190 protein-coding genes and 1 other RNA gene (2 of these 191 cut by a window edge) are annotated in these 230,686 nt (G+C 47.0%); 101 read left to right on the forward strand and 90 right to left on the reverse strand.

Annotation, left to right across the window (positions count from 1 at the left end; all coding sequences use genetic code 11):
- Positions 1-967: the 3' portion of a DUF4421 domain-containing protein gene (locus KD145_RS26335; RefSeq protein ID WP_212002797.1), read on the forward strand. Its footprint begins 101 nt before the window's first position; only the last 967 of its 1,068 coding nucleotides appear in the window; its start codon lies off the left edge, out of view; the stop codon is at positions 965-967.
- A 68-nt stretch (positions 968-1,035) separates the two neighbouring features.
- Here KD145_RS26335 and KD145_RS26340 read toward each other — a convergent pair whose 3' ends face one another.
- The 3 genes from KD145_RS26340 to KD145_RS26350 form a co-directional block, all read right to left on the reverse strand.
- Positions 1,036-1,617 carry a TIGR00730 family Rossman fold protein gene (locus KD145_RS26340; RefSeq protein ID WP_212002798.1) on the reverse strand — a complete coding sequence of 194 codons (582 nt, stop codon included), beginning with the start codon at positions 1,615-1,617 and terminating at the stop codon, positions 1,036-1,038.
- Between the two features lie 14 nt (positions 1,618-1,631).
- The gene (locus tag KD145_RS26345; RefSeq protein ID WP_212002799.1) at positions 1,632-2,255 is read right to left on the reverse strand and encodes an HD domain-containing protein; all 624 of its coding nucleotides are present in this window, start codon (positions 2,253-2,255) and stop codon (positions 1,632-1,634) included.
- Between the two features lie 90 nt (positions 2,256-2,345).
- The gene (locus tag KD145_RS26350; RefSeq protein ID WP_212002800.1) at positions 2,346-4,616 is read right to left on the reverse strand and encodes an aconitate hydratase; all 2,271 of its coding nucleotides are present in this window, start codon (positions 4,614-4,616) and stop codon (positions 2,346-2,348) included.
- A 304-nt stretch (positions 4,617-4,920) separates the two neighbouring features.
- On the opposite strand from KD145_RS26350, the gene KD145_RS26355 reads away from it, so the two are divergent.
- Positions 4,921-5,142, forward strand: a complete 222-nt coding sequence (locus KD145_RS26355) for a PspC domain-containing protein (RefSeq protein WP_113614816.1) — start codon at positions 4,921-4,923, stop codon at positions 5,140-5,142.
- 181 nt (positions 5,143-5,323) lie between these two features.
- On the opposite strand, the gene KD145_RS26360 is transcribed toward KD145_RS26355, so the two are convergent.
- The gene (locus KD145_RS26360) at positions 5,324-5,731 is read right to left on the reverse strand and encodes a hypothetical protein (protein ID WP_212002801.1); all 408 of its coding nucleotides are present in this window, start codon (positions 5,729-5,731) and stop codon (positions 5,324-5,326) included.
- 73 nt (positions 5,732-5,804) lie between these two features.
- Positions 5,805-6,626, reverse strand: coding sequence for a 3-deoxy-8-phosphooctulonate synthase (kdsA, locus tag KD145_RS26365; RefSeq protein ID WP_212002802.1), 822 nt, complete (start codon positions 6,624-6,626; stop codon positions 5,805-5,807).
- A 250-nt stretch (positions 6,627-6,876) separates the two neighbouring features.
- On the opposite strand from kdsA, the gene KD145_RS26370 reads away from it, so the two are divergent.
- On the forward strand, positions 6,877-7,815 hold the full coding sequence (locus KD145_RS26370) for an NAD-dependent epimerase/dehydratase family protein (protein WP_212002803.1): 939 nt from the start codon (positions 6,877-6,879) through the stop codon (positions 7,813-7,815).
- A gap of 234 nt (positions 7,816-8,049) precedes the next feature.
- Here the strand turns inward: KD145_RS26370 and KD145_RS26375 are convergent, their stop codons facing one another.
- The 9 genes from KD145_RS26375 to KD145_RS26415 all read right to left on the reverse strand — a co-directional run bounded on the left by KD145_RS26375 (position 8,050) and on the right by KD145_RS26415 (position 15,847).
- Entirely contained in the window at positions 8,050-9,297 is a 1,248-nt protein-coding gene (locus tag KD145_RS26375) for a sulfate adenylyltransferase subunit 1 (protein WP_212002804.1), read from the reverse strand.
- 32 nt (positions 9,298-9,329) lie between these two features.
- Positions 9,330-10,238 carry a sulfate adenylyltransferase subunit CysD gene (cysD, locus tag KD145_RS26380; RefSeq protein WP_212002805.1) on the reverse strand — a complete coding sequence of 303 codons (909 nt, stop codon included), beginning with the start codon at positions 10,236-10,238 and terminating at the stop codon, positions 9,330-9,332.
- A 36-nt stretch (positions 10,239-10,274) separates the two neighbouring features.
- Positions 10,275-10,958, reverse strand: coding sequence for a phosphoadenylyl-sulfate reductase (locus KD145_RS26385; protein WP_212002806.1), 684 nt, complete (start codon positions 10,956-10,958; stop codon positions 10,275-10,277).
- A 392-nt stretch (positions 10,959-11,350) separates the two neighbouring features.
- On the reverse strand, positions 11,351-11,770 hold the full coding sequence (locus KD145_RS26390) for an Rrf2 family transcriptional regulator (RefSeq protein ID WP_113614807.1): 420 nt from the start codon (positions 11,768-11,770) through the stop codon (positions 11,351-11,353).
- 159 nt (positions 11,771-11,929) lie between these two features.
- Positions 11,930-12,646, reverse strand: coding sequence for a 4-hydroxy-tetrahydrodipicolinate reductase (gene dapB / locus KD145_RS26395; protein WP_212002807.1), 717 nt, complete (start codon positions 12,644-12,646; stop codon positions 11,930-11,932).
- 39 nt (positions 12,647-12,685) lie between these two features.
- Positions 12,686-13,336, reverse strand: coding sequence for a DUF5683 domain-containing protein (locus KD145_RS26400; protein ID WP_212002808.1), 651 nt, complete (start codon positions 13,334-13,336; stop codon positions 12,686-12,688).
- Between the two features lie 46 nt (positions 13,337-13,382).
- Positions 13,383-14,303: a ParB/RepB/Spo0J family partition protein gene (locus tag KD145_RS26405; RefSeq protein ID WP_212002809.1), complete on the reverse strand. Its 921-nt coding sequence runs from the start codon at positions 14,301-14,303 to the stop codon at positions 13,383-13,385.
- A complete protein-coding gene (locus tag KD145_RS26410) occupies positions 14,300-15,100 on the reverse strand; it encodes a ParA family protein (RefSeq protein WP_113614803.1) in 801 nt (266 codons plus the stop codon). The genes KD145_RS26405 and KD145_RS26410 overlap by 4 nt, the downstream gene beginning before the upstream one ends.
- Positions 15,101-15,166: 66 nt before the next feature.
- Positions 15,167-15,847: a metal-dependent hydrolase gene (locus KD145_RS26415; RefSeq protein WP_212002810.1), complete on the reverse strand. Its 681-nt coding sequence runs from the start codon at positions 15,845-15,847 to the stop codon at positions 15,167-15,169.
- Between the two features lie 404 nt (positions 15,848-16,251).
- Between KD145_RS26415 and KD145_RS26420 the strand changes: the two genes are divergently transcribed.
- The 4 genes from KD145_RS26420 to lon all read left to right on the forward strand — a co-directional run bounded on the left by KD145_RS26420 (position 16,252) and on the right by lon (position 21,895).
- Entirely contained in the window at positions 16,252-17,520 is a 1,269-nt protein-coding gene (locus tag KD145_RS26420; RefSeq protein WP_212002811.1) for a metallophosphoesterase, read from the forward strand.
- Between the two features lie 165 nt (positions 17,521-17,685).
- Positions 17,686-18,525, forward strand: coding sequence for a hypothetical protein (locus KD145_RS26425; RefSeq protein ID WP_212002812.1), 840 nt, complete (start codon positions 17,686-17,688; stop codon positions 18,523-18,525).
- Positions 18,526-18,636: 111 nt separating this feature from the next.
- Positions 18,637-19,245 (forward strand): porin family protein, encoded by a 609-nt coding sequence (locus KD145_RS26430; protein ID WP_212002813.1) that lies wholly within the window; start codon positions 18,637-18,639, stop codon positions 19,243-19,245.
- A gap of 247 nt (positions 19,246-19,492) precedes the next feature.
- Positions 19,493-21,895: an endopeptidase La gene (gene lon, locus KD145_RS26435; protein ID WP_212002814.1), complete on the forward strand. Its 2,403-nt coding sequence runs from the start codon at positions 19,493-19,495 to the stop codon at positions 21,893-21,895.
- Between the two features lie 345 nt (positions 21,896-22,240).
- Here the strand turns inward: lon and KD145_RS26440 are convergent, their stop codons facing one another.
- Together KD145_RS26440 and ahcY are read right to left on the reverse strand one after the other, a co-directional pair.
- On the reverse strand, positions 22,241-22,972 hold the full coding sequence (locus KD145_RS26440; RefSeq protein ID WP_212002815.1) for a pyridoxine 5'-phosphate synthase: 732 nt from the start codon (positions 22,970-22,972) through the stop codon (positions 22,241-22,243).
- A gap of 115 nt (positions 22,973-23,087) precedes the next feature.
- Positions 23,088-24,416 carry an adenosylhomocysteinase gene (ahcY, locus tag KD145_RS26445; RefSeq protein ID WP_212002816.1) on the reverse strand — a complete coding sequence of 443 codons (1,329 nt, stop codon included), beginning with the start codon at positions 24,414-24,416 and terminating at the stop codon, positions 23,088-23,090.
- A 529-nt stretch (positions 24,417-24,945) separates the two neighbouring features.
- On the opposite strand from ahcY, the gene KD145_RS26450 reads away from it, so the two are divergent.
- The 4 genes from KD145_RS26450 to KD145_RS26465 are packed head-to-tail and all read left to right on the forward strand — an operon-like array spanning position 24,946 to position 37,879.
- A complete protein-coding gene (locus tag KD145_RS26450; RefSeq protein WP_212002817.1) occupies positions 24,946-32,193 on the forward strand; it encodes a Calx-beta domain-containing protein in 7,248 nt (2,415 codons plus the stop codon).
- A gap of 39 nt (positions 32,194-32,232) precedes the next feature.
- On the forward strand, positions 32,233-33,147 hold the full coding sequence (locus KD145_RS26455) for a type IX secretion system membrane protein PorP/SprF (RefSeq protein ID WP_212002818.1): 915 nt from the start codon (positions 32,233-32,235) through the stop codon (positions 33,145-33,147).
- A gap of 10 nt (positions 33,148-33,157) precedes the next feature.
- The gene (locus KD145_RS26460) at positions 33,158-35,359 is read left to right on the forward strand and encodes an OmpA family protein (RefSeq protein ID WP_212002819.1); all 2,202 of its coding nucleotides are present in this window, start codon (positions 33,158-33,160) and stop codon (positions 35,357-35,359) included.
- 36 nt (positions 35,360-35,395) lie between these two features.
- Positions 35,396-37,879 carry a Calx-beta domain-containing protein gene (locus tag KD145_RS26465; protein WP_212002820.1) on the forward strand — a complete coding sequence of 828 codons (2,484 nt, stop codon included), beginning with the start codon at positions 35,396-35,398 and terminating at the stop codon, positions 37,877-37,879.
- A gap of 286 nt (positions 37,880-38,165) precedes the next feature.
- Here KD145_RS26465 and KD145_RS26470 read toward each other — a convergent pair whose 3' ends face one another.
- From KD145_RS26470 to rplU, 7 genes are all read right to left on the reverse strand, one after another.
- Positions 38,166-38,660: a GNAT family N-acetyltransferase gene (locus KD145_RS26470; protein ID WP_212002821.1), complete on the reverse strand. Its 495-nt coding sequence runs from the start codon at positions 38,658-38,660 to the stop codon at positions 38,166-38,168.
- A 10-nt stretch (positions 38,661-38,670) separates the two neighbouring features.
- Positions 38,671-39,306 (reverse strand): DsbA family protein, encoded by a 636-nt coding sequence (locus KD145_RS26475; RefSeq protein WP_212002822.1) that lies wholly within the window; start codon positions 39,304-39,306, stop codon positions 38,671-38,673.
- Positions 39,307-39,395: 89 nt separating this feature from the next.
- On the reverse strand, positions 39,396-40,139 hold the full coding sequence (locus tag KD145_RS26480; protein ID WP_212002823.1) for a PrsW family intramembrane metalloprotease: 744 nt from the start codon (positions 40,137-40,139) through the stop codon (positions 39,396-39,398).
- Complete coding sequence (locus KD145_RS26485) at positions 40,136-41,824, reverse strand: DNA polymerase/3'-5' exonuclease PolX (RefSeq protein WP_212002824.1); 1,689 nt, start codon at positions 41,822-41,824, stop codon at positions 40,136-40,138. The genes KD145_RS26480 and KD145_RS26485 overlap by 4 nt, the downstream gene beginning before the upstream one ends.
- Before the next feature lie 285 nt (positions 41,825-42,109).
- Complete coding sequence (locus KD145_RS26490) at positions 42,110-42,520, reverse strand: hypothetical protein (protein WP_212002825.1); 411 nt, start codon at positions 42,518-42,520, stop codon at positions 42,110-42,112.
- 64 nt (positions 42,521-42,584) lie between these two features.
- Positions 42,585-42,863, reverse strand: a complete 279-nt coding sequence (gene rpmA, locus KD145_RS26495) for a 50S ribosomal protein L27 (protein WP_113614786.1) — start codon at positions 42,861-42,863, stop codon at positions 42,585-42,587.
- 56 nt (positions 42,864-42,919) lie between these two features.
- Entirely contained in the window at positions 42,920-43,276 is a 357-nt protein-coding gene (gene rplU / locus KD145_RS26500) for a 50S ribosomal protein L21 (RefSeq protein ID WP_249219579.1), read from the reverse strand.
- Positions 43,277-43,628: 352 nt separating this feature from the next.
- Between rplU and KD145_RS26505 the strand changes: the two genes are divergently transcribed.
- The 14 genes from KD145_RS26505 to KD145_RS26570 all read left to right on the forward strand — a co-directional run bounded on the left by KD145_RS26505 (position 43,629) and on the right by KD145_RS26570 (position 70,830).
- On the forward strand, positions 43,629-45,128 hold the full coding sequence (locus KD145_RS26505; RefSeq protein ID WP_212002826.1) for a GH3 auxin-responsive promoter family protein: 1,500 nt from the start codon (positions 43,629-43,631) through the stop codon (positions 45,126-45,128).
- 93 nt (positions 45,129-45,221) lie between these two features.
- A complete protein-coding gene (locus KD145_RS26510) occupies positions 45,222-46,388 on the forward strand; it encodes a 1-deoxy-D-xylulose-5-phosphate reductoisomerase (RefSeq protein WP_212002827.1) in 1,167 nt (388 codons plus the stop codon).
- An 86-nt stretch (positions 46,389-46,474) separates the two neighbouring features.
- A complete protein-coding gene (gene rseP / locus KD145_RS26515; RefSeq protein ID WP_212002828.1) occupies positions 46,475-47,821 on the forward strand; it encodes an RIP metalloprotease RseP in 1,347 nt (448 codons plus the stop codon).
- A gap of 83 nt (positions 47,822-47,904) precedes the next feature.
- Positions 47,905-48,278: a transfer-messenger RNA gene (gene ssrA, locus KD145_RS26520) on the forward strand.
- 702 nt (positions 48,279-48,980) lie between these two features.
- A complete protein-coding gene (locus KD145_RS26525; RefSeq protein WP_212002829.1) occupies positions 48,981-51,284 on the forward strand; it encodes a hypothetical protein in 2,304 nt (767 codons plus the stop codon).
- A gap of 25 nt (positions 51,285-51,309) precedes the next feature.
- Positions 51,310-52,380 carry a hypothetical protein gene (locus tag KD145_RS26530; RefSeq protein WP_212002830.1) on the forward strand — a complete coding sequence of 357 codons (1,071 nt, stop codon included), beginning with the start codon at positions 51,310-51,312 and terminating at the stop codon, positions 52,378-52,380.
- Positions 52,377-52,904, forward strand: a complete 528-nt coding sequence (locus KD145_RS26535; RefSeq protein ID WP_212002831.1) for a hypothetical protein — start codon at positions 52,377-52,379, stop codon at positions 52,902-52,904. The genes KD145_RS26530 and KD145_RS26535 overlap by 4 nt, the downstream gene beginning before the upstream one ends.
- Positions 52,901-59,443 carry a hypothetical protein gene (locus tag KD145_RS26540; RefSeq protein WP_212002832.1) on the forward strand — a complete coding sequence of 2,181 codons (6,543 nt, stop codon included), beginning with the start codon at positions 52,901-52,903 and terminating at the stop codon, positions 59,441-59,443. Before KD145_RS26535 ends, KD145_RS26540 begins: the two co-directional genes overlap by 4 nt.
- 22 nt (positions 59,444-59,465) lie before the next feature.
- On the forward strand, positions 59,466-60,263 hold the full coding sequence (locus KD145_RS26545) for a hypothetical protein (protein WP_212002833.1): 798 nt from the start codon (positions 59,466-59,468) through the stop codon (positions 60,261-60,263).
- A 41-nt stretch (positions 60,264-60,304) separates the two neighbouring features.
- Complete coding sequence (locus KD145_RS26550) at positions 60,305-68,536, forward strand: RHS repeat domain-containing protein (RefSeq protein ID WP_212002834.1); 8,232 nt, start codon at positions 60,305-60,307, stop codon at positions 68,534-68,536.
- Positions 68,533-68,838, forward strand: a complete 306-nt coding sequence (locus KD145_RS26555) for a YrhB domain-containing protein (protein ID WP_212002835.1) — start codon at positions 68,533-68,535, stop codon at positions 68,836-68,838. The genes KD145_RS26550 and KD145_RS26555 overlap by 4 nt, the downstream gene beginning before the upstream one ends.
- Positions 68,839-69,207: 369 nt before the next feature.
- Positions 69,208-69,417 (forward strand): hypothetical protein, encoded by a 210-nt coding sequence (locus KD145_RS26560; protein WP_212002836.1) that lies wholly within the window; start codon positions 69,208-69,210, stop codon positions 69,415-69,417.
- 363 nt (positions 69,418-69,780) lie between these two features.
- Positions 69,781-70,125 (forward strand): hypothetical protein, encoded by a 345-nt coding sequence (locus KD145_RS26565; protein ID WP_212002837.1) that lies wholly within the window; start codon positions 69,781-69,783, stop codon positions 70,123-70,125.
- A gap of 372 nt (positions 70,126-70,497) precedes the next feature.
- Positions 70,498-70,830: a hypothetical protein gene (locus tag KD145_RS26570; RefSeq protein WP_212002838.1), complete on the forward strand. Its 333-nt coding sequence runs from the start codon at positions 70,498-70,500 to the stop codon at positions 70,828-70,830.
- Positions 70,831-70,945: 115 nt separating this feature from the next.
- Here KD145_RS26570 and KD145_RS26575 read toward each other — a convergent pair whose 3' ends face one another.
- A complete protein-coding gene (locus tag KD145_RS26575) occupies positions 70,946-71,113 on the reverse strand; it encodes a hypothetical protein (protein ID WP_212002839.1) in 168 nt (55 codons plus the stop codon).
- A 76-nt stretch (positions 71,114-71,189) separates the two neighbouring features.
- On the opposite strand from KD145_RS26575, the gene KD145_RS26580 reads away from it, so the two are divergent.
- The 4 genes from KD145_RS26580 (at position 71,190) to KD145_RS26595 (ending at position 74,891) form a co-directional block, all read left to right on the forward strand.
- A protein-coding gene (locus KD145_RS26580; protein WP_374223485.1) for an IS3 family transposase occupies positions 71,190-72,286 on the forward strand; the annotation gives its coding sequence in 2 pieces (ribosomal slippage) (positions 71,190-71,436 and positions 71,436-72,286; 1,098 coding nt in all).
- Positions 72,287-73,595: 1,309 nt separating this feature from the next.
- Entirely contained in the window at positions 73,596-74,021 is a 426-nt protein-coding gene (locus KD145_RS26585; protein ID WP_212002840.1) for an SRPBCC family protein, read from the forward strand.
- A complete protein-coding gene (locus KD145_RS26590; protein ID WP_212002841.1) occupies positions 74,018-74,446 on the forward strand; it encodes an EVE domain-containing protein in 429 nt (142 codons plus the stop codon). Before KD145_RS26585 ends, KD145_RS26590 begins: the two co-directional genes overlap by 4 nt.
- Entirely contained in the window at positions 74,433-74,891 is a 459-nt protein-coding gene (locus tag KD145_RS26595) for a MarR family winged helix-turn-helix transcriptional regulator (protein WP_212002842.1), read from the forward strand. The genes KD145_RS26590 and KD145_RS26595 overlap by 14 nt, the downstream gene beginning before the upstream one ends.
- A 31-nt stretch (positions 74,892-74,922) precedes the next feature.
- Here KD145_RS26595 and KD145_RS26600 read toward each other — a convergent pair whose 3' ends face one another.
- Together KD145_RS26600 and KD145_RS26605 are read right to left on the reverse strand one after the other, a co-directional pair.
- Positions 74,923-75,690 carry a MerR family transcriptional regulator gene (locus KD145_RS26600; RefSeq protein WP_212002843.1) on the reverse strand — a complete coding sequence of 256 codons (768 nt, stop codon included), beginning with the start codon at positions 75,688-75,690 and terminating at the stop codon, positions 74,923-74,925.
- A gap of 90 nt (positions 75,691-75,780) precedes the next feature.
- Positions 75,781-76,008 carry an RNA polymerase sigma factor gene (locus KD145_RS26605; RefSeq protein WP_212002844.1) on the reverse strand — a complete coding sequence of 76 codons (228 nt, stop codon included), beginning with the start codon at positions 76,006-76,008 and terminating at the stop codon, positions 75,781-75,783.
- Positions 76,009-76,389: 381 nt separating this feature from the next.
- Here KD145_RS26605 and KD145_RS26610 point away from each other — a divergent pair, with 381 nt between their 5' ends.
- The 4 genes from KD145_RS26610 to KD145_RS26625 are packed head-to-tail and all read left to right on the forward strand — an operon-like array spanning position 76,390 to position 79,508.
- Positions 76,390-77,424 carry a metallophosphoesterase gene (locus KD145_RS26610; RefSeq protein WP_212002845.1) on the forward strand — a complete coding sequence of 345 codons (1,035 nt, stop codon included), beginning with the start codon at positions 76,390-76,392 and terminating at the stop codon, positions 77,422-77,424.
- A gap of 10 nt (positions 77,425-77,434) precedes the next feature.
- Positions 77,435-78,124 (forward strand): SH3 domain-containing protein, encoded by a 690-nt coding sequence (locus KD145_RS26615; RefSeq protein ID WP_212002846.1) that lies wholly within the window; start codon positions 77,435-77,437, stop codon positions 78,122-78,124.
- A 33-nt stretch (positions 78,125-78,157) separates the two neighbouring features.
- A complete protein-coding gene (locus KD145_RS26620; protein ID WP_212002847.1) occupies positions 78,158-78,766 on the forward strand; it encodes a GrpB family protein in 609 nt (202 codons plus the stop codon).
- 55 nt (positions 78,767-78,821) lie between these two features.
- The gene (locus KD145_RS26625; RefSeq protein WP_212002848.1) at positions 78,822-79,508 is read left to right on the forward strand and encodes a hypothetical protein; all 687 of its coding nucleotides are present in this window, start codon (positions 78,822-78,824) and stop codon (positions 79,506-79,508) included.
- Positions 79,509-79,593: 85 nt separating this feature from the next.
- Here the strand turns inward: KD145_RS26625 and KD145_RS26630 are convergent, their stop codons facing one another.
- The 3 genes from KD145_RS26630 to KD145_RS26640 form a co-directional block, all read right to left on the reverse strand.
- Positions 79,594-81,528 carry a gamma-glutamyltransferase family protein gene (locus tag KD145_RS26630; protein ID WP_212002849.1) on the reverse strand — a complete coding sequence of 645 codons (1,935 nt, stop codon included), beginning with the start codon at positions 81,526-81,528 and terminating at the stop codon, positions 79,594-79,596.
- A 106-nt stretch (positions 81,529-81,634) separates the two neighbouring features.
- Positions 81,635-82,138, reverse strand: coding sequence for a DinB family protein (locus KD145_RS26635; protein ID WP_212002850.1), 504 nt, complete (start codon positions 82,136-82,138; stop codon positions 81,635-81,637).
- A 9-nt stretch (positions 82,139-82,147) separates the two neighbouring features.
- A complete protein-coding gene (locus KD145_RS26640; RefSeq protein ID WP_212002851.1) occupies positions 82,148-82,555 on the reverse strand; it encodes a Dabb family protein in 408 nt (135 codons plus the stop codon).
- Between the two features lie 126 nt (positions 82,556-82,681).
- On the opposite strand from KD145_RS26640, the gene KD145_RS26645 reads away from it, so the two are divergent.
- The 6 genes from KD145_RS26645 to KD145_RS26670 all read left to right on the forward strand — a co-directional run bounded on the left by KD145_RS26645 (position 82,682) and on the right by KD145_RS26670 (position 88,848).
- Positions 82,682-84,193, forward strand: coding sequence for a sensor histidine kinase (locus KD145_RS26645; RefSeq protein ID WP_249219581.1), 1,512 nt, complete (start codon positions 82,682-82,684; stop codon positions 84,191-84,193).
- A 1-nt stretch (position 84,194) separates the two neighbouring features.
- Positions 84,195-85,385 carry a DUF4407 domain-containing protein gene (locus KD145_RS26650; protein ID WP_212002852.1) on the forward strand — a complete coding sequence of 397 codons (1,191 nt, stop codon included), beginning with the start codon at positions 84,195-84,197 and terminating at the stop codon, positions 85,383-85,385.
- 33 nt (positions 85,386-85,418) lie between these two features.
- On the forward strand, positions 85,419-86,138 hold the full coding sequence (locus KD145_RS26655) for a LytTR family DNA-binding domain-containing protein (protein ID WP_212002853.1): 720 nt from the start codon (positions 85,419-85,421) through the stop codon (positions 86,136-86,138).
- 67 nt (positions 86,139-86,205) lie between these two features.
- Positions 86,206-86,796: a TetR/AcrR family transcriptional regulator gene (locus KD145_RS26660; RefSeq protein ID WP_212002854.1), complete on the forward strand. Its 591-nt coding sequence runs from the start codon at positions 86,206-86,208 to the stop codon at positions 86,794-86,796.
- Between the two features lie 41 nt (positions 86,797-86,837).
- The gene (locus KD145_RS26665) at positions 86,838-87,710 is read left to right on the forward strand and encodes an alpha/beta hydrolase (protein ID WP_212002855.1); all 873 of its coding nucleotides are present in this window, start codon (positions 86,838-86,840) and stop codon (positions 87,708-87,710) included.
- Between the two features lie 112 nt (positions 87,711-87,822).
- Positions 87,823-88,848: a sugar phosphate isomerase/epimerase gene (locus KD145_RS26670; RefSeq protein ID WP_212002856.1), complete on the forward strand. Its 1,026-nt coding sequence runs from the start codon at positions 87,823-87,825 to the stop codon at positions 88,846-88,848.
- A gap of 75 nt (positions 88,849-88,923) precedes the next feature.
- On the opposite strand, the gene KD145_RS26675 is transcribed toward KD145_RS26670, so the two are convergent.
- Positions 88,924-89,766 carry a dienelactone hydrolase family protein gene (locus KD145_RS26675; protein WP_212002857.1) on the reverse strand — a complete coding sequence of 281 codons (843 nt, stop codon included), beginning with the start codon at positions 89,764-89,766 and terminating at the stop codon, positions 88,924-88,926.
- A 234-nt stretch (positions 89,767-90,000) separates the two neighbouring features.
- On the reverse strand, positions 90,001-90,810 hold the full coding sequence (locus tag KD145_RS26680) for a FecR family protein (protein WP_212002858.1): 810 nt from the start codon (positions 90,808-90,810) through the stop codon (positions 90,001-90,003).
- A gap of 182 nt (positions 90,811-90,992) precedes the next feature.
- Here KD145_RS26680 and KD145_RS26685 point away from each other — a divergent pair, with 182 nt between their 5' ends.
- Positions 90,993-92,171 (forward strand): proline dehydrogenase family protein, encoded by a 1,179-nt coding sequence (locus tag KD145_RS26685; RefSeq protein ID WP_212002859.1) that lies wholly within the window; start codon positions 90,993-90,995, stop codon positions 92,169-92,171.
- A 115-nt stretch (positions 92,172-92,286) separates the two neighbouring features.
- Here KD145_RS26685 and KD145_RS26690 read toward each other — a convergent pair whose 3' ends face one another.
- On the reverse strand, positions 92,287-93,600 hold the full coding sequence (locus KD145_RS26690) for a RagB/SusD family nutrient uptake outer membrane protein (protein ID WP_212002860.1): 1,314 nt from the start codon (positions 93,598-93,600) through the stop codon (positions 92,287-92,289).
- A gap of 29 nt (positions 93,601-93,629) precedes the next feature.
- Positions 93,630-96,623: a SusC/RagA family TonB-linked outer membrane protein gene (locus KD145_RS26695; protein WP_212002861.1), complete on the reverse strand. Its 2,994-nt coding sequence runs from the start codon at positions 96,621-96,623 to the stop codon at positions 93,630-93,632.
- Between the two features lie 310 nt (positions 96,624-96,933).
- Here KD145_RS26695 and KD145_RS26700 point away from each other — a divergent pair, with 310 nt between their 5' ends.
- Both KD145_RS26700 and KD145_RS26705 read left to right on the forward strand, forming a co-directional pair.
- Entirely contained in the window at positions 96,934-97,755 is an 822-nt protein-coding gene (locus KD145_RS26700; protein WP_212002862.1) for a thymidylate synthase, read from the forward strand.
- Position 97,756: 1 nt separating this feature from the next.
- Positions 97,757-98,257, forward strand: coding sequence for a dihydrofolate reductase (locus tag KD145_RS26705; RefSeq protein ID WP_212002863.1), 501 nt, complete (start codon positions 97,757-97,759; stop codon positions 98,255-98,257).
- Here the strand turns inward: KD145_RS26705 and dnaG are convergent.
- Complete coding sequence (gene dnaG / locus KD145_RS26710) at positions 98,250-100,223, reverse strand: DNA primase (protein ID WP_212002864.1); 1,974 nt, start codon at positions 100,221-100,223, stop codon at positions 98,250-98,252. The two genes, KD145_RS26705 and dnaG, sit on opposite strands and share 8 nt — an antisense overlap.
- Positions 100,224-100,349: 126 nt before the next feature.
- On the opposite strand from dnaG, the gene KD145_RS26715 reads away from it, so the two are divergent.
- Entirely contained in the window at positions 100,350-101,522 is a 1,173-nt protein-coding gene (locus tag KD145_RS26715; RefSeq protein WP_212002865.1) for an acetyl-CoA C-acyltransferase, read from the forward strand.
- 57 nt (positions 101,523-101,579) lie between these two features.
- Here the strand turns inward: KD145_RS26715 and KD145_RS26720 are convergent, their stop codons facing one another.
- A complete protein-coding gene (locus tag KD145_RS26720; protein WP_212002866.1) occupies positions 101,580-102,200 on the reverse strand; it encodes a hypothetical protein in 621 nt (206 codons plus the stop codon).
- Between the two features lie 232 nt (positions 102,201-102,432).
- On the opposite strand from KD145_RS26720, the gene KD145_RS26725 reads away from it, so the two are divergent.
- The gene (locus KD145_RS26725) at positions 102,433-103,416 is read left to right on the forward strand and encodes a pyruvate dehydrogenase complex E1 component subunit beta (RefSeq protein WP_212002867.1); all 984 of its coding nucleotides are present in this window, start codon (positions 102,433-102,435) and stop codon (positions 103,414-103,416) included.
- A gap of 71 nt (positions 103,417-103,487) precedes the next feature.
- On the opposite strand, the gene cysM is transcribed toward KD145_RS26725, so the two are convergent.
- Entirely contained in the window at positions 103,488-104,360 is an 873-nt protein-coding gene (cysM, locus tag KD145_RS26730; protein ID WP_212002868.1) for a cysteine synthase CysM, read from the reverse strand.
- Positions 104,361-104,369: 9 nt separating this feature from the next.
- Positions 104,370-105,182 (reverse strand): serine O-acetyltransferase, encoded by an 813-nt coding sequence (locus KD145_RS26735; protein WP_212002869.1) that lies wholly within the window; start codon positions 105,180-105,182, stop codon positions 104,370-104,372.
- A gap of 251 nt (positions 105,183-105,433) precedes the next feature.
- On the opposite strand from KD145_RS26735, the gene KD145_RS26740 reads away from it, so the two are divergent.
- The 5 genes from KD145_RS26740 (at position 105,434) to KD145_RS26760 (ending at position 110,272) form a co-directional block, all read left to right on the forward strand.
- Positions 105,434-106,618, forward strand: a complete 1,185-nt coding sequence (locus KD145_RS26740) for a sigma-54 dependent transcriptional regulator (RefSeq protein WP_212002870.1) — start codon at positions 105,434-105,436, stop codon at positions 106,616-106,618.
- A 10-nt stretch (positions 106,619-106,628) separates the two neighbouring features.
- On the forward strand, positions 106,629-107,282 hold the full coding sequence (locus KD145_RS26745; RefSeq protein ID WP_212002871.1) for an alpha/beta fold hydrolase: 654 nt from the start codon (positions 106,629-106,631) through the stop codon (positions 107,280-107,282).
- A gap of 183 nt (positions 107,283-107,465) precedes the next feature.
- On the forward strand, positions 107,466-108,650 hold the full coding sequence (gene lepB, locus KD145_RS26750) for a signal peptidase I (RefSeq protein WP_212002872.1): 1,185 nt from the start codon (positions 107,466-107,468) through the stop codon (positions 108,648-108,650).
- Positions 108,651-108,787: 137 nt separating this feature from the next.
- The gene (locus KD145_RS26755; RefSeq protein ID WP_212002873.1) at positions 108,788-109,276 is read left to right on the forward strand and encodes a cytidine deaminase; all 489 of its coding nucleotides are present in this window, start codon (positions 108,788-108,790) and stop codon (positions 109,274-109,276) included.
- 120 nt (positions 109,277-109,396) lie between these two features.
- Positions 109,397-110,272 (forward strand): lipopolysaccharide assembly protein LapB, encoded by an 876-nt coding sequence (locus KD145_RS26760; RefSeq protein WP_249219860.1) that lies wholly within the window; start codon positions 109,397-109,399, stop codon positions 110,270-110,272.
- Positions 110,273-110,522: 250 nt separating this feature from the next.
- Here KD145_RS26760 and argS read toward each other — a convergent pair whose 3' ends face one another.
- The 4 genes from argS to KD145_RS26780 form a co-directional block, all read right to left on the reverse strand.
- Positions 110,523-112,451 (reverse strand): arginine--tRNA ligase, encoded by a 1,929-nt coding sequence (argS, locus tag KD145_RS26765; RefSeq protein ID WP_212002875.1) that lies wholly within the window; start codon positions 112,449-112,451, stop codon positions 110,523-110,525.
- Between the two features lie 144 nt (positions 112,452-112,595).
- Positions 112,596-113,171 (reverse strand): porin family protein, encoded by a 576-nt coding sequence (locus KD145_RS26770; protein WP_212002876.1) that lies wholly within the window; start codon positions 113,169-113,171, stop codon positions 112,596-112,598.
- Positions 113,172-113,254: 83 nt separating this feature from the next.
- Positions 113,255-113,740, reverse strand: a complete 486-nt coding sequence (locus KD145_RS26775) for a GNAT family N-acetyltransferase (RefSeq protein WP_212002877.1) — start codon at positions 113,738-113,740, stop codon at positions 113,255-113,257.
- A 156-nt stretch (positions 113,741-113,896) separates the two neighbouring features.
- A complete protein-coding gene (locus tag KD145_RS26780) occupies positions 113,897-115,261 on the reverse strand; it encodes an OmpA family protein (RefSeq protein ID WP_212002878.1) in 1,365 nt (454 codons plus the stop codon).
- 296 nt (positions 115,262-115,557) lie between these two features.
- Between KD145_RS26780 and dnaK the strand changes: the two genes are divergently transcribed.
- The 3 genes from dnaK (at position 115,558) to KD145_RS26795 (ending at position 121,178) form a co-directional block, all read left to right on the forward strand.
- Positions 115,558-117,462, forward strand: a complete 1,905-nt coding sequence (gene dnaK / locus KD145_RS26785; protein WP_212002879.1) for a molecular chaperone DnaK — start codon at positions 115,558-115,560, stop codon at positions 117,460-117,462.
- 97 nt (positions 117,463-117,559) lie between these two features.
- The gene (locus tag KD145_RS26790) at positions 117,560-120,187 is read left to right on the forward strand and encodes a 4-alpha-glucanotransferase (RefSeq protein WP_212002880.1); all 2,628 of its coding nucleotides are present in this window, start codon (positions 117,560-117,562) and stop codon (positions 120,185-120,187) included.
- Positions 120,162-121,178: a dipeptide epimerase gene (locus tag KD145_RS26795; protein WP_212002881.1), complete on the forward strand. Its 1,017-nt coding sequence runs from the start codon at positions 120,162-120,164 to the stop codon at positions 121,176-121,178. The genes KD145_RS26790 and KD145_RS26795 overlap by 26 nt, the downstream gene beginning before the upstream one ends.
- On the opposite strand, the gene KD145_RS26800 is transcribed toward KD145_RS26795, so the two are convergent.
- From KD145_RS26800 to KD145_RS26830, 7 genes are all read right to left on the reverse strand, one after another.
- Positions 121,175-123,799: a hypothetical protein gene (locus tag KD145_RS26800; protein WP_212002882.1), complete on the reverse strand. Its 2,625-nt coding sequence runs from the start codon at positions 123,797-123,799 to the stop codon at positions 121,175-121,177. The two genes, KD145_RS26795 and KD145_RS26800, sit on opposite strands and share 4 nt — an antisense overlap.
- Positions 123,796-126,162, reverse strand: coding sequence for a hypothetical protein (locus tag KD145_RS26805; protein WP_212002883.1), 2,367 nt, complete (start codon positions 126,160-126,162; stop codon positions 123,796-123,798). The genes KD145_RS26800 and KD145_RS26805 overlap by 4 nt, the downstream gene beginning before the upstream one ends.
- A gap of 10 nt (positions 126,163-126,172) precedes the next feature.
- Complete coding sequence (locus KD145_RS26810; protein ID WP_212002884.1) at positions 126,173-126,901, reverse strand: hypothetical protein; 729 nt, start codon at positions 126,899-126,901, stop codon at positions 126,173-126,175.
- A complete protein-coding gene (locus KD145_RS26815) occupies positions 126,898-128,031 on the reverse strand; it encodes an AAA family ATPase (RefSeq protein WP_212002885.1) in 1,134 nt (377 codons plus the stop codon). Before KD145_RS26815 ends, KD145_RS26810 begins: the two co-directional genes overlap by 4 nt.
- 89 nt (positions 128,032-128,120) lie before the next feature.
- On the reverse strand, positions 128,121-128,747 hold the full coding sequence (locus tag KD145_RS26820) for a hypothetical protein (RefSeq protein ID WP_212002886.1): 627 nt from the start codon (positions 128,745-128,747) through the stop codon (positions 128,121-128,123).
- An 88-nt stretch (positions 128,748-128,835) separates the two neighbouring features.
- Entirely contained in the window at positions 128,836-129,108 is a 273-nt protein-coding gene (locus KD145_RS26825; RefSeq protein WP_212002887.1) for a hypothetical protein, read from the reverse strand.
- Positions 129,089-130,639 carry a C25 family cysteine peptidase gene (locus KD145_RS26830; RefSeq protein WP_212002888.1) on the reverse strand — a complete coding sequence of 517 codons (1,551 nt, stop codon included), beginning with the start codon at positions 130,637-130,639 and terminating at the stop codon, positions 129,089-129,091. The genes KD145_RS26825 and KD145_RS26830 overlap by 20 nt, the downstream gene beginning before the upstream one ends.
- Positions 130,640-130,977: 338 nt before the next feature.
- On the opposite strand from KD145_RS26830, the gene KD145_RS26835 reads away from it, so the two are divergent.
- From KD145_RS26835 to KD145_RS26845, 3 genes are all read left to right on the forward strand, one after another.
- Positions 130,978-132,219, forward strand: coding sequence for a PmoA family protein (locus KD145_RS26835; protein WP_212002889.1), 1,242 nt, complete (start codon positions 130,978-130,980; stop codon positions 132,217-132,219).
- Between the two features lie 139 nt (positions 132,220-132,358).
- Positions 132,359-132,877 (forward strand): hypothetical protein, encoded by a 519-nt coding sequence (locus KD145_RS26840; RefSeq protein WP_212002890.1) that lies wholly within the window; start codon positions 132,359-132,361, stop codon positions 132,875-132,877.
- Positions 132,878-132,907: 30 nt separating this feature from the next.
- Positions 132,908-133,951, forward strand: coding sequence for a DUF3137 domain-containing protein (locus KD145_RS26845; RefSeq protein WP_212002891.1), 1,044 nt, complete (start codon positions 132,908-132,910; stop codon positions 133,949-133,951).
- Between the two features lie 43 nt (positions 133,952-133,994).
- Here KD145_RS26845 and KD145_RS26850 read toward each other — a convergent pair whose 3' ends face one another.
- Genes KD145_RS26850 through tssD (KD145_RS26865) form a run of 4 tightly spaced genes read right to left on the reverse strand, consistent with a single transcriptional unit; the run spans position 133,995 to position 138,263 of the window.
- Positions 133,995-135,365, reverse strand: a complete 1,371-nt coding sequence (locus tag KD145_RS26850) for a hypothetical protein (RefSeq protein ID WP_212002892.1) — start codon at positions 135,363-135,365, stop codon at positions 133,995-133,997.
- Positions 135,365-137,176 carry a type VI secretion system Vgr family protein gene (locus tag KD145_RS26855; RefSeq protein ID WP_212002893.1) on the reverse strand — a complete coding sequence of 604 codons (1,812 nt, stop codon included), beginning with the start codon at positions 137,174-137,176 and terminating at the stop codon, positions 135,365-135,367. Before KD145_RS26855 ends, KD145_RS26850 begins: the two co-directional genes overlap by 1 nt.
- A gap of 46 nt (positions 137,177-137,222) precedes the next feature.
- Positions 137,223-137,870 (reverse strand): hypothetical protein, encoded by a 648-nt coding sequence (locus KD145_RS26860; protein WP_212002894.1) that lies wholly within the window; start codon positions 137,868-137,870, stop codon positions 137,223-137,225.
- A gap of 3 nt (positions 137,871-137,873) precedes the next feature.
- On the reverse strand, positions 137,874-138,263 hold the full coding sequence (gene tssD / locus KD145_RS26865; protein WP_212002895.1) for a type VI secretion system tube protein TssD: 390 nt from the start codon (positions 138,261-138,263) through the stop codon (positions 137,874-137,876).
- A 649-nt stretch (positions 138,264-138,912) separates the two neighbouring features.
- Between tssD (KD145_RS26865) and KD145_RS26870 the strand changes: the two genes are divergently transcribed.
- The 5 genes from KD145_RS26870 (at position 138,913) to KD145_RS26890 (ending at position 145,522) form a co-directional block, all read left to right on the forward strand.
- Positions 138,913-141,360 carry an AAA family ATPase gene (locus KD145_RS26870; protein ID WP_212002896.1) on the forward strand — a complete coding sequence of 816 codons (2,448 nt, stop codon included), beginning with the start codon at positions 138,913-138,915 and terminating at the stop codon, positions 141,358-141,360.
- 99 nt (positions 141,361-141,459) lie between these two features.
- A complete protein-coding gene (locus KD145_RS26875) occupies positions 141,460-141,906 on the forward strand; it encodes a hypothetical protein (RefSeq protein WP_212002897.1) in 447 nt (148 codons plus the stop codon).
- A gap of 40 nt (positions 141,907-141,946) precedes the next feature.
- Positions 141,947-143,323: a DUF5458 family protein gene (locus KD145_RS26880; protein WP_212002898.1), complete on the forward strand. Its 1,377-nt coding sequence runs from the start codon at positions 141,947-141,949 to the stop codon at positions 143,321-143,323.
- Positions 143,324-143,560: 237 nt separating this feature from the next.
- Entirely contained in the window at positions 143,561-144,391 is an 831-nt protein-coding gene (locus tag KD145_RS26885; RefSeq protein WP_212002899.1) for a hypothetical protein, read from the forward strand.
- Between the two features lie 6 nt (positions 144,392-144,397).
- Positions 144,398-145,522: a lytic transglycosylase domain-containing protein gene (locus tag KD145_RS26890; RefSeq protein ID WP_212002900.1), complete on the forward strand. Its 1,125-nt coding sequence runs from the start codon at positions 144,398-144,400 to the stop codon at positions 145,520-145,522.
- On the opposite strand, the gene KD145_RS26895 is transcribed toward KD145_RS26890, so the two are convergent.
- The 3 genes from KD145_RS26895 to KD145_RS26905 are packed head-to-tail and all read right to left on the reverse strand — an operon-like array spanning position 145,432 to position 148,801.
- Positions 145,432-147,258 (reverse strand): type VI secretion system baseplate subunit TssF, encoded by a 1,827-nt coding sequence (locus KD145_RS26895; RefSeq protein ID WP_212002901.1) that lies wholly within the window; start codon positions 147,256-147,258, stop codon positions 145,432-145,434. The genes KD145_RS26890 and KD145_RS26895 overlap by 91 nt on opposite strands.
- A gap of 22 nt (positions 147,259-147,280) precedes the next feature.
- Entirely contained in the window at positions 147,281-147,712 is a 432-nt protein-coding gene (locus KD145_RS26900) for a GPW/gp25 family protein (protein ID WP_212002902.1), read from the reverse strand.
- A gap of 9 nt (positions 147,713-147,721) precedes the next feature.
- Positions 147,722-148,801, reverse strand: a complete 1,080-nt coding sequence (locus KD145_RS26905; RefSeq protein WP_212002903.1) for a PKD domain-containing protein — start codon at positions 148,799-148,801, stop codon at positions 147,722-147,724.
- A 201-nt stretch (positions 148,802-149,002) separates the two neighbouring features.
- Between KD145_RS26905 and KD145_RS26910 the strand changes: the two genes are divergently transcribed.
- From KD145_RS26910 to tssD (KD145_RS26930), 5 genes are all read left to right on the forward strand, one after another.
- On the forward strand, positions 149,003-149,959 hold the full coding sequence (locus tag KD145_RS26910) for a hypothetical protein (protein WP_212002904.1): 957 nt from the start codon (positions 149,003-149,005) through the stop codon (positions 149,957-149,959).
- A gap of 111 nt (positions 149,960-150,070) precedes the next feature.
- On the forward strand, positions 150,071-150,925 hold the full coding sequence (locus KD145_RS26915) for a TssN family type VI secretion system protein (RefSeq protein WP_113614714.1): 855 nt from the start codon (positions 150,071-150,073) through the stop codon (positions 150,923-150,925).
- 10 nt (positions 150,926-150,935) lie between these two features.
- A complete protein-coding gene (locus KD145_RS26920) occupies positions 150,936-152,111 on the forward strand; it encodes a hypothetical protein (protein ID WP_212002905.1) in 1,176 nt (391 codons plus the stop codon).
- Between the two features lie 147 nt (positions 152,112-152,258).
- Positions 152,259-152,783: a type VI secretion system TssO gene (gene tssO / locus KD145_RS26925; protein WP_212002906.1), complete on the forward strand. Its 525-nt coding sequence runs from the start codon at positions 152,259-152,261 to the stop codon at positions 152,781-152,783.
- 168 nt (positions 152,784-152,951) lie between these two features.
- On the forward strand, positions 152,952-153,338 hold the full coding sequence (gene tssD, locus KD145_RS26930) for a type VI secretion system tube protein TssD (protein ID WP_212002907.1): 387 nt from the start codon (positions 152,952-152,954) through the stop codon (positions 153,336-153,338).
- A gap of 194 nt (positions 153,339-153,532) precedes the next feature.
- Here tssD (KD145_RS26930) and coaA read toward each other — a convergent pair whose 3' ends face one another.
- On the reverse strand, positions 153,533-154,495 hold the full coding sequence (gene coaA / locus KD145_RS26935) for a type I pantothenate kinase (RefSeq protein ID WP_212002908.1): 963 nt from the start codon (positions 154,493-154,495) through the stop codon (positions 153,533-153,535).
- 97 nt (positions 154,496-154,592) lie between these two features.
- Entirely contained in the window at positions 154,593-155,948 is a 1,356-nt protein-coding gene (locus KD145_RS26940) for an NAD-dependent succinate-semialdehyde dehydrogenase (protein WP_212002909.1), read from the reverse strand.
- Positions 155,949-156,092: 144 nt separating this feature from the next.
- On the opposite strand from KD145_RS26940, the gene KD145_RS26945 reads away from it, so the two are divergent.
- Entirely contained in the window at positions 156,093-157,250 is a 1,158-nt protein-coding gene (locus tag KD145_RS26945) for an MFS transporter (RefSeq protein WP_212002910.1), read from the forward strand.
- A 75-nt stretch (positions 157,251-157,325) separates the two neighbouring features.
- Here the strand turns inward: KD145_RS26945 and pyk are convergent, their stop codons facing one another.
- Both pyk and pfkA read right to left on the reverse strand, forming a co-directional pair.
- Positions 157,326-158,813, reverse strand: coding sequence for a pyruvate kinase (gene pyk / locus KD145_RS26950; RefSeq protein ID WP_212002911.1), 1,488 nt, complete (start codon positions 158,811-158,813; stop codon positions 157,326-157,328).
- 12 nt (positions 158,814-158,825) lie between these two features.
- A complete protein-coding gene (pfkA, locus tag KD145_RS26955; protein WP_212002912.1) occupies positions 158,826-159,806 on the reverse strand; it encodes a 6-phosphofructokinase in 981 nt (326 codons plus the stop codon).
- A 137-nt stretch (positions 159,807-159,943) separates the two neighbouring features.
- Here pfkA and KD145_RS26960 point away from each other — a divergent pair, with 137 nt between their 5' ends.
- Both KD145_RS26960 and KD145_RS26965 read left to right on the forward strand, forming a co-directional pair.
- Positions 159,944-162,067: a prolyl oligopeptidase family protein gene (locus KD145_RS26960; RefSeq protein ID WP_249219582.1), complete on the forward strand. Its 2,124-nt coding sequence runs from the start codon at positions 159,944-159,946 to the stop codon at positions 162,065-162,067.
- 183 nt (positions 162,068-162,250) lie between these two features.
- Positions 162,251-163,147, forward strand: a complete 897-nt coding sequence (locus tag KD145_RS26965; RefSeq protein WP_212002913.1) for an SDR family oxidoreductase — start codon at positions 162,251-162,253, stop codon at positions 163,145-163,147.
- Positions 163,148-163,150: 3 nt separating this feature from the next.
- On the opposite strand, the gene KD145_RS26970 is transcribed toward KD145_RS26965, so the two are convergent.
- The 3 genes from KD145_RS26970 to KD145_RS26980 form a co-directional block, all read right to left on the reverse strand.
- Complete coding sequence (locus KD145_RS26970) at positions 163,151-164,119, reverse strand: hypothetical protein (RefSeq protein ID WP_212002914.1); 969 nt, start codon at positions 164,117-164,119, stop codon at positions 163,151-163,153.
- A gap of 97 nt (positions 164,120-164,216) precedes the next feature.
- Positions 164,217-165,866: a hypothetical protein gene (locus KD145_RS26975; protein ID WP_212002915.1), complete on the reverse strand. Its 1,650-nt coding sequence runs from the start codon at positions 165,864-165,866 to the stop codon at positions 164,217-164,219.
- Positions 165,867-165,927: 61 nt separating this feature from the next.
- Positions 165,928-169,008: a tetratricopeptide repeat protein gene (locus tag KD145_RS26980; protein WP_212002916.1), complete on the reverse strand. Its 3,081-nt coding sequence runs from the start codon at positions 169,006-169,008 to the stop codon at positions 165,928-165,930.
- 232 nt (positions 169,009-169,240) lie between these two features.
- Here KD145_RS26980 and KD145_RS26985 point away from each other — a divergent pair, with 232 nt between their 5' ends.
- The 4 genes from KD145_RS26985 (at position 169,241) to KD145_RS27000 (ending at position 172,811) form a co-directional block, all read left to right on the forward strand.
- The gene (locus KD145_RS26985) at positions 169,241-169,660 is read left to right on the forward strand and encodes a DoxX family protein (protein WP_212002917.1); all 420 of its coding nucleotides are present in this window, start codon (positions 169,241-169,243) and stop codon (positions 169,658-169,660) included.
- 58 nt (positions 169,661-169,718) lie between these two features.
- Positions 169,719-170,129 (forward strand): thioesterase family protein, encoded by a 411-nt coding sequence (locus KD145_RS26990; protein ID WP_212002918.1) that lies wholly within the window; start codon positions 169,719-169,721, stop codon positions 170,127-170,129.
- Between the two features lie 48 nt (positions 170,130-170,177).
- Positions 170,178-171,425 carry a CinA family nicotinamide mononucleotide deamidase-related protein gene (locus tag KD145_RS26995; protein ID WP_212002919.1) on the forward strand — a complete coding sequence of 416 codons (1,248 nt, stop codon included), beginning with the start codon at positions 170,178-170,180 and terminating at the stop codon, positions 171,423-171,425.
- A gap of 63 nt (positions 171,426-171,488) precedes the next feature.
- Positions 171,489-172,811, forward strand: coding sequence for a dihydrolipoamide acetyltransferase family protein (locus KD145_RS27000; protein WP_212002920.1), 1,323 nt, complete (start codon positions 171,489-171,491; stop codon positions 172,809-172,811).
- 128 nt (positions 172,812-172,939) lie between these two features.
- On the opposite strand, the gene KD145_RS27005 is transcribed toward KD145_RS27000, so the two are convergent.
- Positions 172,940-173,257 (reverse strand): RNA-binding protein, encoded by a 318-nt coding sequence (locus KD145_RS27005; protein ID WP_212002921.1) that lies wholly within the window; start codon positions 173,255-173,257, stop codon positions 172,940-172,942.
- A gap of 343 nt (positions 173,258-173,600) precedes the next feature.
- Here KD145_RS27005 and KD145_RS27010 point away from each other — a divergent pair, with 343 nt between their 5' ends.
- Entirely contained in the window at positions 173,601-174,320 is a 720-nt protein-coding gene (locus KD145_RS27010) for a hypothetical protein (protein WP_212002922.1), read from the forward strand.
- On the opposite strand, the gene KD145_RS27015 is transcribed toward KD145_RS27010, so the two are convergent.
- The 7 genes from KD145_RS27015 to KD145_RS27045 form a co-directional block, all read right to left on the reverse strand.
- Entirely contained in the window at positions 174,321-174,941 is a 621-nt protein-coding gene (locus tag KD145_RS27015) for a DUF4230 domain-containing protein (protein WP_212002923.1), read from the reverse strand. It abuts the gene before it with no gap.
- 100 nt (positions 174,942-175,041) lie between these two features.
- Complete coding sequence (locus KD145_RS27020) at positions 175,042-175,545, reverse strand: cupin domain-containing protein (protein WP_212002924.1); 504 nt, start codon at positions 175,543-175,545, stop codon at positions 175,042-175,044.
- Positions 175,546-175,595: 50 nt separating this feature from the next.
- Positions 175,596-176,048 carry a GNAT family N-acetyltransferase gene (locus KD145_RS27025; RefSeq protein WP_212002925.1) on the reverse strand — a complete coding sequence of 151 codons (453 nt, stop codon included), beginning with the start codon at positions 176,046-176,048 and terminating at the stop codon, positions 175,596-175,598.
- A 40-nt stretch (positions 176,049-176,088) separates the two neighbouring features.
- A complete protein-coding gene (locus KD145_RS27030) occupies positions 176,089-176,925 on the reverse strand; it encodes a helix-turn-helix transcriptional regulator (RefSeq protein WP_212002926.1) in 837 nt (278 codons plus the stop codon).
- 273 nt (positions 176,926-177,198) lie between these two features.
- Positions 177,199-180,039 carry a prolyl oligopeptidase family serine peptidase gene (locus KD145_RS27035; protein WP_212002927.1) on the reverse strand — a complete coding sequence of 947 codons (2,841 nt, stop codon included), beginning with the start codon at positions 180,037-180,039 and terminating at the stop codon, positions 177,199-177,201.
- A 176-nt stretch (positions 180,040-180,215) separates the two neighbouring features.
- Positions 180,216-181,889, reverse strand: coding sequence for a RagB/SusD family nutrient uptake outer membrane protein (locus KD145_RS27040; RefSeq protein WP_212002928.1), 1,674 nt, complete (start codon positions 181,887-181,889; stop codon positions 180,216-180,218).
- An 11-nt stretch (positions 181,890-181,900) separates the two neighbouring features.
- A complete protein-coding gene (locus KD145_RS27045; RefSeq protein ID WP_212002929.1) occupies positions 181,901-185,071 on the reverse strand; it encodes a TonB-dependent receptor in 3,171 nt (1,056 codons plus the stop codon).
- A 303-nt stretch (positions 185,072-185,374) separates the two neighbouring features.
- Between KD145_RS27045 and KD145_RS27050 the strand changes: the two genes are divergently transcribed.
- Entirely contained in the window at positions 185,375-186,124 is a 750-nt protein-coding gene (locus KD145_RS27050) for a DeoR/GlpR family DNA-binding transcription regulator (RefSeq protein ID WP_212002930.1), read from the forward strand.
- On the opposite strand, the gene KD145_RS27055 is transcribed toward KD145_RS27050, so the two are convergent.
- From KD145_RS27055 to murC, 4 genes are all read right to left on the reverse strand, one after another.
- A complete protein-coding gene (locus KD145_RS27055) occupies positions 186,121-187,011 on the reverse strand; it encodes a DMT family transporter (protein ID WP_212002931.1) in 891 nt (296 codons plus the stop codon). The two genes, KD145_RS27050 and KD145_RS27055, sit on opposite strands and share 4 nt — an antisense overlap.
- A gap of 101 nt (positions 187,012-187,112) precedes the next feature.
- Entirely contained in the window at positions 187,113-187,853 is a 741-nt protein-coding gene (locus tag KD145_RS27060) for a polyprenol monophosphomannose synthase (protein ID WP_113614685.1), read from the reverse strand.
- A 73-nt stretch (positions 187,854-187,926) separates the two neighbouring features.
- Complete coding sequence (locus tag KD145_RS27065; RefSeq protein ID WP_212002932.1) at positions 187,927-188,700, reverse strand: 3'-5' exonuclease; 774 nt, start codon at positions 188,698-188,700, stop codon at positions 187,927-187,929.
- Positions 188,701-188,757: 57 nt separating this feature from the next.
- Positions 188,758-190,116, reverse strand: a complete 1,359-nt coding sequence (gene murC / locus KD145_RS27070; RefSeq protein WP_212002933.1) for a UDP-N-acetylmuramate--L-alanine ligase — start codon at positions 190,114-190,116, stop codon at positions 188,758-188,760.
- 386 nt (positions 190,117-190,502) lie between these two features.
- Between murC and ytxJ the strand changes: the two genes are divergently transcribed.
- The 4 genes from ytxJ (at position 190,503) to KD145_RS27090 (ending at position 192,882) form a co-directional block, all read left to right on the forward strand.
- The gene (gene ytxJ / locus KD145_RS27075) at positions 190,503-190,835 is read left to right on the forward strand and encodes a bacillithiol system redox-active protein YtxJ (protein ID WP_212002934.1); all 333 of its coding nucleotides are present in this window, start codon (positions 190,503-190,505) and stop codon (positions 190,833-190,835) included.
- Positions 190,836-190,869: 34 nt separating this feature from the next.
- Positions 190,870-191,448, forward strand: coding sequence for a UbiX family flavin prenyltransferase (locus tag KD145_RS27080; RefSeq protein WP_212002935.1), 579 nt, complete (start codon positions 190,870-190,872; stop codon positions 191,446-191,448).
- Between the two features lie 38 nt (positions 191,449-191,486).
- Positions 191,487-191,945, forward strand: a complete 459-nt coding sequence (aroQ, locus tag KD145_RS27085; RefSeq protein WP_212002936.1) for a type II 3-dehydroquinate dehydratase — start codon at positions 191,487-191,489, stop codon at positions 191,943-191,945.
- A gap of 178 nt (positions 191,946-192,123) precedes the next feature.
- Positions 192,124-192,882: a hypothetical protein gene (locus KD145_RS27090; RefSeq protein WP_212002937.1), complete on the forward strand. Its 759-nt coding sequence runs from the start codon at positions 192,124-192,126 to the stop codon at positions 192,880-192,882.
- Positions 192,883-192,920: 38 nt separating this feature from the next.
- On the opposite strand, the gene KD145_RS27095 is transcribed toward KD145_RS27090, so the two are convergent.
- The 4 genes from KD145_RS27095 to KD145_RS27110 all read right to left on the reverse strand — a co-directional run bounded on the left by KD145_RS27095 (position 192,921) and on the right by KD145_RS27110 (position 197,109).
- Complete coding sequence (locus KD145_RS27095; protein WP_212002938.1) at positions 192,921-194,021, reverse strand: M42 family metallopeptidase; 1,101 nt, start codon at positions 194,019-194,021, stop codon at positions 192,921-192,923.
- Positions 194,022-194,083: 62 nt separating this feature from the next.
- Complete coding sequence (locus tag KD145_RS27100) at positions 194,084-194,929, reverse strand: UbiA family prenyltransferase (RefSeq protein WP_212002939.1); 846 nt, start codon at positions 194,927-194,929, stop codon at positions 194,084-194,086.
- 101 nt (positions 194,930-195,030) lie between these two features.
- The gene (locus KD145_RS27105; protein ID WP_212002940.1) at positions 195,031-196,569 is read right to left on the reverse strand and encodes an acyl-CoA carboxylase subunit beta; all 1,539 of its coding nucleotides are present in this window, start codon (positions 196,567-196,569) and stop codon (positions 195,031-195,033) included.
- Between the two features lie 90 nt (positions 196,570-196,659).
- Positions 196,660-197,109 (reverse strand): hypothetical protein, encoded by a 450-nt coding sequence (locus tag KD145_RS27110; RefSeq protein WP_212002941.1) that lies wholly within the window; start codon positions 197,107-197,109, stop codon positions 196,660-196,662.
- 150 nt (positions 197,110-197,259) lie between these two features.
- On the opposite strand from KD145_RS27110, the gene KD145_RS27115 reads away from it, so the two are divergent.
- Positions 197,260-198,243 (forward strand): acyl transferase, encoded by a 984-nt coding sequence (locus KD145_RS27115; protein ID WP_212002942.1) that lies wholly within the window; start codon positions 197,260-197,262, stop codon positions 198,241-198,243.
- 83 nt (positions 198,244-198,326) lie between these two features.
- Complete coding sequence (locus KD145_RS27120) at positions 198,327-199,193, forward strand: hypothetical protein (protein ID WP_212002943.1); 867 nt, start codon at positions 198,327-198,329, stop codon at positions 199,191-199,193.
- Positions 199,194-199,240: 47 nt separating this feature from the next.
- Here the strand turns inward: KD145_RS27120 and KD145_RS27125 are convergent, their stop codons facing one another.
- On the reverse strand, positions 199,241-199,972 hold the full coding sequence (locus KD145_RS27125) for a hypothetical protein (protein WP_212002944.1): 732 nt from the start codon (positions 199,970-199,972) through the stop codon (positions 199,241-199,243).
- Positions 199,973-200,309: 337 nt separating this feature from the next.
- Here KD145_RS27125 and KD145_RS27130 point away from each other — a divergent pair, with 337 nt between their 5' ends.
- The 4 genes from KD145_RS27130 (at position 200,310) to KD145_RS27145 (ending at position 202,712) form a co-directional block, all read left to right on the forward strand.
- Positions 200,310-200,648 (forward strand): hypothetical protein, encoded by a 339-nt coding sequence (locus KD145_RS27130; protein ID WP_212002945.1) that lies wholly within the window; start codon positions 200,310-200,312, stop codon positions 200,646-200,648.
- Positions 200,649-200,716: 68 nt separating this feature from the next.
- Positions 200,717-201,544 (forward strand): DUF692 domain-containing protein, encoded by an 828-nt coding sequence (locus KD145_RS27135; RefSeq protein WP_212002946.1) that lies wholly within the window; start codon positions 200,717-200,719, stop codon positions 201,542-201,544.
- Complete coding sequence (locus KD145_RS27140; protein WP_212002947.1) at positions 201,528-202,277, forward strand: DUF2063 domain-containing protein; 750 nt, start codon at positions 201,528-201,530, stop codon at positions 202,275-202,277. The genes KD145_RS27135 and KD145_RS27140 overlap by 17 nt, the downstream gene beginning before the upstream one ends.
- A gap of 3 nt (positions 202,278-202,280) precedes the next feature.
- Positions 202,281-202,712, forward strand: coding sequence for a DoxX family protein (locus KD145_RS27145; RefSeq protein ID WP_212002948.1), 432 nt, complete (start codon positions 202,281-202,283; stop codon positions 202,710-202,712).
- 36 nt (positions 202,713-202,748) lie between these two features.
- Here the strand turns inward: KD145_RS27145 and KD145_RS27150 are convergent, their stop codons facing one another.
- Positions 202,749-203,174, reverse strand: a complete 426-nt coding sequence (locus KD145_RS27150) for a response regulator (RefSeq protein ID WP_212002949.1) — start codon at positions 203,172-203,174, stop codon at positions 202,749-202,751.
- Between the two features lie 211 nt (positions 203,175-203,385).
- Here KD145_RS27150 and KD145_RS27155 point away from each other — a divergent pair, with 211 nt between their 5' ends.
- Positions 203,386-203,808, forward strand: a complete 423-nt coding sequence (locus KD145_RS27155; protein WP_212002950.1) for a PepSY-like domain-containing protein — start codon at positions 203,386-203,388, stop codon at positions 203,806-203,808.
- Between the two features lie 120 nt (positions 203,809-203,928).
- On the opposite strand, the gene KD145_RS27160 is transcribed toward KD145_RS27155, so the two are convergent.
- The gene (locus tag KD145_RS27160; protein ID WP_212002951.1) at positions 203,929-204,678 is read right to left on the reverse strand and encodes an SDR family NAD(P)-dependent oxidoreductase; all 750 of its coding nucleotides are present in this window, start codon (positions 204,676-204,678) and stop codon (positions 203,929-203,931) included.
- A gap of 74 nt (positions 204,679-204,752) precedes the next feature.
- Positions 204,753-205,331 carry a Crp/Fnr family transcriptional regulator gene (locus KD145_RS27165; protein ID WP_212002952.1) on the reverse strand — a complete coding sequence of 193 codons (579 nt, stop codon included), beginning with the start codon at positions 205,329-205,331 and terminating at the stop codon, positions 204,753-204,755.
- Positions 205,332-205,426: 95 nt separating this feature from the next.
- Here KD145_RS27165 and KD145_RS27170 point away from each other — a divergent pair, with 95 nt between their 5' ends.
- Positions 205,427-205,951 (forward strand): hypothetical protein, encoded by a 525-nt coding sequence (locus tag KD145_RS27170; RefSeq protein WP_212002953.1) that lies wholly within the window; start codon positions 205,427-205,429, stop codon positions 205,949-205,951.
- A gap of 64 nt (positions 205,952-206,015) precedes the next feature.
- Here the strand turns inward: KD145_RS27170 and ric are convergent, their stop codons facing one another.
- From ric to KD145_RS27195, 5 genes are all read right to left on the reverse strand, one after another.
- On the reverse strand, positions 206,016-206,762 hold the full coding sequence (gene ric / locus KD145_RS27175) for an iron-sulfur cluster repair di-iron protein (protein WP_212002954.1): 747 nt from the start codon (positions 206,760-206,762) through the stop codon (positions 206,016-206,018).
- 6 nt (positions 206,763-206,768) lie between these two features.
- Positions 206,769-207,158, reverse strand: coding sequence for a group III truncated hemoglobin (locus KD145_RS27180; protein WP_212002955.1), 390 nt, complete (start codon positions 207,156-207,158; stop codon positions 206,769-206,771).
- A 346-nt stretch (positions 207,159-207,504) separates the two neighbouring features.
- The gene (locus tag KD145_RS27185) at positions 207,505-208,797 is read right to left on the reverse strand and encodes a hypothetical protein (RefSeq protein WP_212002956.1); all 1,293 of its coding nucleotides are present in this window, start codon (positions 208,795-208,797) and stop codon (positions 207,505-207,507) included.
- Between the two features lie 49 nt (positions 208,798-208,846).
- The gene (locus KD145_RS27190) at positions 208,847-209,560 is read right to left on the reverse strand and encodes a GDSL-type esterase/lipase family protein (protein WP_212002957.1); all 714 of its coding nucleotides are present in this window, start codon (positions 209,558-209,560) and stop codon (positions 208,847-208,849) included.
- Positions 209,561-209,919: 359 nt separating this feature from the next.
- Entirely contained in the window at positions 209,920-210,552 is a 633-nt protein-coding gene (locus tag KD145_RS27195; RefSeq protein ID WP_212002958.1) for a DUF6000 family protein, read from the reverse strand.
- Positions 210,553-210,671: 119 nt separating this feature from the next.
- Between KD145_RS27195 and KD145_RS27200 the strand changes: the two genes are divergently transcribed.
- The 11 genes from KD145_RS27200 to KD145_RS27250 all read left to right on the forward strand — a co-directional run bounded on the left by KD145_RS27200 (position 210,672) and on the right by KD145_RS27250 (position 223,383).
- Positions 210,672-211,115, forward strand: a complete 444-nt coding sequence (locus tag KD145_RS27200; RefSeq protein ID WP_212002959.1) for a hypothetical protein — start codon at positions 210,672-210,674, stop codon at positions 211,113-211,115.
- A gap of 95 nt (positions 211,116-211,210) precedes the next feature.
- The gene (locus KD145_RS27205) at positions 211,211-212,407 is read left to right on the forward strand and encodes an acyltransferase family protein (protein ID WP_212002960.1); all 1,197 of its coding nucleotides are present in this window, start codon (positions 211,211-211,213) and stop codon (positions 212,405-212,407) included.
- Position 212,408: 1 nt separating this feature from the next.
- Positions 212,409-213,455 carry a sensor histidine kinase gene (locus KD145_RS27210; RefSeq protein ID WP_212002961.1) on the forward strand — a complete coding sequence of 349 codons (1,047 nt, stop codon included), beginning with the start codon at positions 212,409-212,411 and terminating at the stop codon, positions 213,453-213,455.
- Positions 213,452-214,165: a LytTR family DNA-binding domain-containing protein gene (locus tag KD145_RS27215; protein WP_212002962.1), complete on the forward strand. Its 714-nt coding sequence runs from the start codon at positions 213,452-213,454 to the stop codon at positions 214,163-214,165. The genes KD145_RS27210 and KD145_RS27215 overlap by 4 nt, the downstream gene beginning before the upstream one ends.
- A gap of 60 nt (positions 214,166-214,225) precedes the next feature.
- Positions 214,226-214,798, forward strand: a complete 573-nt coding sequence (locus KD145_RS27220) for a DUF4142 domain-containing protein (protein WP_212002963.1) — start codon at positions 214,226-214,228, stop codon at positions 214,796-214,798.
- A 97-nt stretch (positions 214,799-214,895) separates the two neighbouring features.
- Entirely contained in the window at positions 214,896-215,525 is a 630-nt protein-coding gene (locus KD145_RS27225) for a response regulator transcription factor (protein WP_212002964.1), read from the forward strand.
- 216 nt (positions 215,526-215,741) lie between these two features.
- Positions 215,742-217,889 carry a hypothetical protein gene (locus tag KD145_RS27230; protein WP_212002965.1) on the forward strand — a complete coding sequence of 716 codons (2,148 nt, stop codon included), beginning with the start codon at positions 215,742-215,744 and terminating at the stop codon, positions 217,887-217,889.
- Positions 217,886-218,944, forward strand: coding sequence for a hypothetical protein (locus KD145_RS27235; RefSeq protein WP_212002966.1), 1,059 nt, complete (start codon positions 217,886-217,888; stop codon positions 218,942-218,944). The genes KD145_RS27230 and KD145_RS27235 overlap by 4 nt, the downstream gene beginning before the upstream one ends.
- A gap of 21 nt (positions 218,945-218,965) precedes the next feature.
- The gene (locus tag KD145_RS27240; RefSeq protein ID WP_212002967.1) at positions 218,966-219,952 is read left to right on the forward strand and encodes a hypothetical protein; all 987 of its coding nucleotides are present in this window, start codon (positions 218,966-218,968) and stop codon (positions 219,950-219,952) included.
- Positions 219,891-221,264, forward strand: a complete 1,374-nt coding sequence (locus KD145_RS27245) for a glycosyltransferase family 2 protein (protein WP_212002968.1) — start codon at positions 219,891-219,893, stop codon at positions 221,262-221,264. Before KD145_RS27240 ends, KD145_RS27245 begins: the two co-directional genes overlap by 62 nt.
- A 34-nt stretch (positions 221,265-221,298) precedes the next feature.
- On the forward strand, positions 221,299-223,383 hold the full coding sequence (locus tag KD145_RS27250) for a hypothetical protein (RefSeq protein ID WP_212002969.1): 2,085 nt from the start codon (positions 221,299-221,301) through the stop codon (positions 223,381-223,383).
- A gap of 51 nt (positions 223,384-223,434) precedes the next feature.
- Here the strand turns inward: KD145_RS27250 and KD145_RS27255 are convergent, their stop codons facing one another.
- Positions 223,435-223,929 carry a YdeI/OmpD-associated family protein gene (locus KD145_RS27255; protein ID WP_212002970.1) on the reverse strand — a complete coding sequence of 165 codons (495 nt, stop codon included), beginning with the start codon at positions 223,927-223,929 and terminating at the stop codon, positions 223,435-223,437.
- 108 nt (positions 223,930-224,037) lie between these two features.
- Here KD145_RS27255 and KD145_RS27260 point away from each other — a divergent pair, with 108 nt between their 5' ends.
- From KD145_RS27260 to ltrA, 4 genes are all read left to right on the forward strand, one after another.
- Entirely contained in the window at positions 224,038-224,820 is a 783-nt protein-coding gene (locus KD145_RS27260) for a hypothetical protein (RefSeq protein ID WP_212002971.1), read from the forward strand.
- The gene (locus KD145_RS27265; RefSeq protein WP_249219584.1) at positions 224,741-225,784 is read left to right on the forward strand and encodes a polyprenyl synthetase family protein; all 1,044 of its coding nucleotides are present in this window, start codon (positions 224,741-224,743) and stop codon (positions 225,782-225,784) included. Before KD145_RS27260 ends, KD145_RS27265 begins: the two co-directional genes overlap by 80 nt.
- 200 nt (positions 225,785-225,984) lie before the next feature.
- Complete coding sequence (locus tag KD145_RS27270) at positions 225,985-226,434, forward strand: hypothetical protein (protein WP_212002972.1); 450 nt, start codon at positions 225,985-225,987, stop codon at positions 226,432-226,434.
- A 650-nt stretch (positions 226,435-227,084) separates the two neighbouring features.
- Entirely contained in the window at positions 227,085-228,353 is a 1,269-nt protein-coding gene (ltrA, locus tag KD145_RS27275; protein ID WP_212001735.1) for a group II intron reverse transcriptase/maturase, read from the forward strand.
- 102 nt (positions 228,354-228,455) lie between these two features.
- On the opposite strand, the gene KD145_RS27280 is transcribed toward ltrA, so the two are convergent.
- Complete coding sequence (locus tag KD145_RS27280) at positions 228,456-229,784, reverse strand: DUF3472 domain-containing protein (protein ID WP_212002973.1); 1,329 nt, start codon at positions 229,782-229,784, stop codon at positions 228,456-228,458.
- Positions 229,785-230,054: 270 nt separating this feature from the next.
- Positions 230,055-230,686 carry the final stretch of an MFS transporter gene (locus tag KD145_RS27285; RefSeq protein ID WP_212002974.1) on the reverse strand. The gene runs 778 nt beyond the window's last position, so 632 of the gene's 1,410 nt are visible here — the last part of the coding sequence; its start codon lies beyond the right edge, outside the window; it ends in the stop codon at positions 230,055-230,057.

Consider the following 230,686-nt stretch of genomic DNA (forward strand, 5'->3'; position numbering starts at 1 on the left):
TACGGCCTACATCGAAGAGCATACGGAAGATCTCACCTTCCGGCTGTACGGCTCCCGCAAGTATACCCGGTATGATATCATGGACAAAAAACTGAAAAAGGACATCCTTTATCGTCCCAATACGCCGTCTAATATCGGAGTAGGGGTCAACTATCGCTTTATCGGTATCAACCTGGGTTTTAATTTCCCCTTCGTAAACCGCCGGAATGATAAATACGGTAATACCAGATTCATCGACCTGCAGTCGCATATCTATCTGCGCAAGCTGGTGGTGGATTTCTATGGACAGAAATACAAGGGCTTTTACATTTCCAATCCGGAGAAAATTTTTGAAAAAGAATACTCCCTCCAGAACCCTTACCCACAACGCCCTGATATCAAAAATCTGGGCCTGGGAATGAACGTACAGTATATCTTCAATGATAAACGTTTTTCCTACCGGGCACCCAACCTGCAGAATGAATACCAGAAAAAAAGCGCCGGTTCGTTTATCGTGGGAGGTGAGTTTTATCTGGCCAAGATACAGGGCGATTCTTCGTTAATACCTACCAATTTTACCGATACCACTTTTCTGCGGAACGAACATTATTACAAAACGCTGGTGGCCACATTAGCGGCTAATATAGGGTATGCCCACACGTTTGTATTCAAAAAACATTTTTTCCTCTCACTGTCAGTCACTACAGGACTGGGTGCTGCTAAAACAAGCTTGCACTATGATAGCGGTGATGTAAGCCATAGCGTGGGGCTGCTGTTCAGCAATACGGTACGTGCCTCACTGGGGTATAATTCCAGCCGTTATTTTGCCGGGGTACACTATGTGGGAATGACTGCCCGCAGCCGTCTGCCGGTACCAGACACCTATCAGGCTTTTGGTAATGGCAACCTTAGAGTGAGTCTGGTACGGCGTTTCAGCTTAAAGAAACCGTTGTGGAGAAATAATGCACTTTCAAAAACTGCAGGATAAGTCCATCGATACAAGATAGTTTCAGTGAAGGAGTTGTGCACCTCTTATCCGGCAACTCTTCTGATCAATCAGCTTTGCCCGGGCGTTATCCATTTCGGTTTTTCCACCGGCTGGTATTGTTCCATCTGCGTCAGCAGATCTTCTATTTTATCACTATATAGCAGTATATCACGATTGGAGGCAGAGAGGAAACCCTTGTCTGCCATGGTATGCGACAGCTGATGCAACGCATCGTAAAACCCGTTTGTGTTGAGCATGCCAATGGGCTTCTGATGCAGCCCCAGTTGGCCCCAGGTAAGCATCTCAAACAATTCCTCCATGGTGCCGAAACCGCCGGGAAGCGCAATAACCCCGTCAGACAGCTCATTCATTCTGGTTTTGCGTTCGTGCATGGTATCTACCAGGATCAGCTCAGTAAGGCCGGTATGGGCCAGCTCTTTCTGTTGCAGAAAATGAGGCAGCACGCCGATAACGCTGCCGCCTGCACGGAGGGCACCATCGGCTACGGCGCCCATCAGTCCTACTTTGGCACCGCCATATACCAGCCCTATATTACGTTTGGCGAGGGCTTCGCCCAGTTGTAACGCTTGTTCCATAAACACCGGATCATGGCCGGCGCTGGAACCACAAAAGACTACAATGTTCTTCATATTAGCTTGTTCCGTTATAATGAGTCCAGTTCTGCCTGTATGTTCTGCCGCGCCGCTGTTTCATACTGTTGCTGAAAGGCATGGGTGCGGAAGATAGCAGGCATCTCCAGAAAATGATGTAATACTTTTTTTCTTCCCGGATGATATACCAGGTCGGGATAAATACTGTATTCCTGGCGTATCTGCCGGGTATATGCCAGATACGCATCTGGCGCAGTGCCCAGTATCTGCAGGTCAAAGTCCAGGAAATAGTCCAGGTCGGTGTTTTGCCAGTCGTTGACATGCGTTTTGGTGGCCACAATAAACTCCTTTACGGCCGTTGTTTTTTCCGATGGATAGTGTATGCGTTGCAGATATTCCACCGCTGCATCAGCGCTTTTTTCTTCGTTATCTGATTGTAGAACATTATACACGATATCATGGAAGAAGATGGCAAAGAGCACGGTTTCCGGGTCCTGTAACTGCTGTGCATATTGCTGATGCAGTGTCAGCAGCTGAGCGATATGCTGCAGGTTGTGGTAATGCCGCCCGGCCCCGGAGTAGGCGGTGGTGATATCATTAAAAGCCTGGTGAACAAGGTGCGGGTCAGCATCGCGGTTCAGCTGTGCCCAGGTTTCACTAATAAAGGATGCAGACATCTGACAATTTTTTTCCGGGGGTAATTTAAAAAGAAAAACGGGCAGAATGATCTGCCCGTTTTCCACATATATGTTCAACCAGGGGTTGAATTATGCTTTTTTGGCTGCTTCTGCACGGATTACGTTCAGTGCGCCGCCGGCTTTAAACCACTGGATCTGTTGTTCGTTGTAAGTGTGGTTTACAGAGAACTCGTCGGAGCTGCCGTCTTTGTGGTGCAGTACCACGGTGAGCGGTTTGCCCGGAGCGAAGGTAGTGAGGCCGTTGATATCGATGGTATCATCTTCCTGGATCTTATCGTAATCTTCTTTATTAGCGAAAGTCAGACCCAGCATACCTTGTTTTTTCAGGTTGGTTTCGTGGATACGGGCGAAAGATTTCACCAGGATAGCACGAACGCCGAGGTGGCGGGGTTCCATAGCAGCGTGTTCGCGGCTGGAGCCTTCACCGTAGTTTTCGTCACCTACTACTACAGCACCGAAACCGGCAGCTTTGTAAGCACGCATAGTGGCAGGAACAGCACCGTATTCGCTGGTCAGGGCGTTTTTAACGGTGTCAGTCTTGTCGTTGAATGCGTTTACTGCGCCGATCAGCATGTTGTTGGAGATGTTGTCCAGGTGACCGCGGTATTTCAGCCATGGGCCGGCCATGGAGATGTGGTCAGTAGTACATTTACCTTTTGCTTTGATGAGGAGTTTCAGCCCTTTCAGGTCGGTACCTTCCCATGCAGCAAATGGTTCCAGCAGTTGCAGACGGTCGGAAGTAGGGGATACTATTACCTGTACACCGCTACCATCTTCAGCAGGAGCCTGGTAACCAGCATCTTCTACTGCGAAACCTTTGGTAGGCAGTTCAAAACCGGTAGGTTCGTCCAGCATTACTTCTTCGCCGTTTTTGTTTTTCAGCTTGTCGGTCAGCGGGTTGAAGGTGAGGTCACCTGCAATAGCCAGCGCTGTTACGATCTCAGGAGAAGCCACAAAAGCGTGGGTAGAAGCCAGACCATCATTTCTCTTCGCGAAGTTACGGTTGAAGGAAGTGATGATGGAGTTTTTACGGTTAGGATCGTCGATATGACGGGCCCATTGACCGATGCAGGGGCCGCAGGCGTTTGCCAGCACTACACCACCTACTTTATCGAAAGTAGCCAGCAGACCGTCTCTTTCGATGGTATAACGTACCAGTTCAGAACCTGGTGTGATGGTGAATTCGGATTTCATATCCAGTTGTTTGTCGATGGCTTGTTTGGCCAGGGACGCAGAACGGGAGATATCTTCGTAGGAAGAGTTGGTGCAGGAACCGATCAGGGCAACTTCCAGTTTTTCAGGCCAGTTGTTTTCTTTGATCGCCTGTGCAAATTTGGAGATAGGCCATGCCAGATCCGGAGTGAACGGACCGTTTACATGAGGCTCCAGTTCGTCGAGGTTGATTTCGATCAGCTGATCATAGTATTTAGCAGGGTCTGCATATACTTCAACATCCGGACGCAGGTGTTCTTTCACGGTGTCAGCCAGGGCAGCAACTTCAGCTCTGCTGGTACCTTTCAGGTAGTCAGCCATTTTGCTGTCGTAAGCAAAAACGGAGCAGGTAGCACCAATTTCAGCACCCATGTTACAGATAGTACCTTTACCGGTAGCGCTCAGGCTGTCTGCACCTTCACCGAAGTATTCCACGATAGCACCAGTACCACCTTTTACAGTCAGGATACCAGCCACTTTCAGGATAACGTCTTTGGCAGAAGTCCATCCGCTCATTTTACCAGTCAGTTTCACACCAATCAGTTTCGGCATTTTCAGCTCCCAGGGAAGGCCTGCCATCACGTCTACCGCGTCAGCACCACCTACACCGATAGCCAGCATACCCAAACCACCAGCGTTAGGGGTGTGGGAGTCTGTACCGATCATCATACCACCGGGGAATGCATAGTTTTCCAGCACTACCTGGTGAATGATACCAGCACCCGGTTTCCAGAAACCAATACCGTATTTGTCGGAAATGGAAGAGAGAAAATCGTAAACTTCTTTATTCGTGTCAATAGCAACCGCCAGATCTTGTGTGGCGCCCACTTTGGCTTGTATAAGGTGATCACAGTGTACTGTGGAAGGAACCGCAACTTTATCACGACCGCAGGTCATAAACTGAAGCAACGCCATCTGAGCGGTGGCATCCTGCATGGCTACACGGTCCGGCGCAAATTCAACGTAGGATTTGCCCTTCTCAAAAGGCGTGGTAGTTGGTGCGTACAGGTGCGCGTATAAAATCTTTTCGGCAAGTGTGAGCGGGCGACCTAACATTTTGCGGGTCGCTTCCACCTTACCCGGTAGTGCCGCATACACTTTTTTAATCATGTCAATATCAAACACCATGGGAAAAAAATAATTTAAGAGCGGTTAAAAATTGCACGCAAAATTAACTAAAAACAACAAGTTTTTAAATTAATTAGTAAAGATATAGATAGATTTTTACCCCCCTTCCTGCGGGAGAAATATATCCGGCGGATTGGATCACACCTTTAAAAGAATTGTTAAAAATTATTATATTAAATTTTGGACCGCTGTAAGTATTGCCCGGCTCCTCCTGTCTGTAACCAGCCACCCTGTTAAAATAGAGCAGCTAAAACCGTTGTTTGTCGTCCTTGTTTTTCCGCCCGGAATTCGATACATTTGGAACATGAACCGGATAAAAGACTTTTTGGAATGGAAGGCCTTCGGTGTATGTGCTGCTATCGGGGATAAACTCGGTGTTGCCACTTCCCGGATCCGCATCTTTTTCATTTATGCCACCTTCCTCGCGATGGGGTCCCCACTCATCGTTTATATGATCCTCGCTTTCTGGGTAAATATGAAAAACTATATCCAGAACGCAAGGAGAAATCCACTACGCTACTTATAACTGATCTGTACCAGCACAATACTGTAAAGCCCCTTTCCTGTTTTTAAGAGAGAAGGAGAGATGTGCCTGCGCGGATAATAAACCGAAATAATATTCCAGCCTTTAAAGGCATTAAAAAAACAAAGAGGAGATCACCGGGATCACCCGGAAATCTCCTCTCTGTCTATATTTTGCCCGGATGTTATTCCAGGTGGAAATTAGTCATTCCGTGATAATGGTTTTGCAACTCATTCAGTGTAATGGGCGCATTCAGGTTCCGGGTTTCATCCCGGTAATGCAGCTGCATCAGCGGTTTGTTGCCCGTTTCAAACATACGGACAGAGAACGGGCCTCTGACGTACACCTTGCCCTTGCCACCACCAGACTGCGAATTGTCCAGATGAAACTGTAGTTTCAGTAACATGGCTTCGTCCAACGGAATGGAGTACAGGTTGTCCAGATCATACCAGAACTCATTCGTGTTGTTATCAGTGGCAACAAGCACTTTTTTGTCCTCATGATCTACCTGCAGAATCTTCCCCGGTTTCTCTACACCTCCATAATTGGTAATCACCGTATCTCCGGTTTTTAAATGGTGTAAACTGATCATAGCGAGTTGTTTTTTGGTGTTGTATGAATTTACATAAATCGATCCAAAACAACAAGGACGCAGCTGATCGTTATTACAATTTAATCGCCACTTTTCTCAGTTCTACCAGTTTCTCCAGCAGCTCTTCGAGCAGGTCGAGGCGCAGCATGTTGGCTCCATCAGATTTAGCATTAGCCGGGTCCGGGTGGGTTTCGATAAACAGACCATCAGCTCCGGTAGCGATAGCTGCTTTGGCGATAGTGCTGATCATCTGCGGGTTGCCACCGGTAACACCGCTGGTCTGGTTAGGCTGCTGCAGCGAGTGCGTACAGTCCATCACCACCGGATGACCGAAATGTTTCATCACCGGGATATTGCGGTAGTCTACTACCAGGTCCTGATAACCGAAGGTAGTACCTCTTTCGGTCAGCATAATATGTTCATTGCCGGCACCCTTGATTTTTTCAACGGCAAACTTCATGGATTCGCCGCTGAGGAACTGGCCTTTTTTTACGTTCACTACTTTGCCTGTTTCTGCAGCTGCCACCAGGATGTCTGTCTGACGACACAGGAAGGCAGGTATCTGTAACACATCTACGTAAGCAGCTGCCATAGCGGCTTCGGCTGCAGAGTGAATGTCGGAGGTAACCGGCACATTAAAGGTTTTACCTATTTTATGCAACAGCTCCAGCCCTTCCACATCGCCAATACCTGTAAAAGAGTGTACACTGGTACGGTTGGCCTTGCGGTAAGAGGCCTTAAAAACATAAGGTATAGCAAGCCGTTTGCAGATACCGGAAACCTTCTCTGCTACGGTCATCAGCAACTCTTCTTCTTCAATTACACAAGGGCCTGCAATCAGGAAGAAATTCTCCGGATTGTACTGTTCTTTGAACAATGATTTTAAATGCTTCATAATTTATAACTATTGGGTCACTAATCGAAATGCAAAGATAGTCTTTCCCTGTATTAACAGGGAGCCGTCAATCTCCATTCCTGTAATATGAAAAGTTAAAATTGTCATACTTTTGTAATCCGCCATTGGAAAGTTCTCTCATGGTTGTTTTTATTGTTATGGCATTGTCATGCGAATGAGCAGGCAGTGCGGAAATATCGCCGAACCTGTTAATATTACGCTCTCAAATTATAGCTTACAATTTTCGTGTATGAAGAAAGATAAGATCCTGGTTATTGGTGCCTGCGGACAAATAGGCGTGGAGCTGACCCTGGCGTTAAGGAAAATGTATGGAGATGCCAACGTACTGGCATCAGATCTCCGGGAGGAACATGATCTGCTGAAAGGAACAGGGCCTTATGTGTCCCTGGACGTGATGAACAAGGAAATGCTGCACGTACTCGTGATCCGGCACAATATCACCCAGATCTACCTGCTGGCGGCCATCCTGTCTGCTACCGGTGAAAAAAATCCGCTGCTGGCATGGCATATCAATATGCAAAGTCTGCTCAACGTACTCGATATCGCCAAAGAGGAAAATATTGATAAAGTATACTGGCCCAGCTCTATTGCGGTGTTCGGTCCTAACTCCCCGATGATGGAAACACCTCAGCACACCATCATCGAGCCTACCACCATTTACGGTATCAGCAAATTTGCCGGCGAACGCTGGTGTGAATACTACAACCACCGCTATGGCGTGGATGTAAGAAGCCTCCGCTACCCCGGTCTGATCAGCTACAAATCTGCTCCAGGTGGTGGTACTACCGACTATGCGGTGGAAATCTTCCACGAAGCCAAGGAACGCCAGGAATACACCAGCTTCCTGTCTGAAGATACCTACCTGCCCATGATGTACATGCCCGACGCTATCCGCGCCACCATCGAACTCATGGAAGCCGATGCCTCCAAAATAACGGTTCGTTCTGCCTACAATCTCTCCGGCATGAGTTTCTCACCTAAAGAGATCGCAGCGGAAATCAAAAAACATATCCCCGACTTCACCATCAGCTACGAGCCGGACTATCGTCAGCAAATCGCCGACGGCTGGCCTAACAGCATGGATGACAGCCGCGCCCGCGCCGATTGGGGCTGGAAACACGAGTATGATCTGGCGAAGATGACCGCCGACATGCTCCAGAACATATAACGCTGATGCATGTGAACTGTGATGCATGTGATTTTTCTGATGCTCCTGATTTTTGACAACAATAAATTTTGCTGACGCTTTTGTTAAGCCAGCATGTTTGATTTGAGTATAATAAATGAAGGCCCGTTGATTTTCTCAACGGGCCTTTTGTTTTCTCTACTACTTTATCTGTATCAGCTGTTCATCTTCAATAGCTGTCAATCTCCGCTCATCAGGAGAATCAAAAGTATCATACTAAATCACCGTTCCGACAGCTACAGTAGTATTATTAAACTCATCTATCAGTATAAACGCACCATTGGCGGGGTTTTCCTGATAAAGGTCAACAAAGATGGGTGCAGCGGTTTTAAGCGTGATTTTTCCGATATCGTTTAATCCCATTTCTTTTTTATCGGTCACTTCCTGGTAGCTGGTAACATCGGTGACGAAGTGGAGCTGTTGTACTTTGGCTTTCACACGGTTTATACCGTGTTGCAGCAGGTATGTTTTGCCTACAGTGAGTTTTTGCTGGTCCATCCAGCAGATGTAGGCGGATATTTCTTTCCGTTGCTCGGGAACGTTGTCTGTTTTCACGAGCATGTTGCCTCTGCTGCTGTCAATTTCGTCTTCGAGGGTGATGACAACGCTTTCGCGTGCATGCGTGGTAGTCAGTTGTTTCTCGAACTGCTCAATGGTTTTGATTTTGCTTTTCTGGCCGGAGGGCAGGGAGATGATTTCATCGCCTACACTAAAATGACCGCTGGTCACTTTGCCGGCAAAACCACGGAAGTCGTGGTGGGCGGCTGTTTTCGGGCGGATCACGCTTTGTATCGGGAAACGGGCCGGATGGCGGCTGTCCTGGTGGTCGAAGGAAACCTGTTCCAGGTATTCCAGCAGGGCAGGGCCTTCGTACCAGTTGATAGCACCGGTATGGGAAGCCACGTTTTCGCCATGCAGGGAAGAGATGGGAATAAACTTCACTTCCTGGCCTTTGAAGGCGGAGTTCTCGAGCAACTGCTGGAAGTCTTCCACGATCTGGTTGAAGCGGGCTTCGCTGTAATCTACCAGGTCCATTTTGTTGACACATACTACCAGGTAGGGGATGCGCAGCAGGCTGGCGATGAAGAAGTGACGGTGTGTCTGTTCTACAATGCCTTTGCGGGCATCTATGAGTATCAGGGATACCTGTGCGTTAGACGCGCCGGTCACCATGTTACGGGTGTATTCGATGTGGCCGGGGGTATCTGCGATGATATATTTACGGGTAGGGGTGGAGAAGTAGATATGCGCCACGTCGATGGTGATGCCTTGTTCTCTTTCAGCTACGAGGCCGTCTGTCAGCAATGACAGATCAGTGAAGTCAAGTCCCTTGCGTTTGCTGGCCGCATGGAGCGCTTCCATTTTATCCTGGGGGATAGAGTTGGTGTCGTATAAAAGACGGCCGATCAATGTACTTTTACCATCATCCACACTACCGGAAGTGGCTATACGTAAAACCTCCATATTATTAAGCTTTATGCTGTAAAAAGTAAATGTTAAAAATAGCCTGCCTGTTTTCTCTTTTCCATGGCGGCTTCTGAGCGTTTGTCGTCGATACGGGCGCCGCGTTCGGAGATTTTAGCTTCCATGATTTCGGCGATGATATCTTCCAGTTGATCTGCTTCGGAGATAACGGCAGCGGTACAGGTCATGTCCCCTACGGTGCGGAAGCGTACTTTCTGGCGGTAAGGTACTTCATCGTCGGTAGTATTGAGATAAGGTGAATAAGGCCAGTAGAGCCCGTCACGCTCGATAATCTCTCTTTCGTGGGCGAAGTAGATAGAAGGTATTTCCAGCTTTTCGCGGCGGATGTAGTTCCATACGTCCAGTTCGGTCCAGTTGGAGATGGGGAATACACGTACGTTTTCGCCGATGTTGATTTTTCCGTTGAGCATATCAAATAGTTCGGGGCGTTGCATTTTGGCGTTCCATTGGCCAAATTCATCGCGTACGGAGAATATTCTTTCTTTGGCGCGGGCTTTTTCTTCATCACGGCGGGCGCCTCCGATGCAGGCATCAAATTTACCTTCTTCGATGGCATCGAGGAGGGTAACGGTTTGCAGCGCGTTGCGGCTGGCGTATTTACCGGTTTCTTCCTGTACTTTACCCTGGTCTATGCTGTCCTGTACGTTGCGGACAATCAGATCGAGGCCCAGGCTGTTGACCAGCCAGTCGCGGAACTGGATCGTTTCCGGGAAGTTGTGGCCGGTGTCTACGTGTAAAAGGGCGAAAGGTACTTTCCCCGGATAAAATGCTTTCTGGGCCAGTCTTACCAGGGTAATAGAGTCTTTACCACCAGAGAAGAGCAGTACGGGTTTCTCGAACTGGGCGGCTGTTTCCCTTAATATGTATATGGCTTCATCTTCCAGTGCCTGTGGAAATTCCCAATTTATTTTGTTAGTCATGGATGACAATGATTTAAGATTGCAAAGGCTGTTTGTTTATCCGTGCAGGCCGCATTCCTTATGCGACGCTTCCCACCACCACCGGCCGGCGCGCGGATGTTCTCCCGGCTCGATGGCGCGTGTACAGGGTGCACAACCGATGCTGATGAAGCCTTTGTCGTGCAGTTTATTATAGGGGACTTTGTGTTTGGAGAGGTAATCCAGCACCTCATCAAATCCCCAGTGGATGAGCGGATTGTACTTATAAAGATGCCGTTGCTCATCCCATTCCAGGGTCTGCATATCGTGGCGGTTTTCGGATTGTTCGGCACGTAAACCGGTGATCCATACTTTCACACCTTCCAGCGCTCTGTTGAGGGGCACTACCTTACGGATGCCACAGCACTGTTTGCGGTTTTCCACCGATTCGTAAAAGCTGTTGGGGCCCTTTTCGGAAACCAGCTTTTCCACGGCTGCCGTGTCGGGGTAATATACTTCAACCGGCTGCTTATAACGGGAAAGGGTAAGGTCCATCACGTCGTAGGTCTCCTGGAACAGGCGGCCTGTGTCCAGTGTGAATACCCTGACGGGTAAATGGTGACGCCAGATAATATCGGCGATGACCTGGTCTTCCTGGCCAAAGGAAGTGGAAAACGCCACAGCGCCCGGATACTGCTCCAGCAGATACTGTATGGCTTCTTCCACGGGCTTGTTGGCCAGTGCGGTGGTAATGTCTGTCATGTAATCTTCCTTAAAGATAAATGCCTTGTGCCAGCGCATCACTTTTCAGTGATGCCGTACAACAAAAATACATAAAACCTATAAAAAAGATAGACTATTGCATCAAAAAATTGTGGGTTTTGCGGGAAGTCGCTATGGGTGCGCTTTCTCAAAGAAATGGCACTGCAGGGAAAGGACAGGTATCTTGTTAAGCGGATTAAAAGCGGACCATATCAGAGGATATCAATCATTTATCCACGACCGTGGCGCTTATCAGCATCGTTGTAAAACTTGCTGTGGCTGCTGTTTTCCGGTCATCCTTCAGGATCAGCATTGCTTTGTGGCAGGGCATCCTGCAAAAAAAGCCGGCTGGATATACCAGCCGGCCTGATAGTTTTACCCGAAAGCGCCGTTTATACGTTGCGGGTAAGAATGTCTTTCAGTGTTTTAGTCTCCAGCAGCTTCAGGGTAGCGTCCCTTACCTTGCTCATCACTTCATGGAGGCCACATACCGCTTCATCACGACAGTTCTCACAGCGCTCATAGTAGTTGAGGCTCACGCAGGGCAGCAGGGCGATAGGCCCATCCAGCAAACGGATAATTTTGGCCAGCGCGATCTCTTTAGGAGGCTTCATCAGATAATATCCGCCGCCTTTTCCTTTTTTACTGCCCAGAATACCGGCATTCTTCAATTCCAACAGGATATTCTCCAGGAACTTGATGGATATGTTTTTCTCCTGCGCAATTTCGGAGATCAGGATAGGTCCTTTATCAATGTTTTCTGCCAGATGAATGAGTGCGTGAAATGCGTATTGTGTTTTCTTAGATAACATACTGACTTATTTGCATCCCTGGGATGACTCTATCGGTGTTGCAATGAACATATTTGACACAACAAATATAAGCTCTTCTTTTCAGTTTCAAATTTCAGCGGCCAGGGTGTCGTGGAACAGGAATTTTTATTAACTGATTTTCAATTAGTTGTGTGATGTCTACAGATTCAGCACATCCCGCATGGTAAATACACCTGTTTTCCCTTTCAGCCATTCTGCGGCTACCACAGCACCGGCAGCAAATCCTTCCCGGGAATGGGCGGTATGCGTAATGGTGATATCGTCGATAGGCGAAGTATAGGTGATGGTATGTGTACCGGGAGCGGGATCTATCCTTTTGGAGATGATGGACAGGGTATCAGCCTGATGGCTTTCTTCGTTTATCCATGCGGTTTTCCGGGTTACGGAAGACATCAGTTGTTCTGCCAGTGTAAGGGCAGTACCACTGGGTGCGTCTTTTTTCTGGGTATGGTGGATTTCTTCCATCCATACATCGTATTGAGGCTGGGATGCCATGAGGGCAGCCAGTTTTTTGTTCACTTCGAAGAAAATGTTCACGCCGATGCTGAAGTTGGTGGCATGTAAAAAAGCATGCTGGCCTTTTTTACACAGGGCTTCTACCTCGGGCAGTTTATCCAGCCAGCCGGTAGTACCGCTAACAACGGGCACATTGGCTTCGAAACATTTCCGGATGTTATGATAGGCCGTTTCCGGTGTCGTGAATTCAATGGCCACATCTGCCTGACCCAGGTGTTCCTTTTCCAGCAGGTGCTGGCTGTCGTGATCTACTCTGAGTATAACCTCATGACCTTTGGCGGTGGCAATGGCATCAATGGCTTTGCCCATTTTACCATATCCTATAAGTGCTATTTTCATGACCCTTGGTTGTTATTTTTTGATAGATGGAGAGATGAACTACCGACCGGCGAGCCAGGTATTCTTTTTAGCTTTTTTACTGCCGCCGATTGAAATATTAACACTGATACCCAATGCACGGTTGTTGATCAGTGCAGGGGATACCCGCATGCTCAGCTCGTCAGACATGTCCCAGTTGCGCAGGTGCGCAAACACGGTAGCATCAGCGATATTGAGGCCATAGGCCAGTACAAAGAAGAGTACGGAATAGTCAATATTCTGACGGTAGTAGTCGCGGTAGGCCTTCAGGTATTGTTCAGACCTGGCGGCCAGAAATGGATCGGAAATATTGGTGTCAGGATTGCCATCTACCTTCAGCCGGTAGGCATCGCGGTAAAGATGGTATTTGTCCAAATTAAATACAAAGAAGTAGGTACAGGTACCGATAGCGGCATATACCAGCGGCATTTTCCAGTATTCGCGGTTGTAAGCCTGACCCAAACCCGGCAGGATAGCAGAATAAAGGGCTGCCTTACGCGGACTGTGCGGGGGGCGTAGTTGCATATGCGAAGTAGGCACGGTGTCCTTCGACACAATGGTGAGGTCACCGGTAGTGTCAACATGAGGACGGGCCACGGTATCAGCGGCCCTCGCAGCAGGACGGGTAACGTTCTGCGCCCGTGCAGATGTGGCTACAATCAGCAGCGACATCAATATCAGGAAATTGCAACGAAATAAATGGAATGATTTTCCAGCCTTAATTGCCACCGTATATATCTATTTTTTCCAGAATGCTATCCAGTTCTTCGTCCGAATAGAATTCAATCATGATGCTTCCTTTGCCGTTCTTACCTCTGTCCAGTTTCACTTTTGTTGAGAAGTGGGAACTGAGATTATCCTGTATTTTTTGGTAGGCTGGCGGTAACTTAACTTTGACAGCTTTGTGCTGATTGCCTTTATCAGCCTGGTTTATTCTGCGGGCCAGTTCTTCTGTTTGTCTTACAGACAGACCATTTTGCAGGATCTCGTTGTAGAGGAACAGCTGGTTTTCCACGTTCTCCACACCAGTCAGCACGCGGGCATGGCCCATGCTGAGTTGTCCGTTCCTTACCGCTACCTGGATATCAGGCGGCAGTTTGAGCAGTCGTATATAGTTGGTGACGGTGCTTCGTTCCTTGCCCATACGGTCGGCTACCTGTTCCTGTGTGAGGGTACATTCTTCCATCAACCGTTTATAACTCAATCCAACCTCTATGGCGTTCAGGTTTTCCCGTTGCAGGTTCTCCAGCAGTGCCAGTTCCAGCAGCTCCTGGTCGTTGGCCTGACGTATATATGCCGGGATATCTTTCAGTTCCGCCATTTTACTGGCCCGTAAACGCCTTTCACCAGCAATCAGCTGGTATTTTTTATTGCTGATTTTGGCAACGGTGATAGGCTGAATGATATCATGCAGCTTGATAGACTGGCTCAGCTCCTGCAGGGCAACCTCATCAAAGTCACGGCGCGGTTGCTTGGGGTTGGTGACGATCTGCTCCAGCGGAATACGCTCAATACCGGTAACTGCAGCCATTGCTTTTTCACCCAGCGTGCTGGCAGTATGCTTAAGGTCAGTATCTATGTTCTGGAGCAGAGAGCGGATGCCTTTCCCCAACGCCTCTTTCTTACTTGGATTGGTCATCTTAAGATTTTGTCTTTGGATTTAATTTTCGTGTAATTATGTTTCTGCAGTATTTCCTTGGCCAGGTTCAGGTAGTTGATAGCACCGGTACTGGCTGCATCATACATAATAACGGATTTACCGAAGCTGGGAGCCTCTCCCAGTTTGGTATTACGGTGGATGATGGTGTTAAACACACTCTCCTCGAAGTGTTGTTTCACTTCGTCCACCACCTGGTTGCTGAGGCGCAAACGACCATCATACATGGTCATCAGAATACCTTCAATTTCCAGGTCTGTATTCAGTCTGCTCTGAACGATCTTGATGGTATTGAGCAGTTTGCCCAGACCTTCCAGTGCAAAAAATTCACATTGAACAGGAATGATCACCGCGTTGGAAGCCACCAGGGCATTCACAGTGATCAGTCCCAATGAAGGGGAACAGTCCACGATCACAAAATCGTAATCATCTTTTACAGACTCCACCACCTGTTTCATCACCCGCTCACGGTTAGGGTGATTGATCAGTTCCAGTTCTGCACCTACCAGATCGATATGGGAAGGCAGTACCTTGAGGTTGGGCGTATCAGATTCCAGTATCACATCTTTGGCCTGAACATCGTTTACCATACAGTCGTACAGGCTCTGCTGCACATTGCGCAGGTCAAAGCCCAGTCCTGTGGTGCTGTTAGCCTGGGGATCGGCATCTACCAGCAATGTTTTGTATTCCAGTACAGCCAGGCTGCTTGCCAGGTTGATTGCACTGGTTGTTTTTCCCACCCCACCTTTCTGATTAGCGATTGCGATTACTCTAGCCATTGTGTAATTTAAAATTCAAAGGTTCATTTATAGGATAAAGGATAAAATAGCAGGATCGCCTCTTCCTCAAACCTCTATAGTACTTCCGATTTCCGGAAGCAGCAGTTCTACACCGGCATCATCAAACATCCGGAGAACTGCTTTCTTATCTATTTTGATATACCCGAAGGTATCGTAATGTATACCGATGATTTTTTCACACCCGATCATATCGGCGGCAGCAATGGCATCTTCCGGGCCCATGGTGAAATTATCACCTATCGGTAAAACGGCAAAATCCAGCTGGGCAATGTCCGGAATCAGTTCCATTTCCATGGTCAGGGCCGTATCACCGCTATAATAAAAATTGCCTTCGTCTGTCATAAACACAAACCCCATCGGATTACCGGCATAGGAGCCGTCCGCAAAACTGCTGGAGTGCTGGGCTGCCACACATTTCACCGTACCAAAATCAAAGTTCCATTTCCCGCCGGTATTCATCGGATGTATCTTGCTGATACCCTGCCTGCTCGCCCACATCACAATCTCAAAGTTGGACACCACGGTGGCACCGGTTCTTTTGGCCAGATCTATCAGGTCGGCCGTATGGTCTTCATGACCATGGGAAACAAAAATGTAATCCGCCTGGATGGCATTTACATCTACCTTTTTCGCCAGTTCATTGTGCGTGATAAAAGGATCAAAAAGTATCCGCTTGCCTTTGATCTCCACTGCAAAGCAGGAATGACCGTAGTTGGTGTATCTCATGGTCTCAATTTTAGGTAAAAATTACGAATTACGGATGGGCAGACACGAATTTAGTGATTCGCCTCCGGCATCCGTAAACACAATTTTATTCGAAAATCAGTCCTTTGTTTGTATTAAAAGTAGCCTGAATCGGACAAAAATACAACGATTAGACAGAAAACCGGCGCTGTAGTATATTTATTTATTCACAAAGTGTCCTGATGACCACAGATATCTTATATAAATATTAATATTTTATTAATATATGACGGCGCTACTCCGTTTTTTTAAGAATTAATTTAAAACCCTGCAATTTATCCGCTTGTTATACGTCTGCATGACAGCAGGTGCCGGTTTTTAACTTTTCCTACCCGATTACTTGTGTTAAATTGCCGCTCATTTCTTTTTTATATTAATATTTTATAATGCGACCCGGACTGAATTCTATTATATTGGTTGTTTTTCTCCTCTTACTGGACATTTATGTGTTTCAGGCAGTAAGGGCCATGGTATATATGTCGCTGCCCAGGGTCCGCAACATTACCTATACCGTCTACTGGTTTATTTCCGCAGTATGCATCACCATGGTGCTATTGTTGCCTTATATCAACTGGCATAGCTGGCCCGCCCAGGTAAAGTCTTACCTGATGGCCATCTTCCTGGGACTGGTAGTGGCCAAACTGCTGGCAGTCGTATTTTTACTGATAGATGATGTGCGCCGCGGTATTGTATGGCTGATCCGCCGCTTTACCACTGAAAAAGACGTCATGCCCACAGAAGGCGTTGTCAGCGGACTTACCCGCTCACAGTTCCTGAGCCGGCTGGGACTGATCACCGGTGGTACCTTCTTTGCCACCCTGATGTATGGATTTTCCAACAAATACAATTACCGCGTCCATAAACTGAAACTGGCATTTAAAAACCTGCCCTCCTCTTTCAGGGGCCTGCGTATTGTTCAGATCTCCGACATCCACTCCGGCAGCTTCGCCGACCGCGAAGCCGTGATCAAAGGCGTGAATATGATCAACGCCCAGAAGGCTGATCTCGTGCTGTTTACCGGCGATCTGGTCAATGACCGCGCGGATGAAATGGCCCCCTGGATGGATGTGTTCAGCCAGATAAAAGCTCCTATGGGCGTGTATTCCACACTGGGAAACCACGACTATGGCGATTATTACCCCTGGCCTGATAAAACGGCTTCCGGTCATAGTGATATGCAAAAACAAAACCTGGAAAGATTGAAGGTACTGCATGGGGAGCTGGGCTGGAAACTGATGATGAACGAAAGTGTGGTACTGGAAAAAGGCGGCGACCAGATCGCGCTGCTGGGGGTGGAAAACTGGAGTGCCATTAAGCGCTTCCCTCGCCACGGTGATCTCCGCAGGGCCTATCAGGGCGTAAGCCATATTCCGTTTAAAATACTGCTCTCACACGATCCTACCCACTGGGATGCACAAATCAGACCCGAATATCCTGATATCGCACTCACCCTTGCGGGTCATACACATGGTATGCAATTTGGTGTAGAGATACCCGGCCTCAAATGGAGCCCGGCACAATACTTCTATAAGGAATGGGCCGGACTGTACAAGGCCGGCGAACAACGGCTGTACGTAAACAGGGGCTTCGGTTTCCTGGGTTACCCCGGCAGGGTAGGCGTACTCCCGGAAATTACCGTGATAGATCTGGTATAACCTTAAGCGCAAACAGCATTGGGATCGACAAAATTATCAGGAGGCAAAGTGATCAAATCCCAAAATATGCTATATTGTGGGCAGTATCTCTATATAATGCGCGTATTCCTGACATGTCTGCTACTGTTTTGCAGTGTTTTCGCCAATGGCCAATCTTTAGCGGAGGTGGAAAGGCAGTTGGATTCCCTGCTGAACGCCCAGCGGAAAAGTGAAATAGTGGCAGCGCTCAGTTACGGAAATAATCCCGCCTACGGCAACAAAGTCGCCAACTTCGAACAGCCCCTTGTCATGAAGCCCTTTCTTTCTCCTTCCCTGACATGGTATCATAAAAGTGGTTTTTTTGCCGGCGCCAATGCCTACTACTTATTCAATACCGAGAAAAATCACTGGTTTGAATGGGACCTGACTGCCGGATACGACTATACGAAAAATAAAAACTTCCAGACCGGTATTTCATATACACGTTACATTTTTACGGATTCCACGGATGTTCCTACTACACCGATCAAGAATGAACTGTATGCCTATTTTTATTACCGTAAATGGTGGCTGCAGCCGGGTATCAGCCTGGATTACGGCTGGGGTAAACATTCCACTAGCGGGTTGCGTAGCAGGGAAACCCTGCAGGGCAGTGACTTTAACGTAATCACTACCGTAAGACATTCATTTATTTTCGATGGGTTGTTGTGCTCCCGCGATGCCTTGTTGCTACTGCCTTCCATGTCATTGACCCTGGGCACGGCCAACTACTACAGTCAGTTGATTGCTTTTCGTTATGTGACCCGCTCTCCCAAAATGAAATTTGATAAAGTACATCCCGGTAAAGTGCTGAACTTTGAAGATCATACCGGTTTTGAACCCCGTGCAGTAGACTGTACGATCAATGTATCCTACCTTGTAAATAAATTTACCATCTCTCCCGCCTTCACTGTTTTTAAGCCACTCACCGGCGTAGACCAGCATTTGATGAGTTATTTCACCGCAAGGCTGGCGTATAGTTTCTAATATTGTTAACAAATAGCACGGAATTTGTATTTGAGGAATCTCCTTATTGAGATAGGGGTATTTTACTGTTCGGGCGTCTATAATTTTAACCATTACTAACAACATACAATTATGAAAAAACTGTTTCTCGCCGTTGCGATCCTGGCTACTACAGCTGTGACTACTACTGTTAGCGCACAAAGATTACTGCGCTTTGGTATCAAAGGTGGTGCTAATCTTGGAAAACTGGACGGAACCGGATTTCAGGATGGATTTAAATTAGGCTACCACCTGGGTGGTTTTGCACAGTTAAACCTGGTAAAAGGTTTTGGTGTGCAGGGTGAAGTGATCTTTTCTTCTACCAAAACTGAAACAACTGATAATTTCAGTGATATCTACAAAGATGTAAGCACTTCTGATAACCGTAAAAAAATAAACCTGAACTATCTGAGCATCCCGCTGCTGGCAAATATTGATCTGGGTACCCCTCGTCTGAAACTGCAGGTAGGTCCTCAGTTCGGCGCGATGGTAAGTGACAGAAAAGTTTTCGGCGCTGCCAATACTGCCTTTAAAGGTGGTGAAATTTCAGGTGTGGCTGGTCTCTGGCTGCAACTGCCTATCGTAAATGTCAGTGCCCGTTACATCATTGGCTTTAATGACGTAAAAGGTATCAGCAGCGTAGCTAATAGCAGCAACTGGAAGAACCAGGGCATTCAGCTGGGCGTTGGTGTTACCCTGTAATCATACAGGTAAGCTAAAGGACTAGCCCGAAGCAAAAGCCAGGGAGCGATGATCAGCGAATGATCATCGCTCCCTGGCTTTTTTGTCTGAAAAAATATTGTTTCCTTGCGTCGCTTTGTATTGTTATACGAAATGACCTGCCATCCAGTCACTTGGCATTAAACTTGACAATATAGGAAAGCATAAAAAAACGGGGGTTTAAACAGAATTTTCTGACATAATGTCCTCCGGGCTTTAAATATCTCAGATGAACAGATTTTATTTAGGAAATTCGGAAGATGAAATGGAGTTCATGCCTATTATCCCTTTGAATGAAGATGGGGAAGGTCAGGAGGATGAGCGTATTCCCGATGAACTGGCATTGTTGCCATTACGAAATACAGTATTATTTCCCGGTGTAGTATTACCCATCACAGTGGGCCGGGATAAATCCATAAAGGCAGTTAATGATGCGTACAAAGCTGACAAATTGATCGGTGTAGTAGCGCAAAAAGACAGTACGATAGAAGACCCGAATGTTGCCGATCTTAGCGATGTGGGCACGGTAGCGCGTATTGTAAAACTGATCAAGATGCCGGATGGTGGTACTACCATCATCATACAGGGTCGCAAACGTTTTAAGATAAAGGAGATCGTATCAGAAGATCCTTATTTCAAAGCACAGATAACCGTTTTACAAGACGAGGCTGCAGAAGATGATTCTGAGTTTGAAGCTTATATTTCTTCTATCAAAGATCTGGCAGCACAGATTATCCAGTTGTCTCCCAACCTGCCGTCTGAAGCCAGCATCATCCTGAAAAATATTGAGAATGCCTCTTTCCTGGTGCATTTTGTTTCTTCCAACCTCAATTCTGATCTGAAAGACAAACAACAGTTGCTGGAAATCAACAATCTGCGCACCCGTGCAGAGCTGCTGATGAAACTGTTGCAGACAGAACTGCAGCTGGCTGAACTGAAAAACAAAATCACCAATAAAACAAAAGCTGATCTCGACAAACAACAGCGCGATTACTTCCTGCAACAGCAGATGAAGTCTATCAAGGAAGAACTGGGCGGAGATTCCAATGATCGGGAGATCAAGGAAATGAAGCGCAAAGCGGAAGAAAAGAAATGGCCTGTCGCTGCTGCTGAAGCTTTTGCCAAAGGTATTGAGAAACTGGAACGCATGCATCCCTCCACACCAGACTACAGCGTGGTGTACAACCACCTGGACCTGATGCTGGACCTGCCATGGGGAGAATACACGACTGACAGCTATGACCTGAAAAAGGCCAAAAAAGTACTGGACCATGACCATTATGGCATGGAGAAAATCAAGGAAAGAATACTGGAATACCTGGCCGTGCTGAAACTGAAAGGCGACATGAAGTCACCTATCCTGTGTTTTGTAGGCCCTCCGGGCATCGGTAAAACCTCACTCGGACGTTCTATTGCCAATGCAGTAGGCCGTAAGTATGTAAGGCTGAGCCTTGGTGGTTTGCACGACGAGAGCGAGATCCGCGGACACCGTAAAACTTATATCGGCGCTATGCCAGGCCGTGTAGTACAATCTATCCGTAAGATCAAGTCATCCAACCCGGTGATGATCCTCGATGAAATTGACAAGATCGGCAACGATCTGCGTGGCGATCCTAGCTCCGCACTGCTGGAAGTGCTGGATCCTGAACAGAACGGCACCTTCTATGATAACTACCTGGAGTTGGAATTTGACCTGAGCAAAGTGTTGTTCATTGCTACGGCCAACAATATCAGCGCTATTCATCCTGCATTGCGCGACAGGCTTGAAATCATCGATCTGAGTGGTTATTCCATTGAAGAGAAAACGGAGATCGCCAAACGTCACCTGCTGCCTAAGCAAAAAGATGCTCATGGTCTGGCAGATGCGAAATTCAAAATCGCCAATAATGTAATAGAATATATTATCGCCAACTATACCCGGGAAAGTGGTGTGAGAGAGCTGGACAGGCAATTTGCGGCCATTATGCGTAACCTCGCCAAACAGGTAGCGATGGAGTATAAATTGTCCGACAATATTACTACCGCAACTGTGGAAAAGATCCTGGGCAAACCACGTTACTCCAACGAAATGTACAAGGTGGGCAACCCGCCGGGGGTAGCGGTAGGACTGGCCTGGACTTACGTAGGCGGCGAAATTCTGTTTATCGAGAGCAGCCTCAGCGAAGGTAAGGGAGATCTGAAACTGACGGGGAATCTGGGAAATGTGATGAAAGAGTCTGCTGTAACGGCGCTGACATACCTGCAATCCAATGCCTCGTTGCTGAAGCTGGATCCAAAGATTTTTAGTACTAAAAGTGTGCATGTGCATATACCGGAAGGTGCGGTGCCCAAAGACGGTCCCAGTGCAGGTATCACTATGCTCACGGCGCTGACTTCCGTTTTCACAGGTCGTAAGGTAAAATCCTATTTGGCCATGTCCGGGGAGATTACTTTAAGAGGTCTGGTACTGCCAGTGGGTGGAATAAAAGAAAAAATTCTGGCCGCCAAAAGGGCAGGTATCCGCGAAATTATCTTATGCTGGCAGAATGAGAAAGATATAAAAGACATAAATCCGGCATATATCAAAGGGATGAAATTTCATTATGTGAAAGAAATGAACCAAGTGCTGGAAATTGCGTTATTAAAGAAGTAAATAACGAATAACGCCATTTTGTTGCCAGTCCTGGTAGCAATTTTTAAATAATTCATATCGGTTTTGTTGTGACCCCGGTATGAATATCATGTTGATTGTTTTAAGGGTTCTTTGAAGCCATTCCTCTCAGCGGAATGGCTTTGAAGTTTAAGGGAGATGAGTGCTGCTGATGCATGATTAGAATGATGAGTGAAGAGAATAAGTTATCATTTACCATAAAGGAGAAAGCCGTTTGATATATCATCAAACGGCTTTCTCCTTTATGATAATTCTTTATAATCTTCAGTTATTTCCACTGATCTTCAGGCATCAGGCCTATCAGCATCATCAGCATTCATCGCCGTTTCAGTCGATTAATTGTCTTTTATACAATTGTATCGTGTTTTCCAGACCGAAATAGAGCGCATCTGCAACGAGGGCATGACCGATAGATACTTCCTTAAGCTGTGGGATATGCAGTTTAAAGAAGCGGAGGTTGTCCAGGTTGAGGTCATGGCCGGCGTTAAGATCGAGGCCTATGGCGGTGGCAGCTCGGGCTGTATTTTTATAATCGTTGAAGAGCTGGAGGTTTTGTTGTTGGGTGCGGGCATTCGTATATTCTTCCGCGTAGGGGCCGGTATACAGTTCGATACGGTCGGCACCGGCGGTTTTGGCGCCTTCTACCTTGTCAGGCTCAGCGTTGAGGAATATAGATACTCTGATGCCGGCTTTTTTCAGTTCTGTGATAACATCCTTTAATTGTGACTGATTGCGGATGGTATCCCAGCCGGTATTGGAGGTGATGGCATCCGGTGGGTCGGGTACCAGGGTACACTGGTGTGGTTTAACGGCCAGTACCAGGTCCATAAATTCCTGGGAAGGGTATCCTTCGATATTGAATTCAGTGGTAACGATGGGTTTAAGGTCTCTTACGTCCTGGTAACGGATGTGGCGTTCATCCGGGCGGGGGTGTACGGTGATACCATCGGCGCCGAAGCGTTCGCAGTCCTGGGCCACTTTCAGAATATCCGGGAGATTGCCGCCGCGTGCGTTTCGCAGGGTAGCAAACTTGTTGATGTTTACACTCAGCTTTGTCATGTTGCAAAAATACGCTAAAAAGAATGAACGATGTATTCAGGGGATTGAATAAAAGGGGAAGACCCGGGCTATGAGTGGCCCGGGTCTTCTCTTTGTTATTTGAAATACTAATTGCTTAGTACCTGTAGTAGTCTGGTTTGAATGGACCTTCAACCGGAATGCCGAGGTATTCAGATTGTGTAGGGGTGAGTATGTCCAGTTCCACACCGATTTTTTTCAGGTGCAGGCGGGCTACTTTTTCATCCAGGTGTTTAGGCAGTACGTAAACTTTGTTTTCGTACTTGTCTGAATTCAGCCACAGTTCCAGTTGGGCCAGGGTCTGGTTGGTGAAAGAGTTACTCATTACGAAGGAAGGGTGACCGGTAGCGCAACCCAGGTTTACCAGGCGGCCTTCGGCCAGCAGGATGATATCTTTACCGTCGATGGTGTATTTATCTACCTGAGGTTTGATTTCCACTTTGGTATTGCCGTAGTTTTTGTTCAGCCAGGCAACGTCGATTTCGATGTCGAAGTGACCGATGTTGGAAACGATACATTTATCCTTCATCAGTTTGAAGTGTTCGCCATTGATGATATCGCGGCAACCGGTAGTGGTAACGATGATATCAGCTTCTTTTACGGCGTCGTTCATTTTTTTCACTTCGTAACCTTCCATAGCAGCCTGTAAAGCGCAGATAGGATCGATTTCGGTAACGATTACGCGGGCGCCTGCACCTCTGAGGGATTCAGCGGAACCTTTACCTACGTCGCCAAAACCGGCCACAACAGCTACTTTACCGGCGATCATCACGTCAGTGGCGCGACGGATAGCGTCTACGCAGGATTCGCGGCAACCATATTTGTTATCGAACTTGGATTTGGTAACGGAGTCGTTGATGTTAATGGCAGGCATAGGCAGCGTACCGTTTTTCATACGCTCGTACAGACGGTGAACACCAGTAGTGGTTTCTTCGCTGAGACCTTTAATGTGTTGGATCAGCTCAGGGTATCTGTCGAATACCATGTTGGTGAGGTCACCACCATCGTCCAGGATCATGTTCAGCGGGCGCTCAGCGCTACCGAAGAACAGCGTCTGTTCGATACACCAGTCAAATTCCTGCTCATTCAGGCCTTTCCAGGCAAATACAGGTACACCGGCAGCAGCTACAGCAGCAGCAGCGTGGTCCTGAGTAGAAAAGATATTGCAGGAGCTCCAGCGTACTTCTGCACCCAGATGTACCAGAGTTTCGATTAATACAGCAGTTTGAATGGTCATATGCAGACAGCCGGCAATACGGGCACCTTGCAGTGGCTTGCTGTTGCCATATTCTTCCCTCAAAGACATCAGTCCGGGCATTTCAGCTTCTGCCAGCTCTATCTCTTTACGACCCCAGGCCGCAAGTGACATATCTTTTACCTTGTAGCCAAGGTTAAAGTCAATGTTAGATTTCGCAATTGTAGACATTAAAATGGAGTTTTTTGCAAATCTAGGGTTATTTTACCTTTTTACATAATAACCGCTGCCGTTTGGCCTCATCGTCTCCTAAATATTTGCTAATCATTATTTTGTGGATGTCCTCTGTTTTCTAATTTAAATTTAATTTGATTAAATATAAATTATATTATAAGTTTGCTAATTAAAATATATGATTTTATAGTTAATTGTTTGGTGGTAAAGAACAGTTAGTAGGGTATAAACAATTATTAAAACATCATAATAGGCGCAGCCAGTGCGTCTTATACCTTGCCATGTTAGGGTATTTTAAATTTCAGATGATTGCCGGCAACAGGTTTTTCAGTTTCATCGCATGAAAGTTTTTATGCAAAAATTGCCGGGAGAGCCAATTTTATAGGCATATAGGGTTTTACAAAGGACTGTATCTTAATTTCTTGACTAAAAAACTATATGTATAAATAGAAATTTACATACGCATATGTTAGTCCTGTCCTATCCTACGAAAATTAAAGTACGTCTATTGCCGGAAGGCAAAAACATGCTCAGGCGTTGCGTTACCTTATTGATAGCAATACTGCTTATCAATACAGGCATCATGGCACAGCTCCGCGTTATAAACCCCACAGGAGGCAACACTCTCAGCGATGGCCTCCGCCTGGAAGTCGATGATGTTAAAGGCAGAATACAGGTCTTCAGAAATGGGAAAACAGAATCCTATGTGGCCAACGGAGAAAAGGGCTTCGGCGACTATGTCCGCGTAAAGCACAGCACCACCGCCATGACGGCCTTGCAGAGTCTTGATTCCACCGTCTGTTATGTCTCTCCTCTGATAGGAAAAGGAACAACAGCAGAACCTTACCGCGTTTTTGTTTTTAATAAGATATCGGATAAAAAGCCAATCGTCAATCCAACCCTGGACAGCGTAGCGCCTATCTATATCACCCGTACCATCAGTTACGTGGTCCCCAACAAATATTTCACTGTAGATTATTCCTTTAATGGCCCCAACCAGGGCTACAACATGCTGCTTTACCAGGAAGAACACCTGGCTATGCAGCAGGACCCTAACTTTGCCTATACAGGACCTGCCTATAAAGCAGGTGTACCGGGATATTGCTCTTATGGCTTTAAACAGGCTGCAAACCAATACGTTGGTGTATACCATTTTGCCGGAGAATGTGGCATTGCCGAAACATTTACGCATAGTATCATTTCAGTAGGAGCTTTATCTAGTTATGCTGTTGCCAACAACGCGACCCGGGGGAGTACACAGAACAGTGGTATGTCCAGCACCTACCCCTATAGTAACATTGTAGGGCAGCCCTATACAACCAACGTAGACAGAGCCCTTTACGCACAAACCATCCTCAATAATAAACTGCTCAATACTACCATGGGCACCAGAATTGCGGTGGGATACGGAGAAGATGACACCTTCGCCGATTATGACGCTATACATACTACCATTGGACAAACACCTACCAGCAACGGTAGCAACCCTGTCACCGTGGAATTTGCCGGTGATGCCGGCGACCCGGAGGGTAATACCGGTAATAATCACGCTCCGCAAAGCCTCAAGCTGAAAGTGACCGGTGGCGTGCTCACAGCCCCTGTGTACATGGAAATGAAAGTAGTGGCTGTACCAGGAGAACTACACCCTGCTGTGGAAAACCAGGACTTCACCTACTCCATGGGATTCATCATCCCCGCAGGCGATTATACCCAAGCTGCCAACCAGCTGGTGCCCGTAACCAATGTGACTATCATCGGAAACAATAAACTCGAATATAGCCGTAAGCTTACCCTCGCCCTGCAGGATATTTCCTGTAACGCGCAGGTGGTACTGGGTACTCAAAAACAGGCTACCTACACCATCATTGATGATGAAGACCGTACCCTGACACTCACCTTCGATAAAACGTCTTTCCTGGAAGGAACTAGCATCACGGGTACGCTTTCCCTGCCTGGTACGGTAACTGAAGATACCTACATCGATCTGTCTGTGCTGACAGGTAATACTGCCACACCGGGCGTGGATTTTAAATTGCCTGCGCCTCCCCGCGTAATGATCGCAAACGGATCCGGAAGTACCACTTTTACGATCACGGGAGAACCAGACCTGATACTCGAACCCGATGAAACCTTTAAGGTAAAAGCTGATGCCATGGTGCTCGGAATAACTTCTTCCGCAACAGGGCCACTGCTTACACTAAACGATGATACCCGCAACCACATAGAAAATATTACGCTCGGCGTGACCGTCACTCCGGCAGATCCGGATCCTGCGTATCCGGCGCTTACCTTTAAGGAAGCATATACCGGTACACTTAATGTAAGCTTACCAGCAGGTGTTTCCACTGTTACACCGATTACCGTCAACATTAGCAAAGCAGGAACCGCCACAGAAGGAAATGATTATACACTGGTCATACCGGCTAACACCATCTCTGGCAGCACACCGGTGAGCGGTACCCTTACCCTCATCAACGACGGCAGGATAGAAGGAGATGAAAACATTAAGATCACCGGTACTGCTACAGATGGTACTGCCACCGCTTTTGTGGTAACACCGGCCACCATCACCATCAAGGATGCCCAGTTGCCACTGACAGATCCGGTGTCACTCCATCTCTCTACCAATGATATTAATGAAGGGGATGCTGGTGCAAAATGTTGGATAGAATTGCCTGCGGGCATTGTAGCTACGGATATCCAACTGGATTTCGACATCTCTACCGTCACTGGTACTACGGCTTTATCCACTTCCTACGCCGGACTGCCTGCTTCCATGAGCATACCTGCCGGTAGCAAAGCATCTACACAATATACCATTACTGCCGCTCCCAACAAGGTACTGGAAGATGACCGCGCGGTAGTGATCCATGCGGCCACCGCTACTACCACCACGCTGCCAGGTATTACCACCGGCGCCGATGTGACACTCAATATCCATGATAAAACAGATCCTGCCGGCGCATCAGTGGTGATCGCTCCGGTAACCACACCATTGCCGGAAGGTCAGGCTACAAAATTCACCATCGGCCTCACCAATGGTTTCAGTTCTGCCAAAAAAATAAGCGTCACACTGGCACCCAATCCTGTTGGCACAGAAGCTACCGCGGCGGATTATACAATGGTAGGTGGTATCCAGGTGATAGAACTGCCTGCCTATACTACCGGCACCTACACCACACTGACAGATGTCGTGTCTGCCAATACAGACATGGTGATTGAGAAAGATAAAAAACTGATCTTCACCGGTACCGCTACCGGCTATACGGTGCAGGATGCTGTGATGACCATTCAGGATGAAACCAGAAGGAACACCGCCAATACAAAAGTATCACTGACCGTTCCTCAAACCACCGTCACAGAAAATAGCACCACTACCATCAAGGCTAGCCTGCCTGCTGGAGTGACCACCGAAATACCCATTACCGTAGATCTGAGTGCAATAACGGGAACGGCTACACCAGTAACGGATTTTACATTAGACAACACGATTCAGATTACTGCCACTACTCCTGAACCAGTGGCCACCCTGAATGTGCGGAAAGATGACCTGGTGGAAAATCAGGAAGATTTCACCGTTACACCAACTATCAGCGACGCTTACGCCACCACTTATACCAGTGTTCCTGCTACGTTGACGTTTACCATTCAGGACTATGAGTATCCGCTGCTGGCCACCAATCCTATTATATTGAGTGCGACACCTGCTACAATACTGGAAAATGATCCAACCGGTGCAACACTTACAGCTACTTTACCTAATAACTGGAAAACAGCTATCCCGCTGGATGTACAGCTGGTTAAAAACAACAGTTCTACTGCCGCAGATGATCGTCATACTTCCATCCTCAATCAAAAACTGACTATCCTGCCCACATCCGGCACTGCTTCCATGCAGATACTGGCTACCGACAACGATGTGCTGGATGATGATGCCGACCTGGTAATAGATGGTAATCCCGGTAATGTTGTATTGCCCGTTACCAGCACCACCATTCATATTGCAGATAATACCATCAATAAACCCAACGCCAGAAACATTACACTCACAGCCAGCAAAACGCTGATACCGGAAGGAGAGAAGCTGAGTGTGACAGTGTCCCGTTTGTACACTTCTTCCAAAAAAGTAAGTGTGCAGCTGACTGTAGATCCTTCTTCTGAAGCCAGTCTCGCCAAAAATGATTATTCCATCATCAATACGATGCTGGAGCTGGACGCAACAGATAAAACCCGCACCTTCGATGTAATACAGACCAATACCGATAACGTACTGGAGAAAGATGAGTCTCTGTTGATCAAAGGATCACTGGGTACTTACATCATCAATAACCTTGATCTGAAAATCAAGGATATGACCAGGACCATCCCCGGCAATCTGGTACTGACACTGACCCCTTACAAAACTTTACATGCGCTGGAAGGAGAGGATGGTACCGTTCATATCAGCCTGCCTGCCAACATCACCACAGAAGTTCCGATCAGCCTCACACTGGCACAAACCAGCGGAACAGCGGAAGATGGAGCAGACTATACCATCCCTCATAACTTCAGCTTCAACAATGCCAACGATACGACCGTAGCCCTGAAGATCCTGCCAGATGACCTGCTGGAAGGACCGGAGAACCTGGTGATTTCCACTACTGCTACAGACGCGATCAGTGCCTATACCACCAATGACTTTGAGGTGAATATTGATGATGCCCAGTATCCGCTGGCTACCCCGATTCAGATCACCCTTACTCCGGGTGCTATCGATGAAGGCGGTGCCGGCGCTACCATAGGCGTGAAGCTGCCGGCTGGCATACGTGCCGGTAAAGCGATTACCGTTACCATTGACAAAGACGCCGCTTCCACTGCAGATATCAATGATTATAAAACATTTAACTTCCCATTCTCCGTTACCATACCGAAACTGGGCACCAGCGCTACGCATAACGTATTGATGGAAGCTATCCTCGACAAGGTCCTGGAAGATGATGAAACTGTGATCTTCAATGGAACAACCGGTGATGTAAACATGCCGGTAAAAGGAGATACGCTGGTGATCCACGACAGAACACATGATGATCCGACCACCGGTTATATTCACATTATTCCGGTAACACCCGGAACCAGGGTGAAGGAAGGAAATACCTATAATGCGAAGGTGTCCCTGGCGCCAGGTGTGACTTCCAGCAAAGCTATCACCGTGTCCTTGTACGCTGGTAGCGGCACACAAGCCAAAATATCCGACTATAGCGGTCTTCCGCCGACTGTCACCATACCGGCTCTGCAACCGGATGTGGCCTTCTCAGTACTTGCTGTGCCAGATAATATTATTGAGAAAGACGAGCTGTTACAGATTGTGGCGCAACCGCAGAACTTCGCAGGAATGAAAGGGGATACGCTGAACCTGATTATTGAAGATGTGACCCGTTTGGATCCCAATAACCTGAAAATGCAGCTGAAAGTGGATTCCACGATCCTGCATGAAGGCAGCTCTTCCAAAGTGACAGTAGGTTTTGTGAACAGTCTGATTTCTTCCGATGAAGACATTGTGATAAACATCAACAGGGATGCCGTGGCTTCCACCGCTGATGATGCAGATTACACCGGTTTGCCATCACAGGTAACGCTGCCGGCCCTGCAGAATAATCAGGTATTTACGCTGCAGATGATCGATGATAATATACTGGAAGGAGATGAAGTGCTGCAACTGAATGCACAGCTGGTAACACCGGGTTATACTATTAGCCAGCCTGCACCGGTTCTGATACCGGAAACCGGAAATATGAGCGTTCAGTTGCTGAAAGGTAACGATGCCGCAGAACCTGGCACCACCGGTAATTATATCCTGAAATTCCCTGGTAGCAGCACCGCTGCCGCCGATGTGAAAGTAGTGTTTTATGTAAGCAGCATTGCCGGTACTACCAACATAGCGCCGATACAAACATCCGCTACCATCCCTCAGGGTAAAAACAGTGTATCCGTTCCCGTGAATGTGATTGATAATAATGTGATAGAAGGAGATGAAGAAGTGAAGGTCGCGCTGATGCTGGCACAGATGAAACGGTTCAACAAAAACATTCCTTTCGATGTGAATGAAATGGACACTGTGCGTATGACTGTATTCGATGATGAAAGTTATGCTTCCGGGCCTAAAGCCGTGTCCAGAGAGATGATGGTGGAAAAAACAGCCGATGCTTCCGAGCCTGCTACTCCGGGCTATTTCAGAGTACATTTCACTGATGCCCAGCTGTCGGCTGTAAAAGATGTAACGGTAACTTACCAGGTGAGCGGTAACGCAGTACCGGATAGCCGTTACCGTAAGCTCAGCGGTTCTGTTGTTATCCCCGCCGGCCGCAATTATGCAGACATTAAAGTAGATCCGATTGATAATACCATTGTGGAAGGAGATGAAGATGTACAGGTACAGTTGCAAACTGTAAGCGGCAATATCCCGGGTGTTACCTGGCCTTTATCTGCCAGCAAGCAGGCCACTGTGCTTATCCATGATAATGATACCCTGGTAGTGGAAATATTTAATGATGGTTTGCCGGTAGCAGAAGGTAAGCCGGTAACCTTCAGCATCCGCTCTGTAAACAGCGCAGCGCGTGACCTGCCAATCACCTTCAAGGTAGAACAGGATGCCGCCAGGACCTTTACTGCCAGCAATGCCACTGTGAACGGTAATACCATTACCGTGGTGCTGCCAGCACTCAGCACTTCCCGCGACTTCACCATTACAGCGGTGGATAATGATACCAACGATGATGATGGTTTTGTGAAAACGACTATTCTGCCTTATGTAGGTGGTAGTGGTCTCCCGATTTACAAACCAGGTGCTAATAGTGTAGCCGAAACCGTTATCAACGACAACGACCCGCTGACACTTGCATTTGCCGCTGAAAAATTCAGCGTGAAAGAAGGAAATGCCGGTGAAACCACACCGCTGAACTTTATCGTGAAAATGAACCGTCGCAGCTCCAGGGATATTACCATCAAATTTGACTTTGAAGAATCCAAAGATGGGGTAAGTTATCCTTACCTCGATTTCAAAGCCACACCAGGCGAGGATTTCGATACTGCCGTTAAAAAGGCCGTTATACCTGCGTTCCAGCCGGAGGGTAAAGTAGTGGTGAAAATTTTTGGTGATGATAAATTCGAGCAGAACGAAACCTTTATTGTGAAGATGCTGTCTGCAACGGTGCCTTCCGGACAAAACACACCAACCCTCGGTGATCCATCCAAAGCAACAGGTGTTATCCTCAACGATGACGCGATGTGCAAAACCTGCGATACTGATGGTGACGGTCTGACAGACGAGCAGGAAGATATCAATGGTAACGGAGATCCTTTTGATGATGATACGGATGGAGATGGTATCCCTAACTTCCTCGACCTGGATTCTGATGGTGATGGTGTTCCGGATTCCGTAAGCCGTTTCCACCTCGACAACAGCCGCAAGATTGATTATATCGATGGTAAGGATGGTAAGATCAAGGTGCATCCGGCCATTTCACCCAACAACGATGGTCAGGGCAATGATCTCATGTTCATCCAGAATATCAATAAGTACCCGAAAAACGAAGTGGTGATATTTAACCGTTGGGGTGGCACTATATATAAAACAAGTAATTACGATAATCAGTCCAATAGTTTCAAAGGTAAAGCCAACACCGGCGGTCAGTCGGGTGCTGATGTACCGGATGGTTCCTACTTCTACCAGATCAATATCTGGGTGGATGGTAACAAGGTAGAGCGGTATACCGGCTTTATTGTCATCAAACGTTAAACTGATTATTAGTAACGAAAAACATTTAAGCTGATACCTATGACCAAGCGATTTATGAAAGCTTTAGGGTTTGCTATATTATGCTGTTGCTGGTGCCTGCAGGGCTGGGCACAGCAACAGCCGATCTACTCCCAGTATATGTTTAACGGGATGATCATCAACCCGGCTTATCCTTCTATGGATGAGTCTTCCAGCCTGACGGCCGTGGGCCGTAATCAGTGGGTGGGTGTAGACGGGGCTCCTAAAACGGCCACCGCCTCTTTTTACACACCGCTGCGGGCTACCAATACCAGCCTGGGTGTATCACTGACCAATGAGAAAATCACTGTCAACTCCCAGACCGGTGTGCACTTCAACGTTTCCCAACGGGTAAAGCTGAACGAAAAGTTGTACCTGGCAATGGGCCTGAAAGGCGGGATGTCTCAATACCGGGAAGACAATACTTCCTTATATACTTCCGATCCGGTGTTTGCGCAAAACCAGAGCTACTGGAAAACAGATATTGGTTTTGGCTTTATGGTATTTACCGATCACTTCTTTATCGGTTTATCCTCTCCTACATTTAAAAGTTTCGACTTGGGCAACAGTGTCAATAAAGTAACGGTACAATCGCATTATTACCTGCAGTCAGGTTATCTCATTACCGTTAACGATAACGTAAAATTTAAACCCAATGTGCTACTGAGACTGGTAAAAGGTGCTGGTCTGCAGTACGACCTCAATGCAAATATTCTCTTAAAAAATCTGGTATGGCTGGGTGCATCCTGGCGTTCAGAAAAAACGATGACCGGTCTTGTACAAGTGCAGCTGAACAAAAACCTGCAGCTGGGATATTCCTACGATACCCCGATGCAGTCTAATTTGAAAGGTGCACAATCAGTATCCCATGAAATAATGATCAATTATCGTTTTTCCTGGTCCAAATGGAAAGTGGTGGCCCCGCGGTACTTCTAAAAACAATGTTATGACAACCCAAATAACGGAACGTGTGCGAAAACATCCTCTTAATAACCTCATACTTTTCCTGGGCATGGCAATACTGACAGGTTCCTGCTCTGTGGTAAAGGATCACGCACTTGGAGGAAGTGCGGGGAAAGTCAGAAGGGCAGAACGTTTGTATAAAAGGCAGGAGTTCGAGGGATCGATCTGGTTCTGCAATGCTGTACTCAACAACAGCAGTGATGAAACTTCCAGACGTAAGGCCAAGTTTCTGCTGGCCCGCGTTTATTTTGAAACCCGGCAGTTTGAAAAAACGATCAGTCTATATGATGAGCTGCTGTATAAACCTGCAGATGATATCAGGGTAAGCGACGTAACCACTTACATCGACCTCCTGAAACGTACCGGCAGAGTGGAGAAAGCCCGGCAGGTGAGTGAGCTGTATGCCAACAACTATAAAAATAACGCCCGGTTCACCAATCTTCAGGAATCACTCAATAACTACTATTCCTTCTTTAACCGCGATTCTCTCCGGAATGTAAAAGCAGACAGCCTGCGTCTTAACCTTCCGGGTTATCAGTACGGATTGGCCCTGTATAAAGACAATATCGTTTTCCTTTCAAATGATTTCAAAAAAAATGATGTCCAGTCTTTTTATACCAATTCCAAACTATACATGATCTCAGAAGATGGTGTAGAGCCCTTCAATAACAGTCTGAAAGGCGTTTTACAGGTAGGTCCGGCATCTTTCTATGATAATGGAAAGAAGGTGATCTACACGTCGAACCGTTTTGCGGATGTTAAAAACGATAAGAATTCCTTCATTGATTATAATAATAATACCCAGCTTTTATCGGCTACTTATCAGGAAAACCATGATGCCTGGAGTAAACCGGTATCAGTAAAACTCCCTAAAACTTCAGATTCTTATTCTTTCATGCATCCATCAGTTGCTTCAAACGGTAAACGTTTGTACTTTGCATCCGATATGCCTGGTGGTCAGGGAGGTACAGATATATACTATTGTGATTGGGATAAAACAGAGAAGCGCTGGAAAGCGCCTGTGAACATGGGCCCGAGGGTAAATACCAATGGAAATGAGCTGTATCCGTTTATTGTGGGAGACAAACTGTTTTTCTGCTCCAACGGTTTACAGGGCTTTGGTGGACTGGATATTTTCATGATCAGTCTCAACAAGCCTGATGAAGGTCCGGTGCATTTTCCTTATCCGGTAAATACACAGTTTGATGATCTGAATGCAGTACTGGATGAATCCAAGCTGCTGTTATATTTTACATCAGACCGTTCGGGTGTTCATGACAATGACCATATTTATGTCTTAAACCTGAAGAAGAATCCTTTGAAACAACTGGACCTGCCTTATCCTGGCAAACCGGTAAATGAAGAAGATAAAGTGCCTTATACCAAGATGCAGACGGAAAACCGCCAACAGCTGACTTTAGTAGGGGATAAAAGCTATGATAACCTGCCTCCTGTTCGCAACAAAGCAGATGAGAAACCTGTTATAGTACATACCGTCGTTTCCGTTAAAGATTCATCCCGTAGTATAACAGACTACTCTGAAGGTGCTATTGTGGACAGCTCTCCGGAAATGATTCCCTGGCAGAATACGGCCAATCCAGTTGTGGCAGCATCAAAACCTGTTGCCGCCGGAACAACCGTTACTGCCGCAGCAGCCTATGCTGAGCGTACAGTGAGCAGCAACCCCAACGAGCTCAGCTGGCAGAATGGTAAACAAAACACCGGTCTCAAAGCAGGTGACCGTGACAGCGCAGGTGTAGTACACGTGAGTGCCTATACGTTGCCCGTAGACAGTGCAGCCGCTAAATTACCGGCAGCCCTGTGGAAAGCACCCGGTGTGGTTTACTTCGATCTCAACTCCTACGTACCACAGGACCAGGAATGGCGTAAACTGGATTCTATTTTCCTTATCTGGAAATCCAATCCGCGGCGAATGATCATTGTTAATGGACATGCAGACGTAATAGGTACCGAAAAATATAATCTCACTTTGTCCAAAAACCGGGCGGTATACATACAGGAATGCCTGCTCAGCCGTGGCGTGGACGGCGATAGAATCCGTATCAACTATTTCGGCTCTACCCGTCCAATACTAACTGTCAGCAGGTATACACTGGATTCTGACAGGGAGCGGTTTATCGTGCAGCAGGGCGTAAACCGGAGATGTGAGATCAGAATACAATAAATCTAATTTTTTTATTGCGTATATCAAACTAACAAAATGAACAAGATTGCATCACTAATGCTGTTGCTGGGAGTAGGCTCACAGGCCTTCGCCCAGGAAATGCCGGTTGTGTTCAACAAAAGCATGGGCGCTCCCAAAAACCAGTATCGTAAACTGGCCATAGCGGAGAACAATGCGATTGTGGCCATCGGTGGGGGATTGGATAATGGGTGTATCACCAAGTTATCATCTACCGGAAATCCTATTTATAATACCCGTTTAAACAAAGGCGGGCTCGTAGCTTACCAGGACCTGGTATTACTGCCTAAAAACGAGCTGGTGGCAGTAGGTGGTGGTACCATTGCTTATGGTAACGCCCGTATTACCAAACTGAGCGCTACCGGAGAAGTGGTATTCGACAAAAGTATCGGTAATGGCCAGGGAGGTTATTTTACCCGCATCATCACTGACCGTCACGGGAACTATATCACCGTTGGGGTAGACGGTAGCAAGCCGGCACAGGCGCGCATCACCAAAATGACCGCGGAAGGAAAGATCGAGTTTGACAAAGGTTTTGGTTCACACAACGTATTTACAAACGTACTGATCGATGAAGACGAGAATATTGTGGCTGTGGGAGGTGACGTTGGAGATGGCCAGGGAAAAGCTTTTATGGTAAAAGTAGATGGTAAGGGAGAAAAACAATTTGAACTTACCTTCGGTAAGCCCGGCGCCATATTTGAAAAAATGCTGCTGCTCGAAGACGGATCTGTACTGGCTATGGGCGGTGGTGCCTATGGTACCGGCAACGCCAGCCGTATCTCCAAAGTGAATGCCGAAGGCCAGGTTGTATTCGATAAAGAATACAGCACGGTAGACGGTAAGTTCAACGCCATGAAAGTAAACGACCTGGGTCAGATCTTCGCCTGTGCTGAAGAAAAAGACAAAGGCCGTATCGTAAAACTGCGCCCCGACGGAACAGAACTGTTCAATAAGGAAGTAGACGCCGCATTGTATGCGCTGGAAGTAGGTAAAAACGGTAAAGTGGTGGCCGCTGGTGGTAACATCGGCATGAACACCGGTAAAATCGTGAAATTATTACCAGACGGTACACAGGTGGTAAATAAAAATGTAGGCAATGTATTCCAGCACCTGCTGCTGACAGAAGACGATGAGATGTGTGTAGTGACCAAAGACGGCTACCGCCTCATCAAACTGTCTCCTGACGGTGAAATGATGTTCGACAAACAACTGGGTAAATACGATGCTAAAACCACATTGGCTTCACTGGTGATGAGCCCTTCAGGTGAAATCCTGGCTGCCGGCGGTGGAGAAGAAGATGGCAACCGTATCATCAAAATCAGCCACGGTGTATCTATCAATGATATCGCTGTTTCTGAGCCAATGAACGGATTATCCAATGCCAGCCTCACCATCACCCTGTCAGGCTTCCTGAGAAGCAATGGGGTGCGCACTCCGGTAAATGTACATTACAAAACCATCCCGCATAAAGATGGCGCCGGTGCAGGTGACTTCGATATCACAGAAGGTACTATCTCTTTTGTGCCCTCTGAATTTGCTGCAGGGGCTATCATCTCCAAAACCATCCAGATACCGGTGAAAAGTGATAACCTGCTGGAAGGTAAAGAAGCTTTCCATGTAGAAATTATGGATGCGTCGGAATTACACCTCACAAAGGCAAAAGGCGAAGTGACCATCCTCGATCAGCCGGCCATTGTGAAGTTCATTGGTGGAACCAATGGTGCTGAACCCAATACAGACGTAGTATTTTCTGCAGGACTGTTCAAACGCGATGGTACACCACTGATCAACGCTACCGGCAAACCGGTAAGACTGACCTACAAATTCGGCAATGGTACTGCTTTACCGGGAGCTGACTTTGTAAGCAGCATCAAAGCTCCGTTTTCTATCGAGACTGGTGCCAGCACTGCCAGCCTCAATGTAAAAGTAAAGGACGACAACCGCTTTGAACTGGCAGAAACCGTAGTACTGGTGCTGAGCGAAATCAAGGCTGAAAACGAAGCTATAGTAGGCTATAACGGTGATGTGACTTCTATCTCAGCATCTCAGTATATCCAGGACCAGGCTGCTCATATTACACTGGTTAAACTCACGGATGCCAATGAATCTGCCACCGCTCCGGTAAGTATGTTCAAATGTATACTGGTAAAAGCTTCCGACGGAACTGTACAAACCAATTGTACTGGTAGTGATATCAACATCTACTTTGGTGTGGATTCTATCAGCGCTGCTTCCTATGGAAGGAAGTTCGTTATCATGAATGGTGACATGGTGAAAATCACCGGTGATTGTGCCTTCAGCGAAACCGATATCCAGGTGGCTGTGGTAAACGACCGTGTGAAAGAAGCAGATGCTATGGTAGCCGTGAAGCTGCGTGATGTTACTGCTGCTGCCAATGCCGGCATACTGAAAATTTCACCTGAGCTGAAACTGAACAAAGCTGTGGCTGTTATCCATGATGACGACAATGAGGAAGGAACCGGGCTGTCAGCCAAATAACACAGGCTTGAATCAATAACCGATATACGCTGCTTCAGGCAACACCTACATTCCCGCATAATTATTATGCGGGAATTTTTTTTCTTTAATAAACTTAAAAGCAGCATCCTTTATATTAAAATATAAAAGATGCTGCTTTTTTTACTATTTATAAATCCACGATAATTTGTTTATCGTAGGTAATAACAGAAGCAATTAATAATAAGATAATTCAAAAATAAAGAGTTGTGTCTTTTAATGGTTAACTTGGGAATAGCCTGGTATGTCCTTACCGGGCTCTTTTTTTTTATAATGATTTTCTCATGATATAATCTTCCATCAGATAACCATTACCGATGTCGGTGTCTTTCTCATTATAAACTGTAAATCCCATTTTTTCGTAGAAGAACCGGGCTTTGTTGTAACGGTTCACGTCCAGCTCCAGAATGGTGGCACCCAGTTTTTTTACCTGTCTGATCACTGTATCAAGGAAGAAGCGACCCACACCTTTACCCTGGTAGCTGGGATCGAGGTATATTTTATGCAGTTTATAAACACCCTCAGTGTCAGTCGGGCTATACGACGCATAGCCGATGGGCCTTTTATCATCCTGCAGGATGATATACTTGTGTTGTAGTTCGGTGATTTGTTTGGTTAGCGAGGCAGTGCTATACATCATGTCGATCATATAATCGACCTGTTCCGGCCCGAGGATGCTCTTATAAGTTGGTTTCCAGATTCTCTTAGAGAGTTCCTGTATAACGGGAATATCAGCTACTGTTGTTGATTTTACGCGATACATGGTTTGTTAATTATAAACGGTTACTTTCCTGTATAATATTATTGATGGTCTGTTGAAGTTTGTCCAGGGGTGTGTATCCTCTTGCGCAAAGGTACAGTTGTTTGCCTGTATCCAGAATAGCGGCCGGAAACCCGGTGATGCCCCAGTTTTGTATCAGTTGAAACTCCTGCTGGGTTTCATACCGGAGATGTTCATCCTGCATGCGGGCGATAAATTCATCTTCCGGTAATCCGTATTTGCGGATCAGTTTCCGGTAGGTGTCGTTATGATTAAGACTGAGCCCATCATAGTTGAGTGCTACCTGCATATCATGTGCAAAGGAAATGGCATTTTCCGGCTGGTATAATTTGAAAACAGTGAGTGCTACAGAAGGTTTTTCTGAATCCATTATTTCCTGGGAAGGAAGTAGTTTTTCGAGGAAGGCCTCTCCGAATTTAACGCCTGTCATATCTTCTACGTTGGTATGTTCCCGTTGGATATAAGCCGCCATGGTAGAGAAAGGATGACGGTTATCGCCGGTGATCATTCCGCCGGAAAGAATATCAAATTCCATGGTACCCATCTGCAGCTGCTGAAACTGAAGTACTACCGGCGTAAAGCCATAGCACCAGCCACAAAGTGGATCATAGATATATATAAAACGCATAAACAGGCATTTAGCAGTTAATGGTTAGCTGGGTAGTTAGCCTTTACATGGATGTGCAAGCGGCTACAAAGATAGCCAAAAGCTACATGTTAAAGCAGGTTATCCTGATCATCATCTTCTTCCAACTCCAGTGTGGTAGTTTCTTCCTGATTGTGCTGGCCGAAAAGTTTCTTCGACAGCTGCAGATCTTTACGCGTGGCCTTGAGCGACATCCTGCCGGCAATAATGAGTGTAATCACAGCAGCACCCAGTGCCAGTATGTTATTACCGGAGAACAGGAAAAAATCGAAAGCACCATGAAAGAAGACCGCTATCATAAGTCCTTTCAGTAACAGCTCATCTCTCTGTATCGGAATAAATTTGGCCAATCCCACATAATAACCCATCAGAATGGCAAAAGTTGCGTGGGCCGGTACCGAGAGGAACATGCGGGCTACGCCTGTGCCAAAGCCGAACTGATATACATAGGTAATGTTTTCGAGGGTAGCGAATCCCATGCCTATCATTACAGCGTATACAATCCCATCGAGCGGCTCATTAAAATGTTTTTTTGGATACGCGTATAAACGCAGTACCAGGAATTTGGCGAACTCTTCGGAAAGGCCCACTATACCGAAAGCAAAAAAAGCGGTGTCGAACAGGTTGTTGTTGGTTTCCTGAAACCCATAGAGCGAGGCCATTGTCTGAAAAAACAATGGCAGTGTTACACAGGCCATCCCCAGGAGGAAGCTTTTCACCAGCAGGCCTACGGGTTCGCGATCGTATTTGTCGAGTACGAACATCAGGAGACAGATGGCCAGTCCGGGAGCGATGGCGAGTGCCAGCAGCATCATAACAGGATATTTTTTTGTTTTTTACGTTCCTGCAAATAAACATCGAGCATGTCAACACTGAAGCTACTCAGATTGTTGGCTTTGGTGACACCACCTTTTTGCGCTGCGAGGGTACCGTAATATACGTCGCGGTAGCCTTGTATGCTGTGGGCGTCAGGATCGATGGAGATGAGTACTTTTTTCTCCAGTGCGTAAGGGATCCAGGTCCAGTCAATATCCAGGCGGCGGGGGTGGGCATTCAGCTCAATGGCCACGCCATGTTCGGCACAGGCATCGATGATGGTTTTATGGTTTACTGGGTATCCGTTGCGGCTCAGCAACAGACGGCCGGTCATATGTCCGAGGATGGTAGTGTAAGGATTTTCGATGGCTTTGAGGAGCCGGGCCATGGCTTTTTCTTCGGTCATCTTCAGGTTGGAGTGTACAGAAGCGATCACGAGGTCGAAGCGGGCCAGTATTTCATCCGGGTAGTCGAGTGAACCATCGTTGAGGATATCAGCTTCTATACTTTTGAAGATACGGAAGGGGGCCAGTTGTTTGTTGAGTTCATCGATCTGTTCCTGTTGAGCGATGACGCGTTCTATGCTCAGGCCATTGGCATAAAAGGCAGAGCGGGAGTGATCGCTGAGGACGAGGTATTCAAATCCCTGGTCTCTGGCGGCAATAGCCATTTCTTCGAGGGTGTCGAGGCCATCGCTCCACTGGCTGTGGGAGTGGACGATCCCTTTGATGTCTGCCCGGGTGATCAGCTGTGGCAGTTGTTGCTGACGGGCCAGTTCAATTTCGTGCAGGCCTTCCCGCAGGCAGGGAGGGATGAACGCCATCCCTGCTCCACTGAAAATAGCTTCTTCAGACGGGGCATTTTTAATATGGGAGGCGCCGCCGGCAGCATTAAACTTATCCATAAAGGCGGTGGAGCCGGTGGTGGAGAAGAGCTGGCTATAAAAGTCTTCTTTCTCACAGGCATGTATCACCACATTGAGTTTATCGTTGTATTTCCATACCAGGTTATGGCTGTGGCTATCGGTGAGCGTAAAGCCGGGCAGGGCAGAGAGCTGTTGGCGGACGATGTCCGGAGTGGTGGCGATGACCAGTTCCAGTTCATCGATGATCACTTCCTGACGGCGGAAGGCGCCGGTGAGGGCTACGGGAGCGGGAGCCAGGAGCTGCTGCAGCTGTTTCTGGAGTGTATGGGCAATTTCTTCCACTTCTGCAAACAGGAAGCGGTTGCGGTTGGAGAGGTAGAATTCAATGTTCTGGCGTACGTTGTCCTGTGTTTTTTCGCCAAATCCTTTGAGCAGGAGGAGGCGATTTTCGTTGCAGGCATACAGTAGTTCACCCATGGACTCTATCTCCAGTTCTTTCCAGATAGTCGCTATTTTTTTTGGTCCCAGGCCTTTTATTTTCATGATTTCCAGGATACCTGGAGGGGTGATATTGAGATAGTTTTCCAGGAGTGTAAAACTGTTGGTATCGAGCATTTCGAGGATGCTTTTTCCGGTAGATTCCCCGATGCCCTTGATGCGGAAGATATCATCGCGGGAGGTGTCTTTGAGCTGAGTCGGCAGTTTTTCTATGGTAAATGCCGCGGAGGCAAAAGATTTGGCTTTAAAGCTGTTTTCGCCGTGTATGTCCATTAGTTTGGACAGCAGGGAAAAATTATCTGCTATTGAATTATTGTCCATGGCGTAAAAATACGAATTCCCAGGGCTAAAGCCCTGGGCTATTTTGGAGGGCTTTGTCGAAGGTTTTTATTTTTGGAAGGGAGTGCGGTATATGTGGCAGCTCTATATAGTTCTTGCTCCGGATTTTAGAGATACGAATTTATTGGAATGAGGTGCAAGGGAGATAGGGAGGGGGATATATGGTACCCCTAAACAATTTAGCCCCGGACTTTAGTCCGGGGAGAATAAAAAAGATCCCGGCGTAGAAGCCGGGATCTTTTATAACTACATTTTGTAAATCCGATCTTAGTTTGCCGGTGCAGCTGGTGTTGCTGGAGGAGCAGCAGGTGCTTTTTTAGCAGGTGCTTTCTTTTTAGCAACAGGTTTTTTAGCAGCAGCTTTCTTTTTAGGAGCGGCTTTCTTAGCAGCAGCTTTTTTAGGAGCAACTTTCTTAGCAGCAGCTTTCTTTTTAGGAGCAGCTTTTTTAGCAGCGGCTTTCTTTTTAGGAGCGGCTTTCTTAGCAGCAGCTTTTTTAGGAGCTACTTTCTTAGCAGCAGCTTTCTTTTTAGGAGCAGCTTTTTTAGCAGCGGCTTTCTTTTTAGGAGCAGCTTTTTTAGGAGCAGCTTTCTTTGCAGCAGCTTTTTTAGGAGCGGCTTTCTTAGCAGCAGCTTTTTTAGGCGCAGCTTTCTTAGCAGCTGCTTTTTTAATTGTTGCCATTGTTTTTTGAATTTGGGTTAGTAAAAAAATATTGGGTATAAAAAAACTTTATGGCTAACACTGATTAGGCTTCTGCCTGAGCAGTGGTGTCAAATGCTTTAACAGAAACGTAAGTCTTGTTTTCGCGACCTTTTCTGAATTCAACCACACCATCTGTCAACGCGAAAATGGTAAAATCTTTACCAACACCTACGTTTTGACCGGGATGATAAACAGTACCTCTCTGACGAACGATGATGTTGCCAGAAATAGCAGGTTGACCACCGAAGATTTTTACTCCCAGCCTTTTGCTTTGGGAGTCACGGCCGTTCTTTACACTACCTTCACCTTTTTTATGTGCCATTGTATAATTACTTTAAGTAAACTTTGTCTAAAATAAAAAATGTAGCTTAATACGAATTAAGCTATGTCATTGATCTTGATCTTAGTAAAATGGGTGCGGTGACCAATTTTCTTTCTGAAGCCTTTTCTTCTCTTCATTTTGAAAGCGATCACTTTCTCACCCTGAACATGGCTCAGGATCTCTGCTTTTACTACTGATTTTACATCAGTGCCTACGGTCAGTGAACCAGCGTTATCGATCAACAGAACTTCGGAAAACTCCACTTTGTCTCCAACTTTTCCTTGTAACTGCTGTACAAAAATTTCCTGGTCTTTTTGTACTTTAAATTGCTGACCTGCGATTTTTACAACTGCAAACATAATTATCCAAAATATAATTTCCGCAAAAGTATCAATTGTTTTCCAATTGAACAAAGATTTCCGGCTTTTTTTAATTCATATATGTAAATACGTATTAAAAGCCGGATAAAAACTTATTCTTTTCAAAGATACGTACTTTCCTGAATTTTAAATTTTTTTAACAAACTGCCCTGCTGTTCCCCCTGCCGGCATACTGCTGTTGTGTTATATGACAATGGTGTAAAAACAGTTATCTTGCTGTACAAACCAACGCAATTTTGTATACTTTTGTCGTTTACGCGAAGGCATTTTTTGATTTGCGGATTTAGCTGTCCGGTAAGACTGAAATAGTGGATACAGTAGCCAGATACCTAAATCCGTAAATCCGTAAATCAAAAAATATACTCTCAATTATAAAATAACGGGCATGAAGTTTAAATCACTGCTAGCCAAACCATTTGCTTCTATTGTACATAACAAGATCAGGAAGGAAATGCTCAGGGCGGTGGAAGACCAGGAGGCTATCCTGGATGAACTGATAAAGACAGGCAAAAAAACGGAGTTCGGAAATGACCATAAACTGGATGCAGTACGTACTTACGATGAATTTAAACAAGCTATACCGATCCGGGATTACGAGCAGTTTAAACCATATATAGAAAGAATCAAAGAGGGCAAACAAAATGTGCTCTGGAAAGGCCAGCCCATCTATCTGGCCAAAACCTCCGGTACTACCAGCGGCGTTAAATATATCCCTATCTCCAAAGAATCTATTTCCAATCATATAGATACCGCCCGGAATGCCCTGCTTAACTATATGGGCGAAACCGGCAATACGGCCTTTGCTGATGGCAAAATGATCTTTCTTTCCGGTTCTCCTGAACTGGAAAGGGTAGGTGGTATCCCAACCGGACGCCTTAGCGGGATCGTAAACCACCACATCCCCCGCTACCTGCGTACCAACCAGCTCCCTACATATGAAACAAATTGCATAGACGACTGGGAAACCAAGCTGGACAGGATCGTGGAAGAAACCATCAACCAGGACATGACACTGATCAGCGGTATTCCACCTTGGGTACAGATGTATTTCGACCGCCTGATAGAACGTACCAACGGTAAGAAGATTAAAGAAATATTTAAAAATTTTGATGTGATGGTGTACGGTGGGGTCAACTTTGAGCCGTACCGGGCAAAACTGATGGCTTCCATTGGCAGTCCCATCCATACAATTGAAACGTTCCCGGCTTCTGAAGGCTTTTTTGCCTTCCAGGATTCGCAGGAGCAGGAAGGCCTTTTATTAAATGCCAATTCCGGTATTTTCTATGAGTTTATCCCTGCACAGGAAATTTTTAATGAAAATCCTACCCGGCTGTCGCTGAAAGATGTTCAAACCGGCGTAAATTACGCTATGATCATCAACAACAACGCCGGATTATGGGGATATAACCTGGGTGACACGGTGAAATTCATCTCCACCAATCCATATCGTTTGTTGGTGACCGGGAGGATCAAACATTTTATTTCAGCCTTCGGTGAACACGTGATCGGAGAAGAAGTGGAATACAGCCTGATGAAAGCAGCTGCGGAAGAAAATGTCCATATCACGGAATTTACGGTGGCCCCAATGGTGCAGACCAATGGAGAACTACCCTACCATGAATGGTTTGTGGAGTTTGAAAATACCCCCAAAGACCTGAAGGCATTTGCCCTGAAGGTAGACCAGAACCTCCGTCAGAAGAACATCTATTATAATGACCTTTTAACCGGTAATATATTACAACCCCTTAAAATAAGGACAGTACGCAAACAGGGTTTCATTGATTATATGAAAGCTATTGGAAAACTGGGAGGACAGAACAAAGTACCACGTTTAAGCAATGACAGAAAGCTGGCCGATGAACTGACCAGGTACGTGCAGCCATAAACGAAAGTGGAAACATCGTAGCATCCGGTACCTTCAACAGGTGGCCGGCCACTCTTTTCCGGTTAATTGAAGATAAAAAAGTAAATCACTGTAATGAATAAACGAAGAATTGCCATATTCGGATCCACTGGGTCCATTGGTATACAGGCACTGGAAGTGATCGCAGCACACCCCGACAAATTCAGCGTGGAAGTGCTGACCGCGCAACAGAACGCCGACCTCCTGATCGAGCAGGCGCTGAAGTTTAAGCCCAACGCTGTGGTGATTGGCAGTGAGGAGAAATATAAACAAGTAAAAGACGTATTGTTTGACAAAGGCATCAAAGTATTTGCCGGTGCCAAAGCCATGGTGGAAGTAGCTTCCTGGAGCTCTATCGATATGATGCTTGCCGCCATTATCGGTTTTGCCGGTCTGGCCCCTACCTTGTCTGCCATTGAACAGGGTACCCCGGTAGCACTGGCCAACAAGGAAACCCTGGTAGTAGCAGGAGATATCGTGATGGCCACCGCCCGTAGAAAAAATGTGCCTATCATTCCGGTGGATTCAGAACATTCCGCCATTTTCCAATGTCTGGTAGGGGAGCCTTTCAGCAAAGTGGAAAAGGTGATACTCACCGCTTCCGGCGGTCCTTTTCTGGGTAAAAAGCCCAACTTCCTTATCAATGTAAAAAAAGATCATGCCCTGCAGCACCCTAACTGGCGTATGGGCGCTAAGATAACCATCGACTGTGCCACCCTGATGAACAAGGGGCTGGAAATGATCGAAGCCCGCTGGATGTTTGGTCTTCATCCGGAAAATATTGAGGTAGTGATTCATCCTCAATCCATTATACATTCCATGGTTCAGTTTGTGGATGGCTCTCTGAAAGCACAGATGGGGCTGCCCGACATGAAACTGCCTATCCAATACGCACTGGGATACCCTGACCGTCTGGCCAATGAGTTCCCGCGGTTTTCCTTCCGGAATTATCCGTCCCTCACTTTTGAGCAGCCGGATACCAAAACATTCCGTAACCTTGCTATTGCTATAGAGGCAATGCACAAGGGCGGAAACACCGCCTGCGTAATGAATGCAGCCAACGAAGAGGTGGTGCATGCTTTCCTCCGCAACCGGATCGGATTCTTACAGATGACAGAGGTAATTGAAGAAACAATAGCCAAAATTCCATTTATCGAAGCACCCACTTTACACGATTATTATGAATGCGATAATGCTGCGCGTGAACACGCTGCATCCCTTATCAATTCTATCGTTATCTAAAATAATCGTTGAAAATTAACAAATAGTTTTGCCGGAATATCTGTGAAATCCGATATCTTGGGCAGATTAAAGCAGAAACAAAGTAAATGACAACAGAGGTAATATTGGTGAAAGCCGGGCAGTTATTACTGTCACTCTCTATACTGGTCGTATTGCATGAGTTAGGCCACTTTATCCCCGCCAAATTGTTTAAAACCAGGGTAGAAAAATTCTATTTATTCTTCGATCCATGGTTCTCTCTCTTTAAAATCAAAAAAGGAGAAACAGAATATGGTATTGGGTGGTTGCCACTCGGCGGATATGTAAAAATATCCGGTATGATAGATGAAAGCATGGACAAGGAAGCCATGGCTAAACCACCGCAACCCTATGAATTCAGGGCTAAACCAGCCTGGCAGCGGCTGATCATTATGGTCGGCGGTGTGACGGTTAACGTCCTCCTGGCCATTCTTATTTATAGCATGATCTTATGGCACTGGGGCGAAAAATACCTGCCTACGGATGCGGTGAAATACGGCGTTACGGTAGATTCCCTGGCCCAAAGTATAGGTCTGCGCGACGGTGACAAAATCGTATCTGTCAACCATCAGAAAGTAGACCGGTTTGGCGCCATCACCGGTAAGGTGATCCTGCGCGAAGCCAAAAGCATTGAAGTAATCCGCGACGGAAAAGAAATGAGTTTCCCTGTTCCTGCAGGCTTTATCAATGCATTGCTGAAACAGAAGGAACCTTTTGCCTATGTACGCTACCCGTATTATGCAGACCGGTTCGAAAAAGGATCGATCGCTGATAAAAGTGGTCTGTTCAAACCAGGTGATCAGATGTTGTCTATCAACAATCTCTCTGTGCCTTATTTCACAGATTTCGCCAAGGAGCTGCGCAAACATAAGAATGAAGAAGTGAAGATCGGTGTTATGAGAGGGAAAGACTCTCTGACCATCCCGGTTAAACTGGATAATAAAGCCCAACTGGGTATTTATCCGCAGGACCCGGAGAAGTTCTTCGAGTATAAAGTTGTGAACTATACCTTACCACAGGCTATCCCTGCCGGTTTTATGATGAGCATTGATAAGTTGGTGGGATATGTACAACAGCTGAGACTGATCTTCGTGTCCAAAGAAGTGAAGGTAAGTGAGTCGCTGGGTGGTTTTATGAGCATTGGTAACCTGTTTCCTGAAGCCTGGGACTGGCTCACCTTCTGGGAGATGACAGCCTTCCTGTCTATTATTCTGGCTTTCATGAACATCCTGCCTATTCCGGCGCTGGATGGCGGACACGTGCTCTTCCTGCTGTACGAGATCATTACCGGCCGTAAACCTGGTGAGAAATTCCTGGAATACGCTCAGATCGCTGGTATGGTGGTACTGTTCGGTCTGCTGCTGCTGGCTAACGGACTTGACTTCTGGCGGAATATCATCAGTAAGTGGTTCTAAATCATTTTAATATTTTAGAGATATGGATTACGGTTTTTCCGTAATCCATATTTTTTTCGTATATTTGTAGTTCAGATCAAATCGGGGATGCCTGGTTTTGACAGCATAGATCTTTGAAAGTGTAAGCATGTCGTGCGTTGGATAATTAGCACGTTAATCTGAATATTCAAACTTTATATGGCGAATCTAACTACGCCATGGCTGCCTAATCAGAGATTAGACACCCATTATAGCCGCCTGGAGTTGTCGCCTTATGCGACTCCCGCCGCTGAATCATCAAACCCATAGGGATAGGTGCTCATGGTTTCTGTGAGTGAGTACTGAAGCTAAACGGATAAGAACGAGGTTGGTTAGTTATGCCCCTGCTGAGTTCCGACAAACCAATGCATAAATAAGCATGTAGAAAGCTTTCGGCGAATATGTTTGGACGCGGGTTCGATTCCCGCCATCTCCACAGATAAAAACAAAAGAGGTTGTGAGTCTTCGATTCACAACCTCTTTTGTTTTTAATAGTTTGTGATTGAATTAAAATCCTTCCTGATAATCTCTCCTTTCATTGTTTCTCCCGTTTGAATAACTAAGGCTTCCAGACATCAATTGGTCAATTTCCGGAAGGTTTTCACTTGATTCAAAAAACATTGTCACAACTGTTTGTGTGATTTTATAATCCGCCTGGCAGTACGCAAATACAATACGTTCACTCGTTCTATATTTACAATGGTTCTATAGCAAATTTGTAATCATGATCATTGTTAAAGCTTAACTTATACAACAGTTTCTATTTCTCCGGTGGGTCATGAATACTTTCCCGGTGGAATCTGATTTGTTACCTGAAGAAAAAATATTTGTAATTACATTAAGGTGTGAGTGAAATAAGAGTTGCTTCAGCTATTTTCGCGAAGTGAAGATTGTCACTTAAGCCGAGAGACGCTTTTAAAAGTAGAAAAAAATCCTGTACCTGTGAATGCATTGATAACCTATTAATGTTGGCCTGGTAAGATCCACCCGAATAGTTTATTCATGTATACCCTATTATCCCTTTATGGTTAAAGAATTTTGTATTGTAACCTGTAGCGCTATAATACTGTCCTGTACTGTATTTAGTCAGACGGCGCCACCTTTCAAAAAAAGAGCTGATGCTGAACCTGAATCCGGTTTGGTGAATGTTGCTATTCAGCAGTCATTGATAGACTCTGTATATGCAAGGAATTCGTTAAACGCGTTAAAGCAGCCAACTGTAACAAACCCTCATCAACAGGTATTGCAGCAGTATCAGCAGTATATCCGTCAGAATTATGGTAATAAAGAATTTGAACGCGTCAAATCAGGGTATGCGCTCATGAACGATACCACCAGTGTACGGAAATATCTGGATAGTAAGTTCAGGGGCTTTTATGCGCACAAAAATGATTTTAATCTTCCTAACCTCATGAACAGAGGTGCTTTTGATAACTCTTTTAAAGGTGCCTCCCTGATTGTTACTTCCAATAATGCTGCCGGAGCATTGAATCCTGTACAAGTGGTAGCCGGACTAGAGGATAAACTGGTGATAGGAAATATTCCATTCAATTTTGAGTTTACGGATATCGCGGGGCAGTATCAACAGGGAACAGATGTTTTTAATAAAGGGTTAAAGAAATTTTCTTTTGATAAGGAAGCTTACATCGAAAGAATGAACAAATACGTAAATCAGTCTTTTGATGTTAACAAGTATTTGTTAAAAGATATTAATGTTAGTACTGCGCTTAAGTCTTATATCGGTAAGCAGATTGATGAGGCGCAACATGAACTAAGCAGTCTGTCTGCCGGCAAAAATCTTTCGAAAATTATCAATCCGGAAGAACTTATTTATCTGGACAGCGCACAGATAAGACACCTGCTAAGTGACCATAAGGTATTACAACAGGATCCTGTGAAACTGGCTACCATGGGGAAAGACAGCGCTGCACAGGAAGCCGTAGCCATACAGCGTTACATAGACAGGATCTATGCCCTGAAATCTACCCTTGATACCGATTTACTGGCTAAAAAAACACTTACCTCTCAACAGAAGATCAATGAACTGGTGACGGATAATATCAATTCGCCCGTTGCTCAGAGAAAAAATATACAGTCTTTATTACCATTAAACTTTATACAGCGTTTATTCTTACAGGCGAGAAATTTCCAGATAGGTAATATCGGAAGTGATGGCAGCAGTTTGACCAGAGACTTATTCATGGCTGGTTTTCAAGGGTCATTTCTTTCAAATAATAAATTCCTTTCATTGGGAGCTGGTGTGAGGAATGATGCTGCAGATATAAAGAATATTGGTCTGAACTCCAGTATTGATCCCGGTAATTTTGCCACACAGTTTATCCAGCTGGGCACCGGAGATCCTGGTGCGGCACATACGCATGTTGGCATATTGAATGCGAACTCCAAACAAAGCCGTAATGGCTTTGATATGCCGCGGCTTCCACAAAACACATTTGTAGGAGCAGTTTCGGAACAGATTAGTTTGGGTAAATACGGAACCATTGCTGCAGAGGTAGGAAAATCCAATACTACCTATAAGAATAGCGCTACCGGCAACGAAAATATGCTGGCTTCAAAGGCGGCAGCCATGTCAATGTTTAATGATTTCTGGGAAACTGTTTCTGTAGGGCTGGATTATAGCGGTAGCATAAAGGAATTGGATATGAGTCAACGGGCTTATATCAGTTATGCAGGGTTGGGATACAATAATCCCGGTTCTCCCGGAGCAACGAGAGGGTCTGTTAAATATGGCTTAAATGTAGTACGGAAGTTCAATAAAAGAAAAGTATCATTAGGTTTTCGGGCAGATGTTCAGGACACCAAAACTTCTGCCATTGGAAAATCCAAATGGAATAATACACAGCTTGCTGTTGACTTCAGGATACGTTTAAAGAAGAACCTGTCCTTTTCTTCCCGGATTGCGCAGGCTATGATGAAAGGTGTTACCGATAGCAGCAGTATCACCGGATTTGTGAATCGTAATATTAATATTGGTACGCAGTGGAGCGGACGACTTTTTTCCATACCTAACAGCACAAACGCGAATTTTAGCCTTCAGCAGATAAACGTATTCCCTATCCACAGTCTATTACTGAACATGAATATTAATCACAGTGTGGTTATTAATACCCATGTTTTATCGGTTAATGTGATGTATAACAAGGACGTGAAAGATCAGGCGATCTATGGAGATTTGTTCAATGCGGAAACCGGCTGGTCCTATGTTCTGATGAAAAAGATCAATTGCTCCTCCGGTTTGACATATATGAAGAATAAAGGGGTGGTGGAGCAGGCAGGTATTAAACAAAGTATTGGAACAATGGTTTCCTCAAGACTTAATGTAAATCTGTATCTGGACTGCAGAAAATCAATTATGGATTCTCCCCAGAATTATTTGTTTGGGAATTTTAACACGCAGCTGGCTGTACAATATCAATTGAATTAAATTTATGCGTCAACTTTGTCTTTTTTTGCTATTACTACCAGCATTTGCCTATGCTCAGGTGACAGTAGTGTTTGTGCCTGAAATTCAGGGTCGGTCATTGGATGGATTATTACAGGTAAAATTGAATAATGCTGCTACAACAAGGCAAAGAGCGGTACTTACGATTACCGTTGCAGCCCAGTCTGTAGGGAAGGTGGTATCAATCAAAACACCTGCATTTGACCTTATGCCCGGACTGAATCCCTTACCTGCAGGTTTAATGGCAGGTGTCAGCATTCAGTTTGCTGAAAATAAAATTGCTGCTATCCTTCGGCAGTCGCATTTGTTTACTGCTGCTGACTATGAATATTGTTTTGAAGTGAGCCCAGGAGATGTTCATGGTGGAATTTCTCTGGGTCAGCAATGTTTCAATTATTCCTTACAGCCTTTCTCCCCGCTTATATTGACATCACCGTATGATGGTGACCAGATTTGTGATAAAAGACCTAATCTTTTCTGGCAGCCTTTGTTGCCGGCAATTCCGGGTATGCAATACCGTTTAATACTGACTACGCTGAATCCGGGGCAGAACAAGGCTGAGGCTCTGCGCTATAATTTACCCTTAATCAACCAGTCTTTTATTAATACACCGATGTTGTTTTTCCCACCTTCTGCACAGGAATTGAAGGAAGGAAAAGAATACATCTGGCAGGTGACAGCTTATAAAGGAGACGTGCTGCTGTCTACCTCTGAGATGTGGACATTTAAGCTGCAATGCAAAGACAGTTCAGCACCCTTGACACCGGAGAGTTTCCGCGATATAGAGGATTTAACAAAGGGGAACTTCTATCTGGCCAACGGATATATAAGATTTGCCACGCATAATACCTATGCCGCTACAAATCTTAACTATGAAATTGTGTGTCTGACAGATCCAGGTAGTAAAGTCAAACATCTGCCTAAAGTTAAGCTGGTGCATGGAGGTAATCATGTGGTGATAGATCTTTCGGAGAATAGGTCATTTAAAGATGGTTACTATTATCGCCTGACGATTACGTTACCTGATGGACTTAAAAGCGAACTTCGATTCCTGTATGCTAAACCAATTGATGAATGAGATATTGGAAATTCGGGTGGGTGCTGGCGCTATGGCTCATGGCGTGTGAAAGTCCGGCCGGTAAACAATTTAAAGCATTGCATCAGCAGCCGGATAACGGGCTGGTGCAGCACAAGAACATTGGTAATATTGCCATCTCCTGTACCTACCTGCCCATTGGATGGCAACGATCTGTGAATGATGGAAAGGATGAAAATGATAACCTGCTGACATTCAGAATCAATGTCAGTTCTGCGGATGCCTCTGCCATACAAAAAATGAGTGCGCAGCAGGTGGCCAGCTTTGGGTTGGATACTTTATTTCAATTGATTGCGGATAATGATACCCTGATACCAGTATATGCAGAACGGGTAGCTAATGGAAATATTGGCGGTCCGGAATACCTGGTGGCTTTTCATCGTTCTGAAAAAGTATCGAAGCTTCAGCTGGTATATAAAGATTGGATTTATTCCGGTTCCCGATTATTTTTTCCATTGCAGCAAACCTTATTACAACAATCAGATTCCCTTAGCCTAGCACTATGATATTACAGCGAGTAAGTACAAAGAAGCGTGTAGCAGCGTTTTTTCTCTTGTTATGGTCTGTTGAAACCTTCGCCCCGCTAAAAAGCCTGGCATTGAGCTCCGGTCCAACCCAACCGGAACAGAAACAGTTTCAGCCCGCATCTGTCAATGAGATGGTAGATCATTTTACAGGTAGTTTTAAATATAATATTCCATTGCTGGATATTGACGGATACCCTGTGAATCTGAACTACGCATCTGGTGCTGGTATCGACGATGAAGCGAGTTGGGTAGGCCTGGGATGGAATTTGAACGTAGGCGCTATTAACCGTCAGCTGCGCGGTTTACCCGATGACTTCAACGGAGATGCTGTAGAAACGGAGCATAGTACCAAACCAAAGGTTACTTATGGAGGAAGGGGGACTGTGAGAGGAGAGCTCCTGGGTATGAATATAGGAAAGCTAAGCGGGTCCCTGAGCGTTGGTATCTTCAGTGATAACTATAATGGTATTGGAGCAGAGTTCGGTGCGAATGCAGGGCTAAGCATCAGTCCCGGAAATGCAAGGGCACTTACCGGAAATGTAAACATCGGATTTAATTCCAATACTTCCAGTGGTGTCAGTACTACGATAGGTGCAAGCCTGGATTATAATTATTTTAAGCAATATAACGGTACGATATCAGCCGGTGTATCAGCGAGTTTGGGTTATAACAGCCGGCAAGGGTTTAAGGAGCTGACATTGGGACATACTTATTCTCAGGGAGGTGATCCTTTGATGTTGGGTTATTCATTTGCATTCAATACACCGTCTGTAAGCCCTAAGATTAACTTTGGATATAAAAATACCAGTGCATCCTTTTCCGCGGAATTCGGAGGTACTGGTTGGGCTTTATTTGGCGGAGGTGGTTTTACCGGATATTACAGTAAACAGGAAATCATTTCCAGATCTCATATTGCTTTTGGCTATGGTGCCCTGTACGCGCATAATGGAACGAGTAAAAAGGATGCCCTGATGGATTTTATGCGGGAAAAGGAAAACCCTGTCATTCCCACTATTCCCAATCTTGCAGTGCCTATTCTGACCCCTGATCTTTTTTCCTATACCAGCCAGGCTTCCAGCGGACAGTTTAAATTAAACCGGGGAAATGCTGCGGTTATCTTTGATAACTACGCCAAAGATGCAACCAGCAATACTTCTATCGGATCAGATTATGGTATCGGTGCTTATTTTCATGGTGGTGTAACCCTTTATAAGCAGGATGCTTCCAATATTTCCGGTAAATGGACTACAGATAATAATTATCTCAGCATCGGGGATTATCAGCTGGACGCTTCCAAGTTGGATGAGCAACAGGCATATTTCAAAATGACGGGTGAACAGCAGGCGGAATCCAGTGAGTTTGTAAACCTGGTTGGAGGTGACAAACTGGTTAATGTTCCGTTGAATGGTAAAGGGACATCTAACAGGTTAAAAGATAAAAACAACAATACTGTTTCTACTGGTACGCCGTTAAAAAAGAACGGTCGGCAATTGGGCAATAGTGTGATCAGCTATCAGACTGCAAAAGAAGCCAATACCGATGGTGCTGCCAATGCAATAAAAAATTACCCATTGCTGAATGCGTCCTATGTTGCGCAGTCCTGTCCTTCAGGAACGGATTTTCCCCGTTTGAGTAGTATGAGAAAGGAACATCATATTTCTTCCATGACAGTAACGGAGACTGATGGGAAACGGATCGTTTATGGTTTGCCTGTTTATAGTGTTAAACAGGATGAATACAGTTTTGCATTGAAAAGTGGAACAGTACCGGATGATGATAATCTGGTTGACTTTCCCATATCCAATGATAAGCCTGTGGAATCAAATGACGGGGATGCGTTTTTCCATCATGAAGCGCAGTCGCCTTATGCTTCTTCCTATTTGTTAACGGCCATATTAAGTCCGGATTATGTTGATGTTACAAACAATGGGATCACACCGGATGATATCGGTACTGCTGTAAAGTTTAATTACTCCAAACTTGCTTCTACTTACAAGTGGAGAACTCCTATGAAGGAAGGAAAAGCACAGTTTAACCGCGGATTACAGGCCGATCCACTGGATGATAAAGGAAGTATTATGATGGGAGAGAAGGAAATATGGTATCTCCAGTCTATAGAAACTAAAACCAAGGTGGTGTATTTTATTACTGAAGACCGGTTGGATGGTTTAGGAGTGATGAATCTAAACGGGAAACCGGACCCTGGTGTAAAGTTGCGCAGACTGAAGGAGATCCGGATGTATTCCAGGGCGGATATGCAAACTCCTATCAAAACGGTTGTTTTGGATTATGGTTATGATTTGTGTAACGGATTACCCAATGTTGATGTACAGAATACATCAAAAGGAAAGCTGACTTTAACAGGTATTTATTTTAAATATGCATCATCAGAGAAGGGTAAGTTTCATAAGTATAAGTTCGAGTATGGTGCAAATGCCAATTATGCTTATATGTCTTCTGATCGCTGGGGAAATTATAAATCCAAAAATGCCAATAGGAATGCGGGCTGGGGAGATTTGAAAAATGATGAATTTCCCTATGTGATACAGGATCCTGTTACAGCGAATGCCAATGCGGCTCTTTGGAATCTGTCAAAGATCACCTTGCCCAGCGGAGGTATTATTGATGTTAACTATGAAGCAGGTGATTATGCCTATGTACAGGATAGGAAGGCTATGCAAATGGTTGTTATCCGGAAGATGATTGATATAGATGGCAAGGAAACCCTCAGTCTGGCTCAGGCTAAAGGATTTAGGATTAATACTCCCGGTCCTTTGAGAGGCTCAGGAAATGCAGAACTGCTTCGGAATTTTATCATTGATTATTTGAATGGACGGAATGATTTTTATGCGAGATTAAAGGTTAATGTATCCGATTCCCCTGATTCAGAAGCCGCTGCTTTGTATGAGATCATACCGGCATATGGGGAGTTATCATCTGTTAAAGATAATAAGGACGGGACATGTGATATCTATTTTAAAGATGTGAATGACGGTGGTACCAATGTTAATCCGTTCCTATCTGCTGCCTGGCAGCGTATGCGATTGGATTATCCTATGTATGCCTATCCGGGTTATAAAAACCGGTTAACAGGCGAGCCTCCTTTAGCCCAGGCACTGGTTGCTTTGGTGAATTCTATCAGAAATATTGCGGAATTAAGAGTTACGTTCAATGAGCGTGCTTTAAAGAAAGGTTTTGCCGGAAAGGTAGACCTGACCAAGAGTTTTGCCAGGCTGGTAAAAGCAGATGGACATAAAATCGGGGGTGCATCCCGGGTGCGCAGTATTAAATTGTCTGATAACTGGAATCAGATAGCTGGAGGTGTAAATACCGCTGCCAGTTATGGTCAGCAATATGAATATACCATAGAGGAGAATGGAAAGCAGATCAGTAGTGGTGTTGCTTCATACGAACCTTATGTGGGTGGTGATGAAAATCCTATGCGGATGCCCATTCCATATAGTCAGATCAGTAAAGGATCATTGACTAATTTCTTTTACCTGGAGGAGCCATTTGGAGAGTCTTTGTTTCCTGCACCACAGGTTGGTTACAGGAAAGTGGTAGTACGTGCATTGGATGAAGAAGGGAAGGCTGATCCTGATAATGCAACTGGCTGGCAACAGTCTGAGTTTTATACCGCTAAGGATTACCCGGTTCTGGTAGAGACACAGGCCAAACCTGATGTTTGGCAAAATGGACCTTATTCCTGGGCCAACTTCGTAGGGGGAACAGAGATATATGAATTAATTATGTCACAAGGATATGTCGTTTCTTTAAACGATATGCATGGTAAGCCAAAGTCAGAGAAGGTATTTAATCAAACAGGAGCGGAAATATCATCAGTCTCCTATTTTTATAAATCGGATCCGATCGATGGTGGGAGAATGAAGCTGAATAATGAAGTGAGCACCATCGATGAGAGGGGTGTTGTGCGGCAGTCAGAGGTATTGGGTAGGGAAATAGAACTGGTGACGGATATGCGTGAGCAGGAGTATAAAGACATGGGTACTTCTGTGCAGATAGGGGCGGATGTTTTCCCGATAGGCCCCTGGGTTATGGGAATCGGACATACCCCCAGGAAGGAGAATGATAGCTACCGGCTTTTCCGCTCTGCAGTGACGTTGAAGACAATCATGCAGACAGGTATACTGGACCATGTGACCAAAATGATAAATGGATCTTCTGCCACCAGCACAAATCTGGTTTTTGACAGAAATACCGGTAACCCTGTGGTGACGAGCAATACCAATGCATTTAATGACCCGGTTTACACGGTAAGCTTGCCTGCATACTGGAAGTACACAGGTATGTCCGGTGCCTATAAAAATATCAATACCAATTTCACCGGTTTTACTACTGATATAAAAGGAGTAATTAACACCAAATTCTGGCCCTATCTGGCTTCGGGAGATGAATTGGAAGATGGAGCCGGTGTGCGTTACTGGGTGATTTCGACTCCTACGGATACAGATAATACAAAGAAGATGCGTCTGGTTAATGATGCCGGTAATACCGTCATTAGTTATACAGGAGCCGTTAAAGTTATTCGCTCAGGCTATCGTAATCAGTTAGGTGACGTGACTGCTTCTATCATGTGCCTGGCCAATCCTGTTAGCAACGGATCTTTAAATGTATTCAGTAATGGAGATGCAGCTGCTTACAAAGTGTTGAATGCCGGGGTTAAACTTTATGAAGAAGCCTGGAACGGCACCCCCTGTGTGAACTGTCCTTCAGGGACCTTATCATCGGATGGACTGTTTTGTGTTACTTCCCCAACCTCGGTTGCTAATGACAATCTCACACTAACAACAGGGAGCACGTCAGTCAACAATTATGGATTGCAGGGTGCAAAATTTTATAGCACAGAGCAGGCCACTAATCATGATTGGGCAGTGGCAAACAGCACTATCTGGGGAACAAACGATCCCAACGGGGGAACTATCGGGCGTCTGAATAATGTTGGCGTGTGGGTAGGAAATACTGCGCTGAGAACATGGTTCGGTATAGAAACCTGTATTAATATCCCTCATGATGGAACCTATTCAATTGGGTATGCCTGTGATAATTTCATGAGAGTTTCTGTTGATGGCAGCCCCTTCACCAGTCTACTGGCAAACGATCAGACTACTTTCCGGTATTGGTATGTTCGTCCTAAGTATCTGACAGCGGGTAAACATACACTGTTGATCCAGATGAACAATGACACGGAGCTAGCCACTGTGGGACTTGAAATTTATGATGCTACTCCACAGGAGCTTTCCGGGGCTGATGGCCTTGCTATTAGCAGAAAAGTGTTTAGTACACGCGACTTTATAGATCAGAGTATCAGGAAGTCTTATAATTCCTACCTGTACGGCAATGGTGAAAATAATCCACCTACCAGAAGATTGTTCAATTGCTCTTCAGGTACATTGGATTTATGTTCTGATCCGATTGTTTGCAAGACACCCAGTCCGCAGGCGTTTAACCCATATTTAATGGGAATGTTAGGCAATTGGCGGGTTTCTGAAGAAAAAGCGTTCTTAACCACCCGCACAGACCAGCAACTGGCCACAGACAAACCTGGCGTAAATGTGAGGAATAGTGGATATCTCAAGAGTTATATGCCATACTGGTATTTTAATAATACCAGCAATGCCTGGGAGGCCAGTCAGGCCAGCACACAATGGGTGACCAGCAGATACGTGACGGCTTATGATAAATATGGTCAGGAAGAAGAAAACAGGGATGCGTTGAATAATTACTCCAGTGTTTTGTTTGGATATAATAATACGGTATCCAGCGCGGTCGCCAAAAACGCCATGAAACGGGAGATTTATTATGAAGGGTTTGAAGACTATAAGTTTAATACCGGCTGTAATTATATGGCTGGTTGCGTTACCGCTCAGTTTTCAATGAATGCAGCGCTAGGTTCTGTAAACCCCAACCCTGAAGAATCACATTCCGGAAACTACTCCCTGAAACTTACCAGAGCGATAAACCTTACAGCAGATGCATCTGCGCTGGTATCCCAACCGGGTCAGTACCTGGCTAACGATCCGCTGGGATGTTATGTAAGAAGGCAGGTAGATGGATTATATCAGGTCGGATTTCATCCTGTTAAAGATAAAAGTTACCTGTTCTCTGCTTGGGTAAAAGACGGAGGTATTACAAATAGTCAACCTGCCCTGGACATCAAGGTAAATGGCGCCTCTTTGGACTATAAGGTTACAGCAGTAGTAGAGCGTTGGAAGAAAATAGAAGGTTCCTTCACCGTAAATGCACAGGTGATGACATTGTCCATCCCTGCTGCCGGCAATATCTATATCGATGATATCCGCATTTTCCCGTATCAGGCCATTATGCAGACTTTTGCTTACGATGATAAAACTTTACGGTTGATGGCGACTTTGGATGAGAACAATTTTGCCACCTTCTATGAATATGATGATGAAGGGATACTGATCCGGGTGAAAAAGGAAACAGAAAGAGGGATTATGACCTTAAAGGAAACTCGTAACTGGTTGAAGCAAAATTAATTTAAAGCTATTACTCCTTACTATGAGAAAATTTAATTTAATACTGAAGATAGGATTGTCAGTGCTGATCGTGTTAATAGTGGCAATAAGCTATGCGTGGGATAAAAACAACTGGCATTTTCAGTTGGCCGGACAAGCCGCCAACACTGTACCTGAAGAGGTAGCAGGAGCATCGTTTACAGAAGCAGATAAACAGACTATGCTGAAGGTATTTACCATATTAAGAAAAGGGATGTCCGGGCAGCAGATGAGCATTGAGGGCACCATTAGTATCAAAGACCCGCAGGACTCTGCCGCATCGGGGACCAAACCGTTTGTTTTCTCCCGGGATGGCGCTTCTTATTACTATGCTCTTGGCGAAATCGAAATGTTGTCTTTAAAGGATATATACCTTGTTTGTAATCATGCCAGCAAAAGGATCATCATTTCTCCTGCAAAAAAGGTAGTTACTCCTTTTGCTGCGCCAGGGGACGAGTTGATCAAAACTTTCCGGGAAGACAAATATGAACTGACTACTTCCGCAGTAGGTGAGGATTCTTTATATGTGCTGACCTGTAACAACCATGTTGCCTGCAAACAATATAGTTATCAACTCAACATGCGGACTGGCGAAGTGCATGAATTGTTTATGCGGTTAACTGACATCACTGATCCATTGAATGCAGCGAAGGATAAGCAAATCAGGTTTACGATGAAGTCCTGGAATTTGCAAAATGCCGATGTCAGACATTTTCAGAAAAACAAGTATCTGCGTGGTGAGAAGGGGCATTTCAGGCCAGCCCCTGCTTTTCAGCAATACGAAATAGTTTCATCCCTATAAGTTAACTGCAACCGCCATTTTTGCCTATGTCCCTTATATCTGTGTTTAGATCCATAAGCTTATCATTACTGTTTGTTGTATTATTATTGCTCAGTGGCAGGCTGCAGGCTGCAACGGAACCATATGAGCAGAAAATACAAGGTGCCCTGAAAAAGGGAGATACGCTTATACTGAAAGATGAAAAATTCCGGAATCCCGCTTACGACTGGAATAAGATAAATAACAAAAGTGTTTTAAACTCCATCACTTTTGGTCTCCGGAAAGATACTGTGTTTAAATTACAGCAACCATTTAAATGCAAGGCCGACCTGAAAGTGGAATACTGGAGCAGTCCGGACCAGGATCTGCCCATAACAATTGAGCATGTTGCGTTGGAAATTAACTATGACACTGCCGTTGGTGCCGTTTATCAGGCTTCAGCCAAATATAATTTCCGGAATGCCTATAAAGTAAAAGTTACGGTTAATGAGTTTGATTGTAAGCAGTTAAGTCCGGTACCTCCGTTATTTTTTATCAGTGCTCAGGTTATTATAGACAGGGATTACCTGCCGCAGGAAAAACAAACTTCCATGGCAGGAGCCAGAATGATGGGTGCGGCGGCAAAGGTAGATGATGGAACAACTGTAAAGGATGATATCGGTGTTAACTGGGAGCCTGATGTGTCGGGCCATATCTTCGATCTCGAATGGACTTTTATTGATGAATTATCCAATAATGGTACTATACTAAAGACTAAAGGGGCAGGTATTACAGTGACTGACCTGGCAGCTATGTTCAGGAATAATGCTACCCGTGTAACCGTTCCGGTTAACTACTATAATGTCCCGTTAATTCAGGAGCATCAGTACCTTCTTGTGAGGACCCGTAAGGTATTGGAACGTTCAGGCTATCGTGAAGAAGGAGAATGGGATTACAATTTTAAAATTAATAGCACAGGATTTTTTGGTGTAGCGGGTTATTCAGATGGAGTAGTTCCGTATTTGTCATCCATGAACTGGCAATATCAGGCTGTTTATACAGAAGGGGGAAACAGGAAGGAAGTAGTGTCTTTTATGGATGGTAGCCTTAGAAACCGTCAGACAGTGACATTACTGAATACTACGGGAATTCCTATTGTACAGGAATCTGTTTATGATAAGTATGGAAGGGCTACCGGAGCTATTTTGCCTGCTCCGCTGGATGCATCCACCCTGCAGTATTATACAGGACAGTCCCTTAAATCCCAGACCGAGGCTTATTCCTGGAAGGATATCTTCCAGGGGAAAGCTGCCAGCTGTATAGGCCGACCGGCCCCGTTAAGCACGCTGTCTGGTGCCTCCAGATATTATTCGTCGGAAAATACACTCAAATCTGATCCTTATCGCAGCTACATACCCGATGCAGAAAATCTGCCGATCTCAGTTACCACCTATACACCTGACAATACCGGAAGAATCAGTATGCAAAGTGGTGTGGGACCTAACCTGCAGCCGGATAATACCAATCTGCAGAATAATCATACAACCCGCTATTACTATGGTAAACCACAACAGTGGGAGCTGGATCGTATATTTGGTAATGATGTTGGGCTGGCTTCCCATTACCTGAAAAACATGACGGTAGATCCCAATGGTCAGGTATCTGTTTCCTATGTAAATGATGAAGGGAAGACGATTGCTACTGCTTTGGCTGGACAGAACTCTAATGATGCTTTATTGCCGTTGCCTAACACACCCGCTCCCAAATATTTTAATGCAACGATTCTTACTCCTGGTGATTTTGTTTTTGACAGAACCTTGTTGAAGTTGACAGGAACAACCACTTACCTGGCAAGCGTACCTAATTCTACCGCTAAGATCAGTCTGGATGTACCTTATCTGATTAAAAAATATCAGGAAAACAATGTTACTATTTGCAGCAATTGTTTCTACCTGCTAAGTGTAAAAGTGACAGATGATTGTAACAATATATTGGCGCAGGAAAGTAAAGCAGAAGTGGGTAGTAAGTTGCCGGATTGTAATGTTACGGGAAGCTTTGCCAAAGAAATCAGTTTCAGGGCGGATAAAGTCGGCTCCTATAATATAAGTGTGGAGCTTGCCCTGAGTCCGGATGTTATTGAAGCTTATACGGATGATTTTATCACGCGTAATACCAACCTGAAGACGCTGTTCCAGTTTGTAATGGAGCAATTGAATAAAGAAGATTTTACGGCTTGTTTTACGGATTGTAAAACCTGTAAAGCTGCACTGGGCGAGAAACCTGCCTTTGTAGCTGCGTTGCTGGGAAGGATCCAGTCCAATGGTATTGATGTGACGGCCAAACAAGCGGAATTTAATACCTGGGCGAATGGGTTGTATGATAATTTATACAGTAATTGTATGGCAAAACAGGCCTCCTGTTATGCGAGCCCTTGCCAGCGCCTGGAAGAATTGCTGAGAAGAGATGTAACTCCTGGCGGGCAGTTTGCATTGTTTGATGCAAACAATAACCCACTGGAGCCCAGTATCAATGTTATTCTGCTGCATTGGCGGGATGCGGACATTTTCCCTGTGGTAAACACTTCCGGAACTGCAGGAAAAGAATACTTCGAGAGAGGTGATGGCACAACATTTACTCCTAATGATCCTGGTTTCACTATACAGAATCTGATTGCCAACTGGCGTCCGGAGTGGGGCGCCCGTTTTGTGAAGTGGCATCCGGAATATTGCGGGCTGCAATTTTGCAATCAATATGGCAGTTCTTATATGGCATGGGACCAGCGTTTGCAGGAACAGGTGACCAAAGTAGCTGATTTGCAGGCGGCGATAGGTACCACTTATAGTAACAGCAATCCTGTATGGTTGCTGAATGCAGATCCGTTTTTTACCAATGGTGGTATTGGCAGCAGCTATTCCTATGACTTCTCCAAGGACCTGAATGAATATGTGAGCCGGGTTGTCAATAACTATAATCTTCCTCCGTTTGGGGATAAGACATTGTCCCAGTTTGTAGACTACATGTTGTACTGTGCTAATGACAAGGCAAGTACCAATCAGGCTGCAGCCATCAATGATGAGGGACGCTGGAGAAACTGCCAGCCTAATGCGGATTGCCGTATACCGGACAGAGAGTGGCAGCTTTACCTGCAGTATTATATGGAGCGTAAGGCTTTCTATTATGAAAAGGTGAGGGCTGACAAGGGTTTTTGCACAGCCTGTAAGGTGGGACGGCCCAGTGGTTTGGTAATTCGTGATGGAGCCATCTGTGCGGATTTAAAGCCGGAAGATATCGTGAGAGAGGATAAAACCTATTATGATCCTAATGGAGAGACTAATGAAATAAGCTTTTACTATCAGGGCTCAAAACCATTAGCGACGAATATAAAATACAGAATCGAGTTTTACGGATATGAAGGGGATACGTATTTTACCAGTGTACAGTATATTGACCGGAATTCCACTGCGGCCAGTTATATGAGATACAGGGCATTTAACGAACCTACTAAGCCATTTGGGGCGAATAAATCCGGATGTATTGATGATACACCTCCTGTTGGGAATTGTGATGCTTTATATGCCGGTAAAAACTCACGGTTAGGGAATACCTATTATAAAAATGAAGGGGTAAAAGATTCCGTTGTTTTAAGTAAGGAAGCGAAAGATGCCTTAAGTGCCCAGATTGAAATGGCCTGCAGTTCCCGTGTTGATGATCTGATCAAGCGGCTTGGTATTACAAACACTATCCGCCAGAAATTAATCAATGTATGTATCAAGGGTGGGGATGAATATCATATCTATGGTTCATCAACCACTCCGCCGGGAACTGTTTCCGTGGATGGATATTCTTCCTTTGACCAGGTTATAGCCAGTGTGGTGGGATCTAACTACACTATGAGTGTGAATCCCTGGGTGATGGACGGATTTTATCCATATAACGTGAAAGCACAGACGACGACCACTATAGTTGGAAATACCAATAAAGAGCTTTGTGCAAAACTGACTTCCCTTACACAGGAGCAGCAAAGCAGCCGGCCGGACCTGAGTCTGTATAATTACCTGAAATTAAAGTATGGTACGGCGGTCACCATTACAGAGGCGGAATTAAGCATGCTGCAGAAAGGATGTACAAACTGTAAGTATCTGTTGCCGCAAAATATCCGGGTACCGGTTTTCCTGGATGGCAATGCTGTAGGATGTGTAACAGCCAATGAATTCCTGTCGGCCAGAGCAGAGTTGAACCAGAAAATCAGCGGAGGGCTGATAGAAAATGACGGTAATTATGAAATGATCATCACCAATTACTTTAACCAGCGTTGGGGCTTTACCTTAAGTGCTTTTGAATATGAGAATTACCGTACGCAGATAGCGACTGATCCATCAAAACTGTTATGCAACAAGCCAGTATATGATGAGGTGGCTACGGACCCGTATACCTGTATGTATTCCCTGGTGGATGCTGCCACAGCAAGTGCCAAACGCAGGTATGATGAATATATTGAAGAAGTCCGGAGAGCATTTAAAAAACAATACATTGATATCTGCAGTGCTGCTAAAGCAAAGGCCGATCTGAGTACATCGGAGCTGTATTATCACTATACCTTGTATTATTACGATCAAAGCGGATCATTGGTACGTACTGTTCCACCGGAAGGGGTGATGGTTACAGATGATCCGGTAAAACTGGACCAGATCCGTCAGGCCCGTGATGTGAATGTCAGCAGTTGTTCATATAACGGCCCAACTACGAATACCGACTATAATGCGATCTTAACAACAATGGCTAATGCGGCCTGGGCTGCTAATCAGTCTATTGAAATGTGGCTGTATGCTAAGGATAATACTCCTATCCGGGTATTGACACCTGGCGGAAGTAATACGGTGTATGCTTATATCTGGCAGTATGATAAGTATCTGCATATAGGATTTCATAAACTTTCTCCGGGCCCGCTCAATCAGGTTGAAATAATAAGCACCAAAGATATAACGGTTGATATCAGCCAGTTGCAGCCTTTGAAGGTAATGACCCATTTAGTATTACAAGGGTCAATATTAACTGATAATAATCCGTCACTGAGTGTATATGTAAATGGGGTGGCCTGCCCGGTAGCGACAAATGCGCCTGTACCTCCTGCAGAATATGAAATAGCAGCCACAGGTGGTAATGCAACTTTCACAACAGATCTCTCCATGTTAAGGCAGATGAGGGTTTATAACCGTGTGCTGACTGGAGCTGAAATTGCGGCCAATGCTTCCGAATTATGCATGGGCATATCTCCTGCTTACTATGCCAATGTATTTCCGGCATTGAGCGGCTGGGGAAGATTTAACAGTGATCAACCTGGTGGGGCAGGAACAACCAGTGATGGTATGGTTGGTACCCAGTATCCACCTTTTTATCCTTTGCATCGACTTACCAGCAACTATGCCTTCACTTCCTTAAACACCGTTGTACAGCAAAACACTCCGGATGGAGGTGCCAGCCGTTTCTGGTTTGATAATTTAGGACGGGTGATTGCCTCCCGTAATGCGAAACAGGCTGTTAGCGCTAATCTGTTTAGCTACACAAAATATGATGGATTAAGCAGAATCGTTGAGGTGGGCGAAAAAGCAGGTGCTCCGGATCCGGGTATTCCGGGTTTCCTGGCTGCCAATAACGCGCAGTTGTTCCTGAATGGTGGTACCAACAGCCAGATAACCCGCACCTACTATGATGCTCCCGTGCTGGACCAGAACCTTTATCCACAGGATAACCTGCGTAAACGGGTGGCAGCCCACACGTATGCCGAAACAGCAAGTGCTGAAGAACAAGCCACCTACTATAGTTATGATCAGATCGGTAATGTGAAAACATTGTGGCAGAAATTATATGGCTTCAGTGACAAGGTGCGTTTGGATTACAATTATGACCTGATAAGTGGTAAAGTAAATGCTGTCAGATATCAGAAAGATAAACCCGATCAGTTCTTTTATAACTACCAATATGATGCGGAGAACCGCCTGGAGGAAGCATCCACCGGCGTGGAGCATGATGGCAGCAACTGGAAGATATATAAGGACTCAAGGAAAGTGAATGCTACCTATCACTATTATCTTCATGGGCCATTGGCCAGAACAGAGCTGGGTAGTTCCATACAGGGCATTGACTATGCCTACACCTTACAGGGTTGGTTAAAAGGGATTAATGGTGCCAGGCTGGGCGTTGCCAATGATATGTTCGGTGATGGCGGTAGCGGGGCTACCAGTACTTTTGCCAAAGATGTAATGGCTTATTCCCTTGCTTATTTCAATGGAGATTATAAGCCTATTGGTTCAAGTGCACCGGCATTTGACATGAAGTATGCTGCAGGTACAACAGATCCTGCAGGACAGTCATTATATAACGGCAATATCAGTAATATCTCTGTAGCGTTAGATAAAATTAATGGAGGTGCACCTGTAGGATATACTTATCGGTACGATGCATTGAACCGCTTACGTACCATGCGTTATCATCCGCTCAGCACCGGTACCACTACCTGGGGATTTGGACAAAACAGTCCTGACTTCCAGGAAGATATCACCTACGACGGCAATGGTAATATTCTGACCTACAAACGTAATGGTAACGCGGGCAATAAACTGATGGACGATCTTACCTATTCTTATCCACGGGAGAATAACAACCTGACCAGTAACCGATTGTTGCATGTCCGTGATGATGTGGACCCGGGTGCTTTCCCATCGGATTTTGAAAGTATGGGTTCAAATCAGTATGTTTATGATGAGATTGGAAATCTGATTGCTGACCGTTCTGCCAATATCCAGGATATTAAATGGTCAGTTTATGGAAAGATTAACCAGATTTCATTTGTAGATGGAAGTAGCCTGAGTTATAAGTATGATGCCGGTGGGAATCGTGTTTATAAAGAGTACAACAAAAATGGTCTTTTAGATAAAACCTGGTATGTACGTGATGCCAGCGGAAATACCCTGAGCGTTTACGGGAACAGCAATGGAGATGGTAATATCTACTGGAAAGAACAACACCTTTACGGCTCTTCCCGACTGGGTATGTGGCAGCCGGATATGCTGGTAAACAGTGGTTCTGGTAATGCATTGTCGCTGTGGGGACAATCCAATCGTATCCGTTATGAGCTAAACAACCACCTGGGCAACGTAATGGCGGTTATCTCTGATACTAAAAATGGTGGAGATGCCACTGTGTTTAATGAATTAGACTATGCTCCTTTTGGTATGCAGCTGGATGGCAGGAAATGGAGTCTGGGGAATGGTTATCGTTATGGGTTTAATGGGAAGGAGAATGATAATGAAGTGAAGGGAGAGGGGAACCAGCAGGATTATGGGATGAGGGTGTATGATCCGCGAATAGCGAAGTTCCTGAGTGTAGATCCGTTGACGAAATCTTATCCTGAGTTGACACCATATCAGTTTTCTGAAAATTCACCGATTCTATTTATAGATCTAGATGGTTTAGAAAAGGCATTACCATGGTATTTCAGAGAGAATAAGCATGGAGGAAAGCCGGTTTTAACATTGGGATTAGGGAATTTGGGAAAAATGGATCGGGAGAATTATGATGATTACTCAGGTGTTGGAAAGGTTGGGGTATTTGGCTGGAATACAGCTGCTGCTGCTTGGAATGGTGTCGCTGCGACATGGAATGAGGCATTAGATGGTAAGACTGGCAGCGAAATGCTAAATGAAACCGTGAATGGTTTACAAGAGATGAGAGTGGACGACTTTAAGCGAGTTGAAACATGGGAGAATGTTGGAGGATTTCTTCTGACAGCCTATCTTACAAAGCGACTTAATAATGCACTAACAAGAGTACCTTTTGTTGATGCTCCCCTAAATACTGCTGAAGGTGCTGGTGCCGTAAATAATCCTGCTTCTAAGTTAATACGATCAGGGAATTTGAATATTAATGAAGTGAAGGGTACTGTGAACTGCGCTGGATGTACGATAGCAGGAGATGCGACTATAAAGGGGAATACAGCTCTGGCATTGAAACATGGACCAATGTTAACAACAGAATTTTTTAATAATTTTGGAGGAGCAAAAGATGTCAAATCTTATTATACGGCTGAAGGTGTAGTTGGTGCAATGAGTAAGCTCGAAGATGGGGCAACGGGTGTTGTTTTTGGATATAGAGGACCTGGTAGGATTGGACATTATTTTAATGTTACCAAGCAGCATGGTAATGTAATATTTTTAGATTTTCAGAAATCTCCAGGAAATTGGATTCAAAACACCTCTACGCTTATGAAAGATTATAAGTTTAATCAGCTTTATTTTAAAAATACAACAGGTTTATGATGATACTTAATTTGATTGAGGCGAAAGATAAGGCCTATCTGTACTTAAAGGATACTCCAGTCTTGGTTAGTCGTGAGGAATTGGTAATAATGGATGAATATACTATTGAATTTGAGTATGGATGGGCTTTCTTTTATCAAACGAAAAAGTTTGTTGAAACGGGTGATATCTTTGATGGAATAGGTGGCGGTGCCCTAATTGTAAATAAATTTGATGGGAGTGTATTTGAAATTGGAAGTGCACGTTCAGCTGAAGAGTATATTGATGAATATGTTGAAGAATGTAGAAAGAAAATTCATTAATGCTGGGTGGCAATTTCCAGGTATAACAAAAGATGGATTTGGGTGACTCTGATGGATAGCTATACGGTGAAAAAGTTATCTGACGCCAATGGAATATTCAGATGTATAACCATAACGGGAACCAAAACTGGGCTGGGAAGCCTCTGGAAATGGACTAGTTGAGTTATACCTATGAACCAGGTAAGAACAGGTTACTTCATATCAAAGGACGATGTTCTCAAAGAATAATACGATATTGATATCGATGAACATATTGATGGGCCTGCTTTCAATAATGGGCATCTAACTCAAACAGAGCCCCACCTATAGGGCAGAAGCATTACTCCACCCTGGTTGATAACCCGGATGCTCCGGCATCAGTACATTTAGGTGCCCTGGGATCAGGAACTTTCACTACTTCTTACAGGAGGTAGCGAGTTCTTCGAGTTAAGCAACCACCTGGGTAACTTACTCGCCACTGTTGGTGATGACAAGCGTTCCAGCTCTGGACCCAGAGGATTGATAGACCACTACGAAGCCAATGTTGTATCTGCACAGGATTATTATCCTTTTGGGATGCAGATGGTTTTCTTCAGATAAGTATCATATGGGTTTAATGCAAGAGAAGGATAATGGGATACAAGGAGAAGGAAATGGATATACCGCTTAGTTCTGGGAATATGATCCGAGGATAGGAAGGAATTGAATTTAGATCCTGATCCAACTACAGGGGTAGGCGATTATTCGACGTTTTATAATAGCCCTACTTTTATGGTGATGTATTGGGAAATCGCCCAGGAGATCCACCAGGATGGTATAAGGATCTAAAAAGCGCCTATGTTAATTTTATGTGGTGGACTGGTAGGGCGCATCCAGACAATGCAGCAGAATCTTTTGACAGAACGATCGTGCATCTGACAAGTTGGAGTCAAATAAAATCTGATACAAAAGAAGCCGCGGGAAATGCTTACTGGTCTTTTGGGGGAATCGACCAATGGTATTCTAAAACAGTGGACATTAGGAACATATTCTAAGTCGCCTGCGGATTTTAACTTAAATGATAAACAAGCTGCATATTTCCAAACAGCTAGCGATGTAATTCAGAACACGCCATTGCCTATAGAAGGTGGTGGGAATTTTTCGCCTAGAGTTGTTCTATCTGGAGGAGGAGGTGGTGTTCTTAAACCAGTAACAAACCTTCAGGTTAAAATTGAAACTATTGTTTTAGCAAATGCGTCAAGTGGAACTCCGGTTTCAGCATCCTCGTCATCCTCGTCCTCGTCAGGCACAACATACACGGCTCAATAAACTGCATCGGGTAGTTGGACTTATGATCGCCTTGAAGTAGAGACGCCTTCAGGTATTGCTATGAGGCCAAAGGATGTGCTGGTTAGGTGGAATCAATTCTTAGGTCCCAATCAAACAAATATTAATCCTGGATTTGGGAATGTTGATCCTGATAGGATTTGGTCGGCTGATGGTAGAAGAAGTATTAGATTTGGTGATCATGAAGCAACCCCAAACGTAAGAGGGCTAATGCGTTTTCGTGAAGAGACTTGGTATCCTTATAGAGTTGAAAATGTAATTCGAAGAGTACAGAAAAAATAAAATAGATAAAAAAAGCAATGAATGTGGTTATCACTAAAGTAGAATATCCATATGTATCATTTATTAGTGACTATGGAGAAGGTTGCATATGCCACCGGTCAGAAATTTGAGCAGGGCGTGACTCATGGTGTTGAATTTGATCTATTGTTAGAGCTTGATACGAGTGAGAATACAAAGGTTGGAACAAATCTGAAAGCAGGTTTTTATTGTGAAGATGACCGTACTGTTATTGTAGCATTGGTTGAAAGTATAGAGGAAGATGATGCTATGTGGTTACGTATAGTGACAGATTGTATTATTGAGGCTTATGGAGTTGATGATACTATTAAAACAGGGGATAGGCTGGAAATTAGAATGCCAAAAGACAAATTTAAAATGACCTGTATTGGGACTCTTTTTAAATAACTTTTGGATTGTAAAGAACATACGGAATATGAAATGGTCTGGATTTAATCTGGCTGTTAAAACCAGTCATCATGGACCGGTTTTAACAGCCGCTGAACTAGCTCAGCGGCTTATTTTATTTATATGCAGCTCTTGTTTTGGCATCCCATAAAAGGCCATCTAAGGCATGTAGGATATATTTTTTATCTTCTTCCAGGAGCGCATCAATATCATTCAATCCCTTAAGCATAGCAGGGTCTTTAAGCACATTAACCTGGTTAGTCACCCTTAATAAAAATCCCATGGTAGTGTAAGTATCCCTTTTCTGGTGACAGTTTAAACTTAGATAAAAAAGGCTAAATTTAAACTGAACTACTATCATGAAAAAGACCAGATTCACAGAAACTCAGATTGTGTCTATTTTGAAGCAGCAGGAAAATGGGCTTGCCACAAAGGACATTTGCCGCGAACATGGCATTTCTGAAGCTACTTTCTATAACTGGAAAAGCAAGTATGGAGGCATGGAGGCTTCAGATGTGAAGCGCCTCAAAGACCTGGAGGAAGAAAATTCCAGGCTCAAAAGAATGTATGCTGACCTATCCCTTGACAATCAGATACTGAAGGATCTATTCACAAAAAAAGGCTGGGCCCTTCCACAAAAAGACAAGTAGCAGAAGAATTGGTCGCAGATCAGGGTATTTCTGTGAGCAGGGCCTGTCGAATAGTTTCCTTTCCCCGTTCAAAGTTTTATTATCGTAGTCGTAGAAATGACCAGGTACTGATTGATGCCCTTCAGGACCTTGCTTTTAAGCATACTTCCTACGGTTTTCGCAAGCTTTTCGCCTATTTGAGGCGTGCAGGTCATCACTGGAATCATAAAAGAGTATACCGGGTATACAGGCTGCTTAAGCTGAATAAGAGGAGGAAGCTGAAACGCAGAGTGCCAGCACGCATTAAACAACCATTACAACAGCAAACCAATGTTAATATCATCTGGAGCATGGATTTCATGAGTGATAGCCTGATTGGAAACAAACGCTTCAGAACATTTAACGTGATAGATGATGGCTCCCGGGAGGTCTTGGGTATAGAAGTCGATACTTCACTATCGTCATACCGAATTGTACGGGTATTGGAAAGAATTATTGAATCCAGAGGCAAACCAGCCGCGATAAGAACTGATAATGGTCCGGAATTTACTTCAGGTTATTTTGAACAGTGGTGCCACCAGCACGGTATCCGGCTACAATACATTCAACCAGGCCGACCAATGCAGAATGGTTATGTCGAACGATTTAATCGTCTTTACAGAGAAGCTGTCCTCGATGCCTATATCTTTGAGGACTTGCACCAGGTAAGGGAATTAACCTATACCTGGATGGAAGAATATAACCAAAGAAGACCTCACGAATCTTTGAAGAACATGACGCCTTGCGAATGGAAAGCGGAGTTGCAAAAATCCAGAAACTCCAATTAATCACTGTTACCTAGATGGGGTACTTACAGTAGTATCCAGTTCTTCAGCAAGCCGCTTTTATACCCTTTGTGGTCGGGACGAGGTACTCACCCAGCCTGGTCACTTCGTTGATGTGATAACTCCCACGGGTAAACGGTATATAGATTTTTTTCTTTCAAATGAGGTTATTACTAAGGAGCAAACGGCGATGTGGAGTCAGGCTCAAGCAAAAGTATTAAAGCGTTCAGGTCTTACTGAAGAAGCTTTTGCTAAGATGTTATCTTCGACCTCAAAAACAGCTCAAAATAAAGTGGGGCGTCTAAAGGCTCCGCTGAGGAACGGTCTGGAGCAAAGTAGGAGAATATATGACTCAAATGAAACAGTCCGGTTAGAAGGTACTTCGGGTTCACTTGTGCCAGGAGCAGGAACTGCGGTTGGAGGAATTGTAGGAGGGCTTATAAGGGGGACTATTGGATATATGGCTGGTTCTACGGTAACGCAGCTGGTACATGATTTTATATTCACCTCTGGAGCTCCGCTGAACTAGCCATTGGGAGCTGGAAACTATGGTCGGGTTATGCATAAAACGAAATTAATTCAATAAAATATTTAAAAGAAAGGAAATGGTACTTTGGGAATTCGAAAAGATATATATGAGGATAGTCGAAGGAGAGTTTGTGGAATTAGAGTGTATTTTTGTTCAAGAAAAATCTCCTAGCCTTTTGGTGTTTAATATCGGGGCGTTTTTTTTGGTAAATCGAGGTGAAACTTTTGATCATAGTAACTTTAAAAGAGTTTGAACTGCACTCTATATTAGGAAACAGTACAATTCAATTAAAAGGACTATACAACTTTAAAGGTAGTTTGTATATGGAACTAGATAGCAGTATAATTAAGATATACAATCAGTTTAATATGCAGTATGGAACGTCCGGAAATATTTTAGAATTTGTAATGCCCTTAATGGATGAAAGTAAATATTACTTATGGAAAGAGGAGATTCGCCTTGCGAGTACACAGGAAATAATAGATTTGAGATATATCACCTGAGCTGATAGTCTTGATTATAATGTTATTAAATCATGCAACGCCGCATTTACCCTGAGTAATGCGGCGTTGTTGTTTCCCCGGATCTAATGCCCCTCGCTTACAAACATGTTTTTGCCTGGCGCGCGGTTTTGTTAACCTCCTTTTGAAAAAAAATATTTTTATTCTTAAAAAATTGACTATCAATTGATTGGATTATGGGTCTGCTAACATCAGGAAATAAATTTTAATATTATAAGTACACTTATTATATTTGTACATATAATCATAAAACATAAAAAACATGTGGACAAAATCCTATTCCGTAGTTACTAAAGAAATCACTAAAGAACAGATCTGGAAACTCACTACAGACATCGACAACTGGAAAAACTGGGACGGTGGCGTGGAGTATTCAAAACTGCAGGGAGAATTTAAAGTGGGTCAGCATTTCATCCTTAAACCCAAAGGCGGTCCGAAAGTAAAAATCCAGCTGATGGAAATCATTCCCAACAAAAGGTTTACAGATATGACCAGTTTTCCTTTGGCCAAAATGTATGGTGATCATCTCTATGAAGAAACACCGGAAGGATTAAAAATCACCGTTACCATGTCTGTTAAAGGTTTGCTGTCTTCTCTCTGGGTGAAACTGGTAGCAAAAAATATTATTGATCATATGCCGGAAGATGTTGCCAATCAAATTGAACACGCTAAAAAAATCAGTTTATGAGAAAATACTGGATGGCTAGTATATCAAAAGAGCATACTTTGCGGGGTGTGAGCGACAACTTCATACAGGTTTGTCATGGTAAGCAGGCACCCTTGAAACGAATGAAAAAAGGAGACGGGATCATTATTTATTCTGCTAAACAAACGATGACCGGAGCAGAAAAATGCCAGGCATTTACAGCTGTGGGAGAAGTGGCCGATGAAGAAGTATACCAGTTCAAAATGACGGAGGATGTTGAACCTTACAGAAGAAATATTCAATTCCGTGATTGTAGTGAAGCGCAGATTATTCCGTTAATAGATCAACTGGAATTCATTCAGAATAAAAAATCATGGGGGTATCCATTCCGTTTTGGTTTTTTTGAAATCGGAGAAAATGACTTTAATTTAATTGTTTCAAAAATGAATGCAAATGAAATCGACTGATAATACCTTTAGTGCGAAGCATGCTGATGACAGTTCTGGTTTCCTGCTATGGCAGGTAACCAGCCTGTGGCAAAGGGAAATAAAAAAGGCATTGGAGCAGTATGATTTAACCCATTCTCAGTTTGTACTGATGGCCAGCATCCACTGGCTGACCTTAAACAAGCAGGATGTAACGCAGATAATGCTTTCTTCCCATACTAAAATCGACCCCATGACCACCTCCACTGTTCTGAGGACCTTACAGGTAAAAGGATTTGTACAGCGTCGGGAACATTCAACGGATACCAGGGCCAAAACAGTTTGCCTGACAGAAGAAGGCAAAAAAATCATTAAAAAAGCCGTGGTAACCGTAGAGAATTTTGACAAAACTTTCTTCTCAAAACTAGGCGATCATGTAGCCGGCTTTAACAGCCAGCTGAGGAAATTACTGACAGAAGAAGCATGATGGGCTGACCTTTCAGCCAGCCCGATCATATTTATTGTTTTTTCTTTTTAAGATAATAATCGGTCGCTTTTTGCATAAAAAGTGACAGTTGTTTGCCAGGCAGCATATTGGCGGAGGCGCCGGGGTTGTTGGATACATATAGTTCTCCCAGGTTTCTGAGATATTCCAGTTTGCCAGCAGTTTCCTGTCCGCCGGTCAGTTGGGTGATGATCTCGTAGCGCCTGGCTATACATTGTTGTACGGCCTCGCTTTCAGGGTCTTCAGACATGAGTGCGGTTAATCGCACTGTAATATCCTGCAACTCCGTTTTCATCGTTGCCATTTCATCCTGATCAAAGCTGTGTAAGGTGGCTTCTACCGATAAAATGGTATCCTGGCCCCATTTAGACATGGCTTCTTTTCTGTAGGCGACCATCTTTTCCTGTGGCATACCTTCGTATAAATCTTCTACGTGTAACATGGACTTGTTTTTAAGTGTTACCAATGTTGTTTCTATGGTACCAATCAATGTGTTTATCCTTTCCTTCCTGGCTAACAGCGCTTTGATATGTCCTTCCAGCGCCTGCATCAGATCAAATGCAGGATCATCCAGAATAGTACAGATGTCTTTCAGCGGGAAATCCAGTTCCCTGTAAAAGAGTATCTGCTGTAAACGCAACAGCTCCTTTTCGCCATAAAGCCTGTACCCGGCCGCGGTACGAACAGAAGGTTTCAGCAAGCCCATCTTGTCATAGAGGTGTAAGGTGCGCACGCTCACACCTGCCAGTTGAGAGAGCTTTTTTACAGAATAGTTGTCCATCGTTTGGATTTATACCTTGTTGGGACAAATATAGGGTATGACGTAAGGTAAGAGTCAAGAGAAAAATCAAATATTTTTTGAACGAAGATATCAGTAGGGTTCTTTTATCCGGGAATTCAGATTTGTAAAATTCAACACATCATTCACCACCTCTTCTGCCGCTTCCCTGGCCCCCAACAGGGTGCAGGCAAAATGAAAAAGCCTGCCGGCATAATGATGATAAAAATCTGCAAATGCAGACTGATCATCTCCGTTCTTCATGTTGTCCCATAACTCTTTCCCGTTGTCCTCAGTGAAATCACGATTTGGTTTTGGCATCTGGAAGTCCATTTCACGAAGCCAAAATAGGGATTTTAGTTAAGAGCCGTATCTTTTTGAATCGAAATACTGTCAGTTTCACAATCATCTGGATTTTGAGCAGTTGCTGCTATTATTCACATGGGAGAATCCTAAGCGTAGAAAATTTTATACTTTTGTAAAGTTTGAGTGAAGTTTAATCGTCTTGCAAAAGATTATTAGATATGAGCTCAAACGGGCAGTTTTGAGAAAACAGCGCCCTGCCGGTAGTGTCTCGAGCACTACCGGTTTTTTTAGCTTCAGCGTCGGTTGGTGTATCGACAGGCCCATAGATAGCCGTCAATGGGCTATATTGTACAAAGAGTTTTAGTAATTTGCTATCAAAGTAGTCCCTTTACCTATATGAAAACAACTAGGCATTTTATCATCGGAGATATTCACGGTTGCTTTGATGAACTGATGATGCTGATCCAGCAGATAGGCCTTACCGATGAAGATGTGTTGATCTCTCTGGGCGATATTATAGATCGCGGCAATAAATCGAAGGATGTATACCATTTTTTCAGGAACAGGCCCGGCGCAGTGGTGCTGGCGGGCAACCATGAACGAAAACACGTGAATGGAGTATTGAACTATGCTCAGGAAATTGTGAAAGTTCAGCTGGGAGCGGAATATCCTGATTTTTTAACCTGGGCAGGCCAGCTGAGTTATTATTATGAAACTCCCGAGGCCATTATCGTACATGCAGCACTAGAACATGATCTGCAGCTGAACGAACAGCGGGAAGATGTACTCAGTGGCTCTACTGCCGGAGAAAAACACCTGGAGGAAAAATACCCGGAAGGTACTTACTGGACAGATTATTATACCGGAGAAAAACCGGTGATCTATGGGCATCACGTGGTAGGAGATCAACCGGCCATCCGAAACAATACCTATGGTATTGATACCGGCTGTTGCCATGGAGGTTATCTCACAGCGATAGAATTGCCGGGGTTCATTGTACATCAGGTAAAAAGCAGGGGCGACTACTGGAAGTCCCAGCAGCAGGAGTGGCAGGTGCCTGTGCTGGCGGCCAAAGACTGGGCGAATATGGAGTGCACGGCTATACGAAAACAGCTGGAAAAACTCGCCTATATAGAACAGCCGGCCGTAAGAGAATTCCTGGGCAGACTGGAAAACAGCCTGCATCAACTTGAAGTATTATTGCCAGTATTAAAAGATAAACTTGATAATTTCGCGCAGGCATTGCTGGAAAAGGGAGCAGAGGCTTTCAGCCGCGAAGCCAATAGTTATCCGTTTAAAACATTTCTTTTTAAAAGCAGAAACAATAACCTGAGGTTGGAAGACCTGCAAAAAAGTCTGCTGACACCGGCAAAAATCAATCAGCTGGCATCAGCGCTGGGCGTAGCACCGGTACCGTTTTCTCCTCAGTAACACCAACAAGATGAAATATATCAGTGGATTAATTCTGATGCTGTGGGCACAGCAGGCATGTGCCCAGATGGCTCTGGTACAAGACAAGGACGGATATACGAATATCCGGAAGAATGCAGGCATCTCACAAACAGTAATTGGTAAAGTGCTGGATGGTGATATTGTGTTTCTCCTGGAACCGGAAGGAGAGTGGTATAATATCGATTATTATCACAAAGGAGAGATCAGTGGTGGGTTTATTCATCGGTCGAGGGTAAAAACGATAGATACCTTTGAGAAGATACCGGCGAAGGAGCAGACCGATAACCGTGCAGTGTTTCAGAAAGATTCCATCAAAGTGATGCTCACCGCAAAACCCTTTGTACTGAAGGATAATACTGTTCAATATGCGACTCAGGACAACGTACGTTATGTAGACAAGATCAATCACCAGCCTTATTACGGTTCGGATGGTGGATTGCCTACCCGGCAATATGGCAGCCTGGTGATACAATATGGTAAAAGAAATATTCCTGTGCCGGATTCGGTTATCCGTGGTTTGTATCAGCCTAATATGGAACTCACTGCAGTGAATTACGATCGTAAAAATGACCGGTTGTATATTACTGCTGATAACAGTGACGGAGCAGGCCACTATTCGTTATTATGGTTGTTCGAACACGGTATCTACGTACGAAGGGTTCTCTTCTTCGGCTTTTAAAGCAGGCCTGAACAGAAAAAAATCGGGACCTTTGTGCCGGACTTAAAAGAACAGACGATGGAAATGAACGAGATCAAGGTAGTACCTTATACAGACGAATGGGCCAGCACTTTCCGGCAGCTGGCGGCTATCTATCAACAACACCTGGAAGGGCTGATCACCGGTATTGAACATGTGGGTAGCACCTCGGTACCCGGACTGGCAGCCAAACCCATTATTGATATTGACCTGCTGATAAAAGATCCTTCGCAATTGCCGCTGGTGGTGGCCGGGCTGGAAAAACTGGGTTATACCTGGAGAGGTGATCTGGGAATCCCCGGCCGTGATGCTTTCGGCAGGAATGCAGACACTACGCCTGATGATGGTAAAGGGACTGCATGGATGGCGCATCATCTATATGTGTGCCTGGAAGGCTGTATCAGTCTGAAAAATCATCTCCAGCTGCGTGACTTTCTGCGGCTGCACCCCGAAGCTGCAAAACAGTACGGTGCACTGAAGCAGGATCTTTCCGTAAGGTATCCTTATGATATCGATCAATATATTGAAGGTAAAACTGCCTTCATCACTGGAATACTGGCCCAAACAGGTTTGCAGGAAGACGACTTGCAGGACATCACTGCACGGAATAAGGCGGGAAAGTAAAAACCGGCCAGGCTACAATCCTCATGCGATTTTTCACTCTATAAAAACAGCTAGTATGAGAACTTTATGCCTACTTTTTGCTTTCCTATGCTCCTTTGCACTCACGGGAAAGGCCCAGGACCTGCTCGGTGCCTGGAAATCGTCTTCCGGTGATGTGAACAGTATTCTGCTCATCACACCTGGTTATTTTTCCATCACCTCCTACCAGGACAAAAATTTTCTTTCCACCATGGGTGGTACCTGGAAAGCCCCTGATGAGGTATCTGTGAAAATAGAATTTAATACAGATGAACGTTCCCAGGTAGGATGGGAAGGCGCTGTATCCGTCAGCAGTGCCAACGGAAAACTGAGCACCACATTGGGTGGTGGTCAGACTATAGAATGGTCCCGTGTAGACAACGGAGAGGGCTCACTGGCAGGCTACTGGCAGATCTCCGGCAGGGAACAGGATGGTAAAATGAATGAGATTAAGCCAGGTGTCCGTAAAACGATTAAAATCCTTACCGGTACACGTTTTCAATGGGTAGCCATTAATACTGAAACCGGTGAGTTCTTTGGTACCGGCGGTGGTACTTACTCTTTCGTAAATGGCGTGTATACAGAGAAGATTGATTTTTTCTCCAGAGATAACAGCCGTGTAGGTGCTACCCTGACCTTCAAAGGCAAAGTGGAAGGCAATGCCTGGGATCACAGCGGATTAAGCTCCAAAGGAGAACCTATACACGAAGTATGGTCACGGTAAGGCACCAACGTTTTTAAGATAACTACATAAAAGAAAACAGCCCGCATCAGTCGATGCGGGCTGTTTTCTTTTATGTATCAAATCATTACCACCCTATCCCATAATCTTCACCGTGATTGCTGCTGCCACCCCATAGCGTGCCATGGGCCCTGTCCAGGTAAATGGCATTGATAGGCCCGCTGGTGCGTTCTCCGAAGCTGAGGTGATAGCCCATGCTCTCCAGTTGTTTACGCGTTTTTTCAGAGGTGTTATTGTTCAGCAGGATGCTGCCGGGTCGGGGCATGCGCTCACTGATTTTGCTGCCGCCGAGGGATAACCATAACTGGTTGGTGTTGATATTGGCGGCTTCTGTGGCCTGTTGTACGGTCATACCAAAATCTACTACGTTGAGGAAGAACTGAAGCAGGTTCTGGTCTTGTGTGTCTCCGCCCTGTACGGCAAAGGAAAGGAAGGGTTTACCATCTTTCAGGGCCATGGAAGGGGTGAGGGTTACACGGGGCCTTTTGCCGGGTGCAATCACGTTAAACGGACAAATGGCAGAATCAAGTACAAAGCTTTGCAGGCGCTGGCTCATGCCTACGCCGGTTTTGCCGGCAATACAGGCTGGCAGCCATCCTCCGCTGGGAGTAATGGATACTACCCATCCGTCTTTATCGGCTGCTTCCACACTGGTGGTACCGCGCCAGAGGCGGTCCTGGTAGGCGCTGTCGGCTGTATGTGTTGCATACAGGTTGTCCAGGTTGGCAGACACAGAGAGTGTGGTGGCATCATGTTTCGGTACAAAGCCACCGGGTTTACGGCCATTGGTGGTGTCCATATAAGCTTTGCGTTCTTCCAGGAAATGCAGGTAGGGATTGGTTTTTCCTATATATGGGTAAGGATCGCCGGGGCCTGCAGTAGCGTCGTTACGGGTCATATCGATCTGTTTGGCGCGGGCTTTGGCGTAGTCTTTATTCAGCAGACCGTTGATAGCGCGGTTTTTGTTGAAATAAGGATCTCCGTAATAAAAGTCGCGGTCGGCGAAGGTGAGGTTCATCGTCTGGTAAAGGGTATGGATATATTGTGTGGAATTGTATCCCATACCTTTCAGATCGAAGTTTTCCAGGATGTTAAGACTTTGCAGCAGCATAGGGCCTTGTGTCCATTCCTGCAGTTTGTATACTTCAATGCCGCGGTAGTTGACATGCAACGGCTCTTCTTCGATGGGTTTCCAGCGGGCCAGGTCTTCCATCGTAATGAGACCGCCCTGTTCCTGGCAGCCGCGAACAAATTCACGGGCGATGTCTCCTTTGTAGAAACGGTCGTAAGCGGCCATGATAGCTTCTTCCCGGCTTTTATGTTTTTTAAGCGCTTCCTGTTCTGCTGCTACCATTTTAGTCAGTGTGGCCAGCAAGTCTTTCTGAACAAACAGTTCACCTGCTTCGGGTGCTTCCCTTTTTTCACCGGGATGGGTAAGGAAGACAGCTTTGCTGTAAGGCCATTCCTTGATATAGTTTTTACCCCGCTCAATCATGTTGGCAGTCTGTGCTTCTATCGGATAGCCGGAAGCCATATCGATGGCCGGGGCCAGCACTTCCTTAAGACTCAGGGTTCCGTATTCGGCGAGCATATGACAAAGGCCGCCCGGAGTGCCGGGTGTAACTGCTGCCAGCGGGCCGAACTCCGGTGGAAAATCATATCCTTTTGATTTAAAAAAGGATGGGGTAGCGCCGGTGGGAGCTACGCCCAATGCATTGATGGCAATCACTTTGCCGGTTTTGGGATTGTAAATGAGTGCCTGGGTTTCTCCGCCCCAGCTCAAAACATCCCACATGGTACAGGTGGCGGCCAGCATAGCGCAGGCTGCATCTACTGCATTACCGCCTTTCTGGAAAATCATGGCGCCGGCGGTGGCGGCCAGCGGCTTGCCGGTAACGGCCATCCATTTTTTACCATGTAGTGGTGGTTTCTGTGTTTGTTGTGCCTGTAAGCCGAGGTGAAGGGTACATACCAGCAGTAGGAACAAAAAAAGCTGTCTCATAAAGCAAGTCTGATTTAGATGTTGGTCCCGGCCGGCACAGGATAGTGCGGCCGGAGGCCTAAAATAATAAAGTCTGCTTTAATACACCAGCACTACTACAGGTAAATTAAGCGTGCGCTGCAGCCTGCAATACTTTTGCTGTCACGAGCAACTGTCCGGTATGCCGCATGGTATGCTCTGCTGCATGAAACAACAACCCGATAACATTGGATGGCAGCTGTTTCCGACCCACACCCCTGAAATCAGTCAGGGTGGCGGGGTCTGTACGGGACAGCTGGGCCAGGGCTTTGTCTATTTGTTGGCTGAATGCATTAAGCAGGGAGCTGAGATCGCCGGTGTTGTTACTTTCTGCAGCCAGTTCTTCCAGCTGAGTGGCCGACAGCGGTTGTGCCAGCGCGTAGGTAAAAAGGCGGTCGATCACGCCTCGCAGATGTTTCAGGTGAAAGCCCGGTGAGGCCGTGTCGGCCGGCTTCTCCCATAATAAAACTTCCGGGAAACCGGTCATTCCGGTACGTACCTCGTCTCTGGCCTGCAGCAGCGCATGGGCCACGGGTTGTAACAAAGTAGGGATTCCTTCCACAGGTCCCTGCATCCAGTATTCTATTGCCATAAAAATTGTTTATACTTCCTGTGCGTCGTATACCACCACTCTTTCCCAGAGGGGACCGTAGTTTTTAATGAAATCCAGATGGATAGGATCCTGCTGGTAGGCAGCCTGTGCGGCCAGGTCGCTGAAAAATATCAGCTCCGATACAGCCCAGCTGGTATCTACCACATCTCTTTTTTCGGTACCGGCTACTACGCCTACGTGCAGCTCGCCTACAGACTTAATACGGGACAGGGTTTTAATACCTGCCACCAGCTTGTCACGGTCTTCAGTAGAACCGGGATTTTTGAGCCAGAACAACACATGGTGCACAATAGGGTATTTCTTACTGCCGGACACAACGGGCATGGCCGCAACAGCGCTGCCAGCGCATAACGCGGCGGCAGTGCCCAGAAATTTTCTTCTGCTGGAAGTTTTCATAAAACAGTAGGTTGAGACCCTGAAAGTACTAAAGATCTGCGATTCATACCATAATCAGGCCCTTTCATCCCATTTTGATGTATGGCTGCCATTCAATGAGTAATATTGCTATAAATAATCCCGCTTATGGACCAATTCAGGAAAATGGAATTTGGCATCGTATCAGGTATATTCCTGTTGCTGATGTTTTCCCTGCTCTATCCCAGTGTTATCTACAATGTATTTGAATTACAATCTATCTATGGGCATAAGTTCAATCAGTATCATCAGGTGTTTGATTATTATATCCACTACCTGTTGCCCGCGCTGGCCCGTATTATCCTGGTATATGTCAGTTTCCTGCTCGTGAATTTTGTGATTGTGCCCCGTTTTCTGGAACGGAAAAAATGGTGGCCGGGTATTCTGTTATTGCTGGCGACTGCCCTGATTTTTTTTCTGGGGATGATGATCGCAAATTCTTACTACAACGGTTACCTGTTGGGAGTATATCAGACAGTCAGAGGTGCGCATATGCATTTTGCCAAATCGGCCTTCATAGGTACTGTTTTTTATGGTGTGTTATACATGGTGTATTATATCCTGAAACAAACCTATTTTGAACATTTGCACCACTGGCTGGCCCGCAACGTTCAATACCGGAAAATAGGTCGTGAAGTATTGATTTTTACCGGCATTTTTGTTGCATTGTTATGTCTTTTTTTCAGTGACTCGCGTGATCTTTTCTGGCTTGTACTTTATTTCGGTCCGGTGGTCATTTCAGTGTCTTTCATCCTTTTCTATAAAGTCATCCCGGAATTTCATCATGAACATCACAACAGAAGAGTATTGACCCGGGACATCGCACTTCTGGTGCTGGGCGCCAATATCCTCATGGGAATGATTATCAGGGCCCTCCGTCATGGATCTGGCAGCCGGGAAGCAGGTTTTATCGCCACGGGGGGAGTGATCTGTATCGGTATTATCCTTCCTGTCACCTGGTGGCTGTACCAGTCCAGACAAAAGCAGGTCTCTACCGTAAAAAGCCTGCGTACAGCACTGGGACATTCTACGGCCAATCTGGATTTTCTCCGGGCGCAGATCAACCCCCACTTTTTGTTTAATGCCCTCAATACCCTTTATGGTACTGCTTTGCAGGAAGAAGCTCCCCGCACCAGCGAAGGTATCCAGAAGCTGGGGGACATGATGCGTTTTATGCTGCATGATAATCATCTGGGGAAAATACCGCTGGACAAAGAAATTGCTTACCTGCAGAACTATATTGACTTGCAACGGCTGCGTGTGCTCTCTACTCCCGATATCCAGATAGAGGTGAATATCGATGACAGTCAATGTCAGCATGAGATTGCGCCGATGCTGCTGATACCGTTTGTGGAAAATGCCTTTAAACATGGCATCAGCCTGCGGCATCGTTCGCGTATCGTTATTTCGTTGAGTTGTAACAACCAACAGGTCTTCTTCGATGTTTACAACAGTGTGCATCCCCGTCCGGAAAATGATCCCGAGCGTGACAGTATGGGGATAGGGCTGAACAATGTGAAGGAACGGCTGGCATTGTTATATCCCGACCGTCATGAGCTGAGCATACGGCATACCAACAGTGAATTTTTTGTACACCTGACCATAGATGTAAAAGATTAATATGAAAACGAAAGAAGAGAAAATGGCCACCACAGCGCCGGACGGCATGACCCGGTTTCTGTGGTGGCTGGCCGCGGCTGATGCGGACATACTGGCGGAATGCCGGACGGAAAAAGAAAGATACCGGATTGTAGGCCTGGCCGTAATGGTCACCTGGTTGTTTGCCACCCTGGCATGGGGATATTTTTTTTCCACCATTGTCAAAGATGACATGATCGTACTGGCACTAGCCTTGTTTTTTGGCTTTGCTATTTTGTGTATCGACAGAACACTGATTGCTGCGATGTCCAGGGGTAATGGCAATGTCCGGATCATGCCGGTAATATTTCGTTTACTTCTGGCCGTTACTATCGGTCTGTTTATTTCACAGCCGGTGGTATTGATGTTGTTTAAAAAAGATATCACCGCTCAACTGGAGCTCAGTAAACAGACCAAACTGGACGCCTACAGAAAACAGCTGACAGCCCTCAATGCTGGTCAGCGTACCGATCTCCAGCAGGCGCTGGACAGAGGTCGTCAACAGGTACAACAGAAGGAAAGCGACCTGAAATTTTATAAAGACGCCTATATCAAAGAAACTGACGGCACCGGCGGCAGCGGAAGGATAGGGGAGTCTTCGGTGGCACGTGTTAAAAAATCGGCTTACCTCAAAACAGAAGAAGAGCTGCAGTCCCTGCAACATTCCTGGGAGCCTCAGGAGCTACAGCTGCAGGCCAAAATAGCCACCATGCGCAGCGCCGACAGCCTGAAGGAAGTTATTTATATGGGTACGCTTACTGATGGTTTCCTGGCACAAACAGAAGCCCTGCACGAACTCACCGAACAACATCCCCCCATGCAGCAACGGTACCGGCTCATCGTATTCATCATCACGCTGATAGAGATCATGCCCCTGCTTAGTAAAGTACTGATGCCCCGGGGAGAATATGAAGAAAAGCTGGCCAGCGCCACTACCCAGGGCGTAGAAGCTGCCAGGCTGGAAACAGCCGCCGGCAAGGAACTGCTGCAGCATTATCAGAACGCCGCACTGGCCGAAGACAAGGCGCTGGTAGATGAGCTGTTTGACAGTACCCGCCAAATACGCCGTGCGGAAGCAGCCGCCGTCGTTAAAGAATGGCAGCGCCGCGAAAACAAACAGTACCGCAATTTATGGCAACAGGCCAAAGAGCTGCTACTGGGTAAGATTGTGTAAATCCCTATATTGCTAACAGGAAAATGTTGTGTTATGAAGCTTGCAGCTATTGCGATAGATGATGAACCCGTAGCATTGGCCGTGATAAAGAACCATGCGGCCATGGTCCCCTTTCTGGAAATAAAAGGCTTTTTCACCAATGCCTACGAGGCGATGGAGTTTCTGAGCAAGGAAAAAGTAGACCTGCTGTTTCTGGACATCAAAATGCCCGATATCTCAGGGTTGGACTTTATCTCCAGCCTGCCACAACCACCCATGACCATTTTTACCACTGCCTACTCAGAACATGCGGTGAAAAGTTTTGAGCTGGACGCAATAGACTATCTGCTGAAACCTTTTTCCCTGATCCGTTTTATCAAAGCCTGCAACAAAGCGCATAGCCTGTGGCAGCTCAAGCAGCAGAGCCCCCAGCTTAAAGAAGCACCTGCATACATCTTCCTGAAAAGCGGATATGAGCAGTTCAAAATCATGCTGGAAGATATCCTGTACCTGGAAAGCGCAGGCAACTATGTCAATTTTATCCTGAAAGACCGCCGGCTCATTTCCCGGCTCTCTATGCAGGAGGCAGTAGACCTGTTGCCTGCCGGCCTGTTTACCCGGGTGCACCGCTCCTATATTGTTTCAAATGACAAAGTGGAGCGGGCAGACCGTACCTCCCTTTATATCCGGAATGTGCCCATTCCCATTGGTGCGGCTTATGGCGCTGCAGTAGATAATATCCTGGGCTCTTCTGGGGCTGTTTCCGGCCGCTAATTGCTATCATTTTACCGCTCTAAATATTTATTTGTAAAAATAGACCGAAAGGTCTATTTTTAACTATATGAGCAAAGCAGCAAAAACGAGACAGTTTATCATTGAAACAGCTGCTCCTATCTTTAATCAGAAAGGAGTGGCCGGCACGGCCATCAGCGATATCATGGAGGCTACAAGGCTGGCCAAGGGCGGGCTATACGGCAATTTCTCCTCCAAAGAGGAAATGGTACTCGATGTGTTTGACTACATCGCGGAGTTGGAGAAAAACCGGCTAAGGGCATTGACATCCCAGGCAACCACCGCTACTGGCAAGTTTGAAGCTATCTTCTCGTATTATGCCCGCTTCCCGCTTAACAGGGAGATTGCCGGCGGTTGTCCCATGCTCAACTTCGGCGTGGAAGCAGATGATACCAACCCCGGCCTGAAAGAAAAAGTGAATGAGCTGATAGGCTACTTCCAGCACCGCATCCGGCTGCTGGTACAGTTTGGAAAAGATAACGGTGAGTTTAAAAAAGACTGGGATGAAGATAGGTTTGCCATCCTGATGTTTACCATGCTGGAAGGGGCCATCTTTGTTACCAATATCACCAACAACAACAGGCAGATGCTGATAGTACTGGATTTTCTGAGAAAAGAAATTAAACATCACAGCAAGTGATTTTTTTTTTAGTTCCAATAATAAACCAATCGGTCTAAAAGATGCAACACCAGGTTTTACCCCTGTCATTACGGATGACAGCCTTTTTACTATCCGGCCTGAGCAAGCCATTCCCCGGCCTCACCGCGCGTTTATTTTACCGCTTGTACTGTACACCGCCGGGAACCAAAATGAGGAGCACCCATCAGGAGCTGCGTGACACAGCACATGCCGGTAACCTGACCGTTACCCGCTATGCTTTTGACGAACGGCCCATGAAAATTAACACCTACCGCTGGGGTACTTCTGATAAAAAGATATTACTGTTACATGGATGGGGTGGAAGCCCTTTTCATTTCAAACAACTGATCGGCACACTGGTGCAACAGGGCTATCAGGTGGTAGCCTATGATGCGCCGGCACATGGCGGTTCCGACGGTAAACGCACCAATCTCGTACAATGGACACATGTGCTGGAACAGGTGATGATGCAGGAAGGGCCTTTGTATGCTATCATAGGGCATTCCCTCGGTGGACTCAATGCTGCGCTCACCCTGTCCCGCAAAAAAGTACAGGTGCCCCGGCTGGTGATGCTTAGCTCCTCATTGAGTGCCCCGGATTTTTTTAATGAAGCCCTGCGGCTTTTTAAGATCCATCCGGTAGTAATGCCGCCGCTGCAACAACTGATCCGTAAACGACTCAGGGAAGACCTGAATGAAATGGACCTTCACCGTTATATCAACCAGATTAAAGCGGGGAAGATTTTTATTGCCTATGATACTGCTGATACACTGGTAGATGAAAAAGAAATTACGGCATTCGTGGAACAGTATCCGTCTATTCGTGCCCTGCGCATCACCGGCGACGGACATTTCCGTATCATGCGCCAGGAGCCTGTAATTCGGGGCGTTATGCAGTTCCTCGAAAGTGCATAAGGTAAAGTGGTGGGGCCGGCATTTTTGATCGTGGATAATTTCCGGCAATAAACTTGCATTAGCTCTCTTAAAACAATATTTTAGAGACCTGTAAGTTTAAAACCCACGTTATATGAGTAACACAAACAACCGCCGGCAGTTTCTGCGGCAAATGGGTATGTACACCATGGGCCTTGGCTTGCTGCCTTCTGTATTAGCCGCCTGCAATGAAGGTAAGTCTACCCGCAATGACAAGGACAGTGCCGCTCAGCCTTCCACCAACAGCGAAACCGCCAAAGAACTGTTCTTTAAGATTTCACTGGCAGAATGGTCTTTTCACAAAGCACTCTTCGCCAAAAAAATGGATCACCTGGATTTTGCCGTCCGGGCAAAAAATGAATTCGGCATCAGCGGTGTGGAATATGTCAACCAGTTTTTTAAAGACAAAGCCAAAGACCAGGCCTACCTGGCCGAAATGAAAAAACGGGCCGATGATAATGGTGTACGCAGTGTACTGATCATGTGCGACGGAGAAGGAGAGATGGGTGATCTGGATACCAAAAAAAGATTGCAGGCCGTGGAAAACCACTACAAATGGGTGGAAGCAGCCCAATACCTCGGCTGCCATGCCATCCGTGTCAACGCTGCCGGTGAAGGCAAGGCCGAAGAAGTAGCCAAAGCCGCCATTGAATCACTTACTAAACTGGCCACCTTCGGAAAAGAACATGGTATCAATGTGATCGTGGAAAATCATGGTAGTTATTCCTCCAACGGAAAATGGTTGAACAATATCATGAAAACCGTGAACATGCCTAACTGTGGCACTTTGCCGGACCTGGGCAATTTCTGTATCAACAGAAGCAAGCCGGAAAACAATACGCCGGAAGCATGGGCCAAAACCACCTGCCTCGAAGAATATGATCGTTATGAAGGGGTGACGGAGCTGATGCCTTTTGCTAAAGGGGTAAGTGCTAAAACTTATGATTTTGATGCAGCGGGTAATGAAACCACCATCGATTACAAACGGATGCTGCAGATTGTAAAAAATGCCGGTTATAAAGATGGTTACATTGGTATTGAGTACGAAGGAAACCGTTTATCAGAAGAAGAAGGGGTGAAGAAAACAAAAGAACTGCTACTGCGTTTGGGCGCGATTTAATACTTAAGACTATAAAGGGAGCAAAACACAACAACTATGTGTGTTTTGCTCCCTTTATTTTTGTATAAAAGAATATTACTTAAACTGCGTTTTCAGGAAAGACAGTGCATGTGTATAGGCATCTTTAGTAGCCTCACTGTTGTAGATGGGATTGCTGGGATTGGCAAATGCATGATCAGCATCATAACGTTTAACCGTTAACGTTTTCCCTGCTTTTTTCATGTCTTTCTCAAATTCATCAACAATCTGCGGGGTGATACCCTTATCCTTGTTGGCAAAGAGTCCGAGCACCGGACCATGTAATTTCTTCAGGGTTTCCACATCTTTTTCCGGCATACCGTAATACATCACACAACCTACGTTTTGACTGCCATTGATAAGGGCAGACTGTAAGGCAATACCGCCTCCAAAGCACCAGCCCAATGTAGCGATATGCGCCGGTTTGCCGGCATAGTCCCGGGCTCCTTCCATGACGGCTTTCAGTCTCTCCCTGGGAACAGATTGCATCATCTTGGAAGCTTCTTCACGGTTAGTAGCAACCTTCTGATCATAGAGGTCTACAGCCAGTACATTCACTGTGCCGCCCAGATCATTGTACAGCTTCTCTGATTCTTTTTTCACATAGTCATTCAAGCCGTACCATTCGTGGAATACAAGCAGGTATTTGTTGGATGGCTTCTGAGCTTTAAACAGAAAGCCATGCGCAGCGGTGCCATCAGGAGTTTTGAACGTTACATTCGTTCCGGCTGTGCCTTGATAAGTATAAGGCAGCGGGTCTTGGTGTGCCATCCGGAAATCTTCACGGCTGGCCAGTCCGGCGAACTCTGTGATTGCATCTGTGTGACAGCAGGGAGCTGTTTGCGCATACACCCCGAAGGCACATCCCAGAATGAGGAGCAATAAGGATAGTTTTTTCATAAATGGATGCTTTTTTATAGGCTGATAAAAATACAAAAAAATCCAGGTTCCCAGGGCTAAAGCCCTGGGCTATATTTGAAAAAAATGAGCGTTAGACTCGTCATTAAAAAGACATCATTCTAAAAATAAATCCCGTCTCAAACCCCATCAACTCGTCATTAAAAAATATATCATTCAAAAAAACAACCTCCGTCTCAACCCATCAAATATAGCCCAGGGCTTCAGCCCTGGGGGCTAGAATATAAGCACCACTTTATTTTTATTGATTTTATATTTGAAATCCTGTTGGCTGCTGAGGTTGCTCAGCACGTCATCGAGTGTGGCGTTATAGAAGGCTGCTGCTGTGATGGTGCGGGATTTGGAGGCATCGCCGCGCATTTCTACTTCTACGCCGAACCATTCTTCCAGGATGCGGGAAACGGCCATGGGGGTGGCGTCTTTGATACGAAGGGTGTCGGAGAGCCAGGCTTCCAGTTCTTCGGGATGATAGGTTTCTTTTTCCATCAGGTCTATTTCTTTGTTGGCAAGCACCATTTGTCCGCGTTCGAGTATTTCCGGTTGGTTGTCGGTGGCGGAGTGATACGATTTGCCTACGTGGCAGGTGCCGGTGAGCTGATAGAAGGTAGCGCCTTGCTGACTGGAAAAGCCCCGCATTCTAAAGGAGGTGCCCAGTACGGCAGCGCGAAGAATATGACTGGTGACGGTAAAGCTGTCTTTGCCGGGTTTTACATCAAAAAAAGCGTCCCCGTCAAGGATAACGGCCCGGTTGCGCTGGGCATAGTTTACGGGTACGCGGAGGGTGGAGGCGGAGTTGAGGATGACAACAGAGCTGTCGGGCAATGTTATGCGGGTACGGCGGCCGGTCTCACCCTGATGCAGCAGGTATTGTACCCCTGGTACTTCCAGGTTGACAACAGTGCCGGCTTCTGGCGTTGTTGGCTCTTTGAGTTTCCAGGTGAGCAGTACAACAGCTCCTGTAATCACTAAAAGCAGCACATAAAGCCATCCGCGGGAATTTCTGCTGGCATCAGATTTAAATAGCATATTCCGGTATTTTCGTATTTAACAGAAAAAAATTAAAAGTAAGCAAAATTAAGTGGAGCCTGGTTTTCACTGTAACAATTTCTGTGAAACAAAAGACAATATCGGTTTATACTGTTAAAAAGATATGCTGATATTATAATGTTTTTTGTTTAGAATCAAGGCGCACCCTAACTTTGCGCCTCATGGAAAAGCAGCTAACTTTATCATTCGATAATACGGCTATTGCGTTTGAGGCAAAGACCGATAAAGCATTAAAAAAAGCCAACTTTCTTTTTAGTAATATCGGAAAGCCATGGCTGGTGAAAATGGGTGCAACGTTTACTCCGTTGGCTTTTAAATTAGGATTACCTATCAAGGGAATCATTAAGAGCACTATTTTCTCGCAGTTCTGTGGAGGTGAAACACTGGAAGAAGCTGCACATACTGCTTTGCAACTGGGAAATTACCATGTGGGCGTTGTGCTGGATTACGGCGTGGAAGCGATGGAAGGAGAAGAAAGTTATGATAACGCGGTACCAGAATTTATCCGTGCTATCCAATATGCTGCCAGCAGACCCGACATCCCTTTTATAGCCATTAAAATCACGGGGTTTGCCCGCTTTGAATTACTGGAAAAAGTACAGAGCGGTGTCACCCTTAGCACACAGGAACAACAGGAATATACAAGAGTACGTTCCCGTGTACACTCCATAGCGGAAGCGGCTGCACAATACAAGGTAGGCCTGCTCATCGATGCGGAAGAATCCTGGATACAAAAACCGGTGGATGATCTCACTGATGAGATGATGTCACTGTTCAACCGCAAGGATGTGATTGTATACAATACCTTCCAGATGTACTGCCACGACCGTTACCCATTCCTGCGCAAATCCCTGGAAAAGGCGGAGAAAGAAGGTTACCTGCTGGGAGCCAAACTCGTACGGGGCGCCTATATGGAAAAGGAAAACAAACGTGCTGCTGAAAATAATTACCCTACTCCGATACAGCCCAGCAAAGAAGCTACCGACAAGGACTACAACGCTGCTGTACAGTTTAGCATTGCTAATATCGACAAACTCGGCGTATTCATCGGTACACACAACGAAGAAAGCTGTATGCTTGCTGCCCGTACCATGGACGAGAAAAATATTCCGCACAATCATCCGCATGTGAGTTTCTCTCAGCTGCTGGGTATGAGCGATAATATCACTTTCAACCTGGCACATGCCGGCTATACTGTTACCAAATATCTTCCGTATGGTCCTGTGAAAGACGTGATGCCCTACCTCATCCGCAGAGCGCAGGAAAACACTTCCATTGCCGGTCAGATGGGTCGCGAACTGGGCCTGATCAGGAAAGAACTGAAACGTAGAGGAATATAAGATCAAAACATATTACTGTAAATACGAAACAAAGAACCCATCGACATTGTGTCGATGGGTTCTTTATTTTTAATAAATCGCTTTTATCTCCGCTCCATCAGGAGCATCATCCGCATCACTGGTTTGTTTCGCTCATCGGTATCGGATATCTTGACCATACATCATCATCTGGTCTGTCTATCGGTAGTGTGTTGAGTAGTTTGTATCTGCGCAGATCGATCCAGCGGTGACCTTCCATAAACAGGGAATAACGGCGATTGTAGAGTAGTTCTGTTATTAAGGCTGCTTGTGTAACTGCACCGGCGTAAGGAGCCAGGTTATGGGACACCCGTATCCTGTTGAGGGCTACTATGGCATCGGGGAACTGGTTCTGCTGTATTTTGGCTTCGGCATAGAGCAGTATCAGCTCTTCATTCCGGATGATGGAAATAGGAGCGCTTAGGCTGGGCCACAGTGTCAGATCGCGGTTGCTGGTAAGACCTACACTGCTGGCGGCAGAACTGCGCACGGAGGTTTTTTTGTCGACACGGTCATCGCCGCTGATGACCTCTGCTGCGAAGGTGGGGTGGGCTACCCGCATTTCTCCGGTCGAGTTTGGCTGCAGGTACATCGGATTGGACAGATCTCCGCCATTGGTAGAGAAGGCGTTATAGACGCCCGTGTTCAGAAGACCGTTGAGATCAAAGAATGACTCGTTCAGTGCTGTGAGTGCGGTGGCCCAGTTTTTACGGTAAACATGGACCCTGGCTGCAATGGCGCGATTAAACTTGATCAGTCCGGCAGCATCCTTAAATCCGGCAAAGCCTTCTGAGAGAGGGAACACCACTTCAGACCCGGTAAGGTCTGCTTTACCTGCGTCCAGGAACTTGATCACGGAATCCAGTACCACCCCGGGATCGGTAATGATAGGGCCCAGGTTCGCATTGTCGGCCACGGGTATTCTGGCACCGTTTGAATCTGTCATGTTGATGTTCAACAGCAACTGATAGCCGATCAGCGTTTCTGCAAAGCCCTTAAAGGCTTTTTTCTGTGCGTCGGTGGCTACTTCGTTGCGGGTGGTTTTAAGCGCTTCCATCAGGATGAAGCACTGGCGCGCCACCTGGTAGCGGGCTGCATAAGGATTGGTGATGTAAAAGGTGTTGTTGTCCAGTGTTTTGGTGCCACCGCCCAGCATGTCTGTAGTCCATCGCGGCTCAGATCCGGCAAAGCGGTACATCTCACGGCCCAGTACACCGAGTCCGTCGAGATAGGTACCTACGTTGTTGCGCATGCCCGATTCAGCACCGGTAACAAGGTTGAACAGGTCACTTTTGCTGGGGTTGACGACAATGCCGCCTACTACCGGCGTGTTCAGACTGTTGATCTCTCCTTTCTGGCAGGCGCTGACAACAAGCAGCAGCCCTGAAATATATACAATAAGCTTTTTCATGTTTTACAGTTTTGATGGTCAGATAATGATCAGAAGTCTATGCCCAGGTGGAAACTGGCCCTTTTGCTGGCCGGATAAGGCATTACGTCCACACCGGTAGACAGCCCGTTACTACCGCGGCTTTGCGCAGTGGTAATGGTATTGCTGCCGAAGTTGGACACTTCCGGATCATATCCTACGTATTTGGTCCAGGTGAAGAAGTTGTTGGCGGAGATGCCCAGCCGTATTCCTTTCACTGTTTTGGTGTTTTTCAGCGGCACATTGTAATAGAGGCCGATCTCACGGACACGCACATAGGAAGCATCCTGCACGTAAATACCTGCACCGCCGCCAGGCCTGTACGCACCTGCTTTCTGGCCGTTGATCAGATCATCATAATCTGCTGAGGTAGCACCGCCGTCATTCAGCAACTGGGTAAGGTTGATGTTGTCACCACCTTTTTTCCAGTGAATGAGGAAGCGCAACGAGAAGTTTTTCAGGAAAGTGATATCATTGAAAAAGCTCATCTGGAAGCGGGGTTCCGCATCGCCGACTACTACCAGGTCTTTGTTCACGATTCCTTTGATCTGGGTAACCGGGCTGCCTTCTTCCAGGTAGAAGGTACCCAGTGAAGCACCAAAGGCGCCGATGGCGTATGGAGGAATCACCAGTTTGGTCATTTTGGAGCGGTTGCGCCACCAGTTGATATTGGAGGTCCATTTCACTTTGGGCGTATTCACCGGGATAACAGTGAGGCCCAGCTCTATACCGTTGTTGCTGAGGTCACCACTGTTTTTCCATTCAATTGCATAACCGCTGGAAGAGGGGATATTATGCCGTAATAAAACGTCGTAGATGCGTTTATTATAGTAAGTGGCTTCCAGGGCAACACGGCCGTTGAACAGGCTGAAATCGAGACCTGTCTCCAGTTCTGTCTGTCTTTCCGGTTTGATGTCAGGGTTGCCCAGCAGGTTGTCTACCAGTATGCCGGGATAGCCGCCGATATTGCTGCCCAGCATGCCCGTAAATTTACTGCCATAGGGCGGCACGTTACCGGACTGGCCGTAGGCGATACGTACTTTCAGGTTATCTACCTTGTCCACATTCCAGAACTTCATTTTGGTGATGTTCCAGGAGAAGGCTCCTTTGGGGAAGACGTAGTATTTGCGGTAGTCTCCGTTGTTGGTGGAACGGTCAAAACGTACGCCGCCGCTGAGAGTGAAGGCATCCATCAGTGAGAGGTCTTCCTGTACAAACATACCGTTGTCGCGGTATTTCTGACGGAACTGACGGGTGGTGGTGTTACCGCTGGCATCAACGTTGGATTGTCCGTTTACCAGGTTGGTGGCAGAGGTTACGATGTTGTCCAGATAACCGGTTTCCAGCGTGGCGCCGGCGGTGCTGGTGAGGGTGAGGTTTTCATGTGGTGTGAAGGTGTTCACTACAAAACCTGCCAGGTTGGTATTGAGGTTGTTGGTGTTGCCCTGTATAGAGTGACCCTGCTGTGCTTTTTCTTCAAACTGCAGGTCACGCGGGAATACGGCGGTTGTTTTTAAATTGAAATAATCCACACCGGCCCGCACGAGGAATTTGGTGGTGGAGTGGTTGCTCTGCTGGAGGCGGTATTCGAGGTTACCCCCACCTACAAAGCGGTTTACCCCTTCGTTGTTGATCATCTTGTCGCGTGTTTCCAGCGGATTGGAGTTGGAAAACGGATTACGCGGATATTCACCGAGTGCGTTGGGATGCAGTTCTGCAAAGCCCGGGGTGGTAGAGAGGGCTACACCATAGGAGACACTGTTGTTGTCGTTGTTGGTGAGACCTCTGTCGGAAGAAGAGTTGATAAAGTTGGTAGTAACGCCAACGGTTAAACGATCATTTATTTTATGCTCTACATTTAGGCGCAGGGAGTTATTGAAATAGCCGGTATTTTTAACGATACCGTTTTCCTGCCTGCGGTTTCCTGCCAGGTAGAACGTTGTTTTTTCGGAACCTCCACTTAAGGAGATGCCGGTATTGAGCACGAGGCCGGTCTGGCCGAACATTTCCTTTTCATAGTCATATATTTTGCCAGCGCTTTGTGCGGCTTCAAACTGAGCTTTCATGGCGGCGCGGGCATTTTTTACGTCGGGGTCGTTGCTGGTGGCACTACCACCCAGATCAGCGGCTGTTTCGGCTGTGAATTGCCTCACACCCATCAGGTGCCGTACTTTGGCGAAACCTACCTCCTGGTTGAAGCTCACTTTTGTTTTACCGGCTTTTCCCTTTTTGGTGGTGATGATGATTACACCTGCGGCGGCTTTGGCGCCATACATGGCAGCAGCGGAAGCACCTTTCAGGATCTCTATGTTCTCAATATCTTCCGGATTAAGGTCAGCGATGCGGCTGGAGGGGTTGTCCTGGTTGTTGGGGTTACCGGCGGTGGCAGCGGCGGTAACATCGTTGAGACCGGCAGGAACACTGGCGTTGTTGAAGAAAATTCCATCTACAACATACAGTGGCTGGGAGTTGCCGAATACGGAGGTGATACCACGCAGTTTAACGGAGATGCCGCCGCCGGGAGCACCTGAGTTGGCGGTGATCATGGCTCCGGGTACTTTACCGCTGAGGGCTGCGTCAAATGTCTGGGCCGGCGCTACGCCTGTCAGTTCTTTACCCGAGATGGTGGCCACGGCATTGGCCAGGTTTTTCCTTTTGATGTTGGTGGCCAATCCGGTCACCACGATTTCCTCCAGCCTGGCGAAATCTTCTTCCAGCGTGATGTTGAGCGAAGTGGCTCCTGGTGGGATGGCTACAGTCTGGGTCTTGTAGCCGGTGTAACTGACGATCAGCTTTGAAACAGAGGCCGGCACGCCGATCGAATACTTTCCTTCTGCATCGGAAATGGCCCCCTTGTTGCTGTTGGGCACTCTTACGGTAGCGCCTGGGATAGGATTACCATTGGTAGCATCCTTGATCCTTCCTGAAATGTTTTGTTGTGCAATTAATGCAAGGGAGCTGCATAAGCATAACAGCACCAGCATGCTGGATTTTGGTAGAAGCATAGCACGAAATGGTTTAGATTAAAATGATGGACAAATCACGGTTACAGTAAATAAGAATTTTAGTGAATGGGGAATACGGTTATCTGAGTTGTTTGAATTATTTTGGTTGAAAAACTATATCTCCTCTATACTGCTACCGGCGTTGGCATCTGTCAGGTTTTCAATATCGGGGCGCCAAAAAGCAGAACTATCCTGGTTTGAGCTATTGTTGTAACTTACTATCGATCTGGTAGTTTACGAAAAATCGTTCTGACTTCAACTTTTTTGTTTGACTTATTTAGGTTATATTTTTCTCGTAACTTGCCGTCTTATGGAACAGTATTTAGCTTTATTACAACACATTATTAAAGAAGGTGTTGTTAAAACAGACCGTACCGGCACCGGAACCACCAGTTGTTTTGGGTATCAGATGCGATTTAATCTCCAGGACGGATTTCCGGTAGTGACTACCAAAAAACTGCATTTAAAATCCATCATATACGAACTGCTCTGGTTCCTGAAAGGCGATACCAATATCGGCTGGCTGAAAGAACATGGTGTATCCATCTGGAACGAATGGGCCGATAAAAATGGCGATCTGGGCCCGGTTTATGGCAAACAGTGGCGCAGCTGGGAAACACCTTCCGGAGAAGTGATTGATCAGATCAGCATCGCCCTCGATACCATCAAAAAAAATCCGGACTCCCGCCGCATTATCGTTAATGCATGGAATGTAGGCGAACTGTCCAAAATGGCGCTCAGCCCCTGTCACTGTCTCTTCCAGTTTTATGTAACACCGCCGGATACGTCCAAAGGGGAAACCAGAGGTAAACTCAGCTGTCAGCTCTACCAGCGCAGCGCAGACGTATTCCTCGGCGTTCCGTTCAACATTGCCTCTTACGCCCTGCTCACCATGATGATGGCACAGGTTTGCGATCTCGATGCAGGTGACTTCATCCATACCTTTGGTGACGTACACCTGTATAGCAATCACATGGAGCAGGCTAAACTGCAACTGAGCCGTACACCATTCCCACTGCCGGTTATGAAAATAAACCCGGAAGTGAAAGACCTTTTTGCATTTAAATATGAGGATTTCGAACTGGTCAACTATCAGTTTCATCCTGCCATCAAAGCACCAGTAGCTATCTGATATGACGATATCCATTATTGTGGCCGCATCAGAAAACAATGTGATTGGTATCAACAACCAATTGCCCTGGCGCCTGTCTACAGACCTGAAATACTTTAAAAGCACTACACTGGGCAAGCCCATTATCATGGGCCGGAAAACCTTCGACTCCCTGGGTAAACCATTGCCCGGCAGACCTAATATCGTTATCACCCGGCAGACCGGCTACCACCCGGAAGGTGCCTATGTGGTGTCCTCTATTGATGAGGCCATCGCTAAAGCCCAAACTTTCGAAACGGAAGAGATATTTGTCACCGGTGGCTCACAGATATTTGAACAGGCCTGGTCTCAGATAGACCGGATCTATCTGACACGGGTATACGCCGTAGTGCCGGGAGATGCTTTTTTCCCTGCTGTTCACGGCAATGAATGGAGTCTGGTGAGTGATGAAAGACATGAGCCGGATGAGAAAAATGAATATGCTTTCTCTTTCCAGGTGTGGGAGCGCATAAAAACTACTTGAAAATAACAGTACCGAGGCCCTGGGTAAGCTCCTTCTCCAGGGCTTTCAGGTGCACCTGCATCTCCAGGCAGCGCATGATCTGGTCCATTTCGGTGGCTTTTTCCGCCTCGTCCTGATTTTCAACAATCAGCTTCTTGATTTTGCGCAGTATCAGATAATTGGTGGTGGATATGGTATCTTTCAGGTAAGCATTGTCACCATAAACAGTATCTATCTCAAAACGTTCCTTCCAGTTGATGCTCAGCTCCGCTTCCTTGTCTTCCAGAATCAGGGAAATGTATCTGCTCATGTCGGGGTCCTGGTGGTAAAGGAACCATTTTTTATCAGGGATGCTGCCGGAGTCGTAGAGTGTTTTGTATTCACGGAGTACACGCTTCACCATCTCGCTGTCGGCCAGCGATTCGAAATCATACGGAAGATGAAAGACATAGTCTGCCACCGTGTTGTTTTCTTCCTGGCTGAAAACTTTATCCCCGAAACGCAGCAGTATTTTCACCAGTTCCTTTTCCTGTTTTTCATCCCTGTTGAGCAGGGAAGAGATGGAAACCCCTGTTTCCGCGGCTTCCATGGCAGCGATGGCTTCCTCGCTCAGCACATCATCTGACTCTTCCGGCGCCGGATTGTTGCGGGTATTGGCCTGCTCGCGTTTGACCAGCCTCTCCCGGATATATTTGTTGACCAGCGCTATCAGGCCCTGCTCATCGATTTTGAGCAGCTGGCTGCACTGGCGGATATAGTCCTGTTGCCGGGTAAAATCTTCCGCTTTATCGATTTTAGAAATCGTTTCCGCGATCTCATTTACCAGCTGCGATTTTTTATTGCTGTCGTTGCCGGCTTCCTGCATGTTAAGCTGTAGCTTAAACAGCACGAAGTCCTGCTTGTTTTCTTCTATGAAGCTGCGGAAGGCCTCGGCGCCGATACGTTGTACGTAACTGTCGGGGTCTTCCTTATCGGGCAGCAGTACCAGTTTTACGTTGAGGCTTTCTTCAATGGCCATATCCAGACCACGGAGGGCGGCCTTAATACCGGCACTGTCGCCATCGTAGATGATGGTGAGGTTGTTGGTATATTTTTTAATGAGCCGCAGCTGGTCCTGTGTAAGGGAAGTACCGCTGGAAGCTACCACGTTTTCCACACCTGCCTGGTGCAGAGAGATCACGTCGGTATAACCTTCCACCAACAGGCACTCATTGAGCTTGTCGATCGCATGGCGCGCGAAGTAGGTGCCATACAGCACCCGGCTCTTGACATAAATCTCGTTTTCCGGAGAGTTGATGTATTTGGGTGCCCTGTCTGATTTGACAAGGATACGGGCCCCGAAGCCCAGGATCTTGCCCGACTGGTTATGTATAGGGAAGATGACACGGCCCCGGTAGTTATCGGCCGGTTGCTCATTACGCATCGTCACCAGCCCTGTTTTTTGCAGGTATTCCAGGTTGTAGCCCTTGGACAGTGCGGTTTGGGCAAAGGTGTCACGTTGGTTCAGACAGTATCCCAACTGGAATTTACGGACGGTCTCTTCTGTAAAACCACGTTCTTCAAAATAACTAAGCCCTACGTTCTGCCCTTCCTCTGTATTGAACAGGGTATCGGAAAAGTATTCCCGGGCAAAGCCGTTGATAATAAACAAACTGTCCGACATCAGCTGATGCTGGCGCAGTTCCGGGCTTACCTCTGTTTCTTCAATCTCAACCTGATACTTCTGTGCCAGCCATTTGATAGCTTCCACATAGGAATACTTCTCGTGCTCCATGACAAAGCTGATGGCGTTGCCGCTTTTGCCACAGCCAAAACACTTGTAGATTTCTTTGCTGGGAGATACGGTGAAAGAAGGCGACTTTTCGTTGTGAAAAGGACAGAGGCCCATATAGTTGGCTCCGCGCTTTTTCAGTTTCACGAAAGAGCCCACAATTTCCACAATATCAATGCGGCCAAGTATCTGTTGTATGGATTGTTGAGATATCACAGTCTGATCAATGCAACTGCAAACATACGGTAATTTCTCCGGAGCAGTGGAAAACGTTGTGTAACGCTTCTTTTGCTTATATTTGGTAGATTATATTAATCTCGCCAAATCAATCTTATTTATCAGATGAAAGAAGTATTTATAGTAGCAACTGCCCGCACGCCGATTGGAGGTTTCAATGGCGCGTTGTCAGGTGTTCCTGCTGTTAAACTGGGTTCCACTGTTATCAAAGCCGCTCTGGAAAGAGCTGGTATAGACGCTGCCCAGGTGAATGAAGTATATATGGGCAATGTGATCAGTGCCAATCTGGGACAAGCCCCTGCCACCCAGGCCAGTCTGGGTGCTGGTGTACCCAATAAAGTGCCTGCCACTACTGTTAACAAGGTATGTGCTTCAGGTATGAAATCCATTATGCTGGGTGCCCAAAGCATTATGCTGGGCGATAACGATATTGTTGTGGCTGGTGGTATGGAAAATATGAGCGCTGTGCCTTTTTACCTCGATAAAGCCCGCACTGGTTATAAACTGGGTGCCGGTACTGTAATCGACGGTATTATCCGTGACGGCCTCTGGGACCCTTATAAGGACTTCCACATGGGCAATGCTGCAGAGCTCTGCGCCGCAGAATACCATATTACCCGGGAAGACCAGGACGCCTATGCGATTGAAAGCTATCGCCGCGCCGCTGCTGCCTGGGAAAAAGGATTTTACAAAAAAGAAGTGGTGCCGGTGGAAGTGCCCGGTAAAAACGTGGTGACAGTGGCTGAAGATGAAGATTACAAAAAAGTGATCCTCGAAAAAGTGCCTTCCCTGAAACCTACCTTCCAGAAAGATGGTACCATCACTGCTGCTAATGCCTCCAATCTCAACGATGGCGCTGCTGCCGTAGTATTGGTGAGTGGGGAGAAAGTAAAGGAACTGGGACTGAAGCCCCTGGCTAAAATCATCAGTTTCGCAGATGCTTCCCAGGCGCCGGAATGGTTTACCACCACACCGGTAAAAGCTGTTGAGAAAGCACTGGCCAAAGCCAATCTGAAAATTGAGGACATGGACTTTGCAGAGGTAAACGAAGCCTTCTCTTGTGTGCCGATCGCCAATGCCAAAGACCTGGGTATGTCACTCGACAAAGTGAACGTATGGGGCGGTGCCGTAGCTATGGGACACCCTATCGGCTGCAGCGGAGCCAGGATCGTGGTAACGCTCAACTCCATCCTGCACGAAAACAACAGCCGCTACGGTGTGGCTGCTATCTGCAATGGTGGTGGTGGTGCCAGCGCTATGATCATCGAAAAAGTATAAGACAATATTGAAATAGATAGGGTGATGGAAATATTCCGTCACCCTATTTTTTTTATGTTAGTCCAACACAATAACCGTGTCTTTCTTCGCTTTCCCGTAACCCCACTGTATCAGAACGCTGTCTGCTCCCTTTTTTTCCATCCGGAGGTTTTTAATCACTCCCTGTGGTTGGATGATGCCCGGTGTTATTTTCTCAAAAAGCCAGTATTTATCGCTGATCAGGCTGTAAACCGGCGCTGATGACAGAATGCCGCTTGTTTTGGATTGAAGGGCATAGTCGTTGTCGATGTTGTAGCGGCGGAAATCACTGTCCGACAGGAGCGTGAGCGCGACTACGATGGTGAGTACCCGCAGGGGTGGGATCATCAGTCCCAGCAGCAGTACAAAGGGAAACCCGAAAAATGCCATCAGATAGGCATGTCTGGCATCGTTGCCGGGTTTGCTCAGGCCATACAGTATCATGCCGGTGCCGGCGTACAGGGTGAAAAACACCCGCTCGGTTTGGGTGCCTTTAAAACCATAATCATTGAGCATCAGGAACAGGCAGATGGCCGACAGGACCAGGAAAATGAGATGGATGTACCAGGTGAGTGCCAGCGTCAGTGGCGCTTTAAATTTTTTAATTTTGCAGGAAAGCCCTGTCAGAAAACAGATGGTGAGAATCGTTAAGGTGATCATAGCTGGTGATGGAAAATGGCATCAGGATATTAAAATATAAATATATAAATATTTTATAATGATTATATTTTCTTTTCTCCGGCTGATGAAAAATGAACAGTGGCTTGTGGGTATAAAGTGTGTCAGCGGTCATATTAATTATTAATCCTTTGCTTTTTCACCAACAAACAATATTTTTGCCCTGCCTTACCACAGTCAGGCATTTAAACTTTCAAACTTTATTAAGAATAGCATGCGTCAGATAGCTTTCAGACAAGCCTTAAGAGAAGCCATGCAGGAGGAATTTCGCCGTGATGAACGGGTGCTCCTGATGGGTGAGGAAGTAGCCGAATATAATGGTGCTTATAAAGTGAGCCAGGGAATGCTGGATGAGTTTGGTCCAAAACGTGTTATTGACACGCCGATCGCAGAACTTGGTTTTGCTGCTATCGGAGTTGGTGCTGCTCAGAACGGCCTTCGCCCGATAATTGAATTCATGACCTGGAACTTCGCTAACCTGGCGATTGATCAGATCCTTAACACAGCTTCCAAAATGCTGGCCATGAGTGGCGGACAGATTGGCTGCCCGATCGTTTTCCGCGGACCCAACGGTTCTGCCGGTCAGCTGGGCGCACAGCACTCCACTGCTTTTGAAAGTTATTACGCCAATATTCCGGGCCTGAAAGTAATATCCGTTTCCAATCCATACGATGCCAAAGGTTTGCTCAAAGCGGCTATCCGCGATGACGATCCGGTTGTTTTCATGGAAAGTGAAGTGATGTATGGTGATATGGGTGAAGTGCCTGAAGAAGAATACATCATCCCTATCGGTAAAGCCGACATCAAACGCGCTGGTAAAGATGTGACCATCGTTTCTTTCAACAAAATGATGAAAGTAGCCCTGGGCGCAGCTGAAGAACTGGCGAAAGAAGGCATCGAAGCCGAAGTAATCGACCTCCGTACCATCCGTCCGCTGGATTGGTTCACCATCCTGGAATCTGTTAAGAAAACCAACCGCCTGGTGATCGTGGAAGAACAATGGCCGTTCGCCAGCGTTTCTTCTGAAATTACCTACCGTATCCAGAAAGAAGGTTTCGACTACCTGGATGCACCTATCCGCCGTATCACTGCGGCTGACGCACCGATGCACTACGCTCCGAACCTGGTTAAACTGTACCTCCCTGATATCGAGCGTACCGTGAAACTGGTGAAGGAAGTAATGTACATGAAGAAGTAATTTCCCTTCAGGATATAAAAAACGGCGAAGATGATCATCATCTTCGCCGTTTTTGTTGTGTGCTGTATTGATCAGGCAAACAGGTCGCTGGACAGGTAACGGTCACCACGGTCGCAGATGATGCTGACGATCACGCCCTGACTTAATTCCCGGGAGAGCCTCATGGCGGCTGCTATTGCTCCGCCGCTGCTCATACCGCAGAAAATAGCCTCTTCTTTGGCCAGCCGTTTGGTCATGGTCCTGGCCTCTTCTTCAGAGATGTCCATGATGGTGTCTACCCTCGATCTGTCGAATATTTTAGGAAGATAAGCCTCCGCCCATTTACGGATGCCGGGGATTTTAGAACCTTCTGTAGGCTGACAGCCTACAATTTGTACGGCAGGATTTTGTTCTTTCAGGTATTTTGACACACCCATAATAGTGCCGGTAGTGCCCATGGCGCTTACAAAATGGGTGACTTTGCCTGCTGTATCACGCCATATTTCCGGGCCGGTGGTTTTGTAATGCATGCCGTAGTTATCAGCATTGGCAAACTGATTGAGCATCACATACCCGCCTTTGGCTACCTGTGCATTGGCATAATCAATAGAAGCCTCCATCGATTCTTCCAATACCACCCGGGCTCCATAGGCCTGCATGGTTTGCACCCGCTCCAGGGTGGAGTCTGCAGGCATTACCAGTTCTATCTCTATACCAAAAAGATTGGCGATCATCGCCAGCGCAATACCGGTATTGCCGCTGGTAGCTTCTATCAGTCGGGTACCGGAACGGATTTCTCCGCGGTCGAGCGCACCCCTGATCATACCATAGGCGGCCCTGTCTTTTACGCTGCCACCGGGATTGGTGCCTTCCAGTTTGGCATAGATTTTCACCTCCGGGTTCTCCGGGATACGTTGTAATTCCACCATCGGCGTATTGCCAACGAGGTCTAATATTGTTGCCATAATCGGTAATTATTCGTGGTTGCTTTCCAGATATTTATGTTCTGCCTTGTAATAGATCCGGGAGAACGGTTCTACGCTTCTGATCAGCCATACATTGCCCCCAATTACGCTATGGTGGCCTATTATGGTGTCACCACCCAGGATGGTGGCCCCTGCATAGATCACTACATGGTCACCGATGGTAGGATGCCTTTTGCTGCGGGCCATGGTTTTTTCGATACTGAGGGCACCCAGTGTCACGCCCTGGTACAGCTTTACATGCTGACCAATAACGGTGGTTTCGCCGATCACAATGCCGGTGCCATGGTCAATACAAAAGAAGGGTGCTATCACGGCGCCCGGGTGAATGTCTATGCCGGTGCGCGCATGCGCCAGCTCTGTAACCATGCGGGGCAGCAATGGTACTTTCAGCTCATGCAGGGCATGGGCCATGCGGTAAAACGCGATAGCATAAAAGCCCGGATAGGCCCGTATTACTTCGTACAAACAGGTGGCCGCCGGATCTCCCTGAAAGATGGCATTGGCATCTTTTGTCAGTTCGTCATAAATCACCGGTACTTTACTCATAAAAGTACGGCTGATATTACCGGCGCTTTCCGGCAACTGATGTTGCATCGGCTGCAACAACAACTCCAGCTGTATCTCCAGCTGGCGCCCATACTGCTCCAGCAACACAGCATCATCCATCACCTGGCCGGTATGTTCCGGGAATAACCAATTAACAAGGCTGTTGGCAAACTCACTTACAGCGCTGGTTGCGGGGTAAGCATTTGCTGCCGCCAATTGGTGTCTCCGCTTCAGTTCATCCAAAAAATCGTTCATATGCGGAAGGAATTACAGATCTGTATTCGTTTGTATATAAAATTACTCATTTATCCCGTAAAGTTAGTAGACTATTCACGGATTCCGGTATTTTTCCTTTGCTCATGGAAAATTAACAAATATAAACAGTTGATGGATGCAGTAGTTTAATTACTGCAGTGCCCCAAGGCTCCCAAAATCCAAAATTTCCATTTATTTTTGGCGCTGATTGCTACCGGACTATACCAGTAGTATAAATCTCAAATATCACTATGGCTAACATTTTAATTATTGACGACGAAAAAAGCATCCGTAAAACACTCTCCGAAATTCTGAGCTATGAAGGGTATAAAGTAGATGAGGCGGCGGATGGCTTGGAAGGGTTTAAAATGTTCCAGGGGAAACAATACGATGCCGTATTGTGCGATATCAAAATGCCTAAAATGGATGGCCTGGAGTTTCTCGAAAAAGCCAGGGAAATAAATCAGGACGTGCCTATCATTATGGTGTCCGGACACGGGAATATTGACACTGCTGTAGATGCCGTGAAAAAAGGCGCCTATGATTATATCTCCAAACCACCTGATCTGAACCGTCTCCTGATCACGCTGCGCAACGCAATGGACAAAACCAAACTGGTGACCGAAACCAAAACCCTGCGTCGTAAAGTGAACAAGGTGCCCGAAATGATCGGCGATTCTGCGCCCATCCTCAAAATCCGGGAAACCATCGAAAAAGTGGCGCCTACGGATGCCCGCGTACTGATTACCGGCGAAAACGGAGTAGGAAAGGAACTGGTAGCCCGCTGGCTTCACGAGCGCAGCAACCGCGCCTCCGGCCCGATGGTGGAAGTCAACTGTGCCGCTATCCCCAGCGAACTGATAGAAAGTGAGCTGTTTGGCCACGAAAAAGGCTCTTTTACCTCCGCTGTTAAACAACGAATTGGTAAATTTGAGCAGGCCAGCGGTGGTACCCTTTTCCTCGATGAAATCGGCGATATGAGCCTCAGCGCACAAGCCAAAGTGCTGCGTGCACTGCAGGAAGGAAAAATCACCCGCGTAGGCGGTGACAAGGAAATCAGCGTGGACGTAAGAGTGGTGGCTGCCACCAACAAAGACCTGCTGAAGGAAGTGGAAGAGAAAAATTTCCGTCTCGACCTTTACCATCGTCTGAGCGTTATCCTCATCCATGTGGCTTCCCTCAACGATCGCCGCGAAGATGTGCCACTCCTGGTAGACAGCTTCCTCGACAGTGTTTGTAATGAATACGGTATCGCCCGCAAGGCTATAGACAAAGACGCCATGAAAGCATTACAGAACCACAACTGGTCCGGTAATATCCGTGAACTGCGCAACGTAGTGGAAAGACTGGTGATCCTCTCCGGAAAAACCATCACCGTTGAAGATGTGGACGATTTTGTGGTGCCTAACAGAGAAAAGAAAAAAGCAGGTTCCTGAATCTGAGCATATGTCCAGACATTTGTATCTCATTAGTGGCCTCGGCGCCGATGAACGCATGTTCAACAACCTGCGTTTTCCGTCCGGCTATGATATACATCACCTGAAGTGGATAAAACCACTTCCCGACGAGCCCATCAGCAGTTATGCCGCCCGCATGGCAGACGGTATTACGGCCGATGGGCCTGTTTCTCTAATGGGTGTTTCCTTCGGCGGGATCATGAGCCTGGAGATCGCCCGCATCAGGCCGGTCGCACAAAACATCCTGCTCTCCAGCATCAAGCATACTACAGAAAAACCACCCTACTACAACTGGGTGCGCAAACTACGGCTGCATCAGTTGCCCGATTCCGTGCTGTATCAGCGCAGAAGCCTGGTCGTTAAAAAGTTCCTGAACATAGAAACCCCGGAAGAAGGACAACTAGTTAAGGAATATCTTTCCAAACGTGATTACACCTATCTGCGTTGGGCTGTTAATGCTATCCTGCACTGGAAAAATGAGCTGGTACCCGAAAATCTGGTACATATCCATGGTGCCAAAGACCTGCCTTTCCCGATCCGTTTTGTGAAACCAACTCATGTAATCCGCGATGGTGGCCATTTTATGGTGCTTAACCGTGCCACGGAAATAAACCGTATTCTCGACCATACGCTTATCCGTTAACCCACTACTGTCTGCGGGACTAATGCAGCCTATCGGCCAGGTAAGAAAATATTATTTTTAGTTTTAATGGTTATTTCTGTACTATTTAAGCTATTTTTAAGAAAACTTTTCCATTGGAAAAGCAACTCACTAACAACAGAATATTATATTTGCCTTTTTAAGCATCTAATTAAGCGTACTTGAATGAACCTGGCATTTTGGAAAAAAAATAAAGAAGGTCAGCCAAAGAAAAAATCTACGGCAAGAGAATGGTTAGACGCTGGTATCTTTGCTATCATAGCAGCCACGCTTATCCGCACATTTATTTTTGAGGCCTATACGATTCCTACCCCTTCCATGGAAAAGACCTTGCTTGTGAATGACTTCCTTTTTGTAAGCAAGATCAGTTACGGCCCCCGTATTCCAATGACACCGCTGGCTATGCCTTTTGTGCATCATACCATGCCGTTCACCAAGTCTACCAAAGCCTACTCCGAAGCTATTAAATGGAAATACAAACGTTTACCGGGCTTCTCCGATATCAAACGTTATGATGTAGTAGTGTTTAACTTCCCCGAGGGTGACACGGTAGCCATCGATTCACCGGATCCAAGCTATTACAACATGGTAAGGCAGAATGGCTGGCAGGCAGTACAGAACTCCTATCAGATCATTCATCGTCCGGTAGATAAAAGGGAAAACTATATCAAACGTTGCATGGCCGAAGCCGGCGACACCCTCAGAATTGTACATGGGGTGGTATATATAAACGGTCAGGCAGCTCCGGTACCTCCGGCCAGCCAGCACAAATATGTGGTGGAAACCTCCGGTGACCAGCTGAACGGCAGCCGTCTCGAGGAACTGGGTATTACCGGTCCGGAATATACTTTTGACAATAATAAGTTCGTATACAACCTCACTCCGGAAAATGTGGCTGCCCTCAAGCAGTTCCCTATCGTGAAAAATATCACGGTGTACGAAGAGTCCAACTACATCGACTTTAACTACAACATGGTATTCCCGCATGATACGGCCCATTACAAATGGACGGAGGAAAACTTCGGCCCGCTGTATATCCCGAAGAAAGGTGCTACCGTAAAACTGGATGACAGCAATTTCGCGATCTACGACCGTATCATCCGTGTGTATGAAGGCAATACGCTGGAGAAAAAAGATGGTAAGTTCGTGATCAACGGACAGCCTGCTGATTCCTACACATTTAAAATGAATTATTACTGGATGATGGGGGATAACCGCAACAATTCCCTTGACTCCCGTTTCTGGGGTTTTGTGCCGGAAGATCACATAGTGGGCAAGGCCTGGCTGATCTGGATGAGTTACGGCGAAAACGGTATCCGCTGGAGCCGCCTGTTCAGAGGTATCAAATAACCAGTTGAACGAAATATATTTTAAAGTAACTTACGGATCGGCATATTGCCGGTCCGTAGTTGTCTTTACCCCTTTTCTGCCGCCTGTTACAGGCTGTATGCCGGTAAAGGCTATACGTAAATTTTCATGCTTTTCATATGGAAAAACAACAACATCACTTTGACTACTTAGTGTATAACGATATTACAGCCCTGGATGAAAACGATGCGTGGCTGCTGAAAGAGGCCAGGGAAGTGACACATCACGCCTATGCGCCCTATTCTCATTTTCTGGTAGGAGCGGTGATCAGGCTGGCCAACGGCGAAATCGTGGCCGGGTCCAATCAGGAGAATGCTTCTTTTCCGGTAGGACTATGTGCAGAAAGAGTGGCGCTTTCCGCTGCTTCCTCTACTTATCCGGATGTGGCCATCGATACCATCGCTGTCAGCTATAACAATATCAATGGTGATAGCTCCCGGCCTATTTCCCCCTGTGGTGTCTGCCGCCAGACGCTAGCTGAGTATGAATACCGTCAGGACAAACCGATCCGGTTGATTCTGGGAGGCCTCAGTGGTAAGGTATATGTGATCAATAAAGCCAATGACCTGCTGCCCCTGGGCTTTTCTGCTTCAGACATGGATATTTAAATATTTTAATATTTGTATATTGATGAAATATATAAATATTAAAATATTTAAATAATATTATCTTTGCGGAGAAGCCTACATATGATGACCTTTCGCCTTATCCTATGTTTGTATGTTGTGATGCTTATAAGCGCTATCAACACTGCAACAGCAGTGCATCTCAGTGGATGGCGTGATAAAGCCCGTAATCTTTACCGGGAAGGTATTGCTTTCAGGAAATCCGGCCGGCAGGAAGCTGCCCGGCAATGTTTTGCTGCAGCCATCAAAGCCGACAGCGGTTATACTGCTGCCTATAGTGCGCTGGGAGACATTTACTTTGAAAGAAAATCATATGCTGATGCACTTGGCTATTGCCGTAAGGCACAGGAGCTGGGAGCAGCCAATATGAGCAGACAGATAGGGCTGAGTTTTTATTATCTCCGGCAGTATGACAATGCACTGGAAGCGCTGCAACAGGCCAGAAGGGAAGAACCGGGCAATATTACGGTCCCTTACCAGCTGGCACAGTTATATGCTCAACTGGGGCACTACCGGGAAAGCATCAACGCTTATCAGGAAGTACTGTCGATAGACAGTATGCATACCGTCGCCTGGTACGAACTGGGCATGATGAGTTTTAATATGGCCGATTTTGAAGGAGCTGTCCGTTCCTTCGGCAAAGCCGCCGCTCTGGGCTGTAAGCAGGACGCCGTTTTTTTATTTAATACCGGCGTGGCATGGTTACGGCTGGAGCAAACAGACAAAGGGATCGCATACCTGCGGAAAGCGCAGCAGCTGCAGCCCGATGATGAACAGATATTGTTTAATCTGGCACATGCCTGTTACAACAAAGGTGACTTTGATGCAGCGATTGTACAATGGGAAAATGTATTGCGTTTGCAACCTACAAATGCTTTTGTTATGTTTATGCTTGGAAAATCGTATATGGGTAAGGGTGATAGGGAGAAAGGAATGGCATTATGTGATAAAGCCACCGCGATGGATACTACCAGATAACTTTGTTAATAAATATTTTGCCACAGTGTAGAAGGGTTTACAAACGGCGCATCAAGGATAGGCAAGCTCCTTTTTTCGCTGCTGCTTGCTGTGGTATTTTCTTCGGCAGTTTCGGCCACGGTGGCCGCAAGCTGCTAGCGCTGCGGTCTGCAAAGCCCGCAGCGTTTTTTTTAGGTATTGGTTAAAACAACAAAAGGCGCACAGGATCTTAAAGTCCGTTGCGCCTTTGCCGTTATATTCCGTTGTGGGATTACATCCGCTCGGGTACCTGAATACCCAGCAGTTTCATGCTCTGCCGGATAGTATTGGCGGTGAGCGTGATGAGCTGTAACCTCAGTTTTTTCTTGTCTTCATTTTCTTCCCGCAGTACTGAGTAGGTGTATACGCCTTCTACTTTTTCTGCATAGAAAGAGTTGAACACCTGCGCCAGCTGGAAAGCGTAGTTGGCGATCACAGAAGGACTCATTTCGCGGTATGCGTCTGCAAGAATACCGGGGAACTGCTCATTTATAACGATCAGTTCCTTTTCCAGTGGCAGCAGTGCGCCTTTATACTGGTAGTTTTCCAGGCCGGCTACCGGGCCTACTTCTCTTAAAATAGACTTGATACGTGCGTAGGCATATTGTATGAATGGTCCGGTAAACCCGCGCAGGTCAATGGATTCTTCCGGATTGAAGATCATTTTTTTCTTGGGATCTACACGCAGCAGGAAGAACTTCATAGCACCCAGGCCGATGGTTTCGTAGAGGGTGTTCAGTTCTGCTTCCGTGAAATCAGCATGTTTCTGTACTGCTTCCTGGGTTGCTTCTTTGGCGGTGTTCACCATTTCCACGATCATATCATCTGCATCCACTACGGTACCTTCCCGGCTCTTCATACGGCCATGGGGCAGTTCCACCATGCCATAGCTGAGATGGTAGATGCCTGCAGCGGAGGGTTCGCCCAGTTTCTCGAGGATCAGCTGTAATACTTTAAAGTGATAGTTCTGTTCATCGGCCACTACATACACACTCTGGTCCATTTTGTAGTCGCTGAATTTCAGCCGGGCGGTGCCCAGGTCCTGGGTCATGTATACGGAGGTGCCATCGCCACGGAGCAGGAGTTTCTCATCCAGACCGTCGGCGGTGAGGTCTATCCATACGGAGTTGTCTTCTTTTTTGAACAGCACCCCCTTGGCCAGACCGTCGTTAACGAGGTCTTTGCCCAGCAGGTAGGTATCGCTTTCGTAGTACATCTGGTCGAAGTCGATGCCCAGGCGTTTGTAGGTTTCTTCAAAACCTGCATACACCCAGCCGTTCATGGCAGCCCAGAGATGGCGTACTTCATGGTTGCCGGCTTCCCACTGCTGCAGCATGATTTTGGCCTGCTGCATGATTTCTGTTTTATTACGGGACATCTCCTTGATGTCACCCATAATTTTGGAAGTCTTGTCTGCGTCGTCCTTTACTTCAGGCTTGTGCAGGGCAGTGACCAGTTTGGTCAGTTTCTCCACGTCAGCGTTTTCGAAGTCCTGGAAGTCGTTTTCCAGCACCCGGTCAATGATAGGTTCGGCCTGTTCTTTTACTACGGATTCAAACTTCACGTAATAATCGCCTACCAGGTGATCGCCTTTGATGCCGGTGGATTCCGGAGTATCGCCATGGGCAAACAGCTGCCATGCCAGCATGGACTTACAGATATGGATGCCACGGTCATTTACCAGGTTGGTTTTGATCACTTCAAAGCCGTTGGCCTTCAGGATTTCCGCGATGGAATAACCAAGGAAGTTATTACGCAGGTGCCCCAGGTGCAGCGGTTTGTTGGTATTGGGGGAGGAATACTCCACCATGATCTTTTTGCCGTTGGATGGCTGTATACCGATATTTTCGTTGTTGTAATGTTGCTGGAGGAAATCACACCAGTAGGCCTGATTGATGTCCAGGTTAAGGAAGCCTTTTACCACGTTAAAACCGGCAATCAGCTCAGAATGATGGGCAACAAGGTAGTCGCCTATGCGCTGTGCGGTTTCATCTGGTTTTTGTCGGCTGAATTTGGTGAATGGGAAAACAACAATGGTATACTCACCTTCAAACTCAGGTTTAGTCACATTGATAGCTACATCTGCTACAGTGATATCCTGGTTGTAAAGGGACTTAATGGCGGCTACGGCAGCCGTTCTGATTGATTGTACAACACTCATGCTGAAAATGATTAATGCGAGCAGCAAAGATAGTGGTTTCGCGCAGAGGTGCAAAAGGTTACCCTAAAGGCACTTATAACAAAGGCGCAGAGATTTCATAAAATCCCTGCGCCTTTGCGTTACATTGCATCGTTATAGTAGTGTTTAGAACATGTAGAACAGTCCTATTTGTGCTACAGAGTTTTTGCTGTTGCCATTACCGGAATCCTCGATGTTGGTAAGTCCGAAGTTATAACGGCCGGATACGCCCAGGCCCATATCGAATTTATAACCGAAACCTACGCCGATGCCAAAGTCAATACCTTTCATTTGATCTTTTACATCGTATGATTTACTACCGATTTTCTGTTTGGCACCTGCCAGAATACCCAGCTGAGGGCCTGCTTCCAGATAAAATGCCGGTACAATAGAGTATTGCACCATAACCGGGATGTTGATATAATCAGTTTTGACAGTACTTTCCAGCGTGCCCAGGATGGTACTTGTTTTTACCTTTGTACCTTGTCCGGAATACAACAACTCCGGTTGTATGGCCCAGCTTTCATTCAGGGCCAGGTTTACCAGACCGCCGGCATAGAAGGAGGCACGTGTCTTGGCATTATCGGTGTTAGTAAGTTTAGCAAGGTTCAGACCTCCCTTTACACCGAATTTTACGGTTTGGGCATTAACTGCCAGTACAGAACCAATGGCCAGTATACCGGACAGAATCAGTTTTTTCATAATACGATTATTTTTCCTGCCAGCAGATACCAAGAAATATGCCGGATTCTATCAGTGCAGAAAAAACAACGTAACGGGGAATCTTACAAATCCTTCAGCATCCAGCTATCACAGCCAAAATGACCGGTGTTGCCCATAGGTCCTGTCAGGTATCTGAAGCCGAATTGTTCATATACTTTCCTGGCTCTGGCCAGTTCAGGACTGGTTTCAAGGTAACACTGCGTATAGCCGTTTTCCTTGGCAAACTCCATGCATTGGGAGATCAGCTTACCAGCCAGTCCTTTACCTCTGGCTGCCGGTATCAGGTACATCTTCTGCAGTTCGCATACATGTGCTTCTCCGCCATCCAATGGATGTATGCCGGCTCCGCCGAGGATAACACCGTTTTCTTCAGCTATATAATAGATAGCCCTGGGTTTGTTGAATAAAACAGACAGATGGTCGGTGGTCGGGTCGGAATAGGCAGTACCTGCTTTGTTCATTCCGAATTCTGTCAGCGTGGTTTTTACAATGTTGGCGATGGTTGGATCATCGGCTACAACGATGGTCCTTACTGTGATTGTTTCCATAACGTGAATGTACGAGGTTTCGCGCAAAGGCGCAATGCAAGGGGGCTGAAAAGGGAATAAATACAGGAGAGGCCCGGTAGCTACTGTAGACGTGCTATCGGGCCTCTCCTGTACAATATTAATTTTCGAAAGTAGTATCAACTAACCTTTCAAATTCTAGAAGATCGTAAATTCTACTCTTCTGTTTTTCTGTCTGCCTGCAGCGGTTTTATTGCTCGCAATAGGTTGGCTCATGCCATAACCTACAGCTTCAATCTTAGATGCATTAACGCCTTTGCTTACGAGGTAGGTTTTAACGGCTTCAGCTCTTTCTCTGGACAGGGCCAGGTTGCGCTCCTTACTGCCTACATTGTCGGTATGACCACTCAACTTGAGGTTGAGGTTTTTGCGCGTCAGGAGTTCAGCCACTCTGTCGAGTGCCGGATAGGAGTGCGGTTTGATACTGGCTTTGGCGAAGTCGAATTCCAGGTTCTGGATGGCTTCTTTTACGATGCGGTTATCTTCTTCGGTGATCACTATCTTTTCCTCTTTTTTCACCACTACCGGTTCGGGTAGCGGGCAACCGGAGCCATCTACGCGGGTGTTGGCAGGCGTATTGGGGCATTTGTCGAAGTAATCGGATACGCCGTCGCCATCACTGTCTTTCATGAGTCTGTCCATATCTGCTGTAAGCTTCTGATTGGTCTGATTGGCTGCATCCAGTGCGGTGCGCAGCGTGGCCTTCTGGGCTTCCAGTTCATCATAGGTGGTGGCGGCAGGATTGTTCCATTGCAGTTGTGGTTTCCCTTTTTTACCGATGGCAAACTCAAGACCGGCGTAGCCGTAGGAGAATTTATCCTTGTTGGGACCGTGATGGTAACCGTCCAGGTTGTCTCCATCTGTGTAATACATGGTATAGCCCAGGTCAAGGTTGATGAATTCGGATAGCCTGAATTTCAGTCCGGCGCCTACGGGGATAATCAGTTCCTTAATAGTGCCACTGGGTTTATAGTCGAAGGAAGTGCTGCTACCAGCAAGTGTGAGGGAGGGGCTGTATCCGGCAAGGCCACCGCCTACCGAGCCATACAGCAGTACGAAGTTCTTACGGAACAGCCAGTTGACAGTCGTAATATTAAACACGGCATTGAGGGTGGCTGTCCATTTCAGTTTGGTTTCGAAGGAGCTGTAGGGGCTGCTGGGAGGCATGCCGTTACCCAGGTTCTTGCTATTGTCGCCTTTCAGTTTTCCACCAACATAATCGGCCCGTATGGCCAAAAAATGAAGAAGCTGGTATTTCACATAAGCGCCATACCCGCCGGAGGCCTTCCATTTGGTGAAGTCATTACTGCCACCGGTGGCAGCTACAGGGGCCAGCAGCCCGCCATTGACGCCAACAGACCATGTCCTGAATTCCTGAGGACCTCTGAAAAGCTGGACAGTGGGGGCCACAGCGGTCGCGGTAGATTGGTCCTGGGCATTGCTGATAACAGGCATGATAGCCAGGAGGGCACAGGAAGCCCGCCAGATCTTGGATGTGTTCATAAGAAAACGGTTAGGTTAAACAATGATCTTATTTGATAAAATCTGAACGCAGGTGCAGAGATGAATAGCTGCTAAAGGAAGGCGAGGTTAAGAACGGGTAGTTACTTGCTCAAGGTTGGCATATTCGTCATTTTGTCGGGTCAGTGGAATGACTAAATATCCAAATAATCAAATCATTTTTTCAAATATAGGGCAGCAGACTGACATAATTTCATATTTTTTTGCTTGGCATAATCATTGACAAACCTAAGACAAATACGACTTTTAACTTACAACTAAAGGAGAATCTTAATACTATGGGAAAAATAATAGGCATTGACTTAGGAACTACCAACTCATGCGTTGCCGTTATGGAAGGTAACGAACCGGTAGTTATTGCCAATGATGAGGGAAGGAGAACGACCCCGTCAGTTGTGGCATTTTTGAAAAACGGAGAAAGGAAAGTAGGTGACCCTGCAAAGCGTCAGGCTATTACCAACCCCGTTAATACCATTATGTCAGTGAAGCGTTTCATGGGCCGTCATTTTGACGAAGTGTCCAACGAATTAAGTCACGTTAGCTACAAAGTGGTTAGAGGTGATAACAACACCACCCGCGTTGATATTGATGGCAGATTATATACGCCGCAGGAAATTTCCGCAATGATCCTGCAGAAAATGAAAAAAACGGCCGAAGATTACCTGGGCCAGGAAGTAACAGAAGCAGTTATCACTGTTCCTGCATATTTTAACGATGCACAACGTCAGGCTACCAAAGAAGCTGGTGAAATCGCCGGTCTGACTGTACGTCGTATCATCAACGAACCTACCGCAGCTGCACTGGCTTACGGTATGGATAAAAAACATACAGACAGCAAAATCGCTGTGTTCGACCTTGGTGGCGGTACCTTCGATATCTCCATCCTGGAACTGGGCGACGGCGTATTTGAAGTAAAATCTACCAACGGTGATACTCACCTGGGTGGTGACGACTTCGATAAAGTGATCATGGACTGGCTGGCCGACGAGTTCAAAAAAGACGAAGCGGTAGACCTGCACAAAGATCCGATGTCATGGCAGCGCCTGAAAGAAGCCGCTGAAAAAGCTAAAATCGAGCTGTCTTCTTCTTCTGAAACAGAAATCAACCTGCCTTATATCACTGCAGTTGATGGTGTACCTAAACACCTGGTGAAAAAACTGACCCGCGCTAAATTCGAACAGCTGAGCGACAGCCTGGTGGAAAGAACACTGGAGCCTTGCCGTAAAGCATTGAAAGATGCCGGAATGAATACTTCCGAGATCGATGAAATCATCCTCGTAGGTGGTTCTACCCGTATCCCGAAAATTCAGGAAGTGGTAGAAAAATTCTTCGGTAAAAAACCTAACAGAGGTGTAAACCCTGACGAAGTGGTAGCCGTAGGTGCTGCTATCCAGGGTGGTGTACTGACCGGTGAAGTAAAAGACGTGCTGCTGCTGGACGTTACCCCGCTGTCACTGGGTATCGAAACCATGGGCGGTGTAATGACCAAACTGATCGAGTCCAATACCACTATCCCCAGCAGAAAATCTGAAACATTCTCTACTGCCGCTGACAACCAGCCTAGCGTAGAAATCAATGTACTGCAGGGTGAAAGGCCAATGGCTAACCAGAACAGAACACTGGGTCGTTTCATTCTGGGTGATATTCCTCCGGCTCCACGTGGTGTTCCGCAGATCGAAGTTATCTTCGATATCGATGCCAACGGTATCCTGCATGTAACTGCCAAAGATAAAGGCACCGGTAAAACACAGAACATCAGAATTGAAGCTGGTAGCGGTCTGAGCAAAGATGAGATCGAAAAGATGAAAGCGGAAGCGAGAGCCAACGAATCATCCGATAAAGAACAACGCGAAAAAATCGAAAAGCTCAACAAAGCAGACAGCCTCATCTTCCAGACAGAGAAACAACTGAAGGAATACGGCGACAAAGTACCTGCTGATAAGAAAACAACGATTGAAACAGCCCTCAACAAGCTGAAAGAAGCGCACAAATCTCAGGACATCGCTCAGATAGATACTGCTACTACTGAACTGGAAGCTGCATGGACAGCTGCTTCTGAAGAAATATACAAAGCCTCTCAGGGTCAACCGGAAGGCGCTACTGCTGATGCCGGCCAGCAACAAGGCCAGCCTAACGGTGGCGGTGATGGTGTAACTGATGCCGAGTTTGAAGAAGTAAAATAATAGCGTTAGCTATCACATTATAGACGAAGACATAACGGGTCCTCCTGTTATGTCTTCGTTTTTTTTGCTATTTTGTCCCCGCTTAGCCAGGGAACAGATGCATCAGAAAATACGGTTTTACCTTCGTTACCACACTCATTACGGGCAGGAACTTTACCTGCTGGGAAACATTTCTGCGCTGGGCAATGATGTGCCACACCAGGCCTGCCGCCTGCAATGGCTCAATGATGAATGGTGGGGCGCCACCATAGATATACCACTGGAAAAGCCCCTGCTGCTGCAATATCAGTACATCCTGAAAGAGCTGGAGGAAATAGCCTATGAAGGCGGTGTCCGGGAGATACTGCTGCAACCCGGTACAGATGAATTGGTTTTTATCGATACCTGGAATTATGCCGCACAGCCCCAGAACGCCTGGCAGACAGCCCCTTTTACCCGCGTATTTTTCCAACGTCCGGAACAGAAAATAACAACAACATCCGCAACACATGTGTTCCGCGTACAGGCTCCTTTACTGCCTGCGAACAAAACAGTTTGCCTGTTGGGCAATGTGCCTCCGTTGGGCAACTGGAACGCGGAAGAACCGGTATTGCTGCAATATGATGCCCAGGGTTGGTTTACCGCTGCCCTCGACCTTACCGGTCAACCAGCATCTATACAATACAAATACGGTATCTATAATCTCGATACCTGCACCTTTGAAAAATATGAGCAGGGACATAACCGGGAGTTACTCAATGTGGTAGCTCCAGGCCGGCAAACAGTGCTACATGATGAGTTTGTGAGAACAGGTTATCCCCATTGGAAAGGAGCCGGCGTATCAGTGCCTGTATTCAGTCTGCGCAGCCGCGAAGGCTTTGGCACCGGAGAGTTTGCAGACCTGGTACCACTGGCGCAATGGGCCCGCCAGAGCGGGTTACAGCTGATACAACTGCTGCCGGTCAATGATACCATCAGCACCCATACCTGGCGTGACTCCTATCCCTATGCAGCCATCTCCGCTTTTGCACTTCACCCGCAATACATACGGCTTCAGGATGTAGGCCAACTGCCAGCCACTCATCCACTGCAACGACAGTTTCATTCCTTACGGCAATGGCTGAACGAAAAAGACGAAGTGGACTATGAAACAGTCCTTTCCTATAAACTGGCCTATCTGAAATCCCTGTATGATGCGGAAGGGGAGAAGCTGGAGACAAGGGCGTACTGGCAATGGTTTGCCTCCAACGAACACTGGCTGCTGCCTTATGCCGTATTCTGCCACCTGCGGGACAAATATCAGACAAGCGATTTCTCCCAATGGCCGGAGTATAACGTATATGATTACACGGAGATCAACCGGTTTGTTATAGAAGACAGCGCTGCTGCGGAAGCAGCCCATTATCACTTTTTTGTGCAGTACCACCTGCACCGGCAGCTGTCTGCTGCAGTGGAAGCTGTACACGCCGAGGGCATCGCCCTGAAGGGAGACATCCCTATCGGTATCTCCCGCTACAGTGTGGATGCCTGGATGAATCCCGGGCTCTATCACCTGGACGTGCAGGCTGGCGCACCCCCGGACAGTTTTACAGCAGAAGGTCAAAACTGGGGTTTCCCCACCTATAACTGGAAAAAAATGGCTGCCGACGGCTATGAATGGTGGCAACAACGCCTCCGGCATATGTCCGTATATTTCGATGCCTTCCGTATCGATCATATCCTGGGCTTCTTCCGTATCTGGCAGATACCGGCACATGCCGTACAGGGATTACTGGGCTATTTTCATCCAGCCATTCCCGTTAGCCGGGAGGAACTGCTGCAAAGAGGAATTAATTTTGATGAAGACCGTTTCTGCAATCCCTGGATAACAGAAGAAATACTGGACCTGGCCTTTGGCAGTTATGCCGGCATTATCAAAGACCGTTACCTGCAATCACTAGACAACGGAAACTATTCATTGCTTCCACACTGCGATACACAACGTAAGGTGAAGGACCTGCAGTTGCCGGAAGCAGTGGAAACAGCCCTGTTTAAGCTGATTGCAGATGTGCTGCTGATAAAGGTCACTGATAAAAAACGGGTGATGTATCATCCCCGGTACGACCTGGCTTCCACAGCATCCTTTGCCGCATTAGACGAAACAACCCGTCAGCACCTGCTGGAACTGTATCATCATTATTTTTATGTGCGACAGGAAAGCCGCTGGCGCAAAGAGGCCATGCATAAGCTGCCGCTGATCAGAAGGGCAACGCGTATGCTTATCTGCGGGGAAGACCTGGGTATGGTACCTCATTGTGTAAACGGCGTAATGAAAGAACAGGGCATCCTGGGCCTGGAAGTACAACGCATGCCTAAAGAGGCCGGAAGGGCCTTCGCCGGAATCTCGCAGGCTCCCTACCTCTCGGTGCTGACGCCTTCTACCCACGACATGAGCACCATCAGAGGATGGTGGGAAGAGGATGCAGGCATCTCCCGGAAATTTTACCGGCAGATATTAGGGCATGCCACTACGCCTCCCCGTCAGGCCAACACCGAGCTGATAAAGGAAATTATCAACCAACACTTGCATGCTAACGCCATGTGGCGTATATTTCAAATACAAGACCTGTTGGCCGCCGCCGGCCATATCCCGGACCAACACCCGGATAAGGAAAGGATCAATATCCCCGCGGTGACACAACATTACTGGAGATACAGAATTAACAAGGGAATTAACGATTATGAAACTCACACTTTATCCTTTTGAGCTGAAATTCCGCCATACGTTTACTATTTCACGCAAGTCAAAAGATGTACAACCCTTACTGGTAGTAGAACTGCAACAGGGTGGCCTTTCAGGGCTCGGAGAAACGGCAGACAATTCCTACTACAACATGACCGTGCCAAGGCTGATGGAAGCTATTAATGCCCATCGCCCGTTTATCGAAAACTATGCCCTTACCACACCGGAGGCTTTCTGGCAGGATGTTTATCCGCTGCTGCAGGATAATATGTTTGCCCTTTGTGCATTGGACCTGGCTGCATGGGACCTCTATGCCAAACAACAAAATAAAAAGCTGTACGAGGTTTGGGGCCTCGATATCTCCCATAACCCGCTGACAGACTATACCATCGGGATAGACACCATCGGAAATATGGTGAAGAAACTGCAGGAATTTCCCTGGCCTATTTATAAAATCAAACTGGGCACACAGGAAGATATCGCTATCATCACTGAGTTGAGAAAACACACCAGTGCGGTGTTCAGGGTAGATGCCAACTGCGCCTGGGGAGTAGAAGAGACGCTGCGCAACGCCGCTGCTATGAAAGAGTTGGGCGTTGAGTTCATAGAACAACCGATGCCGGCTGCTGACGGTGACGGGATGAAAGTGGTGTTTGAAAAATCCGCCCTGCCGGTGATCGCCGATGAAAGCTGTATCGTAGAGCAGGACGTAGCCAGATGCCGTGGTCATTTCCATGGTATCAATATCAAACTCACCAAATGTGGTGGTATCACACCTGCGCTGCGTATGATCAAAGAAGCCCGTCAGTACGGCATGAAAGTAATGACCGGCAGTATGAATGAAAGCACCGTGGGCACTTCAGCTGTAGCACATCTGCTGCCGCTGCTCGACTATGTAGACATGGACGGGCCGCTGTTGCTTGCTGAAGACACCGCTGATGGTATCCGTATTGAAAACGGTCATATCCTCTATGCAGACAGGCCGGGAGTAGGTGCTGCACTCAAACAATATTAATCCGGCAGATCGTATATACCGAATCTTCCATTTTCTTCCAGGATGCCTATCTGTTGAGGATTGGGCATCTTCGTGATTGCACACACAGAGGCGGCCGTGGTAAATCTGGCTATCCTGTTTATCCGGTTGCCTCCTGGTTTTGCATAAACGATCACCAGCTTCCCCATACCTGCTACCAGCCTTTCATCCGGGAGCCAGGTTAATACTGTTTTGCGTGTAATCTTCTCCGTTAGATAATCACTTTTCCACAACATCTTTTTACCGGAAAGGAAAACCATCATTAACCCTTCGGTAGTGACCACTGCCAGCCTTACAGTGGTAAATATGTGCATGACGCTCATATTGAGTATTTCAGCCCCCAGGTCATGGGTGACTGCATTGGTACCATCTATGGCAGCGGTAAATATTTTTGTGCCCAGATAAAAGTAGTAATACGTGTTATACTCCAGCTGCTGTACCCTGCCATTATATTGTACACTACTGATGGGCACGTCATCTAGTTTGCAGACATAATTGCCGCAAAGAGGGAAGTTATCTGTTTGCATATACCGCATGAGAGATAATACACCGTTATTGATGCATACAGTAGTAGTCAGGTTCTTCTGAATGTGCAGCGCCACTAATCCGCTGGTGGGCAACCAGTCCGGCTTTTGAATCGTGAAGCTATTTCCGGTGTTATTGCGATGAGTGCTGCTCTTCTCTTTTATCGGGAAGTCTGTTTGTCCGAGAAGGTATATATATTTACCTCCATCATGCTGGTAAATCATCGTTATATCCGGTGGAGTGGTTATTCTTCCTTCCCATAACTTGTAATACCATTTATCGGCCATATCAAAATCCAGCAGGTACAGGCCCTTCTCTCCAAAGCCCAGAAACAGCAGCTGGTCGGGCAGTTGCAGCCCCCCCAGCCATCGTATATCTGTTGCAAACGACAGTATCTTTTCTGCTTTCAACTGCTTCGGAACGATTTTATTTTCGCTGGTATACCGGTTAATATCTTCTGCCAGTAATTTATCTCCTGGCAGAAAATGTTTCAAAAGATGCAGTTGTTCCGGCTCCTTGGTCTGGATTTTTTTACCGATAATTTCATAGGCGAGATCAATGCCAAAATTTCTGATATCACTGTCAGTATGTACTGTGGTCACATCTTTCAGTACGGTCAGGAAATCTGTTTCGCGGACTGCCGGCGTATGTTCGCGGTATACGTTCTCTAACGCTTCCCGGAGGTTATCAGCTGATAACTGAAAGTACTGCTCCAGTAATCCTGTGTGGGTAGATCCAGACATCCATCCTGATGTGGTCCATCCCGTCAGAAGATGTTGTTTGGCTTGTTCCGGCTCCCGGAGCTTCTCTAATGCCAGTTGCGCAGCACCGGAATAATTTTTATTATCCAGTAACAACGCGATGGCCTGTTGATACTGTTGACCGGCTTTTTCCGGTTGTTCGAGCCGGACATACAGATCTCCGGCTTTTTCAAATTGCCCGAGTGTGATATATATTTCGATAGCTTCCTGTAGCAGTCCTCCTTTTTCGAATGCGGCAGCTGCCGCAGAGTTATTGTTCAGATGTTCAAGATATAATGTCGCGGCTTCCCGGTAATAATGACCCTGTTCCAGCGCATGTGCAGCCATATGATAGTCGCCTAACAGATGTGCATATACGTAGGCGGCTTTGCGGTAATCACGTGCATTCAAAGCGGCAAGCGCTGCTTTCACATATTTCTCTCTAAGCGTCTCGTGGTAATTGCCCGTATTCCAATATTCTGTAGTTCCTGCGCCGCCGAGTTTGCCCAGGGAGAAGTTGGTATCCCGACGCTGCAGAGAGGAAGAAGGCTGATCGGCGCTTTTTCTGGACAGATAGGGACTGTCTAACGGCAACGCATATTTGAGTGCTTCATCTGTATCTGTATCAAAAAGTGCACTTAGTCGTTCCAGCTCCTGCTGCCTGCGCTGTTCCAGATCAGGAGGGCCAGTCGGAGTATTTTTATTACCGGAGAAAAACGATAATAATTTGCTGAAGATGGATTTTCCTGTATCGGGAGCATCCGGACCTTGTGATGAAAAAATGTCGCTCAGAGGTGTATTCCCTATTTGTTGGGGCGCCTCTCCGAAAATGATTTCAGGCGTGGTGTCAGATACCATGATCTTTTGCAGCGGCGGAGCTGTAAAGGCTCCTATGCGGGCCTGCTCCCAACTATTCGCTGATGGTGCCGGAAAAGTCAATAGGGAAGCCAGCGGCAGTAGCTGTTCTTTATCATATCCGATAAATCCGATGCTGGGGTGAAATACCTGCCAATCCCAGATGAGGAGCTGTTGTAGTTCGGCTGCTTCCATAGCAGGTGTCAGTGAAGCATTGGCAGGTATGAACAATTTATCACCCAGCAGTTGATAAGGGTGTTGCAAGCGTTCCGGGAAAGGCGGTACGGCGTGATTGAACAATACCAGCAGCCCTGCTATTTCAGCGCTATGTGGTTGTGGTATGGGTAACGCTATCAGCGTTTTCATCGGCATCTGCCAGCGATCAATTTCCTGTAACCAAATGCAGGGCGTGTCGCCGTAAATAAAGGCTGCTTCAGCGATACCAGGAACGGAAGTATATTGTAGGCCCAGTGTTATTTTCATCGTAGTTGAGCTATAAACCGGAGAATATATTTACTGTAAAAATCCTGCATGAGAAGGACGTCTGTATTGGGTTCCAGCTGGAAGTATGGATTACCGGAGAAGACGCCGTCGTCTGCCCAGGCTGCTGTAGGGCGGCAGTTCAGAACGGTAACAATCACAATGTCCGGAATACTTTTGTCAGAGCTGTGGAGATAAATGAATCCCCGCGGATCACCAATGATTTCACTGCCGTCGGCCCATTTAAAACGGGTCAGCAGTATGTTGGGATTGCCGGGTAGGGGAAAGGTCTCCGGTTGCCTGCTTACCGGGGCCCTGCCGACCGTGAACTCTTTTTTGTCTGATAACCGTAGCAGTACTTCGCTGCTGTTGCGCTTATTATCCAGATACAGGCTTCGTTTTTCTATTATCAGTTTTCCGGCAGAACAGATAAAGATATCATTGATGGCAGGCAGGGCAAAGTAACATTTGCTCAGCTCCTTGAATATTTTTTTATGGGATGCAGCCGCAGCAATTCCGAGGGTTACTGCGTTGGGCTGACGATTGTCCAGGTTGTGTTCCAGTTCCCCGGTAGTGCCATGCAGTAACCAATGAGACGGATAGAGGCAGAAATAGCCGTCCCGCGTGACCACTGTATACTTACCGATGATAGCCTTTGTTTCAATACGTTTATATGTAAACGTTATACCATTGTGTGAGAAGTGGTATAAAATCAGTGTACGGGAAAATGGGGAACTGACCAGTATGCTGAATTCCTGAAGACTCATAAATAGGATATGATATTCTCCCTGTTCAATAGAACGACAGCATTCCAGCGCACCAAACTGTTGTACCGCATGATGTGTAAAGGTATCACGGTATTGCACGCGGCCATCACGGGTAATGCTGACAATACAGCTGTCGCCTTTAGGATCTTTTCTGAAATGGTTCCCTGGCTCATTTTTCATATGAGTGATTGCGAAACGCAACGGGGGATTTTCTTTCAGCCAATGATCTGTTTTTCCGGAAGAATTTTGAGCAGAAGAAGAGAACAGTATCTCGTTCAGATCAAACAGCGCTTGGCTGATCAGTTTTTTTCTGCCACCGGAATAATGATAACAGTGAAAAGCACCATTGCGGTCAACAGTCAGCAGAAAATCAACCGGGTGGGGGTGAACAGCCAATATGTGTTGCAGGGCGGGGTGCTGGGCCTGTTGTTCGCTGGTGATCAGATAACATTCTCCTTCTTCAGGACGCTCCTGTAAAAAGGCAGATAAAGAAGGGGCAAGCTCCAGACGATCATCCAGCAAGGTTAAAGCATGAATCACACCCTGACGGTTATCGAGACTTACAGCAGTTGCATGATGGCCCCCCATCATCCAGGTGTGAACAGCGGAATCTTTGTTCTGTTGTTCACGGCAAGCGAGTGCTGCAGCCATGGCGAATGCGCGGGGAGTACCCCACATTTTCAGCGTGATATCTATGAGGATGATCACCTTTTTTTTACGTTGGGAGGGAAGCTCTTCCCGGCGGAGATAAAGTGCTTCGTTATTAGCCAGCCGGGCTGTCAGTACAGCATCGTCCTGTGCCAGTTCACTCAACAGCAATCGGTCATAAGTCCCTTTGTTGGTGATATCGGAGATACCACCCAGTGAACGGTCACCACTGTTGTGGGTATGCATTGGTACATGTATAGCTGCCAGAATATGTTTGGCTAGTCTGCTGATGCCTGCGGTCTGTTCGTATTCGCTCAGGGAAGTGAGGAGGTCAGTGGCCGCAGGTGGCGGCAATGTCAACGGTAAAGGAGCCGGTATTTGTTCGATACTCGTTTCCAGCAGCATACGCAGGGCAGGCATGTCGGCCACCCGTTTGCTGGCACGGTACAGCCAGGAAAGATCTTTCTTCAGCGTATAGGCGATCGTGTTATTACTCTGATGAGGATATTTATAAAACAACTGTAACTCCCTGATAGCATCTGCACTATTGACCTGAGGTGAGATGCCTTCAAACAGCGTTTTCAGTAACAAGCCTCTTTTGTCTTCTGCGCGTAGTTTCTGAGGTAAAGTATGGATTAGCTCCAAAAGCCGGATAACGGCTTGTAGTATGCCATTGTATTCTTCAGATGGCCCATCAGGATAAAATGCTTTTTGTGTCTGTTCCTGTAGTTGTTTGATGGTCAGTTCAAAATTGAAGGGATCCTCTTTACAAGCACATAATATCAGTAACACACTGCCCAGTGGAGGCCAGCCCTGGAAGGAGAGCTCCTGCAGGATCTTGAGCAATGCATCAGTATAACAAATGGTAAAGCCTTCCCGCAACTCAATGATATTGCCGTCTTCTTTCCATTGCCAGCAGTAGTTGTCGGTGAGTGCAAAATAATTGATCATAAACTTTGTGTTACGCAGGATCTGATTGGGTGGCGCGTATGCCGCGTCTGGAGGCCTGAACAAACGCATGCTGCGGGATACGTTCCCAGTTGCCGGCGGTATCAAACAGCAGCTGATGTTCCTGTTGCGGGTCTAGCTGTTGGGCTACCAGCGCTTTTATACCAGGAGGATCGAAGTCAAATCCTGCTGGCAGCAGCAGCTGTTGTGTTTGTACATATGCCTGGCCGGGTATTGCCGGAAGTGGTGTGCCGCAGATCAATACACGGCCCTGTGCGTTTGCTGCAAATGTCAGTCGTTGTAACCTTGACAGCGGGGCTGTTGCCGCATAGCTGTACCAGGTGTCCAGACTGGTCAGCAGGGCCGTCACTTCTAATGCTTTGGCCGAGGGTACCAGCTTTACCGGGTATTGCTGTAGTATCGGCTGCGGCAGCAGGGATACGGGCAACTCAATCTCCAGCAGCTGTGGCAACGGCTTCCATGATAAGGAAGTATTGAGTGTATCCGTTGGCGTTAGACTCCCTTTTTTAAAGAGTCTGTTGTGATCATCCAGGTACCAGGTACACAGTGTGGGCAGTTGTTGTATCAGGAGATGCGGTTTGTCGGAGACAGGGATGCCCCTGACCCAGATGTAGTGTGAGTCGGCAGCAGCCAGCAGTCCAGGCAGGCAACGGACCGGTCCCAGGGCCCTGTACTGCGTGGTTGCCAGTTGCAGTACCATTTCTGTCAGTACGGGCTTCATGATTCCTGCATGATTTTTTTCCACAGGGCATCAATCGGTTGCATCACAAACCCACGTTGTGTTTCATTGGAAATCCATTCACAACGCCCATTGAGATAACGCAGACGATCTTTGATCGCTGCTCTTTCGGCGGGGCCTACGGCAGTATCGTCCCATTGGGAAGTCATCTGTTGCAACTCTTTGCAGATTTCATCTGCATCAGGCAGGCCGCTGTGTTTGGCGCGTGGATGTTCTTTTTCGGGGTCAGTATCCTTGTTGACCACCTCATTCACGATAGCGGTGATGATGGGTTGTTGTTCTTCCGTATCCCAGATATGGCGCAGTACCCACATGTCAGACAGCCGGGCAGTGCTGCGTTTGCAGATGAGGGCGCTGGCAGCGATCAGTCGCTGCAGCTTTACTGCACGACGGTCGGATACCTGCAGACCTGCATTCCGGAGTTGTTGTATCAGGGTGAGATATGCCGGACGGATATCGTCCAGATTAACCTGTCCGATCTGTTGCTGGAGCTGGAGTATTTCGTCGCTGCTGATGCCGGAGGTGGCGGTAGCAGCTATTTCCATGGTCCAGCCAGCCTGCAGCACAGCGGATAACTGTTGCGGATCTACGTTATCACATTTCACTCTTACCAGGAAGCGGTCGTATAGAGCCTGCAGGGCTTCATCTTCAGGCAGGTGGTTGCTGGCGCCCACGATCATGAGGGCCGGCAGTTGTCTGGTTTCCCTTCCTCTCCGGAAAATCCTTTCATTGAGTACCATCAGCAGGCTGTTGAGGATGGCGCTGTTGGCATTGAGCAGTTCATCCAGAAAGATAAAAGAAGCTTCCGGCAGCATGCCTTCGGTGTTGGTGACGAGGTCTCCTTCTCTTAGTTTGCGTATATCGAAAGGTCCGAAAAGTTCGTTGGGTTCTGTGAACCTGGTCAGGAGATATTCAAAGGTCTGGCCATCCAGTCTGGCGGCGAGTGCTCTTACCATGGCGCTTTTGGCAGTGCCGGGAGGGCCCAGCAGGAACAGGTTTTCGCGGCCGGCGAGGCAGATGCCCATCAGATCAATAATATCATCTTTCCCGATAAATGTCCGTTTTAGTTGTAGCAGTACATCGTTCAGTTTATCAACCAGTAGTTCATTCATAGTATATAGTATAGCGTCTATCCCTTGCAGGGGAGGTTTTTCGGGTTAAATGTAAAATTTTTTCGGGGTGCTGTGGTGCTATTTTATGGTTAATCTCTGAAACTGTCGTGGAATCCGGGCCATAGCAGATCAGCATAATTTCCAAGAGAAGCTTTTACGGTTGTCATGACCAACGGATCACTGCATCTGGCGGCGTCTTTACTGGCGATGATCCGGTCGGTATAGGCCTGTAACAACGAGGGGTGGCTGGTAATAACGTTTACCGGGATGTCTGGCTGGATATTCATGCCGGTGGAGGAAAACGGCCATTGGGCGGCTGTTTGTGTGATACGTTTTACGAGCGGGTCTGCAGGAGCCAGGCCTTTGGCGAGACTGAGCAGGTCGGGCAGGTAGCGGAGACACAGGTCGGCTGAATACACCGCATCCGGTTCGGTGGCAATATCGTGTAGGGGTAGTAGTTGGTAAACACCGTTTTCATCAATATGCCGTAGCATGATCAGCTGCGCTGCCCGGTAAACAAACTGTGCTGCCCACATAGCCGTATCAGCATCAAATCCGGGTGCTTGTCCGGGCATATCAGTTAAATCATTCCGGTAATATTCCAGCAACAGGTTATGGGCATCTGCCAGGTCATCTGAGGAAAAAGGATTAACCACTGCGGCAACAGTCACTTGTCCATCTTGGACGAGGGTGGTTATAAAAGAGGATAGAATCATAGGTTGCTATTGTCAATCCACGCGTGCGGGACTCATTCCTGGCCAAAGTAATAAAAAACCGCTAAAATACTAGCATCCTGCGAGGATCTTATTCCTCTTCTTCTTCCCATGATCTGGCAAGGAAGACATAATCCACGATATATCCTTCTGCAATGATGGTTTTGCCGGCCAGTTTCATGAGCGGGTTGTTCATGAAGGGATTGGCGCTGGCGGGACGTATCAGGTATTCGCCCTGGTCGGTGACCAGGTACACGGCCAGGTGCTCACTTTTGGTTTGTTTGCCAAAGGTGCGTAGCACGAGGCGACCGGTGAGGCGTATGCTGTTTTTTTCCTGTTGATGATTATCTGCTGACATATTCACGATACCCCAGTATTTGATTGTTTTTTTCTTTTACTACCAGCACTTTGGTGCTGATACGTTCGCCATTCACTGCAGATTCCGAAAATACGTGAAATTTTACAGATGGCATGGACGTGCCCGTTGGTGTAGCGGGCTGGTGGCCGTTTTTACGGCTGACAAATGTTTTGGCAGCAGATGGCGCATTAAATTGTTTTTCCCCCAGTAATGAGTACATGGCTGATTCCAGTGCAGGATCAGTGGCCTGTATCTCTTCTGTATGGTGAGGGGTGGAGATAAAGTCGTCCAGCATTTTGCCTCTGGCTTCCAGGTTGTCGCGTCTGTTTTGTACGGTATTGACAAAGGGCTGTGACTGCCCGTCTGTACTGGGGTCTTTATCGTTGATCACCGGTTGCAGGGAAGGATCTCCGAGCAGATAGAACTGGGCTGCTGTTTTTAATTCGAATGGGTCGAGTGTGGGGCCCATTTCGTGAAGAAAACGTTGCCGCGCTTCCAGCAAGGCCCTGCCGGTGGAGGCACCGTTGAGCACATTGATCAGAAAGAACTGCGTAAGGAGGTCGGCCAGGCCCTGGCCGGTTGGAGGACCATAGGCGATATTGGAAGCCCCTACAAAGGCAATGGCGTGGTTGAGCAGATAACTGTTGGCCATGCTCATCAGTTTGGCGCCGTTTTTCTGTGGGTCAAACAACTGGCCGCCATAACAGCATTCCGCTGCCACTACTGTGCCGGCACTCAGTTTCCCGGTGATGGTGTCTGATCGCATGGCCAGCGGGAAATCGCTGGATTTCTGACCGTAATAACCCGGATTATAGATAGCACCATGACAGTTGATAAAATGGGTTTTAGGCGTCATCTGCTGCGTCCAGTTGGTGCCATTCAGTGAATCAGTACCTGGAAACAATACCAGGCTGCTGTTATCACCGAAAATGTTTTTCAGGCTATGTTGAGTGGAATCCTGCCAGTCGAAAGTGCTCACCGAAAAATAAGGCCGGTATTCTCCGGATGGCAATGGTGTCATTTGCAGAATATCTTTGATCAGCGATCGCAGATAGGCGGGGTCGGTCATGCCTGGAATGTCCGGCAGCCTGCCTACCACACGGGTAGGGGCTATGAATTTGCCCGGGTCTGTATCGTAAGTGGCATCACAGGCGTAGGGCAGGTCGCTGGGGATAAGACTGTCAGGATCGTTACCTCCTGTCAGCAGGTTTTTTAACCGCTGGAATGGAATAACATCCTGGGCTCCCAGCAGCATGATATAGCCGGGAGAGTAGAAGCGGTACAGGTCATCGATCGCTTTTTTGTGCTGTGCCTCGTCCGCCACATCCGTTATGGGTGTAGACTGACAAGCCTGCATCTGCGCGGCATCATCCAGAAAAATAAGCTGGGTGGATAGCTGCCTGCCGGCATCAAATGCTTGTAAGGCCTTCAGATCATCCAGTATCTCCTGGTGATGTTCTCCATACTTTTTTTGTAAAGCCGTTTTATTGGTAATAATTAGTTTCGTTGTCAGCATATGAATGATCGGGGTTGCCATAAATCCTTCATTATTCCTTCATTAAAGTATCAAATGTATTAAATTAAAGGGATAACCAACAGTACTTTCTGCAGTGATCATTATCCCGATAAACGCCATGAGCATAAGGTTTAATAAAGATAATCAGCAGGTATCCCAATAAGCTCATGCACACAAGGCCACCTGACGATAACCGGCAGATAATTCCTGTTATCATCCTTATCCAATCAACCCCGGTCACAAAGGTATTCCTGAGAGAATCGGCAAAACTCCTGTTGCAATAATGCAGCGTTACTACGCACGGTACTTGCATGGTGAAGAAGTAAAGTGTATTTTGTTCTGCAAACGTTTGCTTTGTTATGAAAACAAATACTTATTCCACGCCATTACTCTTGCTGGGCTTACTGCTGGCAGTATTCCCGGCCTCCGCACAGGTCATCGCCCGCTATACCGTACAAGCAGGACCAACAGACCGCAACAACAGTATTGTTCACATCCGGTTGGAGAACCCGGCTGATGCCACCACCCTGGTAATGGAAGAGGTAACCGGTAAAAAACGTGTGCCTGTCAACGTTAGTACAGCCGACGGAGAAGTATGGTGGGTCCTCAGCGGACATACACCCGCCGGCACCAAACGTTTTTATGAACTGAAAAAAGGCAGCCGCAAAACTACCACCACGGCTCTTATGCACATCACAGACAAAAACGGTGCACTTATCCTGCAGGAAGGTGCTCAGCAAATACTGCAATACAACTACGCTACCGTTGAACCGCCAGCCGGCAGCGATACCGTCTACCGCCGCAGTGCTTTTATCCATCCGCTGTGGGCCCCCAACGGCGCCGTACTCACCAATGCCTTCCCCAATGCCGGACATCGCCACCACATGGGCATCTGGAACCCCTGGACACATACCCTCTTTGAAGGCCGCGAAACAGACTTCTGGAACGTACAGAAAAAAGAAGGAAAAGTACGCTTTGTAAAAATGGAAACGATTACCTCCGGCAACGTATGGTGCGGATTTAACGCCCTGCAGGAACATGTCGCCTTCCTTAAAAACGGTACAGAAAAAACAGCCATCAACGAAACCTGGAAAGTACGTGCCTATGCTGCCACCCATCAGGGCCGGCGCCGCTGCTGGGACCTCAGCTCCGTGTTCAGCTGTGCTGGTGACAGCGCTGTTACCCTGCTGCAATACCGCTATGGAGGCGGATTTGGTCTGCGTACTACTCCTGCCTTCACCGCTAAAACAAGCGAAATGCTCACCTCCGAAGGCAAAACCCGTAAGAATGCCGACAGCACCCGCGCACGCTGGGTGAAAATCACCGGTACCACTCCACAAGGCAAAGCCGGCCTGCTCATCATGAACGCTCCCACCAACTATGACTCCCCCGAACCACTCCGGGTTTGGCCCGAAGATATGGAAGGCGGCGAGCTGATGCTGAACTATTCTCCTACTAAAATGAAATCATGGAAGATTACTAACGGCAATGTATATACGCTTACCTATCGCGTAATGGTATACGACGGTGATATCACACCGCAGGAGGCCGAAGAAGCCTGGAAAGACTTCGCTTTCCCGCCTGTTGTCACAAAAGAATAACAGGCAATTTTGCCGTTTCATGCTTTTTACTTTACTTCGCCAGGTGAAGAATTGACCCATCCTTCGGTAACCCCGGAGCTTTTCCAGGACCAGGCTTTAGATCACCCCTTAGATGTATTGAAAAACTATTTGTAACCATATGAGAAGTCTACAGGAACTTAAGGCAACTTTAACCGCCATCCACGATAAAGATAAAAAGCAGCTATATACAGCCATGATCACCGCAGAAGTAGCGGCGCTGATCTTACTGGCACTGGTGATCAACACCCTGGCAAAAAGCGGCGCTGAAATACCATTGATCCTGAAATTAATGCTGGGACTAATGGCTGTCGGACCAGTCGTGCCTTATGCCATCATGCTGGTACAAATAGCAAACAGACTGCAGAAAATAGATGAATTCACAGACCTCTTAGGTAAAGGAGAAACCATCAGCAACCTCCAGACCTATACTGATTATAAACTGATCCTTCCACTGCGCCTGATCCGTATAAGACTCTTCCCTATGGAATATGCACAGATTGTAATCGGCCCCGGCAGAAAGACTTTTAAACTACCATTGTCCGAAGAAAATGTACAACCTTTCCGGGCTTTTGTCAGCAATATTCCAACCGGTACCATTGTAGGAAATAACCCGTCCGCCAACTGGTCTGTTAACTAAACAACACTGCCCACAGGCTGTTATAACAGTATGAAAACACTCGAAGAATTTAATGCATTTGTAGATCAGCAACTGCAGACTCAGCTGCAGCAACTGGAGACACGACGCCTGGCCGGCCGTGCCTGGGTACGCCGTATGCGTATCCTCGGCGTATTACCGATGATCCTGTTTTTTATCTTCCTGATGTGGGTCGTGATCCCCCAGGAGGAACATACCAAGGTCAATTCAACAAGCGTCATCCTTTACCTCGTCGGTGGTATCATCCTCACCCTCGCACTGAGTTTTGGAATTCGCCGCTACATGCTGCAGCAGAAAGGCGCACAGGAAATGATAGATTATGAGCAGGACTTCAAAAATACAGTGGTGAAACCGATCGTCGCCTTCATCAACCCAACCTTCACCTATCAACCCCTGAACCATGCCAGTTACGATGAATTTACGGAAAGTGGCCTCTTTGCGCGAAAAGACTATAACGTCAGCGGGAATGATCAGGTATTTGGCAAAGTAGGAGAGATGAGCTTTCAATGTTGCGATCTGAAAGTCACCAGTATGCCGGCACTAACCCTGCGCGGACTGGGGCCGGATGTAGTGTTTGAAGGGACCTGGTTTGTGGCACAGTTTCCCCGTTATTTCAACGCACCAGTGTATATAGTCTCCCGCAGTGCTATGGCTGACAACCTGCTGTCTTCCGGTAATACGGAGGCTGAATATATTGAAACCTGGAACCTGGGGAAAAAGGTGACTGCCTCTGATACCGCTTTCAACCGGCTGTTTATCGTCTTCGCCAAAGACCCGGATGAAGCACAGCAGCTGCTGACTTCCGAATTGCAGGAACGTATTATCCGGCTGCAGGAACGTTCGCAGGCACCATTGTTTATTTCTTTTTACAACAACCGTATCTATATCGGTATTGGCCATGGCCACGACTACTTTGAAGCAGGGCTGCAGGAATCATTGGCCGACCGGCGGGTACTGACTAATTATTATATGGATTTGGTTCACCTCCTGCAGATAATAGAAGACCTGCAGCAGAACGGTCAGATCTGGACATCAACAGCTTTTACCCGCTCCTGAGGATACAGGTAAAATACGTATAGCCATCTAAGTTAGTGTAGTGTTATGCTTCTTCCTCTTCTTCCTCCAGTATTTGTGGCTGCATCAATGCCTGGACTTTGGATTTTTTCAGTTTATCTACTTCTTCCTTCCAGTCCTTGCCAAATATACGGATCATCCTTTCGTTGATTTCCTGTACGATGGAAGTGAGTTTATTCGTATAGGCGTAGTTGTAATAGTCGGCTGCAATAAAACTATATACTGAAGAGGTTACCTCATCATCGGTCATGGGAATACCAGATTGGTAGGCCTTTTCCAGCAATGGGTAATAACGGCTGCTGTCTTTGCGCCGGCTGATGTCTACGGCCAGATACCAGGCCATAACGGCTTGCGGAAGAAACTGATGCTGTTCGGCCAGTACAGCCTGTTGCTGGTACCAGTCGATAGCAGTGGAATAGTTGCGCCTGATTTGTGCATAGGCCCCCTGGTAGCCATAAGCCTGTATCAACAGCGACAGACATGCCGCATCTCCCTGTTGTAAGCCCTGTTTGGCAATACGCGCGCCTTTTTCCAGCAGTTGCGGAAGCAATGGATCACGTTTGAAATTAAATAACATACCCGCATAAGAAAGATGGGCAGTAGCAAATAGTCCTTTATTGCCGCTTCTCTGCGTAGTGTCGAGCATACGCTGGCCCCAGTAGTGCATACGCTGAAGGTCCTTGTCTTTGGCCGCATTGCCCATTTCAAAAAGACATTTGCGGAAAGATATTTCCGGATCGTTGGGATTGCCTGCAGTAGCCAGTTTCTGGATGGCATCGGCCAACTGCAGTGGAATATGCATAGACAGTATCTGTCCGGGAAATGGACGGTCATTGATTTGCAGATAGTCTTTCCCTACATGATCTACCACAGTGAGTTTTATACCGGCGGGGATACCGGTTTTAAGCAGGCGGGTAAGCCAGCTGGTAAAGCTACGGGTATCACTTACCTGCCGGGGAAGTAATGCCAGCACGAGTTCCCTGGGCTGATGGGGCAATGCTTCGCGGAAAGATTGTAATAGCTGTAACAACAGTTTGTCCTGTGGCTGATAGGAAGATAGCTGCCGGTAAGGAGTGGCATCCCATTGCAGTGTGCTGCCTTTCTCCTGCATGGACTGCAACAATTCGGTACTGTTATCGTATGTTTCCAGCCAGTCTTTGATAATGGCTGCGCTAAAGGTGTCTTCGTCGTCAAAAGAGGTCAGGTGGGTGACAAATACTTCATCCAGCTGCCCATGGGGAGAAGATTCCAGCTTGAAGAATCCTTCGTATAGTCTGGCTTCTTCGGGTTGTATCATAAGGCGTACCAGACGCAGTGTCTCTTTGCCGGTGACAGCTTTGCGCCAGTGTGACTGTATTTTGTTAATCTCCAGTGCTATCGGATTATGTTCGTTCATCAGCAGTTGAGGTTTACCATGCCACCGTTAATATCAGTGGTCGCGTTTCCGTTGACTTTAATTTTTGTGCCTTCTATAGATACCTGTGTCTCGCCGGTTGTTTGGTGATGCAGCGCGCTCATCTTCATGTTGGCATTACTTTTCATGTCATGTAATGTTACTGCGGTAGATTCTATTTTGTCGGCGCCGCTGACAATTTTATTGGATTCATTGTCTACCGTGATTTGTGCAGCCCCTTCACCGATGATCACTTTTTTAGTGCCTTTCAGATGTATTTCCTTGGAAAGGAACTCTATCTTGTTAGGTGCGTCCACCACAATTTTATCTTCGGTTTTAACGGTCACCAGTGTTTGTGATTTTACAGTGATATTGCCGGAGCCGTCCATGATCATGGTGCTACCATTTTTATCGGTGACGGTGACGCTGCCGGTGTTGTCATCCAGCTGAATGAGGTTGCCACTGCGGGTTTTGATGGCCTTCATATTGTTTTGCGCATCGCCATAGCCGCTTTTGGCTTTGCCATTGAATTTACTGCCCAGTATAAAAGGCATTTCGGCATTGCCACCTTCAAATCCCACTACTACTTCTTCTCCTACTTCAGGTACAAAGTGGAAGCCGGTGCCACCGCCGGCGGCGGGGGATGCCTGGCGTATCCAGGGACTCATATCATTCTGTTGCTGCCAGAAGAACTGTACTCTTACCCTTCCCAGTTTTTCGGGGTCGTTGTTGTCTTTCACGATGGCGCTCTGCATATCTGCTTTGGGCACCAGATGCGGATTACTATATGGTGGCACTTTTACATCTGCGGGAATAGCAGTAAAAGAGCAGTAGTAGTTGCCGGGTGTGCTGGCATGATGTGTGGCGGATATAACGGTGTAGGCGCTTTGTCCGCTGTCGCCTGCAATGCTGATGCGCTGGCCGGGCATGACCGGCAGCTCGCTGATACCGCTTACCCGTACAAAGGCTGCTGCTGTTGCTTTGCTCTGCACCTCCTTTACCTGTTTGAGTTCATCCTGGGTATAACCGTGATGTACAAACGTTTGTTTGCGGGAAGAAGAGCTGTATAGGTCGTCGGAGGCGGCGGCAGACAGGTGCATCAGTGGATGGGAACCGGTTGCTGCTTTCTGTGATTTTTCGCTCAGGGGAGATGCTTTAAGCATATCATATGACACGTAGTTGATCCGCTGTGGTGTAATGGCAGCTACGGTTTTCAGCTGATGCAGGGTCACATTCTTAGTGAGCTTTACTTCTTTTTTCTGTATATCACCGATCACCAGGGCATTGCCATCATAATACATCCATTCGCCATAGCGGGCGGATATCCTGGCGAGGAAGTCGAAGTCTGTTTCGTTGTATTGCACACAGTAAGGCAAGGTTCCTTTGTGGGCCGGTACCACCTGTGTTTTAAGCAGGCTGGAGTTGGCATCCTGTAAGGCGCCCTGGATCACCTGCTGTAAGGATTGCTGATAAAAGGAGGTGCTTTGCGGCACATCATCGAGCAGGATAGTAGGACTGACGCCTGATACCTGGAATCCGACAGCGGCGCCATCTTCTTCAAGAACCGCCATGCTGGTAATAAGGCCTTTGAAGCGGAAGTCGTCGAAGCTGATGGAAATGCCTTTGCCTATATATTTTTCAATGATTTCCTGCTGATAGGAAAGATCGCTGCTTAAACGGCCGGGACGCCATAGAAAACTGAAGTAATGATGGCTGCCGACTGCCTGTTCGAGGGTTACATTTTTAAACTCCACCGGACTGGCATAACCTTCTATGCCTATTGTCGATTTGTTCAGAAATTTATCGTCACCCATAGTATTCAGGTTTAAAAAAAATTATCAATAAAAGAAGTGGTGCCCATCAGTCCCTGGGGTTGACCCTGATGATACCGGTTTTGCTGAGATCAATGCCACTGCCGTTGATCTCTTCCACGTTGAGGGGAATAAAATATTTATAGGGTTGTTTGCTGGCATCGCCTGAAAATGATGGCCGATAGGTATTATCGCTGAGATGAAAGCCTGCAGCCTGTGTTTCCCGGTGCCGGTTGTAGTCATCCAGTATCCCGCTGAGGATCCTGTAGCCACCTCTTTGTTCATGGATGACCAGAGGGGCTGCGTCGATATCGTTGTGGATGAAGCCATCAGAAGAAATATGCTGATGAGGGAGCATGTTCCTTTGGCGCGCTGGTATTGTGGGATGTGTATCCGTTACAGTTGGCCGCATAAGGGCGATCATGCTGCCTTTGGCTATATCGAGTATGAAGGTGCCTATCTCCTGTGCATATACGCCCAACAGGTTGTTTTGCAGCTGGCAGTAGATGTGGGAGGCAGGTATCAGTGTTTTGGTGAGGCCGCTGTTAAGCAGTATAACCGGCAGGTGCAGAGACATCGCAGTGAGGCCCTGACTCAGCTGTTGCTGTTCGGTCTGTGAGATGTCTGACAGGGCACGCTGCAGTGCTGTCAGGATAAACCTGGCCACCACCTTGATGTTTTCAGGAATATGCTCCATGGCCTAGTCCTCCCATTTTCTTTTGAAGGCGACGTTGCCGATTTTAAGTTCCCGGGCAGAGATGACAATATGGGTGATCATGGGGCTGGCGCCGGAGTGATGGTAACTTTCATGAAACTGTACACAGATACCTTCTGTAAACTCCACGGTGCGAAGGCTGGAATCATGGTCACGGCGTTTAAACACAATGGTGCCATCTCTTTTTTCTTCCGGTGAAATCATCCATTGCACCAGGTCTGTTTCACGGGCTGATTCCAGTACCAGTGAGATGGTGCCGCCACGGGGCATGGTGCTGGGTTTGCCAATAGCATCAGTACTCTGTGAAAAACCATAGTTACACTCCAGCACATTGGCTGTTTTCCCACCTATGATAAGTTCTGCCTTAAAAGACATAAAAAAATGCGTTTTTTTAGTGTTAACAATCCGGTTGTCCTGTCAAGAGGCATTACGGCTGATATATAATTGCAGTAATTGTTATAACTGAAAAGGGTAAACGGTAGACCTGTGAAAGTTCAGGCCGCTGCTTGGTTCCGGGCAAAAGGTCTTTTCCATGGTGTTAATTTATGGATGTCAGAGGTCTTTTCAATAAAGGTTGATACGAAAATAATTATTCTCCTGCATAAATAGTGTAGGTGATTGTTATTTATTTTAGGTAGATGATTTTGACGATTATTTAATGACTATAACATATTTAATAGGTAGACATCCTTTCTATGTTTTGGGGAGAAATAGCTTAATGAAAAATTTATACATTAGAATAATATTTAAAATATAAAATTTATCTTGATGGAATAAAAGAAAGTGCTAATCTCTGAAATCGTTTATGGTATTACGTTAGATGAGTGTCGGTAGTCGTTCCCCTTTGAGTGTTATATTCAAAATAAATGTTTGTAAAAAAAATAATATTAGCTTCCAGATAGAATTTATTGCACTTTCAATTTTATGTAAATGTTTTCGCAGTATCTTTACCCAACTGCTTTTGTTAAGCAGCGGTGCAGTTGTAATTGTTAACTTTGTTTTGGAAAAACCTTGAATCATCCAAATGACCCTTTCAACACTGACCATATTCAGCGCTGAATTGCAATCCGCTATCAGGATTGCTAAAGCCATTGCTAAAGAACATCACCACGTGCAGTATGCTCCTGCGCACCTGCTCCGCGCAGCCATGCACAAGGAGGTAGGCCTTGCGCCCGTATTGCATCAGATGGATATTGATGTATATTATCTGGAAGAATGGGCTGAAGTCAGGTTGGATGAATTACCCCGTACATCCCGCACCGTAGATGAAGCAGAACCCGATGATGCCGCTGCGGCTGTATTGCAGGAAGCCCTAAGTATTGCACAGGACACAGATAAGTCAGAAACAGATGCCTGGTGTCTCCTGATAGCCCTCTGCACACCCGGTGTAGGCTTCTCTTACGAACAACTGAAATCCTTTCCGTTTACCCGCGATCAGCTGATCGCTGCCAGTCGTCAGGGTAAAAACAGCCAGGGTGGCCATCAGCAGCATACCGCTCCTTCCGTGAAACCGGCATCGCTGAAGTACGTATATCGTATGACCGATCCGCAGTTACTGCAAGCTTACCATCCGGTAATTGCAAGAGACGGAGATATCCGTGTACTGACGGAGGTGCTTACCCGTAAGGACCGTGCCAGCGCACTTATCATAGGAGAAGGAGGAGTGGGGAAAACATCCCTGGTGGAGGGGCTGGCCCATGCCATTGCCCGGAAACAGGTACCGCTGCAGTTACAATCATCCGATTTATACGCATTGGACTACGGCACCTTTATCGCAGGCGCAGCCTATAAAAATGAACTGGAAGACAGACTGCTTCAGATCATTCAACAACTGAAACAAACAGGCAGGCATATACTCTTTATTGACAACCTGCACACCCTGCTGGACAAACAGTCCGGCGGCGGTATGGCCAATGTGATCAAAGCCTCTCTGGGCAAAGGGGAGATCATCCTGATCGGTACCACTACCCCCGAAGGTTTCCGTAAACTGATAGAGCCTGATGCTATCCTGCGGCATCGTTTTGAAACCATTAACCTCAACGAGCCCGATGAAGCACAGGCTGTTCGTATGATCGCCGCCGTCATGCCTGTATACGAGAGCTTTTACCGGTTGCAGGTGCCTTCTGAATCTGTCAGTGAAGCGATCCGTCTTTCCCGGCGCTACTTGAAGGAACGTTGCCTCCCCGACAGTGCTATCAACCTGCTGGACCGTACCATGGCCGGTATCCGTGCCATGCAGGACACAGGAACCCCTTTGCTGCTGACACTGAAAGAGGAACTGGCAACCCTCAGCAGTAAGGATAACTTACAGCCGGAAGACCTGCATTGGTTTTTAAGACAGATGACTGAAAGACTGGGCGCACTGTTGTCCGGTAAATTGCATATGGATGCTGCAATCAGCAAAATGACCGATACCGCCGCCTTACAAGCTGCCCTGCAACAGCTGCTGGTACAGCTGGAAGAGGTGGTATCCGTACAACATACTGCCGTATCACCCGTAGACCTGGCCACCACCATCGCCGGGATGACAGGTATACCGCTGGGCAAAATCCAGTCGCAGGAAAGAGAGCGCCTGGTAGCCATGGATCTGCATCTGCGTAAAAGAGTAGTAGGTCAGGACCATGCCCTCAAAACCGTGGCCGACGCTATTCTGGAGTCAAGGTCCGGCCTGAGCAGGCCTGGCCAGCCTATCGGCTCTTTCTTTTTTCTGGGGCCTACCGGCACCGGTAAAACAGAACTGGCCAAATCACTGGCAGACTTCCTCTTCCAGGACGAACGATGCATGATCCGCTTCGATATGTCCGAATTTAAGGAAGAACATGCGGCTGCCCTGTTATATGGCGCGCCGCCGGGATATGTTGGATATGAAGAAGGAGGCCTGCTGGTCAATAAGATACGGCAACAGCCCTACGCAGTAGTATTATTCGATGAGATAGAAAAAGCCCATCCTTCTGTATTTGATATCTTCCTGCAGATCATGGATGAAGGAAAATTACACGACAGGCTGGGAAAAACGGGAGACTTCTCCAACGCCCTGGTGCTCTTTACCTCCAATATCGGTAGCGACGCCATCGCCAGCTCTTTCCAGCAGGGAGTTATCCCGCCATCACAACAACTGATGGAGCTGATGGCCCGCCACTTCAGGCCCGAGTTTCTGGGAAGGCTCACGGAGATCGTGCCTTTCGGCCCCATCCAGCAGGAAAATGTGGAAAAGATATTCGATATCCATCTGCAACATCTCCTGCATCTGCTGCTGCAACAACAGATCACGCTGACGGTTACACCGGAAGCCCGGAAACACCTCGCCATGATGGGATACTCTCCCCGCTATGGCGCCCGCCCACTGCGGGAAGTCATCCGAGGCCAGCTCCGTAAACCACTGTCCCGCATGATCATCGACGGCAGCCTCCAAAAGGATATGAACGTTACGCTCGACCTGAAAGATGACAAACTGGACTGGTCTATCAACTAAAGCAAAAAAACCTCAAACAATAAAGCGGCTTTTGATAACCGGCTCCCCGGAACACAAAACCACCGCTACTAAATTTGGAAAATCTCAAAATGTTTTGTTATGAATGACAACTACGGAATTGGTGGCACAGAAGTCAAACTGGACGCCAATGAAGCCATTGCGGAAATATCGCATAACCGCACACTGTTTGCTGAAAAACTCACCCAGCAAGCACCTGTAAAGCCTGAAATCGTGGAAGGGCTTACTTCCGTGGAAGCCGTTTTTGAACACTTCAAGCCTAGTGTGAATGTCAGCTTCAATGATGCAGAAGGACGCCCGGTACCGGAAAAACTCCAGTTCCACCACCTCGGCGATTTCGGTGTAAAAGGCATCACTGAACAAAGCGCTTTCCTCAATGACCTGGCCACTGAGAAAGAGCAATACCTCAAAATCATGAAAAACCTGAAAACAAACAAAATCCTTAAATCAGCGCTCGCTGATCCGGATGCCAGACAGGCTATGCTGAGTGCTATACGCAGTATGCTCAAAGACCTGAATACAAAATAGTTAACAGTTCCCCCTATCCCGGAACATAATATCATTTCTTATGGCAGAATTACAGAAAAACGAGGAACTGCAAAACCAGCAAAGTGCCGGTCAACCTTCAGCACAAAAAGAAGCCAGCCTCTCCCAAAACGTGGAGGAACTGGCCAAATACGGCGGCTTTGATCTCCTCGAAGCAGCCATCGAAGGAGCACAGAACCTCAACCCCGAACGCAAAGCACGCCGTAATATCTTTCTCACGGAAGCAGGTAAAAAATCTGAAAGAGATAAACTCAAAAAAACACTTTCCCTCTGGGAAAAAGTACTCTCCGAAGCCACTGAACTCCCCGATATGGTGGAGTTCTGCAATAACCACGCTGCAGAATCAGAACAGGTGCTGAATAAAAACCTGGGCGAAGCCGTAGATAGCACCCGCGAACTGGAACAGGCCTACCGCAACGTAGCACTGTTTTTCAAAAATACCGAGTCTGACAAAGTGAAAAACATATCTTTCATCAACGTTGAACTCGACCAGCTGAAAGACCTCGATAACACCCGCTTTATTGACGCAGTACAGGCTGAACTGGTGAATAACTACGACAGACTTGACCTGCGCAGCAACTACAGCCTCCTCGTAGTACCCGGTTATCTGGGCTCCAACAAGGTGCTGGAAAAATGGGCCAAAATCGCACACGAAAACAAAGTGATGCTGGTGACCGACTTCGCTCACCTCGATGCTCCGGACGACGTAATGGAGATGTTTGAACTGGCCAACCTCACCGGTGGCGAAATACACCGCTCCAATGTGATCATGTCGTGCAACTGGCTCGTAGGCCGCGGTAAATTTGATGAAGTGGGAGAGGAAGACCACCTCTATGTGCCTCCTTCCGGCGCCCTCGCAGGTAAGATCTATAAAACACTCATGTCGCAGGTAACCGCCGGTAAAAAATTCGGCGGCATGAATGAAGTAGATGGCGTACGCTTTGAACTGAAGAAAAGCGAAATCGCCAGCCTCGAAAAAATGGGCCTGGTACCCATGGTAAAAGAATACGGAAAAGTAATGGCTTTCAGTGCCAAAACACTGTTCAACGGCGATAACCTCGGCCTGCAGACCTATTCCGTAGTAAGAGTGTTCGACTTCGTTACCAAAGTATTGATGGACTTCCTGAACCGTCGCGCATTTGAAAACTTCAACGCCAACACCCGTAAAGACCTCATGAAACAGATCATTCGTTTCCTCGATGGTATCACCGGGCCGGACAAACTGATTGAAGATTTTAACATACGCCGGTTTGAACAGGACCCTGTTCAGAAAGACCGTATCCACCTGGATATTCATCTGAAGCCTTACTTCCCCGCCAAAAACTTCCTCATCAAAATGGAAGGACAAAAAGGAGATGATGCTGCAGACTGGGATACTACCTATGAGCAGGATAAATAACGGGAAAATTACTCCCTGAAACGCTATCACCTGTCATCGTTGAAAAATGGTCTGGTTTTATAACTTCACTGACCTGCAACGCTGACTGGTGATGGCAATAAGCAATTTTATTCCGGTTGTTTTTCAGGTAGATGAACAGCCTGAGAGCCAACTAACATCGTTTAAGTATTTAAGACAATGAAATCGGTGCGCAGTATTTTATTTTGTTTGTTAATTGCAGGAACAGCCCCGGCAACAATGGCACAGTCGGTAGGGAAAGTCGATACTGTACTGACCAAAAAGGGCGCCTCTACCCTTATCACCAGCGGATCGGCTATCACCACATTCCAGATCGGCGATGGTAATAACCCTGACTATGACTACCGTATAGTAGATGGTAATATGGCGGTAATAAGGCCTAAAACGGCCTCTCCCAGGCCTACCAATCTGATCATCAGGGAAGGGGAGAATATTCATTACCTGATCCTCGCTTACCGCGAAAACGTGGATTTATCCAAGCTGAAGTACATGTTGTCAAAGAAGCCGAAAGAAACGGCAGTAGCCGCTGGTCCGGAACTTCGTCGTGGCGACAAGGATTCCGGTAAACAGTCCACTGGCCTCAAACTTCCGGAAGAAGACGGCAGCGCGCCGCTCATCAGCGTGGATACGGTCACTGTCAGCGTGATTGCAGAAGATTTCCGCAGAGACAGTAAAGTGAATCATCAGTATGAAGTGAAGGTGGAAGGTGTCAGCATTGGCTACGCCAAAGCCATGACCCTCAGCGATCTCAATTACTTCTGCTTCCATATCAAAAACAAAAACAAGGAGCCTTACGAATACGTAAAAGCGACGCTGCTGCACAAGGAAAAGAAAGATTCCTCTATGTTGCATACCATGCCGCTGCTGTATAAAAAAGGCCCTGGTACCATTGATGCACATGGAGAAGTGCAGGAAGTATTTGTAGTGCCTTCCAGAACGTTTAAAAAGGATGATGAGATCATTATTGTGCTGGAACCGGTAGAAAATAAACCACAACTGGTATTGTATGTACCTGCCAGCACGCTGCCCAAGTACATGTTGACGAAATAACAAAGCATGAAACGCTGCTATCTTACAGTGTTGCTCGTTTGTTGTTTGCTGTGCACAGGAATGGCGCAGCAGATAGATTTTTGTGGAGAAGTGGTACCCATGGAAAGGGATTTTGTGTCTTTCCGCCTGATGGATGTTATCAAAAGAAACCTCCGCTACCAGGGCTACCTGCCGGCATTGCGCTCCAAGGCAGAAATGTTTTTTCCCGTCATAGAACCTATCCTGCAGCAGTATGGAGTGCCGCTGGATTTCAAATACCTGCCTATCGTGGAGAGCGGACTTACCAACGCCACCTCCCCGGTAGGCGCCCAGGGCGTATGGCAGATCATGCCCGGTACTGCCGCTGAGCTGGGGTTGACAGTCAGTGCAGGCTATGATGAAAGAAACCATCTGATCAAAGCTACCCATGCGGCTTGTAGGTTGATACGGACATTGCACGATCAGTTAAACTCATGGACCCTGGCCGCCGCGGCGTATAATGCAGGCGCCGGTAATATCTCCAAAAATATCCGCCGTCAGGGCAGCAGCGACTATTATCAACTGCTGCTGAACAACGAAACGGCCCAGTATATCTACAAAATCATCGCTATTAAACAACTGTTCGAAAGCCCTGAGTTATATATGCCGGGCTTCGGATATAACGTGTTTGCCAAATCCGGCAGCACAGGTTCTGTATTTGCCAGGCCGCAAACACCGCTATCCGGCAATGTCAAAGATTTTAATACCATCCGTATCAATGTGGGTGGAAAAGCGCTGCCACGGAAAACAACAGCTGTTTATGCTGCCCGCCTGCAAAACAATGCCGGATTCAAAGACGGTGAGCTGGTCAGCATCCGCATGCTTGATAATATGCAGGCCAACGGTGTGTATGTTGGGCGTGATGCCAATCTGTCGGGCAAAGGATGGATTGTCAGCAACCGGGTATATGTTGATCTGGGCTTTGGCAATGCCGTTGTGTTATGCGCTGCCGATGGCAAAAAAGGAGTACCGCTCGATCTGTTGAAGACCGGCGGTGAAGTGAAGTTGCAGAGCTCAGAAGCTCACATCAGTACTTCATTGATGAATATACGAAACGGGAATGTGTTGGCAGACTTCTCTTCCAGCTGGAGCAATAACTCTTCTTTCAGATAATTCAGGTTGGCAGCGGGATAGCTGGCCACCGGCTGTACCAGTGTAAGCCGTATGTCAATCGTTCTTACATAACCCGCATTACCGCCAGGTTGCAGGCTGACGCCTTTTGCTACGGTGGCACTCTTCATTTCCTTTCCGAAAATGGTGCGGCATAATGCCTTCATATCTTCCGGTGTCACAATCCTGTTGTGCGAAAGCAGGTGTGAACGATAGAGGTTTATTTTCTCGTCGATGTTTAAGCGGTCTTTACCCCCTTGTGTATTGGTAAGCAGGGTAATGCTGCCGGGTTTGGTTTGTATACTGCCGTATTCCAGCAGTTTGCTGCCCATACGGATATTGTTGGCGGCAGTACCATTGGTGGAATAAAATTCTATGAAGATGTAGGCCGCATTTTCTTTGGGCTTCACCATTACATAGGGAATGTTTCCTTTGTTGGAGCCGGGCTGCAGTTGTTCTTCCAGTGAAGCGATGAGCTGATGCAGTTCCCGCATGCGATTAGTGACGTAGTCATTTTTTACTTCTTCGAAGAGAGAGCTTTCATCCCTTACCACTTCCATCAGATAGGCGATCACTTCCTTGGCTTCGCGGGTATCGAAGCGGCCGATGCCACTGCTGCGCACCACCAGTTCACCTTCCTGCATCTGGCCTGCAGTAGAGAAGTTGCGCACATAATAATCCGTTCCTTCCAGGTCGTAAACCCTTTTGATATCGAAGAAGATATCGGGTGTTTGCAGGGGAATGATATTGAGGTAGCGGTTGAGCTTAAGTGATTGTTCGTTGTTTTTTTTGTTGATGACCGGAAAGCAGTTGATGCTGCAATACAGGTCTTCCAGCAATGTATGGTGCAGGGCTTCGGGAAATTCTATCCGGATCCACTGCAGGTCTTTGGGAAGTTTGTCGGCTTCCTGGCCAAACAGGCGAGCCAGGGATGCAGGCATGTTGCCTGGCGTATGTATACGCGTGTCTGTTATAGTGAGGAAGTGCCTGCGAAACCGTTGCATTACATGCTGGCTATAACGGGCGTTGGTATCTACGGCTACTTCCACCATCCTTTCAATGTCTTCTTCTTCGGCGGGGCGGCTGTGGTGGTAGCCTGCTTTTACCGGCACTTCTGTATCGTTAATGAAAAAACGGGCCAGGGGCAGGTAATGGTAGAACATTTCCTGCTGATGGATATTACGAAGGTCAAAGAAAAAAGACATGCCTTCGTAGCTCATTTTAGCGTCTTCGAGGGATAGTCCTATCCAAAGGTCGTTAGCGGCTGTATCGGGCTGATAATGGCCTTGCAGCACCTGTTCCTTGAACCAGTTGTCACGGGTCTCGTACAGTTTATTGCCGATGGCAAGGTATTGTACAGATCCTTTGAACAAACGGTGGGCGGTAACAGGGGAGAAAAAGAGGTCCTGGGTATTGTGTCCGGCTTTGGTATGGTAATAAAACTGATGATCGGCCTGAATATCTGCAATTGCCTCGGTAGACATGGCGTGCAGGATGCCGAATGCAGGCTGGCTGCTGGTAATGGGTTCGGGCATCATGATCTGGGCCAGTCTCTCCACCAGCCGGGCATGTGATACGTCCACCTCGCCGGAGATCTTTTCCAGTTCACTGGCACAGGCTTCAAGCAATAGCTGTACGATGGGGTCAAAAGAGGTTTCCACTTCCGCGTCGGGGTATCCCCACAGACGTGCAGCGGTTTTCAGCATACGGTCTTTTATCCTTTCTTTTTTTTCTTTCATGTGATGCGGTTAAGAACAATTATCAATCATATGACAGTGGGCTGATATAGAAATAGCTGCTGTACTGGAAGGGGTTGTTGTTTTTGGCCAGGGTGCCGCTAACGGTTACCCGTATCTTTTTTTTCATTTTTTTCGATGCTGTTAGCGCCAGCTCTTCCTGGTTGACGGCCGCTACCACCCTGATCTGTCCCAGCCTTTTTTCGTATCGCTGCACGGAAGATTTAACAGCGTTTTCTATCTGCTCCTTGACTTCGTTGTTGGAGGCTTTGATATCAAAATCGCTGTCCCACCACTGGCAGCCATACTGGGGGTCGTCTTTGTTCTCCCCCAGTACGGTGGTGATGAGCAGATGAATATGTTGTGCTACGGATTCTTCCAGGGTAACAGCCGGCACGTCTTTTTTCTGCAGCAGCTGGGAGAAGTCCATGGGTAGCTTATAATATTTCCCTTTCATGCAGGTAGTTTAAAAAATACCCAATACTTTTTTGCGGTCATACATGATCCTGATTTCTTTCACGCATCCGTTCGCATCTTTGACCAGGTTCACCTTTTCTATCTTGAATTTTTTCTTGCCGTATATACGTGAACAGAAGTGGGTGAAATTATCTGTGTCTTTATCGTTCAGTAATACGCGGGCAGACAGATTGTCGCACAGGAACTTGGAGAAGTCGCCGGCGCTTTTCTGTTTGGAAGTTACCTGTGTGAGCATGTACAGGAACTCGTCATCAGAAACTGCGGGCACTCTTGGTTTTTCCGGCTCTTTGGGTTTCTCTTCTACTGGTGGCGGAGGAGGTGGGAAGCCGGGATCAGGCAGTTGTGTTTCTGCCTGTTTGGCTCTGGCAGGAAATACGGTAATATTTTTCATCACCATATGAGCAGTATCACCGTTCACAATGAGTGACAGGGTCCTTTCTCCGGGAGTGGCGAAAGTATAGGAGACAGATGAACCGTTATGTGCGGAGGCGTTGTCCTGCAGCAGGCGCCAGGTCCAGGAGCGGGCGCCGGGTGTTTTGTTGGTGAAGGTAACAGGCCTGCCTGCAAATACTTCGCCGGGGCCGTCGATAACAGGGAAGATATCGGGGCCTGCGTTTACCGGTGTGGCGGCTGCGCCCATTACGATGATCACTTCCTTGTTCCAGCTGCATTTTCCGGAGGTGAGGGTGATCATGTAACTACCTGCCTTACTAAAAGAGTGGTATACCTGGGCACCTGTTTGCCGGGCGGAGGAATCACCAAATTCCCAGGTGAAACTGGTCCTTTTTTTATCGCTGTTTTCAGCGTTAAAGGTGATGACTTCGCCTACCGTATAGGCTTTACCGGTGCTATGTTGTTTGTTGCTGAGTACAATGTCGGTGGTGGTGCAGTCTTCACGGCCGTCAAGCTGGAAGGCAAGCAGGATGATGCTGATCAGGAAAAGACCGAGAAAGGTCCACAGTACCATGGGGTCTACATGGCTGGCAATTTTTCCAAAGGGTCTGAATGAATTTACTTTACGTTCGTTTTCGGGTTTACGAGGGGCCATCGGTTTTTCTGGTTTTTGCAATTTTAATATTTTTTTGGATAACTTGCCCTTGTTGGCAGCGGAGAGTTTTTCTTTTTACAAAATTTAAGTCACATATAAATGCAAAATCCTATTTTTGGGGCAAGTGTTAGCCCGGATAACCATAGGAATAGCTGAGATTAGATAGTTATGCTAACAGATTGAAGACCAAACCCGAAAGACCTGAATAAAAATATTAACCTCATGGTAAACAACGCCCAGAAGGCTGCGGTACTGGAAGACGTTATCACACATGTCACAGACTTCCCTTACGATGTAAGGGCGGAAGTGGTTGTGGGTGAGCTGCTGGATAACCAGGTACGCAGAGAGGAAGTGGTGGTGCATTTACAGAATGTGTTTACCCGTTCGTTTAACAAAGATATTCTTCATGTAAAACTGGATGACAGTCAGCCATATCAGCCCTATATTCTTTTCTCATTATCACGGGATGGCCTATATGACAGATTGCCGGAAGGGCTTTTTCATGAATTTTCCGAACAACATAAGATACGCGGCACTGCGGATATGGTAGTCCGTTATAAACGGCAACAGCAGCAGGAGCAACAGGCGAGGCGTTTTTTTCAGCCGCTGGAAAATGAATTCTTTCTGCAGCGGGTATTTCTGGAGCAGCGGGAGAAACACCTGTTGTTTGATGTATTTGGGAAGGATGCCGACCAGTTGTTCAGCCAGTTCTGGGACCTTCCGGAAGGGTTGCCCGGTGCTGCTGCCAACAGGCTGGTGAAACTGCTGCCCTATATGCACCGTATAGCCGGCAACTACCGTATGATAAAGCTTTGTCTTCAGCTGGTGCTGGAGCAGGTGGTGGATATCCGGGAGGATCATACGCCACAGGCTGTACGAACCGAGGAGAGTGTCCCGCTGGGCGAATGGTGCCTGGGGGTGGATAGTATGGCCGGAAACGTTTTTTATACGGATATGCCCCGGGTAACGGTAACGATAGGGCCGCTGCAACGGCAACGTATATATGATTACCTGCCCTGGCAGCCATATGGGCGCCTGTTGGAAACATGTTATGGATACCTGTTTGCGGCAGATGTTGATATTGAAACCGTTCTGGTGCCGCAGGCCGGGGAAAAGGAAGTAGTCCTGTCTGACCAGCATGCGGAAGAAGGTATTATGGGATATAATTTTTTCCTGTGAGCGCTTTTTTTGTACCGATGTGGAATTATTTTTGTTAACATTGTTAACGCGTAAAAAACGCTATATGTTAAGAACCCTAAAAAAAGAAAAACCTGACATACCGGAAGAGCTATGAGATACACCGCAAAATTCTATTTAATGCTGGCCGGCGTTATGGCCATAGGATCTATCATAGTGGCTTTGCTCAGCAGATATATTAAAAATTTCAGTCTCTTTAAAAAGAAGGCACTGTGGTATTTAGTAATTATGACGCTGATATTTGCCGTGATTAGTTCCATCCCTTTCCTGTTTACCCACAAAAACCTGATGAACCAATACCTGTTTTATGAAGTATGGTTTCTGGGGCTGGGGGTAGTACACTGTCACTTTATGTATACCCGTTTCTGGGCCAATGAAACCACCCTGGGGTCTGAACTGGCTTTTATTGTGGCTATCTGGCTGTTTGGTGGTGTTGGGTTTGTACTGGTCAACCGGTTGCTGGACAAAGATACTTTTCTGTTTTATCCCATGCTTACCAGCATGTTCTCTTTCGTGTTGCCCACCTTTGTATATAAGACCTTTGAGAAAATGATGGCCATCCCGGTGAAAGTGCACAAGTGGTGGCAATATCCCATGTATAAGGAGGTGCCTGATGTCAATGAAGACGAAATGCGCGATCTGATCGTAATAGGGCTTGAAATGGAAAAAGGGCATGGTGACCGTAACCGGACCTATTTCAGGGCCCGTACGCCTATTAAAATGGACCTGGGTGACCTGTTTTATCATTTCATCAATGACTATAATGACCGTTACCCCAATACACCCATTGATTTTGTGGATACTAACGGGCAAGCCTATGGGTGGGTGTTCCATCTCAAGCCCAGATGGTTCGGCGCTGCTAAAACACTGGATCCGGCAAAGGCAGTATTTATGAACGGGATCAAAGAAAACAGTGTGATCATCTGCAACAGAATTATGTTATCCTAAACGAATTATTATGGCAGAGCCATTAAAACATTTTCCCGTTAACTGGGTAGACGGGATGAAGATAAAGAAGCAGCATTTTATTGATACGGAAAATGCGTTGCTGGACCAGATCAGAGATGCGCTTGCCTGCAGCATGAATGCATTGAACTATGGCCTGTTGCCTCCCAAGGCAGAAAATAAGGAGTCCCTGCGTTGCTGGTTTGTGACTGATAACCAGCAGCAGTGGCGCGTGAAGCTGACAGAATGCCGCGCCGTGACACCTGGCGGCGCCCGCATCGAAATACCGGAGCATACGGTGCATTCCCTGCGTTATGCTACCACTTTCCCGGAAGCTACCTATGCATGGGACCCCGAACATACTGAAAGCACTTATTATGTACTGATACAGGTAAATCCGTTTAACAGACAACCCAGCGGAGAGCCGCTGCTGGAGGAAGATCCGCCACGGCTGCCATATGCTACGCCGGAATACAGTCTTTATGTACTTCCTGCCTCGCAGTTGCCACAAGGACAGCTGGGCAGCTATCAGGCCGTACTAGGCAAGATAACGGTGACGGACGGACGCCCGCAGATGGATGATGATTATATCCCTCCCTGCAGCATTGCCAGTGCGCATCCTGCCCTGGTAGACCTGTTTTACGAACTGGATCAGTTCCTCGGACAGATGGAGCTTTACGGTGTACATATCGTACAGAAAATCTATGGACGTAATCAGAACAATGACCTGGCACTGGTAGTATTGTATATCACTGAAAAAATGGTGCAGTTTCTCAGTACCCGCATCACCCAGTTCAGATGGCTGGCGCTGAATCAGCCGCCGGCACAGATGCTGGAGATCATCGCAGGACTGGCACGTACCATGAAAAATGCAATCGACCTGCGCGCCGGCGCCGGCAAGGAAGAACTGCTGAATTATTTATCAGAGTGGTGTGAACTGCGTCAGGGAGAACTGGAAACACTGATGGTTAATTGTGCCAATATCCGTTATAAACATCTGGATGTGAGGGAGTGCCTGCAACCCATGATACCTTTTGTACGGGCGGTAAACAAGCTGTTTGAAAGCCTGAGCAGACTGGACTACATCGGCCGCAAGCAGGACAGCAACATCTTCGTGAAAGAAGAGTCGGCAGAAGATTCAGAATACCTGCGCAAGCATAAAACCAAACGCTGGTTTTTTACAGACTGATTATTATGACTGCTGGCTTTCAGCAAACCGCTTCAGGTGTTTATAATAATTGGGTAGTTATTGGTTTCACTAAAAAGCAATGCTGAAGGTCAGCAGTTATCATCTTATTTAATTTAAAACAGCTCACAGCTAAAAGCTCAGATTCGTATGCAAGTATTAAACAAGCAGGAGAGAACCGTTTCCTTTTTGTGGTTCCTGTTATTTTTTATTACAACGGTGGCACTGTTTGTATTGGCCATCTTTTTCAACTACCAGGTGCCATCCAGGGAAAATGCCTCCTTGCGTAAGGAGTTGAGTACTTTCCGCGAGGAGCAGGCGTTTCAGGCAGAGTTCCTGCAGAAACTGGACAAGGTGAAACATAACCTGGACTCTATCAACCTCCCTAACCAGAACGCTAATTACATGGACCAGGTAATTGCCGCCTCTCTGGCAGATATGCGCAATTCCATCCCGAAAGATGTGGTAACACATTATGCACTGTATGATAATGTCGTACAGGCGTGCCTGTCATTACAACAAGCCAAACAACAACTGCGCGAGCTGCAGAATGCCCAGCAAAATATTGCCGGATTAAAAGAGCAGGTCATGGACCTCACCGGCAAGCTGGAAAGCAAGAGCAGAGACCTTGATAACTGCAGACAGATGCTGCTGCTGAATAGCCGCGCCCACTAACATAAACGCCTACTTTAATTTATTGCATTTTATAATTTGTGTGTTAAGTCTCAAAAAAGTGGTTAGGATTCTTTACAGTATTGGAAAATAACCTTATATTTGAAGCTCATACTTTTTCCTTTTTAATAGGTATTTTTCTTTATTGTAACCTTAAAAATTAACCCGAACATGTCTTTCAAATCAATCTTTACAGTAAATGGAGAGAACTACAATGTTCAACATGTCTCCTACGATCTCAACCAGGAAACTGACGCTACTGGCCGCCCTTCTGCCATCACCCGCGGTGGACGTATCAGAATGACAGTAGAATCTACTGGTAAAACAGATCTCTTTGAATGGATGGTAAACAATTTCGAAAGAAAAGACGGTACCATCACCTTCTACAAAAGAGATACTGATTCCAAGTTAAAAACCCTGGAATTTAAGGAAGGTTACCTGGTAAAGTTTGAAGAGTCTTTCGACTACGAAAACAAAAACCCCATGGTAATCACCTTTACCATTTCTGCCCGTGAAATTAGCATGGGCAATGCTAAACATGTTAATGAGTGGGTATAATCGTAGCCGCTGATTAATATGATTTTGCTGATGCTCCTAATCACGGAGATATAAGCGAATTATTAAAAACAAAAGACCCATTGATTAAATATCAATGGGTCTTTTGTTTTAGTTTTTATACACTGATAATTGCTTTAATCTTCTATTCAAATCTCCGCTCATCAGGATTATCACCATCATCACAAAAATCACCGTTATGTTTTGCGCAGTTTCACTGACTGCACAAAATGATGATGTCCTTTTTCCAGTATCAGGCTGGCACGGTATCTGGTGGGTGCGATGTTTTGTTCAAGGTTAGGTTTGTTGATATCTTCCCATATCTGGGTGGCCAGTTCCACGGTAGCTGCATCGGAGAGGTGTGCATAGCGGTGGAAGAAAGATTCCGGGTTTTGGAAAGCGGTAGCCCGCAGGGATTCGAAGCGGGAGATATACCATTTGCGGATATCTTTTTCGGCGGCATCTACATAGATGGAGAAATCAAAAAAATCAGATACGAAAACGGCAGGATCTTTTTGTTGTTGCTGCTGTGGTTTTACCTGCAATACGTTTACACCTTCTACAATCACGATATCGGGTTGTTCTATCCATTGCAACTGGCCGGGCAGCACATCATATTCCAGGTGGGAATAGAGTGGGGCGGCTACTCTTTCCTTACCTGATTTTACATCGGCGAGGAAATGGATAAGTCTTTTGATATCATAGCTTTCCGGAAAGCCTTTTCTATTCATCAGGCTATTGGCATCCAGTGTTTTGTTGGGATAGAGGAAACCGTCGGTGGTGACGAGGTCTACGCGTGGATGGTCGGGCCATGCCTGGAGCAGGCGTTGTAACACGCGTGCGGTGGTACTTTTACCTACGGCTACGCTGCCGGCGATACCGATGATATAAGGTACTTTCAGGGCCTGACTACCGAGGAAGTTGGTGGTGGCTTTATGCAGCTGTTGAGATGATTTCACATACAGGTTGAGCAGATGTGCCAGTGGCAGATATATCTGTGTGATTTCTTCCTGAGTGAGTGGTTCGTTCATGCCATGCAGTTGTTCCAGATCGTAATAATCCTGAAGCTGCAACAGTGCGCCGCTGCTGGTTTCTGCCCATTCTTTACGGGAGAAGGTGATATAGGGAGTATATCGTTCTCTTTTAAGGGACGTGGTCATTTTACAGATTTAGAAATTGAGGGATTCCGCGATTTTCGGATGTTTGGATTTATTTGAACATTTTCCCGATCTCAACATCCGAAAAAGTGGCTGAATCTTATTGTTGTATATAAACGGTTTTGATATTCAGAAATTCGTGTGTGCCTTCCAGTGATAATTCCCTGCCGTATCCGGATTGTTTTACGCCACCAAAGGGCAGGCGGGCATCGGAGCGCACCATAGCGTTGATAAAGACGTTGCCGCTCTCGATCCGTGTGGCGAGGCGGGCGGCCTTGTCGAGGTCGCTGGTCCAGAGAGAGGAACCTAAACCGAAGTCGGTTTCGTTGGCTAGTGCGATGGCTTCCTCTTCGTTGGCAGCTTCTATAATAACGGCCAGCGGGCCAAAAGTTTCTTCCTTGAAAGCAGTCATGTCGTTGGTGACCCCGGTGAGCAGGGTGGGCGCGAAGTTACATCCTTCATAGGTACCACCCAACTCCAGTCTGGCACCCTGGCTGATAGATTCCTGCAGTTGTCTGGCGAGGTCTTCTGCCAGGTCGGTACGTGCCATCGGGCCCATGGAGGTGGTGTCCTGCATGGGGTCTCCCTGTTGCATGTTTTCGAGCAGGCGGCGTACTTCCGCGGTGAAGGCGGGTACTATTTCTTTTTCCACGATCCAGCGTTTGGCTGCAATACAGGACTGGCCGGCATTCTGCATACGGCCTTGTACGGCGGTTTTGGCCGCGGCTTCCAGGTCGGCATCCTTTAATACTATGAAAGGATCGCTGCCCCCCAGCTCCAGTACTGTTTTTTTCAGGTATTTGCCTGCCAGTGCGCCCACACTTTTACCGGCGGGTGTGCTGCCGGTGAGGGTTACCCCCTGGATGCGCGGATCAGCCACAATCGGTTCCAGGTCTTTGGAAGGTACCAGTAAGGACTGGAAAGTGCCTTCCGGGAATCCGGACTCCATAAAGACCTGTTCAATGGCCAGTGAACAACCGCTTACGTTGCTCGCATGTTTCAGCAGGCCGGCATTACCGGCGAGAATGTTGGGGATCGCAAAGCGGAATACCTGCCAGTAGGGAAAGTTCCATGGCATGATGGCCAGAATGATGCCTTTAGGCTCATAGCTGACATAACTTTTATAAGCATCCGACTGTATAGGCCGGGGCTCCAGCATTTCAGTGATATGTTCTGCGAAATATTCTGCGGAGGAGGCACATTTAAGTACTTCAGCCTTCGCTTCCTTGAGGGTTTTCCCCATCTCCTGCGTGATCAGGGTGGCATGGGCCGTCGCATTTTTTCTGAGGGAAGAAGCTACCTGCATCATCCACTGACGGCGCTGTTCCAGCGGCGTCTCCAGCAACTGACGATAGGCTCTTTCTCCTCTCAGTAATTTCTGTTCTATTTCCGCCTGGGTATGTGGTGTATACTCAGCAATGGTTTCCTGTGTGAAAGGATTGATACTTGTAAACATAGCAGTAACCTTTTAGCCCTATAAGCAGTAAAATAATCACAAATTTAGCCATTTCAGGTCAAACGCTCTCGCCCGTCCATCATAAGGAAATCGGTAATGCCAGGTTCCTTTGTGTATCTTTGCCACTCCAAAAGAATCGGTTATATGGCTTTAAGCAGATGGAATATTATGGTTATGGCCCTGTGTACAGGGCTTATCGTTGCGAATATTTATTACAGCCAGCCTTTGCTGGTATTGATGAGTGAAGAATTTGGTGTCTCGGAAAGCAATGCCGGACAAGTAACGTTTTTTACGCAGGTAGGCTATGCGCTGGGACTGCTGTTTTGTGTGCCACTGGGCGACAAGCTGGAGCGTAAGGGACAGATCATTGCCATGACATTCACGGCCGTGCTGGCTTTAACAGCTGCGGGTTTCTCCCATAACATTACCATGCTCAAAATCACCGGATTGCTGATTGGTTTTACCTCAGTAGTGCCGCAATTGATTTTGCCGCTGGCGGCTAATCTTTCGGACGCTGCCAACAGAGGCAAGGTTATAGGAACTATTATGAGTGGTTTGCTGGTAGGGATTCTGCTGTCCAGAACGCTCAGCGGCGTAGTGGGGCATCATCTGGGCTGGAGAGCCATGTTCTGGATTGCAGCGGGTATCAGTTTGTTGCTGGTAGTGATTATGTTGTTCTCTTTCCCTAAAAGCCAGCCTAAGTTCGGAGGTAGTTATGGTGATCTGATGAAATCGCTGGTAACGCTGATCCGTGAGCAGCCCATGCTGCGGGAAGCATCTGCTATCAACGCCTGTTGTTTTGCGATGTTTGGTATGTTCTGGACGACGGTGGTATTTCTGCTTTCAGACAAGCCTTTCGGATATACCAGTGAACAGATCGGTCTGATGGGACTGGCAGCGGCTGCCGGAGCATTGGGAGCCCCGCTGATCGGCCGTATTGCCGACAAAAAGAATCCCCGGATCGCGATCGGCTACGGGATTATCTTTCTGCTGGCCGGTTATGGGATGTTTTATTTCTTCCAGACAAACATCATCGGAATCATCATTGGCATCATCGCGATAGACCTCGGATTGCAGGGTATACATGTATCCAATCAGACCCGTATTTACGCATTGTTGCCGGAAGCCCGTAACCGCCTCAATACCGTATTTATGACGGCTAGTTTTATCGGTACTTCACTGGGGTCGGGGATTGGCCTGTGGGTGTGGTCGGTAGGTAAATGGAACGGAGTATGTGTGGCGGGTACTACACTGATTCTGATAGCGCTGGTGATATACCTGGCTACTTACAAAAGAAAATAGTGCGATTGTTTATACAAATAAAACGGGAGTAGTTGATCACTACTCCCGTTTTATTTATTGAAATCGTTGTGAATACTATTCTACTCTGGTAATCTTGAGTATGTTGGTAGGCAGGTGCAGTTTTACAGGCGTGCTACCAGTGTTTACGCATACATCTCCAACTTTGATAAAGCCTCTTTCTTTCAGGATATTGATCTGATCAAATACGATATCGTCAAGGCTTTCTTCTTCTTCGTAGTAGAAGGCGCGTACACCCCAGCTGAGGCTCAGCTGGTTTACCAGTGTTCTTTCTTTGGTAAATACGTAGAGCGGAGAACGAGGACGGTAGCTGCTCAGCATAAAGCCGGTGTAGCCGCTTTGGGTCATACCGATGAGGGCGTCAGCGTCCAGGTCTTCAGCGATTTTACAAGCGTTGTAGCAGAGTGCGTCGCTGAGGAAGGTAGGAGAGTGGCGATGAGGGATCAGGTTACGGTTGTAGATGATCGCTTCTTTTTCCACTTCCTGAATGATTTTATTCATTGTCTGGATCACCAGTTCCGGGAATTGTCCGGTGGCGGTTTCACCGCTGAGCATTACTGCATCGGAGCCTTCCAGTACAGCGTTGGCTACGTCGGTGATTTCGCTACGGTTAGGACGGGTACGATCCATCATACTTTCCATCATCTGTGTAGCCACGATAACGGGTTTCGCACGGTGGATACATTTGCGGATGATATCTTTCTGGATCATCGGGATCTGTTCTACCGGCAGTTCCACACCGAGGTCACCACGGGCGATCATTACGCCATCACTTTCCCAGATGATTTCTTTCAGGTTCTGGATGGCTTCCGGTTTTTCGATCTTGGAGATCACTTTTATTTTAGAGTTCCGTGCTTCCAGGCGTTTGCGCAGGTCGCTCAGGTCTTTTACGCTTCTAACGAAAGACAGGGCTACCCAGTCCAGTTCCTGGTCTATGATGAATTCCAGATCCTGAATATCCTTTTCGGTCAGGGCAGGCAGGGATACTTTGGTATCGGGCAGGTTAAAGCCTTTTTTGGAAGACAGTACGCCTGGCAGTGATACTTCAGCTTTGATTTCGCCGGAAGGCGTGATTTCTTTTACTACGGTTTCAATTTTACCATCGTCCAGCAGAATTTTCTGTCCTGGTTTGAGATCTTTATACAGATCAGGGTAGGAAACGTAGATTTTTTCTTTGGTGCCTACTACTTTTTCGTTGATAAAGGTGAGGATATCACCTTTTACCAGCGGGAGGGCGTTATTTTCAATTTCGCCAACGCGGAGTTTGGGTCCTTGCAGATCTCCGAGGATGGCTACGTTGTAAGGTTCGGTTTTGTTGATCTGACGGATGTATTCGATGATCCGCAGTTTATCCTCGTGCGAGCCGTGAGAGAAGTTGAGGCGGAACACGTTCACGCCCGCTTTCACTAATGCCAGCAGTTGTTCATAGGTATCACTGGCAGGGCCTACAGTGGCAACGATTTTTGTTTTGCGGGAAGAGTGTGCTCTACCGGCAGCATTGTCCATCTGCTTGTGATAGTATTTCGAAAGATCCTTTGTACTCATAAGTCTTATTTTTTAACTCGCAAGAATTTTAACAATCTTAAACCATTCGGGGTCAATTTCCTGTTTGGCTTTAACAGCTTTGTCCAGGGGGGTATAATGGATCTTGTCGTTTACGATCCCGATCATGACATTGTGAATGCCTTCGAGGAGGGCGTCTACAGCGGCATAGCCCATACGGCTGGCCAGGATACGGTCTGTACAGGTGGGGGAGCCACCTCTTTGGATATGTCCGAGGATACATACTCTGGTATCCAGTTGCGGACAGGATTCTTTAATGCGGCGTGCTACTTCATTGGCGCCTCCGGTGTCGTCACCTTCGGCTACTACGATCAGATTTACCAGTTTTTTGCGGCGTTCGTTGGCCTGCAGCTCTTCAATGATGTCGTTTAATTCGGTTTTACGTTCGGGCATCATAATATGCTCGGCACCGGTGGCAATACCACTGTGTAAAGCGATGTAACCGGCATCACGGCCCATTACCTCGATTACAAACAGCCGGTCATGCGCATCTGCAGTATCCCTGATTTTGTCAATGGCTTCGATTGCAGTGTTAACTGCGGTGTCAAATCCAATTGTGAAATCAGTACCTGCAATGTCCTTATCAATAGTACCAGGCAAGCCTATACAGGGAATATCAAATTCCTGGCTGAATTTCTGCGCTCCATTAAACGAACCATCTCCCCCTATCACTATCAATCCGTCAATGTTGTGCTTTTTCAGATTCTCATAAGCCTTTTTTCGCCCTTCATATTCATAGAACTCTTTGCACCGGGCGGTCTTTAAGATGGTGCCCCCTCGTTGAATGATGTTGGCAACTGATTTGGATTCCATCGGGAAGATTTCATTCTTCAGAATTCCCCTATATCCATACATGACGCCGAACACATTCAGCTGATGATAAATGCCCGTTCTTACAACGGCGCGAACTGCTGCGTTCATGCCCGGAGCATCTCCGCCTGATGTAAGGACTGCAATGTTGTTCAATTTTTTCATATAAATTGCTAAAAAAATATCTTAAAGGCGCACAAAAATAACATTTTGCAATTGTTTTCTAACAGTTATCTGATGAAATAACCTAAATATTTAATTTTAATCAAACAAAGTAGCGAATTTTTTTAAAAAATATAGGCATGTTGAAAAAGACTAATAAGAGTTGGTTGATATTAGGCATGAGTTTAATGACTATGGAAGGAATAGCACAACAAATGAAGCCGCAATATCCCATTGCTAAAAAAGTGGACACAGTAGACGATTATCACGGTACCCGGATCCCAGACCCTTACCGCTGGCTCGAAGATGATCACAGCGCAGAAACAAAAGCCTGGGTGGATGCAGAAAACAAAGTGACCCAGGATTATCTCGCTACCATCCCTTTCCGCGCAGAAATTAAAAAAAGACTGGAAGAACTATGGAACTATCCAAAGACCGGTGCTCCCGTAAAACACGGCCATTATTATTACTTCTTTAAAAATGATGGCCTGCAGAACCAGGCTGTGCTTTATCGTTCTGCTACACCCGGCGGTACTCCGGAAGTATTTATCGATCCTAACAAATTATCTGCCGCAGGCACTACCGCCCTGGGCAACCTCTCCTTCTCCAAAGACGGGAAATATGCGGCCTACCTGATCGCCAAAGCAGGCTCCGACTGGCAGGAAGCTTATGTGATGGACGTTGCCACCCGCCAACTGCTGTCCGACAAACTGGAATGGATCAAGTTCAGCGGACTTTCCTGGAGAGGCAATGGCTTTTACTACAGCCGCTATGATAAACCGGATGAACAAGGTAAACTCTCTAAAAAGAATGAGTTCCAGAAAGTATACTATCATAAAATAGGTGCTCCACAAGACCAGGATGAACTGGTATATGTGGATAAAGATCATCCGCTCCGTTCTGCCGGCGTGAGTGTAACTGAAGATGAACGTTTCCTTATCCTCTCCACCTCAGAAGGTACTTCCGGCAAAGAGCTGTGGTATCGTGATCTGCAGAACCCTGCACAGACTTCCTTTTCTCTGCTGGTTAAAGGATTTGAGCACGAACCTACTGTTATTGACAACGATGGCGGAAATCTGCTGGTGAGTACCAATCATCAGGCTCCCAACTATAAAATTGTACTGATCGATCCGGCTCATCCGGCGGAAGAAAACTGGAAAACAATTGTGCCTGAAAAGAAAGAGGCATTGCAAAACGTTGGTAATGCCGGTGGAAAATTATTTGTGTCTTACCTGAAGGATGCCTCCACCCGTGTATTTCAATACGACTACAAAGGCAAGCTGGAACAGGATATCAAGCTGCCCGGTATAGGTACTGCCACTGGTTTTGATGGGAAGAAGGAAGATCAGGAACTGTTTTATACCTATACTTCCTATGTAACACCTCCCACAATATATAAGTATGATATCAAACAGGGAAAATCCACGCTTTATAATAAAGCAGAGGTGAAATTCAACCCGGATGATTATGAAACAAAACAGGTGTTTTTCACCAGTAAAGATGGTACCAAAGTGCCGATGTTCCTGTCATCCAAAAAGGGACTGAAAAACAATGGTAACAATCCTGTGCTGATCTATGGTTATGGTGGTTTTAATATTCCGCAGACACCTGGCTTCAGCGTGTCTAATCTCTATTTTATGGAGCAGGGTGGTACCTATGCTGTGGTTGCGCTTCGCGGAGGCAGTGAATATGGAGAAGCCTGGCACCAGGCCGGTATGAAAGAGAAAAAACAAAATGTATTTGATGACTTCATTGGTGCTGCTGAATACCTGGTAAAAACCAAATACACCAATCCTTCCAAAATAGCGATCCGTGGCGGTTCCAACGGAGGCCTGCTGGTAGGTGCCTGTATGACACAGCGTCCGGACCTCTTTAAAGTGGCTTTGCCTGCAGTTGGGGTGATGGACATGCTGCGTTTCCAGAAGTTCACCATTGGCTGGGCATGGGCTACAGAATATGGCAGCAGTGATCATACAGAAGATTTTAAATATCTGATAAAATATTCTCCACTGCATAATCTGAAGGCTGGTGTTTCTTATCCGGCAACGATGGTGACCACTGCAGACCATGATGACCGTGTAGTGCCGGCACACTCCTTTAAGTTTGCAGCCACACTGCAGGCCAGTCATGCAGGACCCAATCCTGTGCTGATACGCGTTGAAACGCAGGCAGGACATGGCGCAGGTAAACCTACCTCCAAGCTGATTGATGAGGCCACCGATATCTGGGCCTTCACCATGTATAACTTAGGGATGAAGAAATAGCGCATCTTTTTCGCTGATCAGGGGCTGATGGAAAGCACAGGACAATAATGCCGGTGCTTTCTGTCAGCCCCTGACTGTTGCTGGCAGCAGCCTGTCCGAAAAAAAATATGGGGTGGGAGGTAAATGCTGAATGCCGACAGCTATTTTTTCTTATCTTTAAAGACAGCGTACTAATATGGCATTATGAAGGTATTAATTACAGGTTGCAATGGACTATTGGGACAGCATCTGATCCCTCTTTTTGTCCAAAACAAGACATACGATGTAATAGCCACCGGACGAGGTGCTAACCGTTCCCCTCAGCACGACCATTACATTTATGAGGCTGTCAATCTCCGCGATGCGGGAAGTGTACAGCAACTGGTACAGAAACATCAGCCGGATCTCATCATCCACAGTGGCGCAATGTCACAGGTGGACGAATGTGAGAAGAACAAGGATGCCTGTTGGGACACCAACGTAGGCGCTACACGTTACCTCGTGAATGCAGCGGAAAAAATAAATGCTGCCTTTATCTTCCTCTCCACCGATTTCGTTTTTGATGGACTCAACGGCCCCTATGATGAAGAAGCTCCTGTTAATCCCATCAATTACTATGGTACCAGCAAAGTGGCGGCGGAAAGACTGGTTCACAACAGTAAGCTGCAGTGGGCTATAGTACGTACCGTACTGGTATATGGTGTGGTAAACGACCCTCACCGCAGTAATATGATCACCTGGGTGAAAAATAATCTGCAGCAGGGGAAAAAGATCAAGGTGGTAGATGATCAGTGGCGCACACCTACCTTATGTCAGGACCTGGCACAGGGATGCCTGCTGATCGCGGAAAAGAAAGCCACCGGTATCTTCAATATCTCCGGAAAAGAAGTCCTCACCCCTTACGACATGGCCATTAAAACGGCAGAATATTTCCAGCTGGACAAAAGCCTGGTGGAAAAAATCAGCTCCAAAAGCCTCGCCCAGCCTGCTGCCCGGCCGGCAAAAACCGGGCTGATCATCGACAGGGCCGAAAAAGAACTGGGTTACAGTCCCCATACTTTTGCCGAGGGGCTGGATATTGTGGCGGCGGAGATCCGGTAAACACTAGAACTCCAGATAAGCCTTATGAATTTTAAATTCACTTTGTTTTTCCTGCAATACACTAGTGGTATCTATCGGTAAGGATTTTACCGGTACAGCCACTTTATACAGGTTGTCTTTGTGGTATAACACCACATTCTGTTCCCAGGACTTTCTTTTGGCTACTTTATGGGCTGCCGTCAGACTGTCTTTATATTCTTCCAATATTACAAAATAGGAAATGGAGTCCGGTGCTGCCGGAACAGCGGTCGTTACGGTCTCCGACGGGGCTTGCTGCGTAGTGTCTACTACGGTATCTGCCGGAGGACGTGCAGGTGCAGGAGGTGGCACTTCGTGTACGCTCTGGCGACCGATATACCACCATGCGCCCAGGCCTCCGAGGAGGATCACAGCGCCGGCCACGGCCCACCACCACTTAAAAATACCGCCTTCAGTGACTGCTTCCAGCGTGTCTTCCTCTGCTGCTGTCATTAACGGCTCTACCGGTTCCGGTGGTTTGGGCGGTGTTACCGGTGTAACAGCCATGGTAGGCTGTATGGCCGGCAGTGCAGCAGGGGCGGGTGGTTCTTCCCTTTGTATAGGAGCTATGGGTAAATCGGCAGGATTTACTGGTAATTCTTCTGCATAAAAATGCAGGTTACCGGTAAAATCTCCCTGTAATCTGCCAATACCAGGCAGTTCCAGTGTCTTGCCGGATTCGAGTGCTGCTTTAAACTCTTCCAGATATTTCTCCAGCTTACGTTGTGCCACGGATGGTACCAGGTTTTCCTTCAGGGCTATCCATTCCAGGCAGGAGCCGTCGTCTTGCCAGGACTGGCTGAAGATCACCTGGTCGCGGGGAGGCAGCAGCGTTTGTGTGGCTGCATCGTAGCGGGCCGGGAAATGTTGGATGGAGAAAGTGCCGACGTGAGGAACAACGCATACCCGTTGCCTGAACAGGACTTCCTGGATGTATTGCTGTAGTACCAACATGAAGAGGTTTTTGTGGTTAAAATCATTCGCGAAAAGTAGCAAAGCAGCAAAGAAGTGTTACTTCTTTGCTGCTTTGCGAACCCAATTTAGGTCAAAATCAGAACTTCACCATAATTCCGCCTACGATGTTGAAACCGTAGGTAGGGTAAAGGTACCAGCGCTGATAATGGGAATTGAAGATATTATTGGCGTTCAGCCATAAATTAAAGTTTTTGCCGATATCATAGGAAGCACCTGCATTGAGGTCCCATGCTCCTTTGGTTTTACCAAAATCTTTATTGGGCAGGAGATAGTAACTACCACTGAGTGCAAACAGATCGGCATTCAGGTGCAGTTTTTTAGCAAAGGTGTACTGTACAAACAGATCGCCCTGGAATGGCGGCAGATGCCATGGTTTTACTTCCGTTTCCTGTTTGTTATAGTTGTACCAGTCAAAAGTTACCCTTGCCTGGAATTTTTCTTCTTCGATATATCCTACTTCTGCATGGAGCTGGAAGGCGCGCAACTGTTCTTCGTTGCGGGTAGTGAAGTATTTGGTATCAGCGCTGTCGTTTACAAACAGCGGCAGGTTGTACCAGGTAACGGCCGCAAACTTGGTGTTATAGTTGAAATGGCTGCCCAGCGTTCCTTTGATACCGGTATATTTTTCTTCAACACGGGTGTTGAGCATACCTGCCGGCAGGCCTGCCAGGAACGGATTTTTGTTGGCCAGGTTGCGGTAGGAGTTTTTATCAAAATAGGAAATCCAACCGCTGCTGAGGATCAGCTTTTTGCGTATCAGGTGTGATTCGTTGACGATATCAGGCAACAGATAAAATTTATCGTTGGTCCAGGTAGGATTAACACCTGCATGCAGCACAAATCCCGGCTTGATGATGTCTACAGCCGGATGAATGGCCACTACGTTGTTGTTGATGGTCCTGTTGTTGTCCTGTTTATAGGTAGACAGGTCAAAAACACCTTCTGCCTTGATATAGATATCTTCAAACACCTGTTTACGCACTGGTATTTTGGCGATGAAGGTATTTTCTGTGCGTTTATACGAATCATTAAAGAGGATGAACTTCACCTGTGGCTGGAACTCAAATGCCCAGTCGTGCTGGGGGCGGTTTTTCAGTCCTACCTGAGCCGTCAGCTGGTTGAAGGTTTGTGCCACATCACTTTTGGAATATTTGATGGTGTCGTGGTTATAGCCGTAATAGTGAATGGTATTGCGGTCGTAACCCAGGCTGGCGTCCAGCTGGAACTTGGGCAGGAGATAGGAGCCGGAAGCCAGTACATTCAGGTTGCTATAGTTCTGGTCCGGGATGTCTTTGCCCTGGGAGCCGGTATAGTTCACATACAGGCCGTAGTTATAGTTGTCTTTTCTGCCACTGCCGAAGCCTGCCTGCACAAACGGTGTTTTATAGTTGCCATAACCCAGTTTGATAAAGTTGTTCTGCAGCATCGCCAGGGAGTCTTTACCCAGTGCCAGGGGTTTGATCGGGGCTGCCTGATACATGAAGTTCAGGTTGAGCGCCGGTACCTGGTATTTGAGTATAGGCCTGCTGGTGTCTACACCTGGCAGGGAGGCTGTCAGGTTGAGTTTATAGGCATCCCGGAGTTTGGGCTGATTGGTGGAAATGATGTCGATCGTTTCCTGTTTCAGTGGCTCCTGGGCCCATGCCTGCTGCTGATGCAGGATACCTGCCAGGCACATCGCTGCTATGGCAAAAGCGCGTTTGTTATGTATGGTATGAATGTTCATGCTGTCGTAGTCTTAATTCTCAAAATCCAAAAATTTCAAAATTTTAAAATTTCAAAATGGTTTATTGTTTCTTGGCTTTTTTACCGGCTGCTTTTTCTTCTGCTTCCGCTTTGGCAAGTTTGTCTTTTGCTTCCGCTTTCAGCTCTGGAATCGGGCAGTTGGAGGCAACGCTCTGGAAGGTAGCTTTAGCGTTAAAATAGTCTTGCTGACGGAGGTAAACATCACCCAGCAGGATATATGATTTAGCTACCCACACTTCGTAGGAAGGCGTATTTTTGATGACATCAAAGCCGGCTTTTTCGGCAGCGGCCAGATCATTTTGTTGCAGATAACAATCGGCGATATCGTAGCGGGCTTCTGCACCTGTTTCGGATTTGGTGAGGCCGGCGACTGTTTTAAATTCGGCCAGTGCGTTCGCAAACTGTTTGGCCTGTTTGTGTGCTTTACCCAGGTAGAAGTGGGCGATGATCTGGTCGTCTGTGCTGATATTGGCGACAGACAGCAATATTTCGGCGTAGTTGCTTACCTCGTCCCAGCGTTTCAGCTGGTAGTTGCTGCGCAGCAGGCCTTTGGTGGAGGCCAGGCTGTTTTCCTTGCTGGTGGCCAGGTCTTGCAGCTGCAGGTAGTAGTTACGTGCTTTCTCGTAGTTTTTATTCTGGTAGAAGTTGATGTTGGCAGCTTGCAGGGCAGAACGTTCTGCATACAGGCTGTTGTTGCGTGACAACACAAACTCATATGCAGGCAGTGCGTTCGTATAGTCTTTATTGTTATAGGAACATTCTGCTTTATAGAAGTTGGCCGGTAAAATGAACTGACCGTTGGGATACTTCTGGATATAGCTGTTGAATGCGATGATGGCGCCGGCGCAGTCATTGTTGGTGAAGCAGGCTTCAGCGGCAGAGTAGGCCAGGGAGTCTTCTGCGGAAGCGCTCACGGTGCGGCCGCTGGCTTTCAGGAAGGCCAGATAATCATCGGTTTTACCCTGACTTACATAGATGGATTTAATGCTTTGCAGCGCTTCATTACTTTCCGGTGAACCAGGGAATTTCTCTACTACCTGACGGTAATAGGAGAGTGCTTTGTTATCGTTGTCTTTGTTATAGTAGCACAAACCCAGTTTGAGCAGCGCTCTGGGAGCATTTACGCCGTTAGGTTGTTTTTGCAGCACGTTCTCCAGGAAAGGAATGGCTTCGTTGTATTTTTCCTGTGCAAGATAAGTGTTGGCAATCTCCATATCGGTTTCGTTACTGAAGCCGGAAGAAGGGAATTTGTTGCCCAGCTGTTTCAGCAGGGCCAGTTTATCAGCCTGTTTGCCTTGTAAGCCGAGGATGATGGCTTTCTGATAAGTAGCGTAGTCGGCTCCGGGCTCATTGTTGCTGATGATACGGTCATACAGGGCAATGGCTTTAGGGAACTGGCGCAGCATATAATAACAGTCGGCGGTACGAAGAACTGCATCTGTGGAAATCCTGGCAGCATTAGGGCCGCTGGCTTTCTGGGCAGATTCGAAATAAGGCAGTGCTTCGGTGTATTTGTCCTGTTTCAACAGGCTGTAGCCGAGGTTGTAACTGGCGGTTTGTGCGTTGGCTTCTCCGGAAATGGGAGCGGTATTGCTCAGATAGGCGTTCAGGTTAGTGATGGCCTTGTCTGTTTTATTCTGGCGCAGCGCAATTTCGGCTTTCCAGAAATGTGCAAGTTGTTTTACCTGTGCGTCGTACGGGTTGCTGATGGCGATATCAAGCAGGCGGTCGGCTTCTGCCAGCTGTTGGTCGTTGATCAGTTCAGTGGCCCTGCCGTAAGCTATTTTCTGATAGGCTTTGAGGACGGTAGGGTTTTTATCAGTGATCTGCTCGATGGTGGCAAGACCGTCGCGATAGTTGTTGGTATTGAGGAAGAGGCTCACGAGGATTTCGCGGGCTTCTTTATTGTAAGCAGACTGTGGGTATGTTTTCACAAACTGTGTCAGTTCGTTGAGGGCAGCATCCTGGTATCCCAGTTCATAGGACAGTTTACCGTAATTGAAACGGGAGATTTCCTGTTGCTGTGCATGGGAACTGTTGTTGGCACAGAAGGCAAAAGCGTTGCGGGCGTTGGCTTTCTGTCCGGCGCGGAGGTAGCAGTCACCCAGCAGGTACATGGAATTCTGGCCCAGTGAGTCTTTGGAGCTGCTGAGTTGTTTGAATCCTGTAATGGCTTTATTGATATTACCGGTTTGGTAGTAGGAATAAGACAGCTGGTAGATATCTTCATTTCTTACTTCATCGGCATTATCCTGGAACTCCTGTAGGTAGGGCAGTGCTCTTTTATAATCTTTTCTTTCGAAGTAGGCTTTACCGAGCAGTTGTTTCATCTCGGCTTCGTAGTACTGGCCGCCTTTTTTGAGCAGTGGCTCTGAGTAGGCGATCAGCTGGTCATGTTTTCCCTGGAAATAATAGATCTCAGCGATATAGTAGGGAACGATGTTGCTGTATTTCGGATCGTTGACCACGCGCTGGAAGCTGTTGAGGGCTTCACCGTACTGGTGGTTGTAATAGGCAATAAAACCATAGTAGTAGTTGGCCGGGAGGTAGTATTTACCTTGTATTTCCCGGATGCCGGCAAACAGTGGTTGTGCTTTTTTAAAATCCTTTACGTTGAAATAGCAGTAAGCCAGTTCAAATTTTGCTTCCGCGATTTCCTGGTTGGAAAGGTTCTCAATATTGGCTTTTTCGTAGAGGGGGATGGCCTCTTTGAATTTGTTCTGATGGAAATAATATTTGGCCAATTGATAACTTACCAGTTGTTCGCGGGCGTTGTTATTGAATATTTTGAGATAATCCAGGGCGGTTTTTTCCGCGTTGTTCTGTCCGAGTTTCAGGGCGCATACGGTGTAATAGTAATAGGCGTCGGCCTTAACGAGGTCGCGGTTGGATTCATGGAAATAATCGATATTATCGATTGTCTGCTTGAAAAGCTGCATGGATACGCTGTACTTTTCCTGCTGGAAATACTGTTGCGCATCTTTGAACGCCTTTTCAGGGTCTGTATAAATGCGTGTTTGCTGTGCCTGTGCTGCGGGCAATCCTGCGATGCCTGCGCCGGCGAAAGTCAGCATGGATATGTACAGATGTCCAGGAATAAAAACTTTTCTTATGAACTGCATGCTTTTGCTGTTATATCTTGAATTATGCGTTTAAAACGAATCCCTGCCGGAAATATTTTCCTGACAAGCATTTCACGGAACAGTATCAGGGACACAAACCAGGCAAATATAGAAGTTAAATCCTATCTTTTCAGACTGGTTTTCCAACAATGTGGATAACTCCGGCAGTCTGACAAAGGCTATTGCGCTATATTGCGGCAAATATTTTTATAGCGCAAAAACCTTACCTACAATGAGAAAACTCTTCTCAACAGGCTACAGTGCAGGAGCGGTCAGCTTTTCCATGCTGGTGCTCCGGCTGATGTTCGGCGGTCTGTTGTTGTTACATGGCTGGCCTAAGCTGATCAATTTTGCTGCCAAAATGAATTCTTTCCCCGATCCTTTGGGCGTAGGACATAAGCTTTCCCTGGGGATGACGGTTTTTGCAGAAGTCTTTTGTTCTATATTCATCATCATGGGATTGTTGACCAGACTGGCTGCCATACCACTTGTTATCTGTATGGGCGTAATTGTGGGAATGATTCACAAGCAGGATCTGATGGCCATGAATTTTGACAAGATAGAGCTGCCGCTGATGTACCTGACTGGCTTTCTGGTGATCCTGTTTACAGGGCCGGGCAAGTTTTCCATAGACGGCGCACTGGGAAAATAATTGTGGAGCAGTCTTTGTGAAGGCTGCAATTTTCAGCATAAAATTTAGTGAAGGAAACATGTTTAGCAGTATAACAACGATCCGGGTACGATATGGTGAAACAGACCAGATGGGTTACCTGTATTATGGAAATTATGGCTTGTATTATGAAGTAGGCAGAGCGGAAGCCATACGGGAACTGGGTTTTAGCTACCGTGAACTGGAAGAGCAGGGTGTGATCATGCCGGTGGCAGAACTGAATGTAAAATACCTGCGTCCGGCATATTATGACAACCTGATAACGGTAAAGACTATATTAAAAGAGCTGCCGACAAATTCCAGGATACAGTTTCATAGTGAACTGTATAATGAAAAAGGCGAACTGCTCAATGTAGGGGTGACCACACTGGTATTTATAGATGTGAATACCAAACAGAAAGCAGGATTGCCGGCAGCCCTGAAAGAACGGTTGGAACCATTTTTTAAATAACTTACAGATGGCGGACCATGGTGTCCGCCATTTATCATTTTAAACATCATGGGCAAGATAACAACGAGTATCATTACCATTGGTGATGAACTGCTGATAGGACAAACGATTGACACCAATTCAGCCTGGATGGCGCAGGCTCTCAATGCGCTGGGTATCTGGGTACACCGGCGTGTAGCCATCGGGGATGTTCGCGAGGATATCCTCACTACACTGGCCAAAGAGGCGGAAGTATCTGATATTGTACTGATTACAGGAGGACTGGGGCCTACGGCCGATGATATCACCAAACCCACCCTCTGCGAATATTTCCAGACAAAGCTGGTACAGCATGAAGAGACACTGCAGCGGGTGCTGCATCTCTTTGAGAGCCGCGGCCTGCCAATCCTGGAGCGTAACGTGGAACAGGCTATGGTGCCGGAATCCTGCACGGTGATTATCAACGAAAGAGGTACTGCACCAGGCATGTGGTTTGAAAAAGACGGAAAGATTTACGTTTCCATGCCGGGAGTGCCCCATGAAATGAAGGGCATTATGGACAATTATGTGCTGCCGCAGCTGGCCACCCGCCTTAAAACGCCGGCCGTACTGCATCAAACGCTGATCACTTCCGGTTTGGGAGAATCCTTTGTAGCAGAAAGACTGGTGGCTTTTGAAGCCAAACTGCCGCCACATATTCGTTTGGCCTACCTGCCGAGCTACAGTCTTCTGAAACTGCGGCTGACCGCCTTCGGGGCAGACAAGGTAGCCACCGCGGCAGAACTGAGCATCTACTTCCATGAAATGAAAGACCTGCTGCCGGATATTGCGGTTACTGACCAGGATATTTCCATCGGGGAAGTACTGGGCAAACTGTTGAAGGAAGAAGGTAAGACCATCGGTACGGCTGAAAGCTGCACCGGAGGACAGATATCTACCTGGATAACAGCCATTCCCGGTAGTTCTTCCTATTACAAGGGCAGCGCCATTGTCTATGCCAATGAGATGAAAATGAAGCTGTTGGGCGTAAAGGCGGAAACACTGCAGGCCCACGGCGCTGTGAGTGAAGCTACTGTAGTGGAAATGCTGGCTGGTGCGCTGGACCTGCTGGAAACGGATTACGCCATCGCGGTATCCGGGATTATGGGCCCCGACGGTGGTACGCCGGAGAAGCCGGTAGGTACGGTATGGATAGCTGTTGGCAGCCGGGAAAAAATGACGACCATAAAACATCACCTGCGTTATGACAGGGAGCGGAACATCCAGATGACGGCGGTTTACGCGATGAACGAACTGCGTAAGCTTATTTTGGCATAGGGGTGCTGATTGAATTGATACAATTCCCTTATTTTTGTCGACATTAAAGCTAAAAACAATCTTATGGCCATTGTAGAATTGGTAATGCCAAAAATGGGAGAAAGCATCATGGAAGCCACCATTTTGCGCTGGCATAAAAAAACGGGAGATCACGTAAAAGTTGATGAGACCGTATTGGAAATTGCTACAGACAAAGTGGACAGTGAGGTTCCCTCCATCGCAGAGGGAGTGATCACTGAGGTACTTTTCAAGGAAAATGATGTAGTACCTGTAGGCACTGTGATAGCCCGTATCAATACCAATGCCGATGCAGCGGCCAGTACTGCACCTGTACCAGAAGCGCCGGTAGCGGCCGCAGAGCCTAAGTTTACGGCTGCTGCTGCACCAGTAGCGCCGGCACCTGCTGCCACCGCACCCTCCGGCGGCACCAGATTTTATTCCCCGCTTGTGCTTACCATTGCACAGCAGGAGGGCGTCAGCTTCGCCGACCTGGAAAAAATCCCCGGTTCCGGCAATGATGGCCGTGTCACCAAAAAAGACATCCTGCAGTATGTAACCGACCGTAAGGAAGGTAAAGTCGTTCCCGATGTAACACCGGTAGCGGAAGCTCCTGCCGCCCCTGCTGCCGTTCGCAGCACACCGGCGGTAACCACCGTAGCCTCACCTACCTACAGCGGCAACGTGGAAATCGTGGAAATGGACCGTATGCGCAAACTGATCGCCAACCACATGGTGATGAGCAAACAAACCAGCCCGCACGTGACCAGCTTCGCTGAAGCCGATGTAACCAACATGGTGAAATGGCGCGACCGTGTAAAAGGTGAGTTTGAAAAAAGAGAAGGGGAGAAACTGACCTTCACCCCACTGTTTGTGGAGGCCATCGTAAAATGTATCAAACGTTTCCCACTGATCAACTGCTCCCTGGATGGTGACAAGATCATTATCAAAAAAGATATCAATATTGGTATGGCCACTGCGTTGCCTTCCGGTAACCTGATCGTGCCTGTTATCAAAAATGCAGATGTGCTCAACCTGGTAGGTCTCAGCAAACAGGTGAACGGCCTGGCCAATGCCGCCCGTCAGAATAAACTGAAACCGGAAGATACCCAGAGCGGTACTTTTACCTTCACTAACGTGGGTACCTTCGGCAGCCTGATGGGAACACCGATCATCAACCAGCCGCAGGTAGCTATTCTGGCTGTAGGCGCCATCAAAAAACGTCCGGTGGTGGTAGAAACCCCGGAAGGTGATTCTATCGCTATCCGCCACATGATGTACCTGTCTATGTCTTACGACCACCGTATTGTGGACGGCTCCCTGGGAGCTACTTTCCTGACGGCCGTGGCACAGGAGCTGGAAAATTTCGATCCGAAAAGAAGCATCTAAAGATTGCTGAAGTCATAAAAGCGAAGGCCCGGGTGATATCACCCGGGCCTTTCTTCTTGCTACAAAAATTAAAAAAAAGACGTTCCGAAAAACGCCTTTTTAAATTTTTTTGTGCCCGAATAAGGTGATTAGTAGCGACGGTCGCGGGAACCAAATCCTCCACCGCCACGATTACCACCACCACCTCTGAAATTATTATTCGGTTGTTTCGGTCTTGCTTCGTTTACCATTAACTGCTTGCCTTCGATCTCGCTGCCATTCAAACTATCCATAGCCTTTGCGCCTTCTTCCTGATTAGGCATTTCCACAAAACCGAAACCACGTGAGCGGCCTGTTTCATGGTCTTTGATAACCTTAGCGGAGGTAACCTCTCCAAATTCGCTGAAAATCTGATGGAGATCTTCATCGTTCAACCTATAGTGCAGGTTGGCTACGTAAATGTTCATGATAACTGAAATTAAAAAAATGAAAAATAATGTACTGAAGTTATGAAATAAACATCAATAAAACAGTTAAGGTTAAAAAAAATTTCCAATAAGTAGTGTTAATTTTTTAGGCTAATCGCCACCAAACCCTTTGCAGGTAATGATTTACGGGGTTTTTTATATTTCGGAATATTGTTTTTGGAATGACGAATTACAGATGTATTTAACAAACCTATAAGTTAATTATTGTTATTATTTGTCATATGTTTGGTGGCGTTTTATGTGGTTGAAAGTAAGCGGAATCCGTTCATTTTATGCCCTTTTTTTCGTAAATTAAGGGTAAGATCCATTAAATTAATTTTTTATGGGAACGCTAAGCGAAACGTGGTTTGCCGATGGTTACATAGATTTTGAGCTGAAGAAATACACTTTGTTGTCATACCTCCAGGATATCCACCGTGCCTTCAATGAGAACAAGCTGTATCCCCAACTGGCTGACATTATCTTTCACTATAACAACCTGCGGGCTTTTAGGGAAAACAAACAACTGATGCAGCAGCAGTTTCCCAAACGGCTGACAGGCATAGACCTGGAGAAGCTGATGCTGTTGTATGAAAAGGTGAGTGCAGATGATGAGCTGATGAATGAGCTGGAGGAGATCATTGCCTATTCTCTTGAAGAGATGAACAATACGATCCGGGACGGTACTGAAATATTTGAATTTGTGCAGGACAAACTAAGGATATCACCGGTGGGACTGGTGCCACTGGAAAATACATCGGGTTACCTGCTGCTATGTGACGGGCGTTACAGTGATACCCTGGTGTATACTTATCACCTGACTATTTTTGAGCGGCATGATGAGCAGTTCAGGGGTATCCGTACTGAATATGTGGAGGCCTATACCAAAGACCTGATACATACGTGTGAACATATCAAAACGATCCTTATCCGTAAAAACAGCCAGTTATCCAATCCGGCCGTGTATTGTGTGGAAACGCCGCTGGTGCTGCCGGTGAATGAAACATTGTTACCGGTGGCCAAGCGTAGCCTGGTGCGTTATATCGCGCTGCATGCGGCCTGATCAGTTCAGTGCTGGTTTGGCAGTGGTGGTGCCTTCAAAACGGACCTCCAGGGTATGGTCTTTCAGAAAAGGGGCATAGTACTGTTCCATCACTTTTCTGATTTTGTCTTTGGATTGTTCAATGTAGATATTGTTGTTCTCCAGCTGAGCGCGGGAGCTTTGATACAGTTTTTTCTGTACGGCGGTATAGGTTTCGTCGTCCTGGAAAAGCAGCCATCCTTTGCGGTTGGCGGTTTCCATTCTGTCTACTTTCAGCTCGTAGCTCATAAGATGGGGAGCGGGGAGGTGGACGATGATTTTTTTGTTGTTTGTTTCCACTTTAAAATGCTGTTCATCGATGTTCACACCATATTTGGCCTGGTAGGGAATGGATACCCAGACGGTATTTTCGAGGAAAGCCTTTTTCAGATTATCGCTCCAGCCACCACTTTCTTCTATATTACTCCGTTTGATGCTGGCGTTGCCTTGTACGTCGAGGCTGGCCAGTTCGGCGATTTCTTTGACAATCGTGCTATTGGAAATAACCTGTTCGCTCACGTTGGTGGTCCCGAAACGTTTACCCACCCAGAAAAGGAGTATAGCGAACAGGACAGCAATGATGATGTAAATAACCTTTTTCATGTATGAACAATTGAGAGGAGCAGGCAATGGACCTGTTGCTCCCGGGCTGCAATTTAATAAAAAGCCAGGAGTACGTACCGTTTATTCGTTTACGTTAGTGTTATCTGGTAAGGCTGTCGATCAGGGCGGCATGCTGTGGATAGGCGGCCTGCAGGGTGGCTTTGTCTGCCAGTTCGAAATCCGCGAAATCGAAGCCTGGTGCTACTGTACAGCCGGTAAGCGCGTAGCCGCCGGGTACTTCCACCCGGGAGGCAAACCAGTTGCCGGCGGGTATGATGACCTGCAGATTTTCTCCATTGGCCATATTACGGCCCAGCTTGTGCACATGGAGTTGTCCTCCCGGTTCTATTTCATATATGGTCAGCGTGTTGCCATCATAAAAATGCCATATTTCGTCTGCTGCAATTCTGTGAAAGGCAGAGAAATAGCCTTCTTCCAACAGAAAATAGATACAGGTAGAAGCGTTCCGGTTGCCGCCCATGCCGGCCGGCAGTGTACTCATGTCCAGCATCCATTCTGAACGATAGGTTTCAAGATAGTAACCGCCTTCCACATGCGGTTGTAGTTTTAGTTGTTCGCGCCAGTGGGCCGCAGAATATTGCATATTGCATCCAATTATTGGGGTAATATAATGAAAAGAATAGTTGTCTGATATTATTTCGTATACACGTCAGGGTTATGAAGCTGCATAAACTTCTCCGGATTGGGTATGGGCGTAAAACCAAACTGGCTGTACAGTGCATGTGCATCGGCGGTGACCAGCAGCCATCTTCTCAGCGTCTGTAGCTCCGGATGGGCCAGTATGGTACGCATCAGTAATTTGGACAGGCCCTTGCCCCGGTACTCCTGTATGATAAATACATCTGCCAGATAGGCAAAAGCAGCATAATCGGTGATCAGCCGGGCGAAGCCTATCTGCCGGTCCTGATGGTATATCCCAAAACATAAAGATCCTGCCAGTGTTTTTTGGACAACACTGACAGGAATATCTTTTGCCCAGTAGGATTCATTGGCCAGAAAGCCATGAATAACCCCTATATCAAGTCTGGATTTATCTGTTGAAACGGTGTATTCTCCTTCGGTCGTGGTAAATATTGCAGTTGTCATAGTCAGTAACTTAGCAGTTACTAAAAATAACAATTTTTCTTTAACTGGCCACCGCTACCGGCTGCATTTCAGCGGCAGTCATCCGGGTGATGGTTGCCTGTGCTGCTGTGTTATGCCAGGAAGGCATTTCTCCATTGAATAACAGATGGTCCTGAATAAACATCGCCTGATTGTAGTGGGCGGTGGTGCTGATCTGCCATTGTGGAATGTCCATCTGCTGCAGGGAACGCAGGGCGGCCTTAAAGCGCACCATGCGGGCAAACAACTGGGGAGGAATACCCACTATACGGTTGAACAGCCTGTCCAGCGTAGGTTTGGACACCCGGAACACTTTGGCTAGTTCATGAAGACTTACATTTCCCTGGTTGGCCAGCAGATAATCGGCCATTTTATCTACCTGTTGCAGGGCAGGGGTGAAACATCGGAGCACTTCCATATAGGTGTGATTCAAAAGGTCGGTGATCTCCTGAGGTGTCTTTGCCTGCTGTAGTTTTGTGCCCAGCAGGGTCCAGACAGGGCTTTCCTGCAGATCGAGATTACGGTAATAATTGGTGAAGGACCGAACGTCCATGTCAAGCAAACGATAGCACCCGTAGGCATTCAATTGTACAACGACCATTTTCAAAGGGCCTTTTACTTGCAGCTCACAGGCACAGGTGAAATGACCGGTTACTGAATGTTTAGGCAAGGTAAAGGCTGCATGGTCTGCAGGCTTTATGGTGGCCTCTCCTTCCAGGATAAACACCATGTACTGGTCGCCCAGCGTAAACAGGTGCTGAGGCAGCTGGATCAGGCCGCAGGAATCATCTTCCCAGAAATAAAATTGTTTTACAAAAGGACGCAATGCATCTCCAGGGTGGCAGATATGGAAGTTCATAGGTACAAAAAATGTGGTGTTATTGGATACCGCTGTCGCTGCAAATCACACCATACGCTAAAAGTGGCGATTATTCATTGTAAATATATGTTTTTAATGTCATATTAAAAAGAGAACTGTGATTTATTTGATGATGCTGATGTGCCTGATGAGGGGAAACAGGAGCGGGCCATCTTTTGGGAGAAGATAGGAGCGGAGTGCTCCAAATAGAAAGCGGCTGTCTCAAAGAGACAGCCGCTTTAGGTATCTTATTGAGAATTATTTATTTATCCTTTATTTATTATCCTCGCTTTTAACATCCCAGCCCCAGTTAATGCCTTTTTCTGTGGCAGGTACGCCTGATTCGAGCCATTGAGGAGCCGGAGCACCTTTCAGGAAATGGTCGAAGAACTGTTGTTCACGGCGCTGGATATCCTTACGGTTCTGGCGTTGTACCAGGTTGTGTGCTTCGTTGTTGTAGTTCAGCATCCAAACGGGCTTACCGAGGCGACGCAGGCCGGTGAACAGTTCTATGCCCTGATACCAGGGAACTGCTCCATCGGCATCGTTGGCCATGATCGCGATAGGCGTAGTCACCTTAGGCAGGTTGAATAGCGGGGAGTTTTCGATATACAGCTCGGGCTTCTCCCAGAGGGTAGCACCGATACGGCTTTGAGAGTGTTCGTACTGGAACTGTCTGTTCATACCGCTTTCCCAGCGTATGCCACCATAGGCACTGGTCATGTTGGCCACCGGTGCACCTGACCATGCCGCCTTGAAGCGGTTGGTGCGGGTAATGAGGTAAGCCACCTGATAACCGCCCCAGCTCTGGCCCTGGATACCCATGTTCTGGCCATCTACCCAGGGTTGTTTGGCCAGGTCATCGGCTGCGCTTACAATGTAGTCGTATGCGCTTTGGCCGGGATGACCGTTTTCATAACGGATGTCCGGCGCAAACACCAGGTAACCCCGGCTCACAAAGAAGGAGATATTGAGTCTGGAAGGAGTAGGTGCCGGCGCCTGGTAGTTGTACAGTCCATCGGTCAGTATCTCGTAGAAATAGAGAATAACCGGGTATTTTTTGTTAGGATCGAAATTTTCCGGTTTATAGAGAATACCTTCTGATGGTTTACCGCTGAAAGTAGTCCATTTGTACAGTGAAGCCGTACCCCAGTTGTATTCCTGTTGCTGGGGGTTGGTGTTGCTGATTTTGATGGCTTTGTCCAGGTCGCCGGTATACACGTTGGGAGACTCAATATAACTGGCCCTGGTATAGGTGAAGGCATTGGCATCTTTGGCCTTTTTCAGCTCCTGATAACTGTTGGGTCCCAGTACCAGCTGTTTGGGCTGACGGGCTTTATCATTTTTGGTCAGCAGCTGGAGGGAATAATAACCATTGTATTTGGTACTATCTTCAAAAGCGCTGAGCACCAGGGTTTGACCGGGGCTGAAGAACCGTTGTTCCTCATCCAGTTTGAGAACGTGGAAGCTGATTTTTCCTTTGCGGCCCATGCCGCCGGTGATCATGGAAGGAGCTGTTTTGCCGGTAGGGTCTACCTGCCAGATGTCATAACGGTCATAGATATACACAAACTGATCATTGGCCAGCCAGCCGGCTATACCATAGGATATGGGCAGGTCCGGATGGTCATCTTCTTCATCAAAGATCTGAGTGGGGATGTTCTGGCTGATATTGACGATGGTGCCGGTAGCGTTATTGTAGGAGAAATAATGCCGGGCAGCCATGTCGTACCATACGATGTATTTGCCATCAGGAGAGATGGAGAAGTCGCCTTCCAGTTTTTCTTTTACTTTTTTACGGGTACCATCTTCCAGATTGATGAGGTAGCTGGTGTACAGCGTACGGCCGGTCCACTGAAGGGCAATGCGCTCACCTTTATTGGAAGATCCGAGTGCATAGCGGCCGTTGCCTTCTGCAGGAATGATCACGTTTTCGAGGTCGTGATCTCCCAGCTGAACAAGGCGTTTGGTGCCGGGGTAGTATACTGCGGCATAACTTCTTTTCAGTTCCTGGTCTGCATTTTTCAGCTGCATGGGTTGCAGGTAGTCTTCTTTGTAGTTCCAGATATCTACTTTGGCCACTTCAAAATCCACGATGTTGGTATCCTTTACCGGGAGGATGGGAGCAGTGCCGAAGAACAGGCGCTGCCCGTCATTGCTGAACCATATTTTGCTGTTAGGGCTGATGGTCCAGCGGGAAGGGATGCCACTGCTGTTTTTGGTGGCAGCGGTGAATGCGCTGTCCTGTCCTGGTTTATAATAAAACAGCTGGTAGAACTGCTGGAGGGATTTGGCGCTGTCGCGGGTACCGAAATAGGCGGCCTGTTCACCTTTTTCATCGAAGGCAAACTGTTTGTAGTCGCCATAGCCGCGGCTGAGGGTATCGGCTTTGCGGGCGGCAGTATGCCATAACAGTACGCCGCTGCGGGAGAGCGAGTCTTTTTTATCGGAAGTGATTTCTATGAGCAAGCTGTTGCCTGGTTTGCTAAAAGCGTATTCAGCCACGTTTTTAACGGAATCCTGGCGACCATCTTTCAGTTGGCGGATGACGAGGATGCCATCTTCATTTTTGTCGGAAGCACTTTTGTCATCGTCGTCGGTTGTTTTGGTAGTGGTTTTGCGGCCTTTGGCTTTAGCGGTATCAGCGGCTGGTTTTTCAGCGAGATAGGCGAGCCATCCGCTGCCTTTGGCTGGAGTCTTAAAGGATTTGATACCGGGGAGTTTCTGCAGGTCGCCGGAGGCCAGGGTAACGATACCCATGGAGTCTTTCGGCATTTCCGCCGGTTTTTTCTTTTTGATGCGTGCCTCGCGGGTATCTTTAAACAGCGGTTTGATGCTGAAGATCACGTGGCGGGAGTCGTTGGTTATCACCGGGTTGGTGCCGCGTGGAATGGACTGTGAACGGCCTGTTTTGCGGTCATAGATAACCAGGGTGGCATCGCCTTCCTGTGGAGTTACCGTGTATACCACCCACTGACCATCATTGCTGATCAGTTTGGTCCCAATACTCTGCCAGCTGTCATAAACGGTATGGTCCAGCGGTTTTTTGGCAGGTTGTTGTGCATAGGCAAAAGAGGCCCCCAGCAGGGAGAGGGCCAGAAACATTTTTCTCATGGTCGCAAAGTATACATTTTTCGGGCAAAAGTGTAAAGACTTTTACCAGTGGCGGGGGAGAGGGGAAAAGGCGAAGGCCACGTTTTAGAGATTGTACTTATGTAATATACTATACAATCTGTAAAACGTGGCCTTCAATGGCTTAGTATATGGAAAACGCGAAGCGTATTAGTATACTATTTCCAACCTGGATTCTGTTCCAGATTACCGCCGGGATAGAGGGAGATCTGGCCACTTGGGATAGGCTCCAGGTAGTTTTTATTCTTGTCGAACACCCTGCTGATGCCGGCGTTATATACACTGATATATCCGTTTTCATCAACAGTCAGGTCTTTACTGCCTGCAGGTGGTGGAGGCACTTTAGCACCTTTTGTGATATCCGGATTGGTGGTAGTGGTCAGGTTGTCGCCTAATGACCAGCGCATCAGATCGTAGTAACGGAAACCATCGAGCATCAGTTCTACCCTTCTTTCACGTCTGATTTCCCAGATGAGTGAGGAAACCGAAGTTGTGTTTGCAGGGTCGCTGAAGCTTACTCCGTTTACGGCTGTTTGTCCGCCGCCGGATGTTTGCAGGGCCGGGATGCCGGCACGGGTACGCAGTTTGTTGATGGACTTATCCAGATCGGTCTGGGTGAAAGTGTATTGACCCAGTTTGTCCAGAACAGCTGCGGCTTCTGCGTAGTTCAGCAGTACTTCTGCCAGCCAGAAAAGCGGAGCGTCTGTATCGTTAAAAGGCGCTACAACGTTGGCTACCTGCGGGTTCAGGAATTTAGTAGGGCGATAGCCGGTGGTGCTGGTTCTTCCGGACACCAGGTTGGTTGGATAACACAGTACGGTATCGATAGAAAGCAACAGGCGGTTGTCCCTGTTCATCCGGGTGGCCTTGATATTATTGTCTCCCTGGTACAGCGGAGAAAGTTTGATGGGTAATCCATCAGAACATACAAATGCATCAATAGCGGATTTATTAAGACCACTCATGGTGGTACTGCTGGTCAGGTAACCAATCAAACTATGTCCCAGATAACCCGGCACATACCTTTTATAAAGCATCACCTCTTTGTTACCGGTAAGGTCGAGGGAGTTATAGGTAGTGGTATAGTTGGCGTTCAGCGCAAAAGGACCGTTTATTAATTTCTCGCTGGCATCTTTGGCAGCCAGGAGGAATTTGGCGGCATCAGGCAGTTTTGCCTCTTTATGGTATTCGCGCCAGGTTCCTTCAAACAGACATATCCTTGATTTGAGAGCGAGGGCTACGTACTGGTTGACTGTATTTTCCTGATCTTTTACACGGACGTTAGCACAGGCAAAATCCAGGTCGGCCAGCACACTGTCCATTACCGCAGCACGGGGATCGCGGGATTTGTATACATAAGCGGTATCGCTGATGTCGGCGGCGCGGCCCACCCAGGGTACATCACCATAATCCTTTACCAGGTTGAAGTAGGCATAGGCGCGGAAAAAGCGGGCTACACCCCTCCAGTGGTTTTTAGCATCATCCGGCATGGGCACTTTGTTTATCCTTTCCAGCAGCACGTTGGCTTTACGGATCAGGGTGAAATCCCATTTGCCGGATGTAGTTGGAACTACCGTGGTTAATACCGAAATCGCAGGAGATGCCTGGTCATCGTTCAGGGTGGTGAAATAAAAATCACCGGAGCCGTTGCCGTTGCCATAGCCTTTAAATATTTCATAGAAAGGCCAGGAATACATGCGGACATTATCTTCTGAAATCCAGAAGTTACTGTCATCAAACTGATCAACCAGACCTTTATCTACATACTTCTTGCAACCCGCAGCTGCGAGCGCAATTGTCAATATAATGGGTAAATATTTACGTTTTCTCATGTTGCTGTTTTTTAGAAGTTCACCTGTAAACCACAAGACCATGTTTTCTGGAACGGCCAGGTTCTGCCGAAGATGCCGGCTTCACCGGTAGTGATTTCCGGATCGAGCGGTAAGCCAACATTAGAGATGGTCGCGATATTCTGGGCGCTACCGTAAATGCGTACACGTTGTAAATGCGCGCGTTTGGTCCATGCATCCGGCAGCGTATAGCCGAGGGTGATATTTTTCAGACGCAGGTAAGCGAGGTTCAGCAGATATTTTGACTGAGGGTAGAAGTTATTGCTACCGTCCAGGGAAGTCAGACCAGGTATTTTACCATTGTTGTTGCCTGGATAAGGGTTTGGATAACGGGCATCCTGATTTTCCGGTGTCCAGAAATCGATTTGGTGTGCGTACAGGATGTCGCCAGCGCGGTACATCGGAGTTGTTACGTCTCCCTGACCCCAGTAATCCATTTTACCTACACCCTGGAACAGCACGTCCAGATCGAATTGTTTGTAGCTGGTGCCGAGGCGGATGCTATACTGGTAGCGTGGACGGGAGTTACCGATACGTTTCAGGTCACCATGATCGGTGAGGGTACCTTTACCGCCATCGATTACGCCGTTGCCATCGAGGTCTTTGTATTTGATGTCGCCGGGACCGAATTTGAAGTTGCCACTAACCAGTTTGGACTGATCAGGAGAATTTTTAACATCGTCATCTGATGTGAAATAACGGTCGGTTTCAAAGCCCCAGATTTCTCCGAGCACCTGGCCTTTATAGTTTTGGGTGAGGAGCATGGAAGGATTGTTCCATTCTGTAACAACGGTTTTGTTGTCCCAGAAAGAGAGGGTACCATATACGGTCCAGTCTTTTTTCAGGCTGTAGTTACCATCTACAGATATTTCATAACCACGGGTACGCAGGCTGCCGTCATTAATTCTGGGAGCGCTTGCACCGAAAGCACCTGGTACTGCTTTACTGGTGATCATGCCATCGTTTACACGTTGGTACCAGTCGAAGGTTACGTTGATGTGATTATTGAGCAGGCTGATATCTGTACCGAAATCGAGGGTGCGTACTTTTTCCCATTTAAGACTCTCACTAACCGCAACAGGTGTTCCGGCACCCAGTGCATAACTGTTGCCCACCATCCAGTTGACGTTGCTGGTGTTGATAGCAGGGATATAGTATTTTCCGCCAAGGTCCAGGTTACCCAGGGTACCATAGGACGCACGGAGCTTCATGTCGGACACTATTTTGCGGAAGGGCTGCATGAAGTTTTCCTCGGTGATGCGGTAACCAGCAGAAACGGATGGGAAAAATGCCCAACGGTCGTGTGCGGGGAAAGAGGCGGCGCCATCATATCTGCCGTTCAGTTCCAGCAACCATCTGTCTTTGTAGCTATAGTTCACTCTACCGAACATACCTGCATAGGCGGTGATGTAATGGTAGCCACCAACAGTCTGGTCACCTACAGCAAGCGGAAGTTCAGCTTTGGTAGGGTCCAGCGGTGAACGTCTGGAAGCAGAGAAACCGAGGGTGTCAGTATCTTCAGCGTTCATACCGGCCATTACTTTCAACTGATGGTCTTTGCTCAGCTTTTTATCGTAGGTGGCGTAGATGTTGAAGGTATTTGTTTTGTAACGGCTGTTTCTGTAGGTAACGATGTCGTTTGCATCGCCGCCAACGCTGGCGAGTGGCATATTAGACTGCCAGAAGTCCCACAGCATTACTTTTCCACCTACTTCATGACGTACAATGTTATCGCGGCCAATAGTGTAGTCAGCACGTACGTTCAGGTCTTTAGTGAGTTTCAGGGTAGCACCCAGATTTACGCGGCTGTAGTTGTCTGTCACCGTATTGGTATTGGCGTTGGCCATGAAACCGGGTGTATGGCGGAAATATTTTCCCTGGTAGGTGCCGTAAGGGAAGTAGGCTCCCCAGCGCCACATATACTGGAAGTAGGGCTGATATTGGTAAGGAGCGTCGTATTCGTAGTTACGGTACATCATCTTCAGGTCCAGGTCCAGCCATTTGGTAACAGCGGCATTCAGGGCACCGGTGATGTTGTATTTTTTCATGTTGTCGGGGTTGAGTTTCATAACACCACCCGCATCGTTAAAGCTACCGGAGAGGTAGTAGGAAAGTTTTTCACTTCCGCCCTGTACGTTCAGGTTATGGATTTGCTGAGCGGTCCATTTTTTAAACATGATGTCCTTCGGGTTCCAGACGCGGTAGAAATAAGCGGGGCTGGTGGCTGTGGGGAGATCAAAGTCTTCACCAGGAACCATTTCCATGCCCTGACGGTTGTTGGCATATTTCTCTTTCCAGTTGATGATACCATCACGCAGTTTTGTCAGCTGCATACCGAACAGTTCGGGAGAGGCAGGACCGGTACGTTTGGCGGCATTGATCATTCCGGTGAGTTCGGCTACCGGATCTGCAAAGTCGGGCAGGCTGGTAGGAGAGTTCCAACCAAAGTTGTTGGAGTAGGTGATTTTTGTCGGCATGTTACGCACACCTGACTTTGTTTTGATCAGGACTACCCCAAAAGCGGCGCGGGCACCATAGATGGAGGTGGAGGCGGCGTCTTTCAGTACGGAAATACTTTCAATGTCTTCCGGGTTGATCAGTGTCAGGTCTGGTGTTTCCACGTTATCTACCAGGATCAGCGGACGGCTGGTACCGTTGAGGGAGCCGGCGCCGCGGATGTTGATAGAAGGGCTTGCGGTCAGTCCTCCGTTGGAATACTGGATGTTGAGGCCCGGAGAGATACCCTGCAATGCTTTGGAAGGATCTGTGATCGGTCTTCCCTGCATGGTTTTGCCGATGTCAACGGTGTTTACAGCACCGGTGAGATTGGCTTTTTTCTGTGTACCGAATCCTACAACGACTACCTGCTCAAGAGAGCGTTGGTCAGGTGCAAGGAGGATGTGCAATGCGTTTTTGCCAACAGAAACATCTTGTGGCTGGTATCCGATGAAGGTTACGTGTACCACAACAGTGCCTGCAGGCGCGTCTAATGAAAATTTACCGTTGACATCTGTTACGGTACCCTTTTTACCGGCCATGACAGTGGCCCCGATAATTGGTTGCTGGTTGTTCTTGTCCAGTACAGTCCCGGTGACCATCTGCTGGGCCCAGGAACTCGCACAAACCAGCAAAAAACTGAAAATGAAAAGTAGCCTTTTCTTCATGTTTCTTGATTTAGATGTTGGCTGTTTTAAATAGTTTTTAAATATAACGTGTTGAAATACAGATGATTATTATGATTATTGTCTAGCATTATGGTTATGGTCAGAACGCGGCATAGTTTTTCAGGTACACGGAATCTTGCATTTATCTGCGTTTTGTCGCATGAATGTAGTATAAAAATTTTTGAAAAAGGAGCAAGTTAAGGGAAATTGCGTTTATTTAATGCGAAAAACTGCTAAAACACGCATCGTTAATTTGAATTAGAATTTTTTAAATTTGTGAGCAAGCAAAAAATTCCCCATAGCATGTTGAAAGAAGAGCGTCAGGCTTTTATAATGAAGCAGATCAACCTGCACAACAAAGTTTTGTCAACCGATATCAGCGCCATGCTCAGTATTTCTGAAGACACCGTCCGACGCGACCTGAAAGAAATGGCAGAAGAAGGTAAGGTATTGAAAGTACATGGCGGCGCCATCGGCCGCTCTTTTCATTATCCTTTTAATGAAGGCAATACTGTATATGCGCAAGCTGCAAAAAAGCAAATAGCCGAAAAAACACTCAAACTACTGAAAAACGATATGGTCATCCTCACCGGCGGCGGCACCTCCATGATAGAACTGGCCAAAGCCATCCCGGAAAACCTGAGAGCGACGTTTTTCACTATCAGTCCCCTGGTAGCCCTCCAGCTGGTGGAACATCCCAATCTTACCGTGATCACCATCGGTGGGCAACTATCCCGCAGCTCCCATATTCATATAGGCGCCAGCGTTATCAACCAGCTGGCAGATATTAAGGTAGATCTCTGTCTGCTGGGAGCCAATGGTTTTTCCGTACAGGATGGTATGACAGAATCAGACTGGGAAGTGGTACAGGTGAAAAGAGCTATGCTCAGGGCTTCAAAAAAAATGGCTGTCCTCAGTATTGCAGAAAAACTGAATTCTTCCCAACGCATGAAAGTGTGTGATGTTAACCAGATCAACTATCTGATTACAGAACTGGAACCCGACAACCATTTCCTGGCTGCCTATCAGCATCTTGACCTGCAGTTGTTTTAATGGGCGAGCATCTTACCGGTCTTATGCTGCCAGGCCACCCTGGCCATCTGCAATACCACCGATAATACAATGCAGGCCAGTCCGACATAGAAAGCGCCATTGAGGAGTTGGTTCTCATGAAAGAGAATAAACGCCATCACAATGCTATACACCGGTTCCAGATTAAAACAGAGGTTTACGGTAAAAGGAGAGATTTTTTTCAGTGCATTCATACTCAGTGTGTACATGCATATCGTGCAGAGCCATGCCAGTACCAGCAAGTAGATAAAATCGGAAGTGCCGGGTATAAAAGAGGTTACGGGGAAAAAATGCAGGTAAAACGGCAGGGCGACAGATAGTACCACCAGGCCGGTTGATAATTCATAAAAGGTAATGGTATTGGTATCAAAACGTTTGACCAGGCGTTTGTTGTACACGGTGAACAAAGCGGCGAACATGGCGGAGATGATGCCGAGTATAATACCGGTGCGGTATTGTGTGTCGAAATGGAAAATCAGCAAAATCCCGAAAAGTGTCAGCATGCTGAGCAGCATTTCGACGATATCAAAACGGCGGCGGTTGAGCAGCGGGTCAAAAATGGCTGTAAAAAGGCTTGTCAGCGAAAAACAGATTACTCCGATAGAGACGTTAGAATATTTGATGCTGCCATAAAAAAACAGCCAGTGTAAGGCTACTACCACGCCTGTAGCACCTATCGGCAGAATATCTTTCCAGGGCAGTTTACGGAAGGTGCCCTGCAGGCGGAACAATATGTACATGGTCACCGAAGTGAGCAGCAACCGGTACCATACCAGCAGACCTTCATTCAAAGAGATAAGTTTGCCTAAAATGCCGGTAAATCCTGCAAGAAATACAGAAAGATGCAGCTGGAGAAATGCTTTTTTCATTTTATCAGTCAGAATGACCTGCGTTGAAACCGGCAGGAAGCACGGGTTCGCACCTACGAAGTTCATCTTCGCGGGGCCGCATGTTTCCTGCCGATTTATCCTTAGTTGGTAACTCTTTTTTTATAGTTACGGAAAAGACTTTGCCACTGAATTTTTAATACACCTAATACACCTTCCTTAATGATACCTTTGCTCATTTTGGAATATCCTTCGCGGCGGTCTTTAAAGGTAATGGGTACTTCTGCAATGGTAAAGCCAAGTTTCCAGGCGGTAAATTTCATTTCAATCTGGAAGGCATAGCCTACAAACTGGATCTGGTCGAGGTTGATTGCTTCCAGCACGGTATTCCGATAGCATACAAAACCGGCGGTAGGGTCTTTTACCGGCATCCAGGTGATCATCCCTACATAAACAGAGGCGCCGTAGGACAGTACGGCACGGTCCCATGGCCAGTTTTCAGTTTTACCTCCTTTGACATAGCGGGAGCCTACAGACACATCGGCGCCACCTTTGGCGCAGGCGTCGTATAGCCGTACCAGGTCCTTGGGGTTGTGGGAGAAATCCGCATCCATTTCAAAGATGTACTGGTAACTTCTGGCCAGTGCCCATTTGAAACCATGGATGTAAGCGGTTCCCAGCCCTTGTTTGCCGGAACGTTCTTCCAGGAACAGTTGTCCGGGATACTCGCTTTGCAGCGATTTTACAATATTACCTGTACCGTCAGGAGAACCATCGTCCACAATCAGGATATGGAAATTCTGCTGTAAGGAAAATACAGCGTCAATGATGTTGCGGATATTATCCTTCTCATTGTACGTAGGAATAATGACAAGCTTTTCCAATTCAGCCGATAAAGTTTTGTGTACTGCGAAAATAGTTCAATTACGACGCAAGATACCCCGTTCCTGAAAAATATTACAGTTTTTTTAACATCATATTGTGATAGATTTCTGACAGTTTCTGCTTGGTATTGAGCGGAAAATCTGCCTTCATCATCCAGTCATAGTATTGAGGCTCAGCCTTCAGCACTTCTTTTACGGGGCGTCCTTTGTATTTACCGAAGTTGAATACTTCCTGTCCGCCCTGCATAACGATACGACGGGCAAAGTCGATGTATTCTTCTTCTTTGGTAAAGTCTGCCAGTCCATCGATATCCTGCTGGAGGTGTTCGTAGCGGCCCAGCTGGGCTTCCAGGATCTCGTAGGTGGCGAGGGCGTCCGCTTCGGCGCTGTGGGCGTTTTCCAGTTGTTTGTCGCAATAGAATTTGTAGGCAGCGGCCAGCGTTCTTTTTTCCATCAGGTGGAAGATGCGCTGAACATCCACAAATCTGCGTTTGGAGACATCAAAGTCCATTTCTGCACGGAGGAACTCTTCTACCAGCAGCGGAATATCGAAGCGGTTGGAGTTGTATCCGGCGAGATCGCAACCATCCATGAACATTTTCAGTTCGTTGGCCGCCTGTTTGAAGGTCGGCGCATCTTTCACGTCTTCGTCCTTAATACCATGAATTGCTGTAGATCCTGCCGGGATGGGCATTCCCGGATTGATACGTTTTACTTTGTTTTGGATGGATTTATCAGGGAATACTTTGATGATAGCAATTTCGATGATACGGTCTGTGGCCACGTTGGTACCGGTGGTTTCCAGATCTATTACGGCCAGCGGCCTTTTGAGGAGCAAAGAAGGCATTATTGATTATTTATGGATTTTGTTATTTTTTTATTTTAATCCCGCAAATGTAGGGTATTATTTGTGTAGCAGCTTCCCCAGTGATGGGAAATCCAGTCCGTCATAGGTGCCGGAGCTCATCAGGAGGAGGTTGGCATCGTGATAGTTCTGTTCCTCCAGGAAGGCTTCCAGCCGGGCTCTGTCGTTGAAGATATGGAGATCTGTGCGGCCAAATTTTTCCATGATCAGTTCGGGAGCCAGGTCGGGCATACGTTTTATTTCGAGGGCATGTTTGCTGTAAAATACTACGGCCACGTCGGCGGCTTCCAGTGCTCCCTGGTATTGGGAGAGGAAGCTGGCATTGAGGCTACTGTAGGTATGCAGTTCAAGCACGGCGATGAGCCTGCGCTGCGGGAATTGCTGCCGGGTGGCTTCCATGGTGGCTTTTACCTTGGAAGGGGCATGGGCAAAGTCGCGGTAGATGACGCTGTGGTCGTTTTTAGCGACCAGTTCCAGCCTTTTGGCAGCACCTCTGAAAGAGGCGATGGCGGCCAGGAAGGCCTCGTCTGACAGTCCCAGTTCGTTGCATACCAATTTGGCAGCGTGCATATTGAGGAGGTTATGTTCCCCGAATACTTCCAGGTCAGCATATCCTTCATCAAAAAACACGCGGGTCACGCCGTCCCGGATCATGTGGATGGGCGTGGTATAAGGTATCAGCCTGAGATGGCGTCCTTCGGCGGCCACGAGGCTGCTGAGGGCGGTGTCGCCACTGTTGTAGATCAGTACGCTGCCCGGCTCCATCTGACGGATGAAGAGGGCGAACTGCTCCTCGTAGATGTCGTAAGTAGGGAAAACGTTGATATGATCCCAGGCGATGCCGGTGAGTATGGCAATCTGCGGATGCAGGAAGAGGAATTTGGGTCTTTTTTCGATGACGGAAGCCGGGTATTCATCTGCCTCGCAGACGATGAGCGGTGCGTCGGTGATGTTAACAGACTGGTTAAATCCTTCCAGTTTAGCGCCTACGAGGTAGTCGAAAGCCTGCTGGTTGTATTGCAGCACATGCATGATCATGGCGGTGGTGGTGGTTTTACCATGACTGCCACCTACGGCTACCCTCGTTTTATTTTTACTTTCCTGGTAGATATATTCCGGGAAAGAGTAGATTTTGAGTTGCAGTTCCCGGGCGCGGATGAGTTCAGGATTGTCTTCCCGGGCATGCATGCCTAATATGACCGCGTCGATATCGGCGGTGATGCGGGCGGGATCCCAGCCGATGGTGGCGGGCAGTATGCCTGCCTGCCGGAGATTGGACAATGCCGGTTCAAATATCTCGTCGTCACTGCCTGTCACCTCATAACCTTTATGCCTGAGTGCAATGGCCAGCTGGTGCATCACACTTCCACCAATTGCAATAAAATGTACTTTTGCCATAACCGGGAATATTTTTGATTTACGATTTATTAATTTTTGATTTTGAGATTTGATCAGAACTCGCTTCAGTCCTCAAAATCGAAAATCAGAAAATCGAAAATCAAAAATGGTATAGTTGTTTTTTTTAATGTATTATTTATATTTGCAAAATAACGTTACAAAAGACTATTAAAAAAGTTGTCGTATCATAAATTCCTATGAAATTTCGTTTACTTATTAAATCTTCTCCCATTATGAAATCGTTTGTAAGAATTTTGGGCTGCGCAGGTATGGTATGTATCTTTGCAGCTTTCTTAACATCGTGCGCAAGCCGTCAGAAATTAGGTTGTCCAATGAGGGGAATGGCGAAGGCTCCAGCCGTACATCACAGTAAAATCAGCTAACTAATGAATTGGAAAACGTTAACCAGTGAGGAACAATTGCAGGAAATCAATGTGGCTTCTGCTCATCAGCCGGTAGTGATCTTTAAACATAGCACGCGGTGTTCTATCAGTTCGATGGCCAAATCCCGGCTTGAACGTGCAGCAGCTCCTGATGGGTTAACGTTTTATTATCTCGATCTGATTGCTTATCGCGACCTGTCCGGCGCAATAGCGCATACTTACCAGGTACAGCACGAATCACCCCAGGTGCTGCTCATCCGCAACGGAGTATGTACCTATGATGAGAGCCATAACGGTATTAGCATGGATGAGATTGCCGATCACCTGAACGGATAATAGACTAGCTTTGTGCTATCATATCGTATAGCACATGAAACATCGTATAGTAGTAGCAGTTACCGGTGCCAGCGGGTCGATATATGCGAGGCAGTTGCTTAACAAGCTGCATGCCGCAGCCGACCAGCTGGATGAAGTAGCCGTTGTAATGACCGAGAATGCCAAGACTGTCTGGCAAACAGAACTGAAGAACGAAGATTATCATCAGCTGCCTTTCCGTTTTTATACCCAACAGGACTTTCATGCTCCTTTTGCTTCCGGTTCCGGGAGATTTAATACCATGATTATCTGCCCCTGTTCCATGGGCACACTGGGCCGTATTGCCACCGGCATCTCCAACGACCTGATCACCCGGGCGGCGGATGTGGTGCTGAAAGAAAGGCGTAAACTGATCTGTGTGGTCAGGGAAACGCCCTATAACCTGATGCATATCCGTAATATGGAAGCGGTGACACTGGCGGGTGGTATCATTTGTCCGGCTACACCATCTTTTTATAGTCTGCCTGCCACCATCGAGGAAGTGGCAGCCACTGTAGTGGACCGTATTGTAGACCTGGCCGGCGTGGAGCAGCACACCTTCCGCTGGGGCAGTGACAATAATAAAGCCGATTAATTATCTTCGTCTATTCATCAACCTACTTTATTATCATCATGAAGATAGCCATCATCAACGGGCCTAATCTGAACCTGCTGGGCAAGCGGGAACCCGGTATCTACGGCAGCGAGTCTTTTGAAGATTATTTCCAGAAACTGCAAAAAAGCTTCCCCTCTGTAGAACTCAGCTATTTCCAGCACAATGTGGAAGGAGAGATCATCAACTATCTCCATGAGATCGGCTTTTCCTATGATGGTATCCTGCTGAACGCCGGTGGTTATACCCATACTTCCGTAGCCATCCGTGATGCCATCGCAGCCATCAAAGCACCTGTAATCGAAATTCATATCAGCAATGTATATGCCCGGGAGGAATTCCGGCATACTTCCCTTATCGCGGCCAAATGTGTAGGCTCCATCTGCGGTTTAGGTATGAATGGGTATCGGCTGGGGGTGCAGCACTTTGTAAATAGTGTCGAATTTGATTTTGCAGTAAAACCACCAAGCTTTAAATAGAAGCCAGCAAAAGATTTGATTAATAGCAGCAGCCATTGATAATACATCAATGGCTGCTGTGCTTTTATCTCCCGCATCAGTATCCTATAAATCACAGTTGGGAAAGTCATTGAAAAGTAGTTATTTGCGGGCACTCAAAACCAGAACCTAGTTTAACCTCTATTTCAAAACCATTGCTATGAAAAACACCTTCAGTGGCAAGCTGCTCGCTTGTTTTTTCCTATCGGTCTTTGTTTTGTCTTCCTGTAAAAAGCATGATGATCCTGTGACACCGGTTTACAATCTGGATACGCTGTATGCCCATGCTGTGGCGGATGCTATGATTACGGACAGTAACAAGATCTCCAAAAATCTGTGGCCTATTACAGAAAGTAATCCCAATCTTCAATGGAAGACGATTAATGGTCAGACTTATGTACTGATGGCTACTTTTATGCGTTTTCCGACCAGTTATCCAGAAGGCGATTCCATTACCAATACCTGGGGCGAGTCATGGCTGTTTATTCCCAAACAGATGAAAACCCGGATTGGTCAGAGTTTTACGCCCACCTCCGATACGATCCTGCGTGTCAGCCAGCTGCTGGGGCTGCCGCCGGTGAACCCCAAGAGCAATACGCATATTGCGGAAGTGTGGGTGAAGGCCAGTAACCTCTTTCGGCCCGCAGGAGATCCGGCCATCAACACCACTACTGCCGGTCCTGTACTGATTCCTTCTGCGCCGGCGGATTATGTTACGTGGTTTAACAACTACATCATTTATGCGTACTACCGTCCGTTGGTAACGTCAACGGATTACCATTATCCCTGGACGCGGATGGGATATACCTATGACTGGGCTTTTGGAGCTAATAAAGTGGGGTTGAGCGAGTATGTGGAGAAGGCTTCTTCCGGTATGTGGGTGGAGAAAGTACGCAGGGCAGCTGATTACTTCCGTTGATCGGGAGCAGCAGGCCGCCCTGCGTAGCAGGGTAACGGTTACAGATATTTGAAATTTGTTTTCGGCGTGATCTGCAATAAAGTCTGATAGATCAGCTGAATTGTATTTTCGATATCATCCCGTTTTACCATTTCAACGGTGGTATGCATATACCGCAGTGGTAAACTGATCAGTGCGGATGGTGTACCATCGTTGGAATAGGCAAAAGCATCAGTATCGGTGCCGGTGCTGCGGCTTACGGCATGCAGCTGGTACGGGATATCGTTCTTTTTAGCTGTTTTGATGATCAGGTCGCGGAGGATGTTGTGTACAGCAGGGCCGTAGGTGATGCTGGGGCCGCCGCCGCATTTGATTTCCCCTTCAATGTTTTTGTTGATCATGGGGGTGGTGGTATCGTGGGTTACATCGGTGATGATGGCCACGTCCGCTTTAATACGTTTGGCGATCATTTCGGCGCCGCGCAGGCCTACTTCTTCCTGTACTGCATTCACGATATAGAGGCCGAAAGGCAGTTCCTGTTTCTTTTCTTTCAGCAGGCGGGCTACTTCCGCAATCATAAAGCCGCCGATACGGTTGTCGATGGCGCGGCAGATGAAGTAGTCGTAGCTCAGTTCCTCGAAGCCATCTTCAAAGGTGGCTACACAGCCCACATGTATGCCAAGGTCTTCCACTTCTTTACGGGAACGGGCGCCGCAGTCCAGGAAGATGTTTTCTACTTTGGGCTGAGGCTCTTTGCCTTCACCGCTGCGGAGGCGGGTATGAATGGCAGGCCAGCCGAATACGGCTTTTACGATCCCTTTTTCAGTATGGATATTGACTCTTTTGGAAGGCGCGATCTGTTGATCGGAGCCGCCATTGCGGATTACATAGATCAGCCCTTCAGGAGAGATATAGTTTACGAACCAGGAAATTTCATCTGCGTGAGCCTCTATCACCACTTTAAAAGGTGCTTTGGGATTGATGATACCTACTACGGAGCCATAGGCGTCTACCTGGTGCTCATCAATATATGGTGTCAGATATTTGAGCCACAGTTTTTGTCCTTCTTTCTCAAAACCGGTGGGAGAGGGATTATTCAGATAGTCTTTAAGGAATGCCATTGATTCCTTGTTGAGGATGGATTTCTGTTTCTTGGACATAAGAATAGCTTTTTGCGATCGGACAAATGTAGCAAATTACGCTATATGACGGCAGGCTTCTTTTATGCCTGTGCCCAGTAAATCAGGAGATGCAGCAAGGCCGACAGGGCCATGAGTCCATCGAGTACGAAGTAGAACAGGTAATCTGACGGGTTGTGGTGTGCTTTGCGGGTGAGCAGGGCGGTGATCACTATGGGCGCCATCAGGGTAGCGATGACGGGGATGGTTGTTTCAGGGCCGAGGAGGCCGGCAGCAACAGCAGACAGCAACAGGGTGAGGTAATATAAGCGGTTGAGGTTTTTCAGGTCGAGGTAAGTGATCAGGCTGCGGATACCTTCTTTTTTATCGGACTCCAGGTCGCGGTAGTCGAACAGGATACAGATCGCATAAATCAGCAGGAAGCGGTGCGCTGTAAAAAACAGCAGTGGCCAGGAGAAGCCCTGATTGGCCACCAGTGCGGGCAACAGCGTGGTCACGTAGGTCCATACCGCTGTCAGGAACAGGGTTTTGCCGATGGCGATTTTACGCAGCCAGGTAAATGTTTTGTGCGGTACCTTGGGAGCAGAGTAGAGGAAGGTGAGGAAAGCGCCTCCGCTGAGGGCTATCCAGTGTTCCCGTAGTTGCCAGAAATAGAAAAGGGCGCCTGCCAGGCCTATACCACAAAATACGAGCATCATGATACGGTGCCGTTCTCCCCATTGCAGCCGTTCTGAAGAGGAGTAGGTGCCTGGTGTCAGGTACCAGTGAAAATTATAACTACAGATGGTGGAAAAGAATACGAACAGGTAAAAGGTACATTGCGGATAATCCAGGTGAAGTAACTGGTTAGTCTGCCATATCATCAGCAGTGCGCAAAGTGCAATAAAGAGGGATGTGAAAAGGAAAAAGTTAAAAACGGACCGTAACATCTGATAGTATTTACGGATTTAGTGATTTACGGATTTAGGCATTTATGAAATATGAGCATCCGCTAAATTTCCAAATCCGTAAATCACTAAATCCCAAAATGCTACAAAGGTATATTACCGTGTTTTTTTCTGGGCATATTCACCACTTTATTTTCCAGCATTTTAAAGCCTTTGATAAGTTTAGCGCGGGCCTGTTCCGGAATGATGACTTCATCGATATAACCTTTTTCTGCGGCCAGGTATGGGTTGGCAAACCGGTCGGTGTAATCTGTCACCAGTTCATTGGTGCGTGTTTCCGGGTCTGCGGCGGTATCGATTTCTTTTTTGTAGATGATCTCCACGGCGCCTTTGGCTCCCATAACGGCAATCTCGGCTTGCGGGAAGGCGTAGTTGAGATCGGCTCCGATATGTTTGGAGTTCATCACGCAGTAGGCGCCACCGTAGGCTTTACGGGTGGTGATGGTGATTTTAGGTACCGTAGCTTCACAGAGGGCATAGAGCAGTTTGGCGCCGTTGGTGATGATACCGTTCCATTCCTGGTCTGTGCCGGGGAGGAATCCGGGTACGTCTACCAGTACCAGCAGCGGGATGTTGAAGGCATCGCAGAAGCGGGTAAAGCGGGCTCCTTTTACGGAGGCGTGGATATCGAGTACTCCTGCCAGTACAGCGGGCTGGTTGGCCACAATACCGATGCTCCGTCCGGCAACGCGGGCAAAGCCTACAATGATATTGTCTGCAAAGTCTTTATGTACTTCAAAGAAGCTGTCGGTATCGGTGATCTGAGCGATGACTTCCTTCATATCATACGGCTGGTTGGGACTGGCCGGAATGAGGTTGTTGAGGGCGTCCCGCAGTTCGTTGCCCGGCTCATAAGGATATACCGGTGCTGTTTCTTCGCAGTTTTGCGGGATATAGCTCAGGAGTTGTTTGATGTTTTGTATGCATTCCACTTCGTTGCTGCAGGCGAAGTGAGTCACGCCGCTTTTGGTGGCATGTGTCAGGGCGCCGCCCAGTTCCTCAGAAGTCACTTCTTCATGGGTGACGGTTTTTACTACGTTGGGTCCGGTCACGAACATGTAGGAGGTTTGTTCCACCATCATGATGAAGTCGGTGATGGCGGGGGAGTATACGGCACCGCCGGCGCAGGGGCCCATGATGGCGGAGATCTGTGGAATTACGCCGGAGGCGCGGGTGTTACGGTAGAAGATATCAGCATAACCGCCCAGGCTTACCACGCCTTCCTGAATACGGGCGCCGCCACTGTCGTTGAGGCCGATCAACGGAGCGCCGTTTTGCATGGCGAGGTCCATGATCTTACATATTTTACGGGCATGAGGTTCGGAGAGGCTGCCGCCATATACAGTGAAATCCTGAGAAAAGACATAGGTCAGTCTGCCATTGATGGTGCCATATCCTGTGACTACGCCGTCGCCGGGGAATTGTTCCTGATCGGTGGTTATACCTCTGTTGCGGTTGGTCACCAGCATATCCAGTTCTTCGAAAGACCCTTCGTCCATCAGCAGCTGCAGCCTTTCGCGGGCGGTCAGTTTTCCTTTTTTATGCTGTGACGCGATCCGTACTTCGCCACCACCTAACATAGCTTCTTTAATCTTCGACTGTAATTCCTCGATCTTGTTCATGTGTGGAAAAATGAATGATAAAGCTTTAAAAAATAAAGGATTCCCTTTAAGGAATCCCTGATATCTTGTAAATGTAATGCTTTTGAAAGACTATCTGTTCCGCCGGAACGGAAATTTTGGCGTGGGAATGGTATCACTGAAATTGCCGGCGTTGTCGCGGAGGAACACGATATAGTGGGCGCTATCATTGGGTGCAGGGTTATAGGCGGCGGCGAAGTCAATTTCCTGGAATGGCATGATTACGTCGGCTTTTACTTTGTTGCCCCTGTTTTGTCCGATGTTAGGCATTTTAAAGAAGGTCCAGATGGTATCGTGGCTGGTGGCTTGCTGACTGTCTTTGAACATGGCCACGGCGATGCTGTCTTCAATATCTCCGTCACCGTCCTCCACCCGCATGGTGAGTACAAAGGTTTTGGTGGTAGGGGTTATACTGTCTTCAGAATAACTCTTGAAAGATAGCAAAGGTTTGGTGCCGGTTTTATCTTTCTTACAAGCATAGATCAGACCGGCGGCCAGGATCAAAAAGAGGATTTTCTTCATAAAACAAACCTACATTAATTTAGGAAATATACAAATATTCAGCTATCTCTGTCTTCCTCCCGGAAAACGTTTTTTTCGGGACAATTGTTACTTACCGTGGGTAAATTTATTCTTCTCCCTAACTTTGTGGTCTTTTAAAGACCGATATCCATGCGCGTAGTTTCGCCCGACCATATATTCTCACTGCAACACCATGAGCTGGAAACGGCCGCTATTGAGGTGTTTCATTACCAATACCAGGAAAATGAGCTTTACCGTGCCTATACGGATGCCCTGCGTATAAATCCCCGGGAAGTGAAAGGTATCCTGGACATTCCCTATCTGCCGATCCAGTTTTTCAAGACCCATACGGTGGTATGCGGTCAATTTGAGCCACAGCTGGTATTTGAAAGCAGTGGTACTACGCAGACCGTCAACAGCCGCCACCTGGTAAAGGATGGAGCCATCTATACCCGGAGTTTTATGACCGCCTTTGAGCAGTTTTATGGACCGGTGACCGACTATGTAGTGGTGGGGCTGCTGCCTTCCTATCTGGAGCGGCAGCATTCTTCCCTGGTATGTATGGTGCAGGAGATGATTGTACGCAGTGGCCGGGAAGAGAGCGGTTTTTATCTTTATGAGCATGATAAACTGTATCACCAGCTGCAGGCGCTGGAGGCAAGACAACAGAAGGTGCTGCTGATAGGTGTTACCTTTGGTTTGCTCGATTTTGCGGAGAAGTATACCCTGCAGCTGAAACATACGATTGTGATGGAAACCGGCGGGATGAAAGGGCGCCGGGAAGAATGGACCCGTAATGAGGTGCATGATTTTCTGAAAAACAGGTTAGGCGTTGACGTGGTACATGCCGAATACGGTATGACCGAACTATTGTCGCAGGCCTATTCCCGCGGGCAGGGATATTTTGAGACCCCACCCTGGATGAAAGTGTTACTGCGTGATGAAAACGATCCCTTCCAGCTTACAGCCGGCAAAGGTTCAGGGGTTATGAACATTATAGACCTGGCCAATATTTATTCCTGCGCATTTATTGCTACCGAAGATATCGGGAAGATCCATGAGGACGGCCGTATTGAAGTATTAGGCCGACTGGATAACTCCGCCTTGCGTGGTTGCAGCCTCATGGTCAGCTGATACCATTACGAATTATAAATTACGAATTACGATTAAAGTATATTTGATTGTCGTAATTTGTAATTCGTAATTATTCTATGCTTATGCCTATTAAAAAACAGGTTTTACTTCTTGCCTGTATATTGCTGGCCTCTACCCTGCAGGCGCAGTTACTGAAAAAAGTGAAAGACAAGGTGCGTCATCTTGCCGGGGCTCCTGTTGATACCGCGTTAACAGAGGGGCCTTATGAGACGGAGCGCAGCGGCCCGGTCAGCAAGGGGCCTTCCCTGGTCATTGGCGGAGATGAACAGGTGCAGATAGATTCCATATTTGAATTTGATATAGCTGTTTACCAGGAAAGTGAAGCCTGGGAAGGCAGCCAGCGGATGGAGAAAGGAGGGGAGGAGATGATGATTTATTACAGCAGTGCGAGGCCACAGCTGGGCGTACATCTGGTGAGTAAAAGCACGGGGGCGCGGTATCGTTTTTATGCCGATTTTTTAAAGGGGGCCCAGCTGAGCATTACAGCTATTCACCAGGTGGGGGCCGGCACCCGGGAGAAACTGAATCTGCAAACGATGGAGCCGGTATATCCCGGAGAGACGGGCTATCTTAACCGGCTTATCCGGACCGGAGAGAAAAAGGTGATTGCCGGTATAGCCTGTGAAGAATATACGGCTGATACTATACGCCGTGATTCCGCCAGTATAGGAGTTACCAGCAGGGTGCTCACAGCAGCCAGCATCTGGGTGCCACAGGAGCCCCATACGCTGTTTCCCGGTTATGTTTTTATCCCTGATCATTACAAAGACCAGATCGAACAACTCCTCAGGGTGGGTAGTTATCCCCCTGTGGTCCTGCCATTGGAGATGCACCTGGAATACAGCAACGGGGACAAGGTAAATACCTGGACCACCGATATTGTAAGAGGGGAAAGCCGGATGGTAGCAGTATCAGAAGTGATACAATAGAGGGCCGGCCTGCAGCCATGCGGCAGACCGGAGCCCGTCGCGGCGGGCTATTGCCTGCTGCTACTTTGAGCGGCAGCATTGAGCAGTGCCGGTAGTTTGGAAGGATCGTACATCATGTCGGCGAGTGAAGACATATAGGGGAAGGAGTAATGGTCCATGCCGAATTTGTTCAGCAGGTATACATCCAGTTGTTCCGGTGCGGTATGGCCCTGTATATAGTCGCCCACGTAAAAGAGGAAACGTTGTTTTTCCTTTTCAAACAGCAGCACCAGCGCTACTTTGTCTTTAAGCTGGTCGCGGAATGGATTTTTGAATATTTTAAGTGCCTGTGTAAAATGGGCGGTAGTAAGCGGTTCAGAAGGATTGGGCAGCAGCTGGGTGCAGAAATAGTCTACAGCCAGATCATCGAAGTAGCTGGTACCGTTGTCTTCTCCCGGATCGTTGTGCCAGGTAGCCCATTGCAATAGTTCTGCCTGGGTGGTGTGGCCGGCCAGCAGTGCTTCCAGCTGATGTATAACTCCTTCACGGGTAGGTGCGGAGTCTTTAGCCTGAGTGAGGGCTCCTACTATCTCCTGGTAATAATCTTCATGCATGTTAGCGGCGGTCCTCAGCAGGAGGCGGGTAACATCTTCTCCGGAATCTTCCGGGTCTACGGGTTGCAGGTTTATTTCTCCGTACAGGTCCTGTAACACTTCCTGTTTAGTTTTAGTTCCACGCAAGTATGCCTTCAGCAATGAAATAAAGTATACGGATGTTACAGGGGGCATCTTATTTTTCATGGGCCTTTTTTAATCACGCAGCAGCGTTCAGGCCAAAAATAGCATAAATTGAATAACATTTATTTGCGTTTTCAGGAAAACTAAAACATTTAATTTTCCGTAAGCTTCCTACAGGCAAGATGATGGCCGCAGTGACACCGGATAAAAACTGGTGCAGTAATTGAGGGGTGACATCACGCCCGCACGCAGAAAATGGCTGTAGTAACCGGCCCGGCACTGACCGGTACAGGCAATCAAACAACAGACTGAGCTTTGACCCCAGCAATCAGACAGCACTCCGCTTTCAGGTATAAGCCATATATCTAACTATTTCACTCAGTTTTTAAATTCACAAAAAATGGAAAAAAAATCGATCAACAAAAAAGTGCTTTTTTCCGGCTCTCTTGTAGCCAGCGCTATCCTGGGTCTTACTGCCCTGCAATCTACAGCTGCCAACCCGGTTAGTTATACTAATCTTGGCTCCGGTGCTGCTGTAAGAAGTGCCCTGACCGGTCATTCCTCCGTTGTCAGTGCTGTAGAGCTTTCTTGCAGTAACCACAAGGATTCCACTATGAAATCCAAGGAAGGCAAATGTTCTCCGGGCAAATGCGCACAAGGTAAATGCGTAGGTCACAAAAAGGGCAAAAAAGGTGGTAAAGGCAAGCCTGCCACTGATACTACCAAGTCCGGCAAATAATTCCTTATCAAAAGGGAAAGGCGGTTACAGGTCTTTCCCTTTATGCTTTTACCCTAAAATACCTGGTCATGGTAGGATTAGGCTTTCGCCGCGAAATTGCGGAAGAGATGATCAGCGGAACACTGATCACTCCTGACTTTGTTGAATTTGCTCCGGAGAACTGGATGAACCTCGGTGGTTACTGGAAAAAGATGCTGCGCCGGGTGGTGGAAAAATATCCGGTACTCTGTCATGGGCTTTCCTTGTCTGTCGGCAGTCCTGAAGAGCTGGATAAAACATTCCTCCGTTATGTGAAGTCTTTTCTGGAAGAATATAAAATACAACTGTACTCGGAACATCTGAGTTATGCCAAATGCAATAATGCCCATCTCTATGATCTGCTGCCAATGCCTTTTCGGATGGACGCTGTAAAACATATAGCCGGGCGTATCCGTCAGGTGCAGGACTTTCTTCAAAGGCCGCTGGCTATGGAGATCATCTCTTATTATACATCGGTGGTGCCGGAAATGAGCGAGATTGACTTTATCAACGAAGTGGTGGCACAGTCTGACTGTCAGTTGCTGCTTGATATTAATAACATCTATGTCAATGCCTTTAATCACCATTACGATGCGAAGGCATTTATTTCACAGCTCCCCCTGGATAAAGTAGCTTATATACATATGGCCGGTCATGAGCAGGTATCTCCGGATATGATACTGGACACGCACGGGAATCCGATTGCAGATCCGGTATACGATCTGTTTGAATGGGCTATCCAGCGGATAAAACCGGTGCCGGTATTGCTGGAACGGGATAATAATATTCCGGCTATGGAAGAGCTGGAGGCAGAGCTGACGCGGCTGAAATCTATTTGTCAAAAACAATGGAAACAAAAAAATGAACTCGTTGCCTGACACATGGCAGCTGCAACAGCAGTTTGCGGACCATTGCCGCACCGGTGACAAAGTAAAGTTGCCCGGTGTGGCCAAAGACCGTCTTGCCCACTATCGCCGTACTATCCTGCATACGGTAAAAGCTACCATGGAAACAGCTTTCCCGATTACCTGCACCAATATCCCTGCCCGTAAATGGGATAGCATGGTCAGCACTTTCTTTGCCAAGCATGCCTGCCAGTCGTACCAGCTATGGAAGATGCCGCTGGAGTTTTATACTTATTCGGTTGAAAACAGCTGGGACGAAGTATATGGCATACCGTACCTCAATGATCTGCTCGGATTTGAATGGGCGGAGATAGAAGTGTTTAATATGGAAGATATTGCCCCGGCTCCTTTCACGCAGGAAGGCAGCTGGCTGGAGACACCACTGGTGCTGAACCCGGAGTACCGGTTGCTGTCATTTAGTTATCCGGTGCACCTGGAAGCGAAGGCTGCCCGGTTGCTGAAACAGCAGGGAGCCTGGTTTGTGCTGCTGTACCGGGAAGCGACCAGCGACCATGTACAGTTTACCGATCTCTCGCCCTGGCTGGCTTTTGTAGTGGAGCAGCTGGTACAGGGAGTAACGGTGAGGGATATACTGGATTATTCGCCACAGCTTGGTATAACGTTGACAGATACACTGGAAAAAGATACGCTGGCATTTTTAGGCAATATGCACCGGCAACATTTTGTGCTGGGCTTTCAATCCTGAATCATGCGTTTTTATGCTGCTTATGCGCGCCGGCTTTCGGCGCTGAAAGATATTCCCCTATTGTTGTTACGGCTGGTGCTGGCTTATGGTTATTATCATCCGGCACTGCTGAAGTGGAAAGATATCCACAGTATTGGGGACTGGTTTGGCCAGTTGCATATTCCTGCGCCCTATATCAATGCTTATGTGGTGGCTGTTACGGAAACCCTGGGCATCATTTTGCTAACGCTGGGACTGTGGGTGCGTTATATTACGCTGCCGCTGATGGTCAGTATGGTGGTGGCCATTATTACAGTGCACTGGGCCAATGGTTTTGAGGCTGGTGACAATGGTTTTGAAATCCCTCTTTATTATATTCTCATGTTATTTACCCTGTTAGTGTATGGAAGCGGTAAAATAGGGTTGGATGCACTGTTGGAGCGTAACCGTAAGTAACCGTTAGGGCTATACTACGATGTGCTGACCGCCGGATCAGCTGGCTATAGGGAAGGAGTAATTACCCAGGCTGCAATCGCGGAACTGTTGCATAATCTCCAGACCTTCTTCATAGGTGTCTGGTTTGACTACAAAAGCTTCTGCACCCAGTTTGATACACTGTTGTTTCTGTATCTCATTCAGGAAAGTAGAATAGATAATAACCCGGATATCCTGGTACCGGGTGTGCTGTTTTAACAGTTCCAGTGTTTGCGTGCCCGTAAGCCGGGGCATGTTCAGGTCGAGGATGATGAGTGAGGGTAATGGCTTTTCGTATAGTGCATCCAGGTATTCGAGTGCCATCATTCCATCCTGTACAAAATGGATGTTATCTGAAAAAGAAAGCTCCCTGCACATCATTTCCATAATGAATACGTCCTCAGGGTCATCGTCGGCTATGAGGATCTGTGCATATTTCTGCATGTTAGGACAAATATTTTTATAACAATAAGTTAAAAATCTACCAGCAAAGCGGATGCCTGACGCTATACTGCTGCCAGCAGGCATTTTGCGGGGTATAACCGATACTTTCTGCGGTATCACGTCCTTGACGGGCTACAAAATGTGGAAGAATGTCAGCGCCACAGAAAGAAAACAGAATCCGGTTGTAAATTGCTGCTAAAACAAGCTACATATGAAAAAGTACCTGATGATGATATTGTCCGTTGGTATAACGGTCACGGCTGTAGCCCAGGTAAAAGTGCCTGCAGCAGCCAAGGCAGCTTTTGAAAAGGCTTATCCCGGAGCTGCCAAAGTGAAGTGGAGCAAAGAAGGGGTTGCTGATACTGAAGTAAGTTTTGTGCATAACGGAAAACATCAGTCTGCTGTTTACAATCAGGCAGGCATCTTGCAGGAAACAGAAGAGACGATTGCTGTATCAGCTTTGCCGGCAGGCGTTACCGCTTATGTAAAGGAGCATTATAAGGGTGCCCGTATTGCAGAGGCGGCAAAGATTACCAAAGCCGGTGGCGAGGTAAATTATGAAGCTGAAGTGAACAGAAAAGATGTGTTGTTTGATACCAATGGCAAATTTCTGAAAGAAGTAGTAGAACATTAAGCATGAGCAAATGCGAATGATGGGTGTGTTGCTGTAATGGCGGCACACCTTTTTTAATGGCGGATTTTCATTCAGGAATTACGAATGGAAGGGAAATCGTCCATTCGTAATTCCTGATTACTACCAGGGAATAGTTTGCCACTGATGGGTGAAAAACTGCAGGGTGGGCACTTCTTCCAGTGCTGCCTGTACAATAATCCTGGCGCCTTCAGGGATTTCCAGCAAAGCATCGGCGGTGCCCATGGTGGTCTTCACCCAACCGGGGCTCACCGTATAGGCGCTGACGGTAGTAGCACGCAGGGCTTCCTGCAAATACACCGTTAGCAGGTTGACCATTGTTTTGGAACTATTGTAACCGAATTTTTTTACATGGTAGATGGGAGATGCAGGATCGGCCTGTAACTGAATGCTGCCCAGCTCGCTGCTCAGGTTGATGATGCGTCCGGCGTTGCTTTTCAGCAGGAGAGGAAGCATAGTTTGGGTGAGCAGCAGTGTGCCCCATACATTGGTGTCAAAAACAGCTTTGAGCTCTTCTATGTCAGCCTGCAGGATGGTATTGGCCATTCTTTGAGCTGGCAGCCGGGCCGGGCTGGCATGCGTGATGGCAGCGTTGTTAATGAGGATATCCAGGTGGCCATACAGGTGATGGATCTTTTCGAAGAGTGCCTGTATCTGTTTGGGCTGGCTGATATCCAATGGGAGGAAGGTGGCGTGGGGATATTCGTGTTGTAAGCTGCGGACGGCAGCTTCACCTTTTACAGGGTCGCGGGAAGTGAGGATAACCTTTACTCCCTTTTGCAGTAACTGCCGGGCGGCTTCCAGGCCCAGCCCGCGGTTGGCGCCGGTGATGAGCGCAATCTTTGCTGACATAATGATGTGTTTTATACAACAAAGCTCAGGAACATCCGGGCGCCGGAAATTGTCTTAAGGCAATTAATGGAAGCTCAGGTTTGCATACGGCGCCGTAGCCGGCTGAGAGAAGAGGGGGTGATGCCGATAAAGGAGGCCAGATGTTTCAGTGGTACCCGTTGCAGAAAACGAGGGTGTTGTAACAGCCGGTTGTACCTTTCCTGCGGGCTGTCGAGCAGTAGTGAGGTCGCTCTGCACATGGTGCCTACCAGTATTTCTTCCATCAGTTTCCGCCCGAAGGATTCGAATCCGGGGATCTTTTGATAGAGTGTATGCAGATGATCGTAGTGAATGCTGGCTATTTGGGAATGCTCCAGTGCCTGGAGGTAATAGCGGGAGGGCTGTCGTGTGAGGAAGCTGGCCGGTTCGGTGATCAGGGTGTTTTCAAAAACAAGCCAGGTGGTGGTTTCATTACCGGCTTCATCTATGGCAAAAAGCCGGAAGGCTCCTTTCAGGATGATGGAAAGTGTGTCACAGGTTTGTCCTCTCCGGAGGATAACGGTATCTGCCGCAATTTCTCCGAAAGAAAATTGTTGCAATACTTTTTCAAGGTCCTGATCGGACAGGTTGCAGTAGCGAGTGATAAAATCAGCCAGTAGTTTTCTGTTGTCCATCGGGCTGAAATTAGCTATTTAATTTAACAGTTTACAGGCATATGAATGGTTGGCCTGGCACCACCTTTGTTTTCCGGTAGATAAAACCATGCGATATGAAAAAGGTATTATTTATCGCGTTAGTGATCGCTGGTAGTTTGTTATACCAGGGTGCGTTACAGGCGCAGGTGAGGGTGAATGTGAATTTTAATGTTGGCAGTCAGCCTGTATGGGGGCCGGTAGGGTATGATTATGCCCAATACTATTATTTTCCGGACATAGACACCTATTATGATGTTGCCAGCCAGCAGTATATATACCTTAATGGAGGAAGCTGGATGTTTGCGCCCACTTTACCACCGCGTTATAACTTTGACTTGTACAGGGGATATAAAGTGGTTATCAATCAGCCAAACCCCTGGATGCATGATAATGTGTACAGGAATAAATATGCGCGTTACAGGGGGCAGGAATGGTATGGCAGACAGCCGATCATCCGGGACAGCCGGGACAGCAAGTACTTTATTGTGAAAGGACATCCGATGTACGGCAAGGGTAATGAACAGATGCATGCACGTGGACATGAGGATCATGGTGATCATGGTGAAAGAGGACATGGGCATGATCACGGGCATAACTAGTAAAAATTATTAGAGCAGATACAGGAGAATGAGGAATGGCCGGTGTTTTGCCGGCCATTCTTTTTTATGAAGGTATTTTACAGCTGCTGCCGGTCAGTGTTTTTTCGGCTGCGATAGCTTTAGGAAAGAGGATATTGTTTTCGAGGTGTATATGCTGGTGCAGGTCATCCTGGAATTCCTTGAGTAAGGCGTAGGTGACACGATAGGTGTTGCAGGCATTTTCAGGTGGCGTGTAGTTGTTACTCAGCTCTGCTATTTTGCGGAAGCGTTCCCCTTCCTGGTCGTGTTCGCCCATCATGACAGCGATGGGTTTTTCTACTTTGCTGACAGCGCCGGATTCGAAGTATTCGCCTGCCTCCTGTTTTTTGACAATTTCCCGGATGCGGGGGAAGAGTATCAGCTCTTCCTTTTCCATGTGGGCGGTGAGTTCTGCAGCAGCGGCGGTAAACAGGGCCGCTATCTGCCACAGTTCGGGATGCTGTTGTCCATGTACCTGGCAGACTTTTCTCAGGTATTCGTGGAGGACTGGTATTTTTTGTGCGACATAATGGTGGTGTTTACGGACAATATGTTCTGCGAGCTGATCAAGCGGCCATATGTGGTAGGTCTGGATACTACATACAGGCGTTGCCGTTATATCATGCAGTTCGTTTAGGATAGGGGCCATGTCGAGTTTTTTTTCCGTGCAAACCTGGCCTATGGCCCGGTTTCCTTTGCAGCAGAAGTCGATCCCGTGGTGGCGGAAAACGTCGGCAGTGCGGTAGTCGGTGGCTACCAGTTGGCCAATGATGGTGTTTTCATTGATTTCCATAAATAGCTATTTTATTGCTGTGGTACTATTGTAATAGGTGATCTTGGAGAGGAACATCTGCGCCATTTTTTCTCCCCGCCAGCAGGCTTCGCTGGCTTTAGGTCCGTCAAAATGCTGTGTTACCGTTTCCCGGAAAAGCAGCTGCCAGCGGTCAAAATGGGTTGCATTCACGGGCATTTGGGCATGCGGCCAGAAAGGGCTGCCATGGTAGGTATGGTTGTCCAGCAGCACTGTTTCCCAGAAGCGGTACATTTTGTCGAGATGCTCAGGCCAGCGGTCTTGTATGATACCATTGAAAATAGGCCCCAGCAGTTCATCGGTACGGGCTTTCCCGTAGAAGCTGTCTACCAGCAGGCGGATATCGTCAAGGGAGGAAATGTCTTTTAGTTGCTCCATGATAAATAAATACATTTTTGTCCTTAATTAGGAATCGCGTTCAGGCTGATTAAGGAGATCCTGCAACAAAAGTAAGTATATTCATTTTAATAAAGGACAAAAATATCTTTAATTGAATAAAATAAAAACGGCGCCGGTGATGTGGCGCCGTTTTAGCGGGGAAGTTTTTTTAGACTTGCTACTGGCATTTGGGCTATGGATGTAGGCTTTATGCCGCTGCGTATTATTTTTTTAGACTTGCGGCTGGTATCCGGCAATGGATGTAGCCTTAGTTCAGCCATGTATTATTTTTTTAGACTTGCTGCTGGTATCCTGGCTAAAGATATAGCCTTCGTGCAGCTGCGTATTAATTCTTTTTCAGGGAATAATTACCGTTGGCATCCTGGCTAAGGGTATATCCTTCGTTGAGCTGAAGTTTCCAGCCTTGTCCGCTTACCTCACGGACAGTAAATGCCTGCGGGAGGCTCACTGTTACCTTGTCCCAGTTGGTGCCCATCAAAGCGCCGTTGGTTACGGTGAGAATGCCCCATTTGTCGGATATCCGCATAGTAGGGTATACGGTACCGTATCCTTCCAGCGGTACGATGTTGCTGGGATTAAAGGATACACTCATTTTTTCGAAACGGAGGTCGGTATGTGGCTGTGTGATGAAGATGCGGGTATAGGCAGCGATCTGTTCCTGTATACGGACTTCCCTGGCTGTTTCCGCGACTATGATGGCTGCTGCATCGTATTGTCCGGCTTGTGCAAGGGCGGCGGCTTTGATATCTTTGGGCATCGTGAGGTGGAGGCCTTTGATCAGCAGGGGCGTCAGTTGGGAATGGCTGTTGAGGAGCTTGTTCCAGCCAGGTGTGGCCTGGGCCAGCAGGTAACCATATACCGGAATGGTCTGATACGGGAACGACCGTACGAAAGTAGGATACTCCAGAAAGGACTGTAGGTATTGACCGAAGTGTGCCTGTGCATCCTGTTTATTCCGGTTGCAGACCATCATCCCGGTATATTCGGCTATGCCTTCGTTCAGTTCCAGCGCGTTTTCCGTTGTATCGGCGCCGGGGAAAAGGATATAGCGGTATTGGCGGAATGTCATGGCATTGGTGAGATGCTGCCGGCGTTCTGCGGAAGAGGTGGCCTGCAGCGCTTTTTGCAGGGCATTGAGTTCGAGGCGCAGATAGAGACGGCCATCCTTTTTATCGAGGTGGTTGTTGGTCGGGTCTTGTGGGGTAAAATGGAGAGAAGGCTGTGCTCTGTGGAAGAGCTCATGCGCCATCAGATTTACCCTTTCTGCTTTGCCGGTGGGGAGGGGCAGCTGAAGCATGGCCCAGTCGCGGCCTTCCCAGTGGAAGGAGGTGTTGGCGGTATTGAACTGCTTTGGCAGATTGCCGGTGTACACCGATCCTTGTTTTTGCAGTTTGCCGGAGCTGTCCGGCATATTGGTGATGATCTCCCGGGTGGCCGGGTTTACCAGCAACATAGGGCCATAGAGGTCGATGCCCCATATCTGTTTTTGTAGCCGGGTGGCGGTGGCCGCTTCGTCGAAGTAGTTTTGCATTTGGGTGGCTAGGGAATCCTGTTGCTGGCAAAAGGTTTTGCCGGCAGTGCTGCATAGCAGGAGAGCGGCGAGGTAAGCAGATTTCATAAGTTTGAATTGTTGCTAATTACTGTTGCAGGGTGTATAGATAAAGTTGTTATTTCAGGTAGCTTCCTTTCTTCAGTATTTCCGCCCATACAGCATATCCTTCCGGTTTCAGGTGCAGTCCGTCCATCGTAAGCTCAGCACGGAGATGATTATCTGCGTCGAGGAAATGGGGATACAGGTCTATGACGGTTACATGTTTGTAATGAAACTGCCTGATCTGATCGTTGAGCCATTGGATATGTTCATCTTTTCCGTAGTGGTTTTTGAATTTGTTGAATGAACTGTTGACCGGCAACAGGGTATAAAAATAGATCTGTGTTTTCCGGGATCCTTCCCTGATGCGGCCGATGATGGTTTTATAATTACGGAGGATGATGCTGTCAGGTATATTTCTGGAGATATCGTTAATGCCGATCAATATAAATACTTTAGCTGGTTTGCCGGTGATTACTTCGTTTAGTCGTTCCAGTACCCCGAAGGTGATGTCGCCGGAGATGCCTCTGTTGACCGCATTGGGGAGCGACAGCAGTTTAGCCCAGTCGGTGCCGGCGGTGATGCTGTTGCCCAGGAAAACAAAATCTTTGCGGGTAATTTTTTCAGTATTAAATCTGGCCACCAGTTCCTTGTATCTGGTGGGGCGGTGAGTACTGTCCCAGGCAGGTGTCTGGGCTTGTGTCTGCGCTCCGATAAGTGTGGCGGCGAGTAATAAGCCGGCAAAGGCCCGATTCCGTAGGGTAATAAGGCGGAGTAGTAAAGCTGTCATTCGTTATGAAGATGGATAATCAAAGTTAGAAAATCCGGTTAGTTTTTAAGAATGGAAACAGTGGCAGCGGTGCCGCTGATCCAGCAGCGGTTGTTTTCGAAGCCGCTAACATCATCCAGCACAAATGCAGGGCTGCAGGGTGTTGACACGGACATCTTCATCTCTTCACAAAAAAAAGATAAACTACGCTTTAATATTTTATTATGCAAGGGGGAGGATATATTTATCAGGGTAATGAGTTGACTATTTTGTGGGATGAACTGCTATAATGCTGAGGAGCATATTGCAGTGAATATATTAACTGACCTATGAATAAAAGATGCCCGGCAACTGGGCGCAAAAACAGCGCTGTCTGATACTTAGCTTTTCTGCAAAATTTTAAGGAGCGAAAGCTGTTCTTCGTAGTATTGAAGGGAGAGGCCGGACACGTGCAGCCATTGTTGCCTGAGTTGTATCCAGTGCGGGAAATGCCGGCTGCAGTGGTTGGTACCGTTGATGGTGTCCAGATACAGCAGGGCTTCCATCACACATTGCTGGTCGTAGTGCAGTTCCGGTTTCTTCAGGTAATAGAGGAGGTAGCTGTCGAGGTAATCGATGCTTTTGCTGGTATTGAAGCTGGCCAGTACCAAGGCGTATATGCGTCCCTGATATTGCTCATTTTTGAGAAACCGGGTGCCAATGATATCTATCAGGTCGGTATAATTGTTGACTGCAGCCAGATAGGCGCCTACTTTTCTGGTCTGCCAGTTGGAATCGCCCAGCAATAAAGTTGTCAAGTCGTGTGTGATGAGTGGCTTGATATTTATAAAGGGTTCTATCCATTCGTCATTGCCGGAGCCAACGTTCATATAGTAAGGCTTTACCCATTGATGAATAATGTTTAACGGCAGTTCAGAATTATTTTGATGAGAAGGCAGATTGGCAAAGGGAGAGTGTTGTTGGACAAGGTTTCCGCCCGCATGGAGGTCGGTCAAATGCTGCAAATCGTTCATGGTATAGGATAGCTTAATTACGGGTAATTTACGGGGATTGAAGTAAAATAACAAATGAGATGGATGGAGATATTTTTGTAGATTTAAAGATATCCCTGACCGTTAGATGACAATGACTTATGGAAATTGTATCCACCCACACGCTGAGCGATCATTTATTATCCAAGGCTATTTATTTGATGATTCCGCTGGGACTGTGTATGACCGGCGAAGGAGTCATGATGGGTGTGCCGCTGCTGCTAGTCATGGTTTTATACAGATTAAACCAACGTTTTACAACTGCCTTGCGCATCCATGACGACCATATCGAGGTCCGTTATTTTCGGTTTTTCCGGTATAGGCAGGTCCGTTTTAATATAGCCGATACCGTACTGGAGATACACCGATACGATGATGTACCTGTGCGTGACTATAGCGGCTTAATGAGAGGACGCTGTTATTATTGGCTGCATATTCTTCAGCGAGGTGAAATAAGGTATCATGTTGATAGCAGAAAAGGGTTTGGCAAAGATGCCCTTATGCAGTTCCTAAACGCCTTTGCAGCAGCCAGGGCAGCAGTCTGAGGTCAATTTGTCTATTTACCCGGCAAAACTGTCCACACGTCAAATATCTTTTCTGAAGGCCCGGCTTCCGGGTAGGTTTGCATAAAACTGATCACATGCAAACAACCTCCCGACAAACTTATCTCGACTGGTTACGGATCATCGCCATTGCCGGCGTACTGTTTTTTCATTCTGCCATGCCGTATGTAGCAGAGTGGGGGTGGCATATTAAAAACAATGCCACCAGTCATGCATTGCTGGAGATGAATGATTTCCTGCACCGTTTCCGGATGCCACTGTTGTTTTTTATTTCAGGTACCGTTAGTTATTATATGCTTCAAAGCCGTAGTGGTGGCGGTTTTCTGGGGCTTCGTTTTCGCCGTTTGTTTGTGCCCCTGCTAGTAGGTGTGCTAGTGATAGTGCCGCCGCAGGTGTACATGGAGCGGGTAACGCAGGGGTATAAGGGTAATTTCTGGGATTTTTATACTACAATGTTTGGTACCGGAGCCTATCCCAAAGGTAATATGAGCTGGCATCACCTCTGGTTCATCTGTTATCTGCTGGCATATGACATCCTCTGTGCGCCCTTGTTTGTGTGGCTGGTATCTCCCAAAGGAAAAAAATGGCTGCAGAAGCTGAATCCTTTGGCTTCGGGCTGGTGGGTATATATACTGATGGTGCCCAGTGTGGTTTCTCATGCTTTCCTGGCCCGTATGTACCAGCAAACCGGTGATCTGATCCATGATTACGCTTATTTCCCTTATTATCTGTGGTTTTTACTGGCTGGTTTTTGCTGCATTGCCAATCCGCTGCTGATGGACAGTCTGGAGCGTAACCGCCGTACTTCTTTTGCCATCGCTTTTGGCAGTCTGATGCTGATCAACTATTTCCGTTGGAACGGGCTGGAGCCGGATTATGGCTGGCAGGGTCTGTCGGGATGGTCATTTACAGCCCTGGCCGTTGTGAGTGCCTGGATGTGGGTATTTACAGCGATTGGTTATGGTAAAAGATATCTGCAGAAAAAAAGCAGGGTGCTGGATTATGTCAATGAGGCGGTTTATCCCTTTTATATTCTGCATCAGACTGTTATTGTGATACTGACTTTTTACCTGGCCAATTTGAAGGAAGATATCGGATTGAAATATATCTTTACCGTAGCGGTCACTTTCTTTATCAGTATGAGTATTTTCCACTTGTATATCAGGCCTTATCCGGTGATGCGCTTCCTGTTTGGGATGAAGCCGGCTAAACGAAAGGTGGTCCCGGAGAAGGCTGCAACCGAAATTGTATTACCTGAAATGTCGAACATATAATATGAAATTTTTCTGGAGATATATTTTCCCGGCCTTATATGGTCTGATGGCTTACTTCACCATCCGGCTGCTGACAGACAGCGTTACCGGCATGCAGTTCTGGAAAAGGTCCTGGGGGTTAAATAGTATTGAAATGGCTTTCAGCATACTGATGGGGTTTATGTTCTTGTGGGGCTATCATCTTGTGTTTCATTATTTCAATAAAAAATGGCAGGACAATTTTTCTGCTAAAAGAATCTGTCAGGAGCTACTGGGTGTGTTTTTGATCAATCTGGTGGTACAGAATACATTTATGATACCGATGGTAGCCCTGACAGATGATGGTCTTCAATGGTATGATGCGGTAGATGTGAATATCATTCCTTTGTTTTATGCGCTGATTTATTATGGGGTGAGACGGAGCTACGACTATTCCATGGCTTATGCGGAGAACAGGCTGCAGCTGGAGAAAATCACGAACGACAAGCTGGAAACGGAGCTGAAGTTTTTACGGGCACAGTATCATCCGCATTTTCTGTTCAATGCGCTGAATACGATCTATTTTCAGATGGATGAAGATGTGGCGGCTGCCAAAAAAACGGTGGAGAAATTTGCGGACCTGCTGCGTTATCAGCTGTACGACCAGCAGGAAAAGGTATGTATCAGTCATGAAATACAGTATCTGCGGCATTTTGTGGAGCTGCAGAAAATCCGTTCTTCCAGGAAACTGCAGTTACAGGTATATTTTGATGAGCAGTTACAGGATGAAAAAGTATATCCGTTACTGTTTCTGCCGCTGGTGGAAAATGCGTTTAAACATATCGGCGGCGAATATCAGCTGCAGTTGCTGCTGCGCAAGCAGGGCGGGGAGATCAGCTTTTATGTGGAAAATTCCCTGCCGGCAGCGGCACCGGATTTACCGGAAATGGATATTGAAAGAAAAAGCGGTATCGGTTTGGAGAACCTGCAACGCAGACTGGAATTGCTTTATCCCGGTAGACACAGTTTTTCTGCAGGCGTACGGCAACAACAATTTATAGCAGAATTAAAACTAACGATCAACGAATGAGCAACGTGACTATACGCTGTGTGATCACAGATGATGAACCATTGGCTGCCAGAGGAATACTGGGGTATGCGGAGTGTACCGGTTTTTTACAGGTAGTGGCAGTATGTGAAGATGCCATACAGTTGAATTCTGTCCTGAAACAGCAGCCGGTAGACCTGTTGCTGCTGGATATAGAAATGCCTAATATCAATGGTATAGAATTCCTGAAGAACTATCCCAATCCACCTAAAGTGATTTTTACCACTGCCTATGAACGTTATGCCATCCAGGGCTTTGACCTGGACGTGCTCGATTATCTGCTGAAGCCGGTATCTTTTGAGCGGTTTCTGAAAGCAGCCAATAAGGCATATGATTTTTTTGCAACGCAGCATAATACAGCAGCACAGCCGTATTTCTTCATCAAGTCTGACAAAAAGCTGGAGAAGGTTTTATTTCAGGAAATTTTGTTTGCCGAAGCACTGGAGAATTATGTGGCTGTTTATACCACAGACCGGAAAATCATTACACATGCCACTTTAAAATCGGTCGTGGAAATGCTGCCGGCTCAGCAGTTCATACAGCCGCACAAGTCGTATGTGGTGAATATCCAGCATATCAGTGCTATCGAAGGCAACGTGCTGCATATGGGCCCGCATCAGGTACCTATCAGCAAATACCAGAAGGAAGAGGTACTAGAGAAGATTGTGAATAACCGCTTGCTGAAGAAGTAGCTGGTTGATCCTGCTACGAATTGGCACTTCAATTGATGCCCTTCCTTAAAAAATACCATCATGAAAAAACTTTGTATTCCAGTGCTGGCAGTAGTGATGATGGCCTGTGGACAGCGGGGGAAGGAGGCGCGTCATGACAGTACGGAAACCAGAGAAGAAATGACCCGGACGGAAGAAAAAGAAGGCAGTTTTCTGGAACGTATGGCTGCGTTTGATCTGAAACAGATCCGGTTAGGCGAGGTCGCTGTACAAAGAGCGACAGATGATCGGGTGAAAAAATTCGGGAGTGATATGATAAAACAGCATACCGCTTCCACGCTGCTATTACAGGACATAGCGCATAAAGAAGGCGTTAACCTGGTGCCGGAGCTGTCAAGGAATGACCAGGACGAAGTAGGGCTGTTAAATGAAAAAAACAAAGATGATTTTGACCGGGCTTATATCAGGCGGATGGTGCATGAACAAAAGATGATGATTGAAAGATTGAATAAGGATACCAATGACAAGGATACTGCTATCCGGTCATATGTGCAGAAAACACTGCCCGTGCTGGATGCCAGTATGACTGAGGCAAACAAGATCCTGGAAGATATGCGTAAACAGATGAATAACCGGAATATCTCACATGATTAAGAACAGGATTGTTATTTTATGATAAAATAAATAAATGTAACCTGTTGTGTTTTATGCAATTAGATTTTATATTGCAGTATAGCAGATTACTAATTCTATGGATGTGCAAATGTACCGTGTTGTGTTGGTGGAAGATAATGAGATGGTCAGTAAAACAATCAGCCACACACTGTCAACAGCTACGCGTTATCAATTAGTGAGCGCATATGATCGTTGCGAAGATGCTTTGCAGTATCTGGACCATGACATGCCTGACATTGTGCTGATGGATATCCGGTTGCTGGGGATGAACGGTATTGAAGGTACTTCCCGGATTAAAAAGAAGTTGCCCAGATGCATTGTGCTGATCCTTACTGCAGCAGAGAATGATGAGCTGATCTTTAGTGCATTGAAGGCCGGAGCAGTAGGATATATTCTGAAAGATGAAAACATTCGCCGGCTTGTTCCTTTGCTGGACGAGGCTTTGGCTGGAGGAGCACCCATGAGTCCTTCGGTAGCCAGGATGGTGGTACAGTCTTTTCAGCGGCAACAGGATTCACCCTTGTCAGAGAGAGAAGTACAGGTGATGCAGGGGGTGGCAGAAGGTAAAAGTTATACCCGTATTGCAGATGATTTATTTCTGAGTAAAGAAACCATTAAGAGCCATATAAAAAATATTTTCCAGAAGCTGGATGTTAACAACAAAGCCGACGCTATCCGTGTGGTGAATGCCCGTAACTGGATCTGATCCTTCCTTTTTTACAGACTTTTTTATCCCCGAGGTTTAAAAATCCCCCCAACGGGGTGATAACGTATATCCCACACCGTCGTACTTTTGCGCCGTACTTATAAAAAATGCAGTTACCCACGCATTCCTCGATATACTCCCAATCTGTTGCCTCATAAGGAAACACAATAACAGAGCATCGCGCATAAGTGCAGATACCCGAATCATATTAATACGATGGTGAATATATTATCATACAGGCATCCCTTCCTGTTGCTGACAGCCCTTTGCATCTTCCTTTCCCAGATGTCACCTGTTGCACAGGCACACGACACCCGAACTAACGGTGACGCACCTACCCGTGCTGCATTAACTCAGGCCATCGCTTCTTCCTACGGCACACTTTATTTTTCAGAACAAGCCAAACTGTTGCAGGAAGCGAAAGCTGCTGCCAATACCGCAGCCATCGATAATCTGCTGAATACACCGGTTACTGCAGCCTCCCGTTATGAGTTGCTAAATCGTATAAGTGAACTGGAACTGCAGGAACGCCAGCGTAATAATGGTCTTAGTCTTAATGGTGGTTTCCAGCAGAACTTCAAATCAGGTCTCAGTTTCGAAGAAGATATGTACTTCCGCAACCGCGCTTATGCCGGTATCGACTGGGCTTTGCTGGGAAACAAAGGTTTTTTTGACAAAAGCAGGAGCACTGCAAAAGCGAAAGTAGATCAGCAGATCAATGACCTGTTGCAACAAAAACAGGTACGTCAGGAAGCTTATCCGCTGCAGCTGCGTTACCTCACCTATATTTTCACCAGGGCAAGAGAAGCCCTCACCCAGGAACGCCTGCAGATGCTGGAGGCGCATACCGCCCTGGCTGCCGATATGTATCAGGTACGTCTGTTGCCTTCCGAACAGCTGATCCGCCTTAAAGGTGAAGCAACTGCCTGCCGGCAGTTGCTGGAAGACCTGCGTAACTTCCGCACTTCCCTCGCTGCCAGCATGGGTAATACAGTCCCTGACACAACACTGAATGTAGCCACGCTTCCCCTGCTGGAACTGAATCCGGGTGCACTCGTAGCACAACAGCCCGCAAACGCCCAGCTGACAGACCTTTACAAACAACAATATGAATTAAGCCGCAAACAGAGCAGCAAAGTAAATCTGCATACCTGGTTGCGCTATAATAACTACACCGGCAATTCCGGCAGTGCCCGCAACTTCGGTAGTACCGGCCTCACCGTGGCAGTACCGCTGACCGGCAAAAGCAATGTAAAAGCATTAGCTGAGCAACAGGCCCTGCTGCAACAGCTGGAAAATGACAACAACGAACAGGATCATCTGAACGGCCTGCTGAACCTCAGCTACGAGTATACGGACGCGTTACACCGTTATCAGGAAGCTTATGGTCAGCAGATGTACCTGCTGGAAAAAATAAGAAAAGAGTCTTTAAAAGCTTCGCTGGACAGTGCGCACTTCAGCCCTGTTTATGGTATGGACCTGGTACGCCAGTACTATGCTGTAGCCTACGAAATGCTGAGCACCCGTCAGCTGCTGTATATGAAGCTGGTGAAAGCGCATTGTCTTTCTGAGAACAAAAGCATTATGGAATATACCAAACCGGTAAAGCTGGAACCCGTATTACAGCCATATGCCGGCCAGCGCTCCATATACATCTGGAGTGAATCTTTCAGTCAGTACAGTAATAGTGTTATCCTGGCTTACATGGGTAACAACCATATTACAGAGGCGATTTTATCGCCAGGTGAAATGAAAGATAACAGCAAGCTGACGACCTTTTTACAGCAGGCAGCCAGGCAAGGTATCGCTGTTACAGCACTCATCGGCAACAACAAACTGCTGAACAGCACGAAAGGAGAGCAGGAGCTGGTACAACGGCTGGAAACATTAAAAGCTGCAGGTTTTGTGCGCTTCCATCTGGACATAGAACCACATGCGCTGCCCGACTGGCGTCAGCAGAAAGATGCCTACCTGCAGCGTTTACAGCAACTGGTATCTGCCGCTGCCCAATGGTGTGCCCGTAATCACTTCGATGCCCCGGCCGTGAGCATCCCGGTGTTTTATCCGGAATCTTTTCTGCAGGCAATGGCACAACAAAATATTACCGTATATGCGATGGCGTATGAACGTAAAAGTGCCGATGATGTACTCCAGCGTACTGCCGCCGCCCGCGCCATACTGGGGCATCATCTGGTAATCGTACTGAGCGCAGCCGATTACGATAATCGCAACACTATGGAGCAATGGATACAGGATATCCTGACAGGCACCGGCGAGAGCACCATTGCCATACATGATCTCAAACGTATGTTGATGCTGGACCAGCGTACCATCTTTAACAAAGAAGGAGAAACGCAGCCATGAACAACACAACGCAAAGACAAGCCATGAAACTGAAATTTACACATCAGCCGGCTATGCCGGCCAATATGACACCGGTAAAGACCGCTAAAAAAATAAACTGGGGACGTTGGATCTATCTGGCCATACTGGCCATTGCCCTGATTTCTTTTAGTGTATGGCTGTTCAACCGCCTTTTTTATTACCATGCAGTAGGCCAGCTGCGTCGTCAGTCTGTTGTCGTGAATTTTCCCTACGACGTGCGCGTACTGCAATACCTGGTGAAGGAAGGTGACAGCATCCGCCAGGGACAGCCCCTGTTCCGGTATACCAGGGATTTTCGTCAGGCCAGCAATGACCTGGCCTACCGTGAAGTGACCATGGACCATGCCGATGCAAGGGAAAGGCTCAATATTATCCGCACCATCGAGCAGAAAAAAGCAGAAAGAAGTGCGCTGCTGGCCCAGCAGCGGATATATCAACAGGAAAGGGAAGCCCAGCAGCTGAAGGTATATCTCGACGTAGCACCAGCCACCAGCGTGGACGACGCCAGCCGTCAGGCTGCCATGCTGGGCACCAAAGCTGCCGCACTGGCCGCAGAGATAAAGGCGCTGGAAAACTATGCGGCCCAGTTGTCGGGACTGCAGAAACAGACAACGGCCGCAGTGGCTGCGCAAGCCGCCAATGCCGATAGCACCACTGAAACCTACTATGCTCCTGTACATGGACGGCTGGACCGCCTGCATACGCCTGCACAGGAAGTAGCATACCGCAGCAGTGAAGTAACCAGCATCTTACAACAGGACCAATATATAGAGGCTTACCTGGAACAGGACGACCTGCTGCATTTTTCCGAAAACGACCGTGTGGAGCTGCTCTTCCCGGGCAATATCAAATCCGAAGGCGTGATCGTACGCATATACGAAGAACTGGCTAAAACACCCGCTGAACTGCGTCTTACCGACAGGCCGGCTGCCCGTAAACTGGTGGCTGAAATAAGGTCCTGCGGTGGTACCAACTGGCCCGCACAAAACATCTTAAGCGTAGAGATCTCCCGTAAACGCTCCCTCTTTTTCTAACGATAGTAAAACAGACAAGATATGATAGCAACAATAAAAGACGCAACGCTCATCCTTCACGAATTTGATAAACACCTGCTGTTTGTACAACAATGCAGTGAAGTGACTCCGGCCATCCTGCCTGGCTTTGATGCCGCGATACTGGATGCAGGTAATGAAAAGGAATGTCTGGATTTGCTCAAAAATATACGTGCCACCAACGATCCCGCCGGTTACCTCAAACCGGTGTTTGTAATCAACTGGCAGCACTGTCAGGAAAAGGAAATGCTTGCAGAACTGTCTGACGGTCTGCTCAACAGTGTTTCCATAGTAGCACACCTGCCGCTGCTGGGCCGTGTGGAACAACTTGTTGAAAAATGGAGCGATAACCACCAGCTGCAGCCAGGTATGGCTTTACCGCTGCTGAAAGCTATGCGTTTTGCGTATAGCCGAAACCGTAACCTCACTCCGGTACCTTCCAGGTACTCACTGACAGGCTATATGTTGCCTGTCTTTGATGTAAACTTTTCCCATAGCCAGTTTCAGGAGTACGAAAGAATATTGCAATATGCCATTCAGCATAACCTGCTGTCGAGGAAATTTGTGGACAAACTGCATCTGTGCGGTCACTGCTCCAGTGGTTATCTCAACTACCGGGAGACCTGTCCTTCCTGCCACTCTCATCACCTGCATGCAGAGCATGTGATACATCACTTTATGTGTGCCAACGTAGGCCCTGAAAGCGATTATGTACATGGCGACCATCTGAGCTGTCCCAAATGCAGCCAGTCACTGGGCCACCTGGGCACCGACTACGACCGTCCTTCCATGATGATGACCTGCCAGACCTGCTACAATGCGTTTCAGGAACCGGATATCTCCGCTTTCTGCGTAAGCTGTAAACATGTTACACCTATTGATCAGCTGAAGGAGCATATCGTGTATGAATATGCGCTTACCCCTGCCGGTGTACAAACTATCTGGAACGAAAGCCGGTACGACCTGCTTGCCGGTATTATGGCATCTTAATACAACCCTGGATATGTGGACTTATCTGTATGACTTTTTTCACGCGCTGGACGACCGCAGTATGATACGATTGTTCTGGTTTGTGCTGTTTATCGAGTTTCCCCGTTATGTGCTGGGTGACCTGATAGGCGTGGTCTTTTCCCGCCTGCAGCGATGGCTCACCCGGAGTGAGTGGAAGGCTGCCAGAGAAAGACTGTTTACGGAAAATCCGCTGATAACCGTGCTGGTGCCGGGCAAAAACGAGGGTAAACATATCTATGCCCTGGTAAAGTCGCTGGCAGCACAAACCTATCGCAACTATGAGCTGATCATCGTAGATGATGGTTCTGATGATAATACACCGCTGATATGCCGGGACCTGCAGAAGAACGGGTTGATTAACCTGTACCTGCGCAACCCCGAACGGGGCGGTAAAGCCAGCGCAGCCAATTTCGGATTACGATATGCCAAAGGACAATATGTGGTACATCTGGACGCCGATTCATCTCTGGCACCTGATGCTGTAGAAAAAATACTGCTCCCGTTTTTCCGCTATGAAAATGTAGGTGGAGTAGGGGGAAATGTAAAAGTGCGCAATAGCGGAAAGAATCTGTGTACCTCGCTGCAGGCGCTGGAATATCTTAACTCCGTGCATGTGGGCCGTATTGTATTGTCCTGGCTGGGCATCTACAAAATTATATCCGGAGCCTTTGGTGCTTTCCCCACAGCATTGTTGCGCCGTATCGGCGGCTGGGATATCGGTCCCGGACTGGATGGAGATATCACCATCCGTATCCGTAAACTGGGCTTCAGAATTATATTCGAAGAAGAAGCGGTTTGTTTGACGAATGTGCCCGAAACCTGGAAAGGGCTTACCAAACAAAGACTGCGCTGGAACAAGTCTATCATCCGGTTCCGTCTGCGTAAGCACCGGGATGTTTTCTTTCCCGGCAGAAATTTCAGCATGCTGAATTTTCTGGCCTTCGTGGAAAATATATACTTCAACGTGATTGCTGATTTTATCTGGGTGGTGTATGTCATCGGACTGATACTGTTCAACTTCACGGCGCTGATATTTGTGTTACCCATCAAACTGGTCATGTATTTTATCATGAACCTGATGCAGTTTATGATAGCACTGGCGATCAGCAAACAGAAGAAGAAAGACCTGCCGCTGTTGCTGTATGTTCCGGCACTCACCGTTTATGTAGGCTATTATATGCGGATAGTACGTACGGTGGCCTATATCAGGGAGTTATTGTTCTATTCATCCTATAAGGATCCATGGAACCCCGCCAAGACCTCCCGTAAAGCATTGGAATATGGATTGTAAATATTAACAGGGAATTTTATCATTTAGATTAGACATGAGAATGAAGCAACATTACCTCTACACATTTTGTTTGTTCGCCTTGCTGGCGATGGTAAGCTGCAGTAAAGAGCTGCAGCAACAAATGACAACCCCCGAAAGCGATGCCCGTATCGAAGAAGTAACAGATGCCGGTGTGCTGAACAGCCGCCTTGCGCTGTCCAGTCAGTCCCTGGAGTTTGCAGGGCCTGACGGTATGGTCCGCCAGACTATGGCTACTATGGCCAAAACTACCACTGCTCCGGATTGCCAGAGCGGTTGCACCCGCACTATCAGCGGCAACGTAAACGCCACGCTGGAAGTAGGCAACGGCGAAGTAGTATGTGTGGAAAGCGGCGCTGTATTCAACGGTGGTATCAATATGAAAGGTGGTACTTTGCGTATATGCGGCACCGTTAACCTGCAATGGATCAGCGGCAACAAAGGCGAGATCATCATCACCGCTGGCGGTAAATTTTCTGCCAACGACCTCAGTATTCAGAACGGCGTAAAAGTGACCAACTACTCCAACAACTTCTCCCTGAACAGTGAACTAAGCATCAACGGAGAATTTGTTAACTACGGTATTATCACCCTCAACGGCATCAACGTAAACGGACAGGGTGCTTTCACCAATGGTGGAGAAATCACTGTCAACAACAACGTGAACGTAAATCGTTTTTTCCTCAACGAAGGATTGCTGAAAATACAGAAAGAACTGTCATTCAATGGCAACTCTACTAATACCAATAACTGCCGGGTGATCGTTGGTGGTAACATCAACAGTAATTCCCGCGTTAACAACAACGGCTATATGCAGTCAGGCAATACCCTTTATATCAATGGCAAAGGTGCCATCTATATGACTGGTGGTGCTTACCTGAAAGTAAAAGAACTGTTTGTAAACGATGCTATCTATGGCGGTGACAACGCTTATGCGCGTGTAGACGTGAGCGGTAAAATCACTGTAAATGGTGGTGGTGTGCTGGACGGCAAGCTGGATATCAATGATCCGGCAGGTATCAGTATCATGAACGGTCGTAAAGGTCCGGAAGTGACTGTTAACGGCGACAAATATATTGCTACCACCGAGTGTAATCCTGGTGCCGGCAAGAACACCTACTGCAGCAACAGTGCTTCCTTTACACTGATTGCCAATGTAGCGGCTCCTGTTGTTGGCGGTAATAAACTGAGCGCTACAGATGTTCGTTTCAGAAACGGATATGCTTATGTGTCTTACCATCAGAATGGCGAAACTTATGCCGGCGCGCTGGAAGTATACAATGTGAGCAACCCGGTACGTCCTTCCATTGTGCAACTGGTGACTTTCAAAGATGCTGAGTTCAACGGTCTGGGCCTGGATGACAGCCGCCTGTTCGCCGTAGGTCAGCGCAATCCTGATAAGTCTAAATACAAAGAGAACAATACCCGTGGTGCTATCATTGAAAAGATACCTTTCTCCGGTGATATGCTGGCAGGACAAAATACTTTTGCAGAAGCTCCGTTGCCCAGTTTCAGCGGTAACTCCGTACTACCTGCCAGTGGCAACCTGTGGGTTGTTACCGGTGCTACCGGTGGTGGTTTGTTCTCTCTGGACTACAACAGCCTGAGCATCCTTACTTCCCAGCCTGACGAAAAAGCAAAATACCTGGCCACCAATGGTAAACAAAATGCTTTCCTGACCGTTGCGGAAACAGAAGTACACCTGAAAGTCTTCAGCAATGGCGGTGGTATGAAAGACTACAAACTGGACCTCCAGGTGACACCGCTCGATGGTAAAAACGTGGTGGTAATGGATGATGAATATGCTTACATCACCCTCAGCAAATACGGCGTATCCAAGGTGAAACTGAGCGATGGCAGCATCGTGGCCCGCTACCAGCACAAAGGTAAAGGTCTTACCAACGGCGCTACTATTGACCAGTGTTTTGTATATCTCGCCAACGGTGCCGACGGCCTCGTTGTGTTGCAGAAAAAGGACCTGTCTTTAGTAGGCACTGTAGCATTGCCTGCATCTTCCAACCTTGTAGCCATCAACAACGATATTATCTTCGTTGCCAGCGGTACTGCCGGATTGCAGATCATACAAGTGAAGAAAAATTAATCATCTTCCTATAAATCAAAAGCGGCAGTAACTGATGTTACTGCCGCTTTTTTATTTTTTATTCCCCTGATAACTCCTGCCTGCCGCGAGGTGGTTGATGGCATCTGCCATACGTTGTATCCGCGCATCTTCCACTGTTACCTCCATGATCCATTGCAGGCATTTTTCCTGCTCTTCTGCCGACATAGCCTGAAAAGTGCGCTGGGCTGCCGGTTCGTCGTTCAGACATTCCAGAAAATCTTCCGGAATAGCCTGTGGCAGCTGTTCCCCTACAGGATATAGTACCAGCCGGACATGATCACCAGCTTCTTTTTTTATCTGCTTCCGGATGGCCGCTTTCACCGGCAACATCATGATTCCTTTTTTAAAAGGCATCAGGTTGCAGGGGGCCAGTTCATGGTTGTCGATAAACCCACGCACTTTACGCATACCGAAATAGCTGTTGGGCCCCTTGGGAAGTTGGGGAAGGCGGATAAAGGTCCAGCCGCCTTTGGTGTCAAAGCGTTCCAGGAGCAGCTGTTGGTCTATCAGTGGAGAGTTTGCCATGGTATCGGTTGAAAGAGCAAGTATAAATAAAATGGATGATATAGTTTTGGATGGACTATTTTTAATTGCAGAACTGTATTGTAGTATATCATCTTACCTAAAAACAGCATGGAGAGGATAACGGAAATTGTAACGATTCATTTGGAAGAGCAGCTGCCTTCTTTGGAATATATTCGCGCAATACCACGGATAAAGGAGCTGAAACTGATTTTCGAAGGATCGATGCAGTCGCAAAGAGAACAAATCGGAAAAGTGTGGAAAGATAGTCTGCAGGAGTGTTCTGTTGCGATTTATACAAGTGATCCCATCATTGGGATATTACCGCTGATTACAGACAGAGAGATAGAAGAGCATCAGGATTTTTTTGAGCAGTGTGCATTGGATTACAGAACATTATCTGAGCTACTTGTTTTTGAACTGGGCAGGAAACTTGCCATTTCGATTGACAGAAAATATCCCTGGGAGTCATTTGGGAAGAAATTAGGAAGTCGCGGAGTAATGGGTAACTGGTCCTATTTTTTGCACGGTTTCCATTGTGGTTTTGAACATAAGCAGACAGGCCAGCTTATTGAAGCGCCGCTGGTTTTTAATGATGAATTCGGGGACCTTGATCCCTATTTCTTTAGCCGGTATATCAGATCTACTCCTGCCTATCAGCCTTTACCTGTGGTCATCTTTGAAGATTGCCTGGATGGCGTCAGGATACTTGATAAGATGGTTTCGCTCGGAAAATTTGAACGTATATCTTCCAACTGGCCTGGTCATCATGGAACGGTGGCCGTGCGAAAAGAGAGACAACTGATAGATATTAGTGAGGCAGCCGACAAGCCAACAGGTAACTGGTGGCATAGGCTCAAAACCTCTTTATCCAGATTATCAAACGACAGATAAAATGTTATTGGCAAAGGAAATTATCGCAGCTGAATTTAAAAAAGCAGAGCACTATTTAATAGAAGAGCTGCATAGCAGCGTGCCAATGCTGGATAGGATTACCGGATATCTGATCCATACAAAAGGAAAACAGCTAAGACCGGTTTTTTTATTGTTGTGTGCACGGTTGGGAGGAGCGCTGAATGATATTAGTTACCGGGCCGCGGCCATGGTGGAAATTGTACATACAGCCTCTCTTATTCATGATGATATTGTAGACGACTCCATGACGAGAAGGGGTGCTTTTTCTGTGAATGCACTATGGAAAAGCCGTGCAGCTGTTTTTGCCGGTGATAACCTCTTTATAAAAGCGGTGTTGCTTCCACTGATCAATGGTGATCATAAGACCTTACAGATTTTCTCAAAAGCGATTGAACAGACGATTGCAGGGGAGTTGATGCAGTTGGGGAAAACCCAAAAACTAAATCTCCGTGAAGATGTATATTATGATATCATACGACAGAAAACGGCTACTTTGCTGAGCGCAGCCTGTGAAGCAGGAGCTGCCTCTACTTTTACAGATGAGCAGCAGATTGAAAAAATAGGATTGTTTGGAGAAAAGGTAGGGATGGCTTTTCAGATTAAGGATGATCTGTTTGACTATGGTACTGCTGATGTGGGAAAGCCGTTGGGTAATGATATTAAAGAAAGAAAAGTCACTCTTCCGCTGATTTATACTTTAAATAACTGTGATGGGAGTACGAAAAGAAAGTTGTTACAGCTTATAAAGCAAGATCAGGTAACTGCGGACGATATGAATTTTCTGCAGAAGACTGTGAAGGAAGCCGGCGGTTTTGCTTATGCGGAACAAAAGATGCTTTCCTATCGTCAGGAGGCTTTGGATATTTTGTATGAATTCCCGGAATCGTCCGTGCGCCATGCACTGGAGGAGTTGGTGATGTATACAACAGAACGGAAATATTAGTCTTGAAAAGTTTGATATAGCAGGGGCCCAACTGCATACAGTATGCAGTAGTGCTATACAAATTCTGTTACCAACCGCATAGGGTATGCAGTAGTGATTTATAGCTTCGTAACTACTTTATTAAGGAATCCTGCTTATAGTGTGTATGTAGCATGCACTATCATTCCTCTTTTTTTCACCCTCATAAAAAAAAGCTAAACATGAAAAAGTTATCGCTATTCGTTTCCATGCTGCTTATTGTACAAGTACTGACAGCAAAAGAAAATCTGCCTACGAAGAAAAATACCGGCGTAAAGAAAAATCCTGTTTCCGCTGATGTACATGGTCGCCGTTCTGTTTCTATTGTTGTGAATGCTATCTATATCTACCGTGATAATGGTAGTGAGACAGTAAGTCCTCTGTGTAGCATTCTCGCGTCAGACAGGGCGTATGTTATTAATCATAATACGAGCGCTTACAACTATATAAGTTGTCCTACATCCAGTACGAATGTAGTTGTTTCAGTGGGAGATGAGATACAACTGCGATACAAGTCATTTACCCCATGGCCTGGGGGGATATTGGCTAGCGGTCCCTATACCATTACTCAGGAGGATATCAATAATGGGACGGTAGAGCTAAGCGTAGGATATACGAATAATGAGCATTAATAGTTAACCGGATGTGTTAAAACAAAAACACCCTTTTGCAAAAGGGTGTTTTTGTTTTGTAGTGCGCCCGGCACGGGCGCAAACTCTAGGGTGGAAGTCCCGAACGCGCCTTGATAGTAGGAAGCGTTAACTGATGGCAAGGGTGTCCTTCGTGAGAAGGAATCTGAAGGAAGCCTAAGGTAAATCTCCGGCCTGACGAACAGGAAGCAGATGAGAGGCAGTTAAATGTTGGGCGAGTTTGCTACACAAAACAAAGCCCTATACTATCGGAGACATTTAGCTGTAAATCTGACAGGCATATGGAGAGAAAGTTTGCGTTCTTACCCGGGGAGATCTGTGCAACTGCTGCCTTAAGGAGACGCGTATCCACTAAGGGGCAATGGATGGCAGAGATGCCATTGCAGGTTTTACAGAAGTCAGCTCTGGTCGTAGTACCTGTCGCCTAAACAGGAAAGGGCCAGACATCAGGAGCTTTGGAGTAAATCTGGAACTGGGAGTGTTGCCATGAAAGCAGAAAACTTACTCATTAGGTAAGGCTATATTAAGAGTATAGGGCTGGAAGCCTGAAGGTATTAATAAGCGCTGAGTTACACTTTGACGGAAAGAAAGAAACAAGGCGGACAGGACAGGAAAAAAAATGCAGATGTTAAATGGAGTTACTGGAACGCATACTTGATAACCGTAATGTCCGCCGTGCCTATGAACGGGTAATGGCGAATAAGGGCAGTGGCGGAGTAGACGGGATCGGGATCGAAGGATTTAAATCCCATTTACAAAAGGTCTGGCCTTCGGTGAAAGCAAGGATAGAGGAAGGAAACTATCAACCATCTGCAGTAAGGAGAGTTGATATACCTAAGCCATCAGGTGGAACAAGGACATTGGGCATCCCCACCTTACTGGACAGGTTAATACAACAGGCTATAGCACAGCAACTGACAATTATCTATGATGAAACGTTCAGCGAAAACAGCTATGGGTTCAGGGCAAAACGAAACGCGCATCAGGCATTATTAAAAGCGCGGGACTACGTAAATGCAGGCTACAGTCATGTAGTAGACATTGACATGGCAAAGTTCTTTGACCGTGTGAACCACAGCTATCTGATGAATCTGCTGGGTCAGCGAATAAAGGACAGGCGTGTGTTACGTCTGATCCATAGTTACCTGAAAGCAGGAGTTATGATGGATGGGATAGCAACGGTAAACAGAGAAGGAACTCCGCAGGGAGGCCCTCTAAGCCCGATACTGTCCAACGTACTGTTGGACAAACTGGATAAAGAGCTGGAAATGCGAGGTCACCGTTTTGTAAGATACGCCGATGATGTGTGCGTGTTCCTGCGGAGCAAACGGAGCGCTGCGCGGGTTCTGGATAGCGTAAGTATGTACATTGAGAAGGAGCTGAAACTGGAAGTGAACCGGAGTAAGAGCACAGTAACACGGCCCTGGAAGGGAAAGACACTAGGCTATAGCTTCTACCACAAGAAGGGAGAAAAGGGACTGACGATTGCCCGGAGTAGCATAGCAAGGTACAAGTCCAAAGTCCGTGAAATTACCTCTCGAAGCAAGCCATACGCCATGTACAAGCGTTATGAGCTGTTGAGGCAATTAAACCGGGGTTGGTCAAACTACTTTAAACTGAACGAAGCAAAGAGCCTGTTCAAAGAACTAGATCAATGGGTTCAGCGGCGGATCAGGCAATGTCACTGGAAGCAATGGAGGTTACCGAGGACGAAAGTGGCAATGCTTATAAAGTTGGGGACGCCCAACTGGCAGGCATATCAATGGGGTAACACAAGAAAAGGGTCGTGGCGAATAAGCGGAAGTCCCATATTACAACGCGCTCTGAACAAATCCTTACTAAAACGGGAAGGGTACTTACCCCTTGCTGAGTTAAGTACCCTTCCAACTGTATTATTCTGATGGGCCGCCGTATACGGGACCGTACGTACGGTGGCTGGAGGGGACGGTGTAGGAATTAATCCTACACCTCCTACTCAATTAAGCAACAGCCGTTGCCAGCCATCAGGGTAAAGTATTCAGGTTCACTGTTGGTGCTACACCGGTAGCGGTGCGCGTGAAAGTAGTGTTGTAGTTAACATAGTCAGAGAAGAAGCCGCCGTTTTTGAGGAAAAACCGGCCGGTGCTGTTGTCTACGCCGCCAGCGTAGTCTCTGCGCTGGTCATTGGTGGCGGTGGCATCAGCGGTGAATCTGGCGCTGGTGATTTCTGTCCATATGCCGGTGGTGGACCGGATCCATTGGTTGTTGTATTGTCCGCTTCTGCCGAGATAGCCGTTTGTATCATTGAAGTTTTCCAGGAAGGAATATAATCCGCTGTGGTAGGTGGTGGTGTTGGGTTGTTTCCAGGTGGCGATAAAGCGCCAGCCGGCTGTTTCCGGTGTATAGATCCAGGCGGAGAAATCGGAGCCGCCTGCGCCATCGGGCAAGATATGAGTAAGGAACTTATAGGTGGTACCTGCCTGCCAGTTGAATACCAGATAACTCTGGCCACCGGTACCCTCGCCGCCGAAGGAGTTGTCTACTACGTTGATGCCTTTCCGTACGAGCGTGGTTTTACCAACAGCGGGGTCCCAGATGGAGAACAGGACACGTCTTTCGGTGGCACTGTTGACCTGGATGCCGAAATAACCGCCGTTGAAGCCGTTGCTCATAAAGTAAGAGCCGATTTTGTCTTCTCCTGCGGGCACGGTTACTTCGTTATAGAACCATTCTGCCGTTGTGCCGGAAGGAATGGGGTAGTTGAGATGTACGGATGGGCCGCGTCTGGACCAGTAGTAGTTGGCAGAATCGTTGGCATATACTACGTTGCTGGTAGTGGCGCTGCCGCTGATGATGATATGAGACACATCGCCGAAGTAGCTGCCGCTTTTGCTGATACCCTGCAGGTCTACTTTTACATAACCGGCGCTGGTAATGTTTACGGTACCGATGTTGTAATCCGTATAGGCTTTACCGGTAACGGTTTTTGTAAAGACGGTACCGTTGACGGTCACCTGGATATTACTGGTGCCGCTGGGCACTTTCATGCGTACGGCCACATTAAGCTGACCGGTGAGGCCGAGGCGGAAATAGGTGCTGGTGATGCTGCCGGCATTGGTCCAGTTGCCCAGCCCGTTGTTGGTGATCACTTCTGCGCCGCCGGCAGGAAGTGTGGTTACAAAACCATTACCGGCCAGGGCTACGGCGTAACTGGACGCGGGTGGTACAATGGTCTGCTGGAGCTGGTTCTGTGAACGGGCGTTGGCAGGAAGGGTTTCCTGCATATTTTTACTGCAGGAGAAGATAGCCATGACAGCTATCATCATAAAGATAAGGTGTGCTTTCATTTTCATGGATCGTAATTTTTAATGGTGGCAGGAGACAGCTTTTGCTTATACTATTTTTTTACAAGACATGACCTTCCAGAGCCTGTAACAGGCCAGGGCAGTACATATGCTGATGGTAAAACGTAATATGGTTAACAGTAACTATTACCCTTCTCCATTGTTCACTACGGTAAAGATTACACGGGAATATTATTCACTGTTGAAAGTATGGTTCAGTAATTTTGGTTATACTGTAAGTTAAGGCAGTATTATCAAAAAAAAGTATTTTTTTCTAAATTATTTCGTGGCTGGTTTGTGGGGCAACCAGTATAACATCAGGGCTACTATGAACAGACAGGCCATTCCTGCGATAAGGCCGTAGCGCAAGGCAGTGGCATATATCTGAGGATCTTGTCCGGACTCCAGTATCGCAAAAAATATCCCGCCAATAATACTGATGCCCAGTCCGGATGCTGTTTGCTGAAAGGTAGAGAAAATGCCCGAAGCAGCACCGGCATCTTCCACCGGCACATTGTCCAACACAATGTTCAACAGAAAAGGCAGCACCAGGCCATTGCCAAGCCCATATATCGCAATAAACGATACTGATAACAACGGATGATGCTGACTGCTGCCATAAAAGAGCTGCAACAGAAAAGCCAGCAGAATGATCAGCAAACCTGTTTGCAGCACCCGTTTACCATAGGTAACCAGTAACCGGGAAGCTACTACAGACGATAGCATAAACAACAAAGCATGCGGAATAAAACAGGCGCCGCAGGCCAGTGCAGAGATGCCCAGTCCGTTCTGCAGGAATACCGCCATCATCAGCAGGTAAGCGGTATGCAGCATAAAGTGGAAAAGTACCGCCAGTAACCCAATATTAAATGCCGGCTGTTTAAATAATTGGAGATTGATCAGCGGTCCCT

This window comes from Chitinophaga sp. HK235, assembly GCF_018255755.1.
Classification (GTDB): Bacteria; Bacteroidota; Bacteroidia; order Chitinophagales; family Chitinophagaceae; genus Chitinophaga.

Coding starts and splice junctions, on each gene's coding strand:
- KD145_RS27130 (WP_212002945.1), top strand. CDS start 200,310: ATGGAAAAAAAATCGATCAACAAAAAAGTGCTTTTTTCCGGCTCTCTT.
- KD145_RS26900 (WP_212002902.1), bottom strand. CDS start 147,712: ATGAAAGGGAAATATTATAAGCTACCCATGGACTTCTCCCAGCTGCTG.
- KD145_RS26985 (WP_212002917.1), top strand. CDS start 169,241: ATGAGAAAACTCTTCTCAACAGGCTACAGTGCAGGAGCGGTCAGCTTT.
- aroQ (WP_212002936.1), top strand. CDS start 191,487: ATGAAGATAGCCATCATCAACGGGCCTAATCTGAACCTGCTGGGCAAG.
- KD145_RS27165 (WP_212002952.1), bottom strand. CDS start 205,331: ATGGACAACAGAAAACTACTGGCTGATTTTATCACTCGCTACTGCAAC.
- KD145_RS26790 (WP_212002880.1), top strand. CDS start 117,560: ATGCATCAGAAAATACGGTTTTACCTTCGTTACCACACTCATTACGGG.
- KD145_RS26645 (WP_249219581.1), top strand. CDS start 82,682: ATGGACCAATTCAGGAAAATGGAATTTGGCATCGTATCAGGTATATTC.
- KD145_RS26780 (WP_212002878.1), bottom strand. CDS start 115,261: ATGAACACATCCAAGATCTGGCGGGCTTCCTGTGCCCTCCTGGCTATC.
- KD145_RS26845 (WP_212002891.1), top strand. CDS start 132,908: ATGAAAACACTCGAAGAATTTAATGCATTTGTAGATCAGCAACTGCAG.
- KD145_RS26720 (WP_212002866.1), bottom strand. CDS start 102,200: ATGATCACCTTAACGATTCTCACCATCTGTTTTCTGACAGGGCTTTCC.
- KD145_RS26690 (WP_212002860.1), bottom strand. CDS start 93,600: ATGAAAAAGCTTATTGTATATATTTCAGGGCTGCTGCTTGTTGTCAGC.
- KD145_RS27100 (WP_212002939.1), bottom strand. CDS start 194,929: ATGTTACGGTCCGTTTTTAACTTTTTCCTTTTCACATCCCTCTTTATT.
- KD145_RS27005 (WP_212002921.1), bottom strand. CDS start 173,257: ATGAACATTTACGTAGCCAACCTGCACTATAGGTTGAACGATGAAGAT.
- KD145_RS26610 (WP_212002845.1), top strand. CDS start 76,390: ATGAAAACAACTAGGCATTTTATCATCGGAGATATTCACGGTTGCTTT.
- KD145_RS26555 (WP_212002835.1), top strand. CDS start 68,533: ATGATGATACTTAATTTGATTGAGGCGAAAGATAAGGCCTATCTGTAC.
- KD145_RS27185 (WP_212002956.1), bottom strand. CDS start 208,797: ATGAAATCTGCTTACCTCGCCGCTCTCCTGCTATGCAGCACTGCCGGC.
- KD145_RS26490 (WP_212002825.1), bottom strand. CDS start 42,520: ATGGCAACAATTAAAAAAGCAGCTGCTAAGAAAGCTGCGCCTAAAAAA.
- KD145_RS26485 (WP_212002824.1), bottom strand. CDS start 41,824: ATGGACAATAATTCAATAGCAGATAATTTTTCCCTGCTGTCCAAACTA.
- KD145_RS27105 (WP_212002940.1), bottom strand. CDS start 196,569: ATGAACAAGATCGAGGAATTACAGTCGAAGATTAAAGAAGCTATGTTA.
- KD145_RS26440 (WP_212002815.1), bottom strand. CDS start 22,972: ATGACAAAGCTGAGTGTAAACATCAACAAGTTTGCTACCCTGCGAAAC.
- KD145_RS27030 (WP_212002926.1), bottom strand. CDS start 176,925: ATGAACTTCCATATCTGCCACCCTGGAGATGCATTGCGTCCTTTTGTA.
- KD145_RS26810 (WP_212002884.1), bottom strand. CDS start 126,901: ATGAAGCCCGTACTGACAGAAATGGTACTGCAACTGGCAACCACGCAG.
- KD145_RS26885 (WP_212002899.1), top strand. CDS start 143,561: ATGGCACAGTCGGTAGGGAAAGTCGATACTGTACTGACCAAAAAGGGC.
- KD145_RS27215 (WP_212002962.1), top strand. CDS start 213,452: ATGAGCAACGTGACTATACGCTGTGTGATCACAGATGATGAACCATTG.
- KD145_RS27135 (WP_212002946.1), top strand. CDS start 200,717: ATGGTAGGATTAGGCTTTCGCCGCGAAATTGCGGAAGAGATGATCAGC.
- KD145_RS26360 (WP_212002801.1), bottom strand. CDS start 5,731: ATGATCAGTTTACACCATTTAAAAACCGGAGATACGGTGATTACCAAT.
- KD145_RS26735 (WP_212002869.1), bottom strand. CDS start 105,182: ATGAACGATTTTTTGGATGAACTGAAGCGGAGACACCAATTGGCGGCA.
- KD145_RS26960 (WP_249219582.1), top strand. CDS start 159,944: ATGTTGAAAAAGACTAATAAGAGTTGGTTGATATTAGGCATGAGTTTA.
- KD145_RS26355 (WP_113614816.1), top strand. CDS start 4,921: ATGAACCGGATAAAAGACTTTTTGGAATGGAAGGCCTTCGGTGTATGT.
- KD145_RS26685 (WP_212002859.1), top strand. CDS start 90,993: ATGGAAAAGCAGCTAACTTTATCATTCGATAATACGGCTATTGCGTTT.
- ltrA (WP_212001735.1), top strand. CDS start 227,085: ATGGAGTTACTGGAACGCATACTTGATAACCGTAATGTCCGCCGTGCC.
- KD145_RS26910 (WP_212002904.1), top strand. CDS start 149,003: ATGGTAAACAACGCCCAGAAGGCTGCGGTACTGGAAGACGTTATCACA.
- coaA (WP_212002908.1), bottom strand. CDS start 154,495: ATGACCACGTCCCTTAAAAGAGAACGATATACTCCCTATATCACCTTC.
- KD145_RS27260 (WP_212002971.1), top strand. CDS start 224,038: ATGGAGAGGATAACGGAAATTGTAACGATTCATTTGGAAGAGCAGCTG.
- rpmA (WP_113614786.1), bottom strand. CDS start 42,863: ATGGCACATAAAAAAGGTGAAGGTAGTGTAAAGAACGGCCGTGACTCC.
- KD145_RS26915 (WP_113614714.1), top strand. CDS start 150,071: ATGAGATACACCGCAAAATTCTATTTAATGCTGGCCGGCGTTATGGCC.
- KD145_RS27115 (WP_212002942.1), top strand. CDS start 197,260: ATGCGCGTAGTTTCGCCCGACCATATATTCTCACTGCAACACCATGAG.
- KD145_RS27035 (WP_212002927.1), bottom strand. CDS start 180,039: ATGAGAAAAATGTTTCTGGCCCTCTCCCTGCTGGGGGCCTCTTTTGCC.
- KD145_RS27280 (WP_212002973.1), bottom strand. CDS start 229,784: ATGAAAATGAAAGCACACCTTATCTTTATGATGATAGCTGTCATGGCT.
- KD145_RS27180 (WP_212002955.1), bottom strand. CDS start 207,158: ATGGAGCAACTAAAAGACATTTCCTCCCTTGACGATATCCGCCTGCTG.
- KD145_RS26745 (WP_212002871.1), top strand. CDS start 106,629: ATGTCCAGACATTTGTATCTCATTAGTGGCCTCGGCGCCGATGAACGC.
- KD145_RS26705 (WP_212002863.1), top strand. CDS start 97,757: ATGACGATATCCATTATTGTGGCCGCATCAGAAAACAATGTGATTGGT.
- kdsA (WP_212002802.1), bottom strand. CDS start 6,626: ATGAAGCATTTAAAATCATTGTTCAAAGAACAGTACAATCCGGAGAAT.
- KD145_RS27050 (WP_212002930.1), top strand. CDS start 185,375: ATGTTGAAAGAAGAGCGTCAGGCTTTTATAATGAAGCAGATCAACCTG.
- KD145_RS26695 (WP_212002861.1), bottom strand. CDS start 96,623: ATGCTTCTACCAAAATCCAGCATGCTGGTGCTGTTATGCTTATGCAGC.
- KD145_RS26700 (WP_212002862.1), top strand. CDS start 96,934: ATGGAACAGTATTTAGCTTTATTACAACACATTATTAAAGAAGGTGTT.
- KD145_RS27095 (WP_212002938.1), bottom strand. CDS start 194,021: ATGTCCAAGAAACAGAAATCCATCCTCAACAAGGAATCAATGGCATTC.
- KD145_RS26350 (WP_212002800.1), bottom strand. CDS start 4,616: ATGGTGTTTGATATTGACATGATTAAAAAAGTGTATGCGGCACTACCG.
- KD145_RS27155 (WP_212002950.1), top strand. CDS start 203,386: ATGAAAAAGTACCTGATGATGATATTGTCCGTTGGTATAACGGTCACG.
- KD145_RS26405 (WP_212002809.1), bottom strand. CDS start 14,303: ATGACCAATCCAAGTAAGAAAGAGGCGTTGGGGAAAGGCATCCGCTCT.
- KD145_RS26480 (WP_212002823.1), bottom strand. CDS start 40,139: ATGATGCTGCTGGCACTCGCCATCGCTCCCGGACTGGCCATCTGTCTC.
- KD145_RS26545 (WP_212002833.1), top strand. CDS start 59,466: ATGAGAAAATTTAATTTAATACTGAAGATAGGATTGTCAGTGCTGATC.
- KD145_RS26760 (WP_249219860.1), top strand. CDS start 109,397: ATGCTTATAAGCGCTATCAACACTGCAACAGCAGTGCATCTCAGTGGA.
- KD145_RS27250 (WP_212002969.1), top strand. CDS start 221,299: ATGAGAATGAAGCAACATTACCTCTACACATTTTGTTTGTTCGCCTTG.
- KD145_RS26410 (WP_113614803.1), bottom strand. CDS start 15,100: ATGGCTAGAGTAATCGCAATCGCTAATCAGAAAGGTGGGGTGGGAAAA.
- KD145_RS26850 (WP_212002892.1), bottom strand. CDS start 135,365: ATGAACGAACATAATCCGATAGCACTGGAGATTAACAAAATACAGTCA.
- KD145_RS26835 (WP_212002889.1), top strand. CDS start 130,978: ATGAAAACAAATACTTATTCCACGCCATTACTCTTGCTGGGCTTACTG.
- KD145_RS26800 (WP_212002882.1), bottom strand. CDS start 123,799: ATGAAAATAACACTGGGCCTACAATATACTTCCGTTCCTGGTATCGCT.
- KD145_RS26430 (WP_212002813.1), top strand. CDS start 18,637: ATGAAAAAACTGTTTCTCGCCGTTGCGATCCTGGCTACTACAGCTGTG.
- KD145_RS27230 (WP_212002965.1), top strand. CDS start 215,742: ATGGTGAATATATTATCATACAGGCATCCCTTCCTGTTGCTGACAGCC.
- KD145_RS26740 (WP_212002870.1), top strand. CDS start 105,434: ATGGCTAACATTTTAATTATTGACGACGAAAAAAGCATCCGTAAAACA.
- KD145_RS26415 (WP_212002810.1), bottom strand. CDS start 15,847: ATGAGATACACCAACTACGGTCATTCCTGCTTTGCAGTGGAGATCAAA.
- KD145_RS26855 (WP_212002893.1), bottom strand. CDS start 137,176: ATGGGTGACGATAAATTTCTGAACAAATCGACAATAGGCATAGAAGGT.
- KD145_RS26400 (WP_212002808.1), bottom strand. CDS start 13,336: ATGTCGCTGCTGATTGTAGCCACATCTGCACGGGCGCAGAACGTTACC.
- KD145_RS27270 (WP_212002972.1), top strand. CDS start 225,985: ATGAAAAAGTTATCGCTATTCGTTTCCATGCTGCTTATTGTACAAGTA.
- KD145_RS26600 (WP_212002843.1), bottom strand. CDS start 75,690: ATGGACAACTATTCTGTAAAAAAGCTCTCTCAACTGGCAGGTGTGAGC.
- KD145_RS27080 (WP_212002935.1), top strand. CDS start 190,870: ATGAAACATCGTATAGTAGTAGCAGTTACCGGTGCCAGCGGGTCGATA.
- argS (WP_212002875.1), bottom strand. CDS start 112,451: ATGAGTGTTGTACAATCAATCAGAACGGCTGCCGTAGCCGCCATTAAG.
- lepB (WP_212002872.1), top strand. CDS start 107,466: ATGAACCTGGCATTTTGGAAAAAAAATAAAGAAGGTCAGCCAAAGAAA.
- KD145_RS27200 (WP_212002959.1), top strand. CDS start 210,672: ATGGAAATTGTATCCACCCACACGCTGAGCGATCATTTATTATCCAAG.
- KD145_RS27220 (WP_212002963.1), top strand. CDS start 214,226: ATGAAAAAACTTTGTATTCCAGTGCTGGCAGTAGTGATGATGGCCTGT.
- KD145_RS26975 (WP_212002915.1), bottom strand. CDS start 165,866: ATGAACATTCATACCATACATAACAAACGCGCTTTTGCCATAGCAGCG.
- KD145_RS26815 (WP_212002885.1), bottom strand. CDS start 128,031: ATGAATGAACTACTGGTTGATAAACTGAACGATGTACTGCTACAACTA.
- KD145_RS27000 (WP_212002920.1), top strand. CDS start 171,489: ATGGCCATTGTAGAATTGGTAATGCCAAAAATGGGAGAAAGCATCATG.
- KD145_RS26370 (WP_212002803.1), top strand. CDS start 6,877: ATGAAGAAAGATAAGATCCTGGTTATTGGTGCCTGCGGACAAATAGGC.
- KD145_RS26635 (WP_212002850.1), bottom strand. CDS start 82,138: ATGGCAATAGAATACTGGATGCAGGGACCTGTGGAAGGAATCCCTACT.
- KD145_RS27010 (WP_212002922.1), top strand. CDS start 173,601: ATGGGAACGCTAAGCGAAACGTGGTTTGCCGATGGTTACATAGATTTT.
- KD145_RS26605 (WP_212002844.1), bottom strand. CDS start 76,008: ATGCCAAAACCAAATCGTGATTTCACTGAGGACAACGGGAAAGAGTTA.
- KD145_RS26420 (WP_212002811.1), top strand. CDS start 16,252: ATGCGACCCGGACTGAATTCTATTATATTGGTTGTTTTTCTCCTCTTA.
- KD145_RS26725 (WP_212002867.1), top strand. CDS start 102,433: ATGCGTCAGATAGCTTTCAGACAAGCCTTAAGAGAAGCCATGCAGGAG.
- KD145_RS26770 (WP_212002876.1), bottom strand. CDS start 113,171: ATGAAAAAACTGATTCTGTCCGGTATACTGGCCATTGGTTCTGTACTG.
- KD145_RS27170 (WP_212002953.1), top strand. CDS start 205,427: ATGAAAAAGGTATTATTTATCGCGTTAGTGATCGCTGGTAGTTTGTTA.
- dapB (WP_212002807.1), bottom strand. CDS start 12,646: ATGAAAATAGCACTTATAGGATATGGTAAAATGGGCAAAGCCATTGAT.
- KD145_RS27195 (WP_212002958.1), bottom strand. CDS start 210,552: ATGAACGATTTGCAGCATTTGACCGACCTCCATGCGGGCGGAAACCTT.
- KD145_RS26650 (WP_212002852.1), top strand. CDS start 84,195: ATGAAAACGAAAGAAGAGAAAATGGCCACCACAGCGCCGGACGGCATG.
- KD145_RS26795 (WP_212002881.1), top strand. CDS start 120,162: ATGAAACTCACACTTTATCCTTTTGAGCTGAAATTCCGCCATACGTTT.
- KD145_RS26450 (WP_212002817.1), top strand. CDS start 24,946: ATGCTCAGGCGTTGCGTTACCTTATTGATAGCAATACTGCTTATCAAT.
- KD145_RS26820 (WP_212002886.1), bottom strand. CDS start 128,747: ATGATTCTATCCTCTTTTATAACCACCCTCGTCCAAGATGGACAAGTG.
- rseP (WP_212002828.1), top strand. CDS start 46,475: ATGACAACAGAGGTAATATTGGTGAAAGCCGGGCAGTTATTACTGTCA.
- tssD (WP_212002895.1), bottom strand. CDS start 138,263: ATGTCTTTTAAGGCAGAACTTATCATAGGTGGGAAAACAGCCAATGTG.
- KD145_RS26540 (WP_212002832.1), top strand. CDS start 52,901: ATGATATTACAGCGAGTAAGTACAAAGAAGCGTGTAGCAGCGTTTTTT.
- KD145_RS26880 (WP_212002898.1), top strand. CDS start 141,947: ATGGCAGAATTACAGAAAAACGAGGAACTGCAAAACCAGCAAAGTGCC.
- KD145_RS26655 (WP_212002853.1), top strand. CDS start 85,419: ATGAAGCTTGCAGCTATTGCGATAGATGATGAACCCGTAGCATTGGCC.
- KD145_RS26755 (WP_212002873.1), top strand. CDS start 108,788: ATGGAAAAACAACAACATCACTTTGACTACTTAGTGTATAACGATATT.
- KD145_RS27125 (WP_212002944.1), bottom strand. CDS start 199,972: ATGAAAAATAAGATGCCCCCTGTAACATCCGTATACTTTATTTCATTG.
- KD145_RS27205 (WP_212002960.1), top strand. CDS start 211,211: ATGCAAACAACCTCCCGACAAACTTATCTCGACTGGTTACGGATCATC.
- KD145_RS27235 (WP_212002966.1), top strand. CDS start 217,886: ATGAACAACACAACGCAAAGACAAGCCATGAAACTGAAATTTACACAT.
- KD145_RS26585 (WP_212002840.1), top strand. CDS start 73,596: ATGTGGACAAAATCCTATTCCGTAGTTACTAAAGAAATCACTAAAGAA.
- tssO (WP_212002906.1), top strand. CDS start 152,259: ATGCAAGTATTAAACAAGCAGGAGAGAACCGTTTCCTTTTTGTGGTTC.
- KD145_RS27190 (WP_212002957.1), bottom strand. CDS start 209,560: ATGACAGCTTTACTACTCCGCCTTATTACCCTACGGAATCGGGCCTTT.
- KD145_RS26375 (WP_212002804.1), bottom strand. CDS start 9,297: ATGGAGGTTTTACGTATAGCCACTTCCGGTAGTGTGGATGATGGTAAA.
- KD145_RS27140 (WP_212002947.1), top strand. CDS start 201,528: ATGAACTCGTTGCCTGACACATGGCAGCTGCAACAGCAGTTTGCGGAC.
- KD145_RS26590 (WP_212002841.1), top strand. CDS start 74,018: ATGAGAAAATACTGGATGGCTAGTATATCAAAAGAGCATACTTTGCGG.
- KD145_RS27090 (WP_212002937.1), top strand. CDS start 192,124: ATGAAAAACACCTTCAGTGGCAAGCTGCTCGCTTGTTTTTTCCTATCG.
- KD145_RS26920 (WP_212002905.1), top strand. CDS start 150,936: ATGGCAGAGCCATTAAAACATTTTCCCGTTAACTGGGTAGACGGGATG.
- KD145_RS26840 (WP_212002890.1), top strand. CDS start 132,359: ATGAGAAGTCTACAGGAACTTAAGGCAACTTTAACCGCCATCCACGAT.
- KD145_RS26505 (WP_212002826.1), top strand. CDS start 43,629: ATGAAGTTTAAATCACTGCTAGCCAAACCATTTGCTTCTATTGTACAT.
- KD145_RS26715 (WP_212002865.1), top strand. CDS start 100,350: ATGAAAGAAGTATTTATAGTAGCAACTGCCCGCACGCCGATTGGAGGT.
- KD145_RS26670 (WP_212002856.1), top strand. CDS start 87,823: ATGAGTAACACAAACAACCGCCGGCAGTTTCTGCGGCAAATGGGTATG.
- KD145_RS27020 (WP_212002924.1), bottom strand. CDS start 175,545: ATGCAATATTCTGCGGCCCACTGGCGCGAACAACTAAAACTACAACCG.
- KD145_RS27045 (WP_212002929.1), bottom strand. CDS start 185,071: ATGAAGAAAAGGCTACTTTTCATTTTCAGTTTTTTGCTGGTTTGTGCG.
- KD145_RS27160 (WP_212002951.1), bottom strand. CDS start 204,678: ATGTCAGCAAAGATTGCGCTCATCACCGGCGCCAACCGCGGGCTGGGC.
- KD145_RS26995 (WP_212002919.1), top strand. CDS start 170,178: ATGGGCAAGATAACAACGAGTATCATTACCATTGGTGATGAACTGCTG.
- KD145_RS26465 (WP_212002820.1), top strand. CDS start 35,396: ATGAACAAGATTGCATCACTAATGCTGTTGCTGGGAGTAGGCTCACAG.
- KD145_RS26565 (WP_212002837.1), top strand. CDS start 69,781: ATGCTTACTGGTCTTTTGGGGGAATCGACCAATGGTATTCTAAAACAG.
- KD145_RS26595 (WP_212002842.1), top strand. CDS start 74,433: ATGAAATCGACTGATAATACCTTTAGTGCGAAGCATGCTGATGACAGT.
- cysM (WP_212002868.1), bottom strand. CDS start 104,360: ATGGCAACAATATTAGACCTCGTTGGCAATACGCCGATGGTGGAATTA.
- murC (WP_212002933.1), bottom strand. CDS start 190,116: ATGGCAAAAGTACATTTTATTGCAATTGGTGGAAGTGTGATGCACCAG.
- pfkA (WP_212002912.1), bottom strand. CDS start 159,806: ATGAAAAAATTGAACAACATTGCAGTCCTTACATCAGGCGGAGATGCT.
- KD145_RS26990 (WP_212002918.1), top strand. CDS start 169,719: ATGTTTAGCAGTATAACAACGATCCGGGTACGATATGGTGAAACAGAC.
- ytxJ (WP_212002934.1), top strand. CDS start 190,503: ATGAATTGGAAAACGTTAACCAGTGAGGAACAATTGCAGGAAATCAAT.
- KD145_RS26340 (WP_212002798.1), bottom strand. CDS start 1,617: ATGAAGAACATTGTAGTCTTTTGTGGTTCCAGCGCCGGCCATGATCCG.
- dnaK (WP_212002879.1), top strand. CDS start 115,558: ATGGGAAAAATAATAGGCATTGACTTAGGAACTACCAACTCATGCGTT.
- KD145_RS27065 (WP_212002932.1), bottom strand. CDS start 188,700: ATGCCTTCTTTGCTCCTCAAAAGGCCGCTGGCCGTAATAGATCTGGAA.
- KD145_RS27040 (WP_212002928.1), bottom strand. CDS start 181,889: ATGAGAAAACGTAAATATTTACCCATTATATTGACAATTGCGCTCGCA.
- KD145_RS26665 (WP_212002855.1), top strand. CDS start 86,838: ATGCAACACCAGGTTTTACCCCTGTCATTACGGATGACAGCCTTTTTA.
- KD145_RS27150 (WP_212002949.1), bottom strand. CDS start 203,174: ATGCAGAAATATGCACAGATCCTCATAGCCGACGATGACCCTGAGGAC.
- KD145_RS27225 (WP_212002964.1), top strand. CDS start 214,896: ATGGATGTGCAAATGTACCGTGTTGTGTTGGTGGAAGATAATGAGATG.
- KD145_RS26945 (WP_212002910.1), top strand. CDS start 156,093: ATGGCTTTAAGCAGATGGAATATTATGGTTATGGCCCTGTGTACAGGG.
- cysD (WP_212002805.1), bottom strand. CDS start 10,238: ATGACTAACAAAATAAATTGGGAATTTCCACAGGCACTGGAAGATGAA.
- KD145_RS26640 (WP_212002851.1), bottom strand. CDS start 82,555: ATGAAAACTTCCAGCAGAAGAAAATTTCTGGGCACTGCCGCCGCGTTA.
- KD145_RS26385 (WP_212002806.1), bottom strand. CDS start 10,958: ATGACAGACATTACCACCGCACTGGCCAACAAGCCCGTGGAAGAAGCC.
- KD145_RS26570 (WP_212002838.1), top strand. CDS start 70,498: ATGGAGAAGGTTGCATATGCCACCGGTCAGAAATTTGAGCAGGGCGTG.
- KD145_RS27145 (WP_212002948.1), top strand. CDS start 202,281: ATGCGTTTTTATGCTGCTTATGCGCGCCGGCTTTCGGCGCTGAAAGAT.
- KD145_RS26470 (WP_212002821.1), bottom strand. CDS start 38,660: ATGTATCGCGTAAAATCAACAACAGTAGCTGATATTCCCGTTATACAG.
- tssD (WP_212002907.1), top strand. CDS start 152,952: ATGTCTTTCAAATCAATCTTTACAGTAAATGGAGAGAACTACAATGTT.
- pyk (WP_212002911.1), bottom strand. CDS start 158,813: ATGAGTACAAAGGATCTTTCGAAATACTATCACAAGCAGATGGACAAT.
- KD145_RS26460 (WP_212002819.1), top strand. CDS start 33,158: ATGACAACCCAAATAACGGAACGTGTGCGAAAACATCCTCTTAATAAC.
- KD145_RS26625 (WP_212002848.1), top strand. CDS start 78,822: ATGAGAACTTTATGCCTACTTTTTGCTTTCCTATGCTCCTTTGCACTC.
- KD145_RS26805 (WP_212002883.1), bottom strand. CDS start 126,162: ATGATCAATTATTTTGCACTCACCGACAACTACTGCTGGCAATGGAAA.
- KD145_RS26575 (WP_212002839.1), bottom strand. CDS start 71,113: ATGGGATTTTTATTAAGGGTGACTAACCAGGTTAATGTGCTTAAAGAC.
- KD145_RS26630 (WP_212002849.1), bottom strand. CDS start 81,528: ATGAGACAGCTTTTTTTGTTCCTACTGCTGGTATGTACCCTTCACCTC.
- KD145_RS26970 (WP_212002914.1), bottom strand. CDS start 164,119: ATGTTGGTACTACAGCAATACATCCAGGAAGTCCTGTTCAGGCAACGG.
- KD145_RS27120 (WP_212002943.1), top strand. CDS start 198,327: ATGCCTATTAAAAAACAGGTTTTACTTCTTGCCTGTATATTGCTGGCC.
- KD145_RS26870 (WP_212002896.1), top strand. CDS start 138,913: ATGACCCTTTCAACACTGACCATATTCAGCGCTGAATTGCAATCCGCT.
- KD145_RS26875 (WP_212002897.1), top strand. CDS start 141,460: ATGAATGACAACTACGGAATTGGTGGCACAGAAGTCAAACTGGACGCC.
- KD145_RS27255 (WP_212002970.1), bottom strand. CDS start 223,929: ATGGCAAACTCTCCACTGATAGACCAACAGCTGCTCCTGGAACGCTTT.
- KD145_RS26680 (WP_212002858.1), bottom strand. CDS start 90,810: ATGCTATTTAAATCTGATGCCAGCAGAAATTCCCGCGGATGGCTTTAT.
- KD145_RS26965 (WP_212002913.1), top strand. CDS start 162,251: ATGAAGGTATTAATTACAGGTTGCAATGGACTATTGGGACAGCATCTG.
- KD145_RS26775 (WP_212002877.1), bottom strand. CDS start 113,740: ATGGAAACAATCACAGTAAGGACCATCGTTGTAGCCGATGATCCAACC.
- KD145_RS27055 (WP_212002931.1), bottom strand. CDS start 187,011: ATGAAAAAAGCATTTCTCCAGCTGCATCTTTCTGTATTTCTTGCAGGA.
- KD145_RS26675 (WP_212002857.1), bottom strand. CDS start 89,766: ATGAAAAAACTATCCTTATTGCTCCTCATTCTGGGATGTGCCTTCGGG.
- KD145_RS27210 (WP_212002961.1), top strand. CDS start 212,409: ATGAAATTTTTCTGGAGATATATTTTCCCGGCCTTATATGGTCTGATG.
- KD145_RS26940 (WP_212002909.1), bottom strand. CDS start 155,948: ATGTTTACAAGTATCAATCCTTTCACACAGGAAACCATTGCTGAGTAT.
- KD145_RS26980 (WP_212002916.1), bottom strand. CDS start 169,008: ATGCAGTTCATAAGAAAAGTTTTTATTCCTGGACATCTGTACATATCC.
- KD145_RS26615 (WP_212002846.1), top strand. CDS start 77,435: ATGAAATATATCAGTGGATTAATTCTGATGCTGTGGGCACAGCAGGCA.
- KD145_RS27015 (WP_212002923.1), bottom strand. CDS start 174,941: ATGAAAAAGGTTATTTACATCATCATTGCTGTCCTGTTCGCTATACTC.
- KD145_RS26390 (WP_113614807.1), bottom strand. CDS start 11,770: ATGTTATCTAAGAAAACACAATACGCATTTCACGCACTCATTCATCTG.
- KD145_RS26455 (WP_212002818.1), top strand. CDS start 32,233: ATGACCAAGCGATTTATGAAAGCTTTAGGGTTTGCTATATTATGCTGT.
- KD145_RS26475 (WP_212002822.1), bottom strand. CDS start 39,306: ATGCGTTTTATATATATCTATGATCCACTTTGTGGCTGGTGCTATGGC.
- ric (WP_212002954.1), bottom strand. CDS start 206,762: ATGGAAATCAATGAAAACACCATCATTGGCCAACTGGTAGCCACCGAC.
- KD145_RS26895 (WP_212002901.1), bottom strand. CDS start 147,258: ATGAAAGAAAAAAAAGAAAGGATAAAAGACCGTATGCTGAAAACCGCT.
- KD145_RS27110 (WP_212002941.1), bottom strand. CDS start 197,109: ATGAAGAAAATCCTCTTTTTGATCCTGGCCGCCGGTCTGATCTATGCT.
- KD145_RS26510 (WP_212002827.1), top strand. CDS start 45,222: ATGAATAAACGAAGAATTGCCATATTCGGATCCACTGGGTCCATTGGT.
- KD145_RS26860 (WP_212002894.1), bottom strand. CDS start 137,870: ATGGAGCATATTCCTGAAAACATCAAGGTGGTGGCCAGGTTTATCCTG.
- KD145_RS27025 (WP_212002925.1), bottom strand. CDS start 176,048: ATGACAACTGCAATATTTACCACGACCGAAGGAGAATACACCGTTTCA.
- KD145_RS27240 (WP_212002967.1), top strand. CDS start 218,966: ATGATAGCAACAATAAAAGACGCAACGCTCATCCTTCACGAATTTGAT.
- lon (WP_212002814.1), top strand. CDS start 19,493: ATGAACAGATTTTATTTAGGAAATTCGGAAGATGAAATGGAGTTCATG.
- ahcY (WP_212002816.1), bottom strand. CDS start 24,416: ATGTCTACAATTGCGAAATCTAACATTGACTTTAACCTTGGCTACAAG.
- KD145_RS26890 (WP_212002900.1), top strand. CDS start 144,398: ATGAAACGCTGCTATCTTACAGTGTTGCTCGTTTGTTGTTTGCTGTGC.
- KD145_RS26830 (WP_212002888.1), bottom strand. CDS start 130,639: ATGGCAACCCCGATCATTCATATGCTGACAACGAAACTAATTATTACC.
- KD145_RS26660 (WP_212002854.1), top strand. CDS start 86,206: ATGAGCAAAGCAGCAAAAACGAGACAGTTTATCATTGAAACAGCTGCT.
- KD145_RS26345 (WP_212002799.1), bottom strand. CDS start 2,255: ATGTCTGCATCCTTTATTAGTGAAACCTGGGCACAGCTGAACCGCGAT.
- KD145_RS26535 (WP_212002831.1), top strand. CDS start 52,377: ATGAGATATTGGAAATTCGGGTGGGTGCTGGCGCTATGGCTCATGGCG.